Below are 223,906 nucleotides of genomic sequence, written 5' to 3' on the forward strand. Positions count from 1 at the left end.
AATCCACGCCATCGGCGGCCTGTTCAGCTACGGCGGCCTGCTGGTGGTGGTGCCGGTGGTGCTGTGCATCTCCACAGCCGCCTACCGCCAGCTGTTCGGCGCCGAAGACCGCACAGGCCTGCTGGGCTGAACCTGCGGCACTAAACCTGCGGCGCGTCATCAAGGCCGATCTTGGATGTGCGGTCATTCATCGCCTCCGGGAGTTTGTACAGCTGTACAAACTCCCGGAGATGCCTTTGTGATCACCCTGGCTGCAGACCACGCCGCCGCGCAATCCGCAGGCGGGCGCTGCGGCTGCGGGGGTTGGCCACCGCTTCCTCAGGGCTGGCCTGAATCGCCTTGCGCGTGACCCGCTCCAGCCGCTCATCGGCCAGAAAGGCCGTCTTCACCCGACGGTCTTCAAGGGAGTGAAAGCTGATGATCGCCAGCAAGCCCCCCGGCACCAACCAGTCCGGGGCGCTGTTCAACAACCTGTCCAATACTTCCAACTCGTCGTTCACGGCAATCCGCAGGGCCTGAAACGTGCGCGTGGCGGGATGAATGCGGCCCCGGCGGGCCTGGGGTGGATAGCAGCCGGCCACCAGATAGGCCAGCTGAGCGGTATCACGCGGGACCCACGGGCCCTGCTCTTTGACGCGCCGAGCGATCCGCCGCGATAGCCGCTCCTCCCCGTAGGCGTAGATCAGATCGGCCAACGCCGTCTCGTCGAGCCGATCGATCAGCTCGCCAGCGGTCTCGCCGGCCGTGGGATTCATACGCATGTCGAGCGGGCCGGCCAGCCGGAAGCTGAAGCCCCGGGCCGCCACATCCAACTGCGGACTGCTCACCCCCAGGTCGGCCAGCACCGCCGCGGCCGGCTCGGCGGGCACGTAATCGGCGAAGTTGGTGGCCACGATCGTGGCGCGATCGCCAAACGGGGCGAGGCGCTCGGCGGCAGCGGCGCGGGCGCTTGGATCCTGGTCCAGCCCCACCACGCGCAAGCCGGGATGGGCCTGCAGCAGCAGCGCACTGTGGCCGCCGCCGCCGAGGGTGCAATCGATCAGCGTGCCGCCGCCACCGGGCAGCGCCGCCAGCAGCGGCTCGGCCAGCACGGGCACGTGGGCGAAGGCCCCAGGGGAATCGAACAAGCGGGAAGCCGGGAACGGCGGGCGCTTCCTTCCTAAGATCCCGTCATTCGACCCTTCAGGCCACGGCCCCATGACGCAGCTGGAGACGCGCACGGAGCCGATGGTGGTCAACTTCGGCCCCCACCACCCCTCGATGCACGGGGTGTTGCGGCTGGTGGTGACCCTCGACGGCGAGGACGTGGTGGACTGCGAGCCGGTGATCGGCTACCTGCACCGCGGCATGGAGAAGATCGCCGAAAACCGCACGAACGTGATGTTCGTGCCCTACGTGAGCCGCATGGACTACGCGGCCGGCATGTTCTACGAGGCGATCGTGGTCAACGCCCCCGAGCGGCTGGCCGATGTGCCGGTGCCGAAGCGCGCCAGCTACATCCGCGTGCTGATGCTGGAGCTCAACCGCATCGCCAACCACCTGCTCTGGCTTGGCCCCTTCCTGGCGGATGTGGGAGCCCAGACGCCGTTCTTCTACATCTTCCGCGAGCGGGAGATGATCTACGACCTGTGGGAAGCGGCCACCGGCCAGAGGCTGATCAACAACAACTACTTCCGCATCGGTGGCGTGGCGGCTGATCTGCCCTACGGCTGGCTGGAGAAGTGCCTCGACTTCTGCGATTGGTTCGGCCCCAAGATTGATGAATACGAGAAGCTGATCACCAACAACCCGATCTTCCGCCGCCGGATCGAAGGCCTGGGCGTGATCAGCCGGGAGATGGCGATCAACTGGAGTCTGTCGGGCCCGATGCTGCGCGCCTCCGGAGTGCCCTGGGACCTGCGCAAGGTGGACCACTACGAGTGCTACGACGACTTCGACTGGGCCGTGGCCTGGGAGAAAGAGGGCGACTGCTTCGCCCGCTACCGGGTGCGCGTTCAGGAGATGCGCGAATCCCTCAAGATCGTGCGCCAGGCCTGCCAAATGATCCCGGGCGGCCCCACCGAAAACCTGGAGGCCCAACGGATGACCGAAGGCAAGGGCGGCCCGTCCTCGGCCTTCGATCTGCAGTACGTGGCCAAGAAGGTGGCCCCCACCTTCAAGATCCCCGAGGGTGAGCTCTACACCCGCCTGGAATCAGGCAAGGGCGAGATCGGCGTGTACATCCAGGGCAACAACGATGTCACCCCCTGGCGCTTCAAGATCCGCGCCGCCGACTTCAACAACCTGCAGATCCTGCCCCACATCCTGAAGGGGGCCAAAGTGGCCGACATCATGGCCATCCTCGGCTCCATCGACGTGATCATGGGGTCGGTTGATCGCTGATTCGAGCACCTGGTTGCTGCTCTGCCGCACGGTGCGCTTCGGCGACACCGATGCCGCTGGGGTAATGCACTTCCAGCAGCTGCTGCGCTGGTGCCACGAGGCCTACGAAGAGAGCCTGGAGCGCTTTGGCCTCGCGGCCGCCGATGTCTTCCCGCGGCCGGGGCACACGCCCGCCGTAGCCCTACCGATCGTGCACTGCAGCGCCGACTTCCTCGCCCCTCTGGCCTGCGGCGATCCCCTGGCCATCCAACTGGAGCCCCAGCGCCTCGATCCTTGGGCCTTCGAAGTGCACTACAGCTTCCGCAGCGGTGATCGCAGCGTGGCGCGGGGGCTTACCCGGCATCTGGCCATCAGCGCCGGCAGTCGTCAGCGCTGCCCTTTGCCCGAACCCATCCAACGCTGGCTGGAAGCGTCCAGCCTGGGACAGGGCATTCAGCCGCTTTAGGACCGGCGGAACACGTAGAGCAGGGCCGCCAGCTGGAGCGGCAACAGGGCTGCCATCAGGGCCAATGGATGCAGGCCCTCCTGGGGGATCGCAGCAGCAGCCCCGAAGCTCAGGGCTGCCGCCGCCACTAGGGGCACCAGGCTGCTCAGACGTGCAGCAGGCATGGCTGAATCAGAACCACTCCTTCTGGCCATCCAAATACTCGGCCTGGAATTCCGCGTCAGTTTTGGTGAGGTAAATGATCCCCTCGATCAAGCCGATCACGCCCATCACGAAACTGGCGACGCCACAGGTAACCACGCCACCCGCCAACGACACCACCAGCATGATGACGGCCGGCTTGTTGTAGCCCAGCACAAACTTGTGCACCCCAAAGGCACCCAGGAAGATGCCGGTGAGCCCCGCCGCCAGCTTCTTGTTGCTGATTTCGGTGTCAGAAAGAGTCGACATCGGCCGATGTGGGTCGGGACTTCTGATTTGCTTCTAGCTCGTTCATCCAGTCCCGCCAACGGCTGCGTTGCCATTTGCCCAGCGCGGTGGTGGCCAGCTCGGGGCAGCACAGCCAACGGGTCGGGCGCTCGGCCGGGGGCCAGGGCTCACACAGCTGGCGCAGCTGCCGCTGCAGATCCGGCCAGGGCTGCATCCCCTCAGCCCGCACCAGGGCCACCAGGCGCTGGCCCCACTCCGGATCATGCACGGGCAGCAGCAACAGGGCCTGCACGGGCAGACCGGCCGCCTGGGCTAGCGCCAGCAGCTGCGCCTCCAACGGCTCGGGAAACACGGTTTCACCCCCGCTGTGGATGGCGCCATCGAGACGCCCCAGCACTTCCAGGCCCACCGGCCCCAGCCGGCCGGCATCGCCGCTGCGCCACCACCCGTCGGCGGAGCGGGGCAGGGGTTGGAGCCGGCCATTCGCCAGCCAACCCGGGCTCAGCCGCCCGCTGCGCACCTCCACGGCCGCAGCCATTCCATCCGCAGCTGCATCGAGGCGCAGCTCCACATCGGCCAGGGGGGCGCCGCAGCCGGCCGCAGCCGCCAGAAAGCGCTCGGGGGGGAGGGCGCACACCATGGCGGCCGTTTCCGTGGCGCCATAGCAAGGGGCCAGCCGCAGACCCGCCTGACGCGCCCGCACCGCGAGCTGGGGAGGGAGCGGTGCCCCGCCCACCCAGATCAGCGCCAACTGCTGCAGCCAGGCCACGCCCTCCGGAGCCGCCATCAAGCGCTGCAGCTGGGTGGGCACCAGGGACAGCAGGCCTGGGCGGGAGGGATCCATGGGCGCGGCGGCCGCCAGCTGGGCTGGATCGCGCATCCAGGCGGGCTCCAGGATCTGATGTTCGGCGCCCCACTGCTGCGCCCGCAGCCAGGGCAGCAGGCCGCTGACATGGTGGAGCGGCAGGGGGTTGAGATGCAGGCACGTCGCGGGATCGAGCCCCTGCTGCTCCAACCACTGGCCCGTGGCCGTTGCCGAGGCCTGCAGGTGAGCCAGGGGCTGGAGGCACCAGCGCCGCCCCCCGCTGCTGCCGCCGCTGCCCAGCACCACCCCAGGGCCCCACTGCCGCTGCAGGGGATCCAGCCCGTGGGGCCCGGTCGCTGCGGCCAGCGCCTCCTGATCGCGTCGAGCAGGGCCCGCCAGCCCCACGATCTGGCCGGCCGCCCAGGCCTGCTGCAGCTGCTCGGGCGTCATGGCAGTGGGTCTCCGGCGAACGACCCTGCGGCGGCCCACACCGTTTCGGGATCGGCACTGGCGAGGCCCCCCGGCGCCTGCCAGCCCGGCGCCAGACCCGGCGCCACGGGCGTGGGGCCCTCGGCCTGCAGGGCCGCCAGATGGTCGAGCCAGCGCCGGGCGATGCCGGTTTCAAAGGCGGTGCTCAGCATCAGCCGCGGGGCACCCCGCTCCAGGGCCGCCAGCAGCTTCCGAGGATCTCCCTCCTGGCTGGGCCGGCGCACCTGCCAGCCGGGCCAGCTCTGGCGCAGGGCTGGCTGGCATTGCAGCGATTCATCGAGGGCCACCGGCAGGCGATCGGCCAGGGCCGCCAGACCGGCCTGGTCGGCGGGATCGAGGGGCTGCTCCAGCCACTGCAGCCGCGGCTCGCGCGCCAGCCGCTCGGCCCAAGCGGCCGCGGTGGGCCGGTCCCAGCCGCCATTGGCATCGAGGCGCAACCGCGCCGCTGCCGGTAGACGCTGCAGCAACTGCTCGAGCAGCTCGCGCTCGAGGGGATCGGGAAACACCGCCACCTTCCACTTGAACACGGTCGCCGGCGCGCCGCGATCGAGGGCCTCCAACGCCGCCGGCCCGGCCGGCAGCAGCCGGGCCGATGCCGGCGCCGCCAGCCAGCGCCGCCGGGGCGAGCCATCGAGCTCCGCCAGAGCCGCTCCCAGGGCAAAGGCAAGGGCAACTGGCAGATCGCCAGCCGCCAGCGCTGCCGCCAGACCGTCGCGGGGATGGGCAGATCCGAGGGCCTCGATCGCCGCGGCCACCGGCTCTAGCCGCCCATCCAACGGGGCCGCCTCACCCCAGCCCATGCCCCCCTGCTCTCCCTGCAGCCGCAGCAGCCAGCCGCGCCGCTGATGCACCGTGCCCGCCGCCGTGGCCAGGGGCTGGGGCAGGGCAAAGCCAAAGGGCCGCCACTGCAGGCGGATCAAGCCGGCCACCAGCGCCCCAGGGCCAGACCCAAGGCCAACCCCAACCCATTGAGGGCCTGGAAGCGCAAGGCCAGAAACTTGCTGCCGGCGATGCGCTCCGGGTGGCGGTGCTGCTGCTGCAACAGGCGAATCAGATCCCGGGCCGGCGGCAGACCCACCACCCCCAGCAACGCCGTGAGGGGCCACTGGCCCACCAGCACCGGCGCCCATTGCAACGCCAGGGCACCGGCCACAAACCAGGGCACCAGTGCCGCCGCAAGGCCCGTGCCCAGGTGCACCACGGGCGAGCGTTTGCCGTTGGCGGCGTCCTCCTCCACCTGGTGGAAATGGGAGCAGAACAGCACCAGGGTGGTGGCCAGGGCGGGACCGCTGCCCAACATCAGGGCCGTGCCCCAGGGAATGGCCGGGGCGCTGGCAGCGCCAGACGGCGACAGAGCGAGCAGGGCGGCGGCGGTGGCCAGGGGGCCGAAGGCGATCCAGCAGAGGGGCTCCCCGAGGCCGCGGTAGCCCAGGCGAAAGGGCGGCCCCTGATACACATATCCAAGCCCGCAGCAGGCCAGCACCAGGGCCAGCACCGCCGGCGTGCTGCGCCAGGCCACCAGGGCCATCAAGGCCAGGCCCAGCAGCAGGCAGCCGTTAGCCAGCAGCGCCACCCGATCCCGCCGCCCGGTGAGATTCACCACCGAATGGGGTTTGCCGTGGGTGTCGACGCCGGTGTCGGCATCGAAGACATCGTTGGCCAGGTTTTCCCAGGCCAGCAGCAGCACCGCCGCCAGTAGAAAAGCCAGCAGTTGCTCGCTCCGCAGCGGCTGGCCCTGGCCGAGCTGCCAGCCAGCAGCCAGCAGCACCGGCATCACCGCCACGGCATACATCGGCCACTTCACCGCCGCCTTCCACAGTCGGCGGCGGTCGGCGGGAATGGCGTAACGGCTTGCGACGACCTTGGACACAGGGATGGGGGCCGCGGGCGGCAGCCGCTGCAGGACCCATACATTTGAGCAGCTCTTCGTCGCGGCAACGGCCCCTTCTGGTGCAGGCCTCCCCTTCCTTCACCAAGTCCTTCAACGCCCTGCTGGCCGCGGCCAACGCCCAGGCCCGTCAGCTGGAGGAGGACGGCGTCCTGAGCCTGGCGCTGCCCCTGGAGGGCGGCGACCCGCTGCAGCTGCTGCCCTTGCTCGAGCCCGACCGCGACGGGGGCGAGGCCGGCGGAGATGGCTTCCGCTTTCTCTGGGACGGCGCCCCAGGCCTCTGCATCGCCGCCAGCGGCCGAGCCCACAGCCTGGAGCTCAGCGGCCCACGCCGGTTTGAACTGGCCCAGCGCTTCGCGCGGTTGTGCCTGAGCCGGCTGGCTGGTGCGGGCGAGGAGTTAGCGCACTGTCCGGCCCAGGCCCGGCCGCGGGTGCTGCTGGCCTTCGGATTCTTCGACGCCCCTCTCGAGACGGGCCCGGCAGCGGTGCCAGGCGTGCAGGCGGTGTTGCCCCGCTGGCAGCTGAGCCGTCACGGCTCCCACAGCTGGCTGCGCCTGCAGCGCCCCCTGGGCGGCGGCATCACCCCCCGCAGCGTGGCCGAGGAGCTCTGGGAGAAGGCCCGCCAGCTGGAGAGCTACAGCACCGCGTCAGCCCCGGCCCGGCCCGCCGTGCGGGTGCTGCAGCGCACCGCCTGGCAGGAGCGCTACCGACTGGCCGCCGAGCAGGCCCTCGCCCTGGTTGAGGAGCAGCGCCTCGAGAAGCTGGTGCTGGCGGTGCGGCAACAGCTGGAGTTGAGCGAGAGCGTCGATCCGCTGGCCCTTCTGGCCCCCCTGCGCCGCACCCAGGGCGGCAGCTGCCGCTTCCTCTGGCAACGGCAGCCCGGCTCCGCCCTGCTGGGGGCCTCCCCGGAACGGCTGCTCACCGTGCGCCAGGGCCAACTGCGCAGCGATGCCCTGGCCGGCACCGCCCCCCGAGACGGGGGGGCGGCCTTGCTGGCCTCAACCAAGGATCGGCTGGAGCATGAGCTGGTGGTGGAGACGATCCTGGCGGTGCTGACCCAGGCCGGACTGCAGCCACGCCGGCCCCGCCGACCCCGGCTGGCCCGCCACGGGCAGCTGGTGCACCTGCACACCCCGATCACGGCACCACTGGGGCCCTTGGACCCGCTCACCATCGCCGCGGCCCTGCACCCCACCCCCGCCGTTGCGGGCTTGCCCCGGCGGGAGGCGATCAACTGGCTGCGCAGCCTTGAGCCCTTCGAGCGCGGCCACTACGCCGCACCAATCGGCTGGATCGACAGTGCCGGCGACGCGGAGCTGCGGGTGGCGATCCGCAGCGGCACGTTGCGGGGACGGCAGCTAGAACTCACTGCGGGAGCGGGCCTGGTGCGCAGCTCGGCCGTGGAACAGGAGCTGCAGGAAGTGCAGCTGAAACTCGGGGTGCTGCAACAGCAGCTCAACCTGCCCTCCCTCGCGACTTAGAGCAGCCGCTCGATCACCTGATCCGCCAGGGGAATTCCCCCCAGCCGCTCCACCTCCCGCACACCGGTGGGGCTGGTGACATTGATTTCGCTGAGGCGGCCATCGATCACATCGATGCCCACAAAGAACAGGCCCTCGGCCTTCAGGGCCGGGGCCAGTTCAGCGCAGATGTGACGCTCCTGATCGGTGAGGTTGGTGGCCTCGGGCTGGCCGCCCACGGCCAGGTTGCTTCGAAATTCGCCGCCGCTCGGCACCCGGTTGACCGCCCCCAGCGGCTCCCCATCCACCAACAGGATCCGCTTGTCACCGGCGCTCACCCCGGGCAGGAAGGCTTGCACCATCACCGGCAGCTGCTCCTGGCCTGTCACCAGCTCCAGCAGGGCCCGCAGGCCAGGAGTGCTGGCGGAGGCAAACACCACCCCCTGACCGGCCCGCCCCCCCAGAGGCTTGAGCACCACCTCCCGATGCTCGGCCGTGAAGGCGGCCAACGCCTCCACCCGGCTGGCCACCAGGGTGGGGGCCATCAGGTGACTCCAGCGCAGGGCGCTGAGCTTTTCGTTCCAGGCCCGCAGCGCCGCTGGGCTGTTCAGCACCCGCACCCCCTGGCGCTCGGCCAGCTCCAGCAGGTGGGTGGCATAGAGGTAGGCCTCATCCACCGGCGGGTCTTTGCGCATCCACACCCGTGGGAAGGCGCTGAGCGGTAGCCGCTGCGCCGCCCCCAGGCGATACCAGGGTTCGCCGGCCTGGGGCTGGCCTTCGGGCCGCGATTCGAGGGGCTGGGCCACCACCCAGGCGCCATGGCCTCCAGGCGCGTCGGCCGCCGACAGATCGGCAAGCGTGCACACCCACACCTGCTCCCCAGCCCGCTGGGCCGCCTGCATCAGGGCGACACTGGAATCCTTGGCTGGGTTGAGCCGCGCGATCGGATCGATCACGAACAGTTGGGAGGCCACCGCTCAGCTCGCCAGCAGAGCGTCGAGCTGGCCGGAGCGCTCGAGGGCATGGAGATCGTCACAACCGCCCACGTGCTGGCCGTTAATGAAGGTCTGGGGCACGCTGCGCCGCCCGCCAGTTTTGGCCGCCATCGCCGATCTGGCCGCCTCATCACCATCGATGGCGAACTCCGTGTAGGCCACGCCCTTGCGATCGAGCAGGGCCTTGGCGCGGATGCAGAAGGGACAGGCCCGCCAGGTGTAGATCTCAACCATTGCCGCCATCGGGGCCTCTGCACAGATGGCTGAATCCTAGAAGTGACGAGCTCCAGATCCCCGGGGCAGTAAGGCCGACCCGAACGCTTGAAGAGCTTGTACATCTGTACAACCTCCCCAACGCCTAAGGCGAACAGCGACGGATCCCATGGTGCTCAGATACGGTCAGACCATCAGCAACCCTGCGCACCCCGCCGTGACCGCCGCCAGCACCCCCGCTGCCGCCCTGCTCGACCTCACCGACTTCAAGCGCGACCTCTCCGAGCTCACCGACCGCCTGGGCAACGCCCAGGACTGTCTTTGACGTACCAGCACTGAAAGCACGGCAGCAGGACCTCGAGCAACTGGCCTCCCAACCCGATTTCTGGGACGACCAGAAGCAGGCCCAGGCCAAAATGCGCCAGCTCGATGAGGTGAAGGCCCAGCTCGAGCAGCTGGGCCAGTGGCAGGCGGCCGTGGCCGATGGCGAGGCCACCCTCGAGCTCTACGGCCTCGAGCCTGACGACGACCTGCTGGCCGAATCCAACACCGCTCTGCAGAAGCTGCGCGCCGACCTCGATCGTTGGGAACTGGAGCGCCTGCTCTCCGGCCCCTACGACAAGGAGGGCGCCGTAATCAGCATCAACGCCGGTGCCGGCGGCACCGACGCCCAGGACTGGGCCCTGATGTTGATGCGGATGTACACCCGCTGGGCTGAAGACCACGGCATGAAGGTGACCGTGGACGAACTCAGCGAGGGGGAGGAAGCGGGCATCAAAAGCTGCACGATCGAGATCGAGGGCCGCTACGCCTACGGCTACCTGCGCAACGAGAAGGGCACGCACCGGCTGGTGCGCATCTCGCCGTTCAACGCCAACGACAAGCGCCAGACCAGCTTCGCCGGCGTGGAGGTGATGCCCAACATCGAGGCGGAGGTGAAGCTCGACATCCCCGACAAGGACCTGGAAATCACCACCTCGCGCTCAGGCGGCGCCGGCGGCCAGAACGTCAACAAGGTGGAAACGGCCGTGCGCATCCTGCACATCCCCACCGGGCTGGCCGTGCGCTGCACCCAGGAGCGCTCCCAGCTCCAGAACAAGGAAAAAGCCATGGCCCTGCTGATGGCCAAACTGCTGGTGATTGCCCAGGAGCAGCGGGCTGCCGAGATCGCCGACATCCGCGGCGACATCGTGGAAGCAGCCTGGGGCAACCAAATCCGGAACTACGTGTTTCACCCGTACCAGATGGTGAAAGATCTGCGCACCCAGCACGAAACCACCGACGTGCAGGGCGTGATGGACGGCGACCTTGATCCCTTCATCCAGAGCCTGCTGCATGCTGGCGTCGAGGTGGGAGCAAGCAGCGATGACTGACGACCCAGGCCCTCCGTCCCCCCAGGCTCCCGACGAGAACCCCAGCTTCGTCAAGCTGGCCATGCGCAACATGGTGCGCAAGGGCCGCCAAAGCCTGTTTCACTTCGGCCTCACCGCCCTTGGTCTCACCGGCTTCCTTGTGCTGATCGCCTGGCTGGGCCGGCCGCAGCTGCCGGGGGGCTGAGATGGCCGCCCCCCCCGACCTCGACCTCGCCTTCTCGACCGATCCAGACCTGGCCGCGGAGCTGCTGGCGGCCGCCGGCCCCTGGGCCGATCCGCTCACCGGTGCGGAGGCCTGGCATGCCCGGGTGGAGGAGTGGCTGGCCCAGCTGATCGCCGAGCTGCCCACCCACCTCCAAGCCCCCGCCTACAGCCTGGGGCTGAGCCTGGTGGGCGACGCCGAAATCGCAGCCCTCAACACCGACTGGCGCAGCAAGGACGGCCCCACCGACGTGCTGGCCTTCGCCGCCCAGGACGATGACCTCGATGGCGCCCCGCCAATGCCGATGCCCGCCGCTGCCGATGGGATAGATCCCCTGGAGCTGGGCGACATCGTGATCTCGGTGGACACCGCCGCACGCCAGGCCTCTGATCACGGCCACAACCTGGAGCAGGAATTGCTGTTTCTGGCCAGCCATGGCCTGCTGCACCTGCTGGGCTGGGACCATCCCGACGACGCCAGCCTCGTGGCCATGCTGGCGCGCCAGGACCAGCTCGTTAAGGTGCCAGCGGAGCCATGACCAGCCTGCGTCCCCTACCGCCCCCCGAGCCCCTTCCGCAGCAGGTCCTGCCGCAGACCCGGGGCCGCCGCCTGCGGGCAAGAGCCTGGACGGTGGCGGGAGACCTGCCCGCCAGTTTTCGCTACGCCGCCCAGGGGCTGGCCTACGGCTTCGCCAGCCAGCGCAATTTCCGCATCCACGTCATCACCGGCGCCGTGGTGTTCGGCCTGGGGCTGTGGCTGCAACTGCCCACGGCCCAACTGGCCGTGCTGGTGCTCACGGTAACCGCGGTGCTGGTGCTGGAGCTGCTCAACACCGCCACGGAAGCGGTGGTCGACCTGGCCATCGGCCGCCAGTTCCACCCCCTGGCCCGTATCGCCAAGGACTGCGCGGCGGCAGCGGTGCTGGTGGCGGCCCTGTCGTCGCTGTTGATCGCCCTGTTGCTGCTCGTGCCCCCCCTGCTCACCCGGCTGGGCCTTTGAATGGGGGCAGGCCAGGCGCGGCGATGCTTCTCGTTCTCGACAACTACGACAGCTTCACCTTCAACCTGGTGCAGTATCTGGGCGAGCTGGCGGCGGAGCATCCGATCGCCGCCGACCTGCGGGTGGAGCGCAACGACGCCCTCACGCTCGAGCAGATCCGCGGGCTAGCCCCCGCCGCGATCCTGATCTCACCCGGCCCCGGCGACCCCGACCAGTCGGGGGTGTGCCTGCAGGTGCTGCGCGAACTCAGCCCCACCATCCCCACCCTGGGGGTGTGTCTGGGCCACCAGTCGATCGCTCAGGTGTATGGCGGCAAGGTGGTGCGGGCCAAGGAGCTGATGCACGGCAAAACCTCACCGGTCCACCACAGCGGCCAGGGCGTATTTGAGGGCCTGTCCAACCCGCTCACCGCAACCCGCTACCACAGCCTGATCGCCGAGCGCGACAGCCTCCCCGCCTGCCTGGAGATCACCGCCTGGCTCGACGACGGCACGATCATGGGCCTGCGCCACCGCGACTATCCGCACCTGCAGGGGGTGCAGTTCCACCCCGAGAGCGTGCTGACCCAGCAGGGCCACCAGCTGCTGGCCAACTTTCTGCGCCAGGCCAGCCAGCCAGCCTCGCCAGATCAGTTGGGTTAGCGTCACGGCGACTGCCGCCCCGCCATGCGTCTGCTGCCCACCCTGGCCCTGAGCACAACCCTGCTGGCTGCCGGCCCAGCCCTGGCCAGCACTGGCGTCACGATCACCAGCTACGGCCACAGCGCCCTGCTGATCAGCGGCGGTGGCGCCAGTGTTCTGGTCAACCCGTTCAAGGCGGTGGCCTGCGCCGCCGGCCTGGCGGAGCCGCGGGTGAGCGCCACCGTGGTGCTGGCCAGCAGCCGACTGCTGGATGAGGGGGCACCGGTGGCCCGCGGCAAGATGCTGGTGGATCCCGGCTCCTACAAGGTGGGCGGCCTATCGATCGAAGGCATCGCCGGCCCCCACGACCGCGTCGGGGGTCGCCGCTTTGGCCAATCCACCCTCTGGCGCTGGAAGCAGGGCGGCCTCGACATCGCCCACCTGGGCGGCACCGCGGCCCGGCTGAGCCCCTCCGACAAGGTGATGCTGGGGCGCCCAGACGTGCTGATCATCGGTGTGGGCGGCGGCGCCAAGGTGTACACCGGCGCCGAGGCGGCCGAGGTGGTGCGTGAGCTCCAACCCCGCCGGGTGATCCCGGTGCAGTACGTCAGTGGCAAAACCCCCAAGGACTGCGACCAGACCTCGGTGCAGCCGTTCCTCGATGCCATGGCCGGCACCCCGGTGAAGCGCACCGGCCGCAGCCTCAGCCTGCCCGGCAAGCTCGACGGCGGGCCGGTGATCGAGGTGATGCGCTAACCAGCTGCGCCCAACGCTTCGATGTCGGCATAAGCAGCCCAGAACCGCCGCATCTGCTCGGTGGTGCCGAGGCTCACCCGCAGCGAGCCATCGATCAACGGCTTGCCCGCCATGGAGCGCACCAAGATTCCGGCCTCCCGCAAACGCCGCTCCACGTCCTCAGCCGGGCTCTCGGGCCAGATCAGGAGGTAGTTGCCCCCGGCGACGTGGTGCCGCACCCCAGCCTGCTGCAACTGCTGCACCAGCCAGGTGCGGGCCCGCAACACCTCGGCGACGAAGGCATCGGTGTAGGGCTGGTCAGCCAGGGCCGCATGGGCCGCCGTCACCGCAAAGCTGTTGATGTCGTAGGGCCCCGTGACGCGCCCGATGCGATCAATCATCGGCGCTGCCCCGATCGCAAAGCCGATCCGCAGGCCCGCCAGACCCGCCGTCTTGGCCAGGGAGCGCAGCACCACCAGATTCGGTGTGGCGTCGAAGTTCGCCGAGGGCAACACGCTGTCGCCCGTGAAGGCCTCATACAGCTCATCCACCACCACAAGAGTGCCGGGCGCCGCGGCCGCCAGCTCAAGGATTCGCTCAGGGGCCAGTCGGGTGCCGGTGGGGTTGTTGGGGTTGCAGATCAGCAGGATGCGGGGCAAGCGGGCCAGCGCGGCACCCAGCTCCTCCAGCGGGAAGGCGAAATCTGGCAGCTGGTAGGGGATCGCCTCAATCGCCATGCCCTGCATCTGGGCGCAGGGGGTGTAGTAGCCGAAGGTGGGGCTGGTGGTGAGCAGCGTTTGGCCGCGGTCGCCATAGGCGTGGAAGATGGCGTGGATCGCCGCATCCACACCGTTGAACAGGCCGATCTGGTCGCGGCTCAGCGGCAGGCCCTGGCCAGTTGCCGCAAGATTGGCGATCACCGCCTCCCGCAGGCCGTCGTACTCGGGATAGATGGCGTAGTGATCGGCGGGAATCGCCCGGATCGCCTCCACCACTCGGGGGCTGGGGCCCACCGTGTTCTCGTTGAAGTCGAGCCGCAGCAACCCCCGCCGCCCCTCCAGCGGCGCGCTGTAGGCCTTGAGGCTTTCCACCTCAGGGCGAGGCTGGGGGATCAGTTGTTCCTGCCGATCCGGCCTCTGCTGCGACTCCATCACATCCGCTCCAACGTTGGGATGCCCAACAGCCCCAGGCCCAGTTTGAGGGTGTCGGTGGTGAGGCGGCAGAGGGCCAGGCGGGAGCAGCGGGCAGGTTCATCGGCCTTGAGCACCGGCACCTGGTCGTAGAAGCGATTGAACACCTGGCTGAGCTCAAACAGATAGGTGCAGAGCCGATTGGGCAGCAACTCCTCCTCCACCTCGGCGATCACCGCATCGAACTTGAGCAGCTCACGCACCAGGGCCCACTCCTGGGGTTCGGTGAAGGTGAGCCGGGCGGCAGGCGAGGCATCTTGGCCGCCGGCCTCCAGATCGCCGCCCTTGCGGGCGATGCCGGCGATGCGCACCACTGCGTAGAGCAGATAGGGCGCCGTGTTGCCCTGCAGGGCCAGCATCCGATCAAAGCTGAACTGGTAGTTGGTGATCCGGTTCTGGCTGAGGTCGGCGTACTTCACCGCCGCCAGGCCCACGGTGGTGGCCGCGTGCTGGATGAAGGCCTCGTCTTCGGTGCGCTCCTCCTCCGCCAAACGGCGGAGGAGGTCGGCCTCGGCCCGCTCCACTGCCTCATCGAGCAGATCCCGGAGGCGCACGGTGTCGCCGGCGCGGGTTTTCAGCTTCTTGCCGTCTTCTCCCTGCACCAGGCCGAAGGGCACGTGCTCGACACTGCCGTGGGGGGGAATCCAACCGGCACGGCGGGCCACCTGGAACACGCCGGCGAAGTGGTTGGCCTGGCCGGCATCGGTCACGTAAATGACGCGGCAGGCACCATCGCCATCGGGAGCCGCACCGAAGCGGTAGCGAATCGCCGCCAGATCGGTGGTGGCGTAATTGAAGCCGCCATCGCTCTTCTGCACGATCACCGGCAGGGGTTTGCCGTCCTTGCCGCTCATGCCCTCCAGAAACACACAGCGGGCGCCGTCGTCAGTCACCAACAAGCCGGAGGCGTCAAGATCGCCAACGACTCCCTCCAGGTAGGGGTTGTAGAAGGATTCACCGCGCTCGCACAAGGAAATGTCGAGCCGGTCGTAGATCTTCTGGAATTCGCGGCGGCTCTGGTCGCAGAGCAATCCCCAGGCCTTGAGCGACACGGGATCGCCGCCCTGCAGTTTCACCACCTCCTCACGGGAGGTGGTCTGGAAGGCCTCGTCGTCGTCGAAGCGGGCCTTGGCCTGGCGGTAGAAGGCCACCAGATCACCCAGATCCACGGCATCGGCCGTGGTGAGGGCCTCGGGCGCCACCTGCTTGAGATGAGTAATCAACATTCCAAACTGGGTGCCCCAGTCGCCCACGTGGTTGAGCCGCAGCACCGGGTGGCCGCGAAACTCCAACACCCGGGCCAGGGCGTCGCCAATGATCGTGGAGCGCAGATGCCCCACATGCATCTCCTTGGCGATGTTGGGGCTGGAGAAGTCGACGATCACTGGGGCCAACGGGGCTCCCGCCGCAGTGACCTCCACCGCCGGCACCCCCAGCCGCGGATCCCCCAGCCGCGCCTGCACCTCAGCCGCCAGCCGCTCGGGCCGCAGGGTGAGGTTGATGAAGCCGGGGCCGGCGATCTGGGGCGCTTCGCAGAGCTCACCAAAGGCTGGGTCGGCCGCCAGCTGCGCCACGATCGCCGTCGCAATGGCCCGGGGCGGCTGGCCCAGGGGCTTGGCCAAGGGCAGGGCGCCGTTGGCCTGGAAATCCCCGAATTCGGGCTTGCTGGCCGGCGCCAGTTGGGGATCCAAGGGCTGGCCAGCGGCTCGCGCCTGTTGCACCGCCTCCGGGAAGGCCCGCTCCATCGCCGCCAGCAGCTGACCGTTCAGGGTTTGGGCGATGCGAAGCATGGGGCCGGGCTGGAGCAGATTCATCGTCGATCATCCCGCGCAGGCCGGCCAGATCCCGCCGCGGCTCCAGATCAGGCGGTCAGGCCCAACTCCTGCTCCAGGCCTTCGAGCACCACGTCGGCCACCAACTGGATGCGGTAGCGGCAGTGCTGGGTTTGGGTGCAATCGAAGCGGCCGTGCTCCCAATACTTGTTGCTGCCGGTGCCGCCGCCACACAGGCCGAAATGCTCGCAGCTGGCGCGGCACAGCTCCACTCCCGCACGAATCTCAGCGGCTACCCGGCGAAACTTGTCTGTAGTAGCCAGGGCTTCAAGGCTGTCGACGAGCACGTTGCCAAAGGAGAAGTCGCCGTATTCGGCCGTCTTCACCGACAGCAACTCGGGATCGAAGGTGGACACCTGGCCGCGGGCATCGACGTTGACGATCACAAACGGCGTGTTCATGTCGGTTTGGACCATGCGCGCCTGGCTGCAGGCCAGGCTGGCGATGCCGTCAAATTCGCGGATGCAGAGGCGGCCGGGCTGCTCGCGGCTGCGCTGCCACAGCCGCGCCATGAAGGCGCGGTAGCGCTGCTCCAGGGCCGCCTGAGCGGCACCACCTGCATCAAGGCTCGAGTGGCTGTTAGCCCCCTCCGTCTCCTCCATGTTGAAGCCCACCTCGGCAATGCCGTGCTGGAGGAAGAAATCGGCGATGGCGTCGGCATGGTCGAGCGCGTCGGCCGTGAGCACGCAGATCACCTGAAAGGGAATCTGCCGCCGGGCCAACCAGTCGATGCCCCGCATCACCGCCGCATGGGTGGGCCGGCCGGTGCGGGTGACCCGGTGGGCGTCGTGCAGGAAAGCCGGGCCATCCATGCTCACGCCCACATGGATGCCGTTGCGCTCGAAGCAGTCGCACCAGGCCGCATCGATGACGGTGGCATTGGTCTGCAGCGACTGCACGATCGTGCCGAGAGGCAGACCGCGCCGTTCCAAGAGCCGTCGAATCCGCTCAGTGGCCTCGTCGTAGAACGCGATCGGCGCCATCAGCGGCTCACCGGCGTGCCAGAGCAGGGTGAAACCACCGCCGAAATAGGGGCTCTCCAGCACCCGCTCCACAGCGGCTTCCAGCACCGTCATCGACAGGCGGCTGCGGTCGCCCCGGTCGGGGAGATAGCAATAGTCGCAATCGAGGTTGCAAAAGGGGGTGGGCTGCACCACCAGCAAGCGCACCGGCCCCCATCCCTGGCCAGGCGCCGCGTCCAGCTCAGCGACCGAACCAGGCATCAGCGCCAGTAGCGGCCACCGTTGAAGAAGCCCCCATTCCGGAAACCGCCGTTGCGGAAGCCACCGTTGTAAAAGCCCCCATTGCCGAAGCCACCGTTGTTGAAGCCGCCGTTGTAGAAGCCGCCATTGCGGAAGCCGCCGTTGCCCCAGCCCAACCCAGAGCCGTTCACAAACACGTAGGAAAGGGCGTCATCGGGCACGGCTGTTGAGCCGTCAGACACCGCTGTTGAGCCCTCACGCTCTTGCACGGCCGCCGCGATTCGGCTCAACCGTTGCTCGATGCTGCGCTGGGGAGGGGCTTCCTGCACGCTGGCGAGGGCCAGGGCGGCCGCCCCATCGAGCGGCAGGGAGGCCAGCAGCAGCAGGCCAAACAGGTGGGAGCGATTGAAGAAGGCCATGAGAGCAACGGGGGAAGGGGATCAGCGAGCAGCGGCGGGAATCAAACGGATCGTCTCAACCCCCAGCAGGATTGCCTCGAAGCTGGCAAGAAGGGCGGATTCGGGCATCGCCACGGCACTGGTCGGCCCCAGCCAACGGTTCACCGCCGCGACCGTATCCGGCTCACCATCGAGGTAGCCCTGCAACAGGCGGGCGATGGCCAGGTTCACCAGATTGCGGAAGGCCGAATCGTTCTCGGCCAGCACGCAGCTCACCGCATAGGCCTCGAAGGGGAAATCGGGCGTCAGGGCCAGACCCTTGAGCCCCTGTTGGCGCACCAGACCAGCCAGCACAACCGTGTCGCCGACCACACCCTCAACCGTTCCAGCCCGCAGCGCCGCCACCGCCGCACTCAGGTTGTCGAAGGCCACCACCGTGGCCTTCGGTTGGATGCCCCGCAGCTCGGTCTCACCCAACGACTGGCGCACCACGGCGATGCGCCGTCCAGCCAGGGCCGCCGGGCTGCCATCAAAGCGGCCGGCCGGAGCCAGCAGCCTTAACCCCGAGATCCCAATCGGCAGAGAAAAATCCACCTGCATGTCCAGCTCCCAGCTGAACGGAAAACCGCAAGCCAGATCCGCCTTGCCCTTGGTGATGGTGTCGACCAGGCTGCGCGGATTGGCAACCGGCGCGAAGCGCACTGTCACCGGCCGGCCCACGGCCCGGGCCACCTCGGCGGCGATCCGATCGGCCACCAGGATTCCGTAGCCACTGGGCTGCCCCTGGGGACCCACCACCACCAGCGGGGGTACATCGGCCAGCCCGCTCATCACCAGCTCCCCGGTGCGCGCAGCCCGCTGCACCACACCCTCAGCCAGGGCCGCCGCCGGCATCACGGCCAGCAGGCCCAGCGTCGCGATGCTCCCGGCGAGTCCGCGCCAAATTTGTGTCGCCACCCTGCCTTGAGAGGAACTCATCGCAGTATGCAGAGGGCCGGCCACGCTGCCAACGCAACGGGCTCAAGCGTCAAAGCGCATGCTCAGATCCAACCAGGCGCTGCGGGTGATCGGCGCGCTGGTGGAGATCAGATCAATGCCCGTGGCGGCGTAGCTCCGCAGCTGCTCGGGTTGCACGCCGGAGGCCTCCAGCACCAGCTGCCGCCCCTGGGCGAGCGCCCGCAGCCGGGGCACCAGCTCCGCCAACCGGGGGGGAGTGAATTCATCGAGCAGCACAGCATCCGCCCCAGCCCGCACCGCGGCCTCCGCTTCTGCGGGGGTTTCCGCCTCCACGATCACCCGGGCCGGCCAGGGGGCCGCAGCCCGCACTGCCGCGATCGCCGCGGCCACCCCCCCTGCCCAAGCCAGGTGATTCTCCTTGAGCATGGCGGCGTCATCGAGGCCGAGGCGGTGGTTACGGCCGCCGCCGCAACGCACGGCGTACTTCTCCAGCACCCGCAGACCCGGGGTGGTTTTGCGGGTATCGGCCAGGCGCACGCCCGTGCCGGCGAGCTCCGCCACCAGCGCCGCCGTGGCGGTGGCGATGCCGGAGAGCCGCATGGCCAGATTCAGGGCGGTGCGCTCACCAGCCACCAGGGCCGTGGCCGGGCCCTCCAGCTCCAACAGCCGCTGGCCCGCCGCCACCGCCGCCCCATCGCGCACCAGCAGCCTCACCACCACCCCGGGATCCAGCAGCCGGAAAAGGGGCTCCACCAGCACGCCGCCACAGAACACCCCATCGGCCTTGGCGAGCCAGTGGGCCCGGCCGCTGCAACCCGCCAGAGCCGCGGCCGTGAGGTCGCCGCGGCCCAGATCTTCCGCCAACCAAGCGCGCAGCTGGGCCTCCAGCTGGGGGGTGAAAGGCAGGCGGGCGATGGGCAGAACGGTGCTGGGCATGGCCCCTCCGGACCAGGACGATCCAATGATGCGAGGTCGTGGGCTAGCCAGATACAACAACGGTTGCCAAATCCGCGCCGACGTTTTTACTGAAGCTAGATCCAACGTGCCCCCCTTGACCCACCCCCATCTACGCAACCTCGCCCCACTCACTGCCGTGGGGCTGCTGAGCCTGGCGGGTCCGGGCATCTCTGCTGCCATGGCCCAGGCCGCCAAGCCAGAGGTGCAGATCCTGGACAACAACATCTCCCTCGCCCAGGTGCTCAAGGCCCAAGAAGGCTGGTGCACGGCCCTGCTGCAGATCAGCGCCGACTACGCCAAGGGCGGGATCACCAAAGCCAAGGCCACCGCCGCAACAGTGGTTGATCAAGCCTATGGCTACCAGTACGGACCGGTGGCGTTCAAACCAACCTTGGCCTCAGGCGAACAATCCTTTCGCACCGACCGCGAAGGTGCCCTCGCCTACTTTGTGGGCCACAATCCGAAATTCCCGCAAGACAAGGGTTTCGCCATCAAGCCCTGGCGCTCCTGCAGGATTGTGAACCAGGTGATTCAGCTGAATGGGGCATCGGCCACCACCATGGGCAATGTGATCTTCACCGATGCCGCAGGCAGCGTCACCAGCGTTGATAAAACCTGGACGTTTATCAAAGAAAACGATGGCAGCGTGCGGATCGTGCTGCACCATTCATCACTGAACTACGGCGGCTGAACCTCCCCGCGTCTGCCACCACCGCCATGCCCAAACCCCGCTGGTGGACAACCGGTGACCTCGACGGTTTTCTAGGCCTCGGGCTCGACAACCTGATCCAGATCCTGTTGATCGTGGCCCTGTGCCGGGGCGTGCTCGGGTACCCCGACAACCTGGTGTTCGGCACGATCCTGCCGGCCACGGGCATCAGCCTGGTGTTGGGCAACCTGGCCTACGCCCGCCAGGCCTTTCAACTGGCCCGGCGGGAGGGGTGCGATGACCGCACCGCCCTGCCCTACGGCATCAACACGGTGAGCCTGTTCGCCTACGTGTTTCTGGTGATGCTGCCGGTGAAGCTGACGGCCCTGAGCCAGGGCCTGGATCCATCCGCAGCGGTCACCCTCTCGTGGCGAGCCGGACTGATCGCCTGTCTGGGTTCGGGGCTGATCGAGTGTTGCGGAGCCTTCCTCGGCAATGCCCTGCAGCGGTGGCTGCCCCGGGCTGCCCTGCTCTCCACCCTGGCGGGGATTGCCCTGGGCTACATCGCCCTGGGCTTCCTGCTGCGCACCTACGCCCAGCCGGTGGTGGGTCTGGCAGTGCTGGCGGTGATCCTGGTGGGCTACTACGCCCCGGTGCGCTGGCCCGTGCCCGCTGGCCTGGTGGCGGTGCTGCTGGGCATCGCCCTGGCCTGGGCCACGGGCCTGATCGACCTGGATCCGGTGAGCTGGCAGCACAGCACGACTCTGATCGGCCTGCATCTGCCCCAGCTGCAGCTCACCGAGCTTTGGCAGGCCCGCGGCCAGCTGGGGCCTTGGCTGGGGGTGATCGTGCCGATGGGGCTGTTCAACGTGATCGGCTCCCTGCAGAACCTCGAGAGCGCCGAGGCAGCGGGGGATCGCTACCCGGTGCGCAGCTCGATGCTGATCAATGGCATCGGCACCCTGGCCGCCGCCACCCTCGGCTCCTGCTTTCCCACCACGATCTACATCGGCCACCCGGGCTGGAAGGCGATGGGAGCCCGCATCGGCTACTCCTGGCTCAACGGCGTGGTGATGGGCGCCGCCTGCCTGCTGGGCCTGTTTGGCGTGGTCGGCCAGCTGGTGCCGATCGAGGCGGGTATGGCAATCGTGCTGTACATCGGCCTGGTGATTGCCGCCCAGGCCTTCCAGGCCACACCACCGCGCCATGCTCCGGCGGTGGCGCTGGGGCTGCTGCCGGGGCTGGCCGGCTGGGGAGCGCTGATGCTCAAGGCGGGGCTGCGGGCCGGCGGCAGCGGCACGGCTACCAACCCTTTTGGCCCCCAGCTGCTGGCGCCCCTAGCCCAGGCCGATGTGTGGGCCGCCGGGGCCTTCGCCCTAGAACAGGGCCAGATCATCGCGGCGATGCTGCTGGCGGGGATGCTCGTCTACGTGATTGAGGCCCGCCTGCTGGCGGCGGCGGCCTGCGCCGGCATCGCGGCCGTGCTGGCCTGGTTTGGCGTGATTCACGCCTGGCAGTTCACCAGCTCCGACACCGTGCTGCAGCTGGGCTGGGGCGTGGGCCAGAGCTGGGCCCTCGGCTACGCCGTGATGGCCCTGGTGTTCCTCGCCGCGCGCTGGGACCTCCCGCCTCAGCGCTGATGCTGCAGCAAGCCGAGGGTGAGGTCGTCGGGATCGGTCTGCAGGTAGACGTAGCCACCCCCATTGGCGAGCAGCACCACTTTGTAGTTGTAGGAGGCACCGGCGGCATCGCGCTGGGTCATCGAGCCGAGGCAGTCGGCACCCAGCTGCAGGCTGCCGCTGTAGGTGACCTTGTCCTGGCGGCCGGCATAGCTCGACACCGCCAGGCCCTGCACCGCACCGCCCTGCCACCACTCCCGCTGCACAACCGCATTGGGCTGCCAGCGGTCAGCCAGCCAGCTCTGGCCCTGCTGCTGGCTGGTGACCAGGCCATCGAGCTGCTCCGGCCGGCACGCGCCCGGCGCCTGGGCGACATAGCGCAACGAGAGCACCTCACTGGGGGACACCACCAGGGAGACCCGCGGCCGCCCCTGCTGATCGAGGGCCACGACTTCGCCCATGGCACCCGACTCGCCCTTCACAGCAACTGAGCTCTGACGCTCCACCACGGCCCAGCAGTTGGCATCGGCCTTCACCTGGCCGCTGTAGCGGTCTTCGCGAAAACGGCGCCCTTCACGCAGGTAGCGCACCCCCTCGATGCGTCCATCCGGGGACCAGCGCTCCTGCATCAGCAAAGCAGTGGGTTCGCCCCGGTGCTGACCGCTCCCCAGCACGACAAAGGTGCCGTCCGCCGGTGCTTTGCACTGAACCAGAGCCGCAGCGGCTGACGGTTCAGCAGCCGCAGCCCCTGGCATCAGACCAGCACAGAAAGCCAGAGCAGCATGCAAAGCACGGGGGCTGGCCATTCCGCGAACACCATCAAGTGGTGGCAGTTTGGCAAGGCCCCTACTTGCCGATGCAGAAACGGGCGAACACCCGATCCAGCACCGCCTCGCTCACCTCCTCGCCAGTGATCTCGCCCAGGGCCCGCACAGCGGCCCGTAGGTCGATCGTCCAGAAATCCCAGGGCAACTGCTGCGCAGCCGCCTCGAGGGACGCCCCCAGGCTGAAAGCCGCCGCGGCCGCCAGATCCCGCTGGCGGGCGTTGAGAGCCACCTCCAGGCCTTCGGCAGGGCCAGCGCCGCAGCGGCGCAGCAGCTCCGACACCAACGCATCGCGGCCGGCACCCGTGAGAGCGCAGAAGCGCACATCGGCCGGCTCCCCAGCCCCAGCGGGCACCAGGCCCACCGCCAGGCCAGCCACATCAGCCTTGTTGCCCGCCACCAGCAGCACGGCGCCCTCGGGCACCAACTCCCGCAGGGCCTGATCCTCCGGGCTCCAGCCGGCGCTGAGATCAAACAACAACAGCACTGCATCGGCGGCGGCCAGGGCGGCCCGAGAGCGCTCAATGCCCAGCTGCTCCACCCGGTCGCCGGTGTCGCGGATGCCGGCGGTGTCGAGCAGGGTGAGCGGCACCCCATCGAGCACCAGCTCGCTCTCCAGCAGGTCGCGGGTAGTGCCGGGCAGGTCGGTCACGATCGCCCGCTCACGGCGGCTGAGCAGGTTGAGCAGGCTCGATTTGCCCACGTTGGGGCGGCCCACGATCGCCACCCGCAGGCCGTCGCGCAGCAGCTCCCCCTGACGCGCTTCGGCCACCAGCTGCTCCAACTCGCACCGCACAGCCTCCAGCTCCGCCACCACCGCAGCGCCATCCAGCGGCGGCAGATCCTCTTCGAAATCCACCCGCGCCTCCAGCTCCGCCAACTGGTCGAGCAGCCGCGAGCGCAGGCCTCCCAGGCGCCGCTGCAGGCCACCATCGATGCCGGCCATGGCCAGCTGGGCAGCGCGGCGCGAACGAGCCGTGATCATCTCGCCGATCGCCTCGGCCCGGGTGAGATCGAGCCGGCCGTTGAAGAAGGCCCGCTGGCTGAATTCCCCCGGCAGGGCCCGCCGCGCCCCGGCCGCCAGCACCAGCTCCAGCACCCGCTGCACCGCCACCAGGCCGCCGTGGCAGTGCAGCTCCACCACGGTTTCACGGGTAAAGCTGCGGGGGGCCCGCATCAGCAGTAACAGCGCTTCATCCACCCGCTCACCGCTGGCGGGATCCACCACGTGGCCGTAGAGCACCCGGTGGCTGTCCCAGGCCGGCCGCCCAGGCGCCGCAAACAAAAGCCGGCCGATCGGCTCCGCCTCGGCCCCGGAGATTCGTACGATCGCCACACTGCCTTCGCCCGGCGCCACCGCCGTGGCGATGGCCGCGATGGTGTCAGCGGTTCCGGAGTCGTTGAGGCGCATCCCCCCATTTCAACCCCACACCGCCGTGGGCCGCCGCCTGCGTCAGCTGCTGGCCTGGCTCTGGCATCAGGAGGGCAGCCATGGCCAGCGGGCCCGGGGTCTAGCCGCCGGACTGTTCTGCGGCTGCTACCCGTTCTTCGGCCTGCAGATCCTGGGGAGCGTGGCGCTGGCCTCGTTGGTGCGGGGCAATCACCTGCTGGCCGCGGCCGGCACCTGGGTGAGCAACCCCTTCACCTACGTGCCCCTCTATTGGTTCAACTACCAGGTGGGCTGCTGGCTGCTCGGGCCCGGGGGGGGATGGCCAGGCCTCGACAGCCTGCAGGACGGCAGCATCTGGCACAGCAGTGGGGCGTTCGTCAGCCGCCTGCTGCTGGGCTCCACCCTCGTTGGCCTGACCACCGCGCTCCTGGGGGGCTGGCTCTACTGGCACTGGCTGGAGCGGGAACATCGCCGCCGGCAGCAGGGCTGATCAGCCCTGCTCAGGAACTTGCCAAGCCGGGAAACACCATCAGGTCGATGTGGCCCCCTTCAGGGTGGCGCCACTCGCGGAACTCCTCGGCCAGGGCGTGTTGCTCCTGGAGCAAGGCCTGGGCCTGCAGGTCCTGGAGGCGCTGATGCACCAGGTCGAGGGTCTCGTCGATCAGTTGGGCCGCTTGCTCGGAGGTCATGGCGTGGCACGCGGAGGATGGGGTGGTTGTAAGGGGGCGCCAGCCGAGCCGCTGTAGCCGTCGTGACGGCTGAACCAGCCCTGTCGTCAGACCCTCACCCAAGAGCGGCCAGGCTGGTGGTGCGAAGATCGGCACTCATCAACGCGAGCCTGTGGCGGACGGCAAGGGTTCAGAAGGCAAGGGAACTTCGCGCTCGGCACTGTCCGGCCTGCTGCTGGTGTTGGGCTCCATGGGCGGCCTGGCCCTGCTGGTGTGGGTGACGCTGGTGATGCTCGACCTCAAGCACCTCAACACCGGCGGCTTCACCCTGCCTTAGCCGATCCCGGTGCGGGCGATATCGAGCACATCCGCCATCGAGCGGATCTGATTGATCGTGTTGGCCAGTTGGCTGGCACTGTCGAGCTCCACCCGCAGATCGATGCGGGCGGGCTTGCCGGGATTAGTGCGCACCCGGGCATCACTCACGTTGATGCGGTGGTCGGAGAGGCGGGTGAGGATGTCCTTCAGCACGCCCACCCGGTCGAGAACCTCGATGCGCAGCTGCACCGGATAGCGGCGCGGGCGGGCATCGGTGGCCGAATTCCAGCGCACCGGCAAACGCCGCTCGGCCGGCACCTGGTCCACGTTGGAGCAGTCCTGGCGGTGGATCGTTATGCCGTGGTTGCCCAGGGCCACGGCTCCGAGAATCGGCTCGCCAGGAAGGGGACTGCAGCAGCCCCCCAGCCGGTAGTCGAGGCCCTCGAGGCCGAGGATCGGGCTGGCGCCGCCCGCTCCGCTCCCCTGGGAGTCGGCCTGGCCTGCATGGGCGGCCGCCACGCTGGCCGCCACCTGCTCGTTGCTGGGCACGGGGGCCGAGGCCTCGCTGGCCAGGCGCAGTTCCTCCCGCAGGCGGTTGAGCACCTGGTGCAGGGTGACCCCGCCGAACCCCAGCGACGCCAGCAGATCTTCGGTGCCCGTGAGGTTGCAGCGACGGGCCACCTTGGCCATCGCCTCCCCATGGAGCAGGGCATCGAAGCCATCGCGCCCCAACTCCCGCTCCAGCAGTTCCGTGCCGCGCAGGATGTTCTCCTCACGGTGGCTGGTTTTGTACCAGTGGCGGATGCGATTGCGGGCCGTGGGGGTGGCCACGAAATTGAGCCAGTCGAGGCTCGGGTGCGCCGTTTTGGCGGTGATCACCTGCACGAAGTCGCCGTTCTGCAGGGGAGTGGCGAGGGGGCAGAGACGGTCGTTGATGCGCACGCCCTGGCAGTGGTTGCCGATCTCCGAGTGGATCCGATACGCGAAGTCCACGGCTGTGGACCCCTTGCGCAGGCCCACCACATCGCCATTAGGGGTGAACACGAAGACCTCTTCATCGAAGAGGTCTTCCTTGATCGAACGCAGGAAATCGCTGCTGTCAGTGCCGCCGTCATCTTTCTGCCAGTCGACCAGCTGCCGCAGCCAGTTGAACCGCTCCGCATCGGCACCGGACGCCGCTGGCGAACCACCTTCCTTGTACTTCCAGTGGGCCGCGATGCCGTACTCGGCCACCTGGTGCATGTCGGTGGTGCGGATCTGCACCTCGATCGGCCGATGACGGCCGATCACGGCCGTGTGCAGGGATTGGTAGCCGTTGGGCTTGGGCAGGCCGATGTAGTCCTTGAAGCGGCCGGGGATCGGCCGGAAGGTGTCGTGCACCACCGCCAGGGCCCGGTAACAGCTCTCGAGATTCGGGCAGAGAATCCGCAGGGCGGCCACGTCGAAGATCTCGTGGAACGCCTTCTGCTGGCGCTGCATCTTGCTCCAGATGCCGTAGAGGTGCTTGGGCCGACCGCTCACGTCGCAGGTGTTCAAACCAACAGCAACGAGGCGATCCCGCAGCAGCTGCACGGTCACCTCCAGCCGCTCCTCGCGCTCGCTGCGCTTGGTGGCCACCTGCTGCTGGACGTCGCGATAGGCCTCAGGCTCGAGGATCTTGAAGGCCAGATCCTCCAGCTCCCACTTGAGCCGGCCGATGCCGAGGCGGTTGGCCAGGGGGGCGTAGATCTCCCGGGTTTCGCGGGCGATCCTCAGCTGCTTCTCGGGCTTGAGCGCACCCAGGGTGCGCATGTTGTGCAGGCGATCCGCCAGCTTCACCAGCACCACGCGGATATCGCTGGCCATGGCCAGAAACATGCGGCGCAGGTTTTCGGCCTGGGCCTCGGTGTGGTTGGTGAAGTGAATGCCGCCGAGCTTGGTCACGCCCTCCACCAGGGCCCGCACCTCGGCACCGAAGTGCTGCTCGATCTCCTCGGGGGTCACGTCGGTGTCTTCCACCACATCGTGGAGGAAGCCAGCGGCGATCACCCCGGCACTGGCGCCGATGTCGCGCAGCAGATCGGCAACGGCAACCGGATGAATGATGTAGGGCTCGCCACTGGCCCGAAACTGGCCCTCGTGGAGCTGGTAGGCGAAATCAAAAGCGGAGGCCAGCAGGGCCTCGGGATCGGTTGGGCAGCTTTCCCCCTCTCCCGGCGGCACGTGCTCAATGCAGCGCTGCAACCATTCGGGCAGGGGCACGCCGTAGTCGGCGGGGGTGCGGATCGGCCGGCGCCCCAGGGCTTGACTCTCCGGGGCTGGCCCAGGGGCAGGTGGAGCGGCCGCGACTGAAACAGCCACAGCGGTTGCGTCCAGATCAGGAACCGCCCTGAGCATTCCACCCTGCGGAGTTCCCTCATCGTATGCAGCGGCGGCCAAGCTGGGGACCATGACCAGCCCCGTGCTTGCAATCGACAACCTGGTGGTGCGCTACCCCGCTGCGGAGCGTCCCACCCTGGATGGGCTGACGCTCAGCCTGAGCCCGGGCGAGCGGCTGGCCCTGGTGGGCCCCTCCGGCTGCGGCAAAAGCACCGTGGCCCGGGCGGTGCTGCAGCTGCTACCCCCGGGCAGCCAGTGCAGCGGTGGGCTGCTGCTGGCTGGGCAGGACCCCAGCCGGCTGCGCCGGGGCGCCCTGCGGCAGCTGCGCGGCGAAGCGGTGGGGCTGGTGTTTCAAGACCCTATGACCCGCCTGAACCCGCTGCTCACCATCGGCGACCACCTGGGCGACACCCTGGCGGCCCACCGTCCCCAGTGGCGGCGGCGCCAGGTGCGGGAGCGGGCCGAAGAGTTGCTGGACAGGGTGGGCATCAAGGCCGATCGCTACGGCAGCTACCCCCATGAGTTCAGCGGCGGCATGCGCCAGCGGCTGGCGATCGCCCTGGCCATGGCCCTGCAGCCGCCCCTGGTGATCGCCGACGAACCCACCACCAGCCTGGATGTGGCCGTGGCAGGGCAGGTGATGGCAGAACTAACCAACCTCTGCCGGGAAGCGGGCAGCGCCCTGCTGCTGATCAGCCACGACCTGGCGATGGCGGGCCGCTGGTGTGACCAGATCGCCGTGTTGGATCAGGGCCGGCTGATCGAGCAGGCCCCAGCCCAGCAGTTGCTCACCGCCCCGGTCTCCCCCCTGGCCCAGCGGCTGGTGGCCAAGGCGCGGGAACGAGAAGGCGCCCAGAGCCCCCCACCCGCGCCGGCCGCTCCCTTGCTGGAGCTGGAGGAGCTGCGCAGCTGGCACGCCCTGCCCTCGCTGCCCTGGCAAACCCGCTGGCTGAAGGCGGTGGACGGGGTGAGCCTGCGGCTGCAGCCGGGCGAAACCATTGGCCTGGTGGGCGCCTCCGGCTGCGGCAAGAGCACCCTCTGCCGGGCCCTGATGGGGCTGGCACCGGTGCGGGGCGGCAGCGTGCGGCTGGAGGGCCGCAACCTGCTGAGCCTGCGCGGCCGGGCCCTGCGGCAGGCGCGGCGCGGCATCCAGATGGTGTTTCAAGACCCCCTGGCCTGCCTCAACCCCCAGATGGCGGTGGGTGAGGCGATCGCCGATCCGCTGCTGATCCATGGACTGGCCAGCCGCGCCCAGGCCCGCCAGCGGGCCCGAGAACTGCTGGGCGCCGTAGGGCTCACCCCGCCCGAAGCCTTCGAAACTCGCCTGCCCCGCCAGCTCTCGGGCGGCCAGCAGCAGCGGGTGGCGATCGCCCGGGCCCTGGTGCTCGAGCCCAAGGTGCTGCTCTGCGATGAGAGCGTGAGCATGCTCGATGCCGAGGTGCAGGCCGACGTGCTGGCCCTGCTGCGGGAGCTGCAGCAGCGGCTGGGGCTGGGGATGCTGTTTGTCACCCACGACCTCTCGGTGGCCAGTGGCTTCTGCCACCGGGTGATCGTGCTGGAGGGGGGAAATATCGTGGAGGAAGGCCCCGGCGCCCGCCTGCTGACCGATCCCCAGGCCGCCATCACCCGCACGCTGGTGGAGGCATGCCCGCGGCTGCCGAGCGCCGTCTGAGCACCACCAGCAAGCGCTCAAACACCTCCGGCAGCGGCGCCTCGCACACCAGCCGCTCGCGGCTGATCGGGTGATCGAGGCCAAGCTGCACCGCATGCAACGCCTGGCCGGGCAGCTCGATCGGCAGCTTGCGGCAGCGGGAATACACCGGATCGCCCACGATCGGATGGCCCATGTGGGCGCAGTGCACCCGGATCTGGTGGGTGCGGCCGGTGTCGAGCTTGAAGCGCAGCAGGGCGTAATCCCCCAACCGCTCAATCAAGCGCCAATGGGTGCAGGCATGGCGGCCGCTGTCATCGTGCACCACGGCGTATTTCTTGCGATCGGCGGGATGGCGCCCGATCGCCCCCACAATCGTGCCGGAATCGCCCGCTGGCTGGCCGTGCACCACCGCCAGATACTGGCGCGAGGCGATCCGCTTCTGGATCTGCACCTGCAGCTTCACCAGGGCCTCCTGGCTCTTGGCCACCACGATGCAGCCCGTGGTGTCCTTGTCGAGACGGTGCACGATGCCGGGGCGCAGCTCGCCGCCGATGCCGGGCAGGTCGGGGCAGTGGTGCAACAGGCCGTTCACCAGGGTGCCGTCCCGGTTGCCCGGCGCCGGGTGCACGGTGAGGCCGGCGGGTTTGTTGAGCACGATCAGGTGCGCGTCTTCAAACAGCACATCCAGCGGCATTGCCTGGGCCACCAGGTAGGGGAGCGGCTCGGGCGGCGGCATCCACAGCGCCACGCTGTCGCCCTGGCGCAAGGGGGTCTTAGCGCGACCCGTGACGCCGTTCACCCGCACATAGCCGGCCTCGATGAACTTCTGGATGCGGGCACGGCTCTGCTCCGGCCGCTGGGCCACCAGCCAGCGGTCCAACCGCATCGGCAGCGGCTTGGGGTAGGTGAGCGTCAGCAGCTCCCCCTCGCCTTCACCGAAACCGCTCATGACGGCAACGCAAGGGCCGGCAATTCCAGGGCAATGGCGCCCAGGCGGGCGCAACGGAAGTCGTCGAGCAACTTGGTGGCCATGCGCAGGCTGTCGCCACTGGTGTGGCGCGCCGCGGCGGCGGCCAGCCAGCCCTCCACGTCGGGGCCGCCGCCCACCAGCGCACCGAGGGGAATGCCGTAGCGCTTCTCCACCAGGGCGGGTTGCACCCCGGCGGCAGGCTCAGCCTCCAGCAGGGTGAGCAACTGCAGAAACGCCCGGGCGGCGGCTTCGTTGTCGTAGGCGGCCTGGCCGATGTCGTCGCAGAGGGCCAGCCGCAGGGCGGCCTGCTGATCGTCGAGGCGGGGCGGCAGCACGCCGGGGGCATCGAGCAGGTCGAGGTCCTGGCCGAGGCGCACCCAGCGCAGGCTGCGGGTGACGCCAGCGCGGCGGGCACTGTCCACCACCTTCTGGCGCACCAACCGGTTGATCAGGGCCGATTTGCCCACGTTGGGGAAGCCCAGCATCAGGGCCCGCACCGGCCGAGGCTTCATGCCTCGCCCGGCCCGGCGGGCATTGAGGGCCGCGCCGGCCCGAATCGCCGCCTGCTGCAGCTGTTTCACACCGGTGCCGGCCTTGGCGTCGCACCACCAACAGGTCTGGTCCTGGGCCTTGAACCAGGCGGTCCAGGCCTGGCGCACCGGCGGCGGGATCATGTCAACCCGGTTGAGCACCAAGAGATGCTGCTTGCCGCTGATCCAGCGCTGCAGCCGCGGGTGGGAGGTGGCCAGGGGGATGCGGGCATCCCGCACCTCGATCACCAGGTCCACCTTGGCCAGATTGACGTTGAGGGCCTTCTCCGCCTTGGCGATGTGGCCGGGATACCACTGAATCGCCGGGGCATTGACGCTGAGCGGAAGCGTCTGGGGCATCAGGGCACCACCAGCACCGGACAGGGGGCCAACTGAATCACCCGGGCAGCGGTGCTCTGCTGGTCGCTCTCGATCGCGATGCCACGGGTGCCCATCACGATCACATCGGCGTTGATCTCATCGGCCACATCGCCGATCACGAAGGCCGGCTTGCCCTCCCGCTCGATCACCTGACAGCTGACCCCCGCCTCGTCAAAGCGAGCCCGCGCTTGTTGCAGCAGCTCCGCCACGGCAGTGGGATCATCCTGGCCGGGCTCCACCACCGACAGCAGCACCAACGTGCTGGCGTGCTGCTGGGCCAGCTTCAGGGCCACCGCCGCCGTTTCCATCGCCTGGCGGCTCAGGTCGATGGGAAAGAGAACGGTGTCAAACATGGAGCAATGACCGAAGGCAGGGCCCAGGCAGGTGGGAGTTTCAGTCTGGGGGGGCGTCCGGGATCCGGCCAGGGCGGCTGGTTGGCGGAAATCCGAAATCCGGGGAGCAGAAGGCGCCGCGGGGGCTAACCTCCCCCGGCAATTCCGTAATTTCCATACCCCCATGGCGAAGCGATCCCTGGCCAGCCTTTCGGCCGATGAGCTCCGCGGCAAGCGCGTGCTGGTGCGGGTCGACTTCAACGTACCGCTCGACGACGCCGGCGCCATCACCGATGACACCCGCATCCGTGCCGCCCTGCCCACCATCAACGACCTCACCGGCAAGGGCGCCAAGGTGATCCTGGCCGCCCACTTCGGCCGTCCCAAGGGCCAGGTGAACGAGGGCATGCGCCTCACCCCCGTGGCCGCCCGCCTGGCTGAGCTGCTCGGCAAGCCCGTGGTGAAGACCGACAGCTGCATCGGCCCTGATGCCGAAGCGAAGGTGGCCGCCATGGCCGAGGGTGATGTGGTGCTGCTCGAGAACGTGCGCTTCTTCGCCGAGGAAGAGAAGAACGACGCCGGCTTCGCCGCCCAGCTGGCCGCCCTGGCCGATGTGTATGTGAACGACGCCTTCGGCGCCGCCCACCGCGCCCACGCCTCCACCGAAGGCGTCACCAAGGCCCTGAGCCCCAGCGTGGCGGGCTACCTGATGGAGAAGGAACTGCAGTACCTGCAGGGCGCCATCGACGAGCCCAAGCGTCCCCTGGCGGCGATCGTGGGTGGCTCCAAGGTGAGCTCCAAGATCGGCGTGCTCGAAGCCCTGATCGACAAGTGCGACAAGGTGCTGATCGGCGGCGGCATGATCTTCACCTTCTACAAGGCCCGCGGCCTGGCAGTGGGCAAGAGCCTGGTGGAAGAGGACAAGCTGGAGCTGGCCAAGGAGCTCGAGGCCAAGGCGGCAGCCAAAGGCGTGCAGCTGCTGCTGCCCACCGATGTGGTGCTGGCCGACAACTTTGCCCCCGACGCCAACAGCCAGACCGTGTCGATCAACGCCATCCCCGATGGCTGGATGGGCCTGGACATCGGCCCCGACTCGCTCAAAGCCTTCCAGGAGGCCCTGGCCGACTGCAAGACCGTGATCTGGAACGGCCCCATGGGCGTGTTCGAGTTCGACAAGTTTGCGGCCGGCACCAACGGCATCGCCCACACCCTGGCCGACCTGAGCGGCAAGGGCTGCTGCACCATCATCGGCGGCGGTGACTCCGTGGCCGCCGTGGAGAAGGTGGGTGTGGCCGAAAAGATGTCGCACATCTCCACCGGCGGTGGCGCCAGCCTGGAGCTGCTGGAAGGCAAGGTGCTGCCCGGCGTGGCGGCCCTGGATGAGGCCTGATTTCGCAGAGGCCTGACGGTTCAGGAGGGGGCTTCAAGCCCCCTTTTTGCTTGGCAGGGTTTGTGCAACAACCTGTTCAACGGGCGAAAAACACCGGCTCAGACCACAGCGAGGCAGGCTGGGGATCGGACCGGCAAGTGAATGAGCCCAACAGACAGGCCTGCCGTCGGCTGGATTGGACTGGGGGCCCTGGGCGCACCGATGGCGGCCAATCTGCTGGCCGCTGGTTTTCCGCTCACCGTTCACAACCGCAACCGCAGCCGGGAAGCACCACTGCTGGAGTCGGGGGCCAGGGGGGCCGGCAGCCCTGCGGAAGCGGCGACCGCGGCCGAGGTGCTGCTGGTGTGCGTCAGCGACGACTGCGCCGTGGAGGCTGTGCTGCTCGGCGCTGAGATCCTGGGCACCGACCAAACCGCGGCCCGCCAAGGGCTGCAGCCGGGGACGCTGGTGATCGACTGCTCCACGGTCAGCCCGGCCACCAGCCGGCGCATGGCGGCACAGCTCGCTCAGCAGGGCGTGGACTACATCGACGCTCCGGTGACCGGCGGCACGGAAGGCGCCCGCACCGGCACGCTCTCGGTGCTGGTGGGCGGCGATCCAGCCCACCTCGAGCGAGCCCGCCCGCTGCTGGAGGTGATTGGCAGCCGCATCAGCCACTTGGGCCCCGTGGGCTCGGGCCAGCAGGCCAAAGCAGTGAACCAGGTGCTGGTGGCCGGGAGCTACGCCGCTGTGGCGGAAGCCATGGCCCTGGGGCAGCGGTTGGGGCTGCCGATGGAGCAGGTGTGCGAAGCGTTGGCAGCTGGAGCGGCCGGGTCGTGGGCCTTGGAGAACCGTGCCACCAACATGCTGAAGGGTCAGTTCCCCCTCGGCTTCAAGCTGGCGCTGCACCGCAAGGATCTGGCGATTGCCCTGGAGGCGGCCGCTGCCGCCGGCATGGAGCTGCCGGTGAGCCAGCTGGTGGCCGCCATGGAAGACAGCTTGCTGGCGTCGGGCCACGGCAACGACGACGTGTCGGCCCTGGCCCGTTGGTTTGGCAGCCAGGGCTAAGCACCCTGAACTCAGGGATGCAGCTGGGCCTTATCGGCCACCACCAGCACCCGCTTGGTGGCACTGACGATGCCCTGGGGATGCACCAACAGGACCGCCCAGGTTTGAGAGCCGGGGGTGAACGGAGCCTGAACCGACTTGAACAGGCCACCGCCACCCAGGGCACCCAGCTGCAGATTGGGGCTCTCGAGGGCATTCACCTGCTGGCCGGTGAGGGCCACCAGACCGCCGGCAGCAATGGCGCCCTCCAGGGGCTCATCGAACAGCACATCCACGTCGTAGCGCTGACCGGTGAGCACCGCATCGGGGATCTGCAAGCGCACCGGCAGGTCGGCTTCGCCGCTGCGCAGGAGGGTCTGCTCACGGATCACGCTTTGGCCGTTGATGCGGCCACCGGGGCCAGCGCCGCTGCTGAGCACCAGCTGCTGCTGGGCCAGGAGCCGATACAGGGTGGGGCCCTCCTGGCGGCTGCCCGTGACCTGGAGCTGCACAGTGCTGCGACCATCGCGCAGCGCCTTGCCCGGGCTCACCTGCCAGCTGGCATCAGGGAACTGGCGCAGCAGGCTGCGGCGGCGCAGCTCCACCAGGGTGACATCGAGACCCGGACCGTTCTCCAGCACGGCCGCGAGCTCACCAGTGCCATTGAGGGCCGCCTCCAGGGCCTGCAGCTGAACCGCACTGGGGGCGTCGGCAGCCGCAGCCGGCAGGGCTCCGCCCAGCAGGGCGGCCAGGCCGAGCAGGACGCTAGGCAGTAAGGGCTGCAGGATTCGGCTCGGCAGCTGGGGACGCAGCATCAGGGCAGCGGAAACCGCTTTTAAGTTAGGCGCGCTCCAGGCCAACACCCATGCCCAGGCTCCTGATCGCTGCCAGCGGCACCGGCGGCCACCTGTTTCCCGCGCTGGCGGTGGCCGATGCGATGCCGCCCGGCTGGAGCGTGCAGTGGCTGGGGGTGCCCGACCGCCTGGAAACCCAACTGGTGCCGAGCCGCTATCCGCTCCACACCGTGCGGGCTGGCGGGCTGCAGGGCCGAGGCCTGCGCCGACTGCTCAACCTGCTGCAGCTGCTGCAGGCCACCCGCTCGGTACGGCGGCTGATCCGCCGCGAACAGATCGACGCGGTGTTCACCAGCGGCGGCTACATCGCCGCACCAGCAATCCTGGCGGCCCGCTGGTGCGGCGTGCCGATGGTGCTGCACGAGAGCAATGCCCTGCCCGGCAAGGTGACCCGCCTGCTCGGCCGGCTGTGCAGCCAGGTGGCGGTGGGATTGCCCCAGGCCGCCGCCCGCCTGCCCGGCTGCCAGCCGGTGGTGACGGGCACGCCGGTGCGCCATGCGTTTCTGGAGCCCGCCCCCCTGCCTGCCTGGGTGCCGCCGGGCCCCGGCCCCCTGCTGCTGGTGATGGGCGGCAGCCAGGGCGCCGTTGGCCTCAACCAGATGGTGCGGCCCCTGCTGGCCAAGCTCACGGCGGCGGGGGTGCGCGTCGTGCACCTCACCGGCCGCAACGACCCCGATGCCGGCCAGCCGTTGCCCGCTGGCGCCGTGGAACGACCCTTCAGCGACGACATCCCCGGCCTGCTGCAGCACGCCGACCTGGCCATCAGCCGCAGCGGTGCCGGCGCCCTGAGCGAGCTGGCCGTGTGCGGCACCCCGGCGATCCTGGTGCCCTACCCGGCCGCCGCCGATCGCCACCAGGATGCCAATGCCGCCGCCGCCGCCGAAATCGGCGCCGCCGTGATCGTGTGGCAACACCTGCCCGGCGAGCCCGCCCTCGAGCGCACTCTCTGGCGCCTGCTGGGCCCGCGCCTGCGGGGGGCGGCAGCCGCGCGCGATCCCTTGGTGGGCATGGGCGCCGCCATGGCGCAACTGGCGGTGCGCGATGCCGATCAACGGGTGGCCGCGCTGCTCAGCCAGCCCTGAACAACCAACCCTGCCAACAGCCCTAGACTTGTCCAATAGGTCTGTCCAGCAGACCCGGCCCATCGGTATGGCGAGGCGATGCCCATCAAGAGGGGAGAAGTAGCCTTCGTGGCCCCCGATGAACTGGCAGGCCTGTTGGAAACGGCCCACCTGCTGCGCTCACCCGCAAACGCGGAGCGTCTGCTCACAGCCCTCACCAGAGCTCGCGAACAAACACTGCCGCCACTTGGCGCCTGCCCAGGTGGGTCGAATCCTGCAGCGGCTCGGGCTGCTGGGAAAGCTCCTAGACGGTGACCTTCGGCTTGTTGCCGTCAGAGGCTCCAGCTGATGCCCGTAGGGCCTACTCGGCAAGCGCAGCATGCCTGGCAGACCTGTTGATTCAGCCGATACTGAACAGATCGATCTGGCGCTATGACCAGTTCAGTGGACACCACGATCCGAGAGCGGCTGACTGCTCTCATGCCGGAGGTGCTGGCCGTCGCCACGCGCCATGGTGCCTCAAATCTGCGGATCTATGGATCGATCGCCACGGGCCATGAACATCCCGCCAGCGATCTTGACCTGTTGGTCGATCTCCCAGAAGAGCAGTCTCTGCTAGGGCTGATCAGTCTGCGCCAGGACCTGGAGGACCTGCTGGGCTGTTCGGTGGACGTCACAGAAGCGGAGACGCTGCATCCACTGATTCGGTCTCAGATCCTGGAGCAGGCCCTGGCCCTGTGAACAAGGACCGCCTCTACCTCGAAAGCATTCGCGACTGCATGGAGCGCATCGCTGAGTACACGGCTGGAGGGGAGCAAGCGTTTCTGGCTTCCCGCTTGATCCAGGACGGCGTGATCCGCAATCTGGAGGTAATCGGTGAAGCCACGAAGAACCTCAGCACCGAGCTGCGGGATGCCAACTCTGCAATTCCCTGGCGTCAGATCGCTGGCATGCGTGATGTGCTCATCCACGACTACCTCAAGGTGAATCTCGTCAGGGTCTGGCGCACCGTGGAACTGGACTTGCCGCCCCTCCAGGCAGTGTTGAGCCAACTGCTGGGCCAATGAGGAGGACCACCGCCTGTTGAGGCAACGGGTGGCCGCGATGATCAGCCAGCCCAGGGATTAATTACGTCAAGCCCCACATCAGCGAAGTCGGCCCCATCTCGGGTGGCGAGCTGGGCGCCGTGCGCGAGGGCTATAGCAGCGATCACCGCATCAGCTGTGGCCATGGGCCGCGCCAACCGTTCACGAGAGCGCAAGAGATCGGCATACCAATGGGCGGCTTCGCTGCTGAAGGGCCAGACCCGGCCAGCAAAGATGTCGGCCACCAGTTCGTCCCAGCACTGCTGAAGAGCAGCCTTGCGTCGGCCATCCGGCAGCCGCCTGATGCCGTGCAAAATCTCCGCTTCATTCATGGCCGTGATCGCCACGAGGCCAAGATCCAAACCATCCACCCAAGCCAGCACCTGGGGGTTGGGCCGAGGACGCATCAACTCGGAGAGCACATTGGTATCCAGCACGATCACACCGATCAAGCCCCAAGATCCGCCGGCTGCGGCTGAGAGCTGCGCTCGGGCAGCTCCAGCTCAACGCCACCCAGCGCGGCGAAATGGGCATGAATTCGTTGGCCAAGCCCAAGGCGACTGGGCCCACTGGGTTTGGATGGCCCGCGAAACAAGGCCTCGCGCAGGATCGTGCGCACCTCCTCCTCCATCGAGCGGCCGTGGCGCGCTGCCTGGAGACGCAGCTGCGCCTTGGTGGCCTCATCCAGGTTGCGGACTGTGAGCGTTGCCACGGGCATGCATGCAATGCAATCAACGCTAGCGACCAAGCTCCTGCCTCAAGGCCCGAATCATGCGCCGGTTGTTTTGGCGGCTCTGGACGCCAATCCGCAGCCAGTGCTCCCCCAGCCCGTCGAAGGAGCGGCAATCGCGCAGCAGGATGCGGTGGCGGCACTCCAGGCGCTCGCGCAGCGGCACCAAGGACGCATCGCCGCGAATCAACAAAAAGTTCGCGGCCGAAGGCAGCGGCGTGATGCCCGGCAACGCCTCCAGCCGGGCCAAGAGCCAGGCCCCCTCGCGGGCCGTCCAGCGCTGCACCCGGTGGCACCAAAGCCCGTAGGCCAGCGGATCGCCCAGCAACCGCTCGCCCACCGCCACCGCCAGACCATTCACCGGCCAGGGATCGCGCCAACGGGCCCAGCGCGCCAGGCGCTCGGGCTGGGCGATGGCATAGCCGAGGCGCAGGCCAGCGATCGACCAGAGTTTGGTGAGGCTACGGATCACCACCAAGTTGGGGTGGGTGCGCACCAGTGGAATCAGGCTCTGGGCTTCCCCGCCCGGCACCAGCGGCAGGAAGGCCTCATCCGCGATCACCAGGGTGAAGCGCTCCAGCAACGGCTCGAGGGAGGCACGGCTCCACAGCGCGCCAGTGGGGTTGTGGGGGTTGGTGAGCCAGAGCACCGCGCCCGCCGGAGCCGCCGGAAACAGCTGCGGCCCCAAACCGCCCTGCAAAGGCAACGGCAGAGATCGCCAGGCGCCGCCCCAGCAGTCCAGGGCGCGGGGGTAGTCGGCAAAACCCGGCTGGGGGAGCACGCTCAAGCCGGCCGCCGCCGCATCGCGCGCTGCCCAGGTGAACAATTCCGCCGCCCCGTTGCCGGGCAGCACCGACTCGGGCTCCACCCCATGCAACTGGGCCAGGGCGGCGCGCAAGCCAGTGGCGTGACGATCGGGGTAGGCCCGCAACTGCGAGCCAGCGGCAAGCCCCAGCGCCACCCTCAGCAGGGAGTCGCGCACAGCCCAGGGCGGCCCGAAGGGCACCAGGGAGGCACTGGCATCGAGCAGCTGGGAGGGCCGGCAACCCAGGCGCGTGGCGGTGGCGGCCAGATTGCCGCCATGGCGCTCGGAGGGCGGCATCGGCATGGCCGAAAGCTAAGTGCCGACGTCGACTGCCTGGCGAATAGGCCTGTGCCGCCTAGGAAACAGGCGAAATCGTGCGCTATAAGCCGTTGCAACGTGCACGAATGCCATGCCAAGCCGCATCGCGCCTCTGACGTTGCCACGTCAAGGCCACCTGCTGAGCGCCGCCGCCAGCTTGCTCGCTGCTGTGGCTGTGCTGATGGCGCCTACCGCCAAGGCGGATTCGACCGACCTGTTCAAACTGCTGGACACCCGCAGCTGCCGTGGCTGCAAGCTCCAGGATGCGGATCTAGTGCACGCGGATCTGCGCGACGCCGATCTGCGCCAGGCCCAGCTGCAACGGGCCAACCTGGGGCAGGCCCGCCTGGATGGGGCCCAGCTCGGCGGAGCCAATCTGAGCTTCACGAGCTTGATGGGAGCTTCCCTGCGCGGTGCCGACCTGCGCGGCGCGCGGCTGGATGGCACCGATCTACGCCAGGCCGATCTCAGTGGTGCCCTGCTGGACCCAGGAGCCCTATCGCGCAGCCACTGGCAACGGGCCACGGGCATCACCGCCGTCCAGTTGAGCTACGCCGAGCTGCACAATGCGGGTGCTGAAGCTGCTCAGCAGGGGCGGTATCCAGAAGCTGAACAGTTCTTCAGCCAAGCGGTCCGCAAAGATCCCAACGCTGCCATCAGCTGGGTGGCGCGGGGCATCTGTCGCAGCGAGCAGGGCAAAATAGAACTGGCGACCAGAGATTTCAGCTATGCAGCGAACCTGTATCGCAAGGGGGGTGAAGTCTCTCAGGCGGAGCAACTGCAACAGGCCGCTGAGAAACTAGCCAAGGCTGACGAGGACAACAGCAAAGGCGGCAATGGAGCAGGCGGCAAAGCGATCTCAGGCGCCTTGGCAGTCTTTCAGTATCTGGCACCAATTGCGGCCAATGCGTTCATGCCGTTGGGCTTCTGAGCCAGGAGCCTGTCGCAAGTTGCACCTGGGCCAGCAACCCTCTATTGGGGATACACGACTGAGCGTCGTCCGGTTTCATACCAGATGAATCTGACTTTACTTCTCAGGCCATTGCCAGCGATGCCATGAACAGCTTGAGAATGTTGTGGGTGCCTTTATACTGAAGCGACTTTGCCACAGATATCGTTAACCCTGGGCGGGAGGAACTGGGGTTCGTCTCAGGGCAGACCGGATGAGAAGTTCAACCTCCAAGAGAATTGTGGGGCCTTGCATTGCAATACCTCCACAGGAAGTGGGCCAGGTTTGAGGCCAAGGACGGCAACCATCGGCTCGTTACGAGGTCACGGTCTGACCCAGCACCTTGGGAGTTGCCTTAGCGCAGAGGGCTCACGACACCCACCAGCCCAGCGACCGAGCCGCGCTCAAAGAGCTGCTTAGCGGCCTGGAGCTTGAGGGGCGATCCAGGCGGATCCACTGCATACGACGCAGGCGTTTTTCGATGATGCCTTGCCCAGGGGCCGACGTGTGCCTGTGGATAAGGGACAACCAACGCACTATCTAAAGCTTACAGACCGGAGCAAAAGCCCTGCTTGAGCACGTCAGAGACCGATGGACGATCGAGAACAGCAGGCATAGAGTCCTCGACGCGCCGCCTAGGGAAGACGCCCACTGCTACTGGGAAGACAGCGTTGTCCAGATATTAGCGACTCCGAGAAGCCCAACAATCAACGACCTACATTTGAATGAAATCTGTTCATTCACGCATGGGATTTCTATTTTGGAACTAAACATCAATGAGCTGCAGAAGCTGCGCCTAGAGATCAGAAATCTGGACTCCATACCTTCAGTCGATTGAAAATCAACTAACGAACACAAAAGAAGCAGCTGATCCCCCCTCTTCTGCGATTTACTCGAGCACCAGCACAGAGAAGGCCTTGGCAACTAGGCCATCGAAAAAGCTCATTATTCATAACAAGTGATTAGTTTATATACATAAATTATTCAGCAAACCGGCAGCCTCCCCAGGCAGGAATCAAAACCCTGGGGAAGCCATGAATTCCTGGGCCCCCTTGCTGGTAGGATTATAACCATATCCATAAACCCCGCCAGTCCCATCATTAATAATCCTTGGGGTAACGGTAATCACTAATTCTCGCTTTTCCCTTTTATTTCCGGAGGACCGGAAAAATTGTCCAATGAGCGGAATATCACCCAAAACGGGCCATTTGGAAACCTCGATCCTATCAAAATCCGAAATAACGCCCGTCAATATTAGGGTTTGCCCATCACGAACTCTAACAGCGCCCGTATCAAGACGCCGAACACTTAGGATGCTAATGGAGGGACAATTGCCACCAGCTTCTACAGTATCAACAACTGCCGAGACACTGGGCGAAAGAGTAAATGTCACAAATCCATTGTCATCTATTCGCTCAACTCGAGCGCCCAGGACTAGGCCCGCTGTCTGAAACTCATCGATAGAACAACTCACAGTGCCAGTATCTCCACTTTCAGTGGACGACACTGAAACAGGCACATTTGTTCCAACCCTGACCAACGCCTCATTGGCCTTGCGGCGACCAATAGGGGCATTAATATCGGCAGTATCTGCAGTAGCCTGCCCACCAGACGAAGCTATCGCAGCAGCAGCCTCATCATCGCTTCTAAGATCAGAAGGATTCTCAGACAGAATAAGAGTTGGACTTGCCAAAAGCTTCGAGTTTGATGAAACTATTTGTGCATTTAACGTACTTAAAAATGAATTATTCCCAGCACCCGATGGAGTTACTCCATCGCCATAGGAGGCACTGAGGCTACCATTTTCGTTGGCAATAATAAAGTTTCTGCCAGTCCAAGCGAAGCTGCTCTCGGCAGTGGTGTCATTATCAAGTGATACATCATATATCTTAACTGCAAGAGAAACCTGCCTCTGGCGTAAATCAAGCTGCCGCAAGTATTGCTCTGCGATAGCAACTACAAACGGATCTCCCACAAGCGTAATGGTTCCAAGTCGAGAATCAGTAGTAGCCAGCAAACCTATTAAGGGCCCCGAAGATGCCCCATAAGCCTCTACAGCAGTCTGGGTGCTTGACAAAGTTGTTGCTGAATTTGGGGCGCCACTTGGCTGGCTCTGGCTTCCACCCTGAGTGACTGCAGTTGTAATCGTATTGGTCTTCGTAACCGACGCCCCAAGGTTAGCCAAATAATCGGCTGCAGAACCAGCACTTACCTGATTGAGCCGATAAATCTTAGAAGCCTGGGAACCCATTGTCTTTGAAAGCACATTCTTGCCAACTATGACGGTGTTACCTTCTTTTCGAGCCTGAAGCCCCGAAGCCAACAAAACTGTATTGAAAGCCTGTGCGTAGACTTCATTTACAAAAGAAGCAGTAACCGGGGGAATTGCGGCCAGAACGCCTTCAACCGTTTTTTCAGTCCTTTCGGTATTGGTGTTCGGCGAGTTTAGTCGATCAACATCACCAGTTTTTTGTTCAACTTCCTTAGGAACAAGCGATTCTTGGAAAGCGAATCCGTAACCACCAATGCGCGCAAGCGTCATCAGTACATCTCTTGCATTAGCAGTCCTAACTGTCAAGGTAACCCTAGGCCCACTCAAATTGACATAGCCACGGTTGGCAATTCTCATCGTGCCAACCGCCATATCTCCCAGCGGCGGCGCAACAGCTCGGGCCTGCAGAGGCGGCGCATAGATGGGCAGTGGCACAGCGCCGGGCTGACTGAGGTCTAGGCGATTCGTCTGCAGGGAAACCTGGGGTGAAGCGGGAAACGTGAGGATCAGATTCACACCATCAGCGCTCACCACCGGACGCGCCAGGGGAACCCCGGGCATCGAGGTCACCGACAGGCTGTAGCTGCTACCCGAGCCATCAAGGCTGACCGACTGAAACCCCAGCTCCGGCATCGACAGCCGTTGGGGGCCAACCCGCAGCCCCGTCGGCGATGCCGTGGTGAGTTGACCTTGCCAGCCGTTGGGCCACGCCGTCTGCTGCAACTGGGGCGCAGGACCAGCTCCCACCACCACCAGCTCCACCGCATTTTCCAGGCGACGCACCTGCAGCTGCATCGGTCCCGCTGCGGCAGCAGCAGAGCCGCGGGAGGAGGAAGAGGTTTGACCAGGGGCCGACGTAGAAGCACCGGCGGCGGATTGGCGCGGGGCGGCCTGGCCAGCAGGATCAAGAAGAGCAAAACTCGGGAGAACTGCTGCCGCAGCGGCCGTAGCAAGGCGACGACCCCAATCCCTGCCCAACGTTCTTCACACAACTTTGTGCGGATCTTAGCGAACCAATTTCTGAAAAGCCAGGGCAGCGAAGAAGACGTCGACGCTTGCTAAGTTTGTTTCTTGGGCGGCACAAGTGTGGGCTTCACTGCATTGCCAGACTGGTAATAAGTCAGCGTCAATTTCAACTCAGTTTTCGCCGCCACAGGGATCGCCGCTGGTGCAACCATGCCGCTCTGATTGCCCGCCTGATTACCACCCTGGGGAGCAGGCAGGGGGGCTGCCTTGGGAGGCTCCACGGCAGTCAGCGACAAGTTGCTTTGTGACACCAAAACAGTCAGCTTTTCCGTGGCGCGCAAAAACGCCAACACATTGGGGTAGGGGCCCTCGGCCGTGAGCAGCACCTGCTGGGCCTTCAGGCCAGCCGCCTCAAGGGGAGACTTGGGGGGGGGCGCCGGCTGCTCGCCTTTTTGAGCCTTCTTCTCATCCGCAGCTGGGGGCGGCAGTGCCGCCACGGGCTCATACAGATCCAGCTGCACACCGAGGCGGTTGGCCTCCCGATCAAGCTGAGCCAGGAATGTGAGCAACTCGCCACTCCCTTCGATCAGTTGCAGCACCTTTTGCTGCTTGCGCTCCGCTGCGTCCTGGCTTTCCGCCGTTTTGGCGATCTGAGCCCGCAGCAGAGGAATGCGGCCCTGGATCTCCTCCAGCTGGGCCAGTCGTTCGCTGTCGGACTGCAGCTTCAACCACTGGGGAACCACCCCCACACCCACCACCAAAACCGCCAGCAGCGCACCCACCCCAATCGGCAGCCCCAAAAGCAAGCGCTGCTGCACTTGGGATGCATTCCGATCAGCCCCATCCTGAAGGTTGGTCATCAGAGCAAGCCCTCCTGCTGGAGCAGATCAAGGCGACGCACCAAGCCCTCAGCTCCGAGCTGGGTGAGAATCTGCTTCTCCGCCAACGGGCTGATCGGCGGACGAAAGGTCACCAACAACTCAAAACTGACCGGTCCTGACCCCGCAGCACCCCGTGACGCTTTGACAAGGGTGACGCCATTGGGATCCAGCAACGGGGAGCGCTTCAACTGGAGCTGAAGCGCATTGATGCGGGCAAAAGCCTGGGGATCCCGCGACACCCCCTTGAGCCGGTAGCCACTCCCCTCTTCCGTGGCAGCGGTGAGTTGCACCCCTGCCGGCACCCGCAGCTGCAGATCGCGCATCAGCGCCGATCCGGAACGCACCGCAATCAGTCCCTTGACCAGATCCGCATTGGCGTTCTCCACCCTCTTGAGCTTGCCCCGGGACGCCGTGAGCTGGGTTTCAAACAACTGCACCTCCGCCTCCACCGTGCCAAGGCGATCCACCGCAGCGCTCACCATCAAGGCGCGCAACCACACCAACACAACCGCCCCAAGCGCGATGCCAATCAGGGCAGCACCGATCGCCACGCCCTGCACCAACCGCTGACGCCCCTGCAGGGCAGCCTGAACAGGGTCCGGCAGGTTGAGGCCCTGGCGTTTTTCGCGCAGCAGGTCGAACTGGCTGGTGGTTGGCGTTGTCGTCATTGGACCAGCTCCAAGCTGCCCAGGCCCTGCAAACAGAGAGAGCCAAAGCCATCGTGATCGACCACTTCGACCTCCAGATCCAGCGCCTGCTCCAACAACGCCTGATCCTCCAGCGGTCGGGCCAACAACAACCGCACCGGCGCCTGAGGAGCCTGCAGAGTCTTGTAAAACGCCAAGCTCTGTTGCAAGGCGGGAATCAGCTCGACCATCGGCCCAGGCAACATCCGTTCAAACTCGGGCACGCCCTGGTGCCAGAGGATCAGGCTGGTCTGCTGATCCAGCGGCTGCAACAGCGCCACCAGGGTGCCGGCAGGCGTGGCCGCCAGCGCGTCGCGCAGGCCCCACATCAGGCACACCTGCGAGGGCAGCAGGTGTTGCAGAGTGCCGCCAGCAATCGCAAACACCTCCACCCAGGCATCCACCACCGACCGCTCCGCCGCGATCACCAACGAACTGGCGGGCAGACCCGGCAGTGGATGCACATCCAGGTAGGCCTGCTCCAGTGGAAACGGCCAGCCCAGATCAGGATTGAGCGCGCGCAGGTCGCCTACGGAATTCGCAGGCTGTTGGCCGGCTGGCCAATCAACTACCCGCCAATGGGACGCTTGCCGAGGCAGGGACACCACCAGCTGGGCATCGATCCCCCCGTACTCCAACAGCAGGTCGCCCAAAAAATCCCCCACCGCGTCCTTGAGCTGCGGCACCCCATCGCGACAGGTGCGGGCCGGAATCGGTGCCGACCAGATCGGCTCCTGCGGCCTGCCCCGCTTCACCAGCTGGCCGATCACCAGCTGCTCGGAGAGATCGACCATCACCAGCTTGGGAAACAGCTGGGCACGGAGGGGGCGCCATTTCTCCTGGAGTCCCGCCAGTACCAAAGATCGGATCGGATTGTTACAAGTAACCTACCGAACTTTCAGCGCCAAGGAAGCCCCGAGCCCACCGCCTCACCCACATGGGACAGGCCGTGGCGCTCGAGTTGGGTCACCAACCCTTCGAGGATTTCGGGCACCAAGGCCGGGCCGCCGTAGATCCAGCCCGTGTAGAGCTGCACCAGCGATGCACCGGCTGTGATCCGCTCCCAGGCGCTCTCGGCGGAATCGATGCCCCCCACCCCGATCAGGGGCAGGGCTGGCCCCGCCGTAGCCCGCAACCGCCGCAGCACCTCCAGGGCCCGGGCCCGCAGCGGCACCCCACTCACGCCGCCGGCCTCCTCGGCCAGCGTTCGGCCCGTTTGGGCCAGGCGGCGCTGCTCCAGCCCCAGGCGGTTGAGGCTGGTGTTCACGGCGATCACGCCAGCCAGGCCCTCCTCGTAGGCCATGCGCGCGATCGCATCGATGGCGTCGTCTTCCAGGTCGGGAGCGATCTTCACCAGCAGGGGCGGGCAGGCGGGGAGGCGCCGCAGCCGCTCCACCAGCCGCCGCAGCAGGGTTTCCTCCTGCAGCTCCCGCAGGCCCGGCGTATTGGGCGAGCTCACGTTGATCACCGCGTAATCGGCCAGGGGGGCGAGCAGCTCCAGCGACGAGGCGTAGTCGTCGGGGGCGAGCTCCAGCGAGGTGATCTTCGATTTGCCGAGGTTGATGCCCAGCACAGCCGGGCGCCGGCCGGGGGCGGGAAGCTGCTGACGCTCCAGGGTGCGGCGCAGGGCCTGGGCGCCGTCGTTGTTGAAGCCCATGCGGTTCAGCGCCGCCCGCTCCGCCGCCAGGCGAAACAGCCGGGGCTTGGGGTTGCCCGGTTGGCCGTGCCAGGTGACCGTGCCCAGCTCCGCAAAACCAAAGCCGAACAGGTGCCAGATCCCCGCGGCGACGCCGTTCTTGTCGAAGCCGGCCGCGAGCCCCACCGGATTGGCAAAGCGGCAGCCAAACAGGCTCTGCTCCAGGCGGGGATCGGGCCGCTGCAACTCGGCGGCCAGGCCGGCCAGGGCGCCACTCACCAGGGGCCACTGGCGCCGCAACGAAGCCTGGGCCAAGGCCGTGAGCGTGAGCTGGCTGAGCTGCTCCGCATCGGCGCCGTCGTCGCGGCTGAGCAGCGGCCCCACCAAGCGCCCGTAGAGCGCGCCCGTGCTGGTTGCGGTGCCTGAATCCGCCATCTCCCCGCCTACTCCCGGTCGCCCAATCCTCCCGCGTCGCGTTGCAAACGCCAGCGCCCGCCCTCCAGGGGCAGCACCTGCCAGTCGCGCCAGCGCCAGGAGCTGCTGCGGCGCTCCAGCTGCTTCAGGGGCTGCTCCACCAGCTGGGCCAGCTCCACCAGGCTGAGGCCGTAGCCCTGGGCGGCGAAGCGTTCGGCCAGCTCCAGGCGGCTGAGCAACTGCTGCAAGGGGGCAGGGGCCAGATCAGCGAGGGGCAGATCCAGTGAGGGCACATCCGCCTCGATCCGGGCTGTGGTCAGCACCTCGCCGGCGGCCATGGCCGGCATCTGGCCGCGGGAAAAGGCCACAGCAATGGCATCGCAGCGGTCGTTGTCGGGGTCGCCGCTGTGCCCCTTCACATGCACCAGCTCCACGCCCGGCAACCGGGCCTGGTCGAGCTGCTCCCACAGATCCCGGTTGAGCACCGCGCCACCGGATGCCGTGCGCCAGCCCTTGCGCTTCCAGCCCTGGATCCACTTGCCGAAGCCGTCGATCAAGTAGCGGCTGTCGGTGCGGATCGTCAGCCGGGGATCACGGGGCAGGTCTTTGAGGGCCTCCAGCAGGGCCAGGGCCGCGGTGAGCTCCATGCGGTTGTTGGTGGTGGCCGGGTGGGCCCCGCCCATTTCATGCACCGAGCCGTCGGCAAAGCGCAGCAAGGCTCCCCAGCCCCCGGGGCCAGGGTTGCCGCTGCAGGCGCCATCACAGGCCGCAGCCACCACGTTCACCGGCTTAGCCGCCACTGGACAACCCCAAAAGATTCGCTAAAGAGCATCACTGCCTCACATCTGAGCCCAGCCATGGACTCCTCCACCCCGGGCCCGTCAAAGAGTCGAATGCTGGGTCGAACTTACCTGGCCCTGGCTGCTGCGGGGCTGGCCGGCGCTGGCCTGGCCGCACTCAGCCCCTGGGCCCAGGCCGCCAACGTGTTCAACAGCCGCCCGCTTGATGCCAGCCGCTTTGCCGTGCTGGCGCGGCCGGTGGGCAACAGCGGCTGGAACCTGTTGGTGCTCGAGCAGATCAAAGCCCAGCCCCTCTGCTGGGAGCAGCGCCCCGATGGCCTGGTTGATCCGGCTCTGAACCGCTTCAACTTCACCGGCATCTGCAGCCGCTACCTCGACAGCAACGGCTACTCCCTGCGCATCGGTGATCAGGATCTGGCCAGCCGCTACCGGCTGCAGCTGCGCCAGAGCGGTGCCGAACTGGTGCTGGAGGCCAGCACCCCCAGTGATCCCACGGTGATGGTGGTGGGGCGGGCCCAGGTGCCGCTGCGCGACCGGGATGGCTTCGTGACCCTGAAGCTCGAGCCAGGCTGGGATCTACAGCGGCGGGCCTACGGCGAGCAGACCCTCAGCCACATCTATTTCGCCAATGCCAGCCCCCTGCCGGAGCTCGTGGCCCAGGCGAGTCGTTCCGCAGCCGGAGCCGCCGGCCAGAAGCTGCCCCACGCCAGCCTGCGGCCGCCAGTGGCCCCACCCAGGCTGGTGGCTCAAAACATGGGCCCGGGGCCGATCCGGTTGCCCGTGATCCCCTTCCGCAACCAATAACCCCGTGACAGTTGCCAGAGAGTCCTCCCGCCCCTCGTCGACCCCGTAAGCAGCCGTTAAGGTTCCGTCGTGTGAGGAGTGGGAACGCTCTTCCGGGGTCGAAACGAGGACAGACTCCCAGAATCGTTCCAACTCAGAGCCCTGCCTTCGGCGGGGCTTTTTTATTGGCTCGATCCCCCAACCACTGAAACAGCCAACAAAAAGCCGGCCCTGGAAGGGGCCGGCGAGAAGACAGAGGAGCTGTCGACGGACGAGGCAGGGCCGCAAGCGGCCCCAGCGATCACTTGATGGTGACCTTTCCGCCGACTTCTTCCACAGCCTTCTTGATGGTTTCGGCTTCAGCTTTGGCGATGCCTTCCTTGATGGCCTTAGGAGCGGCTTCCACCAGAGCCTTGGCTTCGCCCAGGCCGAGGCCGGTGGCCTCGCGGACAGCCTTCAGCACCTTGATCTTGGCCGAATCTTCGAAGCCATCGAGGATGACGTCGAATTCGGTCTTCTCTTCGGCGGCTTCAGCACCACCACCGCCAGCGGCGGGGGCGGCCATCATCACGCCAGCGGCGGGAGCGGCGGACACACCGAAAGCCTCTTCGATCTGCTTGACGAGCTCGGAAGCCTCAAGCAGCGAAAGGGTTTTCAGCGATTCGAGAATCTTGTCGGTAGTAGCGGACATGGTTGGGAATCAGCAACAGATCTGTTTGTGAACAGTCGGATCGAGGGAGCTCGAACTCGCGAAATGCGATCAGCCTTCGCCGGATTCGGCGTGCTGGTTGAGCGCCCGGGCAAGACCGGACGGAACCTCGTTGATGCCCACAGCCAGCTTGGTGGCCACGGCATTGATCGCACCGGCGATCTGGGCCATGAGCACCTCCTTGGAGGGCAGATCCCCGATGGCCTTGATGTCGTTCTGGGAAAGGAGCTTGCCTTCGAAAAGGCCACCCTTCACATCCGACTTCTTCGTGTCCTTCTGGAAGGACTGCACGGCCTTCACCGCACCACCCACATCGCCCTTGACCAGGACGAAGGCGTTGGTGCCGGTGAGCAGGGAATCGAGATTCGACCAGGCGCTATCGCCATCAATGGCCCGGCGCATCAAGGTGTTTTTGGTCACCTTGCACACACCGTTGCTGGCCTGCAGACGGGTCCGCAGATCAGACATTTCCTTGATGGTCAGGCCCTTGAAATCAAGGACCAGCGCCATTTCGGCCTCGCCGAGGAGCCCTTTGAGCTCTTCGACGATCTGTTGCTTGTTCTCCGGAGTGCGGCCCATAGGGAAGGAACGGATCGGGGGAACAAGCCGGGTACGCGGCCCTGACGCCCCTGGAGGGGGCTCGAGGCCGCGGCCTGTTCAACACCCGATGCGATCCAGCTGACGATCAGCTGAGCCGCGGCGGAGAACCAAACCAGTCGCGTGAACCTCGGCAGGACTTATGGGCGTGAACCCACCTGCTGTCTGGGGTAGGGCGCGTGCCCTTCTGGACTAAGCCAGCCTGCAACCATACACCAATACAAAAAATCCCCCTCAGGGAGGGGGATTGCGAACGGCGTCGAGACGGGGGCTGAGGTCAGCCTTCCTGCTTGATGTCCTGCAGGGCCGAGAAGTCCACTTCCACCGAGGGGCCCATGGTGGAGGTCACGTAGAGAGAGCGCCAGTAGCGGCCCTTGGCACCGCTGGGCTTGTTGCGGTCGATGGTTTCCTGCAGGGCCTTGAGGTTGTCGAGCAGCTTGGCCGCATCGAAGCTGGCCTTGCCGAAGCGCACGTGCACGATGCCGGTGCGATCGGCGCGGAACTCGAGCTTGCCGGCCTTGAACTCGTTGATGGCACCAGCCAGATCGGTGGTCACGGTGCCGGCCTTGGGGTTAGGCATCAGACCCCGGGGACCCAGCACCCGGCCCAGCTTGGCCACCTTGGGCATCATGTCCGGGGTGGCGATCAGCAGGTCGAAATCCATCTCGCCCTTGGCGATCTGATCCACCAGGTCGTCGTCGCCGGCCAGATCGGCACCGGCGGCCTTGGCAGCGGCCACAGCCTCACCGCGGGCGATCACCGCAATGCGAATCGACTGACCGGTGCCATGGGGCAGGGCCACGGTGGTGCGCAGCTGCTGGTCGGTGTATTTGGGGTCGATCCCGAGGCGCACGTGGGCCTCCAGGGTCTCGTCGAATTTGGCGTTGGCGTTGGCCTTGACCAGTTCAATGGCCTCAAGGGGGGCGTAGCTGCGGTCTTCGACCGTGGCGCTGAGCGCGGAAAAACGCTTGGAAATTTTTGGCATGGTGGGAATGGGGTGCGAGCGATTCAGAACGGGGCTTGCCCAGTCCATGGACTGGTTCGGGCTGCCTGGATCTCCCCCGGCTAAGGGTGGATGGGTTTGGGGATTTAGTCGTTGACGGCGACGCCCATGTTGCGGGCGGTGCCTTCGATGATGCGCATGGCCGATTCAACGCTGGAGCAGTTGAGGTCGGGCAGCTTGGTCTTGGCGATCTCCTCGAGCTGGGCGCGGCTGATGGCGCCGACGCTGCCCTTGGCGGAGGTGGCGGCACCCTTCTCGATACCGGCTGCCTTGGAGATCAGCACGGAGGCGGGAGGGGTCTTGGTGATGAAGGTGAAGCTGCGGTCTTCGAAGACCGAAATTTCAACCGGAATCACATAACCGGCCTTCTCCTGCGTCCGAGCGTTGTACTCCTTGCAGAACGCCATGATGTTGACGCCGTGCTGACCGAGGGCAGGGCCCACCGGCGGTGCAGGGTTGGCTTTGCCGGCCTGGAGGGCCAGCTTGATAACGGCAACGACTTTCTTGGCCATCGTCTCGGGCTACTGGGGCAAATTCTGCGGATCACCCCCATCGCCGGGGGTGTGGACTGAACGGCCGTCCTCCGCAGGGAGACGGCCGCTGAGCTGGGCCGGGGCCTAGCTCTGTTTGCTGATCTGGGAAAACTCCAGCTCCACCGGGGTTTCCCGGCCGAAGATCGAGAGGAGGGCCTTGAGCTTGTTGCGCTCGCCGCTCACCTCGATCACCTCGCCCTGGAAGTCCTTGAACGGACCGGCCGTGACCAGGATCTGATCACCCTCGGTGAGGTCGACCTTGACGACGGCCTTCTTCTCGGCGGCCCGCTTGAAGATCCGGTCCACCTCGGAGCGGCTCAAGGGGCGGGGCTTGATGTGGCCCCTGGCCTTGGCGGTGGCACGCCGCTCTTCCGCCCCCACGAAATTGATCACGTTGGGGGTGCTGCGCACCGCCATCATCGTGTCCTCATCCAGGATCATCCGCACCAGCACGTAGCCGGGGAACACCTTCTCCTCGGTGCTCTGGCGGGAGCCATCCTTCTTGAGCTTCACCCCCGGGGTCTGGGGAATCTCGATCTCCAGGATGCGGTTGTCCACGCCAAGAGTGACGGCCCGCTGCTCAAGGGTGGCTTTCACCTTCTTCTCACAGCTGGAGGCCACCTGCACGGCGTACCAGCGGGCCACCTGGAGCTTTTCGCCGCTGGCGGCGGGCACCTCCAGCACCTCTGCTGCAGGCTCCAGAACGTCGAGGGGGCTCTCAGACAGGGGCTCGGACACGGGGCTCAAGAAAGGAACGGGATCAACGAAACACTTGACGAAGCACTGGACTTAACGGGACATCGGCTCAACGAAACACCTGAAGGGCGGCCCAGCCGTAGAAGCGATCAATCGCAGCGATCGCCGCCGCCGAGAGACTCACCATCAAGATCACGGCCACCGATTCACTGAACAGCTGCTGGCGACTGGGCCAGACCACCTTGCGCAATTCCGCCAGAGTGGCGGCAGCAAAGCCCTGGGGCTCGGCTGGCGGTGTGGGCTGATCAGGGGTAGGGGAATCTGGATTGATGGCGTCGGAATCCACGGGCGCTGGCGCACGGGGACGTCCGCGCGTATCGGCAAACGACCACCCTACCCGAGGGGCACAAAGGTCAAGGGAGTCCCCGGCTCGACGCGCACACCCCGGGCGCCGCTGAAGCGCTCCGCCAGCAGCTCGGTGGCCAGGGGATTCTCCAGCTGACGGCGCAGCACCCGCCGCAGGGGCCGGGCGCCGTATTCGGGCTCATAGCCCTGCTCGGCCAGGGCCTGCACCACCGGCTCCGGCACCTCCAGCTCCAGGTGCTGCTCCGCCAGCAGGCGGGCCAGCTCGGCCAGCTGCAGGCGCACGATCCGCTGGAGATCCGCCGGCCCCAGCGGCCGGAAGCGGATCACCTCGTCGATCCGGTTGAGGAATTCCGGCCGGAACTGGGACGCCAGCGCCTGGTCGATCTGCTGGTCGAGCCAGGTCTGCTGCTCTTCAGCGCGGGCGGGATCGGCGGCATCGCCCACGGCCCGGGCGCTCTCGAGGATGGCGCGGCTAGCCAGGTTGCTGGTCATGATCACCACCGTGTGGCGGAAATCCACCGTGCGGCCCTGGGAATCGGTGAGCCGGCCGTCGTCGAGCACCTGCAGCAGCAGGTTGAACACCTCCGAGTGGGCCTTCTCCACCTCGTCGAGCAGCAGCACCGCATAGGGCCGGCGCCGCACCGCCTCGGTGAGCTGGCCGCCCTCCTCATAACCCACGTAACCGGGGGGCGCCCCCACCAGCCGGGCCACGGCGTTGCGCTCCATGAATTCGCTCATGTCGAGCCGCACCAGGGCGTCGTCTTCGTCGAAGAGAGACGCCGCCAGGGCCTTGGCCAACTCGGTTTTGCCCACACCGGTGGGGCCCAGAAACAGAAACGAGCCCACCGGCCGGGTGGGCGACTGCATCCCCGCCCGGGCCCGCCGGATCGCCGCGGCCACCGCCGCCACCGCCTCCGGCTGGCCGACCACCCGCTCGCCCAGGCTGGCCTCGAGCTCCAGCAGCTTCTGACGCTCACCGGCCAGCAGCCGCTGCACCGGAATGCCGGTCCAGCGGGCCACCACATCGGCGATGTCGCCCTCCTCCACCTGCTCCCGCAGGATCGTTTCCCCCTGCAACTCCGCCTCCAGGGTTTCGCGGCGCTGCTGCAGGGCATTGAGCTGGTCGTGCTGCAGCCGAGCCGCCTCCTCGTAGTCGCCGTCGCGCTCGGCTTCGGCGATGGCGTGGCGCAGGTCTTCGTCCTGCTGCAGCAGGTCGCGCAGCTCCGCCAGCCGCTCCCGCTCGGCCTGCCAGCGCTGCTGCACCCGCTGCAAAGCCTCGGTGGCCTGGCGGCGCTGCTCCTGCCACTGCACCCGCTCCTCCAGCGGCGCCGCCTCGGCCGAGAGCAGGGCCAGCTCCACCCGGCGCAGCTCGGCCTCGGCCGCCTCCACCAGCTGGGGCTTGGAGGTCACCTCCATGCGCAGCTGGGCTGCGGCCTCATCCACCAGATCAATGGCCGAATCGGGCAGGCAGCGGTCGGTGATGTAGCGGTCGGCCAACCGGGCGGCCGCCACCAGGGCCGGATCGGTGATCGCCACGCCGTGGTGCAGCTCGTAGCGCTCCTTGAGCCCCCGCAGGATCTCCACGCTGATGTCGAGGCCGGGCTCCTTGATCAACACCTGCTGGAAGCGGCGCTCCAGGGCCGGATCCTTCTCGATGCTGCGGCGGTAGTCCTCCGGGGTGGTGGCGCCGATGCAACGCAGGTAGCCCTGGGCCAGGGCCGGCTTGAGCACGCTGCCGGCATCGGCATTGGAGCGGTCGTTGCTCACCACCGTGTGCAGCTCGTCGATGAACAACACCACCCCCGCGGCACCCGGCACCGCATCGGCGTCGCGCACCTCCTTGAGCACGGCCCGCAGGCGCTCCTCAAACTGGCCGCGAAACTTGGCGCCAGCGATCAGGGCGCCCAGATCGAGCGCGACCAGCCGCAGACCCTGGAGCGAATCGGGCACTTCACCGGCCACGATCCGCTGGGCCAGCAGCTCGGCCACGGCGGTCTTGCCGACGCCGGGCTCGCCGATCAGCACCGGGTTGTTTTTGCTGCGGCGGGAGAGCACCTGGATCAGGCGTCGCATCTCCAGGTCGCGGCCGATCACCGGATCGAGCTCACCGGCGCGGGCCGCCGCGGTGAGGTCGCGGCCGTAGCGCTCCAGGGCGCTGGGCTCAGGCGGCTCCTGCTCCAGCCGCAGCTCGGCGCTGGGCGTTGGCGCTGCTGCCGGGGGCGGGGCGGGCGAGGGAGCGACGGGAATGGCGGGAGTGGCGGGAGTCGCCGTGTCGATCCAGGCGTCGGGAGGTGCCGCGGGGGCGGCTGGGGGCGGTGCAGACACCGGGGCGGCAGCGGCCCCACTGGGCCGGAACTGCCGCAGCAACAGGTCTTCGCTGAGACCCTCCGGCCCCAGCAGAGAGGCACCGATGCGGGGCTCCCGCACCAGGGCCACCAGGAGATGGGGCACCTCAAGCAGGCCCGCGCCCCAGGCGGCCCGGCAGCGGTCGGCGTCCTCGAGCAGGTCTTCCAGGGCATCGCCGATGTAGAGCTCGCTGCCGCTGCCACCGGGCTGGTCGGCGCAAAAGCTCTCGAGCCGATCCAGCAGTCGATCGGGATCGAGGGGCAGGCGATCCAGCCAGCGGCCAAAGCGCCGCTCCAGCAGCAGGGCCTGCAGCAGGTGCTCCACGTCCATGGCGCCGTGACGCCAGCGCCGGGCCGTGTCCTGGGCGGCCAGGAGCAGCTCCCAGGCGTCGTCGCTGAAACGATCAGGATCGCTGGTGAGGCTGGAGGGCACTGGATCGGCGCGCATGGGCTTGCGGGGTCAGCCGTGGGACGAGAGCTGGATCAGTTCCACCTTGTAGCCATCGGGATCCTCCACAAAGGCGATCACCGTGGTGCCGTGCTTCATCGGCCCGGGTTCTCGCACCACCTTGCCGCCCTTGACGCGGATGGCGTCGCAAACGGCCTGGATGTCATCCACCCCCAGGGCGATGTGGCCGTAGCCGCTGCCGAGGTCGTACTGGCTGGTGTCCCAGTTGTGGGTGAGCTCCAGCACGGTGTTGTCGGCCTCATCGCCATAGCCGACAAAGGCCAGGGTGAAGCGCCCGGAGGGGTAATCCTTGCGGCGCAGCAATTGCATGCCCAGCACCTCAGTATAGAAGGAGAGGGAACGCTCCAGATCCCCCACCCGGAGCATGGTGTGCAGCATGCGCATCAATCAACCCGGTCAGGCATCAACCAGGACTCACGAACTCCCATTCTGGCCAGCAACTTCAGCCGTTGTACCAAGTGGCACAAAAGGGGCGGAGGGGGTGCCCCATAGGATCGCCAATCAGACAGCTAGTGGCGCGTCAACGTGATCGACTCCCTCGACCTTGTGATCGACACCGTGGTGGCACGGGAGGTGCTCGATTCGCGCGGCACACCCACGGTGGAGGCCGAGGTGCTGCTGGAGGGTGGTGCCAGCGGCCGGGCGATCGTGCCGAGCGGTGCCAGCACCGGCGCCCATGAAGCCCACGAGCTGCGCGATGGCGGCAGCCGCTATTTCGGCAAGGGTGTAACCCAGGCCGTCAACAACATCGAGGAGCGCATCGCCCCGGCCCTGTGCGGCCTCAGCGCCCTCGATCAGAGCGCCGTCGATGGCGCCATGGCCGAACTGGACGGCAGCGACAACAAGTCGAGCCTCGGCGCCAATGCCGTGCTGGCCGTGAGCCTGGCCACGGCCCGGGCCGCCGCCAACGGCGTGGGCCTGCCCCTCTACCGCTACCTGGGCGGCCCGCTGGCCAATCTGCTGCCGGTGCCGCTGATGAACGTGATCAACGGCGGCGCCCACGCCTCCAACAACATGGACTTCCAGGAGTTCATGCTGGTGCCCCACGGCGCCAGCAGCTTCCGCGAAGCGCTGCGCATGGGCGCTGAGGTGTTCCACACCCTCAAGGGCCTGCTCCACGACCAGGGCCTGTCCACCTCCGTGGGTGATGAGGGTGGCTTCGCCCCCAACCTGGCCAGCAACGATGCCGCCGGTGAGCTGCTGATCCAGGCGATCGAAAAAGCCGGCTACCGCCCCGGCGACCAGATCTCCCTGGCTCTGGATGTGGCCAGCACGGAGTTTTACAAGGACGGCCGCTACAACTTCGGCGGCGGCAGCTACAGCAGCGCCGAGATGGTTGACCAGCTGGCCCAACTGGCGAGCCGCTTCCCGATCGTGTCGATCGAGGACGGCGTTGCCGAGGACGACTGGGACGGCTGGGCCCTGCTGACCGAAAAACTGGGCAAAACCGTGCAGCTCGTCGGTGACGACCTGTTTGTGACCAACACCGCCCGGTTACAGCGCGGCATCGATCTGGGCGTGGCCAACTCGATCCTGATCAAGGTGAACCAGATCGGCTCCCTCACCGAAACCCTGCAGGCGATCGATCTGGCCGGCCGAGCCGGCTACACCAGCGTGATCAGCCACCGCTCCGGCGAAACCGAAGACACCACCATCGCCGATCTGGCCGTGGCCACCCGGGCCGGCCAGATCAAGACCGGCTCCCTCAGCCGCTCCGATCGGGTGGCCAAGTACAACCAGCTGCTGCGCATCGAAGACGAACTGGGCAGCCAGGCGATCTACGCCGGCGCCGAGGATCGCGGTCCCCGCGGCAAGGCCTGATCAACGGAGCTGATCCGAAGAGCGAAGGATCAGCCCTGGCCCACCCCAGGCAACTGATCCAGGCGCCCATCGCGCTTGAGCCGGCCCTGAAGCTTGAGCCAGCTCAGGCCCAGGGGCAGGCCAGCCACCAGGGGGATCGCCACCAAAGCTGGCCGAGCACTGGCTGCCAGCAGGGCCGCAGCCACCGCCAGCCCTGCCAGCAGCATCGACTGGCCAGCAGCCTGCTGGGCCAGGGCGAGCCGGCGCAGCAGCCGATCGGTTTCTCCGGCCCGGATCTGCACCTGCAGATCGCCCTGCTCGATGCGGGCCAGGCTGTCGTCGAGGCGTTTAGGGATGCCCAGGGCACGGCTGCCCACCTCAGCGGCCTGGCGTGAAATCTCATTGAACAATTCGCTGCCGAAGCGGTCGCCACTGCCGCCACTGCCACCGCCTGCACCCACACCGCTTCCCGAACCGCTTGAAGTCATCAGAGGAAGCAGGTAGGGACGGGCGATCGCCACCAGGCTAAAGCCGCTATCGAGGCTGCGGCCGACCCCCTCGAAGGTGGAGAGCGCCCGCATCACGAAGATCAGCTCGGGCGGCAGGCGGAAGGGCTGGCCGTAAACCAGGTCGTAGAGATCGCCCGACAACCGATCCAGCACGTTGGCGGAGAAGGGGGGCGTCAGGGCCTCCTCGAGCATCACGCGCACCAGGCGGCGCACCGGCCCGGGATCGACGCCAGGGGCAATCACCCCAGCCTGTTGCAGTTCCGCCACCAGGCCGCTGGCATCGCGGGCCGCGGCGGCGCGCACCATGATGCCCAGGCGGCCCCGGAGCTGACCCGACAACTGGCCCATCATGCCGAAGTCGTAGTAGATGAGCGCCCCGTCGGGGGCCACGGCCAGGTTGCCGGGGTGGGGATCGGCGTGGAAAAAGCCAAAGCGCACCAACTGCTGCAGATAACTGGCCGCACCCTTCTCGGCCACCGCCGCGGGCACGATGCCGGCCTCGAGCAACGCCTGACGGTCAGTGATCTTGATGCCTGGCACGTAGTCGAGGCACAACACCCGCCGGGTGCTCAGCTCCCACACCACTGCGGGAATGCGGATGCCGGGATCATCAAGAAACTGCTGGCGGAAGCGGGCCGCATGCTCGGCTTCGAGGCGGAAGTCGAGCTCCCGCAGCAACACCCGCCGGCACTCCTGGGCGATACCGATCCAGTCGCGGCCGCGGCCCCAGCGGGGATGGCGCTGCACCGCGGCGGCCACCTGCTGCAGCACCTCCAGATCCAGCCGGAAGGTGCGCTCCAGGCCAGGGCGCTGCACCTTGAGCACCACCTGGCGGCCGCTGCGCAGGCTGGCACGGTGCACCTGGGCGAGGCTGGCGGAACCGAGTGGTTCGGCTTCAAGGTCGATGATTTCAGCGCAGCGCTCACCCAGCTCCTCCTCCAGCAGGTCCTGCACCACGGTGAAGGGGAAGGCGGGCACCCGGTCTTGGAGGGTGGCCAACTCCTCAACGAGCTCGGCGGGCATCACGTCCGGCCGGGCCGATAACAACTGCCCCAACTTGATGAAGGCCGAGCCCAGGGCCAGAAATTCCTGGGTGAGCCAGCGGGCCCGACGGCGCTGACGCCGTTGCCGGCGCTCCGGGGTGACCCCACCGGGATAGGTCCACTCCTGGCCGTCCCACCACAGCCCCAGAACAAGGGCCAGGGCCAACCACCAGATGCGCAGCGGCCGCAGGATCACGAACGCTGGTCCAGACGTCGCGCCAACGCCGCCACCCGGGCGCGCAGGGCATCGATCTGATCCTGGGGATCGAGAAGGCTCGCGGCGGCCGATGCCGCTTCAGGTCCTTCTGCCTCACCCCGTTCGATCCGGGCCGCCTCGGCTTCCACCTCCACCCAGAACAACTGCAGCTCCTGGCGCAGCCGCTCGGGCGCATCCTGCGCGAGCAGAGCCAAGTTGGCAGCGGCATCCACGAGGCCGCTGCCCAGCCGAACCCCCAGCCGCTGCAAGGCGGCCTGCACTAACGATTGCGGCGCACTCATCGCGGCCCGGCCTCTGGGGAGAACTGTGGCAGATCCGCACTCGGCAGCTGGGGTGGCGGTGGGGCTTCCAAGCGGGGGGCAGACGCTGGCGGCCGGGACGCCGGAAGCGGCGCCGAATCCAGAGGGGTCTCGCGCAAGCCAGCCTCTGGCTGCGGCAAGGGCTGCGCGTCGGGATTGGGCTCGGCTGGATCAGCGGCGGGCTTGTTCTCCAGCTCCAGCAGATCCAGATCGCCGCGAATCTCTTGACTCTCGGCACCAAACCGCAGCCGCAGGCTCTCCAGCGAGGTGCCGGGGAAGGGCCTCACCTCAAAGCCCTGACCCAACCGCACCAGAGAGGGCAACTGCAGGGCAAGCAGCCGGTGGGTGATGCCGAAGCCAAGGCCAAAGCAAATGCCCACCACCAACGGCCCCTGCCAGCGGGGCCGGGGGCGAGCAGGAGCAGCAGCCTGGGCGTGTGCCATGAAGGTCACCCTAAGAGGGAAGGCCTGGCCGGGGCGGAAGGCAGTTCAGGTCGGCAGGAGGGGAACGCCCTCCTGGCTGGCTGCTGCATTCAAAGCCTGATCCCGGCTCGCCAGGGGGAGGCCCAGACGCAGCGCCAGCTCCAGGTAGGCGGCGTCGTAGGTGGTGAGGCGATGGCTGCGGGCGAGGGCCAGGGTGTCGTGCCAGGCGGTGCTCACGTTGGCCTGATCGATGGCAATCGGCAGGGTTTCGAGCAGTCCAAGAAAAGTTCGGATCGCAGCGGAGGTGATGCGGCTGCGGCGCTCAGCCTGAATCAACACGTTGCCTGTTTCCCAGAGCCAGAGAGAAGGCACGTGGGCCTGGGCGATCTGCAGCCGCTCCAGCAGGGCCCACGCCTCAGCACTGGCCTCATCAGCAAAACACCAGGCACAGGTGAGCGACACATCCAGCACAAAGTGGCCTTCAGCGATCTTCATCGGCGCCCAGCATCCCGCAGCTCCTGAACAGGGAGACCTCCAAGGGTTTGCCCCTGGCTGAATCGCTGCAGAGCTTGGATCGTGCTGCCCAGATCAACGGGCGGCTTGTCGCCGGGGGGCACGAGCCTGGCCACGGGGCGGCCGTGGCGGGTGATGGTGATCTGCTCACCAGCACCGACCTCGTCCAGCAGGGCAGCGAGGTGGGTCTTGGCTTCAAAAGCGCCAACGCTGCGCATATCACAAGTCAAACCAGTTGCAGACCAGTTTATGGCGGCGTCGAGCCCCCCGCTCCTACGTCGTGTAATCGGCGTTAATGCGGACGTATTGGTCTGAGAGGTCGCAGCCCCAGGCCAACCCTGAGCCCGGGCCGGCGCCCACCACAAGGCGGATCAGCACCGGGTCGTTGCGGAGGTAGGAGCTGGCGGCGGCGCGATCGAAGGCCAGGGGCTGGCCGGCGGCCATCAGCTGGTGCTCGCCCAGCCACAGGGCGACGGCGCCGGGATCAAAGGGCACACCGGCGCGGCCGGCGGCGGCCACGATCCGGCCCCAGTTGGGGTCGTGGCCGTGCACGGCGCACTTCACCAGCGACGAACCGCACACAGTGCGGGCGATGGCGCGGGCGCCGGCATCGTCCGCGGCGCCCTCCACCTCCATCTCGATCAGGCAGGTGGCGCCCTCGCCGTCGCGGGCGATCGCCTTGGCCAGATGTTGCGACACCGCCGTCAGGCCGGCCTCCAGCGCCTCAAAGTGCTCGGGGCTTAAGCGCTCGCCGGCTGCAAAGGCCAGGAACGTGTCGTTGGTGCTGGTGTCGCCGTCCACCGTGATCGCATTGAACGAGCGATCCACCGCCCGCTGCACCATCGCCTGCCACACATCCGCCGGCACGCCGGCATCACAGGCGAGGGTGCCGAGCATCGTGGCCATGTTGGGGTGGATCATCCCCGAGCCCTTGGCCATGCCGCCGAGGCGCACGGTGCGGCCGCCGAGATCGGCCTCGAGGGCGATCTGTTTGTCCACCAGATCGGTGGTGAGGATCGCCGTGGCTGCCGCCCCGCCACCCTCCGAGCTGAGGGCCGCCACCAGCGGATCGAGGCCCGCCAGCAGGGTGGGCATCGGGATCGGCACACCGATCACGCCGGTGGAGCAGATCAGCACCGCCTCGGGGGCCAGCCCCAGGCGCTCGGCCAGCGCGGCGGTGGCGGTGAGGCTGTCGGCCAGGCCGTGCTCGCCGGTGCAAGCATTGGCCTGGCCGGAATTGGTGAGCACGGCGCGGGCGTGGCCGCCGCTGGCCGCCAGGCGCTCGGCGCAGAGATCCACGCAGGCGGCCCGCACCAGGGAGGTGGTGAAGGTGCCGGCGCATACGGCGCCCTCGGGGGCCAGCAGCAGGGAGAGATCAGGCTTGCCGGAGGGCTTGAGGCCAGCGGTGATGCCGGCGGCCAGGAAGCCGGTCGGGGCGGTGATGCCGCCGGGGATCGGGGTCCAGGGGTGGGTCAAGGCGCTGCGGCCACTGGCTGCATCCTGAACCACACTGATGCGATGGCCTCCACCCCCCAGCGCCGCATCGGCCTCACCGGCGGCATCGCCAGTGGCAAAAGCAGCGTTGGCCGGCTGTTGGCGGCGCGGGGGCTGCCGGTGCTGGATGCCGACGTCTACGCCCGCGAGGCGCTGGCACCCGGGAGCCCGGGGGCGCAGGCGGTGCTGGGGCGCTACGGCACACTCGATCGCGCCGCCCTGGGGCGGATCGTGTTTGCCGATGGGGCCGAGCGGCAGTGGCTGGAGCAGCTGGTGCATCCGCTGGTGCGCGCACGCTTTGCGGCCGAGCTGGAGGGCCTCGCTGCGGCACCGGTGGTGGTGCTGATGATTCCGCTGCTGTTTGAGGCGGGCCTCGAAGCGCTCTGCAGCGAGCTGTGGCTGGTGGACTGCGAGGAGGCCCAGCAGCTGGCACGGCTGATGGCGCGCGATCAGCTCAGCGAAGTCGACGCGCGCGCGCGGATCGCCGCCCAGTGGCCCCTGGCGCGCAAACGGGTGCTGGCGGATGTGGTGCTCAACAACCGCGGTGGGCCGCAGCAGCTGGAGCAGGAGGTGGAGCGGGCCCTTCAAGCCTGCACTTAAAGAGTTTGTACAGATGTACAACCTCTTTAAGCACTGCTGAACGCACCACCTGAACGCGCCTCCTGAACCCGGCTAACCCTTGAGCTTCTGGCTGAGGATCTGGTTGGCGAGTTTGGGGTCGGCCTTGCCGCCGGTTTGCTTCATCAGCTGGCCCACGAAGAAGCCCTGCAGCTTGGTTTTGCCGCCGCGGAAGGCCTCTACCTCCTCGGGGTGGGCCGCCAGCAGCGCCTCCACGATCGCCGTGATCGCCGCCGGGTCGCTGATCATGCCCAGGCCCCGCTCCTCGACGATCGCCTTGGCGGAGCCGCCCCGCTCCAACAGCTCCGGCAGAATCTCCTTGGCGATCTTGCCGCTGATCACACCGCCCTCGATCAGCTGCACCATCTCCGCCAGCTGCTTGGGCCGGAGGGGCAACTCCGCGATCGGGAGCTTGTTGGCGTTCACATAAGCAGCAATGTCGCCAGTGACCCAATTGGAAACGGCTTTGGCCTCGGCTCCGGCCTCCACCGCCGCCTCGAAGTACTCCGCCATCGGGCGTTCATCGGTGAGCACCCGGGCGTCGTAGATCGAGAGGCCGAGCTGATCGGCGTAGCGGTGGCGCTTGGCGGCCGGCAACTCCGGCAGCTCGGCGCGCCAGGCCTCGCGCTGCGCGGGGCTCACCTCGATCGGGCCCAGATCCGGGTCGGGGAAATAGCGGTAGTCGCTGGCGCCCTCCTTGGAGCGCATGCTCTTGGTGAGCTGCTTGCCCTCATCCCAGAGGCGGGTTTCCTGCACCACCGGCTCGCCGGCCTCATAGGCCTTGATCTGGCGCTGAATCTCGAAATCGATCGCCTTCTGAATGGCCGAGAACGAGTTCATGTTCTTGATCTCCACCTTCGTGCCGAAGGGGGCATCAGGGCCACGCCGCACCGAGATGTTTACATCGCAGCGCAGGGATCCCTCCTGCATGTTGCCGTCGCTCACGCCTAAATACCGCATGATCCGGCGGATCTCCGAGGCGTATTCCGCCGCTTCCCGGCCGGTGCGCAGATCCGGCTTGCTGACGATCTCAGCCAAGGCCACACCGGCGCGGTTGTAGTCCACCAGTGAATGGGTAGAACCCGCCAGGCGATCGCTGCCGGCGTGCACGAGCTTGCCGGCATCCTCCTCCATGTGCAGGCGCTCAATGCCGATGCGCTTGAGATAGGTGTCCTTGCCTTTTTCGGCCACCTCCACTTCGATCCAGCCGTCTTCAGCGATCGGTTCGTCGTATTGGGAGATCTGGTAGTTCTTGGGCAGGTCGGGATAGAAATATTGCTTGCGGTCAAACTTGCTGTGTTCAGCGATCTGCAGATTGAGGGCCAGGCCGGCCTTCACCGCATACTCGAGCACCTTCTGATTCAGCACCGGCAAGGTGCCGGGCAGGCCGCACACCACCGGGTCGATGTGGGTGTTGGGGTCGTCGCCGAAGCACGTGGAGGCGCCGCTGAAGATCTTGCTGGCGGTGCCCAGCTGCACGTGGGTCTCCAGGCCGATCACGGCCTCCCAGGCGGCCTCAGCATCCATGTGCGTTCTCCATGCGTGAGTCAATCCTATGGAAGCGGCCCTTACTGTCAGCACACCTACTGACCGTTCATGGGCAGCCGACGCTGGCAACTGCGCCTCTGGGGCTGCCTGCTGCTGCTTTTAGCAGCCCTGGGAGTGGCAGGACTGCCGGCCACCTTGGCCCAGCCAGCGCTACAGCCTTTGCGCGTGCAACTGCGCTGGCTACCGCAGGCCCAGTTTGCAGGGTTCTACGTGGCCCAGGATCTCAAGATGTTCGAAGGCGAGGGGCTCTCCGTAACGCTGCAAGCTGGCGGGCCTTCCGTGAATGGGCTACAGCGCCTGATCGACGGACAAGCGGATGTAGCCATGGGCTGGACATCCGACGCCCTCAACCTACGCCGGCAAGGTGCAGATCTTGTCAACGTGGCTCAGCTGCTTCAACGCCCGGGCTCGATGCTGGTTTGCCGTGCTGATTCAGGCGTCAGACAACCGACTGATCTGCGCGGCAAACGAATTGGAACCTGGTTTATTGGCGATCAATTTGAAGTAGGCCACTGGCTGCAAGCCCATGGCTTGAACTTAAACGCCGTGCAACTAATCCGGCAACGCCCCTCAGCACAAGACTTTCTCGATGGCAGGGTCGATTGCGCCACCGCCATGAGCTATAACGAGTTTCAAACGATACTTAGGGCAGGCTTACTTAAATCGGAACTCTTCAGCGTGCGGCTAGCACGCAAAAACAGCGGATTTCTCGAAGACGGACTCTACGTACGAGCCGCAGACCTTAACGACCCGGCGAAATGCGATCGACTGGTGCGATTACTACGAAGTCTGGCGCAGGGGTGGCGCTATGCAGCGCGTTACCCTGACGAAGCCGTGGCCATCACCGAGCGCTACATGGAGCGCAGCGACGGCCAGCATCAGGAAGACATGCTCCAGGAGATCCTGCAGCTGATGGACCTGAACAAGGGCTTCGGGCTGCTCGATCCGGCAAAATTCGCGCGCAGTGTGGAGATCGTGGGTCAAGGCAGCGGCGAACCTGCCGCGATCGCCAGGGCCGCGGAGGGCGCCTGGAGCCTGAAGATCTGGCGTGCCGCCCAACTGGATGGGCCGCAGCGTGGTCCGCTGGGACCGGCCGGCCGCCAGTCCTTCTCCACGTTGGTGAATTCGCCCTGGTTCTATGGCCTCGATCTGGTGGGAACGACCGCATTTGGCCTGTCAGGGTTCCTACGAGCCCTGCAGCGTCGCTATGACATCTGGGGCTGCTTCATCCTCACGTTGCTACCGGCAGTTGGTGGTGGCACGCTGCGTGATCTGCTGATTGGAGGCATGCGCTCACCGCCGTTCATCTTCAAGAACAGCAGCTACCTATTGGTGGTGGCCTTGGTGATGCTGGCCGGATCGCTCATGGCAGTTCTGCTAAGCAAGGGAGCCGCCGACAGCGAAAGCTTCAACACGGTTCTAGGGGTGTTCGACAGCATCGGCCTTGCCACCTTCACCATTATCGGTGCGCAAGTCGCGCTGGAAGCCGATTTGAGCTGGTGGTGGATGGCCATCTGCGCTGCACTCACCTGTGCCGGCGGCGGGATGCTGCTCGATGTGGTGACAGGCCGTGAACCGCGCACCTTTCAAGGCGAACCCTATGAGGAGATCGCCGTGCTGGGGGCGCTGGTGCTGATCGTGGGGCTGATGATCGCCGATCACTTTGAAACCCTTCAATGGCCCGTGCTGGCGTCAATGGTGGTGAGCTGGGCTTTTGTGTTTGCAAGTCGCCAGCTGGTAGTCCGCCACAATCTGCGCTCCTGGCGTCCTGGCCTCTGACATGACGCTGCATCCAGCACCAGGGCTGACCCACAGCGACACGGTTCTGATCCTCGGCGGCGGCCTCATAGGCCTGGCCGTTGCCCACCAACTGGCTCGAAGCGGCCGCCCGGTGGAGGTGCTCAGCCGGCGCCGCAGCGAGGCTGCCGGCTTCGTAGCCGCTGGCATGCTCGCTCCCCACGCCGAGGGACTCAGCGGCAACCTGCTGGCCCTAGGTCAGGCGAGCTTGGCGCACATTCCCGCCTGGGTGGCGCAAATCGAAGCTGACAGCGGCCTCAGCTGTGGCCTACGCCCCTGCGGCATCGTGGTGCCCTTTGCCACATCAACTGAACGGGATATCTATCCCACCGTCACCTGGGGGGAAGCCCTGGATCGGCATGGGTTGGAACGGGAACTGCCCGGGATCGGCCCTGGCTGGCAGGCGGGGCTGCTCTTCCGCCAAGACGGCCAGATCGACAACCGCCGCCAGTTAATGCGCGCCCTAGAGCGAGCCTGCGTGGAGCTCGGGGTGCGCTTTCAGGAAGGCGTGAACGTGCTGGAGCTCCTGCAGGAGGGGAATCAACTCGCGGGAGTACGCGTACGCGATGCCGCTGCAACGGTCAAGATTGTGCAGGCGAGCACCGCGGTGCTTTGCAGTGGCGCCTGGAGCGCCCAGCTGCTGCCAAAGCTGCCTGTGTTCCCCGTGAAGGGGCAGATGCTCTCGCTGCAAGGCCCACGCGAGGCCCTGCAGCGCGTGATCTTCGGCCCTGGCACCTATCTGGTGCCACGGGAGGATGGACTGCTGGTGGTGGGGGCAACTAGCGAGAGGGAGGCGGGCTTCACCGAGGGACTCACCCCCTTCGGCCAGCGGCAGCTGGAGGCTGGGATTGAATCGCTGTTGCCACAGGCCAGCCAGTGGCCGCCGATGGAGCGTTGGTGGGGCTTTCGCCCCTGCACGCCTGATGAGGGACCCCTGCTGGGGAATAGCCCCGTGCAGGGTCTATGGCTGGCCACAGGGCACCACCGCAATGGCGTGCTGCTCGCGGCGATCACTGCAGGTTTACTGGGGGCTTGCCTCAGCAGCGACGGCGGCTCAGCGGAACAGCAAGCGCTACTGAAGCCCTTCCGCTGGGATCGCTTCAGCAGCTGATCACCGGCCTAGCCGCTCAGCCCTCGACGCGCCAGGTCTGATCGGCCGGGGTCCAGTCGCTCAGCTCGGAGGGCTGGAACCAGAGGCCGATTTCGAAGGCGGCGGTTTCGGGGGCGTCGGAGCCGTGGATCACGTTGCGGCCGATGTTCACGGCCAGATCGCCGCGGATGGTGCCGGGCTCAGCCTCGAGCGGCTTGGTGGCACCGATGAGCTTGCGGGCGCTGGCGATCACGCCGTCGCCCTCCCACACCATCGCCACCACCGGGCCAGAGGTGATGAATTCCACCAGGCCGGCGAAGAAGGGGCGCTCGCGGTGCACGCCGTAGTGGCTCTCGGCCAGCTCACGGCTGGGGGTGAGCTGCTTGAGGCCCACCAGCTTGAAGCCCTTGCGCTCGAAGCGTCCCAGGATCTCGCCCACCAGGCCGCGCTGAACGCCGTCGGGCTTGATGGCAATGAAGGAGCGTTCGGTGGCCACAGGGTGCAAAAGCAAAGGTGGCGCCATCGTGTGCGGCGGGCCTACCCGTTGGCAAGCACAGTGGTGCCGTGATCACCGCCCCCCACCCACCCCTGCCGTGAGCGCGTCGAACAGCGACACCTGGACTGCTGCCGACAGCGCCGCCCTCTACGGGTTGGACCGCTGGGGTGATCCCTACTTCTCGGTGAGCGATCGCGGCCATGTGATGGTGCAGCCCCGGGGAGAGCGGGGCGGCTCCCTCGATCTGGTGGAGCTGGTGCGGGAATTGCAGGGCCGCGACCTGTCGCTGCCGCTGCTGATCCGCTTCGACGACATCCTCGAAGACCGGCTGGAGCGGATCCACGGCGCCTTCGAGCGGGCCATCGCCCAGTACGGCTACGGCGGCCGCTATCAGGGCGTGTTTCCGGTGAAATGCAACCAGCAGCGCCACGTGGTGGAGGAGCTGGTGGCCTGCGGCAAGCGCTGGCATTTCGGCCTGGAAGCCGGCAGCAAGGCGGAGCTGCTTATCGCCCTGTCGCTGATTGACGACCCTGAAGCGCTATTGATCTGCAACGGCTACAAAGACCAGCGCTACATCGAAACCGCGATCCTGGCCCGGCGCCTCGGCCGCCAGCCGGTGGTGGTGATCGAGCAGGCCGACGAGGTGGAGCGGATCATCGCCGCCAGCCAGGAGCTGGGCGCCGCCCCCCTGATCGGCATCCGCGCCAAGCTCTCGGCCCGCAGCACCGGCCGCTGGGGCAGCTCGGTGGGCGAACGGGCCAAATTCGGGCTGTCGGTGCCCGACTTGCTGACCACAGTGGAGGCGCTGCGGGCCGCCAACCTGCTCGGCGAGCTGCGGCTGCTGCACTTCCACGTGGGCAGCCAGATCAACGACATCGCCGTGCTCAAGGACGCCCTGCAGGAAGCCGGCCAGATCTATGGCGAGCTCACCCGGCTGGGGGCACCGATGGGCTATCTGGATGTGGGCGGCGGCCTGGGCATCGACTACGACGGCAGCCGCACCGCCAGTGCCGCCTCCACCAACTACTCCCTGCAGAACTACGCCAACGACGTGGTGGCCACGGTGAAGGAGTGCTGCGAGCCCCACGGCATTCCCGTGCCCACCCTGGTGAGCGAAAGCGGCCGCGCCATCGCCAGCCATTTCTCGGTGCTGGTGTTTGACGTGCTCGGCGCCGGCAGCCTGCCTGGAGCCGTGCCGCCGCGACAGAACGACGAAGCGCTGATCCTGCGCAATCTGCGCGACACCTACGCCGCGATCACGGCGCCGGAGGCGAGCGTCGAGGCGCTGCAGGAGGCCTGGAACGACGCCCTCAAGTTCAAGGACGACGCCCTCGCCGCCTTCCGCCTCGGCTACCTGGGCCTGCCGGAGCGGGGCCTGGCCGAGCAGCTCACCTGGGCCTGCTGCCAGGCCATCGCCGAACGCCTGGCCGCCCTGCCGGCGGACACCCCAATTCCCGAAGAGCTGCGGGCCCTGCCGGCGGCCCTGGCCTCCACCTACTACGCCAACCTCTCAGTGTTCCGCTCGGCCCCCGACACCTGGGCGATCGACCAGCTGTTTCCGGTGCTGCCGATCCACCGGCTCGACGAACGGCCCCAGAGCCTGGGCAGCTTCGCCGACCTCACCTGCGATTCCGACGGCAAGATCGCCCGCTTCATTGATCCGGCCGGGCGCTCCGGGCGTGGCCAGGTGAAGCCGCTGCTCGAGCTGCACAGCCTTCGCGCCGGCGAGCCTTACTGGATCGGGATGTTCCTTGGCGGGGCTTACCAGGAGGTGATGGGCAACCTGCACAACCTGTTCGGCAGCACCAACGCCGTGCACCTGCGGCTCAAGGCCAGCGGTGGCTACCAGCTCGACCACGTGGTGCGGGGCGACACCAACGCAGAGGTGCTGGAGGCGATGGAGCACAACCCTGAGCTGTTGCTGGAGCGGCTGCGGGTGGCCAGCGAAGAGGCGATCGGCCGCGGCCAGCTGCGCATCAGCGACGCCCGGAGGCTGATGGCCCACCTGGAGGCCAGCCTGCGGCAGACCACCTACCTGCAGAGTTAACGGGCGCAGAAGCGGGCCTGGAGGCTGAGGCGGTCCGTTTGTCCGGGGAGTTCTGCCGGATCAAAGGGGGGAACCGACCCATCAGCCAGCGCCATCGCCCGCAGCGGCACCGGTCGTGCCCCGCCATCGAGCTGCACCTCCAAGGGCTGAACCACCCGCAACCCCATGGCAGCCGCCACGTCCTGGGCCTGCTGGAGCGCGTCCTGATAGGCGGCCCGCAACAACTGGCGGCGGGCGGAGCGGTCGCCGGCCCCATCCGCCTCTGGAGCCACGGGGGACAGACGCACACCAGGCAAGCCCCCCACCTGCCGCACCAGCGACTGCAGCTGGGCAGGGGCCAGCTGACCCGACACCTGGAGGCTGGCCTGAACCAGCTCAGGCAGACCCCGGCTTGCCGGCCGTTTCCAGGTGGACGGCGAGGTGACCTGCAGGTCGCTCACCTGCAGAGCCTGGAGACGGCGGCGAACCTCAGCCAAACGCCGTTGCAGGCTGGCGAGGGCCCCATCGCTGCTGGGATCCTCCGCTTCCAGCGCCAAGGAGAAGCGCAGCCGCTGGGTGGGGCGCTTCAACTCGGCACTACCGCGGGCTTCCACCACGGCACCGCCACAGGAGAGCTGGATTTGGGCCTGGGCCCATCCCGGCAGGGGAACCAAGGCCAACACAGCGGGCAGCCACCAGACCACACTCCGGCCCATCGGTCCTCTGCGCCTACAAACAACAGCTTGGCTGGCGCATCAATTGATCGGCCACATCATGCGGCGTTTGGGTGGGATCCACCCAGGCACTGCAGCGGTTTGGGTCGCCGTCGCACCAACCCTCCAGCTGCAGCCGGCTGCCCAGCAGCACGAGCTGGAAAGTCCAGTCGCGGCGGGCATGAATCACGAAGGTGCTGGCCATGGCGCAGCTCCTCACAGCACGAACTAACCCAGAGTTCCCGCCCTGTGCCGCCACGCCAGCCGGCAGGAGCAGTTCGCCAGCTGGCCGCTCCGCTCAGGCCAGTACCGCCAGCAGCTCTGCGCGCGCCTGCACCAACGCCCCATCCAGGGCAGCGCCATCGCGCCCACCAGCCTGGGCCAGGTTGGGCCGGCCGCCGCCGCCACCGCCACAGGCCTTGGCCACCCCACCGATAAAGGCGCCGGCCTTCGGGCCAGCAGCGATCACCGCCTTGCCGAAGGCCGCCACCAGGATCACCTTGCCGAGATCAGCGGGATCGGGCAGACCGCCCAGCACCACCGCCGCCCCATCGCCCAGCTGGTCGGCCAGGCCCTGTGCCGCCCCCTGCAGCCCGGCGCCCTCCACGCCATCGAGACGGGCCACCAGGAGCTGGAAGGGAACGCCATCGGCGCCAGCCCCCACCGCTTCGGCCTGGGACGCCAGCGCCGCGGCCTTGGCCGCCGCCAGCTCACCGCGGACCGCCACCAGTGCTTTTTGCGTGGCCTTGAGCTCCTCGGCCAGCTGGCCCACCCGCTCCACGATTTCGCCGGGCTGGGCCTTGAAGCGCTCGGCCAGGGGCTTTACCACCGCCTCGCGCTCCTTGAGGTAGGCCAGCACCGCCGGGCCCGCCACCGCCTCAATGCGGCGGATGCCGGCGGCCACGCCGCTCTCGGCCACGATCTTGAACAGGCCGATCTCGGCTGTGTTGGCCACGTGGGTGCCGCCGCAGAGCTCCATCGACACGCCGGGCACGTCCACCACCCGCACCACATCGGCGTACTTCTCACCGAACATCGCCACGGCGCCGGCGGCCTTGGCCTGCTCGATCGCCATTTCCTGCACCTGAAGGGTGTGGGCCTCGCTGATCCAGCCGTTGATCAGGGCCTCGATCTGCTCGAGCTCTGCGGCGGTCACGGCGCGGGGACAGTGGAAGTCGAAGCGCAGGCGGTCGAAATCCACCAGCGAGCCGGCCTGGCCGATGCCGGGATCCACCACCTGCTTGAGCGCCGCCTGCAGCAGGTGGGTGGCCGTGTGATTGGCCTGGGCGCGGCGGCGGCAGGCCCGATCCACCTGGGCATTAAGCAGATCGCCCACCGCCAGGCTGCCGCGCTCCACCCGGCCGCTGTGCACAAACACCGAGCGGTTGCGCGACACCGCTTCGATGCTCACGATCACGCCTTCACCAGCGCCGTCGCCAGACAGCACGCCGCGGTCGCCGACCTGGCCGCCACCCTCGCCATAGAAGGGGGTGGAATCGAGCACCAGCTGCACGCTGTCGCCGGCCACCGCGCGCTCCGCCGGTTCGCCGTTCACCACCAGGGCCAGCACGCAGCTGGGGTGCTCCAGGGCCTCGTAGCCCTTGAAGGCGGTGGCCACGGCGGCGGCGGCCACCTGATCAATCGCCTCCTGCAGGGTGAGGTCGATGCTCACCGCCGCGGCCTTGGCTCGCTGGCGCTGGGCCTCCATCGCCGCCTCAAAGCCCGCCAGATCCACCGTGAGGCCGTGCTCCTCAGCAATCTCCTCGGTGAGCTCCAACGGAAAACCGTAGGTGTCGTAGAGCTCGAAGGCCTGGGCGCCGGAGATCTGGCGGGGCTTCGCCGCCAGCACATCCGCCAGCAGCTTCTCGCCCCGCTCCAGGGTTTCCAGGAAGCGGGCCTCCTCGCGCGCCAGCTCCGCCAGGATCACCTCACGGCGCTCCACGAGCTGGGGGTAGGCGTCCTGCATCAAGGCGATCGAGGCTTCGCCCATCGCCGTCAGAAACGGCTTGTCGATGCCGAGGAGCCGTCCGTGGCGCACGACGCGGCGCAACAGCCGGCGCAGGATGTAGCCGCGGCCGAGATTGCTGGCCGTCACGCCGTCGCAGATCAGCTGGGTGATGGCACGGCTGTGGTCGCCGATCACCTTGAGAGAGGTTTGGCCCTTGTCGTCAAGGGCGCGGTAGTCGATCCCCGCCAAGCCCGCCGCCGTCTCAATCAGCGGATAGATCAGATCGGTTTCGTAGTTGTTCGGCACCGCCTGCAGGATCTGGGCCATGCGCTCGAGGCCCATGCCGGTGTCGATGTTGCGGTTGGCCAGCGGCGTGAGGGTGCCGCCTGCATCGCGGTTGTACTGCATGAACACCAAGTTGTAGAACTCGATGAAACGGCTGTCGTCCTCGAGGTCGATGCCGTCGTCGCCGAGTTCGGGCTTGAAGTCGTAATAGATCTCCGAGCAGGGGCCGCAGGGGCCGGTGGGGCCTGAGGCCCAGAAGTTGTCGGCCTCATCCATGCGGATGATCCGCTTGGGGTTCACCCCCACCACATCCCGCCAGATCGCCTCGGCTTCATCGTCTTCGCGGAAGACGCTCACCACGAGATTGTTGGGTGAGAGGCCGAACACACCGGTGCTCAGCTCCCAGGCCCAGGCAATCGCCTGCTCCTTGAAATAGTCGCCGAAGGAGAAGTTGCCGAGCATCTCGAAAAACGTGTGATGCCGCGCTGTGCGGCCCACGTTTTCGATGTCGTTGGTGCGGATGCACTTCTGAGAGCTGGTGGCCCGCGGCGCCGGCCGCGCCTGCTGCCCCAGAAACACCGGCTTGAAAGGCAGCATGCCGGCGATGGTGAGCAGCACCGTGGGATCGTCGGGAATCAGTGAGGCACTGGCCATCGGTTGGTGGCCCCGCTGCTCGTAGAAGTCGAGAAAGGCCGCACGGATCTCGGCGCCGCTCTTGGGCAGTCCGGTGCGGGGATTGGCGGCCATGGCGGAGCAAAACAACCCTGAGCAGGGCATGATCGCCCAGCACTGGTCCGCGCCCGATCCCCGTGTCTGTGGCCGAAAGCGAGCCCCGCGCCCAGCTGCGGCTGCAATCGATCGGCTGGGCCCTGGCCGCAGGAGCCGTGGCCGGCTTGCCCGAGCTGCTGGCCACCGGGCTCGGTCCTGAGCTGAGCACCGCCCTCGATCCCGCCTTGCGCTCGGCCGGTTGCGGCTTTTTCTATGGCCTGCTGGCTTTTCACCTGCAGCGGGTCGACCCCGATGACAGCCATCTGCAGGCCGGTCTGGTGGGCGCCGTGTGTGGCATCCGCAGCCTCGGCAGCCCCCTGGAGCTCGTCGCAACCATGCCCACTGGGCTGATGGGCCTGCCAACTGTGATGATGGAGCTGATTCGCGGGTGGCTGCCCCTCTGGCTGCCGCTGATCGGCAGTGCCCTGGTGCTGCATTCAGCGCAGCGCCTGGCCCCACGCCTCCTGCCCGCCCGACGGCCTTGAGGCCGGGTTCATGAGTCTGCTGCACGCCACCTGGCTGTTTCCCCCCGAGGGTTCGGGTGGCCGCCTGTTTGTGTGGGCTGACACATGGCGTGTGGCCACCCCCGCCGTGCCCAAGCTCGAGGCCCCCGAGCACCCCCTGGCCCTTAACGAAGACGATCTGGCCACCTGGCTCGACGACAACGGCCTCTGGACCGAGGCCCTGCGTCCGGCCCGGGCCACCCTGAGCCTGCCCAGCCGCAGCCAGGCCGCCAAGGGCCGCCGCACCAGCGCCAGCAGCTGGAGCGGCCTGCCGCTCCAGGCCGGTGAACCGATCCCGAAGCAGCTGGAGTGGTGGCCCTGGCAGGTGGAGGGCTGGGCCCTGGATTCGGCCAATGCGGGCGAATGGCTGAGCCAGCTCCCCCTGGCCGGCGAACACCCGGAAATGGCCGATGAGCTGCGCTGGTGGAGCCACCTGCAGCGCTGGGCCCTGAGCCTGATTGCCCGGGGCCGCTGGCTGCCGCAGATCGACGAAGGCAAAGCCCGCTGGCTGCCACTGCTCAACCGGGAAGACGACCGCCGCCGCCTGGAAGACCTGGCCAGCGGCCTGCCCCAGGTGGCCACCTGCGCCCTGGCCGCCGGACCGCTGGGCGACCCGGCCCTGGCCTGCCGGCGCCCCGGCAGCGGCCGGCTGCGGGTGGCCAGCCTGCTGGAGGCGCTGCTGGATGGCCAGCTGCGGGCGGCCTTCAGCCCCAGCGCGGAAGGCCTCGATCCGCTGCTGGCAGCCTGGCAGAAGGCCCTGGGCAAGGGCGACGGCAGCCTCAACCTGGGCGAGGAGGAGCTGGAGCGCCTCAGCATCGCCACCCACCACTGGCGCGAGGGCGTGGCGGGCAAGGTGGAGCCGGCCCGCACCTGCCTGGAGCTGTTCACCCCCGCCGAAGGCGAGGAGCTCTGGGAGCTGCGCTTCGGCTTGCAGGCCGAGGCCGACCCGAGCCTGCGGGTGCCGGCGGCCGCCGTGTGGGCTGCCGGCGATCGGGGCCTGCAGATGGGCGAGATCGCCGTGCCCCAGCCCAGCGAGCTGCTGCTGGAGGGCATGGGCCGGGCACTAACCGTGTTTGAACCAATCCAGCGGGGCCTGGATTCGGCCACCCCCGAGGCGATGCAGCTCACCCCGGCCGAGGCCTTCGTGCTGGTGCGCACCGGCGCGTCCCAGCTGCGGGACGTGGGCGTGGGCGTGGTGCTACCCGCCAGCCTCTCCGGCGGCCTGGCGAGCCGGCTGGGCCTGGCGATCACGGCCGAGCTGCCGGAGAAATCGCGCGGCTTCACCTTGGGCGAATCGCTCAGCTTCAGCTGGGAATTCATGATCGGCGGCGTCACCCTCACCCTGCGCGATCTGGAGCGCCTGCAGGCCAAGCGCAGCCCGCTGGTGCAGCACAAGGGCGCCTGGATCGAGCTGCGCCCCGCCGACCTGCGCAACGCCGAGCGGTTCTGCGGCGCCGATCCAGGCCTCAGCCTCGACGATGCCCTGCGGCTCACCGCCAGCGACGGCGACACCTTCCACCGGCTGCCGGTGCACCGCTTCGACGCCGGTCCGCGGCTGCAGGCGGTGCTGGAGCAGTACCACCAGCAGAAGGCCCCCGATCCCCTGCCCGCACCGCCGGGCTTCTCCGGCCAGCTGCGGCCCTACCAGGAGCGGGGCCTGGGCTGGCTGGCCTTCCTGCACCGCTTCGATCAAGGCGCCTGCCTGGCCGACGACATGGGCCTGGGCAAAACGATCCAGCTGCTGGCCTTCCTGCAACACCTCAAGGCCGAAGAGGAACTGAAGCGGCCGGTGCTGCTGGTGGCGCCCACCTCGGTGCTCACCAACTGGAAGCGGGAGGCCCATGGCTTCACGCCGGAGCTCTCGGTGCGGGAGCACTACGGCCCGCGCCGTCCGTCCAGCCCCGAAGCCCTCAAAAAAGCCCTCAAGGGAGTCGATCTGGTGCTCACCAGCTATGGCCTGCTGCAGCGCGACAGCGAACTGCTGGAGAGCGTCGACTGGCAGGGGATGGTGATCGACGAAGCCCAGGCGATCAAGAACCCCAGCGCCAAACAGAGCCAGGCGGCCCGCGACCTGGCGCGCCCCGGCCGGCTCAGCAAAGGCGGCAGCCGCTTCCGGATCGCGCTGACCGGCACGCCGGTGGAAAACCGCGTCAGCGAACTGTGGGCGCTGATGGACTTTCTCAACCCCAAGGTGCTGGGCGACGAGCCCTTCTTCCGCCAGCGCTACCGGCTGCCGATCGAGCGCTACGGCGACATGGCCTCGATGCGCGACCTCAAAGCCCGCGTCGGGCCCTTCATCCTGCGGCGCCTCAAAACCGACAAGTCGATCATTTCCGACCTGCCGGAGAAGGTGGAGCTGCACGAGTGGGTGGGCCTGGCCCCCGAGCAGAAGAAGCTCTACAACCGCACCGTCGACGAGAGCCTCGACGCCATCGCCCGCGCGCCCCTGGGCCAAAAGCACGGCCAGGTGCTGGCCCTGCTCACCAAGCTCAAGCAGATCTGCAACCACCCAGCCCTGGCGCTCAAGGAAGACGCCGACGCCGTGCTCGCCGCCGGCAACGGCAGCTTCAGCAGCCGCAGCGCCAAGCTGCAGCGGCTCGAAGAGATCCTCGAGGAGGTGATCGAAGCGGGCGACAGGGCGCTGCTGTTCACCCAGTTCGCCGAATGGGGCCTGCTGCTCCAGGCCCACCTGCAACGCAAGTGGCGCCAGGAGGTGCCGTTCCTCTATGGCAGCACCAGCAAAACCGAGCGCCAGGCCATGGTCGACCGCTTTCAGGACGACCCCCGCGGCCCCCAGCTGTTTTTGCTGTCACTCAAAGCCGGCGGCGTCGGCCTCAACCTCACCCGCGCCAGCCACGTGTTCCACATCGACCGCTGGTGGAACCCGGCCGTGGAAAACCAGGCCACCGACCGCGCCTACCGCATCGGCCAGCAGAACCGGGTGCTGGTGCACAAGTTCATCACCAGCGGCTCTGTGGAGGAAAAGATCGACCGCATGATCCAGGAGAAGTCGAAGCTGGCCGAGGAGATCGTCGGCTCCGGCGAAGACTGGCTCGGCGGCCTCGATGTGGGCCAGCTCAAAGACCTGGTGAGCCTCAGTGAGGAGGATTGAGGCGATGGCAGCTTCACCTGGCTGGCCTGCAACAGCTGCACGATCTGTTCAGCGCCAAGCTGGAAGAGAGCAGATCGTGCCAAACAATCTCTTGACGTCTGTGAAACAGGCTGTTGCACAAACCCAAAACGCTCTTCACGGCAAAACCGCGCAGCCCGAGATCCGCCGCGCCGGCATCCCCTTCCCATGACCCTCACCCCGAGCCCCTACGCCAGCGGCGCCATCGCCACCCAACTGGGCGACCAGGGCCTGGCCCAGCAGCCCTGGTGGGTGGAACAGTGGATGGAGCTGATCAACTCCTACCGCTACAAGAAGCGGCTGGAGCGCGCCTGGGAATACGCCCGCTCCGGCAATGTCACCTCGATCCGCTTCGAGGGCCGGCGGGTGCATGCCCGGGTGCAGGGCACGGGCGAGGAGCCCTACAAGGTGAAGCTCTGGCTCGACGTGCTCAACGACGACGACTGGGGCTACGTGCTCGACGCCCTCACCCAGAAGGCCCGGTGGTCGGCCCAGTTACTGGCCGGCGTCATGCCCCAGGACATCGAGCGCGCCTTCGCCGCCAGCGGCAAGCGCCTGTTCCCATTCAAGTTGCAGGAGGTGCGCAGCGAGTGCAGCTGCCCCGACAAGGCCAACCCCTGCAAGCACGTCAGCGCCGTCTACTACCTGATGGGCGATCGCTTCAGCGAAGACCCCTTCGTGCTGTTCCAGATGCGCGGCCGCACCCGGGCCCAGCTGCTGGCCGACCTGGCCAAGCGGCGGCGCAAGGCGTTGGCGAAACAGGCCAGGCAGGCTGCAGCAGCCAAGGGCTCGCAGCCGGTCGCCGAGGCCGCTCCGCACCCGGTGCATCCCGCCATCAAGGACCCGAGCCGCTGGTGGCGTTACGGCGCAGCCCTCGATTCGGATCTGGTCGTGATCACCCCGGCCCTCGAAGGTGACACGGGCCTCGATGCCGCCGGGCCCCTGCCCCTGGCTGAGGAGCCCCGCTTCCCCGAGGCCAATCTCCACTTCCTGGAGCACCTCAAGGCCCACGGCCAGCAGATCGCTGCCCTGGCGATGGCCAAGGCGATGGGCCCCGTCAACGGTGATGACGCCTGAATCCCTGGAATCACCCCCATGGCTGAGCCCCCAGACCCAGGCCCTGGCCTGCCTGCTGCTGTCTAGCCACCAGCAGGCCTTCGGCACGCCCCTGATCGCCGGGCTGGCGGCCGACGCCTCATCCCGGCAGGCCGCGCAGGAGTTGTTCGCCTCCGAAGTGGTGGTGCTGGCCCACAACGGCGCCGACCCCGCCACCGATCCCGGCCCCCGGCTGATCTACTCCAACCGCGCCGCCCTGAGGCTGTGGCAGCGCCCCTGGAACGCGATGGTGGGGATGCCGTCGCGACTCACCGCTGAACCGGCCGAGCGAGCCAGCCGCAGCCAGGCCCTGGTGGCGGCCCAGGCCCAGCACGCCCTCAGCGGCTACAGCGGCATCCGCATCGACAGCCGCGGCCGCCGCTTCCAGATCGACGGGGCCCGGCTCTGGACCCTGCGCGACGAGGCAGGCCTGCCCTGCGGCCAGGCCGCCCGCTTCAGCCGCTGGTGGCACCTAGCTGGTGGCACCTAGAGGGTTGCCGGTTGCCCGCACCAACCCGTGGTGCCAACCGAACAGGGCCGTGAGGGCCGTACCTGGCAGGTCGGTCTGCACCCTGTTGGCGCCCGGGCAGCCGCAGCACATTGGCGGTGTTCCGGAGAACCTCCGATGCTCACCATTCGCCAATCCCCCTTCGATCTGCTCCGCAGCGACCTGCTCGAAGCCGATCTGTTCAAGACGCTTGAGCGTCAGCTCAACAACGCCGAGCTGCAGAAGGCCGCACGGGTGCCCGCCGCGGAGGTGCACGACGGCCCCGAGGCCTACACCATCACCCTGGAACTGCCGGGAGTCGACAAGGCCTCGATCGACGTCAAGGCCACCGACCGCACCCTGGTGATCAGCGCCGAACGGCGCCAGCCCACCCAGAGCGAGCCAGAGCAGGCCCAGCCGGCCCCCCTGATCAGCGAGATCTCCTACGGCACCTGGAGCCGCAGCTTCCGCTTCCCCGGCGGCATCAACCGCGATGGGCTCGAAGCCCACTACCGCGACGGCATGCTCACCGTCACGGCCCCAAAGGCGCAAAACCAGACCACCGTGCAGGTGCAGGTCGAAGGCTGAATGGGCATGGGCCCGACCACTGGCAGGAGACACGAGACCCCAGGCCCGGCCCCCTGCCGGGCCTTTTTTTGTGCCCATCACAGTGCCGCACAGCGACCCCAGTGCCCCCAGCGACGGGGAGCCTTCCTACAGTCGCCCCACTTGCGGATGGATCCATGGCTGGTGCCGTCGCAGCCGAACCCCGGCTCACCCTGCAGTGCGAGGCGATCGGGCCCGACACCAGCACGATCCGCTCGCTCGACTGGGACCGCAGCCGCTTCGACATCGAATTCGGCCTGCGCAACGGCACCACCTACAACAGCTTTCTGGTGCGAGGCGAGCGCACTGCCCTGATCGACACCAGCCACCTCAAATTCCAAAGCAGCTGGCTGCCGCTGCTGCAGGAGCAGATCGATCCCCAGGCCATCGATCATCTGATCGTGTCCCACACCGAGCCGGATCACTCCGGCCTGATCGGCCACCTGCTCGATCTGAATCCCGAGATCGAGATCATCGCCTCGAAGGTGGCAATCCAGTTTCTGGAGGATCAGGTGCACCGGCCCTTCAGGAGTCGGGCGGTGAAGAGCGGCGAAGAGCTGGATCTGGGCACCAACCCCGTGAGTGGCGTGGCGCACCGCTTCGAGTTTCTGAGCGCGCCGAATCTGCACTGGCCCGACACGATCTTCTCGTTCGACCACGGCACCGGCATCCTCTACACCTGCGATGCCTTCGGCCTGCACTACTGCTCCGACGACGTCTTCGATGAGGATCCGGGGGCGATCGCGCCCGATTTCCGCTTCTACTACGACTGCCTGATGGGCCCCAACGCACGCAGCGTGCTGCAGGCGATGAAGCGCATGGATGCCCTGCCGGCAATCACCACCGTGGCGGTGGGCCATGGGCCCCTGCTGCGCCACCACCTGGGCCTATGGCTGAACGACTACCGCAGCTGGAGTGAAGGCCGCAGCAGCACCGAGGCCTATGCCGCCGTCTGCTATCTGAGCCAATACGGCTTCTGCGATCGCCTCAGCCAGGCGATCGCCCGCGGCATCGGCAAGGCCGGCGCCCAGGTGCAGCTGGTAGATCTGCGCGCCACCGACCCCCAGGAGCTCAGCGCCCTCGTGGGCGAGGCCAACGCCGTGGTGGTGCCCACCTGGCCCGCCAACCCCGATGCCGAGCTGCAAGCCTCGATCGGCACCCTACTGGCCGCCCTCAAGCCGAAGCAGTGGGTGGGCAGCTACGACGCCTTCGGCGGCGACGATGAGCCGATCGACACGGTGGCCAACCAGCTGCGCAGCCTCGGCCAGAAGACCGCCTTTGAACCGCTGCGCATCCGCCAGGTGCCAGGCGGCACGGATTACCAACGCTGCGAGGAAGCCGGCACCGACCTGGGCCAGTTGCTCACCAAGGCGAAAACGATCGCCGCCATGAAGGCCCTCGATGGCGATCTCGACAAGGCGCTCGGACGGCTCAGCGGTGGCCTCTATGTGGTGACAGCCCGCCAGGACACACCCGATGGCAGCCGCAGCTCGGCCATGGTGGCCAGCTGGGTGAGCCAAGCCAGCTTCGAACCGCCCGGCCTCACCGTGGCCGTGGCCAAAGACCGCGCAATCGAAGCGCTGCTGCAGGTGGGCGACCGCTTCGTGCTCAACATCCTGCGGGAGGACAACCACCAGGAGTTGCTCCGCCACTTCCTCAAGCGCTTCCCACCCGGTGCCGACCGCTTTGCCGGCGTGGCCACCCTCGAAGGCGCCGCCGCCGGCGGCCCGGTGCTGGGCGATGCCCTGGCCTACCTGGGCTGCCGCGTGGCGCAGCGGATGGAAGGGCCTGATCACTGGATCATCTACGCCGAAGTGGAGCAGGGCAACGTGGCCGACACCGAGGCCAGCACCGCCGTGCACCACCGCAAAGTGGGGAACCACTACTGATGGACAGTTCGGCCGACCCCAGCAGCGCCCGGCGCGTCATCCAGCTGCCCCTCGAGCCTGGCCTGATTTGCCTCAAGGGCCTCAGCCCCACGCGGCTGCGCTTTGAGGTGGAGTATGGCCTGGAGCGGGGCACCACAGCCAACAGCTTCCTGTTTCCGGCGGCGGCGCTGCTGGTGCATCCCCCCGGCGCCTCGTTCGCCGATCCCTTCCTGACGGAGCTGGCCGCCCTGGTGCCAAGCGATGCCCCACTCAAGGTGGTGGTGGGCGATGTCAACCCCAACCGGGTGGCCCTGCTGCACCAGCTGGCGGCCCGCTGGCCGAACACACTGCTGGTGAGCTCCAACGCCGGCGCCCGCCTGCTGGAGGAGCTCTGGAGCCAGCAGAAACCCACCAAACCCGCAGGCAGCGGCGGCAACAACGACGCCCCCCAGGTGGCGATCCCGCCCCTGCCACAGATCGAGGTGGTGAAGAAGGAGATCAACCACCCCCTGGGCGATGGCCACGTGCTGCGCCTGATCCCCACGCCCACCCCTCGCTGGCCCGGGGGGCTGATGGCCTTCGAAGAAACCAGCGGCCTGCTGATGAGCGGCAAATTTTTTGCCGCCCACCTCTGCAGCGAAAGCTTCGCTGAAGCCAACCGCAGCAGCAGCGAGGAAGACCGCCGCTACTTCTACGACTGCCTGATGGCCCCGATGACCAGGCAGGTGGACGCGGTGGTGGAACGGCTCGAAGAGCTCGACATCCGCACGATCGCCCCCGGCCACGGACCAGCGATCAGCGAGAGCTGGCGCAGCCTGCTCAACGACTACCACCGCTGGGGGGCGTCCCAGGAACGGGCGCGGCTGTCGGTGGCGCTGCTGTTTGCCAGCGCCTATGGCAACACCGCCGCCATCGCCGATGGCCTGGCCCAGGGCGTGGGTCGCACCGGCGTGCGGGTGGAGAGCATCAACTGTGAATTCACGCCGCCCGAGCAGCTGCTGGCGGCGATCCGCTCCTGCGACGCGATCCTGATCGGCTCGCCCACCCTCGGCGGCCATGCCCCCACACCGATCGTCTCGGCCCTGGGCACAGTTTTAGCCGAGGGCGACCGCAGCAAGCCGGTGGGGGTGTTCGGCAGCTTCGGCTGGAGCGGCGAAGCCCTGGATCTGCTGGAGAGCAAGCTGCGCGACGGCGGCTTCCGCTTTGCCTTCGAGCCGATCAAGGTGAAATTCAGCCCTGATGCCGTCACCCTCAAAACCATCGAGGAAACCGGCACCGCCCTAGGCCGCCAGCTGCTGGCCGATCAGCGCAAGGCCCAACGGCGCAGCGCCAGTGGCGGCCTCAGCGAGAGCCGCAGCAACCCTGCCGTGCAGGCCCTGGGCCGGGTGGTGGGATCCCTATGCGTGCTCACCACCAGCAAAGGGGAAGGCAGCAGCCGCCTCAGCAGCGCCATGGTGGCCAGCTGGGTGAGCCAGGCCAGCTTCTCGCCGCCTGGCTTCACCGTGGCGGTGGCCAAGGATCGGGCGGTGGAGGCGTTGCTTCACATCGGTGATCGCTTCGCCCTCAACGTGCTGGCCGCCGGCCGGGAAACCGGGCCGATGAAGCAGTTCTTGCAGCCCTTTGCGCCAGGGGCCGACCGCTTCGCCGGCCTGGAGCTCGATGAGAGCCCCAGCGGCCAACCGATCCTGCCGGAGGCCCTGGCCTGGCTCGAGGCCACGGTGCAGCAGCGGATGGAATGCGGCGACCACTGGCTGCTCTACGCCCAGGCAAGCCACGGCGGCGTGCTGGATGGCAGCGGCACAACGGCCGTGCACCAACGCCGCAGCGGCGCCAACTACTGAGCCCCTCACGCCAGCCCAGCGCAACCCGCGGCGCATCGTCCCGCGTCCACACGCCCTAACTCATAGTCGCTCCGACTTCGGATAAGCTACGCTCTGGTTCAGCCGCAGCACTTCCCAGCCAATGGACCCCTCCCAGCCCATGGACCTCTCCAAACCCAGCACCGAAGCCAACCTCGAAGCCGCCTTCGGCGGCGAGAGCATGGCCAACCGCAAATACCTGTTCTTCGCGGAGGTGGCCAAGCAGGTTGGCAACGCTGAGCTGGCCAAGCTGTTTCGCGACACCGCCGCCCAGGAAACCGAGCACGCCTTCGCCCACTTCCGGCTGCTCCATCCCGAGCTGGTGATCGACGATCCCGCCAGTCTCTCCGACGCGCAGAAGCAGGCCCTGCTGAGCCGCTGCCTGGAGCTGGCGATCGAAGGCGAAACCTACGAGTACACAACCATGTACCCGGAATTCGCCGCCCAGGCCCGGGCCGACCGCGACTCCGGCGCCGAGGCGGAATTCGACGGGCAGATCGATGAATCGAAGCAGCACGCCGGCATCTTCCGCACAGCCGCCAAAAACTTCGGCCTGCTGGAGCCGATCGAGCAGCATCACGCCGAGCGCTACGGCGTCGCCCTGGAAGCCCTGCAGGGCAAGGGTGTGGCCGGCGAAGCGGCCGAGCCAGTGGCGGGCAAGTGGATCTGCAAGCTCTGCTCGATGATCTACGACCCGGCCGTGGGCGATCCCGATTCCGGCCTGGCCCCGGGCACGCCGTTTGAGGCCATCCCCGACGACTGGCGCTGCCCGATCTGCGGAGCCCGCAAGGCCAGCTTCGTGCCCTACCGCGAGCCGGAACTCCTCGCGGCCTGATAATGCACAACTGGGCTGCACTTGTTGCAGCCCAGCACACTAAAACAACCCTTTTTCATATCTGAATCCCCTAACGAAAGCCGCCGCCCGGGTCAGTCATACCAAGCTCTTGGCGGGGCTACAGCGGATCCCTTTCGAGCTGTAACGGCAAAACGGAAACCAATCGGTAGAGACCCGGGATTGCGCATCAAGGACGCTCCAATGGCTGGAGCACGATTAGTCCGAATGACCAGCCAAGCCACGATCCGCACCTCCAGCGGTCACCACCCCCTGGGGGCGAGAGTGGCGGTGCGCTATCGGGGCTTTGTGCTGATTCCCCAGCCCGATCTCACCTGGTTGGTGCGACCGGAGCGCAGCCCCATGCCCGTGCTTCCCTTCCGGACGCCGGCCAGCTCCCTGGAGGATGTCAAAGCCCTGATCGATTGGCGCCTGGGCTGAGCTGAGTTAAGCAGCCTGGGGCGGAGGCGTGGGGTCGCTGTGACCCTGGAAGGGCAGCACCAGCGTGGCCCAGTGGTCCGGACGCTGGGGGCGAACACGCCGGGCATGGCGCACACCGAACGGAACCCGCACCACATTGGTGCCTTCAACCCTCAGGGTCTGGCCCCCGCCCGAACCCGCGTCGCCTCCGGGTCCAAAACCGTCGTTACTGCCCTTCATGATCCCCAAAATGAATGGCGCTGGCGCTGATTGTGTTGGCAAAGCGGAAATTGGCAACCCCGCCAGCCAACTCCGCGTCAAGTTGTCACAGTGTGAGGCACAACGGGATCACGGAACAGTGGCCGTTGGCACCGCTTGGGCCAGTTCCTCAACTGATGGGCAGGTGCACACCAGATGGCGATCGCCAAAGGCGTTGTCAATCCGGGCCACCGCCGGCCAAAACTTGCGCTGCCGTTGGGCGTCTCCAGCGGGAAACGCCGCCTGCTGGCGCGTATAAGGCCGGTCCCAGTGATCGGCGGTCACCGCGGCCACGGTGTGGGGGGCCCGCTTGAGGGGGTTGTTGAGGGGATCGGCAGCACCGGCCTCGATCGCTGCCGCCTCCAGGCGAATCGCCACCATGGCCCCGCAGAAGCGATCGAGCTCAGCCAGCGACTCACTTTCGGTGGGCTCCACCATCACCGTGCCCGCCACGGGCCAACTCACGGTGGGGGCATGGAAGCCGTAGTCCATCAGGCGCTTGGCCAGATCGTCGACCTCCAGGCCACAGCTGCGCTTGAGCGGCCGCAGATCGAGAATGCACTCGTGGGCGACGCGTCCCCCCACACCCCGGTAGAGCACCGGAAAGTGGGGCTCGAGCCGATCGGCGATCAGGTTGGCCGCCAGCAGCGCCACTTGGCTGGCCTGGCGCAGCCCCGCACCCCCCATCATGCGGATGTACATCCAGCTGATCGGCAGGATGCTGGCGCTGCCCAGCGGTGCCGCCGCCACCGGGCCCACCGCAGCCCCGCTCTGGCCTGAAGCTCCGGGCAGGAAGGGCACCAGATGCTCCGCCACCGCAATCGGCCCCACCCCCGGGCCGCCGCCGCCATGGGGAATGCAGAAGGTCTTGTGCAGGTTGAGGTGGCACACATCAGCCCCGTAGAGGCCTGGCTTGCACAGGCCCACCTGGGCGTTGAGATTGGCGCCATCCAGATACACCTGACCGCCACGGGCGTGCACCAGCTCGCAGATGCGGCGGATGGCCGGCTCAAACACCCCATGGGTGGAGGGATAGGTGACCATCAACGCCGCCAGGCGCTCGGCGTGGACCTCGGCCTTGGTCTCCAGGTCAGCCAGATCGATGTTGCCCTGCTCATCGCAGGCCACCGGCACCACCTGCAGTCCGGCCATCACCGCACTGGCAGGGTTGGTGCCATGGGCGCTGGTGGGGATCAGGCACACCGTGCGATGGGCGTCGCCGCGGCTGCGATGCCAGGCCCGGATCGCCAGCAGGCCGGCGTACTCCCCCTGGGAGCCGGCGTTGGGCTGCAGCGAGACACCCGCAAAGCCGGTGATCGCGGCGAGCCAGCGCTCCAGGTCGGCCGCCAGGTGCTGATAGCCGGCGGTCTGATCAGACGGTGCCAGGGGGTGCAGCTGGCTGAAGGCCGGCCAGCTCACCGGCGCCAGCTCGGCGGCGGCGTTGAGCTTCATGGTGCAGCTGCCCAGGGGAATCATCCCGTGCACCAGGGAGAGATCCTGGGCCACCAGCTGCTGGATGTAGCGCAGAAGCTCGGTTTCGCTGCGGTAGCGCTGGAAGGGCTCCTGCTGCAGCCAGGGCCCCTGGCGGAGGGGGATGCCGGAGACGGATACAGGACTGTTTGCGAATTCAAGGTTGTGCAACGTGCTGTTGCACAGCTCCCGGGCCCAGTCCACCCGAGCCTGATCGGCAGCAGAGCCGGCACCCAGCGCCGCGAGCAGCCGATCCAGCTCTTCGGCGTTGCTGTATTCATCGAGGCTGATGCCCACTCCGCCTTCGGCTTGGTGCAGGTTGAACCCGGCGGCTAGGGCGGCCGCCACCAGCGCCTCGGCCTGGGCAGGCAGCACCGGCAGCCACAGCGTGTCGAAGCCAGCACCCGCGAGCAAGGGCAGCCCCAGGGCTTCCAGCCCGGCGGCCAGGGCCTGGCGCAGCCCCTGGATGCGGCGGGCGATCAACTCCAGCCCCTCAGGGCCGTGGTGCACGGCATAGAAGCCCGCCATCACCGCCAGCAACACCTGGGCGGTGCAGATGTTGCTGGTGGCTTTGTCGCGGCGGATGTGCTGCTCGCGGGTTTGCAGCGCCAACCGCAAAGCGGGCCGGCCCTCGGCATCCACGGAGCGACCCACCAACCGTCCGGGGATCTGGCGCTTGTAGGCCTCGCGGGTGGCGAAGAACGCGGCATGGGGCCCACCGAACCCCATCGGCACCCCCAGGCGCTGGGTGCTGCCAATGGCGATGTCGGCCCCCAGCTCGCCCACCGGCGCCAGCAGCACCTGGGCCAAGGGATCCACCGCCACCGCGCTGATCACGCCCAGCTCAGCGGCGGCGCCCAACAGGGGCTGGGGATCCCAGAGGCGACCGTGCCGGCCCGGCAGCTGGATCAGCAGGCCAAAGACATCCTCGGGAACCACATCGGCCGCAGCGGCACCGGCAGCCAGCTGCTGGGCCACGGCCTCGGCCTCCACCAACTCCAGGCTGAGGCCTAGAGGCTCGGCCCGGGTCTGCAGCACCGCCAGGGTTTGGGGAAACACCTCGGCATCCACCCAGAAGCGTCGCGCCTGGCTGCGGCGTCCCACCGCCAGCGCCAGCGCCATCGCTTCGGCAGCAGCCGTGGCCTCATCCAGCAGGGAGGCATTGGCGATCGGCAAGCCGGTGAGCTCGCTGATCAGGGTTTGAAAGTTGAGCAGGGCCTCAAGGCGCCCCTGGGCGATCTCGGCCTGGTAGGGCGTGTAGGCGGTGTACCAGGCGGGATTTTCGAACACCTGGCGCTGGATCACCGCTGGCGTGGCGGTGGCGTAGTAGCCCTGGCCAATCAAGGAGCGCAGCACAGTGTTGCCGCCAGCAATCGCGGCCAACTCCGCCAGGGCCTGGGCCTCACTGCAGGGCTGCGGCAGCCCCTGCAGCGCCGCCTCGGGGGGCAGCAGAAGATCGGCGGGCACCACCTGGGTTGAGAGGTCTTCGAGGCTGGCGGCGCCCAGCTCGGCCAGCATCCGCCGCAGCTCCTCAGCACTGGGGCCGATGTGGCGCCCCACAAAGGACAGATCTGCGTCCAGCGCGCCTCCCATCAGGCTCCCTGCAGCTTGGCGGCATAGGTGGCCGCATCCATCAAGCCATTGAGCTGGTCGGGATCACTGGGCTCGAGCAGCAGCAGCCAGCCCTCGCCGTAGGGATCGTTCTGCAACTCCTCCGGACTAGCCAACACCGCTTCGTTGCGGGCCACCACAACGCCGGTCACCGGCGCCAGCAGATCCTCCACCGCCTTCACCGACTCGACACTGCCGAAGCTGACGCCTTGCTGCAGGCTGGCGCCCACCTCGGGAAGCTCCACAAACACGATGTCGCCGAGCTGATCGATGGCAAAGGCACTCAGGCCCAGCCGCAGCCGCCCCCCCTCAGGGCACACGGTTTCGTGGCTGTCGGCGTAGCGGCGATCGTCGGGATAGCTGAGCGCCATCGCGGGGACAGGGTTGGGAACGTGGCTTAACACTACTTTGCCTGAACAAGCCCGGGCTCAGCCAATACAAAGCGAAGCGCCTGAAGCGCATAGAACATGAAATGCCGGCAGCCTTTGGGCTAGATTAATACTTCGCATAGGGCTAACATTCCACGTGCCAAAAGCAATGCTGCAAGCTTTAGCATTTTTAGACATCAGCGACCTAGCAATTGCAAAGCAGGGTCGAATGAGAAATATTCGAATTTTACCCGACCCCTCGAATGCAGTCCTCAAGACAATCAGGCCTGAAATAACTGATCAAAAAGGTCAGTTTATGGACAAAAATTTACTGCAAAGACTGAGATCTCATGGCTGCCACAGTTCGACCCTCAGAGAAATAGAGGAGTACATTATTCAATGTCGCCGGAATCATACTAAACGCGGATTTTCTCTGCCAATAGCACACGTCATTGGGCTATTACCAACCGATGAGGGCCTTGGACTGCTTGCCGAAAAAATAACCGATAACCACGGCAACCTTGCTCCTACCATTGCGGAATTAATCAAGCAAAATAAAATCAGAAACAAGCATGTCAGAGCATTGCAACACTTTCGAGACGGCTGCATTGCCAATCACATAGTGATCGGAGATCTCCATGCCAACAATATTGTCTATACAGAGACAAGGTCGAGCAAGCCTGAGTGCGTCTGCATCGACGGATACGGAGAAAAAGCCTTGATCCCTGTTCACCGCTGGAGCAACAAATTGAACGAAGCCAGAATCAACAAGAAAATAAATCGCATTCTCAATCGAATCTCGGCGGAGTCCAAGACAGCCCTGCTCCAGCCAAAGCTGTAACAGCGCGCTCCAGAGCGATCTGGGCATGAGCCCGGTGGGTACCGCCCTGGGCAAAGAGCACATAGGGCTCCCGCAGCGGTGCATCGGCCGACCACTCACTGGTGCTGCCATCGATGAAGGTGCCGCCGGCCATCACCAGATCGCTGGCATAGCCAGGCATCGGCGCCGGCACTGGGTCGAGATAGGCGCCCACCGGCGAGGCGGCCTGAAAGGCCCGACACACCACCTTGAGCCGCTCGGGATCGCCCAGCCGCACCGCCTGGATCACATCGCTGCGGGGTGCACCGGGCAGGGGGTTCACCGCATAGCCCAGATCGCTGAACACCTGGGCCACCAGCTCACTGCAGATCAGGGCCTCCGCCACCATCTGGGGCGCCAGAAACAAGCCCTGAAACAACAGGCGGTTGAGATCGAAGCTGGTGCCGCCCTCGCCGCCGATGCCCGGGGCAGTGAGGCGGCAGCAGGCCTGCTCCACCAGCTCGGCCCGGCCCGCCACATAGCCGCCGGTGGGGGCGATGGTGCCGCCGAGATTTTTGATCAGGGAGCCGGCGATCAGATCGGCGCCCGCCGCCGTGGGCTCCTGGTCTTCGACCAGCTCGCCATAGCAGTTGTCCACAAACACCAAGCAGCCCGGCTGCAGTGCCTTGACCCGGGCGCACAGCCTGCCGATCTCCGCCACCGCCAGCGACGGCCGCCAGCTGTAGCCGCAGCTGCGCTGGATCAGCACCAGGCGGGTGGGCGGCGCCAGGGCTGCCTCGAGCCCGGCGTCATCCACAAGGCCCGCAGCGGTGAGGGGCAGTTCGTCGTAGGTGATGCCGAACTCCGCCAGGGATCCCTGGCCGCTGCCACGGATGCCGATCACTTCTTCAAGGGTGTCGTAGGGGCGGCCAGTGAGGGCCAGCAGCCGATCGCCGGGCCGCAACACGCCAAACAGCGCCGCCGCGATCGCATGGGTGCCGCTAACGAACTGGAGTCGCACCGCCGCGGCTTCCGCCTGCAGCACCCGGGCCGCCACCCGATCCAACACCTCCCGGCCCTGGTCGCCATGGCCGTAGCCGCTCACCGACGCAAAGTGCTGCACCCCCAGCCGCTCAGCGGCAAAGGCCTCCAGCACCCGCGCCAGCCGCGGCTGCACGGCATCGGTGTGGCGGGCGGCGACGCCGGCGGTGGCAGCAACCGCAGCGGCCACCCGTTCTGCAGCCCAGTCGGTCATCCCCTTGCCATGCGGCCAGGCTCCATGTTGCCGGGCACTGCGCAGCTAGATTTCTCGCCGCTGTCCCACGGCGCCATTGCCAAGGCGTTATCGGGCATGCATCACCCGGAGAATGCGTTGGTTCTGAGTACTGATCCGGCCCGCCACAACCGTGACACCAACGGTGCTGCGCCAGGCCTGAATGCCCAGGTTCTGAAGGTCGAGGCCCCAACCCCCGCAGCCCCAAGCAGTCAGGACGAGCTCCGCATCCGTGCGTCGCTGGTTTCCCCACGTGATCCCCTGCCGCCGCGGCAACGCAAATTCAAGACCGGCACGACCGGCTTCATGCTGGCGATGCACGTGGGGGCTGTGTTTGCCCTGCTGCCGCGCTTCTGGAGCTGGCAGGCAGTGGTGGTGCTGGCTGTTCTGTATTGGACAACCGTGCTTGGTGTGACCCTGGGCCTGCACCGGCTGGTGACCCACCGCAGCTTCAGCGCCCCCCAATGGCTGGAGCGCCTGCTGGTGCTGATGGGAGCTCTGGCCTGCCAGAGCGGACCGATCGAGTGGGTGGGGCTGCACCGCCACCACCACAAGTATTCCGACCAACCCAACGACCACCACGACGCCGGCCGCGGCCTGTGGTGGGCCCACAGCGCCTGGATGCTGCATGAGATCCCGGCCCTGCAGCACGTGCAGCGGCTCACCGGCGACCTACAGCGCGACCCCTTCTACCGCTGGCTCGACCGCTGGTTTCTGCTTCTGCAGCTACCCCTAGCCGCCGGTCTCTACTGGTATGGCAACGCCGCCCAGGTGCAAGGTGGCGGCCTGGGCCTGGTGCTCTGGGCGATCCCGCTGCGGCTCGTGGTTGTGTATCACGTCACCTGGCTGGTGAATTCCGCCACCCACTTCTGCGGCTACCGCAACTTCGACTGCCCCGACCGCTCCCGCAACTGCTGGTGGGTGGCGATCCTCAGCTTCGGCGAGGGCTGGCACAACAACCACCACGCCTTCCCCCATTCGGCGCGCCACGGCCTGCGCTGGTTTGAATTCGACATCACCTGGCAGCACATCAAACTGCTGCGGGCCCTGGGCTGGGCCAAGCGGATGCGGGTGGCCAGCTACCGGCCGTCCTGAGGAGCCCCTCCCACCAGGCTGCAGGACGGATCGCGCAACTGCTGCCGGATCGCCGCCGCCAGATCCAGCTGGTCGCGGCTGGTCTCGCCGACCACGCCCATGGCCCGCGCCTGCTGACGCAGCAACTCCAGAAACTGATCCGGACCCAGATCCCGCTCGCCCATTGCCCCGAGCCGGGCCAGGGTGCTGCGCAGATCGGGAAGTTCGCTGTCGAGCTCGGCGGCCGAAAAATCCCGCTGGCCGGCCATCACCTCAGCAAAGCGCTCCCGCCGCTGGCGCTTCTCCACCGGATAGGCCGCCAGCAGCTGATCGCGGCAGAGGCGCCAGGGCTGGCCCGCCGTGAACAACTGGGACAGGGCCGCACTCAACGGCACCGCCTCCTCGCTGGCGATGCGCAGGTCGAAGGCCACCGGCGGCTGGCGCAGCCCCACGAACACCTCCAGCAACTCGCCCGGCCCCAGCACCGGCGCCCCCTCATCCTGAACGGGCAGGGCTGAGGTCTCCAGGGCGGCCACCAGCTCCGGGTGGTCTGCCAGGCGCTGCAGCAGCGGCTCGCCGAGCACTCCGCCGCGCACCTCAGCGGCCAGCACCTGGTTGATCTGGCCCAGGGCCAGGAACACCTCCGGCCCCGGGGATGCCAACTTGCCATTGCGCAGCATCGACAGCTGGGAGTTGTGGACCCGGCCCAGATCGAGGGCCTCCGCCAGGGCCGGCAGCACCCGGTGCGACCAGCCATTGCGCTCGTGCCACACCTTGATCAGATGGGCGAACGCAACGCGACCCGATGCGAGCTCTTCCCGATATCCCACCCGATAAGGATCCGTATTGCTACGATTCTAGCGATTCATTCGGAGCCGGTCCTGCATGGCCGCACCAGTCAGACCCGCCGCACCAGCTACCCAGCGCCTTGCCACCCGCAAGCCCGCCTTCATCAACCAAGGCGTGGGCGGCGAGCAACGCGCGGAGGCCCTGCATCGGCCGCGCCATCGCGGAGCCGTCAGCAGTCAGGGGTCTAAGACCACCCCCTGGGTCACCATCGGCTTCATGGCCGTCATCCACGTGCTGGCGGTGGTGGCCCTGCTGCCCCAGTTCTGGAGCGTGCCGGCCCTGGCCAGCTTCCTGGTGCTCTATTGGGTCACCGCCTGCCTGGGCGTAACCATCGGCTACCACCGGCTGCTCAGCCACCGCGCCTTCCGTGTGCCCCAGTGGCTGGAGCGCTTCTTCGCCACCTGCGGCGCCCTCAGCTGCCAGCACGGCCCGATCGACTGGGTGGGCCTGCACCGGCACCACCACAAGTTTTCTGATACGGACGTGGATCACCACACCAGCCTCAAGGGCTTCTGGTGGAGCCACATGGGCTGGATGTTTGCCCCCATCCCCGCCATGGGAGCGGTGCCCCGCCTCACCGGCGACCTGGCCAAAGATCCCTACTACCGCTGGCTGAACAACAACTTCCTGCTGCTACAGATCCCGCTGGCCGCCCTGCTCTTCTGGATCGGCACCGCGACGGGCGCCGGCGGCTGGGGCCTGGTGCTGTGGGGCATCCCCCTCCGCCTGGTGATCGTCTACCACTGCACCTGGCTGGTGAATTCAGCCACCCACCTCTGGGGTGAGGTGAGCCACGACAGTGGCGACGGCTCCCGCAACAACCCCTGGGTGGCGGCGCTCACCTTCGGCGAGGGCTGGCACAACAACCACCACGCCTATCCCCATTCAGCCCGCCACGGCTTCGGCCGACAGATCGACCTCACCTGGCAGCACATCCGGCTGATGCGGGCCCTGGGCCTGGCCCACCAGGTGCGCCTGCCCGCTGCTGCCGCACCGGGTGCTCGGTAAGATTCTTACAAATCCAACGATCTCCAGGTCGCAGGGCAGCCATGCGGATCACCAGCAAGGGGCAGGTCACCATTCCCCAAGCGATCCGCGAGCGCTGCGGCTTCACGCCCCACACCGAGGTGGAATTCGTTGAGGACAACGGCCGGGTGATGCTGCAGCGCGTCAGCGTCACGCCCAGCCGGGGCACGGCAGCGGTCGAGCGGCTGAGGCGGGCGCGGCTGCGCACCCGCCTCAGCACCGATGAACTCCTCGCCCTCACCCGCGGCGAGGAACCCTGAACCGGCCGAACCCCGCGCCGAGTCCAGCGGTGTTTGCCGACTCCAATGTGATCCTCGACATCGCTACCGGCGATCCGATCTGGGCTGACTGGAGCAGCGCCCAGCTCAGCCACTGGCTCGATGTCGGTCGCGTGCTGATCAACCCGATCGTGTACGGCGAAATCGCCTTCGCCTGTGATCGCATTGAAGAGGTCGATGGGCTGCTGCCGCCCGAGCTGTTTCAGTACCGCCCCATCCCCCGCGAGGCCGCCTTTCTGGCGGCCCGGGCCCATGCCGACTACCGCAGTCGGGGCGGCCAGCGGACGGCTGTGCTGCCCGACTTCCTGATCGGCGCCCATGCCCTGGTGGAGCGCTGCGCCCTGCTCACCCGCGACCCACGCCGCTACCGCTTGGCCTATCCCGGCCTGGGCCTGATCACGCCCTGATCTAAGGTGATCAATCGGCTCGAGTTCAGACACCCGTCGTTATCCCCATGGCCAAACGCGTTCAAGTGGTCCTCAACGCAGACGTTCTCAGCCTGGGTAAAGACGGGGATCTGGTGGAAGTGGCTCCGGGTTATGCCCGCAACTTCCTGGTGCCCACCGGCAAGGCCGTGCCCGTCACCGCCGCAGTGCTGCGCCAGGTGGAGGCCCGCCGGGCCAAGGAAGCAGAGCGCCAGGCTGCCCTCAAAGCTGAAGCGGTTGCCTTCCGCACCGCCCTCGACACGATCGGCCGCTTCACCGTCAAGAAGCAAACCGGTGGCGACGACGTGCTGTTCGGCACCGTGACCAACGGCGACGTGGCCGAAGCCATCGAAGCCGCCACCAAGAAAGAAGTGGATCGCCGCGACATCCTTGTGCCGGAAATCCACCGCACCGGCGCCTACAAGGTGCAGGTCAAGCTCCACCCTGAGGTCAACGCCGAGATCAACCTGGAAGTGGTCAGCCACTGACGCCCACAGCCTCATCGGCGTCCGAGCCACTCCACCCGTGGGGTGGCTTTTTGTTGACCACCCCAGCTGCAGCGCCCAATCGCTGGTCAAACCACGCCTAACCCGGCAGGATGGACAACCCGGCGTTCCTGCCCTCCAAAGCCGATGGTGAGCGTTCCCCTCAACCCACCCGGCCGTGAGCGCGCCGGCAGTCCCAAGGGCGGGCGCAACGGCGATGCCGAGGCGCGCTTTGAGGCCCTGCCCGACTCGGTGCCCCCCCAGAACCTGGAGGCCGAGGAGGCGGTGCTCGGCGGGATCCTGCTCGATCCCGATGCCATCGGCCGCGTGGCCGACGTGCTGCAGCCGGAGGCCTTCTACCTCTCCGCCCACCGCGAGATCTATCGCACGGCGGTGATGCTGCACAGCCAGGGCAAGCCCACCGACCTGACGGCCATGTGCGCCTGGCTGGCCGACACCGGCGCCCTGGAGAAAGTGGGCGGCCAGGGGCGGCTGGTGGAGCTCGTGGAGCGGATCACCTCCACCGCCTCGATCGACCAGGTGGCCCGCCTGGTGATGGACAAGTTTCTGCGGCGCCAGCTGATCCGCTCCGGCAACGAGGTGATCGCCCTGGGCTTCGATCAGAGCAAGCCGATGGAGCAGGTGCTCGACGAGGCCGAACAGAAGATCTTCGCCATCAGCCAGGAGAAACCCAGCACCGGCCTCACCCCCACCGCCGAGATCCTCACCAGCACCTTCAACGAGATCGAGAGCCGCTCGCTGGGCACCGCCGTCGCCGGCATCCCCTGCAACTTCTACGACCTCGATGCCATCACCCAGGGACTGCAGCGCAGCGACCTGATCATCGTGGCGGGCCGGCCGGCGATGGGCAAAACCTCGATCGTGCTCAACATCGCCAAGAACGTCGCCCAGATCCACGCCCTGCCGGTGTGCGTGTTCTCGCTGGAGATGAGCAAGGAGCAGCTCACCTACCGCCTGCTGTCGATGGAGGTGGGGATCGAGAGCGGCCGGCTGCGCACCGGTCGGTTGCAGCAGGAGGAATGGCCCCTGCTCGGCCAGGGCATCAACAGCCTGGGCCAGCTGCCCCTGTTCCTCGACGACAAACCCAACTCCGGCGTGCTGGAGATGCGCTCGCTCTGCCGCCGGCTGATGGCCGAAACCGGCAAGGAGCTGGGCCTGATCGTGATCGACTACCTGCAGCTGATGGAGGGCTCCACCCCCGACAACCGGGTGCAGGAGCTCTCGCGCATCACCCGCGGCCTCAAGGGCATGGCCCGCGAGCTGAACGTGCCGGTGATGGCCCTCTCCCAGCTCAGCCGCGGCGTCGAATCGCGCACCAACAAGCGCCCGATGCTGAGCGATCTACGCGAATCGGGCTCAATCGAGCAGGACGCCGACCTGGTGCTGATGATCTACCGCGACGAGTACTACAACCCCGAAACCCCCGACCGGGGCATCACCGAAGTGATCGTGACCAAGCACCGCAACGGCCCGGTGGGCACGGTGAAACTGCTGTTCGAGCCCCAGTTCACCCGGTTCCGCAACCTGGCTGCCTAATCCATGTCGCCAGACCAGGCGCCGCTCACGGTGTTGACGGTGCAAACCGGCCACCGCTACCCCGATCTGTGGGTGAGCCGGCTGGCCGCGATGGTGGCCCGGCACCTGCCGGAAGCCCATCGCTTCATCATTTACACCGATCGTCCGGAAGCAGGTCGCTTCGAGCCCCCCGGCGCCGCACACCAGCAGCTGGAGGTGCGGGATCTGCAGGGCGGCTCCCTGCAGGGCTTTTTCGGCAAGCTGCGCCTGTTCGACCAGGCCCTCACCGGCACAGATCCCTTTCTGTTTCTCGACAGCACCCTGGTGATCCGCGCCAGCCTGGAGCCCCTGATCGCGATCGGCCGCAGCAGCAGCGCCAGTGTGATCGGCGTGCGCGACTGGAACTACCCGATCCTCAATTCCTGCGTGCTCTGGTGCCGTCCCGACGCCCACACCCAAACGGTCTGGGACGCGTGGCAGCAGGGGCGTTACGCCGACATCGCCTTCCCTGGCGACCAGAACGTCATCTTTCACGTTTTCGGCGAGACCGCGCCAGCCGCCCTCACCTACTGGCCCGAAGGTCTGGTGAGCTCCTACAAGGCCCTGCGCAAACTGGCCCGGCGCGATCCCGAGGCGGCCCAGCGCGCGCTTGCGGCCAGCAGGATCCTCAAGTTCCATGGCCGCCCCAAGCCCGAGGAGGTGCTGCACCCCTGGCGCCATCCCCAGCACACGATCCTGCGCCACCCGCTGCATCCCCGACTCTGGAGCTACCTGGCCGACGAAGTACGCCGCCACTGGCACTAGCGGCACTGGCACGAACGCCGGGTTTGAATAGAAGGCATGACCATGACCGCTACACCCACTGAGCACTTCGATGTGATCGTGGTGGGCGGCGGCCACGCCGGCTGTGAAGCAGCCCTCACCGCGGCGCGGCTGGGGCTGAACACGGCCCTGTTTTCGCTGAACCTCGATCGCATCGCCTGGCAGCCCTGCAACCCTGCGGTGGGCGGGCCGGCCAAGAGCCAGCTGGTGCATGAGGTGGATGCCCTCGGCGGTGTGATCGGCCGACTCGCCGATGCCACTGCCCTGCAGAAGCGGGTGCTCAACGCCAGCCGCGGCCCGGCCGTGTGGGCCCTGCGCGCCCAAACCGACAAGCGCCAGTACGCCCGCCAGATGCTGCAGCTGCTGCAGCACACCCCAAATCTGGCCCTGCGCGAGGCGATGGTGACGGGGCTGGAAGTGGAGGACGCCCACGTGTGTGGCGTGCGCACCTACTTCGGCAGCGTCTATGCCGCGCCGGCCGTGATTCTCACCACCGGCACCTTCCTGGGGGGCCAGATCTGGGTGGGGCACCAGTCGATGCCCGCCGGCCGGGCCGGCGAACAGCCGGCCGAGGGGCTCACCGAAGCCCTCGAGGCCCTGGGCTTCCAGATGGGCCGCCTCAAGACCGGCACCCCCGCCCGGGTGGACCGGCGCAGCATCGCCCTCGACCAACTGGAAGAGCAGCCCAGCGATGCCCACGATCGCTTCTTCTCCTTTGATCCCGCGAGCTGGGTGAGCGGCGAGCCGATGAGCTGCCACATCACCCGCACCACCGCCGCCACCCACCAGCTGATCCGCGACAACCTGCACCTCACGCCGATCTACGGCGGCGTGATCGACAGCAAGGGCCCCCGCTACTGCCCCTCGATCGAAGACAAGATCGTGCGCTTCGCCGACAAGGAAAGTCACCAGATCTTCCTGGAGCCCGAAGGCCGCGACACCCCCGAGATCTACGTGCAGGGCTTCTCCACCGGCCTGCCGGAGCGGCTGCAGCTGGAGCTGCTGCGCACCCTGCCGGGCCTGGAGCAGTGCGTGATGCTGCGGCCCGCCTACGCCGTCGACTACGACTACCTGCCCGCCACCCAGCTCAAAGCCAGCCTGGAAACCAAGCGGGTGGCGGGGCTCTATGCCGCCGGCCAGCTCAACGGCACCACCGGGTACGAGGAGGCCGCCGCCCAGGGGCTGGTGGCGGGCCTCAACGCGGCCCGGCAGGTGCGCGGCCAGAGCGCGGTGCACTTCCCGCGGGAGGGCAGCTACATCGGCACCATGATTGACGACCTGATCACCAAAGATCTGCGGGAGCCCTACCGGGTGCTCACCAGCCGCAGCGAATACCGGCTGGTGCTGCGGGGCGACAACGCCGACCGGCGCCTCACCCCCCTGGGCCGGGAGCTGGGCCTGATCGATGCGCGTCGCTGGGGGATCTACACCGCCAAGCAGGAGGCGATCACCGCCGAGCAACGCCGCCTCGACACCGTGCGCCTCAAGGCCAGCGATCCAGCCGCCGCCGCCGTGGTGGCCGAAACCGGCGCCACCATCAAGGGCTCGATCACCCTGGCAGAGCTGCTCCGCCGCCCTGGCTTCCACAGCAGCGATCTGGTGCGCCACGGCCTGGCCGATGCCGCGCTGCCCGCCGATGTGCGCGAAGGCGCCGAGATCGACATCAAATACAGCGGCTACCTGGCCCGCCAGCAGCAGCAGATCGACCAGGTGAAAAAGCAGGCGCACCGGCCGATCCCCGCCGGCGTCGATTACGCCGCCATCGGTACCCTCTCCAAGGAAGCCCGCGAGAAGCTCACGGCCGTCCAGCCGAGCAGCCTGGGCCAGGCCTCACGGGTGCCGGGCGTTAGCCCGGCCGATATCACCGCCCTGATGCTGTGGCTGGAGATCCGCAAGCGCCAAGACTCGTCAAGCTCCAAAAGCCTCGGTACGTTGAACGCCTCCACGTAAGCAGCGGCAGCAGGTGAGTCCGGTACGCGGTATCCCCACCTCCCGGGCCTACTGGGAGCTCAAGGCCGAGCAGATGCTCAACCGGGTGTTTGAGCCGGGACAACCGATTGACGTGGAGGTCTGCGACGCCCCCGACATCCCCATCGAGCCTGGGGATCTGACGACCCCACCGAAGCCAGCCCCAGCCCCGCAAGCAAACCCTCGACCCCAAGGTTGGATCGACCAGCTGGGCCGCAAGCCGAGTTTGTTGCTGGCCGGAGCCAGTATCACGGTGATGGTGGTGGCCGGCATGGCCCTGGTTGTGGTGGGGGCCTGGAACCAAAGCCAGCAAGCGATCCGCCAGGAGCGCAACATGCTCTTGATCGAGCGGCTGCGCGCCATGGGGCCTGGCAGCCAGGCTGCAACGGACGAAGCTGCCCAGGCAGCAGCCCCGAAACAGTCCGCCCAGGATGGGGACCTGCCGCCACCGCCGCCGGGAGGCAGCGAACCCTGGATGGAAGAACTGGCCACCCTGCCGGCGAGCAGCGCACCTGCAGCCGAGGTACTCCAGGTGCCGGTACACAGCCGCATCACCAGCCCCGCTCCAGCCGCCACGAGCTCCGCCAGCAGCGGGGGCGGTGCACCCCAATTGGTGGGAGTGGTGCAGGTACCCGGCCAGAGCGGATCAGCCATCTTCCAGCTCGGCAGCAGCTCCACCAGCGCCGCCGTGGGCGAGAGTATCGGCAGCAGCGGCTGGCGCCTGCGCTCCGCCAGTGGCGACAGCGCTGTGATCGAAAAGGGCGGGGAACAGCGGAGGGTGAGCATCAGCAGTGGCTTTTAGAGCGCCGGCAAAAGCCAATCAGCACAGAACCAAGCCAGATAGAAGATGGTCAACAGCGCACCACTGAATCTTGGGCTCCAACTGCCTTGGAAGCAAGACGCTGGGAGTAGGCGATACCAAACAATGCAGAGATTGAGCCCACATACGTGAAACTTGCAAATTTCATGCCGAACTGACTTGAAACCAATAAACCCAAAATCGCACAAAGTGCCGCCACAGCTACTGGGCTTTTAAGACAGCCCTCACGCCTTAAAGCCGAGAACTGAACGACAACAAAAATAAAAACACAGACAGACCCAACAATCCCACCCGAGAGCAAGAGCTCAATCAGTACATTATGCGGAAAAGAATGGAGACCTAAAGCACTTTCGGGCAAACAGGAGAGCTGCAGGCTCTTAAAAGAATCAAACCCGGCTCCGAACCAAAAATAACTTTTTATCCAGCTTTCAGCAGAGCACGTCCACATCAGCACGCGCTCCCCAACACTCCCATAACCAAAACCCTTAACATCAACAAACAAGACCAAGCCGGTCACTGCACCACAGAGTGCACTAGCGAAAATAATTTTCTGCGCAAGCATCGCTCGGCCTAGCACGAGGTAAGAAACGAGGAGAAAGGAGCCGATTGCCAGCCAGCCAGCGCGGTAGTTTGTCACGATCAACAATGAAGCAACCCCGCCAAAGGAAATAGCAAATAAGGAAATTCGCAGGAAGCGCTGCAGGCGAGATATCCGTGATTGCAAAGGAAATCGCGCAAACGAACAAATCAAGATGCCAAGCAAGATAGCGGCATATGTTAAACCCCTTCCATTAATATTTGGATTATCAAAAAATCCATAGCTGATACGGCCAAGATATGATACAGGAAATGCAAGATGAATGACGGCGAATAGGCAGGCAAGCAAAAGAGGAACTGCCTGAAACGGCCTCACCAGCAATTGCCGACCAAACAGCATGCCTGGCAAAAACATACAAAAACCAAGAGCTATATCCACAACGGCCGAGGCAGACAGAAGTCGATTAGCCGACAGCGCTGAAGCAAACAGCAAGCAGGCAAGGAGGATCCCAACATTCCGAACCAAGACGGTATTAATACTTAGTTCTGAATAGCGAAGAAGGGCAGCGGCACAGGCCATCCAAGCCATCACACGACCCCATCCGGGATAGTAGATACCGATAAGACCCAAAAACAACAGGGCATCGAGCGCAGGGGACGATGCCCCTCCAAGAGGTCCCAGGTAAGATTGAATAGCTTTGATTTGGGAAAGCGACCCGCGAATCAATCTGTTTCCAGATGGCTCTTTGCTGGACAAGCTTTTGCTAGACAAACTCAGGACCCACCGACCATTCCTGATCAGGTTAACAGCGAAGTGATCCAGCCGAAATATTGATGCAAAAAGAAGCTCTAACCATGCGTTATTTAGCCGTCCCCTCGGATCTGACAACTCCAATCCAAGATCATGACTTCGCCTCGGCGGCATATGACAATCCCCAGCCTCACAGCGGGGAACTTAAAAAACTATACGTCCTAATTTCGACACCGAGAAGCGGCAGCACCGCACTGTGCTCAGAGATATACCGGCAAACAGGCCTCGTCATCCATGAATATCTTCAACCTTTTCAATACATGCCCTGCTTAGCATCTCGCTATGGGGCGATCCATAAGTCAATCCATCACAAAGCTACTGCCAATACAAAAGTTATCGTCCTAAGCAAATACTTTGACGCGCTTGTGCGGCAGCGAGCAATCAATGGAGCCTTAGGCATAAATTGCCACGTATCTCACCTCATCTACCTAGAAGCCCTGATCAGAAAGGCCAAAGATGTCAACCCGGATCTTACTCTTTACAAAGACTATCTATGCAGGCACGACAAGTATCGGCAAGCAGCATCCTACGCAATCGCCAAGCAAACTCGTTTATGGTCAACGACCCAGCAGGCAGCCGTGCCTTCCCTAGGAAAACTGCAGCGAGTGAGTCTTTGCATAAGTGCAGCAAACTGCTACCACAAATTAAAGATCCAAGATCAACAAGCACTGGCCCCTAGCCTGGCACTTGATTACGAACACCTATTGACCTATGAAACAGACATCCAGCACAACATCGTGCAAACAGCAGCGGAAGTAGTGTCAGCACTTTGCTTGGCCAAACAGTCCCAAAAACATTCGGCTTTCACAAACTTGCAGCGCCAAACAAGCACCATCAACATCGAGATTGCCCGATCAATCAGCAGACATATGGTTGCATATCGATTACTAGGCCTCATTATGAGGCCATTGCACAAGTTAAGAACGCAGCTGTATCGCTATATTGGGCGACTAAGATCTCAGCCCCTAGCACTTAAGCATCATTTTTTGCTCGAAGTTGATGGCTAGCTAAACACGCTCTTTGCTCGATCACCAACAGTAGTGATATTGTGAGGCTGGAGCTTGAGCATCGCTCAATGAACAATGAACCCAGTCAGCGCAGGCTCCATAAAATGAACTCAAGTGATTCAGCTCATCAGTTCATGCTTCCGCCAACGGTCGCTGCAATTGAGTTCATGACCTTTCACCATGAAGTTCTCGCCGCATTCTGCAAGCACACTATAGAGCTCAATATAAATACCCTGGTCATTTCTCCGTCAACAGGAATTCAAAAAGCTATCGGCAGATTTGCTGCCGATAGCTTTGAACAATTGAAAGAGATAGCGCGCCTCAACAAGACAGAACTGAGCCTCATCATTTCTCACAACGCAAAAGAAATAGTTACATCCATAATGAAGGCCGATGCTGTCTTTATTGGAACCGTTCCTCCATCGCCTTCATCTTCGACCAGGCGACAAGCAAACAATACTTATTCACGCCACGAGGAAATGATTTCAATAGTAAAAAGGGCCCTGAAACAAAACAAGTTGATATACATTGTAATTCACAAACCACAAGATGATGCTGCTCAACTCGTTGGAAGCCTTGATCCCGATGAATGCAAAAGAGTGTCAACCATTTATCTAAGCAGGGAAACAGCAAATTTCTGCAAGCAACTGTTTCCCAATCGATTTCGCAGTGAGCTAATCATGCCTACCATTGGGCTACTCGATTCATCCAGCAACGACGCTGGAGTGGCTTCCTCAGCAGGCACCAGCATGGTCGTTGCTGGCGAAATCAGCTCAAAACGTCGTCACTATGCAAGCTTAGCTACTTTGCATACAAATCGGAAATGGCTGCGTTCTCAGGGGATTATCATTCGAATTATCGGCCGGATCAAGCTTGAATCATGGCGCGAAAAGATATTGCGACTCTGCGGATTACCTCCCAAGTGGCTATTCTTTGTAAAGTATCCAAGCCTTCTGCCACTTTGGCTCGATGGATGCCTCGATCTTTCTATGACACGGTACTCAAAGGTTTCAGATCGAGCCCTCGCTGACGCGATCGTAAGCTCAGCTTGCCTACTTGATCTCAAACTAAAGCACTATTCAGATTGCGGGCAGACAACAGGCGCCATAGGACTGGCCATGACTCATCAAAAGCCATTGATCGACCTGGAAGCAATCACAGGAATAATTCCAAATAATCAGCAGACACCTGCATTATCTTCGCTACATCAGTTGATTAAAAAAGAAACCAAAGATCTTATTGCTGAGAAAGAAGCCCTAGTCGAGAAGTTTAGGCAGCAACTTCAGAAGGATTTGACCTTAGCCATATCACTTTAGCACTTGACAACGATCTGAAGGATCAAGATGCACGATGCCATCAGAATTCAGCCATTGATCAAGTCCGCGTAAAGCTCGAACACGTCGCTGCCGGATCGTTTCCAACCGCTGATTCATACTGCGTTCTCGCATGCCCGGCGTCACATAAGAATGGTCATGATATAAATGTAATGGAATGCTCGAAAAGCGAAGATGACGCCCACGAATTCCAGCATGATTCAGGCGCGTTCCAAATTCCACATCCTGTCCTCCATACTGAATGTCTTCATTGAAGCCATTCACCATCATCGCCTCACTGCGCAAACAGGAAGAGTTGTGCCCGTTCCAGGTTTTCTTCGTCGGCGTCAGATGATTGGCAATCCTAGTGAGCGGACGAGGCAGAATTAGTTTCAACAATTTTGTACTCGGCGTCAACCCATGGGACAACAGCCATGAAATCCCAAATACATCGGCATTCTGAATATCCTCGGCGGTCACAAGATCAGACAGACTTGCAGGCAACTTGAAATAAGCACCAGTCAAAAAATGACCTGGTCTTGCCATCTCTTTGTGAGAGGCAACAAAGCCTGGCGGCAGTACACAATCGCCATCTGTAAACAGCAACCTGTTGCCTTTCGAAACCGCGATAGCCTTATTTAAGATTCGACACTTCTGAAATCCTTGATCTTGTTGCCAAACATGCACGATCCGCACGGGACTTCGTGCTGCATAGGCCTGCAACAATTCTGCTGTATCAGGCCTAGAGCCATCATCAGCAATAACAACCTCAAAGTCTGCACAAGACTGAGCGAAGACGCTTTCCAGAACCTTGGCAAGCCAGGAAGCAGAGTTGTAGGTTGAAATAATCAGGCTGATAGAAGGTTGGGCAGTCATCCTGGAAGTGCCGAGTGCTTAGAGGTTACTCAGAGGGAATTAGTAGCGAGCTGAAAATATATTTGATTGACCCGACTTGCTTCTCGCTGAACCGAATAGTGCTGGCAAGCAACTTCTCGAGATGCCGATGCTAGACGATCCAATTTTTGCATGTCTGTTAGCAATTGTGAAAGCTGGCTCGCAAGGCTGCTTGCCGATCCAGTTTGAAACATCGCTCCGAAATTCGGCTGAATAATCCACGGCCAAGCTCCCGCCTCGGATGTGACCGGCACACAGCCGGTCGCCATGGCTTCCAGCGGAGTGAGGCCAAAACCCTCACGGCGTGATGCCGCCACGCAAATCCTGGACCGCTGATACCAGCGACGAATATCGGCGGATTCAAGATCCCCCACAAAATGAATGCGCTGCTGCAGGCCGGCAGCCGCAATCCGCTGCTGCATCGCCTCCAGATAAGGCAGATCATGTTGCTGACAAAGCCCTGTGATGACGGCAGTCCAATCCGGGAAACGGGGCAACACCGTCAACAAAGCATCAACAAACAGATCGGTTCCCTTGCTGGGCCTGATGCGGCCGAAACTACCGATCACCTGCTGATCCGCCAGGCCCACTTCCGCCAACAAGCCCTGCCGATCGGCGGCGGGATGGAACTGCTCGCAGTCCACACCGTGAAAGATCACCGCATCGCAACGCTCCAGAAACGCAGCCGAGCGCGGAGAAGTGGCGATCACCGCATCGCAACGCCGGATCAGCTGGCGCAGCCACCAACCCGGGCGCTTCGGTGCCGCCGAGGTGAACACCACTCGCCAGGGCTGCCGCAGCAGCGAACGGAGCAGCAGGCCGATCAGAATTTCAATGTCACGGCGAGCGTGCCAAATGCGCCAGCGACCCAGACGGGGCCGGCTCCAGCCCCAGCGCAGCAACGACCAGAACCCGATCTCACCCCCCAAGCCCAGCTGACCCCAGTCCCACACCACCAGCTCCTGCTGATGCCGCTGCCACGGCACCAGCGCCTGCACGGTGGCTGAGACGCCCGTGAAGCGCCGGTGCAGGTTGGTGACGACAACATCCGCCAGCACCGCCAGCACCCAGGGGTGCCAACGCTACCCGGGCCAGCACAGCGGACCGGCTCCCGCCGCCAGAATCAGCCAATGGAAACCAGTCGCGGCAACGCGGGGCTTCTGCCTTCCCCCCATCCCCGCTGGCAGCTGAACCTCAGCGATGGCAGCACGGCCGCAGGTGATCAACGCCTGAGCGGTCCGTGGCGACTGCTCTTGTTGGGGGATGGCAGCCCCACCCGACACCTGGAGTCGCTCACGGGCGAGCCGGTGGAGATCGAGTTGATTGCCATGGCGCCGGAGCCGGCGGCCCCGGATCCGGATGGCGCCCAGCTGCCCACCAGCTCCCCGCCACCTCCAGAGATCGCCGAACTGGATGGGCCGCTGCTGCGGCGTCAGGTGTGGTTGCGCTGCGGTAGCCGAACCCTGGCCTGGGCTGAGAGCTGGTGGAATCAACAACAGGCGGATGACTACCTGCAAGAGCGGGAGCAGCCGATCTGGCGCAGCCTCACCAGCCACCGGGCCGAACTGTTTCGGGAGGTGGATGGGCTGGCCCAGGTGGACGCCCCCTGGCTGGAGGAGCGCTTCGGCCGGGCGGGGCCGTTCTGGAGCCGCCACTATCGCTTCTTCCGCGGTGGGAAAGAACTCACCGTGATCCGGGAGGTGTTCTCGCCAGAGCTGGAACACTGGCTGGGGCCCGTTGCAAACCGCACCAGAACGCCATAACAGTTTGCAAACTTGGTAACGGCTTGCAGCAATAAGGGCTTGACGGATTGACGCCGGTCATGCTCTGCCCAGCATTGGGCCACTTGCGCCGGGAGACCGGGCCATGACCACCCCCACGCCGCCCGCTGCCAACCCGGCGCAGGCCCACTGGTTGAGCCTGACCGACCTCGGCCGGATCTATGGCATTTCCGCCGTGCACTGCGGCCGGCTACTCAGCGAGGCCGGCCTGCGTCAGGGCAACGGCGCCCCCAGCCCCAGCGCCCTGCGCCAAGGCCTGGCCTACCAACACCATCCCCAGTCCCCCAACCCCAGCGCCGTTTGGAATGCGCAGGGCTGCTGCCCCCTGCTGCAGCAGCAGGGTCTACGCCCCATGGCCGAGCACCATTTGGTGGGCCAGTGGGCCGACCTGCTGGTGGCCCTGGTGCAGGGCTCACCAGCGATCAGCACCTCCGCCGAAGAAATGGCGAGCGACCTACCCCAGGAGCTGGTGCAGCCGGTGAACCTGGAACTGCAGCAACGGGGCTGCAGCTTTCAGGTGGGAGCCCGCACTCCCAGCCGACACGCTCAACCCAAGCGCAGGGCCTCGGCCTGCAGGCGGGCCCGCTCCAGCAGATCGCGCAGCTGATCCTCGTCGGTGTGGCTGAGGTTGGTGCGCAGCAGCTTGGCGTGGGGAGCATGGGCGCGCAGGCGCTCGATCACCCGATCCGGCGTCGCTTCGCGCACCAACAAACACAGGGCCGCACTGCCGCGGGGCAGGGTCTCACCCAACTCCCGCATGAAGCCATCGTTGATGCCGATGTCGGAGAGGGAGCCCGACGCCGCCCCCACCCCCGCACCCACCGCAGCACCCAGCAGCGGATTGAGGAACAGCAGCCCCACCAAAGTGCCCCAGAAGCCGCCGCCCAGGGCACCGGCCGCCGTCATGTTGATGGCCTGACGCAGGTGCACCTGGCCCTCGCTGTCGTGCTCCACCACCACCGCATCCTCGAGGGCGATCAGCTGCTCGCGCTGGATGTCCACCAGCTCCCGACGCACCTGCTCGGCCTCCTCGGCCTTGGGAAACCCAACCACCACAAGGCTGCCCATCCAATCCCCTGCATCTGAAGCAAGGCTAGTGAGGAAACCTGACCCGGCCCGGCAGCCAGAACGGCAGCCGGTTCAGCGGCGCCGGGTGGAGCGGGGCAGAGCACGGCCAGGGGTTGGGCCATCTCCGGCAGCAGGGCCGCCGTCAGAGGGCGAGGCACTGGATGCCGATCGGCCGCTGGAGGCTTGCCGCTGCCATCGGGGCACCGTGAAGGTTTCGTCGTCGGGCCACTCGGCGGGATCAGCTGGCTGGGCGGCCGTGGTGCGGCGGGAGATGGCATCGAGGGGGCGGCGACGCGCGGGCACAGGTGCGCTGGGTTCCGGCCTCGCCTCCTGCCAGGGCTCACGCCAGTCGTCGTCGTCTTCGAGGATCCAATCGAGCTTGTTTTCCACCCAGCGACCCAAACCATCCAGCCGGGCACGGCGCCCATCGCCGCGGGTCGCCGAGCGCGCACCCGAGCGGGAGCCGGGCCGGGCGCCGGACACCCCATCCACCAGCTGCCGGCCCGCACTCACCAGCCGATCCAAACGCTGCTCAACCGGATCAGACCAAAACTCAGGCATGGGTCCAGGTTAGGGATCCAGCTAGCGGCGCCGGCCCGCCAACCAGCGCTCGCGACCCAGGCCAACCAGGGCGATGGTGAGCCCGCCAAATTCCAGGGTCCAGAGGAACACGCCCATGGCGATGCCGAGCTGGCGTGACCCTAGGCCGCTTGCTCAAAGTGCAAGAGGCAGCTGGCATGCCAGCGCCCGCCATGGAGCCGCTCGCAGCACAAGCGGCAGGCCAGGCCCTTCACCCGGCGTCGGTAGGGCGCTTGCACGCCGCAGGTGGGACAGCAGGCCAACCAGCGGGGCGGCGTGGTGCTGGCAGGCAGGGGATAGCGGTGGCGGATGCTCACCTGAAACTCGCTCTGGGCCGCATTGATGGCGGCCATCCGGGCCCTGAACTGGGGGCCGTGCACCTCCTGGGCGCCCACCACCCGATCCACCCAAACGTGAATCATTTCGTGGCAGAGGGTGCTGAGGGTGGCCGCACGGGGCAGGGGGTCGAGCAGGGGCCGCGACAGCACGATCTCGCAGAGGCGCCGTCCATCGGCATGCCGACCGAAGCGATACATCCCGGCCGTGCGGCGCATGCGGCCGTCGCTCCAGCGGAGCTCCACCAGCCGCTGGCCAGCGGGCGCCAGCGAACCGTCGAAGTGCTCCCGATCCAGACGGTGAAACAGCGGCAGCAGGGGCTCAAGGGGCATGCCGGCTTGGCAGTCAGTCAGACTCTGGCCCAGTCAACGCAATTTATTTCGAGATGGACTGGGGTCTCACCCGCGACATCGGCACCAAGGCCCTGCTGGCTGGGGCCGGGACCCTGCTCCTCTACTGGACGGTCACGGCGGTGAAGCTGGTGCTCAGCGCCCGCGGCATCAACCCCCTGATCAAGCAGTTCTTCACCCAGGTGGCCAGCGGCCAGATCGATGGCGCCTACCTGCTCACCACCAAGAACTACCGCTCCCATGTGAACCGGCAACAGTTCATCCGCTTCCTGGCAGGGCTGCAGCTCAACAAATACCGCAACCTCAAATCCGGCCGGCCCCGGCTCGACGATGGCCAGCTGATCCTCACCGTGAAGCTCAAGAGCGACGGCAACGACGAACTACCGCTCGATTTCACCTTCGTGAAGGTGGAGGAGCAGTGGCGCGTCGATCGCATCACCAAGCTCGCTGCTGCCTGAGCCCCTCGCTGTGACGTCTGACCAGGCCCGGGCGGAGGAGTTGCGGCGACTGCTCACCCGGGCCGCCCACGCCTACTACGTGCTGGATGCTCCCGAGATGGAGGATCCGGTCTACGACCGGCTCTACCGCGAGCTGCTGGAGCTTGAGCAGGCCCAGCCGGCGCTGATCAGCCCCGATAGCCCCACCCAGCGGGTGGGCGGTGCCCCAGCGGAAGGCTTCACCAGCGTGGCCCACCGCATTGGCCTGCTCAGCCTCGACAACGCCTTTTCACTCGACGAGCTGGAGGCCTGGTATGGCCGGCTGCTGAAGGTGCTCGACCGCACAGGCGATCTCGCCATGGTTGGCGAGCTGAAGATCGACGGCAACGCCCTGGCGCTGAGCTATGCGCAGGGCCTGCTGGTGCGAGCCGCCACCCGGGGCGATGGCGAGCGGGGCGAGGAGATCACTGCCAACGTGCGCACGATCCAGAGCGTGCCCCTCCGCCTGCAGCTGAACCACCCACCAGCCTGGGTGGAGGTGCGCGGCGAGGCCCTGATCCCCGATGGCACCTTCGCGGCCATCAACGCCGAGCGGGCCCAGCGGGGTGAAGCGCTGTTTGCCAACCCCCGCAACGCCTGCGCCGGCACCCTGCGCCAGCTCGATCCGCGGGTGGTGTCCGCCCGGCGGCTGGATTTCTTCGCCTACACCCTGCACCTGCCGGACGACTGGCGGCCCGGACCCGGTGATCCGCCGCGGCCCACCAGCCAATGGGAGGCACTGCGGTGGCTGCAGGCTGCCGGCTTCAAGGTGAACCCCAACGCGGCGCTGCTGCCCGATCTGGCGGCGGTGGAGGGGTTCTTCGCCCAGTGGGAGGAGGGCCGCAAGGCGCTTCCCTACGCCACCGATGGCGTGGTGGTGAAGCTCAACGACCTGCGCCTGCAGGACGCAGCCGGCTTCACCCAGAAGGCCCCCCGCTGGGCCATCGCGCTCAAATACCCAGCCGAGGAGGCCCCCAGCACATTGGTACGGCTGGCCTGCCAAGTGGGCCGCACCGGCGTGGTGACCCCCGTGGCCGAATTCGAACCCGTGCCGCTGGCCGGCACCACGGTGAGCCGCGCCACGCTGCACAACGCCGACCGGCTGGCGGAGCTGGATCTGCATGCCGGCGACACGATCGTGGTGCGCAAGGCCGGCGAAATCATCCCCGAGGTGGTGCGGGTGCTGAGCGAATTGCGGCCGGCAGGGGCCGTGCGGCTGGAGCTGCCTCACGTGTGCCCCGAATGCGGCGCAGAGCTGGTGCGCGAGGAGGGAGAGGCCGCCACCCGCTGCGTGAACAGCAGCTGCCCGGCGATCCTGCGCGGCGCCCTGCGCCACTGGGTGAGCAAGGGGGCCCTGGATGTGGATGGCCTCGGGGGCAAGCTGATCGAGCAGCTGGTGGATCGGGGCCTGGTGCGCTCGATCGCCGATCTCTACGGGCTCGATGCGGCGCTGCTGGCCAGCCTCGATCGCATGGGGGCCAAATCGGCCGAAAACCTTGTGGCAGCGCTGGCGGCCTCCAAGGCCCAGCCCTGGCACCGCCAGCTCTATGGGCTGGGCATTCACCACGTGGGCGACGTGAATGCCAAGGCCCTGGCCCAGGCCTTCCCCAGCGCCGCAGAGCTGGCCGCCGCCACCAGTGCTGACCCCGGCTCACCGGACCTGATCACGGCCGTGTTTGGTATCGGTGGCGAGATCGCCCAAAGCGTGCAGCAGTGGTTCACCACCCCCGCTAACCAGGCGCTGCTGGAACAGCTGGAACAGCAGGGCTTCTCCCTGGCCTCCCCGCTCGACGCCGAAGCGAGCGGGACGACAGGTCCCATGCCCCTGGCGGGGCAGACCCTCGTGCTCACAGGCACCCTGCCCACCCTCACCCGCAGCGCCGCCCAGGCCCTGATCGAAGCCGCCGGCGGCAAGGTGAGCAGCTCGGTGAGCAAGAAAACCAGCTACGTGGTGGCCGGCGAAGAGGCCGGCAGCAAGCTCAGCAAGGCCGAGAGCCTGGGGGTGACGGTGCTGGATGAGGCGGGGCTGCTGGCCCTACTGGCAGAGCCAGCCGCAGCCTGAGGTTGAGCCCCACCCCCGGCCGCGTGCGGGTGCCATTCCTAGGCTGGCTGCCATGGCCACTTCCGCTATCCACCGCTGGATCAAAACCGAATGTGGCCGCGCCAAGTTCACAGAGCTGGCCGCCCGCGATGGGGTACTGGCACGGCTGCGTCTGGCCTGGTTTGTGTTGATTGCGGCCCTACGCGACTGGCGGCTGGCTGATCCGGATCAGGCGGGTGGATCGCCCCCCTGAAGCGCCCGCTGCGCCGCCCGGCCCACCAGCCACACCGAGGCCAGGGTGGCCAGCACCCCCACAACCCGCAGGGTCCAGGTGCCGGCATCGGCCTGGCCCGAGAGCACCTCACCGAATCGGGCCACATCACCGGCGAGGGCCCCCAGACCGCAGAACAGGACCGTGCCCGGCAGGATCGCGATCAGGCCGATCGAGTAATCGCGCCAGCTCACCTCGCTCAGCCCATAGGCGAAGTTGAGCAGGGAGAAGGGAAATGCCGGTGAAAGCCGGGTGAGCAGCACCAACTTCAGACCCTCCCGGCTCACGGCTTGCTCAATCGCCTGCAGCTTGGGCACCGCCGCCAGGCGCCGCCGGGCCCAGTCGCGCAGCCAGGTGCGGCCGAGCAGGAAGGCCGCCTCCGCCCCGAGGCAAGCCCCCACAAACACAATCAGGCTGCCCCACCAGGGTCCGTACAGGGCTCCGGCCAGCATCGAGGCCCACACCCCCGGCAGCAGCAAGGTCACCCAAAGGGCATAGAGGGGGATGAAGGCCAGCGCCCCCCAGGGGGAGCGCAACGCCTCAAGCAGCTGCGGCAGCCACGCCGGCGGAAGGAGGTCTGGGGTCAGCGCGATGCGTCAGGCAACACGCCCACATGCTGGTGCAAGGCCGGCCGCTTGGTGACGGCACAAAAAGGCCATCAAGCTGATTTGATGGCCATTTCGGTCACCCAGTTCCGCGCCCACTGTCTGGAGCTGATCCGGCAAGTGGAAGCCGGGGGAGAAGAGGTGCAAATCAGCCGCATCGGCGTGCCGCCAGCGGATCACCCCCCTTGATAGCCCTGCGTAGCTCAGGTTGGTTCGATGCTGAACCCGGGAACTCGGTGCTGGATGCTCAGGTCTTCTCAGCCCTGCAGTGAGGGTGCTCCTCGATACCCACGTGTAGCTCTGGTGGCTGCTGGATGTGGTTGATCAGCTGTCCACCCAGTTTTCAATCGCCAGATCTGGGTAGGCCTGGAAATCCGAGGGATTGTTGGTGACCAGCACCACCTCCAGCGCAAGCGCATGGGCAGCGATCAGCTTGTCGAGAGCATCGCGGCGGCGTAGCCGCGTCGCCCAGCGCACAGGGCCGTAGGCGCGGGCCGCCAGGCGATCGAAGGGCAGCACCGGCACCTCCAGCAGAAACTGTTCCAGGGCCTGGCGGTTGCGATCCACCTCCGCGCCGGAGGCCACCACGCCGAACTCCAGCTCCGCTGCGGTTATCGCCGAGATCACCACCTCCCCCACCCGGCAGGCAGCGAAGCGATCAGCCACCTGGGGCGGCTGATCCTTCATCAGATAGATACAAATGTTGGTGTCGAGCAGATAGAGGGGCCGAATGGTCACAGGGCCTCCCGATCGGCCTGCTCCTGATCGCCGCGGCCATCGGCCATGAAATCGGCTGAAAACCGGGAGAGAGCGGCCAAGGCGCCGCGAATGGGACGCCCGGCTGGCCGGATCCGAAGCTCATCGCCCACCCTCTCGATCTCCAGCTCCAGATCACTGCGCCCGTAGGCCAGCTCTGCAGGGATACGCACGGCCTGGGAGTGACCATTGCGAAACAGCCGGGTGGTGGCCATAGCGGAACCCAAGAGAGCTGAGCTGGATGTACGCATACATCCTAGGCATTCAGCCCAGCTCCGCCAGTCGCTTCCTGGCCAGCTCCGCCTGGGCTTCGGCCTCCGCCAGGTTGGCCTTGCACTCCACCACCACCTCCGGTGGGGCCTTCCCAGCGAAGTTGGGATTGGCCAGGCGGCCCGCCAGACCGGCGATCTCCTTCTCGGCCTTGGCGAGATCCTTCTCCAGCCTGCCGCGCAGGGCATCGAGATCCACCAGGCCCTCAATGGGCAGCAGCACCTGGAGCTCGCCACACACCCCGGCCAAGGTCCGCTGACCGGCAGCGCCCCCGCGGGCAGCCTCGGCGGTGGCGGGATCGAGCACAGCCACGCTCTCGGCGCGGGTCAGGGCGGTGATATCGGCGGTGGCCTCCTGCAACAGCTGGGCCAGCGCGCCGCGGCCGGTGACGAACTGCACCGGCGCCGGCTGGGCCGGCTTGAGGCCCGCCACGGCCCGCAAGTTGCGCACCACCCGAATCGCCTCGATTAGCTCGGCGAAGCTCGCCTCCAGCTGGTCGTTGAGCGCAGCGGCATCCAGCCTCGGCCAGGGTTGGAGGGCCAGGAAGGTGGCCTCGCTCTCACCGGTGAGGCCATGCCAGAGCTCCTCGCTGAGGTGCGGCATCAGCGGGTGCAGCATCACCAGCAGCGCGTTCAACACCTTGGCCAACACCTGGCGGGCGGTGCGCTGATCGGCCAGGGCCGCCTCGCGGGCAGCCCCTTCCAGATCTGCCGGCACCTGCAACCGACGCTTGATCAGCTCCAGATACCAGTCGCACACCTCATTCCAGGCAAACTCGTAGAGCCCCTTGGCGGCCTCGCCCAGGCCGTAGCCCTCGTAGCGCTCGGCGGTTTCACGGTTGACGCGGGCCAGGCGCGAGAGGATCCAGCGGTCGGCCAGTTGCAGCGCTGCAGGATCGGGATCGCCCAGCGAAGCGGGCGTCTCGCCGCCCAGGTTCATTAGGGCAAAACGGGTGGCGTTCCAGAGCTTGTTGGCGAAGTTGCGCGAGGCCTCCACCGTGGCGGAGGTGTCGGTTTTGCGGTCGTAGTCGAGGCGGATATCCTGGCCGGCACCGGCCACCTCGCGCACCAGGGCGAAGCGCAGCGCATCGGCGCCGTAGCGATCGATCAGCAGCAGCGGATCGATGCCGTTGCCCGCCGATTTGCTCATCTTGCGGTTCTGCTCATCGCGCACCAGGCCGTGGATGTACACGTCCCGAAAAGGCATCCGACCCGTAAAGGCGCCGGCCATCATCGTCATCCGGGCCACCCAGAAAAAGATGATGTCGAAGCCCGTCACCAGCACGCTGGTGGGATACCAGCGCTCCAGATCGGCAGCATCGGCATCGGGCCAGCCCAGGGTGGAGAAGGGCCAGAGGCCGCTGGAAAACCAGGTGTCGAGGGCGTCGGGGTCCTGCTCCAGCACCACCGGATGGGCGTGCACGCCACCGGCAAACTGGGCCTCCGCCTTGGCGCGGGCCTCCGCTTCATCGCGGGCCACCACATAGGGGGTGCTGTCGGTGATGGCGCCGCCGGTTTCGCTCACCACAAACCAGGCCGGGATGCGGTGGCCCCACCACAGCTGGCGGGAGATGCACCAGTCGCGGATGTCGGTGAGCCAGTCGCGATACACCTTGCTCCAGCGCTCCGGCACGAAGCGGGGATCGGCGTTCTCCAGCGCCTCACGGCAGCGGGCGGCCAGGGGCTCGGTGCGCACAAACCACTGGGTGGAGAGCAGCGGCTCCACCGGCACCTTGCCGCGGTCGGAAAAGGGCACGCTGTGGCGGTAGGGCTCCACCTTCACCAAAAAGCCCTGCTCCTCCATGGCGGCCACCACGGCCTTGCGGGCCTCGAAGCGATCCAGCCCGGCGAAGCGGCCGGCGGCCTCATTCATTGAGCCGTCCTTGGCCATCACCGTGATCAGCGGTAGGTCGTGTCGCTGGCCAATGGCGAAGTCGTTGGGGTCGTGGGCGGGGGTCACCTTCACGCACCCCGTACCGAACTCCGCATCCACGTGGTCGTCGGCCACGATCGGGATCTCACGCCCCACCAGCGGCAGGGTGAGGGTCTGGCCCACCAGATCGGCGTAGCGCGGGTCCTTGGGGTTCACCGCCACGGCCGTATCACCCAGCAGGGTTTCCGGCCGAGTGGTGGCCACCTCCAGGAAGCCTCCGCCGCTGCTGAGCGGATAGCGGAAGTGCCAGAGGTGGCCGTCCACCTCCTTCATCTCCACCTCCAGGTCGCTCACCGCCGAGCCCGAGGCGGGGCACCAGTTCACCAGGTATTCGCCCCGGTAGATCAGCCCCCGCTCATGCAGGCGGTTGAACGCCTCGATCACCGCGGCGCTGCAACCGGCATCGAGGGTGAAGCGCTCGCGCTGCCAGTCCACCGAGTAACCCAGGCGCCGAAGCTGGCCCACGATCGTGCCGCCGCTCTGGGCCTTCCACTCCCAGGCCTGCTCCAGGAAGGCCTCGCGGCCCAGGTCTTCCTTGCGTTTGCCCTCCGCCTTGAGCTGCTTCTCGAGGATCGTCTGCACGGCGATCGAGGCATGGTCGGTGCCTGGCAGGCAGAGCACGTTTTTGCCACGCAGACGCTGGAAGCGCACGATCGTGTCGATCAGGGCCGTGTTGAAGGCATGGCCCATGTGCAGGCTGCCGGTCACGTTCGGTGGCGGGATCACGACAGAAAAGGGCTCGCCCGGCGCCGCCGGATCGGGGTGAAAGGCACCGCTGCCCTCCCAGGCCTGCTGCCAGCGGCTCTCGGTGCCGGCCGGGTCGTAGGTCTTGGGCAGCCCTTCGGCTGCGACGGTCTTGGGCAGGGCCGCTTCTGGGGCTGGGGCAGACAGCTCGGTCACGGCGGCAGGCACGGGCACTCGGGCCATGGTCGCAAAACGGGCCGAGGCCAGGGATGATGAGTCCGCAGAACAAGGCCATGCCTCATCCCCCGGCCCTCTCACAGGCGACACGACGCGTGGCATGGCGCTGCCTACCTGTGCTGGCCTCACTACTGCTGATCGGTTGCCGCGCAAGCGATGGGCTGCCCAACGTGCTTTACCTCGGGGTGGAGGTGAACCCCGATGAAACGATCGACGCCAACCTGCTCGCCGACACCCGGCAGCGGCTGGGTTACTTAGAAGCTGGCTACAGGCAGCTTTACCCCAACACCCGATTTCAGGTCAGCCTCTACCCCGAACAGCAACTGGCCTGGGCGATCCAACGCCGCAACCGGGCCGGGCTGGGCCCCGATCTGCTGCTGATCAACGGGGACATGGCCGTGCAGCTGTTGGATGCAGGTGTGATCGCGCCCTTCCCGCGAACTGAAGTGGATCTCAACCCGTTCGATCCCCAGGTGCTCGATCGGCTGCGCAACTCCTCCGGAGAACTGGCCGGGCTGCCATTGCTGGTGCAGACCCAGCTGGCCTGCTTCAACCGCAGGCGACTTGACGCCGCTCCAACCACCCTGCAGCAGCTGCTCGACACCAGCGCCAAAGGCCATCCCGTTGGCCTCTCCATGGAGGCCTACAACCTCTTCTGGACGGTCGGCAGCCTTGGCGCCGTCGGCGCCATCGATACAGCCGCAGCCGGCAGGCAGCCCAGCGGAGCCCAGCAGCAGGCAATCGAGCGCTGGCTCACCTGGCTGCAGAACGCCAACAACCAACTGCGGGTGACCTTCTACGCGAGTCAGACCTCGGCAGAGAGGGAATTCCAGGCGGGACGGCTCGACTGGTTTCCCTGCCGCAGTTCGGCCATACCCCGGTTGCGCAAAATCCTGGGGGACGGGCTCGGTGTAGCGCCCCTGCCCCGCGGCGAGGGGGGTGATGCCAGTCCGATCAACAAACTGCGGGTGTTAGCCCTCGGCACCAACACCAGCCGCAGCAGCCGCGAGCGGGCCCTGGCCTTCAGCCACTTCAGCGTGAACCCCCTGAGCCAGAGGAATCTCACCCTGGGCTCCCAGGTGGTGCTGCCGGCCAACCGCTTCGTGAGAGTGCCGGTGAGCAGCTCGGCGACGCTTCGCGCCATGGTGACTTCGGCCCAGCAGGGCAGCCAGACCAACTCCCTGGTGGAGCTGATTCACAGCAATGACCCCCGGGTGGCCGAGATCCAGACCCTGCTCACCACGTTGGTGTTTGGCGAAGTGCCGCCCACCAAGGCAGGCCAGAGCCTGGTGGCGATCCTGCGGAACCGGCCATGAGAGAGCTGTTGCTGGAGTTGCTGGGCTGGCTGGGCTATCTGGAGCGGCCCGTCGTGCTGCTGCAACTGGCTGTGGCGATCGGGCTGATGGTGTTGCGGCGGTTTGCGGCCCGTCGCAACTGGCTGCCCCGGCTCCGGCCTCAGGCCTACACCCCCCTGGCTCTCGGGCTGCTGGCCACCACCTGCCTGCTGCTGGCCCTGCTGAGGCTGCCCTACGGACTCAGCGGCCAGCTGGGCGTGCTCTGGCTTGGCTGGTACGGCCTCAACCTGCTGCAGCCGCTGCTGCAACGCCGCCTCGGCGCGGCAATGGCGCGGCAATTGGATAGCCGCCTGCTGCGGCCCGCCTATCTGCTGCTGGCGGCCACGATGCTGATCAGCACCCTCGACAGCCTCAGAGATCTAGCCGTGGCCCCCCTGGGCAGCGTGCTGGGGGTGCCCGTCGATGCGGGCAGGCTGTTTAATGCAGCTCTGATCACCTATCTATTGCTGGTGGGCTCGGGGCCACCGGCGGCGGGCATGGCCTGGCTGGTGCAGCGAGCAGTGGGCTTGAGCGATGGCAGCCGTAAAGCCATGGAGTTGATGCTGCGTTACACCGTTGTGGGCTTGGGGCTGGTGGGCGTGGGGATGCACCTGGGCCTCAACACCACCGCCCTGATCGCCGTGGCTGGCGGCCTGTCGGTGGGCCTTGGCTTCGGCATTAAGGAGGTGTTCTCCAACTTCATCAGCGGCCTCTGGCTGCTGTTCGAGGGCTCGGTGCGCCCCGGAGAGGTGCTTCTGCTCGATGACGACCACTGCGAAGTGCGCAAACTGGGTTTGCGGGCCACCCTGCTCTGGCGCGACCGCGACAACGCCGAACTGCTGATTCCCAACCAGACCTTCTTCACGGAGGCGACCACTAGCTACACCGCCAGCGACCGCATGCGCCGCTGCCAGGTGGATGTGGGCGCCGCCTACCACCACGACCCCCATCAGGTGATCGCCCTGCTGGAGGCCACGGCCCTGGGAGTGGACACTGTGCTGGCGGAGCCGGCGCCGAAGGGCCTGTTGCTCAGCTATGGCGACTTTGCGATCAACTACGGGCTGCGCTTCTGGATCGCCAACCCGATCGAGGCCCCCGTGATCTCCAGCGCCGTGAACCTGGAGATATGGCGTGCCTTCAAACAGCAGGGCATCGAAATCCCCTTCCCCCAGCAGGTGGAGTATTCGATGGTGTGGCCGCCCGAGCAGCACCGGCCCAACGTCGACAACCACTAGCTGCTGGCCAGCCGACGCAGGTAGTCCTCCCTGCTGCCGGCGTTGATCCAGCCGGTGGCGATCGTTTTGGTGTGGCTGTGGCTGACGCGGCCGCGGTGAATGTGGGAGGGGCCCGCCGGAAAGATCACGAGCTTGCCCCGCTCCGCCTCCTCGTGGTGCTCCTGCCAGTGGAACTCCGTGCCGCCCTCGGGCACGTCGTTGCAGTAGAGGATCCAAGCCAGCACCCGGTGCACCGGTTCGGTGGCCTCGTCGCTGATCGTCCAGTCGCAGTGCCAGCGCTTGAAGCCCTCCCCCGGTGCATAGCGTTGCAGGTTGAAAATCGGATTCACAAACAACTCCTGCTCCGGACAGCAGTCGCGAAACAGGGGACGCTCCTTGAGGTACTGGCCCAGGGCCGCATTCACCCCGCGCAGGATCACCTCGGCCAGGGCAAAGGCTTCGGGATCGCTGCGGTCGATCGCCACCAGGCTGATGTCAGTGGAGATCTTGGCCGGCTCAGCGCTTGCTCCGGCCCCGGCCGCGTCCTCCGGGCCAAAGGCCACACCGGGGCGCTGCAGATCGGGCCGGCGCTCGAAGAAGGCCATCACCCCATCGGCGAGGGCTTCGAAACCGGCGTTCCGGTAGGGGGCGATCAGGTCCATCAGGGGGACTCCTGCGGGAGGGCGAGCCAGGGAATCGCCACCACGGCATCCAACGCCTGCCAGCGCTCCGGCCCAGCCACGAGCCCGGGCAGGAGGCCCACCCGCTCCAGGGCCTGGGCCACCCGGGCGGGATCCAACGGCCCAGGCGGGCCTAAAGGCATCACCAGCACCTGCTGCTCAGCGGGGTCGGCCATCACCTGAAGATCCAGATCCTCCAGAGCTCGCTCAAAGAACAGGCGCCGCATCCGACCAGTCACCACCGGGCCCAGGGCGGCCGCAAAGGCCTCCAGGCCCTCGCGGTCGCCGCTGCAACCGCAGTTGAGCGACAGCCAGATCATCAGCTTGGCCCAGCTCTCCGTGCTCCAGAGCGGCTGGAAGCTCTCGCGGTGCTGCCGCACCAGCTCGCCGATGGCGAAATCGAACAGCGTTGCCTGCAGGTTGGTGGCCTTCATGCCTGCCATCCTGCTCAGCGGCGGGCAGACTGCACAGGCATGTGCCGACCGCATCCATGGCCCTCGACTTCAACGACCCCGATCTGGAGTTCGGCGATCTCGTGTACGCCTACCAGAGCTGGGTGATGGCGGTGATCAACGACGAGAAGCTGGGCGGCGACGAGAAGCTGCTCACCGACGAGATCGCCGACGACGCCCTCAACGCCATGCGCTTCCTGCCGGGCGAAGTGACCAGCGCCATCGAAACCAGCCTCGCCCGCGTCTATGACGTGGATGCCGACGAACTCGCCAGCCTGCTGTTCCCCGAAGGCTGACGCCCCCCAGGCGCGCCCATGCCCCAGCTGCCCGTTGATGCCCACAGCCTCCGGGGAGACCAGGTCGCCGCCGCCCTGGACTCCCCCCTGGACCGGGGCCTGAGTCACGCGGAAGCGGAGCAACGCCGGAAACTGTGGGGAACCAACGCCTTCAGCGAGGGAGGCGGCACCCCAGCCTGGCGGCGATTTCTGGGGCAATTCCACGATCCCTTGCTCTACACGTTGTTGGTGGTGGGGGCGATCAAGGCGCTGCTGCACGAACCCGGCGAAGCGCTGGTGATCTGGAGCGTCACCTTGATCAACGCCTTGATCGGCTACGTGCAGGAAAGCAAAGCCGAAACGGCGATTGCCGCCCTGGCCCGCTCGGTGCGCACCGAAGTGGAGGTGATCCGCGACGGCCAGCGCCAGCGCCTGCCGTCCGAACAACTGGTGCCGGGCGACCTGGTGAGCCTGGAGGCGGGCAACAAGGTGCCGGCAGACCTGCGCCTGCTCCAGACGCGCAACCTCAAGGTTGACGAATCCAGCCTCACGGGTGAATCGCGGCCAGCGACCAAAGGCACCACGGCGGTGGAGCGGGACGCCGCCCTCGCTGAACGCCTGGGCATGGTCTATGCGGGCAGCTTCGTCACCAGCGGGCAGGGACAGGGCCTGGTGGTGGCCACCGGAGCAGCCACCGAGGTGGGGCAGATCTCCAGCTCGATGCAGCAGCAGGTGAACCTCAGCACGCCGCTGACGCGCAAGTTCCGACGGTTCAGCCACACCCTGCTGAAGCTGGTGCTGGTGCTGGCTGGCCTCACCTTCCTGGTGGGGCTGCTGCGCGGTCGCGACGCGGCCGAAATGTTTGACGGGGCTGTAGCCCTGGCGGTGGGAGCGATTCCGGAGGAGCTCCCGGCGATCGTGACGATCACCCTGGCCATCGGCGTGAACCGCATGGCCCGCCGCAACGCGATCATCCGCAAACTGCCGGCGGTGGAAGCTCTCGGCAGCACCACAGTGATCTGCTCCGACAAAACCGGCACCCTCACCCAGAACCGGATGACGGTGCAGGAGATCTACGCCGGCGGCGCACTGGTACCCCTCGAAGCGCTGTGGCCGGGCAATGGAAGCCCAGACGAGGGTGACGACACCGATCCCCTGGCCAGCGATCCCCTGGCCAGCAACGTGGCCCTGCGCGAAACCCTGCTGGCAGGCCTGCTCTGCAACGACGCCCGGCCAAGCCAACGGGAGGGCCTGGTGGGGGATCCCACGGAAACCGCCCTGCTGCAGGCTGCCCAGAACGTGGGCATCGACCGCCAACAGGCCCTCGATGCCCACCCGCGACGGGATGCGATTCCATTCGAATCGGAACAGCAATACATGGCCACGCTGCATGGCAGCCACCGGCTGTTGATGAAGGGGTCGGTCGAAGCGGTGCTCGCCCGCTGCAATCGCCAGCTCAGCGCCGCCGGCCAGCCCGAACCCCTCGACGGGACCTCGATCACCGCAGCGGTGGCCGCCATGGCCAAGCGGGGCCAACGGGTGCTGGCCTTCGCCATCGGCAGCACGGACACCAACCAACACCAGCTGCACCCACGACTGCTGGAGGAGGGGTTGGATTTTCTCGGCCTGCAGGGGATGCTCGACCCGCCGCGTCCAGAAGCCATCGAAGCCGTGGCCGCCTGCCAGGCCGCGGGCATCACCGTGAAGATGATCACCGGCGACCACCTCGAAACCGCCCGCTCGATTGCCCTGCAACTCGGCCTGGGCGAGGGGGAGACGGTGAGAGCCATCGATGGCCGCAGCCTGGCTGCCCTGGCCGACGACGCCCTGGTGGATTGCGCACGCCACAACGACGTCTTCGCCCGGGTGGCACCGGCCCAGAAGCTGTCGCTGGTGAAAGCCCTGCAAGCTGATGGGGCGGTCGTGGCCATGACCGGCGATGGCGTCAACGACGCCCCAGCGCTCAAGCAGGCCGACATCGGCATCGCCATGGGCCAGGGGGGCACGGAAGTGGCCCGGGAAGCCGCCGACATGCTGCTCACCGACGACAACTTCGCCTCGATTGAGGCCGCCGTAGAAGAGGGCCGGGCGGTGTACCTGAACCTGCGCAAGGCTCTCGCCTTCGTGCTGCCGGTGAATGGCAGCGCCTCAATGACCATCCTGTTGGGAGCGGTTTTCGGGCTTGAGCTGCCGGTCACGGCCCTGCAGGTGCTCTGGCTGAACATGGTCTGCTCCCTCAGCCTGTCGGTGCCACTGGCCTTCGAACCGCGGCCCCCAGGATTGATGCAGCAACCGCCTCGGCCGCCTGCCCAGCCCCTGCTGAGCAGGGGGCTGGTGCGCAAGGTGGTTCTGGTTTCGGCCTTCTACTGGTGCTTCATCTTCGGGGTGTTCCTGTGGGCCCGCTCCCACGGCAGTAGCTTGCCCCTGGCGCGGACGATGGCGATCCAGTCGCTGGTGCTGGCCCAGATCGCCTATCTCTTGAGCATCAGCCAGGCGAGCAAGCTCAGCTGGCGCCACTGGTACCGCAACTGGCACCGCACCCCCATCCTGCTGGGGGGCATTGGCATGGCGGTGCTGCTGCAGCTGGGCTTCAGCCAGCTGGGTTGGATGAATCGGTTCTTCGCCACCGCGCCCCTGGGCCGTGAGCAATGGCTGATCTGCAGCGTGTCGTTGCTGGTGATGGTGCCCGTGGCCTGGCTGGCCGAGCGCTGCGACCCCACCACCGGCGTGGCGGACTGAGCTCATGGTCGACTGGGGGCGTAGCCGAATGAGCAATGCGCGATGCCGGGTTCGAACCAGCGACATCCTGCTTGTAAGGCAGGCGCTCTACCGCTGAGCTAATCGCGCGCAGAGGGCAAACTACACCCGAATCCCTGGCTCGATCCCCAATTCATGGCCGGACGCCAGCCTCGCCCTGTCCCGATCCAGCAGAGGCTGCGCTGGCAGCTGGAGGCCAGCGGTGTGCGGCTGATCCTGGCGGTGCTGCGGGGGCGCTCCCACCCCACGGTGCTCAGCGGCTTGCGGTGGGCCCACCGCTTGGCCCGGCCCTGGCTGGCGAAACGGCAGGCCACGGCCTGCCGCAACCTGGAGCGGGTCTACGGCGAACACCTCAGCACCAGCCAGCGGCAAGAGATCGCTGAGCGGTCGATCGACAGCTTTTTCCTGTCGTGTCTCGAATCGATCATCCGACCGGTCGACTCCACCCAACTGACGGTGGAAGGGGAGGGACTGGAGGAGCTGTTCCGCCTGCACCGGCAGGGCCAGGGGGTGATCGTCGGCTCCCTGCACCTGGGCTGCTGGGATCTGGCCTTGCGCTGGCTGAGTGAACGCATCGACACCCTGTCGGTGATCTATCGGCCGGCCCGCAACCCCTACAGCGACCGCCTGCTCAACCAGGCCCGCAGCGCCAACAGCCACTGCGAGTGGATCTCCCAGTTCGATGCCCGGGCGATGCTGCGCAGCCTGCGCCAGGGCGGCAGCCTGGTCATGATGACCGACCTCTACAGCCGCCGCAGCGCGCTGCAGGCCGATTTCCTTGGGCTGCGCACCAACTTCGCCAAGGGGCCAGCGGCCCTATCCCAAACGTCGGGCTGCCCCTTGTTCCCAGTGGCCCACGTGCGCGAAGCCAACGGCCGTTTTCGCTTGATCTGCGGAGCACCTCTGTGGCCCGGCAACGGCCCAGCGGCCCTCGCCGCCCAGATAGGCGCCCTGGCCCGCTGGCAGGAGCCCTGGATCCAGGGCTATGCCGAGCAGTACTACTGGATCAACCGGCGCTGGCGCGCCGGAGATGGCAGCGGCGAACGACTGCGGCCCGTCGGCCCGCCCGCAGCACGGGTGCTGAAGCTGGCGGCAGCGGGGCCCTGAGCGATGGCCAGCGGCCGCACCCACGACCGCGCCACCTGGATCCTGGCGCTGCCCTTCGGAGCCCTGTGGTGGCCTTGGCTGGGGCTGGCCGGTGTTGCCGCCGCCGGAGGGGCCTTCCTGCTGGGCGGTCTGCTGCTCTCCCCCGACCTCGACACCCGCTCCAACCCCACCCGCCGCTGGGGGCCGCTGCGGCTGCTGTGGTGGCCGTACCGGCGCCTGCTGCGCCACCGCTCGCTGCTGTCCCACAGCCCGCTGCTGGGCACAGCCGGGCGCCTGATCTACCTGGCGGCCACGCTGCTGGCGATCTGCCTGCTGCTGCAACCGTTGGGGGGGCCGCCACCGCAACAGCTCCTGGCTGCGTGCGGCACCCTCTGGCAGACCCAACGCCCGCTGGTGGTGGCAGCGCTGGTGGGTCTGGAGGCCAGCAGCTGGCTGCACCTAATCCAGGACGGCGATCCCATGCCCAAAACACCGCGGCTCCTGCGAAGGTGGCGCCGACCACGCGGCCGCGTCCGATGAGCGCCCCGACCGATCCAAGCCGTGCCAATCCAAACCGTGCCGATCCAACCCTGGCAGCCCTCGCCGAGCTAATCGCCGTGGTGGCCCAGCTGCGCGATCCCGAAGGTGGCTGCCCCTGGGACATCGAGCAGACCCACGCCTCCCTGGTGCCCTACGTGCTGGAGGAGGCCCACGAGGTGGCCGATGCGATCCGCCATGGCAACGACGCGCACCTAGCCGAAGAACTGGGCGACCTGCTGCTGCAGGTGGTGCTGCACGCCCAGATCGCCAGTGAGGAGGGTCGGTTTGATCTCGAGCAAATCGCCCAGGGGCTCAGCGCCAAGCTGGTGCGCCGCCACCCCCATGTGTTCGGCGAAGCTGAAGCGACCGACAGCGAGGCGGTGCGGGCCCACTGGGATGAAATCAAGGCCGAGGAGCAGCAGGAACGGGCCGAGCGAGCCGAAGGCGAAAGCCATGCCCCCTCAGCCAGCCCCCTCAGCGATCGCCTGGCGGTAAAGGTGCGCGGCCAGCCCGCCCTGGCCGGCGCCATGACCATCTCCAAGAAAGCCGCCGCGGCCGGCTTCGAATGGGACGACATCACAGGTGTGTGGGAGAAGGTGCACGAGGAGCTCGACGAGCTCAAGGAGGCCGTAGCGGAAGCCATGGCCAGCGGCGATCAGGCCCATGCCCAGGAGGAGCTGGGCGATGTGCTGTTCACCCTGGTGAACGTGGCCCGCTGGTGCGGTCTCGACCCCGAGGCCGGCCTGGCCGGCACCAACCGCCGCTTCCTCGATCGCTTCTCCCGCGTGGAGGCGGCCCTAGGCGGCGAGCTGCAGGGCCGCAGCATCGGCGAGCTTGAGGGCCTGTGGCAGCAGGCCAAGGCCCAGATCCGGGCTGAAGCGAATGCCCCGCCGAGCAGCTGAGGCAGCAGGCCTGCTGCCGTTCAGGTGCCTACAGGAGGTTGTACATCTGTACAAACTCCTGTAGGCATGCACAAACAGTTCAGTCCTCCGGCAGCTGGGGACGCGAGCGCCGCTGACCCTTGATGGCACTGCGCTGTTTCTTGGCTGCCAAGCGCCGCTCCATGGAACCCCGGGTGGGCTTGGTGGGCCGCCGTGGCGGTGGTGGTGGCTTGAGCGCCTCCTGCAGCAGCTCCACCAAGCGCCGCTGGGCCGCCACCCGGTTTTGCCACTGGGAGCGGTGTTCACTGGCGGCGATCACGATCGCCCCATCCACGAGCTTGTCCTCCAGCCGCCGCAGGGCACGGGCCTGCAACACAGGCGGCAACGCCCGGGACGCCATCAGGTCAAACACCAGCTCCACGCGGGAATCGGTGGTGTTCACGTTCTGGCCTCCGGGCCCGGAGGAGCGCGAAAAGCGCCAGGCCAGCTCCGCCGCCGGGATCCGCACCGCCGGGGTCACCTGCAGGTCGTCGCTGGGGCGCGGTGGGGCCATGGCCTGAGCCTGTCACGGACGACACACCGACGATGCGCAAGGCTGGAGGTTGCAATCCCTGAGCCATGGGCTGGATCGACGAGATCTTCGACGGCGTGCGCTACGGCCTGGCCGGCCAGGTGATCGCCGAAGAGCAGTCGCCCTTCCAGCGCGTCACGATCATCGACAGCGAGCGCTACGGCAAGGGCCTACTGCTCGATGGCTGCTGGATGACGGCTGAGCGGCAGGAGCGGCACTACCACGAGGCGATCGTGCATCCGGCCCTCTGCGGCGCGGCGAGCATCGAGCGGGTGCTGGTGATCGGTGGCGGCGATGGCGGCACCGCCCGCGAGTGCCTGCGACACGCCGGCGTGCAGCACCTCGACATGGTGGAGATCGACGGCCTGGTGGTGGAGTGGAGCCAGCAGCACCTGCCGAGCATCGGCGGTGGCTGCTGGAGTGATCCCCGCTTCCACCTCACCGTGGGCGACGGCATCGCCTGGGCCGCAGGCGCCGCCGACGCCAGCTACGACGTGGTGATCGTGGACGGCTCCGATCCCGCTGGCCCGGCCGAGGGGCTGTTCAACCGGGCCTTCTTTGAGCAATGCCGCCGCATCCTTAAGCCCGGCGGTGTGTTCGCCACCCAGAGCGAATCCCCCGAGGCCTTTCGCCAGGTGCACCTCGACACGGTGAAGCTGATCCGCGAGGTGTTCGGCCACGCCGATCCCATGTATGGCTGGGTGCCGATGTATCCGAGCGGCTGGTGGAGCTGGACGTTCGCCGCCACAGGCGGCCGTCGCTATCTGCAGCCGGATCCCGCCCGCGCCGCGGCCGTGGCCAGTGGCTGTGAGATCTGGAGCCCGCGCTGGCAGCGCGGTGCCTTCGACGCCATCCCCGCCGCCATCGAGCGCGAGCTGAACGCATGAACGACCTATTCGACACCGACGGCGCCATCTACATGGGCAGCCAGCGCGACCCCGCCGGCTGCCGGGTGGGCCTGTTCGGCGTGCCCTACGACGGCACCACCTCCTTCCGCCCCGGCACCCGCTTCGGGCCGGGCGCGATCCGCGAGGTGAGCAGCGGCCTGGAGAGCTACTGCCCCCAACTCGACCGCGATCTGGAGGAGCTCGCCATCGCTGATCTAGGCGCCGTGGAGATCCCCTTCGGCGCACCTGAGCCGGTGGTGGCGGCGGTGAAGCAGGCCACCGAGGCAGTGCTGGCAATGGGCCTCAAGCCGCTGATGCTCGGCGGCGAGCACTCGATCAGCTCCGGCGCCGTGGCGGCCGTGGCGGCCCAGCACCCGGATCTGGTGCTGGTGCAACTCGATGCCCACGCCGACCTGCGCCACGAGTGGCTCGGCGCCCACCACAGCCACGCCTGCGCCATGCGGCGCTGCCTGGAAGTGCTGCCCAGCCAACAGCTGCTGCAGATCGCCATCCGCAGCGGCACGCGCGAGGAGTTCAGCGAACTGCGCCAGACGGGCCGACTGGTGGCCATCGAGCGGATAGCCGAAGCCTTGAAGCCCCTGCGCGGCAAGCCCCTCTACCTCACCGTGGATCTGGATTGGTTTGATCCGGCGGTGATGGCCGGCACCGGCACCCCCGAGCCTGGCGGCTTCCTCTGGCGGGATTTCGCCGCCCTGGTGGAGGAGCTGCGCCACCACAACCTGGTGGCCGCCGACGTGGTGGAGCTGGCGCCCCAGCTTGATCCCAGCGGGGTGAGCAGCGTCCTGGCCGCCAAGGTGGTGCGCAGCCTGCTGTTCCTGCTGGATCGCTGAGCCGCAAGGGCCTTCAGTAGCAGCAGGTGCCGCTGGTGCGCTGCTCCCGCAGGCGCTCATGCTGCTGGCTGATCAGCAGCACCGCCAGCGTGGGGTGGTTGTGCAGCAAGTTGAGGAAACGCAGCCGATCGAGCCGCAGAATTTCCACAGGGGTGCGCGCCAAGGCGTCGTTGCGATAAATGCCATCGCGCCACACGATGTCCTGGTAGCTGAACAGCTCACCGGGCCGGTAGCAGAGCTTTTCCCCGGCTTCGCTGATCACCTCGATGATGCCGCGCCGCACGCCGTAGATGGAATCAGCTCGATGCCCCCGGGAAAACACCTTGGCGCCGGTGGGGAGGGTGAGAACCTCGCAATCCACCTGAGCTGCCATCAGCTCAATCGGCGTGTTGATTGCCGGAGATGCCACCACGCCCGTCACCCCCTTCAAAACCGGATGCTCCCTTAATACAACCTAGGCACCTCTCAGTGCCCAGATCTGGCCCACAGGAGCAGACCATTTGGAGCAAACTTCACATTTGCTTCAGCTTTCTGCCAGTGCCGACTCCAGGCTGAGCTGTTGGTTCGGCTGCGCTGACGCCCCTCCTCTCGAGGCTGGCGAGGCCATCACGGGCAACCGCGGCGGACGGGCGGTCCAGTGATGGCACCAGAGCTCTGCCGCTAACTCGGGATGGATCGGCAACCGCCGCAGCTGGCACCAGCCAAACTCCGCCCCCGCGGGAGGAGCGCAGTGGCGGCAGCTGCAGCAGCAAGGGCGCGAACCCATCCAGGCAGAACTCGGGTCTCTCAAGGTATGTACGGCTGCCGCCTCCGGGTAGCCGGAAAACCGAATCTTCCGAGTTCCTTCTGGATTCCCGCCATGGCTGCATAGGATCCGCCCCATGGGCCTCCAGCGCACTCCCCTGTTTGACGCCGCCACGGCGGCCGGGGGCCGGATGGTGCCCTTCGCCGGCTGGGAGATGGCCGTGCAGTTCACCGGCCTGGTTGCCGAACACCACGCCGTTCGACGCCAGTGCGGGGTGTTCGACATCTCCCACATGGGCGTGCTCAGCCTGCGGGGCGATGGCGCCAAGGATGCCCTGCAGGCCTTGGTGCCCAGCGACCTCTTCCGCATCGGCCCTGGTGAAGCCTGCTACACGGTGCTGCTCAATGCGCAGGGCGGCATCCGCGACGACCTGATCGTTTACGACCAAGGCCGGATCGACGACACCGACGCGCTGTTGCTGGTGATCAACGCCGCCTGCGCCGAGGCCGACACGGCCTGGATCCGCAGCCAGCTGGAACCCCAGGGCATCACCATTGCGGACGCCAAAGGAGACGGGGTATTGCTGGCCCTACAGGGCCCGGAAGCCGCCGCCCGGCTCGAGGCCCTCAGCGGCCAGGATTTGGCCGGACTTCCCCGCTTCGGCCACCGGGTGCTGGATCTGCCAGGCATTGGAGAGGCCTTCGTGGGCCGCACCGGCTACACCGGCGAGGACGGCTTCGAGCTACTGCTGCCCCGCGCGGCGGGCCTGGCCCTCTGGCAGCGGTTCCTGGACAGCGGCGTCACCCCCTGCGGCCTCGGCGCCCGGGACACCCTGCGGCTGGAGGCGGCCATGCACCTCTACGGCGCCGACATGGATGCCACCACCACACCCCTGGATGTGGGGCTGGGCTGGCTGGTGCACCTGGAGATGCCCAAGCCCTTCATCGGCCGCGCAGTGCTGGAGCGCCAAACCACCGAGGGCTTGAAGCGCCGGCTGGTGGGCCTGAAGCTGCAGGGGCGCGCCATCCCCCGGCATGGCTACCCGGTGCTGGCCACCGGGGCCGCTGCGGGAACCACGCCGCTCGGCACGGTGACCAGTGGCGGCTGGTCGCCGAGCCTGGAAGCGGGCATCGCCCTGGCCCTGGTGCCCGCTGAGCTGGCTAAGCCGGGCACCGAGCTCGCGGTGGAGATCCGCGCAAAGGCCGAGCCAGCCCTGGTGGTGAGGCGCCCCTTCTACCGGCGCTGAACGTTCAGCTGTCGCCAATTCTGTACAGCCTGTACGGACTTCAGGACGGTCCGCCCATCTGAGCTGCTGGGGAGCCCTCAGATGGGACAATCGCGAATCCCAGACCCGATCCCAGATGCGCAGCCACGGATGCGGCGACCTGCGCCACGACGCCAGCGGCCAGGCCGTTCAGCTCTGCGGCTGGGTGGACCGCAGCCGTGACCACGGCGGTGTGATCTTCATCGACCTGCGCGACCGCAGCGGCACCGTGCAGATCACCGTCGACCCGGACAAGGGCGCTGCCATGTTCGCCGTGGCCGAGCACCTGCGCAATGAAACGGTGATCCAGGTGGAAGGCACCGTGCGGGAGCGCCCCGCCGACGCCATCAACGACAAGCTGGCCACCGGCCGCATCGAGGTGCTGGCCAGCACCATCACCGTGCTCAACGCCGTGAAGGGCAACCTGCCCTTCCCCGTGTCGGTGCACGACGAGGAGAACACCCGCGAAGAGCTGCGGCTGCGCCACCGCTATCTGGATCTGCGCCGCGAGCGCATGAACGGCAACCTGCGCCTGCGCGCCCAGACGATCCAGGCCGCCCGACGCTTCCTCGAAGACCAGGGCTTCATCGAGGTGGAAACCCCGGTGCTCACCCGCTCCACCCCCGAAGGCGCCCGCGACTATCTGGTGCCCTCCAGGGTGTGCGGCGGCGAGTGGTTCGCCCTGCCCCAGTCGCCCCAGCTGTTCAAGCAGCTGCTGATGGTGGGCGGCATCGAGCGCTATTACCAGGTGGCCCGCTGCTTCCGCGACGAAGACCTACGCGCCGATCGCCAGCCGGAATTCACCCAGCTGGACATCGAGATGAGCTTCATGGGCCAGGAGGAGATCCTGGAGCTCAACGAAGCCCTGATCGCTTCCATCTGGAAAAGCGTGAAGGGTGTGGAGCTGCCCCGCCCCTTCCCGCGCCTCACCTGGCATGACGCCATGGAGCGCTACGGCACCGACCGGCCCGACACCCGCTACGGCCTGGAGCTCACCGATGCCTCAGACATCGTGGCTGACATGGGCTTCAAGGTGTTCAGCGGTGCGGTGGCCGCTGGCGGCTCGGTGAAGTGCATCGCCGTGCCCGGCGGCAACGACGCCATCAGCAACGTGCGCATCAAGCCCGGCGGCGATGTGTTCAGCGAGGCCCAGGCGGCTGGCGCCGGCGGCCTGGCCTTCATCCGCGTGCGCGAGGGCGGCGAGATCGACACGATCGGCGCCATCAAGGACAACCTCACAGACGCGAAGAAGGCTGAACTGCTGGCCCGCACCGGCGCTGAGCCCGGCACCCTGCTGCTGTTCGGCGCCGGCGACACCGCCACGGTGAACAAGGCCCTCGATCGGGTGCGCCAGTTCCTGGCCCGCGAGCTGGGCCTGGTGAAGCCCGACCGCGACAACGACAGCTGGAACTTCCTCTGGGTGGTGGATTTCCCGATGTTTGAGTTCAACTCAGACGAGAACCGCCTCGAGGCCCTGCACCACCCCTTCTGCGCCCCCAACAGCGCCGACCTGGGCAGCGACCCCGCCGCCTGGGCCACCACCCTGCCCACGGCTCGCGCCCAGGCCTACGACCTGGTGCTCAACGGCCTGGAGCTGGGCGGCGGCTCCCTGCGCATCCACGATTCGGCCCTGCAGCGCCAGGTGCTGCAAACCATCGGCCTGCCCCTGGAGGAGGCCAACCAGCAATTCGGCTTCCTCATGGACGCCCTCGACATGGGCGCTCCGCCCCACGGCGGCCTGGCCTTCGGCGTGGACCGGATCGTGATGCTGCTGGCCGGCGAGGAGTCGATCCGCGACACCATCGCCTTCCCGAAAACCCAGCAGGCCCGCTGCCTGATGACCCAGGCTCCGGCAGGGGTGTCTGGCAAGCAGCTGGAGGAGCTGCACGTGGCCAGCACCTGGGTGGACGAGGACGCTGGCTGAAAACCAAAACAAATCAGGGGAATCAACGACTCCACTGCCCATGCGGGCAACGGTGAAGCAATCACCGACCGTTGCGGTTGCCCAACACCCCCGCCATCACCGACCTGGTGCGGCTCTATCTCCAGGACATCGGCCGGGTTGACCTGCTGAGCCAGGAGGAGGAGCTCACCCTGGCTCGCCTGGTGCAGCGGCGCGAGCGACTCCTGCAGGAGGGAGCAGAGCCCGAGCTGGGTGCAGGCGAACGGCGCCAGGCCTTGCACCGCGGCAAGCGGGCCAAGGAGCGGATGATCCAGGCCAACCTGCGGCTGGTGGTGGCGGTGGCCAAGAAGTACCAGCGTCGCGGCCTGGAGTTGCTGGATCTGGTGCAGGAAGGCACCCTCGGGCTGGAGCGGGCCGTGGAGCGCTACGACCCAACCCGGGGCTTCCGCTTCAGCACCTACGCCTACTGGTGGATACGCCAGGGGATCACCCGGGCCATCGCCAGCCAGAGCCGCACGATCCGGCTACCGGTGCACATCACCGAGAAGCTCAACCGGATCAAGCGCGCCCAGCGGGAGCTCACCGCCCGCCTCGGCCGCACCCCAACCGTAGCCGAGATCGCCCGGGATCTGGAACTCAGCGAAGCAGCGGTTCGCCAGACCCTGCTGCAGGTGCCCCGCCCCGTCTCCCTGGAAGGGCGGGTGGGCAAGGACCAGGACACGGAGTTGGGCGATCTGCTGGAGGACAGCCACAGCACACCGGAGCAGGAACTGGCCCGCGAGCAACTCCACGACGACCTCAAAGCCCTGCTGGAGGAACTGAACAGCCGTGAGGCCGAAGTGATCCGCCAGCGGTTTGGCCTGGAGGACGACACCCCCCGCACGCTCACGGAAATCGGTGAAGCCCTGCACCTGTCCCGGGAGCGGGTGCGCCAGATCGAATCACGGGCCCTGCTGAAGCTGCGTCAGCCCCAGAACCGCTGCCGGGTGAAGGATTACCTGGGCAGCCTCGACTAAACCAGCCAAACCGGGCTAAAACGAAGTCACTACGGATAAGCCGCCATGGCCAACACCGCACCCCCGATTGACATCGGCATCCCCGAACCCCAGCGCCTGCAGATCGCCGAAGGGCTGGGCCGAGTTCTGGCCGATTCCACCGTGCTCTACGCCAAGACCCACGGCTTCCACTGGAACGTCACCGGGCCGATGTTCAACACGCTGCACCTGATGTTCATGGAGCAGTACACCGAGCTCTGGATGGCCCTCGACGCCATCGCCGAGCGCATCCGCGCCCTGGGCTGCCCGGCACCTTTTGGCGGCGCCACCTACGGCCAGCTCTCCTCCATCCCCGAAACCCATGGCATCCCGGCCGCCCTGGAGATGGTGCGCGAGCTGGTGCTGGGCCATGAGGCCGTGGCCCGCACGATCCGCAGCGTGATGGTTACCGCCGACGGGGCCAACGACCAGCCCACCGCCGACCTGCTCACCCAGCGGCTGCAGATTCACGAGAAGACCGCCTGGATGCTGCGCAGCCTGCTTGAGGGTTGAGCTGGCGCAAGGGAGCCTTGGAACGCCCGGTACATTGAGGGATCGGTCTCCGGGATATGAGCAAGTTCGTCTTCGTCACCGGCGGTGTGGTGTCGAGCATCGGCAAGGGCATCGTGGCCGCGAGCCTTGGGCGGCTGCTCAAGAGCCGCGGTTACAGCGTCTCGATCCTCAAGCTCGACCCGTATCTGAACGTTGATCCGGGCACGATGAGCCCTTACCAGCACGGTGAGGTGTTCGTCACCGAGGACGGCGCCGAGACCGACCTCGACCTGGGCCACTACGAGCGCTTCACCGACACCGCCATGTCGCGCCTCAACAGCGTGACCACCGGTTCGATCTACCAGTCGGTGATCAACAAGGAGCGCCGCGGCGACTACAACGGCGGCACCGTGCAGGTGATTCCCCATATCACCGGCGAGATCCGCGAGCGCATCCAACGGGTGGCGGCCAACTCGGGTGCCGACGTGGTGATCGGGGAGATCGGCGGAACTGTAGGCGACATCGAATCGCTGCCGTTTCTGGAGGCGATTCGAGAATTTCGGGGCGATGTGGGGCGCCACGACCTGGCCTACGTGCACGTCACCCTGCTGCCCTTCATTGGCACCTCGGGCGAACTGAAAACCAAGCCCACCCAGCACTCGGTGAAGGAGCTGCGCTCGATCGGCATCCAGCCGGATGTGCTGGTGTGCCGCAGCGACCGGCCGGTGAGCGAGGAGCTGCGGCGCAAGATCGGCGGCTTCTGCGGCGTCCCCGAGCGGGCGGTAATCCAGGCCCTCGATGCCGACAGCATCTACGCCGTGCCGCTGGCCATGGAGCAGGAGGGCCTCTGCCGCGAGGTGCTCGACGTGCTGCAGCTCAGCAACGCTGAAAGTGACATGGCCCGCTGGCAGGAGCTGGTCACCAAGCTGCGGCACCCGGGCCCGGCCGTGAAGGTGGCCCTGGTGGGCAAATACGTGCAGCTCAACGACGCCTACCTCTCGGTGGTGGAGGCCCTGCGCCACGCCTGTCTGGATCGGGATGCCTCCCTCGATCTGCACTGGATCTGCGCCGAACAGATCGAAACCCAGGGCGCCGAAGCACTGCTGGCGGGCATGGATGCGGTGGTGGTGCCCGGCGGCTTTGGCAACCGCGGCGTCGACGGCAAGGTGGCCGCGATCCGCTGGGCCCGCGAGCAGCGGGTGCCGTTCCTGGGCCTGTGCCTGGGCATGCAGTGCGCCGTGATCGAGTGGGCCCGCAACCAGGCGGGCCTGGCCGATGCCACCAGCGCCGAACTGGATCCCGACACGGCCCACCCGGTGATCCACCTGCTGCCCGAGCAGCAGGACGTGGTGGACCTGGGCGGCACGATGCGGCTCGGGGTCTACCCCTGCCGCCTGGCGGCCGGCACCCTGGGCCAACGCCTCTATGGCGAGGAAGTGGTGTACGAGCGCCACCGCCATCGCTATGAGTTCAACAACGCCTACCGCAGCCTGTTTCTGGAATCGGGGTACGCCATCAGCGGCACCTCACCGGACGGCCGGCTGGTGGAGCTGATCGAGCTCAAAGACCACCCCTTCTTCACCGCCTGCCAGTACCACCCGGAATTCCTCTCCCGCCCGGGCAAGCCCCATCCGCTCTTCCGCGGCCTGATCGAAGCCGCCCAGCAGCGGCTGCCGCGGTCGCCCCAGGAAGCCCTCGCCAGCACCAACGCCGTGGCATGACGGGCACCCTGCCCGTGGTGGAAACCTTCCACTCCCTGCAGGGGGAAGGACTCCACGCCGGCCGCGGCGCCTTCTTCATCCGGCTGGGCGGGTGCAGCGTGGGCTGCAGCTGGTGCGACACCAAGCACTCCTGGCCCACAGACGTGCACCCGCAGCGAAGCCTGACGGCGCTCGCTGCCGAAACCCAGGCCGCCGCGATCGCCGGAGCCGCCTTTGTGGTGATCACCGGCGGAGAACCGCTGCACCACGATCTGGCACCCCTGTGCAACGCGCTAGCTGCCGCAGGGCTGCCGCTGCACTTGGAAACCAGTGGCGTTGATCCGCTGAGCGGCCGCTTTGCCTGGGTCACCCTCTCGCCGAAGGCCCACCGGCCGCCGCTGCCGGAGCTGCTGGCCGCCTGCGATGAGTTGAAGGTGGTGGTGCACGGGCCGGAGGATCTGGACTTCGCGGAAGCGATGGCCGCTGCGGCCCAAGCAGCGCGAGACGGCAACACCAGCCCCCAGCTCCTGCTTCAGCCAGGCTGGGACTCCGCCAACGGCCAGACCTTGGCGATCGACTACGTGCGCCAGCACCCCCAATGGCGGCTCAGCCTGCAGAGCCACAAGCTGCTGGGGCTGCGCTGATCACGACTCGCTGATCACTGCAGACTCGCCGGGCGCTCCTGGCTTTCGGCCTTCCACAGGCGCCAACGCAACTCCAAGGGCCGGGGCGCATCCACCACGATGGGACGGCTGGCGTTGTATGGCACCACAAACGGCTGGCCAGCCATCGGCACAAACGCGCTACGGCGGGACTGATCCGGCGGGCAGGCCATGCGAGTGGAGGCCAGGGACCCCACATCCGTGACTCGGTAGATCACCGGGCCACCCTTCTGGGCGGGTTTCACGGGGCGCAGCTTGCCGCCGAACACCTGGCGATTGCAATCCACCTCCGCCATCTGGCCGACGATCAGCTGCACCCGCCAATCAGCGGGGTTGGACGACATCACCGCATCCGCAGAGGGCCGCAACACCCCCGGCAGCTGGATCACCCAGCGCCGATCACCAGCAGCAGGCTTGGGGTAGCTGGAGAGATCGAGCCTGGGGATGGCGCCTGCGGGGGCCCCAACCAGCAGGAGCGTCATGCCCGTGGACAACAACGACGAGAGGCGAACCAGTCCCATCACCATGGCGGCCTTGCGGTTGCACTGCCGCCATCGTGGCGGGATTGAACGCCGCTGGCCTCAGGGAAGATGTACATCTGTACAACCTCTGTGAGCGACTCGCGAACCAGACCCTCGCCCTGGCCGTTTCGCATCCGTGACCATGCCCACTCCGCCCCTGGCCATCGCCCTGCTCTCCGGCGGTTTGGATTCCGCCACCGCCGCGGCCCTGGCGGGCGAGGCCGGCCACCGCGTGATCGGGCTCTCCTTCGATTACGGCCAACGCCACCGCCGCGAACTGGAAGCCGCCACGGAGCTGGCCGTCGCCCTGGGCCTCGAGGAACACCACACCATCGCCGTCAACCTGGCGGCCTGGGGCGGCTCTTCCCTCACGGATGGAGCCCTGGCCATCCCCATCGATGGCGTCGAGGCAGGTGTGATTCCCAGCACCTACGTGCCGGGCCGCAACACCGTATTCATCGCCCTGGGGCTGAGCCTGGCTGAAGCCCGCGGCGCCGAGCGGCTGGTGTTGGGAGTAAACGCCGTCGACTACTCCGGCTATCCCGACTGCCGCCCCGACTACCTGACCGCCTTCCAGACCCTGGCCAACCTGGCCAGCAAGGCCGGACGCGAAGGCCACGGCGCCCAACTCTGGGCGCCGCTGGTGAGCTGGAGCAAGACGCGCATCGTGCAGGAAGCCCTGCGGCTGGGGGTGCCGATTGCGACCACCTGGAGCTGCTACGCCGGCGGGGAGCAACCCTGCGGCTTGTGCGACAGCTGCCGCATCCGCGATGCCGCCCTGATCGAAGCCGGACGACCCGACCTGGCCAGCCACCCGACGGCCCCATGAGCCAGCGCCACCCCCTGTCCTGGCGGGAGCCCTGGCCGCTGGTGCAGGCCCTGGCCGCGGCGCTGGGCAGCGAAGGGCTGGTGTGGCTCGATGGCGATGGCAGCCCCCAGGGCCGCTGCAGCCGCCTGGGCCTGGCACCACTGGAGCAACGGGTGTGCCGAGGGTTACCGGGCCAGACGGGAGCTGAGGATCCTTTTGCCGAGTTGGCCGCCCTGGCCGAGGGCGGCGGCCACTGGATGGGCTGGCTGAGCTACGAAGCGGGGGCCTGGGTGGAACCGGCCTCCCACTGGCATCACCCCGACACGGCCCTGCTCTGGGCCGCTCGCCACGACCCGGTGCTGGTGATCGACCACGAGGCCCGGGAGCAGTGGCTCGAAGGCGAAGATCCAGCCCGGCTGACCGCCTTTGCGGCGCTGCTGGCTGGCCTGGATCTGGACGGGGCAGGCACCCACACCCCGGCAGGCCCGCCACTGGCAGCCATCCCCCCGACGGCCTGGCACTGGCACACCCCACCCGAACGGTTCGCCGAGCAGGTGGCGCAGATCCTCAGCTGGATCGCCGCCGGCGATCTCTTTCAGGCCAACCTCACCGCCTGCTGCGAACACCAGCTGGAGGGCGCCGCCGATCCCCTGGTGCTCTACGACCGCCTGCGCCGCGCCTGCGCCGCACCCTTCGGCGGCCTGGCGATCGCTGGTGCCGCTGCGGCCGGAGAAGCGGTGCTGTCGGCTTCGCCCGAGCGCTTTCTGCGGGTGGATGGGGCCGGGCTGGTGGAAACCCGGCCGATCAAGGGCACCCGGCCGCGCCACCGCGACCCCGACGCCGACGCCGATGCCGCCGCCGACCTGGTCTGCAGCCCCAAGGACCGGGCCGAAAACGTGATGATCGTCGATCTGCTGCGCAACGATCTGGGCCGGGTGTGCACGCCGGGATCGATCCAGGTGCCGCAGCTGGTGGGTCTGGAGAGCTACCGCCAGGTGCACCACCTCACCTCCGTGGTGCAGGGCCAGCTGCGGCCCGGGCTCACCGCGATCGATCTGCTGCGGGCCTGCTGGCCCGGGGGCTCGATCACCGGCGCCCCCAAGATCCGCGCCTGTGAGCGGCTGCATGGCCTTGAGCCGGTGCCCCGCGGGCCCTACTGCGGCTCCCTCTTCCGGTTGGGGAGCGATGGCAGCTTCGACAGCAGCATCCTGATCCGCTCACTGCTGCTGCGCGGCCAGCGGCTGCGGGCCCATGCCGGCTGCGGCATCGTGGCCGACTCCGATCCTGGCGGGGAAGCCGAAGAGCTGGGTTGGAAGCTGCAACCGCTGCTGGAGGCCCTGGCGTGAGCAGTCCAGCTGCGGCCATCGCCTGGCTGGCCGACCCCTCGGGGCCAGGGTGCTGGGGCCCGCCGGAAGATCTGGCGCTGCCGATCAGCGATCGGGGCCTGCTGCTGGCCGATGGCGTGTTTGAAACGCTGCTGGTGGAGGGGGGCCGCGCCTGGCTGCTGGAGGAGCACCTCGATCGCTGGCAGCGCTCCGCTGCCCTGCTGGCCCTGCCGCCCCCACCGGGCGTGGCGATCGTGCAACCCCTGATCACAGAAGCCAGCCAGCGCAGTGGCATCAGCAGTGGCATCAGCAGTGGCGCCCTGCGGCTCAACTGGAGTCGGGGCTCAGGGAGAAACTCAGGCTGCGGGGCAGGGAGCCGCGGGATTGCCATTCCTAGTGCGTGCACCCCGGGCTTCTGGCTGCAGCTCAGTGCCATCGAGCTGTGTTTTGAGCCGGTGCGGGTGATCGTCAGCCCCACCGAAGAGCGCAGCGCCACCAGCCTGCTGAGCCGTTGCAAGAGCTTCGCCTACGGGCCCTCGATCCAGGCCCGCCGCCAGGCCCGAGAGGCCGGCGCCGATGACGCCCTGCTGCGCAGCTCCGCTGGCGGGCTCTGCTGCGGCACCACCGCCAACCTGCTGCTGCGCCGCAACGGCAGCTGGGTCACGCCGCCGCTGAGCCATGGCTGCCTGCCGGGCGTCATGCGGCAGCAGGCCCTCGATCGCGGCCTGCTGGTGGAGCAGCCGATCCAGGAGCAGGATCTGACCCACTGCGAAGCGGCCTGGTTGATCAACAGCCTGGGCTGCCGGCCGATCAGCCACCTGGATGGCATCCCCCTGGCCGATGGGGATGCTGGCGGCAGCCTTGGCGCCGAGGCCGAGACGTTCTGGCGCCAACTGCTCCTGCCGAGGCGAGGATGATCATTGGATGAACCGTTGATGACCAGCTCCGGACTCTCCCGCCAGCTGGGCCTGCGCAGCCTCACCCTGGCCGTGGTCACCAGCACCATCGGCTCGGGCTGGCTGTTTGCCCCCTTCTATGCCGCCCGCAGTGCAGGGCCGGCCTCCCTCGGCGCCTGGCTGCTGGGCGGCGTGCTCGCCTTCAGCCTGGCCCTGGTGTTTGCCGAACTGGGCTCCCTGGTGAGCAGTTCAGGAGCCCTGGCCCAGATCCCCCTGCTCAGCCACGGCCGCACCGCTGGCTTCATCGGCGGCTGGAGCGCCTGGATCGCCTACCTGGCCCTACCCACCATCGAGGTGCTGGCGGTGTTGCAATACCTGGCCAGCAGCTTTCCCTGGCTCACCGTGGCGGCCACCACCAGCCAGAGCGGGGCCGGCCAGGTGCTGAGCGCCCCAGGGCTGGGCCTGGCCACGGCCCTGCTGGTGGTGCTGGCCTGGATCAACCTGGCGGGCGTGGGCTGGTTGGCCCGCTGGATCGATGGGCTCACGGCCTGGAAGCTGGCCATCCCCCTGTTGATCTCGATCACCCTGATGCTGGCCTCGGGCCATTGGGGCAACCTGCGCGCCATCCCCCAGGCCCCCGCCCAGACCCTGCAAGGCATGGTCACGGCGATCAGCAGCGGCGGCATCCTGTTTTCCCTGCTGGGATTCCGCACCGCCATGGATCTGGCAGGCGAGGCCCGCCGGCCCCAGCGCACCGTGCCCCTGGCGATGGCCCTCGGCCTGGGCATGTCCCTGGCCGTCTACGTGATCCTGCAGTTGGCCTTCCTGGTGTCCGTTCCCCCCGACCAGCTCGCTGGCGGCTGGGGCAGGCTGCAACTCAGCGCCCATGGCGGACCGCTGGTTGCTCTGGCCATGGGCCTGGGCCTCGGCTGGGTGGCGAGGCTGCTGCTGCTCGATGCGGTGATCTCCCCCAGCGCCACGGCCATGGCCTACATGGGCGCCTCGGCCCGGGTGGGCTGGATGATGGGACGCTGTGGGCTGCTACCGGGCAGCCTCGGCCGGCTCAACCGCCAGGCGGTGCCTTCGGTGGCGCTCCTCGTGAGTTTGGCCATGGGGGTGCTGATGCTGCTCAGCGGCCCCAGCTGGCAAACCGTGGTGAGCTTCCTGACGGCCACCTTGGTGATCGCTCTGGCCATGGGCCCGGTGAGCCTGATCGCCTTGCGAAAGCAGCTGCCCCAGGCCCACCGCGCCTACCGCCTGCCCGGTGCCCGCCTGTGGTGCCCCGCCGCCTTCGTGCTGGCCACCTGGGCGATCAGCTGGTGCGGCAGCAGCGCCCTGCGCGGCGCCAGCCTGATCGTGCTGGTGCCGGCGGGCCTGTTTGCCCTGGCTGATCGGCAGCAACTGCGCCAAGGCCTGTGGTGGTTTCTCTACCTGGGCGGCATCGTGGCCATCACCGCCATCGAGCTGGGCCTGATGACCCAGCTCAGCGTGTTGGCGGCCTGGGCCCTGGTGGTGTTTCCCATCGCCACCGGTTCACGGCTGGCGCAGGCCCACCCAGGGGCCCAGGTTGAGCCCACTCAGTTGCAACCCGATCAGTTGCAACCCATCGTCGAGATGCGATAGGTGAACCCGGTGGCAGCCTGATCGGCACTGGCCCCGATCTTGAAGTTGAGCTGGCTCACGGTCTTGCCGGGGATCGCCGGGAACGGGCCCCACATGCGGCCCGTGCCCACCTGAGGAGCAAACGACTCGTTGATCACCTGCAGGCTGGAGCCATCAGTGAACTTCAGGTATCCCTGAATCGGATAGGTGGCACTCACCGAAGAATTGGCGGTGAAGAAGAACTTGTAGCTGCCGTAGAGCTGGGTGACGAAGAAATCGGTGTTCCAGTTGGGGCGGCCAAAGGGATTGCCTGGACCGATCGTCTTGGTGATGATGTTGGTGACGCCATCGCCACCAACGGGGGCCAGGAACTGACAGGTCTGCGCCTGGGCCGGCAAGGAGCCCGCCAGGAGACCTGTGCTGCAGAGACCTGCGGCGGCGGCGGCAACAAAAGAAGAGCGCATCAACAATTCAAAGCGTGAACTTGAGGCCCAGTCCTAGCCAGGGAGCAGGGACTCGACAACCAACCCGTCACCAGGCCCAATCACCAGACCCAAAGCTTCAAACACTCAGGAAGCGCTGGATCATCTCCTTGCTGAGGTCGGCGGTGGAGCCACTGGCCACGATGCCCCCCTTCTGCATGGCGTAATACCAATCGGCCTGGCGCACGAAGCTGGCGTGGTGCTCCACCAGCAACACGGAAATCCCCGTCTCGCGAATAATCCGGGCCACGGCGCGCTGAATGTCGAGCACCACGGAGGGCTGGATGCCTTCGGTGGGCTCATCGAGCAGCAAGAGGCGGGGCTTGCCCAAGAGGGCGCGGGCAATCGCCAGCTGCTGCTGCTGGCCGCCGGAGAGGTCGCCACCGCGGCGGGCCAAAAACGTTTCCAACACGGGAAACAGCTCAAACACCAGCGGATCGATGTGGCGATGGCGCGCCATCCCCCCCGGTAGAGCTTCCAAGCCCAGCAACAGGTTTTCGCGCACGGTGAGCTGGGGAATGATCTCCCGCCCCTGGGGCACGTAGCCGATGCCGGCCCGGGCCCGGCGATGGGGCGGCATGCCGCCGCAGGCGCTGCCGGCCAGGTCGATGCGCCCGCTGCGCTGGGGCACCAGACCGATGATCGACTTGAGCAGGGTGGTTTTGCCGACACCATTGAGGCCGATCAGGCAGGCCATCTGACCCGGCGCGATCGAGAGGTCGACGTTGCGGAGGATATGGCTCTCCCCGTAGTAAACGTTCAGCCCGCGCACGCTCAGCAGGTGGCCGGCCTCGTCCTGGGGGGGATGGGATGGAGAGGTCATGGTGGGGGAAGAGATCATGCGTCGTCCTCGACGCCGAGGTACACCTCGATCACGCGGGGATCGCTCTGCACCGCATCCATCGGGCCTTCGCACAGCACGTGGCCCTCATGGAGCACGGTGACCGGGCAATCGAGCTCGCGGATGAAGTCCATGTCGTGCTCAATCACCAGCACGGTGTGGTCACCGGCCAGACTGCGCAGCAGAGCCCCGGTGCGCTCGGTTTCCTCCTCGGACAAGCCAGCGACGGGCTCATCCACCAGCAGCACGTAGGGATCCTGGGCCAGCAACATGGCGATCTCAAGCCACTGCTTCTGGCCGTGGGACAAGCTGCCAGCCCGCTGGGAGGCATGGGCCTCCAGACCCACCACCGCCAGCAACTGCTGCACCCGATCGCGTTGGCGGCTGTCCAGGCGGCCGAACAACAGGCTGAAGGGGGCGTGGCTGCCCTTCACCGCCAGCTCGAGATTGCGCCGAGGGGTGAGGTTTTGATACACCCGCGGCGTTTGAAACTTGCGGCCGATGCCGAGCCGGGCGATGCGGTGCTCAGCAATCCCCAGCAGCGAACGCCCTCGAAACACCACATCCCCTTTGGTGGGGCGCACCTTGCCGGTGATCACATCGAGGAAGGTGGTTTTGCCAGCACCGTTGGGGCCTATCACAGCCCGCAACTCACCGGGAGCCAGCGACAGATTGAGGTCATTGAGCGCCCAGAAGCCATCGAAGCTGACGCTCACCTGGCGCAGTTCGAGCACTGGGGTGGAAGCGGACACGGTCATGGAGCACCTCCGGGAGTGGAGCCAAGGGCCTCGCGTTCGGCCTGCACGGCGGGATCGAGATCCAGGCCGGGATAGGTGGGTGCCAGTGGCGGCCAGCCCACCATCGCCTGGATCTGACGGGGGCCGCCCTGGCGCCACCAGCCAACCAGACCATCGGGCAGGGCCGTGACCACCAACAGGAACAGACCGCCCTGGATGAACAGCCAGGTTTCCGGCAGCTGCTCACTCACCAGGCTCTTGGCGTAGTTGATCAGCACGGCGCCGAGCACCGCACCGATCAGGGTGCCGCGGCCACCGACCGCCACCCAGATCACCATCTCGATCGAGAAGGGCACTGCCATGTATTGGGGCGAAACGATGCCCGACTGCACGGTGTAGAGCGCACCGCTGACGCCAGCCATGGCACCGGCGATGGCGAACACCAGGGTCTTATAGGCGGTGGGGTTGTAGCCGGTGAAACGCAGCCGCGGTTCGTCGTCGCGGATGGCGATCAGGGCATCGCCGAAGCGACCGCGGGTGAGCCAGCGGCACAGCGCCCAGGCCGCCACCACCAGCACCAAGGTGAGCCAGAAGAGGTTGCGCTGCATGGCGTCGCTGCCCACCAGCTCCCCGAAAATCCGGGCCGTATCCGTTTTGAGCCCATTGGTGCCATTGATCAACTTCTGCTGGCCGTTGAAGAAGTTGAAAAACACCAGCAAAGCAGCCTGGGTGAGGATTGAGAAGTAGACCCCCTTGATGCGGTTGCGAAACACCAGGTAGCCGAGCACCCCTGCCACCAGGGCCGGCAGCACCCAGATGCATAAACCGGTAAATAGCGGCGAATGGAAGGGTTGCCAGAAAGCCGGCAGGGCCTTCACCCCATACAGGCCAAAGAACTCCGGCAATTCACCGGGTGGCAAAGCAAGCAGCTGCAGGTGCATGCCAACGGCATAACCACCGAGGGCAAAGAAAATGCCTTGCCCCAGGCTCAGCATCCCCGTGAAGCCCCAGATCAAATCGATCCCCAGGGCCACAATCCCCAAGGATAGGAAGCGGCCCAGAAGATTGAGCCGGAACGGCGGCAGGATCGCCGGAAGAATCAGGCCGGCTGCCACAAGCAACAGCCAGGGCAGCCAGGTGGGCCTCTTCGCCATGGCTCAGGCCTCCACCATGCGGCCCTTCTGCGGAAACAGACCGGCCGGCCTGAACTGCAGGAACACCACAACCAAAGCGAACACGAGCACCTTGGCCATCGAGGTGGTGGCGAAGAAGGTGATCAGCTCATTGAGGCCAGCCGGCATGGCGGGCCACACCAGCAACAGAGAACCCGAACCGATCACATAGCTGAGCACGCCGATGCCCAGGGCGGCCACCACGGTGCCGAGGAGTTTGCCGACCCCGCCGAGCACCACCACCATGAAACAGTCGACGATGTAATTGCCGCCCAGGTTGGGGCCTACCGAACCCAGAAGGGTTACCGCCACTCCAGCCACTCCGGCCAAACCGGATCCCACCAGAAAAGTGAGCGCGTCAACGGTTTCGGTGGGGATCCCCAGGCAGTCGCTCATCGAGCGGTTTTGGGTGACGGCGCGAATGCGAATCCCCCAGACACTCTTCTGCAGAAACCAATGCACGGCCACCAGGGCCAGGGCCGTGAGGGCAATGATGAACAGCCGGGCCGTGGGCATGTTGACGGCACCGAGATCGACCGAGCCCCGCAACCAAACCGGTGCGGTGACATCAATGTTGCGAGCACTGAACCAGGGCTGATCCAACACCCGCACGCCACCCAGACCAGAGGCCAGGGCAATGCCAACCAGGCCGGCGATCACCCAGGTGGCCACCCTGAGCACGGGCGCCCAGCGGCGCTGCCCCAAGGGCCTGGGCAACAGCCGCGGCCCCACCAAGCCCAAAGCAACGGCCACCACCAGGCCAACCACAAAGGCACTGCTGACCGAGCGCACGAACTGCTGCAGGATCAGACTCACGCCCCAGGTGGCCAGCAAGGTTTCGAGAGGCCGGCCATAGAGCCGGCGAATCACCGTTTTCTCCAGCAGCAAACCGGCCAGGCCACTCACCAGAAAGGCCAGCGGAATCGCCACCAGGATGTAAAGCGGGAACAGCCCTTCAAGAGGGCCATTTTTGAAAAGATTTTGCACCACAAACGTGGTGTAAGCGCCCAGCATCATCAACTCGCCGTGGGCCATGTTGATGACACCCATCAAGCCGAAGACCACGGCCAGTCCCAGGGCCGCCAACACCAGCACGGAGCCGATGGCCAGGCCGTTGAAGAGTGTGTCGTAAAGAAGATCCATGGCGCCCAGTAGGGCTCAGCAAAGGGAAATAACAGGAAATAAAAGAGGGGGAGACAATGCTCCCCCCGGTCATGATGCAAGTAGCAAGCCCAAGGCTCACATCTTGAACTTGCCGGCGTCGGGACGATTCTGGGTCCAGTCACAGGTGTAGCCCTTGGTTTCGGGCACGTACTGGTTCCAGGCCACAGGCTTCACGAAGCCTTTGTTCTCGAGGATCTTGAACATGCCATCCTTCTGCACCTCACCGATCAGCACGAGCTTCTCGACGTGGTGGTTGGGCTGCACGGTCACCTTGCCCTCTGGAGCATCGAAGCTCACCCCAATCAGGGCTTCGCGCACCTTGTTGTCATCCACGCTGTTGGCCTTCTCAGCAGCAGCAGCCCAGAGGTACACCATCATGTAGGCGGCTTCAGCTGGGTCGTTCGTGACCCGGTTGTCGCCGTACTTGGCCTTGAAGTTTTTGGTGAACTCCTTGGAGGCCGGGGTGTCGAGGCTCTGGAAGTAGTTCCAGGCCGCATAGGTGCCTTCGAGATATTCAGGACCAATGGCGGCGATCTCCTCTTCGGCGATCGAGAAGCTCATGATCGAGTAGCCATTGGCGGGGGTGATCCCAGCGGCCTTCATCTGTTTAAAGAAGGCCACATTGCTGTCGCCGTTGAGGGTGTTAACGATCACACCGCCCTTGGGCAAGGCCTGCTTGATCTTGGCAATGATCGGAGCCACTTCCGTGTTACCGAGGGGCAAGTAGTCCTCGCCCACCACCTTGCCACCGTTGGCCTTGAGCTGCTCCTTCATGATGGTGTTAGCGGTACGTGGATACACGTAATCCGAGCCCACCAGGAAGAAGTCTTTGCCCTTGTTCTGCAGCAGCCAGTCCACTGCAGGCTCAGCCTGCTGGTTGGGGGAGGCACCGCTGTAGAAGATGTTCTTGGAGCACTCCTGACCCTCGTACTGAATCGGGTAGAAGAGGAAGTGGTCCTTGGCTTCGAAGACCGGCAGCATCGCCTTGCGGCTGGCGGAGGTCCAGCCACCGAAGACGACGGCCACCTGATCCTGATCGATCAGCTTCTTAGCTTTCTCAGCAAAGGTAGGCCAATCGGAAGCACCGTCTTCCTCAACCGGAACGATCTTGAGCTTCTTGCCATCGACCAACACGCCACCCTTGGCGTTGATCTCATCGATGGCCATCAACTCGGCTTCGGCCACCGTGTTTTCGGAGATGGCCATGGTGCCGGAGCGGGAGTGAAGGATGCCCACCTTCACTTCGCCGTCAAAGTCCCCGGAGGCCTGCTCACCGCCACCGCAGGCCACCAGCGACAGGCTGGCCGCCACCGCCGTGGCACCGGCGACATAACGGAAGGCCGCCTTGCGCATGAGGGAAGGATGCATAAAAACTCCTACGAGAAAACCGCTGAATGTGCCGCTGCTGTTCAGCGGTGCATTGGAACGTATCCAGCCGAACGGGTTGCGCTGTGTAGCGGTTGCAACGATTCCTTCAACCGCTGCGCCGAAGGCATCAACACCACTAAATCCGCCCCAACCAATGGGCATTCAGGGGTGGCACTGTCTGTGGCGATGGCTACCAAATCAGGGCAGCTGAGCCCAAAGAAACTGCTCCACAGCATCCAGCCCCTCACCGGTGCGGATGTTGGTGAAGCACCAGGGGCGCCCGCCACGCATGCGCTCGGTGTCGGCCTCCATCACCGCAAGGCTCGCGCCCACCATCGGCGCCAGGTCGATCTTGTTGATCACCAGCAGATCGGAGCGGGTGATGCCCGGCCCGCCCTTGCGCGGGATCTTGTCGCCGGCGGCCACATCGATCACGTAGATGCAGAGGTCCACCAGCTCGGGGCTGAAGCTGGCAGCAAGGTTGTCGCCGCCGCTCTCCACCAGCACCAGATCCAGATCAGGAAACGCCGCCTCCAGCTCCGCCACCGCCGCCCGGTTGATCGAGCAGTCTTCTCGGATGGCGGTGTGGGGGCAGCCGCCCGTTTCCACGCCTCGGATGCGCTCGGGCTCCAGGGCGCCGACGCGGGTGAGGAACTGGGCGTCTTCCTGGGTATAAATGTCGTTGGTCACCACCGCCAGCTGCAGCCGATCGCGCAGCCGGCGGCAAAGGGCCTCCACCAGGGCGGTTTTGCCCGAGCCCACCGGCCCGGCCACGCCCACGCGCAGCTTGCTCATTCGAGGCCCTCAGCTGCGAAACAGCCTGGAGTAGAGCTCGGCATGGCGCAACTGGGCCAGGCCCGATCCCACGCCTCCGCTCCAGAGCGCATCAGGATCAGCGACCACCAGCTCAGCGGCGCGGGCGGCGATCAACGGCGCCAGCCCCAGCTGCAGCCGCTGGGCTTGCGTGGGCCCCAGCGGCACCAGCCGCACCGCCGCGCTGAGCTGGTTGGCCACCCAGCCATAAAGATAGGCCTCCACCAGCGCCTCAGCGGGGATCTCCAGGGCGCGGCCCGCGAGAGCGAAGGCCGCCGGCCAGGCCAGATCCAGAGCCGGCGGCTCAAAACCCAGGTCGGCCAGCAGCCGCAGCAGCGAGGCCCCCATCTGGCGCTGCTGGGCGCGCACGTCCGCCGCCTCCCGCAGGGCCAGCAACCAGTTGTCGCGCTCCCGCAGCTCGGCCAACGGGGCCACCAGCAACCGGGGCAGGCTGGCGGCCTCCAGCGTCAGGGCCCCGCGGCAGAGTTCGGCCTCGAGCCAGGCCGCCACCGCCGGGCCATCGGCCAGTTGGCCGTGCTGCACCAGCACCTCCAGCCCCTCCGAGTAACTGAAGGCCCCCACTGGTAGGGCCGGGCTGATCAGCTGGAACAGCCGCAGCTGGCTAGTGGTCATGGCCGTAGGCACCCATTTCGGGCCGGAAGGGAGCCTGCAGATGCCCCACCTGCAATCCTCGATGCTCCAGCAAATGGGCCAGCACAGGATCGGCCAGCAGCCGCAGCTCGGCGGGATGGATCTCCATGGCCACGTGGCGATTGCCCAGGTGGTAAGCGGCCTGCAGCAGCGGCAAAGGATCCACACTTCGCACCTGGATCAGGGCCTCCGCTGCCGCCTGCACCTGCACCAGCGGAGCCTCCGCTGTGGCCCCCAGCCATTCCCCCGGCTCCAAAGCCCCACCCCGGGGCAGCTGCAACAGCAGCTCGCGGCCGCAACGGGTGTGCCGCTGGCCCCGCAGCCGGGTGCGCTCCTCAGCCGTGAGAGCCAGCTCCAGGGCCCCATCGGCCGGCACTGGGCCGCTCAGGCCCCGCTGACGCAGCACCAGGGGCTGGGCAGCAGGCGCGGAACTGGCCATCGCGGCGGCAGCATGGAACCTGATCAGCTTGCCTGGAGCAGGTGTTCCCAGCCATGGCCCTGAGTAGCTGGCACGGCAACGCCGAGCTGCGGTTCGTCGTGCCGCAGGCCGAGACACCGGTCACAACACACCAGGGGGGCGCCACCGCACCGCTGAAGCTGCAGCGGGCGTTTCAACACACCGATGGCCGCTGCGAACTGCCCCTGCTGCATACCGCCGGTGGGCTTGTGGGAGGCGACCGCCTGACGATTCACGCCAGCCTGGGGCCAGCCAGCCGGGCCCTGCTCACCAGCGCGGCCGCCCAGAAGGTGTACGGCAGCGTGGGGCGCTCCAGGCTGGCGCCCGAAGGCCAGTGGGCCCGGCAGACGCTCCAGTTCAACCTGGAGGCCGGCAGCGATCTGGAGTGGCTGCCCCAGGAGCTGGTGCTGTTTGCCGGTGGGCTGCTGGAGCAGACCGTGGAGGTGGAGCTGGCGGCGGGGGCCAGTTGGCTGGGCATGGACGTGGTGCGGCTGGGCCGCAGCGCCGCCGGCGAAACCCTGGGGGAGGGCCGCTGGCGCTCCCGCCTGCGCATCCGCCGGCTCGGGCCCGGCGAACCGCACTGGGAGCTGGTGGATCCACTGGAGATCTGCGCCGCCAGCTTGGAGGGCGCGCACGGCATGGCCGGCCAACCGGTGCTGGGATCGCTGGTGTGGGCCGCCCCGGAACCCTTAGCGGCTGCAGCCCTGGCGGAGCTGCTGGCCGACTGCCGCCAGGATCGCCAGGGGCTGGAGGGCACCATGGCCTGCGGTGCCCTGGCCCAGGGGCTGATCGCCCGTTACCGGGGGCCCTCGAGCCAGGCGGCACGCTTCTGGTTTACCCGGCTATGGGCGCGCATCCGGGCCCTGCGCGGGCTACCCGCCCCGGAACTGCCGCGGGTGTGGCCGTTTCAGGAACAACCGCTGGCAACACCCCCAGGAGGTTCAAGCTGAACGGGACGCCAGAGACCGTCCCTGCCAGAGTTGGGCCATGCGAATTGGGCGATGCATCTCACCCCCCAGGAAAAAGACAAGCTGCTGATCGTCACTGCCGCCCTACTGGCGGAGCGGCGGCTCAACCGCGGCCTGAAACTCAATCACCCCGAGGCCGTGGCCTGGCTCAGCTTCCAGGTGCTGGAAGGAGCCCGCGATGGCAAAAGCGTGGCCGCCCTGATGGCCGAGGGGAGTACCTGGCTGAGCCGCGACCAAGTGATGGACGGCATTCCGGAGCTGGTGAGCGAGGTACAGATCGAAGCGATGTTTCCCGACGGCACCAAGCTCGTGACCCTGCACGACCCCATCCGCTGAGCAAGCCCTTCCGATCCCCCCGCACCCTGATGCCACCCCTGATCCCCGGCGAACTGCTCCCCGAACCCGGCGACCTCGAGCTCAATGCCGGCCGGCCCGTCACCACCGTGCTGGTGGCCAACACGGGTGATCGGCCGGTGCAGGTGGGCTCCCACTTCCACTTCCATGAGGCCAACAGCGCCCTCAAATTCGACCGCGACGCCACCCGCGGCCTGCGGCTCGACATCCCCGCCGGCACGGCGATCCGCTTCGAGCCCGGCGACAGCCGCGAGGTGCAGCTGGTGCCGTTTGCCGGCGAGCGCCGCGTGTTCGGCTTCAACGGCCTGGTGAACGGCCCCCTCGACTGACGCGCGACCCCCGCACCCCCAACCCATGGCCTACCGCATCTCCCGCCGCGCCTACGCCGAGACCTACGGCCCCACCACCGGCGACCGGCTGCGGCTGGCCGACACCGACCTGCTCCTGGAAGTGGAGCAGGACTTCACCGTCTACGGCGACGAGGTGAAATTCGGCGGCGGCAAGGTGATCCGCGACGGCATGGGCCAGGCCCAGACCACCCGGGCCGAAGGTGCCGTGGACACGGTGATCACCAACGCCCTGATCCTGGATTGGTGGGGGATCGTGAAGGCCGATATCGGCCTGCGCGACGGGCGCATCTGTGCCATCGGCAAAGCGGGCAACCCCGACACCCAGGCCGGCGTCACCATCGTGGTGGGCCCCGGCACCGAGGCGATCGCCGGCGAGGGTCACATCCTCACGGCGGGCTCGATCGATACCCACGTGCACTTCATCTGCCCCCAGCAGATCGAAACCGCCCTGGCCAGTGGCGTCACCACCCTGTTGGGCGGAGGCACCGGCCCGGCCACCGGCACCAACGCCACCACCTGCACCCCCGGCGCCTTCCACCTGGCCCGCATGCTGCAGGCCGCGGAGGGGCTGCCGGTGAACCTGGGCTTCTACGGCAAGGGCAACGCCTCCACCCCTGAAGCGATCGAAGAGCAGGTGCGCGCTGGCGCCTGCGGCCTGAAGCTGCACGAAGACTGGGGCACCACCCCGGCGGCGATCGACTGCTGCCTGACGGTGGCCGACCAGCTGGATGTGCAGGTGTGCATCCACTCCGACACCCTCAACGAAGCCGGCTTCGTGGAGGACACCATCCGGGCCATCGGCGGCCGCACGATCCACACCTTCCACACCGAAGGAGCCGGCGGCGGCCACGCCCCCGACATCATCAAGATCTGCGGCGAGGCCAACGTGTTGCCCAGCAGCACCAACCCCACCCGGCCCTACACGGTGAACACCCTCGAGGAGCACCTCGACATGCTGATGGTGTGCCACCACCTGGATCCCAAGATCCCGGAAGATGTGGCCTTCGCCGAGTCGCGCATCCGCCGCGAAACAATCGCCGCCGAAGACATCCTCCACGACCTGGGCGCCTTCTCGATCATCGCCAGCGACTCCCAGGCCATGGGCCGGGTGGGCGAGGTGATCACCCGCACCTTCCAGACCGCCCACAAGATGAAAGTGCAGCGCGGTGCCCTGCCTGAAGACAGCTCACGCAACGACAACACACGCCTCAAGCGCTACATCGCCAAAACCACGATCAATCCGGCCATCGCCCACGGGCTTGACTCCCAGATCGGCTCGGTGGAGGTGGGCAAGCTGGCCGATCTTGTGCTGTGGAAGCCGGGCTTCTTCGGGGTAAAACCGGAGCTGGTGATCAAGGGCGGCTCAATCGTGTGGGCCCAGATGGGCGATGCCAACGCCTCGATTCCCACCCCCGGACCGGTGCACGGCCGGCCGATGTTCGCCGCCTTTGGCGGGGCCCTGGCCCCCAGCTGTCTCACCTTTGTGAGTCAGGCGGCCCTTGATGCCGATGTGCCCCGCCAGCTGGGCCTGAAGCGGCCCTGCGTGCCGGTGGTGAACACCCGGAGCGGCATCGGCAAGAGCGCGATGAGGAACAACACCGCCCTGCCCAAGGTGGAGGTGGACCCCCAGACCTACGAGGTATTCGCCGACGGCCAACTGCTCACCTGCGAGCCCGCCGAGGTGCTGCCGATGGCCCAGCGGTACTTTCTTTTGTAGCGAGATCTGCTGTTGCTGATCTTTCGTAGCAACCCACACCGGCACTGACCCCCACGGCTGGACATGATCCCGCCACGCCCAGTGGTCCGGCATGTTTACCGAATACAAACCCAGTGGGGGCTACGACGAATACTTCAGTGCCGTCGATGTGCCGCGCAGCGCCCTGAGCCCCCTGCTCTCCTCCCTGGGCCAACTGGGCCTCGATGAACTCAACCGCAACCACGCCGCGGCCGGCGTGCTGCTGCGGCGCCTGGGGGCCACCTTTCGCCTCAACGGCTCCGGCAGCCAGGGAGGCGAGCGCATCCTGCCCTTCGACCCCCTGCCCCGCCTGATCAGCAGCGGCGATTGGCAGACCCTGGAGCGAGGCCTGTTTCAGCGCCTCGAGGCCATTGACCTTTTCCTCGCCGACGTCTACGGGCCCCAGCGGATCCTCAAAGACGGCGTGATTCCCCGCGAAGACGTCGAGAGTTCCCAGGGCTGGCGCCCCCAACTGCAGGGATTTGAGCCGCCCCTAGGCCGCTGGTGCCACATCTCCGGCCTGGATCTGGTGCGCGACGGCCAGGGCACCTGGCGCGTGCTGGAAGACAACCTGCGCTGCCCCTCCGGTGTGGCCTACTTCCTGGAAAACCGGCGGGTGATGAAACGGATGTTCCCGAGCCTTTTCTCGGGACGCACGGTGCAACCGATCGACGATTACCCCTCCCACCTGCTCCAGACCCTGCGGGAACTCGCCCCCTGGACCGACACCCCCAAGGTGGTGCTGCTCACCCCCGGGGTGTTCAACAGCGCCTATTTCGAGCACAGCTACCTGGCCCAACAGATGGGCATCCAGCTGGTGGAGGGTCGCGATCTGATCTGCCAGGACGACCGGGTGTGGATGCGCAGCACCGCCGGCCTCGAACCGGTGGATGTGATCTACCGGCGCATCGACGACGACTTCCTCGATCCAGCGGTGTTCCGCAGCGATTCGATGCTGGGGGTTCGGGGCCTGATGTCGGCCTACCGGGCCGGCCGGGTGGCGATCGCCAATGCGCCGGGCACCGGCGTCGCCGACGACAAGCTGATCTACGCCTACGTGCCGGAGATGATCCGCTACTACCTGGGCGAAGAACCGATCATCGAAAACGTGCCCACCTATCTCTGCTCCCGGGAGGACGACCGCACCTATGTGCTGGCCCACCTGGGTGAGCTGGTGGTGAAGGCGGTGGCCGAGGCCGGCGGCTACGGCATGTTGATTGGCCCCCATGCCAGCGGCGCGGAGATCGCTGAATTCGCCGCCAAGATCCAGGCCGATCCCCGCAATTACATCGCCCAGCCCACCCTGGAGCTCTCCACCGTTCCATCCCTGAGCGAAGGCGAACTATTCCCCTGCCACGTCGATCTGCGGCCCTACGTGCTGCGCGGCAAGGGGGCTTGGGTGAGCCCCGGCGGCCTCACCCGCGTGGCCCTGCGCCGGGGTTCGCTGGTGGTGAACTCCTCCCAGGGGGGCGGTTGCAAGGACACCTGGATCGTCAGCGAGAACGAGGAGGCCTTGCCATGCTGAGCCGCGTAGCCGATTCGCTCTACTGGATCAACCGCTACGTGGAGCGGGCCGAAAACATCTCGCGCTTTGTGGAGGTGAGCGAGGCCATGGCGCTCGACTGCCCGCCCGGCAGCGCCGAGCCCTGGTTGCCCCTGGTGGATGCCAGTGGCGACCGGGAGCTGTTCGATCGCCTCTATCCAACCGGTGGAGCCGACCAGGTGGTGGAGTTTCTGGTGCGGGCCGAGAACAACCCCAACAGCGTGGTGAACTGCATCGCCATCGCCCGGGAAAACGCCCGCCAGATCCGCGAGGTGATCACCACCGAAATGTGGGAGCAGCTCAACGACATCTATTGGACCCTGCTCGACAACGAGGGCTTCTGGAAGCAACCGCCCCAGGAGCAGCTGCGCGACATCCGCCGCGCCTGCCAACTCTTCTATGGCATCACCGATGCCACCCTCAGCCGCGACCTCTCCTGGCAGTTCAGCCGGCTGGGACGGGTGCTGGAGCGGGCTGAAAAAACGACCCGCATCCTCGATGTGAAGTACTTCCTGCTGCTGCCCTCCCCCGATGAGGTGGGCGGCGTGCTGGATGAACTGCAGTGGATCTCCCTGCTGCGCAGCGCCGGGGCATACCAGATGTTCCGCCAGTCGCGCCAGCAGGCGATCGAACCCAAGGCCGTGGCCTCCTTTCTGCTGCTCGACCCGATCTTCCCGCGATCGGTGCGCTACTGCCTGGGGCGCATCAACGAAGCCCTCAAGATCGTGCGCGGCCAGGCGGTGCCTGGGGCTCCCGATGAGCTCGAATGCCTCAGCGGACTGACCCTGGCCCGCTGGAGCTACACCTCCATCGACGAGCTGGTGGCCGAGGGCTTACATGAGTCGATTGACGCCCTGCAGAGCAACCTCAACCGGCTCCATGATCTGATCGAGCAGCGCTACTTCATCGCCGAGCCCGCATGCGTGCCCGCGTAATCCACACCTTCAGCTACCGGTACAGCGCGCCCGTGCTGCTGGGGCCCCACCGCTTCTGCCTGAAGCCCAGGGGCCATGGCTTCCAGCGGCTGTTGGATTTTCAGCTGGCCATCTGTCCGGAGCCGGGGCGGCTCTACCCCCTGGTGGCGGCCAGTGGTGATGAGATTTTGCGGGCCCGCTTCAGTGGTGCCGCAGACGCCTTCACCGTGCGGGCCAGCAGCCTGGTGGACACCGAAACAGCGCCGCTGCTGCAGGCCTGCCTGGAAGACAACGAGCCGCTGCTGCCCTATCCGGTGGGCCATCTGAACGGCGACCTGGCGGGCAGCCTCGAGGGCTGGCTGCCCAACGGCCAGCACGATCCCGCGGCGGTGGACGTGGCCCAGGAAGCCCTGATGGGGAGCGATCAGCGGGCCTTGATGTTTCTGCAGCAGCTGGTGGAAATGATCCAAGACCGGGTCAAGTACACCCAGCGCCACGTGGGCCCCGCCTGGCCCGCCGGGCGCACCCTCAAGGAGCGGGTGGGCTCCTGCCGCGACCTGGCCATGCTGATGGTGGAAGCCTGCCGCTGCGTCGGGCTGCCGGCCCGCTTCGTGAGCGGCTACCACCTGGTGGAGCCGAAACCCGAGCGCTACGACCTACACGCCTGGGCGGAGGTGTACCTGCCGGGCGCGGGGTGGCGGGGCTTCGACCCCAGCGGCATGGGCGTGATCGACGATCGCTACATCACCCTGGCCACCTCCTCCAAGCCCGAACTCACGGCCGCCATCACGGGCAGCTTCTCCGGCCCCGCCGGCGTTGAAAGCGCCCTGGAGTGGAGCATTGAGGCGGAGATTGAGGAGCCGGCGCTTACCAGCTCACTCCATGCAACTTCGGCAGGGGTGCCGTCTTGAAGGTGGTGGCAAACAGCCGGGGGATCAGGCGGCTGTTGTAAACGCGGAATTCGCGCAGCACCGATGCACCCTCCTCGCGCACGGCCTGGTTGAGCACCACCGAGCCATCGTGATCGGACACCGAGCGATGGAAGGTGCCGGGGGGAATGCGCAGGATGTCGCCACCGGTCTCGAGCCGCACGATGTGGAAGGGATAGTTCCAGCCGAAATTCACCAGGTAAAACGTGCGCCCGCCATGCAGGGCCAGCAGGTTGTCCTCCTGGTGGGGATGCAGATAGAACTGCCAGGCACCGGTCTTCTCCTCATCGGGGGGGCTGACGGCCGGACCGGAGTGGATCACCAGATCGCGGGCATTGGAGTCAGCAACGGTGATGTCGAAGAAGCGGACTGCGGGGGTATCGCGAAACTTCTCATAGGGGACCAGCTCAAACATCGGCGCCGTCTTGGGGGTGGCGGACATGGGAAGAGGTGCCGACCAACCGGCACCAAAGGAATGGCTCAATGAACCGCACCACCCCTGATCCCGGCCGTTGCATCGACTACCCAATCCCCGCTCCCACAGGCCAGTTCCCTGGCTGGTTGCGCGTGGCTGGCTCAGAAGGGGATCGGCATCTCCACCGCCGCCGGCTCGGGAGCACAGGACGCCACCCGCTGATTCACCACCTCCCCGATCACCACGATCGAGGGGGAGGCCAGCTCCGCGCGGCACACCTCAGCCGCCAGCTGGGCCAACTCGGCAATCACCCAGCGCTGTCCGCGCACCGTGCCCTGTTGCACCGCAGCGGCGGGCGTCGACGGATCGAGGCCCCCGGCGATCAACTCTTCGCAGATGTGGGGCAGGTTGTGCAGCCCCATGTAGATCACCAGGCCGTCGCTGCTGCGGGCCAGGCCGCGCCAGTCGACGCCGGGCCGGGCCTTGTCGATCTCCTCATGGCCGGTCACAAACGTGACGGAGCTGCCGGCCCGCCGGTGGGTCACCGGAATGCCCACGTAAGCCGGAGCAGCGATGCCCGCGGTCACCCCCGGCACCACCTCCACGGGCACCCCCTGGCGCTCCAGGTGGGCGGCTTCCTCACCGCCGCGGCCAAACAAAAACGGATCGCCGCCCTTGAGGCGCACCACGCAGCGGCACCGGCCCGCCAGCTCCACCAGCACCGCATTGGTGGAGGGCTGGGGCACCGAGTGGTGGCCGCGGCGCTTGCCCACGAAATGCTTCTCGGCGCTGTCCGGCACCAGGGCCAGCACCTCGCGCGGCACGAGCGAGTCGTACACCAGCGCGTCGCACTGCTGCAGCAGGCGCTGGGCCTTCACCGTGAGCAGATCGGGATCCCCCGGGCCCGCCCCCACCAGATACACCGTGCCCGGCGGGTTGGCGCCGCTCATGGCAGGGCCTCCAGCTCGGCCAGCAGCAGCTGACGAAAGCGAGCGCGCTGCAACAACGGCGGACCCACCAGGGAGGCGAGGCTGTCGGTGAGCCGGTTGGCGGCCAGGGCCAGGGGCAGCAGGGGCGGCGGTGCTGGAGCGCCGGCGATCGGGGCTGGGATCAGGCTGCTCAGGAGACCCTCGCCACTGGGGTCACTGTATGAAGCGGGCACGCAGCGGGCGCCGGTGCACGCCTCCAGATGGGCGAGGAAACGCCGGGCCAGAGGGCCCTCCAGGGGATGGTGCAGCAGCAGGGGCTGGGCCGCCCGCTCGCGCAGCTCAGCCAACTCCGCGACCAGGGCCCGTTGCCAGGCGGGCCAGGCGCCTAAAAAAGGCAGTCGCCGCACGGGGCCATGCAGCCGCCAATGGGTGGCGATGGCGGGAATGTCGTACCGCACATGGCCGCCCGGAAGGAGCATCAGGGGCACCAGGGTGAGCGGCAGCACGCTGGACGCGCCCACAGCAGCAGGTCGCCCGGGTGGCTCGCCGGTGAGGGCCTGTAGCAACACCGGCGCTCGCCGACGCCGCTCCAGCTCAGCCGCCAGCTCCAACAGCTCCGGAGGCACCACCCCGCCGGCGCGGCCGTGCACCACCAGCAGCAGGGAGCTGGCCAGGGCCTGGGGGAGGGACAGACCCGCCAGCCGCCGCTGACGCCGCTGCTCCACCGCAGCATCCAGGGACACACCCGCCAGGGAGACCAACTGGGCGCGGGCCGCGGGCAAACGGGCCAGCAGATCGACCGCTGCAGCGGCGAGCGAGGGATCGTGGTCGGTAGCGAGGCGTCGCAGCCAGCTAGCCAGGACGGCCTGCGGCCAGGCACTGAGGCCAACGGCCAACCCCTCCAGGGCCGCGCGCCGCACCGCACCAGGCTGCGGAGCCAAGGCCCAACGGGCCAAGAGAGCCCCGTCCTGGGGCTGGCGCTGGAAGCCCAGCAACGGCAACAGGCAAGCGCTCATCTCAGGGGCTCCAGACTGGTCTGGACTGGCCAGGCGATCCCGCAGCCAGGTCGCCAGCAAAGGATCGCGAACCCCGCCGATCAGTGCCGGCCAGCGGGGATCAGGGCTGGGTAGCTGCCACCACCAACGCAGCAGGCGCAGGGCCGATGGCCCATCCAGGCGTTCTGCCAGCACCGCGAGCAGGTCGACATCGACGGCAACGGAGCCAGCCTCAATCGCGGCCACCCAGCCAGCGGCATGCCATCCGGACGTCCGGCGCCAGCGCTGCAGCTCTGGCAAGCGATCCGGATGGCCGCAGGGAGGTAAGCGGAACGGCGCCTCGGCGGGATTCAAACGATGCATACCGCCGGGTCAGGAAAGCTTGGCAAAACGGAGAGGCTGCGGTGCTGGATCTGGCCCCGGAGAGGCTGGATCAACAATTCACGCTGGCATTGGCCGGCGGCGGGCGCCGAAGCGCTCCACGAGCAACTGCTCGAGCACATCCGGCAGGTCGCTGAGCGGCACGCCCTTGTCATGCAGCTCGGCCAGCTTCGGCTCGGTGTCCATTGACCCGCCCAGAAAAATCTTGGCAGCCTCCACCATCTCGCCGTCCTTGCGGGCCTTGGCACCCATCAGACCGATCTGGCCCATGTAGGGCTGGCCGCAGGCGTTGGGGCAGCCAGTCCAGTGCATCCGCACCGCATGGGGCAGCTCAACGCGCTGCTCCAGCTCCTCCAGCACCGCCTGGGCCGCTCCCTTGGTGGGGATCAGGGCGAAGCTGCAATAGGCGTTGCCGGTGCAGCTCACCGCCTCGGCCTGCAGGGGTGAGGGATCGAGGCGGAAGCGCTGCAGCAGCGGTTCGGCCAGCAGGGCCTCCACACCCTCGCCGGGCACATTCACGATCAGCACGTTCTGGGCCTCGGTGAGGCGCAGCTCGCCGCTGCCATAGATGCGGGCCAGCCGGGCCAGCTCCACCATCCCCTCGGCATCCAGGCGCCCCATCGGCACATGCAGCCCCGCCCAGTGCAGGCCGTGCTGCTTTTGAGATTGCACACCCAGGCCATCGCGGGGCGCCCGGGTCACCAGATGGCTGCCGTCGTGGGCGGCAGCGGTGGCGGGATCACCGGCCTGGCCCTGCCCCAGCTCAGCGGCCAGCTCCGCCCAGGTGCTGAGCACCGCCTGGCGATAGCTCTCCACACCCAGCTGGTCGATCAGATACATCAACCGGCTCTTGTTGCGCTGCTGGCGATTGCCGGAGCGCTCGTAGTGGCGCAGCACCGCCAGGGTGAAGCCGGGTAGCTGCTCGGCCGGCAGCCACAGCCCCAGCGGGATCGCCAGTTCGTTGCGCTGGGCCGAGAAGAAACCGCCCACCATCACCGTGAAGCCCAGCGCGCCGTTGTGGTGGGCCGGCAGGAAGGCCAGGTCGTTGTGGAGGAGAAAGCTGTCGGGAGCGCCGCCGACGGCCACGTTGAACTTGCGGGGCAGGTTGCGCGGGCCGGCCGGACCCAGCAGGGCCGCCTGGATGGCATCCACCAGGGGCCGGGTGTCGACGATCTCCTCGGGGTCGATGCCGGCCAGGGGATTGCCGGTGACGTTGCGCGGGTTGTCGTGGCCCGACTGGCGGCTGGTGAGGCCGACCCGCTCCAGCTCCCCCATCAAGGGTGCCATGTCCTCCAGGAGCAGGCCCCGCAGCTGGATGTTCTGGCGGGTGGTGAGGTCGGCGCTGCCGTGCTCACCACAACGGTCGACAGCCTCAGCCAGCGCCGCCAGCTGCTCAGTGGTGATCACACCGTTGGGCAGGCGCAGCCGCACCATGAAGCGCCCGGGCGTGACCGGGCGGAAAAAGATGCCCAGCCACTTGAGCCGGATCGTGAGCGTGGCCTCATCGAGCGCTTCCCAGCCCTGGCGGCCCAGCTCCGCAAGGCGCGGTGCCAGCTCCAGTCCGCAGAGCTCGGCCTTGGCCTGCTCGATCTTGGTGAGGGCAGCCGGGGACTCGGCGAGGGGAGCCGATGAGCGGGTCATGACAAGTGCAGCAACAACAAGGGCCTCGGGGATCCCGTCGCACCAGTGCAACGACGGGGGTCCGAGCAAACGCCAATGAGGGCTGCGCCGCTGGAATCGGATTGGAAAGGTGGCGGCCAGCACAGCGGAGCCACCCGGTAACCGAGGATCTCCTTTCAGGAGACCGTTGCATCGTCCGCCGTCACACCCGCCTGCCGTGTTGCAACCGCTACCAACTGATCCGTTGACCGATGACCGCCGCCAGCGCCAGCTGGAGGCTCTCGGTCCCGAACGGGCCCGCTTCCGGGAGCTGATCGGCAAGGTGGGCAGCGGCGAGCACACCAGCACGGGCCTCAGCCGCGAGGAAGCCCGCGAGGCGATGCACCTGATGCTGCAGGGCCTGGCCAGTGACGCCCAGCTGGGGGCGTTCCTGATCGCCCACCGGATCCGCCGACCCCTGCCGATCGAACTGACCGGCATGCTCGACAGCTACCGCAGCCATGGCCCGGTGCTGGAGACACCGGGGCGGCGGGCCCTCTGCTTCGGCGTGCCCTACGACGGCCGCAGCCGCACAGCTCCCTTGCTGCCGCTGATCGCCCTGGTGCTGGCCAGCGCCGGGCTGCCGGTGGTGCTCCACGGCGGCCAACCGATGCCGGTGAAATTCGGCATCACCCTGGCGGAGCTGTTCGCGGCGCTCGGGATCGAGTGGCGCGGGCTGAGCCTGGCCGCCCTGCAGCAGCGGTTGACCGATCACAACCTCGCCCTCAGCCACCAACCCGATCACTTCCCCGCCGCCGAACGGTTGCTGCCGGCCCGCGACGAAATCGGCAAACGCCCACCGGTGGCCAGCCTGGAGCTGCTGTGGACGCCCCATCGCGGCGACCACCTGCTGGTGAGCGGCTTCGTGCATCCACCCACCGAGAGCCGGGCCTGGGAAGCCCTGGCCGCCGCCGGTGAAACGGACGTTCTCACCGTCAAGGGACTGGAGGGATCCACGGATCTGCCCACCTCCCGGGCCGGCATCACGGCCCGGCTGCGCCAGGGCCGGGAACCGGAGCGCATCCTGGTCCACCCCCGCGACCATGGCTTGCACAGCGATGAGCTGCCCTGGAGCGATCTGGACACCTGGCGGGTGCAGGCTGGGGCTGCCCTTCGGGGGGAGGGCCCTCTGGTCAACGCCCTGCTCTGGAACGTGGGTGCCTACCTCTGGTTGTCCGACCAGTTCAGCTCACTGACGGAAGCCCTCGCGCAGGCCAGCGCCTTTCTGGCAGCCCGCAGTGGCGAGCGCCTGCGCCAGCTCCTGAGCTCAAGCGGCACCCCTCAATCCCCGGATCCGTAACAACGGCAACCTTCAGGGTCACGGCTGCCATGGTGATCTGTCCCTGTTGGTCAGCTTGTGCGCCAACACCAGCACCAGCCGCCCATGCCGTCTTCCGCCCGCCATTGCTGGGTGGAGGGCGGCTGTTTGTTTGGCGACGAGCCCTTCACGCACCAGTCCCATCCATGTCCAATCTGTCCCGCCGCAAATTTCTGATCACGGCCGCCGGCTCAGCTGCGGGGGCCCTGTGGCTTGCCGCCTGCGGTGGTAGCAGCAAAAAACCCCCCACCGCCAGCACAGCGTCCGGCGCGGATGCACCTGAAGTGGCGGGCGCCACTTTGGGCTTCATCGCCCTCACCGACGCGGCCCCGCTGATCATCGCCAAGGAGAAGGGTTTCTTCGCCAAGCACGGCATGCCCGACGTGAAGGTCGTGAAGCAGACCTCCTGGGCCGTGACCCGCGACAACCTCGAGCTGGGCAGCGCCAAGGGCGGCATCGACGGCGCTCACATCCTCTCACCCATGCCGCTGCTGCTCACCGCCGGCACCATCACCAAGAGCAAACAGCCGCTGCCGATGTACACCCTGGCGCGGCTCAATCTGCAGGGTCAGGGCCTGTCGGTGTCGAAAGACTTCCTCGCCGACAAGCTCACCATCGACAACAAGGCCGGTCTGACCAAGGCAGCTCAGCAAGCGAGCGGCAAGGGCAAGAAGTTCAAGGCGGCCGTGACCTTCCCCGGCGGCACCCACGACCTGTGGATGCGCTACTGGCTGGCCGCCAACGGCATCGACCCGAACAAAGATGCCGACCTCGTGGTGGTGCCCCCGCCGCAGATGGTGGCCAACATGCAGACCGGAACCATGGACACCTTCTGCGTGGGTGAACCGTGGAACCAGCGGCTGGTGAACAAGAAGCTGGGCTACACCGCCGCCGTGACCGGTGAGCTGTGGAAATTCCACCCCGAGAAAGCCTTCTCGATGCGCGCCGACTGGGTGGATCAGAACCCCAAGGCCGCCAAGGCTCTGCTGATGGCTGTGCAGGAAGCCCAGATGTGGTGCGAAGACCCTGCCAACCTCAACGAACTGTGCGAAATCACCGCAAAAGACAAGTACTTCAAAGCCAGCGTGGCTGACATCAAGCCCCGCCTCGCCGGCGACATCGACTACGGCGATGGTCGGGTTGTGAAGAACAGCCCGCTGAAAATGCGCTTCTGGAGCGAGAACGCCTCCTTCCCCTACAAGAGCCACGACGCCTGGTTCGTGACCGAGGACATGCGCTGGGGCTACCTGCCGGCCAACACCGACATCGATGCCCTGGTGAACAAGGTGAACCGCGCTGACCTCTGGAAGGAAGCGGCTACGGCCATCGGCCAGCAGGCTGCGATCCCCGCCAGCGATTCCCGCGGCAAGGAAACCTTCTTCGACGGCGTGGTGTTCGATCCCGAAAACCCGAAGGCCTATCTCGACGGCCTCAAGATCAAGGCCCTGAGCTGAGCGTTGCCGGGGACCTGCGGGCTCCCCTCTCAGCGCCAGTGCCATCCATCACAGCCCCCGCGACCGCATCTGCCCCGGTCGAGGGGGACCGCCCTGTCGTTCTTCACGTCCACGATGACCACCCTCAGCCCTGCACCCCGCTCCAGACGACCCGCCAGATCGCGCCGCCTGCAACCCGCCCTGCGCGCCTTGATGCCTTATCTGATCTGCATCGGCGGTTTTCTGATCGCCTGGCAGATCCTGTCGATGGCACTGGGTGTGGCGCGTCTGCCGGGTCCGATCAACGTGCTGGTGGACACCTGGGATCCCTACATCAGTCAGCCGTTCTTCGATGACGGTGGCACCAGCAAGGGCCTGGGCTGGCAGATCCTGATCTCGCTGCAGCGGGTGGCCCTGGGCTATGGGCTCTCAGCGGTGGTGGGCATCGCCATCGGTGGCGTGCTGGGCCTGAATCGCTTCATCGGCAAAGGCTTTGATCCGGTGATCCAGGTGCTGCGCACCGTGCCGCCCCTGGCCTGGTTCCCGATCTCACTGATGGTGTTCCAGGACGCCAACACCTCGGCCATCTTCGTGATCTTCATCACCGCCATCTGGCCGATCATCATCAACACGGCCGTGGGTATTCGCGAAATTCCGCAGGACTACACGAACGTGGCCCGCGTGCTGCGGCTGCGCAAAGGCGCCTACATCCGCAACATCGTGATCCCAGCCACGGTGCCCTACGTGTTCACCGGTCTGCGGATCTCGGTGGGCCTGGCCTGGCTGGCAATCGTGGCCGCTGAGATGCTCAAGGCGGACGGGGGCATCGGCTACTTCATCTGGGATGCCTACAACGCCGGTGGTGATTCCAGCTCGAGCCAGATCATTCTGGCGATCATCTACGTGGGCGTGGTGGGCCTGGCCCTCGATCGCCTCGTGGCCTACGTGGGCACCCGTGTCGCCAAGGGAGGCAACTGACGATGGCGCCTGCCTTTCTGACGGTTGACGACGTCACCCAGGTCTTTCCCCTTGACGACGGCGGCCGTTATGTGGCCCTCAAGGACATCGATCTCGCCATCGGCGAAGGTGAATTCATCTCGCTGATCGGCCACTCCGGTTGCGGCAAATCGACCCTGCTCAACCTGATGGCGGGCCTCACCCAGGCCAGCAGCGGCGGCATCCTGATGGAAGGTCGCCAGGTCACCGATCCCGGTCCCGACCGGATGGTGGTGTTCCAGAACTATTCGCTGCTGCCCTGGCAGAGCGTGCGCCAGAACATCGCCCTGGCGGTGAACACCGTGATGCACAGCGCCGGTGCTGTGGAGCGGCGCGAGCGGATCGAGCAGAGCATTCAACTGGTGGGCCTTGGCGCTGCCGCCGACAAATTCCCCGCCGAACTCTCCGGCGGCATGAAGCAGCGGGTGGCGATCGCCCGCGCCCTGGCGATCCGGCCCAAGCTGCTGCTGCTCGATGAACCCTTCGGAGCCCTCGATGCCCTGACCCGCGGCAATCTTCAGCAGCAGCTGATGCAGATCTGTCAGCAGGCGGGCCTCACCACCGTGATGGTGACCCACGACGTGGATGAAGCGCTCCTGCTCTCCGACCGGGTGGTGTGCCTCACCAATGGCCCGGAGGCCGGCATCGGCCAGATCCTGCAGGTGACGTTGCCCCGGCCGCGCCAGCGGCTGGAGGTGATGAACCACCCCGATTACTACCACCTGCGCAGCGAGCTGATCGGCTTCCTGCAACAGCAGCGCCGGCTCAAGCAGCGCAAGCAACGCCTCAGTCCCGCCGTGGCCATGGCCACACCGGAGCTGCAAACCGTGCGCCTCGGCTATCTGCCGGGCCTCGATATCGCGCCTCTGGCGGTAGCGATGGAACGCGGCTTGCTCAGCGATCGCGGCATCGAACTGAAGCCGGTTGCCTTCGATCGTTGGCAGAGCCTCGAGGAGGAGCTGCGCAAGGGCGACCTGGATGTGGCGATCACCTCTGCCACCACACCGCTGACCCTCACCCTCGGCCTCGATGGCCAACCCGCCTGGCCAGCGATCACACCGATGACGGTGACCCGCAGTGGCAATGCCCTGTGCCTGGCACGTCGCTTCAGCGATCTGGGCATCCACGATCTGGGCAGCCTGGCCGAACGTCTGAAGGGGCGGGAATCACCGCTGCGGCTGGCTGTGGCCCACAAGGGCAACATGCAGGAGCTGTTGTTGCGCCATTGGCTGGCCAGCGGCGGCATCGATCCCGATCGGGAGGTGGAGCTGCTGACGCTCTCGCCGATGGCCATGGAAGCCACCCTTCGGGCGGGTGAGATCGATGGCTTCATCGCCGGTCGCTACCGGGTGGCCAAGGCGGTGGAGGCTGGCGTCACCAGCGTGCTGGCCACCGACCTCGACATCTGGGGCGACCATCCCGAGAAGGTGCTCACCTGCCATGAGGACTGGGCCCTCCACCATCCGGAAGCCCTGCTGAACCTCTGTGCGGCGCTGATGCGGGGCGGAGAGATCTGCGAAAACCCCAGCCACCACGACCAACTCGTGAGCCTGCTGGGCCATGCCCAGTGGCTCGGCAGCGGTTCCGCCGCAGCCCTGCAGCGCCAGTTTGACCTTGGCACCGATCAACCCAGTGGTGTGCGGCTGCCCCTGAATCGCTTTCACAGCGATCGGGCGCACCTGGCCAACGCGGCGGAAGGCAGCTGGATCCTCACCCAGTTCAGCCGCTGGGGCTGGAGTGCCTTCCCCGCCAACAGGCTCGAGCTGCTCAGCCAGGTGTATCGCAGCGACCTGTGCAGCCGTGCCCTCGAGCGCGCAGGCTTTCCGGATTTACGTGCAGACCGGCAGCCGTTCGCCCTGGCCGATGGCCTGGCCTTCGATCAGGACAACCCCCTTGCGTACCTGAGGCAACTGCCGTTCAGCCGCACACCCTCCGTGCAGGCGATTGCCCTGCCTTCCACCTGAGATGACCAGCACCATGACTCGTGCATCCCTCGAGCTCAGCAGCGAACAGCGCAATCCGGCATACCTGACGTTCCGTGACGTGGGCCAGGTGTTCCACACCAAGCGCGGGCCGTTTGAGGCCCTCAAGGACATCAACCTGCAGGTGGCGCAGGGTGAATTCATCTGTGTGATCGGCCACTCAGGCTGCGGCAAGAGCACCCTGCTCAACATGGTGTCGGGCTTCCTGCAACCCAGCAGCGGCAGCGTCACCCTGGCGAATGTGCCGATCGATCGTCCGGGGCCCGACCGGATGGTGGTGTTCCAGAACTACTCGCTGCTGCCCTGGAAAACCGTCGAGCAGAACGTGGCCCTGGCCGTGAAGGCCGCCCGGCCTGAACTGGATGCCGCCGCACGGGCATCGGTGATCGACCATCACCTGGAGATGGTGGGCCTGCTGGAGGCACGCCACAAGCGACCGGCCCAAATCTCCGGCGGCATGCGCCAGCGGGTGGCCATCGCCCGCGCCCTGGCGGTGCGGCCGGATGTGCTGGTGCTCGACGAACCCTTCGGCGCCCTCGATGCGATCACCAAAGAAGAGTTGCAGGAAGAACTGCTGGCGATCTGGCGCGAAAACAAACCCACCGTGCTGATGATCACCCACGACATCGATGAGGCTCTCTTCCTCGCCGACCGGGTCGTGATGATGACCAACGGCCCCTCCGCCACGATTGGCGAAATCATGACTGTGCCGTTCGAAAGGCCCCGCAGCTTCGAGGCGATTCAGGACGATCCCCGCTACGGACAACTGCGCAATCACGCCCTCGACTTCCTCTACCGCCGCTACGCCCACGATGTGGACTGAGTGGGAACGAGCCGGTTTATGAGAGCGGCGCCAGCCGCACCGCCGCGGCCTTGAGCTCCGGCTGCTTGGAGTGCTCGCAGGCCTCCTCGTGCATCAACCGGTTGGCTTCGCAGGCGTTGGGCTGGCTGGCGCCCCAGTGCATCGGCAGGAACACCGTGCCAGGCCGGATCTTTTCGGTGATCTGCACGCGGGCGCTGATCGTCCCTCGGCGGGAACTCACCTCCGCCGGCTCGCCATCCAGCAGGCCATGGCGATCAGCATCGATAGGATGCACCTCGAGCAAGGGCTCCGGATGCTGCTTGCTGACGCGCGCCACATGGACGGTGCGGGTCATGGTGTGCCAATGGCCGAGGTAGCGGCCCACAGTGAGCACCAACGGGTAGCTGTCGCAGGGCGGTTCCGCCAGCCCGAAGGGCTGTTCGGCCAGCAGGCGGGCACGGCCGCTGGCGGTGGGAAAGCGATGGTCGGTGTAGAGGCGCGGCTGGCCTCCACCGGGAGCTGTGCCCGCGGGGAAGGGCCACTGCTGGGGGCCGTGCTGCGCCAGCAGTGCGTGGCTGAGGCCGCTCAGATCGCAGACGCGACCAGCCGTGAGGGCCACGAACTCGGCATACACCTCGGCGGTGGAGCCATAGCGAAACTGGTCGTCGAAGCCGAGGCGCCGTCCGAGCTCCGCAAAAATTGCCCAATCGGGCCGGGCCTCACCGGGGGGCTGGCGGAAGGCGGGGCAGAGGGTGACGCGGCGCTCGGAGTTGGTCATCACACCGCTCTTCTCGCTCCACTGGGCCGCGGGCAGCAGCAGGTGAGCCACCTCTGCCGTTTCGGTGCCGGCATAGGCCTCGCTCAGCACCACGAGTGGGCACTGGGCCACCGCCGCCCGCACGCGATCGAGGGACGGCATGCTCACCAGCGGATTGGTGGCCGCCACCCACCAGAGCCCCAGCTCGCCGCGCTCCATCGCCTCGATCTGCTGCCACACCGCCAGGCCAGGCTGCGGCGCGATCGAGCCGGGCGCGAAGCCCCAGTGGGCCTCCACCTCAGCGCGGTGCTCTGGGTTGGCCACGCTGCGGTAACCGGGCAACAGCTGGGCCAGACCGCCCACCTCACGGCCGCCCATGGCGTTGGGTTGGCCGGTGAGTGAGAAGGGACCTGCCCCCGGCCGGCCGATCTGACCGCTCACCAGGTGCAGGTTGCAGATGGCAGCCACGGTGGCGGTGCCCTCACGGCTCTGGTTCACCCCCATCGACCAGAGACTCAGCACCCCCGCGGCCGCGGCCCACCATTGGGCCAGCTGGCGCAGGTCGGTTTCGGCGATGCCGCAGAGATCGCTCACCTGCTGCGGCGTCCAGGCATGCCACAGCTCCTCAAGCTCGGCGTAGCCCTCGGTGTGGGCGGCGATGAAGGGCCGATCAAGCGCCTGGAACTCCAGCAACAGGTGACCGATGCCATGCAGCAGCACCAGATCGGTGCCAGGCCGGATCGCCAGGTGCAGATCCGCCGCCTCGGCTGTGGCGGTGTGGCGCGGGTCCACCACCACCAGCCGCAGGGCCTCCTTCACCTTGCGCTTGCGCTTGAGCAGCCGCTGGAACAGCACCGGATGGCAGTCGGCCGTGTTGGTGCCGATCAGCAGCACCAGATCAGCCAGGTCCAGGTCGTCGTAGCAGCAGGGCGGACCATCGGAGCCGAGGCTGCGGGCATAGCCCGCCACCGCCGAACTCATGCACAGGCGCGAGTTGGCATCGAAGTTGTTGCTGCCCAGGGCCCCCTTGAGCAGCTTGTTGGCCACGTAGTAGTCCTCGCTGAGGAACTGCCCCGAGCCGTAGATCGCCAGGCCCTGGGGCCCCTGCTGCTCCAGCGTGGTGCGGATGCGCTCCACCAGCAGCGCAAAGGCCCGATCCCAACTGATCGGTGCGAACGGCTGATCGAGGCGCTCCCGCCAGAGCGGGGTGGTGAGGCGGTTGTGGTGCAGGGTTTCGCCCACCGTGGCGCCCTTGACGCACACCTGGCCCAGAGAAGAGGGATGGTGGCGGTCGCCACGGGCGGTCCAGATGGCCTCGGCCTCCCCGGGAGGCTTCAGCTCTAGGCCGCAACCCACCCCGCAATAGGGGCATTGGGCTCGAGCGGCCGGGCTGGCGGCTGAATCACTGGCCATCTGCCCATTCGACCAAGTCGGGCCGCCCCATGATGGTGACGGTTGTTACCGCAGTTCCCTGAGCTCCCCTCTAGCCAGCACCTGCTTCAGCTTCGAGGCCGACTTCACCGCCGACCTCCGCTGCATCCCGATGGCGGTGCGGCGCAAGCTGGATCTGGCCGGCGTGAAGCTCAAGCTGCAGCACTGGAGTGAGCTGAGCGAAACCGAGCGCGGCGAGCTGCTGGCCTGGGCCGACGACGGCGCCGCCATCGAGACGTTGCGGGAGCACCTACTGGCCCGCACCACCAGCCTCAGCGCCGGCCAGGCCAAAGAGCTGCCGCGGCCCAACGGAGAGCCCTGGCAGCAAAGCGAGGAGCTGCCGGCAGTGCTGGCCGCCTCCTGCGCCCAGCTGGGCCTGGAGCTGCGCCAGGGCGGCTGGGCGGAGCTCAGCGAGCTGCAGCGCTTCGCCCTGGTGAAGCTCAGCCACCCCGGCCACGAGCACCGCAATCTGCCGCGGGCCCTGGCGGAGTTCGGGCTGCTAGCTGAGGCACCCTGAGCGACTCACCACTTGCGGTAGGGCAGGAACTTGCCGTTCATCGTCACCACCACCCGATCCCCCTTCGGGTCCTCCTGCTTGGCGACGGTGAGGCTGAAGTCGATCGCCGACATGATCCCGTCGCCGAACTGCTCCTGGATCACGTCCTTGAGCGGCAGGCCGTAGACCTGCAGGATCTCGTAGAAGCGGTAGAGCAGCGGGTCGGTGGGGATCACCGGATCGAGGACCCCTTTGATGGGATAAGTGGTGAGGGCCTCCAGCAAGGCTGAGCGCTCGGGCTCGCTCACCTGCAGGGCCTCCAGCAGGGCCTGGGCCTGATCGGCGGAAGCGGTGGCCTGGCCATAGAGGAGGCTGGCGGTCCACACCTCGTCCTGACCCAGGCGGGCACCGAGGTCGGCGAAGCTGAGACCGCTGCGGCGCTTGGCGTCGAGCAAGGCCGTGGTGTGGGGAGGCAGGGCCATGGAACGATCAGAGGAGCGCCGGGACCCTATGGGGCAGCGGCACCCGGGCGAGCAGCCGTTGCTACAGCGGCCCGACGCCCTGCCCCTGCGCTGCTGCCTGCTCAGCGGTGGCGAGAGCCGGCGCATGGGCCGCGACAAGGCGCTGCTGCCCCACCCTGAAGGCGGCACCTGGCTGGAACGCAACCTGCGCCTGCTGGCCCAGCTGGAGGCGCCGATCACCCTGCTGAGCCGCCATCCGGCGCACCTGGAGCTGGCGCAAAGCCTCCACCCGATCGCCATCACCGCCCTGGCCGAACCGCCCCCCTGGGAAGGCCCCCTGCTGGCTCTGCACCGGCTGATGCAGCAGCACCCCGATGAGCTCCTGCTGCTCTGCCCGGTGGACATGCCAGATCTCAGCCTCGCGGCCCTGAACACCCTGCGGGCGGCGGCAGGCGACGCAGCAGCAGCTGGGAGCCCCACCCGGCTCCACCTGGCCCACGACGGCGAGCGCCTGCAACCGCTGCTGGGCCTCTACCCGAGCAGCGCCCCAATCCGCGCTCACCTGGCCGCGGCGGTGGAGCGCGGCGAGCGGCGCCTGCAGAGCTGGCTGGCCTCGCAGCCTTACCAGGCGGTGCCGCTGGATCCCCTAGCCATCCGCAACATGAACCGGCCGCAGGCCGATCAGCCGATCGATTGGCCCAGCGCCTCTACCACCCGCTGACATCGATCCAACTCCGCCTCCAGCAGCGCCAGCAGCTCCTCACGCGGCGCCGGTAGCGGAAACGGCCCCTCCTCGTAACGGGCCTCCACCGCAAACACCTGCAGCGCCCCAAGCTGTGGCGCCAGTGGCTGCCCCGCCAGAACGGCCAGATCGGCTAAGGCATGGAGCCGCGGCGGCCGACGGTCAGCCAGCACGATCCAAGCCTTGAACAATTTCTCCACCGCCTGCTGGGCGGTGAAGCCCCAGTCCTCTTCTGGATAGGCAGCGTCCAGCGTCAGCCGCAGACTGCGCAGATGGCGGCGCACGATCGCCAGCAGCAGCAGCGCGTCTTCAGCCGGCGACATAGAGCACCCGGCCCTCACGGGCCACATCGCCGAACACGTGCCAGCGGGAGCCGCTCAGTCGTTCGGCATCGGCAACGCCCGCCACCACCAGGTCGACTCCCACTCCCAGCCGACCCAGCGCCCGATCGAAGCGCTGCCAATACGCCATTTTTTCAGCGGGAGTGAGCTGGGGCTGGCGCACGATCACCGCCAGATCCAGATCCGAATCAACTCGGGCTTCCCCACGCGCCCGCGAGCCAAAGGCGATCACCGCTTGCACATCGGGCTCAACGCACAGACGCGCCAAGGCCTCGCCACACCTCTGGGGATCCAATCCTGTGCCCAAGTCCGGCGACACCTTCAACTCCTGGGGCTTGCGCCAGGGAATGGCCGGTGGGCGGAACGGCGTGGCAGCGGAAACAACCATGCCGAAACGCTACCGCCAACATCAGGACTGCAGCCATAGCGTGGCTGCCATGGCTAGCGCCACCGACCAGCTCAACCGACCCCTCGGGGTGCTGCGGCTGTCGCTCACGGCCCGCTGCAACCTGGCCTGCCCCTACTGCCTGCCCGATGGGGTGGAACCGCCTGGCCTGCTGACGCTGGCGCAGCGCCTGGCGGTGATCGAGGCGGCGGTGACCCTGGGGGCGCACAGCCTGCGGCTCACCGGCGGCGAGCCCTTGCTGCACGGCGGCCTGGAGGAACTGATCGCCGCGGTGCAAGCGCTGCGCGCCCGGGCCCCGGGAAGCCCGGGCCTGCGCGAGATCGCCCTCACCAGCAATGGCACCCTGCTCAGCCCTGAGCGGGCCCGGGCCTTGCGCGGCGCCGGCCTCGATCGCATCACCCTGAGCCTCGATGGCACTACAGGCGCGGCAGTGGCCCGCATGGCCGGAGTGGGCAACGGCGACGCCCTGCTGGCCAAGGTGCTGGCGGCGATTGAGCACGCCCGCGCCGCCGGCTTTGATCCCGGCCGCGGCGCCCTGAAGCTCAACGCCGTGATCCAGCGCGGTGCCAATGACGACCAGCTGCTGCCCCTGGCAGCCCTGGCCCGCGAGCGGGGCCTGGAGCTGCGCCTGATCGAATTCATGGACGTGGGCAACCGCAACGGCTGGCGGCCCGAGGCAGTGCTGAGCGCCGCCGCGATGGTGGAACGGATCCGCGCGCGCTGGCCGCTGGAACCCCTGGGCCGCAGCGCCCATGGCACCGCCAGTCGCTGGCGCTACAGCGATCGCGAGCCAGATGGGGGTGGCGTTCTCGCCGTGGTGGCGTCGGTGAGCGCCCCCTTCTGCGGCGACTGCAACCGCCTGCGCGTCACCGCCGACGGCATCGCCTACACCTGCCTGTTCGCCGCCCCCGGCAGCGGCCTCGACCTGCGCCCCTGGCTACAACCAGACTCCCCAGCCGACGCCGTCAGCAGGGTGATCGCCGGCCTCTGGAGCCGCCGGTCCGACCGCTGGAGTGAGGAACGGCAGGAGGCCTGGGCTCACGGCACCCCCCCGGCCCCAGCGGGCGCGCCCGCCCATGCGGAGATGGCCTACCTGGGGGGTTGAGGTCAATGGTGATTGAGGTCAATGGTGGTTGAGGTCTACCGGCCTTCACGTACCCAGAGGGTCACAACCAATGGTGCGGGTAGGGCAGAGCCCCCTTCACCCAACGGCTGAAGACCGCGGCGATCAGCACCAGCAACAGCGAACCGCTCAGCACGGGCGTCAGCACAAATGGAGGGGCGGCCCCAAGCGCCACGCCGAGAAAAGCGAGGCCGCCGGCGGGCGGATGCAGGCAGCGCAACTGCTGGCCCAGCAGCACCGTGAGCCCCACCGCCAGGGCGATCACCAGCGGCCCCTGTCCCAGCCAGGCCACTGCCGCCACGCTCACCAACGCTCCCACCAGATTGCCGAGCACGATGTTGCGCGGTTGGGCCAGGGGGCTGGCGGGATAACCAAACAGCAGCACCGACGACGCCCCCAGCGGCGCCGCCAGCAGCACCATGCCGCTCCAGGCACTGAGCAGGCCCAGCAAGGAGAGCGCCAGCAGCGCCCCCAACCAGGTGACCGACAGATGGCGGCCCCGAAAGCGGGTCTGGTAGGCCCGCCCGCGACGCCGTTGCCCCTCCAGCCAGATCTGCAGCATCACGATTCCCGCAACCGCGGCAACAGCTGCACCAGATTGCAGGGCCGGGTGGTGGCATCGAGCTGGGCTGAGATCAGGCGATCCCAGGCGGTTTCCACCGCATCAAGCGAACCCGGCAGCACAAAGATCACCGTGCCGTTGGCCACCCCCGCCAGGCTGCGGCTCTGCAGTGTGCTGGTGCCGATCGTCTCGAACGACAGCACCCGGAACAGCTCTCCGAAGCCCTCGATCGTCTTATCGAGCAGGGGCACCACGGCTTCGGGAGTGCCGTCGCGGCCGGTGAGGCCGGTGCCACCGCTGCTGATCACCACCTGCACCGCCTCATCGGCGATCCAACGGCTCAGCGCGGCGCGGATCTGATAGCGGTTGTCGGGAACCAGCGCCCGCTCCGCCAGTCGGTGGCCGGCAGCCTCCAGCCGCGCCAGCAGGGCATCACCGGAGCGGTCGTCCGCCAGGGTGCGGGTGTCAGACACCGTGAGCAGGGCAATGGCGAGGCTCAAACCGGAGCGCACAACGCGAGAGCCATCGTGACAGTGGCGCGTAAGGAGCGCTGGTTAGCGTTGCGGCCATGGGTGAGCCATCGGCCGCAGGAATCCGCATCCGCCTGTTCGCAGGGCTGCGAGAGCAGGCGGGCTGGGCCGAGCGGCAGTGGACCGCAGACGCCTTGGTGGAGGCGACCCTCACCCCGCGCCAGCTCTGGCAGACGCTGCAATTGCCGGGAGAGCTGAACAGCGTGCGCGTCGCCATCAACCAGCAGTTCGCCGCGGCCGACACCCCCCTACTCCCCGGCGATGAGCTGGCTTTCCTACCTCCGATCAGCGGTGGCTGACGCTGAGGGCCTGCAGCTCAAGATCGATCTCCACTTGGAGGCCTTCGAGCCGCTCGCCTGCCTGGAGCGGTGGCAGCGCCAGCTCGCCGCCAGCTGCCCCAGCACCAACGCCAGCGCTGCCGAGAGCGTGTTCATCGGTCGAGTGCGGGCCGCGGCCGCCGATGGAACGCCGCTGGGGGCCCTGGAATTGGAGCACTATCCGGGCATGACCGAGCGCCAGCTGCAGCAGCTGGCCACAGACTGCTGCGCGCGCCATGGGGCCCACAGCTGCCTGGTGCAGCACCGCATCGGCCGGGTGCTGCCGGGTGAGGCGATCGTGCTGGTGGCCATCGGCGCCGACCGACGCGGCCCCGCCCAGCGCTGCTGCCAGGAGCTGCTGGAGGCGCTCAAACACAACGCACCGTTCTGGAAACGGGAGTGGCGGCGCGATGGCACAGGCGAGTGGCTCACGAGCAACACGCCGCTGTGAGCCTGCCCTTCAGCCCCGATACACCGTGTCATGACTGCCGATGTCAATCGGAATCAGACGCTGGCCTTCGATCAACAACTCCAACGTGATCCTGTAGCTGATGTTGATCGACACGGAATGCAGCCCGCTCAAGCGTCCCTTCAGGGCATGCAGGCGCAAGGACGGGTGACCTGGATTGACCTCCAACAGCAACAGCGTCTTGCGGTACGCATCCCGCAACTCAGGATGGCGACGCAGGAAACGCGCGGCTCTGAGGTTGTACCGCTCGGTGAACAGGAGCGTCCAACTCAAGGCAGCTCAGCCGCCAGGGCATCCAGCCGCTGCAGGTGGGCCTCTACGGATTCTGCGATGCAACGTCCGGCCGCCACGTCGTTCCGCGTCTCCAAGAGGGCCAGTTCCAGCTCCAGATCCCGCAAGCGCTGAAACTCCTCGGCCTCCATCACCACATAACGCAAGCGGCCACGCACCGAGACGCCTGCTTCGCGCTCGTGCTCCAGCGCTCGCGTGATCGCCCCCACCCCCGCAGTCTTCAACGCATTGGCCGAGAGGATTTCCATCGCACGGTTGAGCGGCTTTCAAAGCATACGAACAACCGCACCCTTCAAAGCACCGGCAACCTCAACAACTGCGCCCACAGCTCCGTGCCGGCCTCGAGGGCGCCCAGCTCCGCCGGAATCTCGAGCAACAGATCGGCCCCCTGCAGCGAGCCGATGCGTGAGGAGGCCTGCGACCCTTCCACCCGGGCCCACAAGCCCCCGTCGGCGGCCACCACCAGCCGGGCCCGAGCCAGCTCCGGCCGGCCAGCCCCGCGCCGCAGCGCCGCCTCCAAGCGCACCTTCAGGCGCGGCAGCCGTTGGACCTCCGCTCCCTCCAGCCGTTGCAAGGCCGGCCACAGCAGCTGCAGCGCCGTGATCGCCGCCGCCACCGGATTGCCCGGCAAACCGAAAAATGGCACCCCCGCCACCTGGCCCCAGGCGAAGGGCCGGCCGGGCTTGAGGAACAACTTCCAAAAACTCACCTGCCCCAGCTCCGCCACCAGGGGACGGATCCAGTCGCTGTCGCCAGCCGACACGCCGCCGGTGCTCACCACCACATCACAGCCCGCCGCCAACTCCTGCAATGCCAGCCGCAACGGCTCCGGCTGGTCGACCACCACCCGCTGATCGGCAACGGCGTAACCGAGCCGCTGGAGCAGAGCACTGAGCAGCACCGAATTGCTCTCCCAGATCTGCCCCGGCCCCCGCGCCAGCCCCGGCGGCAGCAGCTCATCGCCGCTGATCAGCAAGCCGATCCGCGGCCGGCGCGTCACCTGCAGCTGCTGCACGCCGCAACTGGCCAGGCGGCCGAGATCGGCAACACCTAGCCGCTGTCCTGCTGGCACAAGCTCCTGGCCCGCAGCCGCCTCCTCGGTGGGTTGGCGAATCCAGGCATTGCCGCCGCCGGGCTCCAGCAACTCCAGCCGATCGCCATCCACCGCCACCAACTCCTGGGGCAGCACCCGATCACTGCCCTCGGGCACCACCGCACCAGTGAGGATGCGCACCGCTTCTCCCGTCCGCAGCACCGGCCCATAGGGCGCCCCAGCCGCGGAGAGCCCCACCAGGCGCCAAGAGCAACCCAACGGTGGTGGATCCGATCCAGCAATGGCGTAGCCATCCATGATCGAAGCGCGAAACCCCGGCACTGCAGCAGGGGCGATCACCGCCGCCGCCGTGGTGCGGCCCAGGGCGTGGCTGAGGGCGAGGGATTCGCTCGCGGCGAGGGGCTGGAGCTGCTTGAGGATCAAGGCGCGGGCCTCATCCAGCGGCAAGCCCTCGCGGCCATAGGGCTCCGTGGCAGGCCCATCAGCCATCGTCCTGACCCCCACCACGGCGCACCCAATCCCCCCCACGCCCACCGGATTTGCGCAGCAGCCGCACCGGCCCGATCGTCATCGCCCGGTCAGCGCTTTTGAGCATGTCGTAGAGGGTGAGCAGGCCCACCTGCACGGCGGTGAGGGCTTCCATCTCCACACCGGTGGGGCCGGTGGTGCCCGCCGTGGCCTCACAGCGCAAGCCCACAGCCGAGCCGTCCGGCAGGGGCGCCTCGGCGATCACGACCTCCAGGGAACTGAGCGGCAGCGGGTGGCAAAGGGGGATCAACTCGGCGGTGCGCTTGGCCGCTTGGATCGCCGCCACCCGCGCCACCGCCAACACATCGCCCTTGCCGGCCCGCCCCTCGCGCACCAGCGCCAGGGCCTCCGGAGCCAGGGCGAGAAAACCTTCGGCAACGGCCTGGCGCGCCGTGTCCAGCTTGGCCGCCACGTCCACCATGTGCACCTCGCCACGGCTGTTGAGATGGCTGAGGTGGAGGGGAGTCAACTCCGGTGCAGCCATGGCCGCCTTGCAACCGACACCCAAGCATGAACCGCTGATGAAAGCTGCAGAAGGGGCTCGCCCCATAACGTGAGGGTCCCCGAGCCCGAGCCATGACCGCACGCCCAGCCACCGCAGCCCTATCGCTGCTGCTGGCCGCCGGTCTAGGTCTGCTCGCCGCACCGGAAACCCAGGCAGGCCCGCTGCTGCGCCGCGCCCAGGAACGCAAGGCCTGCCAGGAGTTCGCCGGCAAGCTGCAGGCCGCCTCCGGCAATCCCCAGCAGGCCCAACTGATGTATCAGCAGGGGGTGCTGAAGCTGGTGGAAACCTTCGGCGAAAACCCCTGCGGCGACATCCCCGCCCCCACTGCTGCCGCACCGGCTACAGCCCCCACGGCTACTGCGCCAGCACCAACAACCACCCAGCCCGCCAATCCCCAGCAGGCTCAAGCCTGCCAGGAGTTTGCAAGCAAGCTGCAGGGCGCCCAGGGCAACCCGGCCCAGGCCCAGCAGATCTATGCGATGGGCAGCCAGAAACTGAACGGCATGTTTGGCCCCAACCCCTGCCCGCAGATCAAGGCCCCCTGAGCGCCAGCCCCCGCCGCCGGCACCGCTCCATCCCGCACACCAGCCCCACACGCATCCGGTCGCTCCCCCCTTGTCGCTCTCCCGCCCCTCCACCTTCTTCTGCGCCTTTCTGACGCTGCTCAACGACCGGCTGGGGGAGTCGATCGTGTTCCCGCTGCTGCCGTTTCTGCTGGCGGGCTTCACCGATGACGGCCGCGTGCTGGGTCTGCTGGCGGGCAGTTATGCCATCGCCCAATTCGCCTTCACGCCCCTGATCGGCGCCCTCAGCGACCGCTTCGGCCGCAAACCGGTGATCAGTGTCTGCGTGGCGGGCTCGGTGCTGGGCTTGGCCCTGTTTACCCTCACCATCAGCCTGCCCTGGGCCACCCTCTGGCCCGCGGCCCAGGCTGCCGGGCTGCCCCTGGCGCTGCTGTTCGGGGCCCGACTGATCGACGGGGTGAGCGGCGGCACCGCCGCCACCGCCAGCGCCGTGCTGGCTGACATCTCACCGCCGGAAAAACGGGCCAAGGCCTTCGGCCTGATCGGCGTGGCCTTCGGCCTGGGCTTCATCCTCGGCCCGGCCCTCGGTGGCCTGCTCGGCCGCCTGAACGTCACCCTGCCGCTGCTGGTGGCGGTGGCCATCGCCGTGCTCAACCTGGTGCTGGTGCTCACCGTGCTGCCGGAAACCCACCCGGTGGAAGCCCGCCGGGCGATGCCGCGCAAACGGGATCTCAACCCGTTTGCCGCGCTGCAGCGGGTGTTCACCAACCCCCAGGTGCGGCGGCTGTGCGTGGCCTTCTTCCTGTTCTTTCTGGCCTTCAACGGCTTCACTGCCGTGCTGGTGCTGTATTTCAAACAGGCCTTCAACTGGGGGCCCGGCCTGGCGGCGGCAGCCTTCCTCGTGGTGGGCGTGGTGGCCACGGTGGTGCAGGGCGGGCTGATCGGACCGCTGGTGAAGCGCTTCGGCGAATGGCGGCTCACCTTGGCTGGCCTCGGCTTTGTGATCGCCGGCTGCCTGCTGATCCCGATGGCCACCCGCGCCAATGCCCAGCCGGTGGTGTTCAGCGCCGTGGCGGTGCTGGCCCTCGGCACCGGCCTGGTCACCCCCTGCCTGCGCAGCCTGGTGTCACGCCGGCTCGACAGCGAGGGCCAGGGTGCCGCCCTGGGCAGCCTGCAGGGGCTGCAGAGCCTGGGCAGCTTCCTCGGCCCACCACTGGCGGGCCTGGCCTACGAAACCACCGGGCGGCAGAGCCCCTTCTGGCTGGGCATCACCCTGCTGATGGGCGTGGCCCTGCTGGTGGCCGGCGGTCTACCAGGCCGATCAGCGGTGGCGATGGAAGCTGGAATACACAGCTCAGACGGTTGAAATTGCTACGTTGCGCCTAATGAGGGGCGGGTTGACATGGCGGAACCAAAGGCTGACGCGCAGGTCGCTCCGGAGCTCTACATCAACCGCGAGCTCAGCTGGCTGGAGTTCAACAGCCGGGTGCTGGCCCAGGCCCTCGACGAGCACACCCCGCTGCTGGAGCAGGCGAAATTCAGCGCCATCTTCAGCAACAACCTCGATGAATTCTTCATGGTGCGGGTGGCTTCGCTGAAGTCGCAGATTGAAGCGGGCGTCAGCACCCTCAGCGACGACGGCCTCACGGCCCAACAACAGCTCCAGGCGATCCGCACCAAGCTGCGCCCGCTGCTGGAGATGCAGCAACAGCACTACCGCCACTCACTCAAGAGCCACCTCTGCGACTACGGCGTTCACCTGATCGACTACGCCAACCTCAACAGCGATCAACGTGAGTGGCTGAACAGCTATTTCCAGAACGCCATCTTTCCAGTCCTGACCCCCCTGGCGGTGGATCCCTCCCACCCGTTCCCGTTCATCAGCAACCTGAGCCTCAACGTGGCCGCCCTGGTGCGCGACCCCGACTCCGGCCAGCAGGAATTCGCCCGGGTCAAGGTGCCGCAGAAAAACCTGCCCCGCTTCGTCCAAATCCCGCCCAACCTCAGCGGCAAACAACCCGAGCCCATCTACACGGCTGTACCGCTCGAGCAGGTGGTGGCCTTCAACCTGGGCCTGCTGTTTCCGGGCATGCACGTGGAGGGGCACTACTTCTTCCGCGTCACCCGCGATGCCGACCTCGAACTGCGCGACCTCGAAGCCGACGACCTGATGGAGGCCCTGGAGGAGGGCCTGCGCAAACGCCGCCGCGGCGGCGAAGTGGTGCGCCTGGAGGTGGCCGATGAGATGCCGGAAGCGGTGGTGCAGCTGCTGATGGACGGCACCGCCGTGGAAGCCGAGGACGTGTACCGGGTGAATGGCCCCCTGGGCCTGGACGACCTGATGAGCCTGTTGGCCATCCCCTTGCCCCAGCTCAAGGAAAAGCCCCACAAGGGCCGCACCAGCCCAGCCCTGGCGCGCACCCAGAAGGGCCAGCTGGAAGACGGCTCGATCAAGGCCGAGGAGTTTGAAAGCATCTTTTCGGTGATCCGCCGCGGCGATGTGCTCCTGCATCACCCCTACGACCTGTTTTCCACCTCCGTGGAGGAATTCCTCAACCAGGCCGCCGACGACCCCTCGGTGTTGGCCATCAAGATGACCCTCTACCGCACCTCCAAGGATTCGCCGGTTGTGGGGGCCCTGATCCGGGCCGCCGAAAACGGCAAGCAGGTGATGGCCCTGGTGGAACTGAAGGCCCGCTTCGACGAAGACAACAACATCCAGTGGGCCAAGCAGCTGGAGGCTTCAGGCGTGCACGTGGTGTATGGCGTGCTGGGCCTGAAAACCCACACCAAAATCCTGCTGGTGGTGCGCAAGGAAAAGGAGCGTCTCAACAGCTACGTGCACATCGGCACCGGCAACTACAACTCCAAAACCTCCAGCCTCTACACCGACATCGGTCTGCTCACCGCAAGGCCGGAATTCGGCGCCGATCTGGTGGAACTGTTCAACTACCTCACCGGCTTCTCCAAACAACAGAGTTTCCGCCGGCTGTTGGTGGCGCCGGTTACCTTGCGCAACCGCATGGAGGGCCTGATCCGCCGCGAGATCGAGCACGCCCAGGCAGGCCGCGGCGGCCACATCCGGGCCAAGATGAATGCCCTGGTCGATCCGGCGATCATCGCCCTGCTCTACGAAGCCTCCCAAGCGGGGGTGACGATCGAGCTGGTGGTGCGGGGCATGTGCAGCCTGCGCCCCAACCTGGAAGGGATCAGCGACAACATCAGCGTGGTGAGTGTGATCGGCCGCTTCCTCGAACACTCACGCCTGTTCTGGTTTGGCAATGGCGGCGAACCTGAATTGTTCATCGGTAGCGCCGACTGGATGTCCCGCAACCTGGACCGGCGGGTGGAAGCCGTCGCTCCCATCGAAGATGCCCGGCTGCGGCATCAGCTTGAACAGGTGCTCGAGCTCTACCTTCAGGACACGGGTGCCTGGCACATGGACAGCCAAGGCCATTTCAGTCAGCGTCAGCATGCTGGTGAACCAAACCTCGCTCAACAGCAAATGGTGCGTCGCTGGCGAGGCGGCTTGGCACCCGCCAACTGATGCTGCAAAAGCACAGGCATCCGTGCTAATCGGCAGCAATCCATACAGGAATTCTTCCAAATCAAACCGTTGCAGCGTGCGTTGCAGTGCTACATTCCGGCCAAATCCAATACGGAGGCTGGGGTGTGGGGACGCCTTTGCAATCCGCTTCAGCCGTTGTTGACAACAACGGTTCGGAGCTTTCAGCAACGAAACTGGCAAAGGTGCGCGCAACCGGTCCCCGGGCCGGCGGACGTCTCAGTGCCGATTCGATTGGTTGGTATCTGAGCACCATTGGTCGTGTGCCCCTGCTCACGGCCGCGGAAGAAATCGAGCTGGCCCACCATGTGCAGGCCGGTAAACGGCTGCAAGAATTGCCCGCCGAAGAGATCACGCCCAAACACAAGCGCCAGCTGCGGATGGCCCAGCGGGCCCGCGACCGCATGATGGCGGCCAACCTGCGCCTGGTGGTAAGCGTTGCCAAGAAGTATCAAAACCAGGGGTTGGAACTGCTCGATCTGGTGCAGGAAGGGGCGATCGGCCTAGAGCGCGCCGTCGACAAGTTCGATCCGGCCATGGGCTACAAGTTTTCGACCTACGCCTACTGGTGGATCCGCCAGGGGATGACCCGGGCCATCGACAACAGTGCCCGCACAATCCGCCTGCCGATTCACATCAGCGAAAAGCTGTCGAAGATGCGACGCATCAGCCGGGAGCTCTCCCACCGGCTCGGGCGCCAGCCCAACCGGCTGGAGCTATCCCATGCCATGGACATGGCTCCCCAGGACCTCGAGGAGCTGATGGCCCAGAGCGCCCCCTGCGCTTCCCTGGATGCCCACGCCCGCGGCGATGAAGATCGCAGCACCCTGGGCGAACTGATCGCCGATCCGGCCAGCAACGAGCACATGGACTCGATGGACCGGCACATCCAGAAGGAGCACCTGGGCGCCTGGCTCTCGCAGCTGAATGACCGAGAGCAGAAAATCCTCAAGCTGCGGTTTGGGCTGGAGGGATCCGAGCCCCTCACCCTGGCGGAGATCGGCCGACTGATCAACGTGTCACGGGAGCGGGTGCGGCAACTGGAGGCCAAAGCGATCATGAAATTGCGGCTGATGAGCAACGTCCAGCAGGCCGCCTGAGCCGATGGTGGGCGGATGGCCGCAGCAGCTGCTGGGTGTTGCCGCCATCACCAGCTGGCTAGCCCTGCTGACTGTGGCCGCGCTGCAGGTGCGCCGCCGCTGGAACGGCCAGCGGGAATGGAGCCGCAAGCTGGTGCACATCGGCACCGGAGCCGTGGTGCCGATCGCCTGGGCCCTGGGCATCGACCGCCTGATCGCAGTGCCGGCGGCAGGGGTGATCACCCTGCTGGCCGCACTCAACCACCGCTTCCGGCTGCTGCCTGCCATTGAAGATGTCGGCCGCGCCAGCTACGGCACCATCGCCTACGGGGCCTCGATCACCCTGCTGTTGCTGCTGTTCTGGCCGCAGCAACCGGCTGCGGTCGCAGCGGGCGTTCTGGTGATGGCCGTGGGGGACGGTCTGGCCGGATTGGTGGGGCCGCTGGTGGCCTCCCCGAGCTGGCACATCTGGGGTCAGCGCAAATCGGTGGTGGGCACCACGGCCATGGCCCTGGGCAGCCTGGCGATGCTGCTGGTGGTGCGCCAATGGGCCCAGGCGGCAGGGCTGCCCCAACCGGCGCTGGGCGCCTTGCTAGCCATCGCCGCCGTGGCGGTGCTGTTGGAGCAGGCGGCCGTGCTGGGCCTCGACAACTTCACCGTGCCCTTGGCGACAGGTTGGTTATGGGCACGGCTCAGCTGAGCAGCAGGGCTTCACAGCGCTGCTCCCAGTCGCGCTGGGTACCCAGACCAGCCACCACGAGCCGATCGGCCGGTTCATCGCGGAGGCGCAGCTGCCACTGACGAATCAGGTCGGCCCGCTCCATCCAGGCTTCCAGCACGGCCTGATGGATGGCCTCCAGATCCCAGTGCCGCTGCTCACCCGCCTGTTGAGCCCAGGCCAGCAGGCCATCCAGCTGAAACGGACGAAACCCTGCAAACACAGGCCCCGAGGACTGTTCCAGATAGAACACCTGCAGCGGTTCGCTCACGCCACAAAATTGCAACAAATAGGCCATGGAACTGACCTCCTGGAGATGCCATCAGGCTAGCCAGCCCTGCACAGATGGCTGTTCAAAAAGAACATTTTGTTGTGGACTGCTTAACAAGCCTGATGCATGCTTGTTGCACCAAAGGGTTGGCCAGCAGGCCCACTTTTTGCGCTTCGCTGATTAGCACTCAGCAATTGCGAGTGCTAAAGCATCACCAACCCGCTCAGACCGTCACCAGGGGATGGGCCGCCTGGGACTGCCGCACCGCTTCGGCCAACGTGTCGAGCACCGACCCGGTGGTGGCCAGATCGATGCAGGCATCGGTGATGCTCTGGCCGTAGGTGAGCTGGGCAAGATCGGTGGGGATCTTCTGGTTGCCCGCCACCAGATGGCTCTCGAGCATCACCCCCATCACGTGGGTGGAACCCGCGCGCAGTTGCTCCGCAACCTGAACCGCCACCTCGCCCTGACGGCGGTAATCCTTGTTGGAGTTGCCGTGGCTGCAATCCACCATCACCCGGGGGGGCAGGCCCGCCTTGGCCAGCTCCGCAGCGGCTTCCTCCACGGCCTCAGGGTGGTAGTTGGTGCCCCGCTTGCCGCCCCGCAGCACCAGGTGGCCATCCGGATTGCCGGTGGTGGTAACGATCGCGGCTTGGCCCTCCCCATTGATGCCGAGAAAGTGATGGGGCCGGGCCGCGGCCTCCATGGCATTGACCGCGGTGATGGCACTGCCGTCGGTGCCGTTCTTGAAACCAATTGGCATTGACAGACCCGAGGCCATCTCCCGGTGGGTCTGGCTCTCGGTGGTGCGGGCGCCGATGGCGGTCCAGCTGATCAGATCGGCGATGTACTGGGGCACAACCGGATCGAGCAACTCGGTGGCCGCCGGCAGACCCATCTCCGCCAGGTGCAGCAGCAGGCCGCGGGCCAGCCGCAGGCCCGTGTTGATGTCATAGCTGCCATCGAGATGGGGGTCGTTGATCAACCCCTTCCAGCCCACGGTGGTGCGGGGCTTCTCGAAGTACACCCGCATCACGATCTCAAGCGCATCCTGGAAGCGCTCTTGGGCCGCAGCAATGGCCGTGGCGTACTCCTTGGCCGCCGCCACATCGTGCACCGAACAGGGCCCGACGATCACCAACAGCCGGGAATCACGGCCATGCAGGATCGCCTGAATCCGCTGGCGGGCCTGCTGCACGGTGGCCGCCGAGCGCTCCGTAATCGGCAATTCGCGATGCAACAGCGCCGGGGGCACCAGCGGCCGTGTTTCCACCACATGCAGGTCGGAGGTGGTGGTGGTCATGGGCCTGATGCCGTTGAAACGGCGCCGCGCAGGGGTTTCCACCCTAGTCAGCAGCGATTGCGACCAAACGCTGGACCGGCCGCCAAGAACAATGGATATCAGATTGACGCGATCGGGCATGTCTGCAGCCAGCTTCCTCTCCAGCTACCGCGCCGCCGCGGCCGAGCGCGAGGCCCTGGGCATTCCGGCCCTGGCACTCAGCGCTGAGCAGACCCAGGCCCTCACCGAGCTGCTGCAGGCCCCGCCCGCCGGCGAGGAATCCTTCCTGCTGCACCTGCTGAGTGAGCGCATCCCCCCCGGCGTGGATGAAGCGGCCTATGTGAAAGCCGATTGGCTCAGCGCCGTGGCCCAGGCCAAAACCATCAGCCCCCTGGTGAGCCCCGTGGAGGCCGTGCGCCTGCTGGCCACGATGATCGGCGGCTACAACGTGGGCGCCCTGATCGCACTGCTAGCCAGCGCCGATGCCGCCATCGCCGAGGCGGCCGCCACAGGCCTGAGCTGCACCCTGCTGGTGTACGACGCATACCACGACGTGCTGGAGCTGGCGGCCAGCAACCCCTACGCCCAGCGTGTGGTCGACAGCTGGGCCGCCGCTGAATGGTTCACCGCCAAGCCCGAGCTGCCGGCGGAGATCACCGTGACGGTGTTCAAGGTGGAGGGCGAAACCAACACCGACGACCTCTCCCCCGCCACCCACGCCACCACCCGCCCGGACATCCCCCTGCACGCCACGGCGATGCTGGAAACCCGCATGCCCGGCGGCCTCGCGCTGATCAAGGAGCTCAAAACCAAAGGCCACCCGGTGGCCTATGTGGGCGATGTGGTGGGCACGGGGAGCTCCCGCAAATCCGCCATCAACTCGGTGCTGTGGCACACCGGCACCGACATCCCCCACGTGCCCAACAAGCGCGGCGGCGGCGTGGTGCTCGGCGGCAAGATCGCGCCGATCTTCTTCAACACCGCCGAAGACTCCGGCGCCCTGCCGATCGAGTGCGACGTGAGCGCCCTCAACAGCGGCGATGTGATCACGATCCGCCCCTACGCCGGCACGATTGAGCGCGCCGCGGGCGAAGCGAATGCCGGGGAGATCGTGGCCCGCTTCGAGCTCAAGCCGAGCACGATCACCGACGAGGTGCGCGCCGGCGGCCGCATCCCCCTGCTGATCGGCCGCTCCCTCACCGACAAAGTGCGCGCCCAGCTGGGGCTGAGCGCCAGCGACCTGTTCATCCGCCCCAGCGCCCCGGCCGACACCGGCAAGGGCTTCACCCTGGCCCAGAAGATGGTGGGCAAGGCCTGCGGCCTGAGCGGCGTGCGCCCCGGCACCAGCTGCGAGCCGCTGATGACCACCGTCGGCTCCCAGGACACCACCGGGCCCATGACCCGCGATGAGATGAAAGAGCTGGCCTGCCTGGGCTTCTCCGCGGATCTGGTGATGCAGAGCTTCTGCCACACCGCCGCCTATCCCAAGCCCGTGGACCTCAAGACCCACGCCGAACTGCCCGACTTCATGGCCTCGCGCGGCGGCGTGGCCCTGCGCCCCGGCGACGGCATCATCCACAGCTGGCTCAACCGCATGCTGCTGCCCGACACGGTGGGCACCGGCGGCGACAGCCACACCCGCTTCCCCCTGGGCATCAGCTTCCCGGCCGGCTCCGGCCTGGTGGCCTTCGCCGCCGCCATCGGCGCCATGCCGCTGGACATGCCCGAATCGGTGCTGGTGAAATTCACAGGGAAGCTGCAGCCGGGCGTGACCCTGCGCGATGTGGTGAACGCCATCCCCTATGTGGCCATTCAGCAGGGGCTGCTCACGGTGGCCAAGGAGGGCAAGCAGAACGTGTTCAACGGCCGGATCATGGAGATCGAGGGGTTGCCCGATCTCAAGCTCGAGCAAGCCTTTGAACTCACCGACGCCACGGCAGAGCGCTCCTGCGCCGGCAGCACCATCAAGCTCTCTGTTGAAACCGTGAGCGAATACCTGCGCAGCAATGTGGCGCTGCTGAAAAACATGATCGCCCGCGGCTACGGCGATGCGCGCACATTGGCGCGCCGCATCAAAGCGATGGAGGCCTGGTTGGCCAATCCGGTGCTGCTCGAGGCCGATGCCGATGCTGAGTATGCCGCCGTGATCGAGATCGATCTCGACCAGATCACCGAGCCGATCCTGGCCTGCCCCAACGACCCCGACAACGTCAAAACCTTGAGCGAGGTGGAGGGGGCGCCCATCGATGAGGTGTTCATCGGCAGCTGCATGACCAACATCGGCCACTACCGCGCCGCCGCGAACGTGCTCAACGGCCAAGGGCAGAACGCCGCTCGCCTGTGGGTGTGCCCGCCCACCCGTATGGACGAGGAGATGCTCAAGCAAGAGGGCTACACCGCCATCTTCGAAGCGGCTGGCTCCCGCATGGAGATGCCGGGCTGCTCCCTGTGCATGGGCAACCAGGCCCGGGTGGACGACAACACCACCGTGTTCTCCACCAGCACCCGCAACTTCAACAACCGGCTCGGCAATGGTGCCCAGGTGTACCTGGGCAGCGCTGAACTGGCGGCGGTGTGCGCCCAGCTGGGCCGCATCCCCTCAAAGGAGGACTATCTGGCAATCGCGGCCGCGAAGATCGATCCCTACGGCGCCGAGCTTTACCGCTACCTCAACTTCGACCAGATCGAAGGCTTCGAGGACCAGGGCCGGGTGGTGAGCGCCGAAGACGAGGCGAAGGTGCTGACGGAGGTGTGAACTGTTGGGTGAGACGCTGGAGGTCCCCGTCCGGCGTCTCACCTGAACCAGGAAACCCTGCTGTTTGAGCCCGCCCAGCCTGAGGCCGGGGCGCTGCGGACGGTGCTGGCCTTTCCCAGCACCTACACGGTGGGCATCACCAGCCTGGGCTACCAAGTGGTGTGGGCCACCCTTGCGCAACGCGCCGACGTGGATGTGCGTCGCCTGTTCACCGACCAGGGCGACCCGCCGCACCGGAACTGTGATCTCTTTGGCCTGTCACTGAGCTGGGAGCTCGACGGCCCGGTGCTGCTGGATCTGCTGGAGCAGCAGCGCATTCCGATCTGGGCCAGCGAACGGGGCGAGAGCGACCCGATCGTGTTCGGCGGTGGCCCCGTGCTCACGGCCAACCCCGAGCCCCTGGCACCCTTCTTCGATGTGGTGCTGCTGGGCGATGGCGAACTGCTGCTGCCCGCCTTTGTGGATGCGCTGCAACAGCACCGCGGCGCCCCGAGGGCCGAACGGCTGCGGCAGATGGCCCAGGTGCCGGGCGTCTATGTGCCGAGCCTCTACGCGCCCCGCTACGGCGCCGATGGCGAGCTGCTCGCCGTAGAGCCCACCGAGCCCGGCATCCCAGCCACGGTGGCCAAGCAAACCTGGCGCGGCAACACCCTGAGCCATTCGGCCGTGATCACCCCGGAGGCGGCCTGGCCCTCGATCCACATGGTGGAGGTGGTGCGCAGCTGCCCGGAACTGTGCCGCTTCTGCCTGGCCAGCTACCTCACCCTGCCCTTCCGCACCCCCAGCCTCGACGACGGCCTGATCCCGGCGGTGGAGAAGGGCCTGGCTGCCACCCAGCGCCTCGGCCTGCTGGGGGCCTCCGTCACCCAGCACCCCCAATTTGGCGAGCTGCTGCAGTGGCTGGATGGGGACCGCTTCGAGGGCACCCGCGTCAGCGTGAGCTCGGTGCGGGCCGCCACGGTGACGCCCGAGCTGGGCCGGATCCTGGCCAAACGGGGCAGCAAGTCGCTCACGATCGCGATTGAGAGCGGCAGCGAGCGCATGCGCCAGGTGGTGAACAAGAAGCTGGCCACCGAGGAGATCTACGCCGCGGCCCGCTACGCCAAGGAGGGTGGCCTCACTGGCCTGAAGCTCTACGGAATGGTGGGGTTGCCCAAAGAGGAAGACACGGATGTGGAGGCCACCGCCGAGCTGCTGCTGGCGCTGAAAAAAGCGACACCGGGCCTACGGCTCTCTCTGGGGGTGAGCACCTTCGTGCCCAAGGCCCACACGCCGTTCCAGTGGCAGGGGGTGCGGCCCGAGGCCGACAAGCGCCTGAAGCTGCTGGCCAAGCGGCTCAAGCCCAAGGGCATCGAGCTGCGCCCTGAAAGCTACGGCTGGAGCGTGATCCAAGCACTGCTATCGCGCAGCGACCGGCGCCTGGCCCCGGTGATCGCCGCCGCCAGGGGCCGTCACGAAAGCCTGGGGGGCTGGAAGCAGGCCTACCGGGCCGCAGTGGAGACCAGCCGCTCCGGACCCGAAGCTCCACCTCCCTGGGACGACGTGATCCACATCACCTGGAATCAAGATCGCGTCTTGCCCTGGGTGCACCTGGAAGGCCCCCTACCGACAGCCACCCTGGCCAAACACCGCAGCGAAGCCCTGGGCGAATCGCGCTGAAGCCCGACCCAGGCCTCAATCAAACACCGCCGTCCGCCCGCGATAGACCATCACCTGACGGCAGAGGTGCAGCCGCAGGGCCCTTGCGAGAGCCAGGCGCTCGCAGTCGCGGCCCTTGCGGATCAGGTCGTCCACGTCGTCGCGGTGGCTCACATGCACCGTGGCCTGCTCGATGATCGGGCCGCCGTCCAGCTCCTCGGTCACGTAGTGGGCCGTGGCGCCGATCAGCTTCACGCCCCGCTCCCAGGCACGGTGATACGGCTGGGCGCCCTTGAAGGCCGGCAGGAAGGAGTGGTGGATGTTGATCACCTGATGCCCCTGCCTGCCCTCACCGCGGAAACGGGCCAGGAAGCTGGGACTGAGCACCTGCATGTATTTGGCCAGCACCACCAGCTCGATCTGGTGGTCAGCCAACAGCTGCAGTTGAGCCTGCTCGGCCTCTTCTTTGCTGCCAACGCTCATCGGCAGATGCACGTAGGTGGCACCGAAGCCCTCCGCCACCGCGCAAAGGTCGGGGTGGTTCGACACCACCAGCGGCACGGTCATCGGCAGCTCACCGGCCCGGGTGCGCCAGAGCAGGTCCACCAGGCAGTGATCCTGCTTGCTCACGAAGATCGCCACCCGCGGCAGCTCATCGGAGAAGTGCACCTGGCCCTCGCCGCCCAGCCGCTCGGCCAGAGCCGCCACCGCCGGCGCAATCGCCTCTCGAGGCAAGCCGAAGCCATCCAGCGCCCACTCAATACGGCTCAGAAACAGGCCGGCGCCCAGATCGGTGTGGTGGTCGGCATGACGGATGTTGCCGCCATTGGCCGCCACCCAGCCCGAGAGCTCGCTCACCAGGGCGGGGCGATCTGGGCAGATCACCTGAAGGATGGCGGTGGGTGCAGACATGGCCGCGCGCGACGTCAACTGCAGACGTAGCACCCGAGGTGCCGCCAACAGGTTGCGAGGGGCTACAGAGAGGGGCTTTGGGCCAGGGGGCACCGATACACTCAGCGCCACGAATCAGGTGTTGGTGATGGTGATGGCTTCTGCCCGGATCCCTGCGGTGATCTCTACGGCGACCGCTGCGCTCGCCCAGCAGCTGCGCCGCTTGGTGGTGCTTGCCATGGCGGCCGTGCTCTGCCTGGGCCTCACCGCCTGCGACGGCGGCCAGAGCAAAAAGCCCCCAACCATCAGCCCGGAGGACATGGCCCTGATCGAGCGGCAAGCCGAGGGCTTCCTGGCCGCTCGCAACCGCCTGCCCGAGCTGGCCGCCCTGGTGAATGACCGCAACTGGGTGTTCACCGCCAACCTGATCCACGGCCCCATGCAGGAGGTGGGCCGGGAGATGAGCTACATCAACCAGCGTCTGCTTCCCGCCGACCGCCCCGAAGCTGAACAGCGCGCAGCAGCTCTCAAAACCGCCCTGGCCCAGCTCGATGAGGCCGCCCGCCTCCAGGATGGCGACAAGCTGCGCAAGGCCTACATCAAGGTGGCCAGCGGCTTCGGCCTGTATGCCCAGGTGCTGCCCGCCCAGGTGCAGGAAGACCTGAAGCAGGTTTGATCCAACCGGGGGACCCACCCCGATCAGCCCGGCCCCGATCCGTTGTGGTTGTGGGTGCGGGTCTGGTGGGCCGGGCCTGTGCCTGGCAGCTCCAGCAGCGCGGCCACCAGGTGCAGCTGCTCGATCCCGGCCTGAACGGCAGCCCAGATCCCAACTCCGGCAGCTGGGCGGCCCTGGGGGTGCTGATGGCCCAGGCGTTTCACCGCAGTAGCGGCCGCGGCTGGCGCCTGCGCCAGCGCAGCCTGAGCCTCTGGGGCGACTGGCGCCAGCAGCTGGGAGCCCAGGGCTGGCCACTGGCCTGGCGACCGGGGCTGCTGCTGTTGGCCAGCGGCGCCGACGATCTGGAGCGCCAGCAACGCCTGGTGGCCAGCCGCCAGCGTCAGGGCCTGCCCTTGGAGCTCTGGGGCCAGACCCAGCTCGACGCCCTGGCACCGGCCCTGCCGGCAGGGGCCGTGGGCGGCCTCTATTCCCCCGCCGACGGCCAACTGGATCCGGGCACCGCCATGGCTGCCCTGCTGGCAGACGGGCTGCGCTTGGGCCTGCAGCCGATCTGCGATCGCGCCGAGCAGCTGGAGAGCCATGCCGGCGGCTGGACGGTGCACACCGGCAGCGATCAGACCCTGCGGGCCGATGCGGTGGTGGTGAGCTCCGGGGTGGCCAGTGCGGGCCTACTCGCATCCCTCGGCCACAACCAGCCCCAGGAGCCGGTGCTGGGCCAGGCGCTGGAACTGGAGCTGGCAGCCCCCACCAGCTGGGACACGCCTGGGCCCTGGCCCGGAGCCGTGGTGTGGCAAGGAGTCAACCTGGTGCCACAAACCAACATCGGCGATCCTGGCAGCGGGCGGCTGTGGCTGGGGGCAACCCTGGAGCCCGGCGATCAGGCCGATCCAGCCGCCCTGGCCCACCTGCGCGCGTTGGGCGGCGCGGCCCCCGCCTGGCTCGAGCAGGCCGCGGTCATCCGGCGCTGGCAAGGCCACCGAAGCCATCCGATCGGCCAACCCGCCCCACTGCTCGCCCAGCTGGAACCGGGCCTGCTGCTGGCCAGTGGCCATTACCGCAACGGCGTGCTGCTGGCCCCGGCCACGGCGGAGTGGGTGGCCGATCAACTGGAGCCCTAACCTGCCGGCGTGGCGCCTCAGCCACTGCCACCAACCCGTTTCGATCGCTCTCTCCATGGCCGTCGCCCGCTTTCGCCCCACCGCGCTCACCGGGGCCGTCCTCGGCATGGCGGCCCTGGTCAACCTGAGCAGCTGCGGTGGTGGTGGCCCAAGCAGTGGTGGCACCAGGCAGGCGCTCCAGGCCGCCGGAGCCAGTTTCCCGGCGGGTCTCTACCAACGCTGGTTTGCCGATCTAGCCAGCCAGGAGAAGATCCGGGTCAACTACCAGTCGGTGGGCTCAGGGGCTGGCGTGCGCCAGTTCCAGGCAGGCACCGTGGATTTCGCCGCCAGCGACAAACCCCTGGAGGCCAGCGAAGCCGCCGCGATCAAGCGCGGGGTGGTGCAACTGCCCCTTACCGCCGGCGCCATTGCCGTGGCTTACAACCTGCCCGGCTGCAACCTCAAGCTCAGCCAGACCCAGCTGGTGCAGATCTTTGAAGGCAAGATCAAAAACTTCCAGCAGCTGGGCTGCGCCAACCAGCCGATCCAGGTGGTGGTGCGCTCCGACGGCTCCGGCACCACCTACAACTTCACCAACTCCCTGGCCGCCTTCAGCCCCGGCTGGAAGCAGGGCCCCGGCGTCGGCAAATCGGTGAACTGGCCCACCGGTGTGGGCGCCAAGGGCAATGAGGGCGTCGCCGCCAGCCTGCTGCAAACCAAGGGCAGCCTCGGCTACGTGGAAGCAGCCTATGTACGGGGCGTGCTCCAAGCGGCCGCGATCGCCAACCGCTCGGGCGCCTACGCCCTGCCTGATGCCGCCAGCGCCAGCGAGGCGCTGGCCACGATCAACCTGGGGGCCGATCTCACCGGCAGCGATCCCAACCCCAGCGCCGGCTACCCGATCGTCACCTTCACCTGGGTGCTGCTCTACAAGACCGGCAATGGCGCCAAGCTGCCCGCCCTGCAGAGCGCCTTCAACTACGCCCTCAGTGCCGCGGCCCAGCAGCAGGCTCCGGCCCTCGGCTACATCCCCCTGCCCGCGCCGGTGGTCACCAAGGTGAAAGCGGCCCTGGCCGGCGTGGGCGCCTGAACCAAAAACCCTTCCCCCAGGGGGAAGGCCAACAAAAAAGCCCCCCTTCCGGGGGGCTCGAAGCTCACGTGCTCCTTCTCACTTGCTCTCGGTGAACTCGGCGTCGATGACGTCGTCGCTGGAGGAACCGCTGCCCGCCTCGGCGCCCGCACCGTTGCCTCCGGGAGCAGCGCCACCGGCTTCAGCGCCTGCAGCCTGCTGGTACACGGCGGCACCGGCGGCATAGAGGGCCTGCTGCAGGGTTTCGAGTTCCGACTTCATGGTGTCGAAGTCGTCCTTGGCGATCGCCTCCTTGAGCTTGGCGGACAACCCCTCCACCTTGGCTTTGTCCTCAGCGCCCACCTTGTCGCCCAGTTCGCCGAGTTGCTTCTCAGCCTGGTAGACGAGGGTTTCGGCCTGGTTCTTCAGGTCGATTTTCTCGCGCTTCTCCTTATCGGCCGCGGAGTTGGTTTCCGCGTCCTTCACCATCTTCTCCACCTCGTTTTCACTGAGGGTGGAGGCACCGGTGATCGAGATGCTCTGCTCCTTGCCGCTGCCCTTGTCCTTGGCCGTCACGCTGAGGATGCCGTTGGCGTCGATGTCGAAGGTGACTTCGATCTGGGGCACGCCGCGGGGGGCAGGGGGAATGCCATCAAGGCGGAAGGTGCCGAGCGACTTGTTGTCGCTGGCCATTTCGCGCTCGCCCTGAAGCACGTGGATCTCCACGTTGGTTTGACCATCCACCGCCGTGGAGTAAGTCTCCGTCTTCTTGGTGGGGATGGTGGTGTTGCGGGTGATCATCTTGGTCATCACACCGCCCAGGGTTTCCACACCGAGGGAAAGCGGGGTGACATCCAGCAGCAGGATGTCCTTCACTTCACCGGCCAGCACACCGCCCTGGATGGCGGCACCCACGGCCACCACCTCGTCGGGGTTAACGGTCTGGTTGGGGTCCTTGCCGGTGACGCGCTTGACCAGCTCCAGCACCGCGGGGATGCGGGTGGAACCGCCCACCATGACGATCTCATCGAGTTCGCCGGAAGACAGCTTGGCGTCCTTGAGGGCCTGCTCCACCGGCACGCGGCAGCGGTCGATCAGCTTGGAGGCGAGCTCCTCAAACTTGGCCCGGGTGAGGGTGAGATCGAGGTGCTTGGGACCCTCGGGAGTGGCCGTGATGAACGGCAGGTTGATCTCGCTCTGGGTGGCACTGGAGAGCTCGATCTTGGCCTTCTCAGCAGCCTCGGTGAGGCGCTGCAGGGCTTGCTTGTCCTGGCGCAGATCAATACCCTCGTTGGCCTTGAAGCTGTCGGCCAGGTGATCCACGATCACCTTGTCGAAGTCGTCGCCGCCAAGGTGGGTGTCGCCGGAGGTGGAGAGCACCTCAAACACACCATCGCCCACCTCCAGCACCGACACATCGAAGGTGCCGCCGCCCAGGTCGAACACCAGGATGCGCTCGTTGCTCTTGCGGTCGAGGCCGTAGGCCAGAGCCGCCGCCGTGGGCTCGTTGATGATGCGCAGCACCTCAAGGCCCGCGATCTTGCCGGCGTCCTTGGTGGCCTGTCGCTGGGAGTCGTTGAAGTAGGCGGGCACGGTAATCACCGCCTGGGTGACCGTTTCGCCGAGGTACTTGCCGGCATCTTCAGCCAACTTGCGCAGCACCTGGGCGCTCACTTCCTCGGGGGCGAACTGCTTGTTCAGCACCGGGCACTTCACTTTCACATTGGCGCCGGCCTTCTCCACGCCATAGCTCACCTCTTTCGACTCTTCGTTCACCTCATCAACGCGACGGCCGATGAAGCGCTTCACCGAATAAAAGGTGTTTTCGGGGTTCATCACCGCCTGGCGCTTGGCGATCTGGCCCACCAGCTGATCCTGGTTTTTGGTGTAGGCCACCACCGAGGGGGTTGTGCGGAACCCTTCAGCGTTGGCGATCACCGTGGGCTTGCCGCCCTCCATCACGGCGACGCAGCTGTTCGTGGTGCCGAGGTCAATACCGACGACCTTGCCCATGGGTTACCACCTCCTTACGGTGAACGAATCGGACTGGATGCATCTTCAGCAGCTGGGGCCTTCCCAGGCGAGGTGTGGTTCCCGAACAGCCCCTGCCGCCAACGCTTTCGTCCATGCCCACGCCGATCTCCGGACACACCGCCCTGGCTGGAGTTCTTGGGGATCCGGTGCGCCATTCGCTCTCGCCAACGATGCACAACGCCGCCCTGGCGGAGCTGGACCTCGACTGGGTGTACCTGGCGCTGCCCACGCCGGCGGAGCAGCTGGAAACGGTGGTGCGGGGGCTGGAGGCCCTGGATTGCCGCGGCCTCAACGTCACCCTGCCCCACAAGCAGGCCGTGGCCCGGCTGTGCTGCAGCCTTTCTCCCCTGGCCGAGCGGGTGGGGGCGGTGAACACCCTGGTGCGGCACCCAGAGGGCGGCTGGCTGGGCGACAACACCGATGTGACCGGCTTCCTGGCCCCCCTGCAAGCCAGCGGCAGCGCCTGGCAAGGCCAACGGGCCGTGGTACTGGGCTGCGGCGGCAGCGCCCGGGCCGTGGTGGCCGCCCTGGTGGAGCTGGGCTGCGGCGCCATCACGGTGGCCGGCCGCAGCAGCGCCCGCCTGGAGGGTCTGCTGGGCCCCTGCCGCAGCTGGGCGCCGCAGGTGCAGGGGCTGGCCTGGGATGCCCACACCGCAACCCTCCAAAACGCACTGGCCCAGACTGATCTGGTGGTCAACACCACGCCGGTGGGCATGGCATCAGCCACCAACCCAGAGGCGGCCCAGCAGAGCCCACTCAGGCCGGCCGAGCTGGAGGCCCTCCGGCCCGGCAGCACCGTCTACGACCTGATCTACACGCCGCGGCCCACGGCGCTGCTCCAGGCCGCCAGCGCCCGGGGCTGCCACAGCCTCGATGGGCTGGAGATGCTGGTGCAACAGGGAGCGGCGGCCCTGCGCCTGTGGAGCGGCCTTGAAACGGTGCCAGTGACAGCCATGCGAGCCGCGGCCCTGGCCCAACTCAGCGGCGGCAACAACCGCCCTTAGCCTTGGAGCCACAGCAGCACCCAGGCGATGCAGGCACCCCCGATCTGGCAACGGCTGCTGGCCGCCCTGGCCTACCTGCTGCCCTGGAGCGACGCCTTCCCCTTTGGCCGTGGCCTGTTTGGCCTGTTTCCGGCGCTGCAGTGGCTGGGGGTGCCGGTGCTGCCGGTGGCACTGCTGGAGCAGGTCGTGCCCTTCGGCGGCCTAGTGCTGTTTTTGGTGCTGTTCCTGGCGGTGGTGCGCAACAGCCAGGTGCCTTACCTGATCCGCTTCAACGTGCTGCAGGCGATCCTGATCGACATCGTGGTGGTGCTGGTCACCCTGGCCTTCCAGGTGCTGCAGCTGGGCGCCCTGGATTTCGTCGGCAAAACCCTCAGCAACACCGTGTTCATCGGCATCCTGGTGCTGGTGCTGTTCGCCGTGGTTCAGAACCTGCGGGGCAAGGACGCCGACATCCCCAGCCTCTCCGAGGCAGTGCGGATGCAGCTGTAGGGTGGTTGATCCGTCGCTGGTGGGCGCCTGCCCGCTGGCCGCTGCCTAAACCCTGAGGCGACACCTTCAAAGCGACCATGACGCAGCCCTATTACGAGACCATGTACATCCTTCGTCCGGACATTCCGGAGGAAGAGGTGGAAACCCATGTCGCCAAGTACCGCGACCTGGTGACTGAATCCGGTGGTGAAGTGCTCGATTGCCAGATGCGCGGCAAGCGCCGTCTCGCCTATTCGATCGCCAAGCACCGCGAAGGCATCTACGTGCAGCTCAACCACAACGGCGACGGCCAGCAGGTGGCACCCCTCGAGCGCGCCATGCGCCTCTCCGAAGACGTGATCCGCTACCTCACCGTCAAACAGGACGGCCCCATGCCTGCTCCACGCACCCTGCCTGGCGCCGTCAGCGAAGCCGCCCCTATGGAACCGGCCGCAGCCGTTTGACCGCAGGGCATTCAGCCCGGCTTGTGCAAAGCCGGGCGTGACCGTAACCTCCATCCATGGAGCCGGATTGCCATCAATCTGAATCGGATTTGCAGGCAGAGCCGACCACAACATCGGCTGCTGAGCACGGTGTCGGCCCCCTGATATCTCCTCCAGAACCGAAGTGGCAGTCTTCTGTCCCTTCGGTTTTTTCATGGCATCAGCAGCAGGAACGCCGGGAGGCGCTGGAACAGGAACTCGCCAAGACCCGCGAGGAACTCCAGGCGATGCAAACGCTGCTCGAAGAACTTCCTGCCCTGTTTGAAGACAAGTTCAGGCAGCGCCTGCAGCCAATGCTGGAGCAGCAGCAACGGCTGCTCGATGACAACGCCACCCTCCGCCAGCACCTGCTTCAGCTGCAACCCGCCCAGGATTCCAACCGCCGACCGCTGCTCATGCCCCGTCAACAGGAGCGGCCGCGGATGCGCCAAGCCCTACTCCATGCCTTCGGACTGAACAGCAACCGAGCGGCCTAACGCCGGCGCTGGTTGGCTGCCCAGAGACGGGTCGGCAGGCCCCACACGTAGATGAAACCCTCGGCGGCCCGGTGGTCGAACTGATCGCCGGCGTCGTAGGTGGCCATATCGGGCACGTAAAGGCTGTTGCTGGCGCTGCTGCGACCAACCACCGTGGCGTTGCCCTTGTGCAGCTTGATCCGCACGCAGCCGTTCACCACCGCTTGGGTGCGCTCGATGAAACCGTCGATGGCGTCCTTGAGCGGGCCATACCAAAGGCCCTGGTACACCAGATCGGCCCACTGCTGCTCCAGCTGTCGCTTGCTGCGCAGCACGTCGGCCGCCAGGGTGAGGCTCTCGAGCTCCTGGTGGGCCCTGATCAACAGCAACAGCCCCGGAGTTTCGTAGATCTCGCGGCTCTTGATGCCCACCACCCGGTTCTCGATCATGTCGAGCCGACCAAAGCCGTGGCTGCCCGCCAGGGAGTTGGCGCGGCGAATCAGGCTCACCGGATCGAGGCGCACACCGTCGATGCTCACCGGATTGCCCTGCTCAAAGCCGATTTCCACCACCTGGGGCACCGCCGGGGCGTCGTCCACCGAGCGGGTCATGGCGTAGATCTCCTCGGGCGGCTCCACGTTGGGATCCTCTAGGGGGCCGGCCTCGATCGAGCGGCCCAGCAGGTTGAGGTCGATCGAGTAGGGCGACTTCTTGCTCACCGGCGAGGGAATCCCGCAACGCTCGCCGTAGGCGATCGTTTCCTCGCGGCTCATGCCCCACTCGCGCGCCGGGGTGAGCACCTTCAGATCAGGCGCCAGGGCGCCGATGGCCACATCGAAGCGCACCTGGTCGTTGCCCTTGCCGGTGCAGCCGTGGGCCACCGCATCGGCGCCCACTTCCCGGGCGATCTCCACAAGGCGACGGGCGATCAGCGGCCGGGCCAGGGCTGTGCTGAGCGGGTAGCGGCCCTCATACAGAGCATTGGCGCGGATCGCCGGGAAGGCGAACTCGGTGATGAAGGGCTCGATCAGGTCGCCCACGATCGACTGGCTGGCGCCGGAGTCGAGGGCCTTCTGGCGGATCGGTTCGAGCTCATCACCCTGACCCAGGTCGGCAGCGAAGGTGATCACCTCCTCCACACCCCATTCCTGCATCAGGTAGGGAATGCAGACGCTGGTGTCGACACCACCGGAATAGGCCAGCACCGCCTTCTTCGCCCGACCCATCAACGCCGCTCCATGCGCTCAATCGGACGATTCTCCCCTGTCGGGGTCGGGCAGCGACCAGCGGGCCAGCAACCAGAGCCCCACGGCCAGGGGCGGCAGCAGCACCAGCAGCCACACCAGCGCCGGCTGCACCGGCAACGGGGCTGGCCAGCGCTGGCCGGCGGCGGCTAGCAGGGCACTGATCGCCAGGGCCAGAGACCACAGCCGCAAAACCCCCGTCAACGGGCTGGAAGCCATCGGTGCCATAGGGAATTTCAACGCTGACGCTATGGTGATTGATTGGTCTTGCTAAGCCCAGCCAGGCTTTCCGTAGGCAACCGTCTTCAGCAAAGCCGTTTTCAGCAGAGCCGTCTTCAGCAGACCCATCGTCAGCAACACGTATGAGCACACTCGCGACCAGTGGCAGCAGTCGACTCGACACCATCAACCCTTCGCTGACCCGCTACGGGCGCAGCGAGCCGGCACCGGTGCTGCCGCTGCGGGATGAGCCCGACCTGCTGAGCTGGTTGGAAACCAGTGGACGCTTGGTGGCCGACGAGGAAACCGCCAGCACCGACGTGAGCACGGTGGAAGAGGAAGAGCTCTCGGCGCTGATGGGGGAGAAGGAGGACTACAACAAAGACGACGAGCAGCAGGACGAAAACTGGGAAGATTGAGGCTGGGGCGAACGGCGCAAACAAGGGAAACTGGGACGCCCGTCGTCCCAAGACCTTGCTTGCGTCCTCCAAGCCCAGCAGTCAGGTCAGCGCGATCCTGCTGGCCCTTGTGCTCCTGCTGGCCTGCGTGGTGTGCGACTGGCAAGCCCGCGCAGCCCAGCTCACCCCCCCCCTGCTGCTGGCCGGCCTGATCAGCGCCGGGGTCACGGCCTGGGGGGTACCGCGGCTGCGGGAGCTCAAGCTCGGCCAGGTGATCCGCGACGAGGGACCCCAGGCTCACCTGAGCAAGGCGGGCACCCCCACCATGGGTGGGCTGCTGGTGGTGCCGGTGGGGGTGCTGGTGGGTGGCCTGATCACCCCGAGTGATCCACGGCTGCTGGCCGTCGCCGCCGTCACCCTGGCCTATCTGGCCATCGGCGCCATCGACGACTGGCGCAGCCTCACCCGCCGCACCAACACCGGTCTCACCCCCCGGGGCAAACTGCTGCTCCAGGCGGGAGCAGCCCTGCTGTTTTTGGTCTGGGCCGCCACTGGTCAGTGGCTGGGGGGCGCCTCACCCGGCGACATTGCGCTGCCCCTGGGCTGGGTGCTGCCGATCGGAGTGCTGATCTGGCCGCTGGGATTGTTTGTGTTTCTGGCCGAAAGCAACGCCACCAACCTCACCGACGGCCTCGACGGCCTGGCGGCGGGTTGCGGCGCCGTGGTGTTCACCGGCCTGGGGCTGCAGCTGATGCTGCGCGGCCATGAAGGCGATGCCTCCCTGGCCGGCTTCTGCGCTGCGATGGCCGGCTGCTGGCTGGGCTTTCTGGCCCACAACCGCCATCCCGCCCGGCTGTTCATGGGCGACACCGGGTCCCTGGCGATGGGGGCCGCCCTCAGCGCTGTGGCCCTGCTCTCCAACAGCCTCTGGCCGCTGCTGGTGATGGGTGGGGTGTTCCTAGCCGAATCCCTCTCGGTGATCCTGCAGGTGTGGGTGTTCAAGGCCACCAAGAACCCCACCACGGGCCAGGGCCGGCGGCTGTTTCGGATGGCGCCGCTCCACCACCACTTCGAGCTGGGGGGCCTGAACGAACAGGTCGTGGTGATCCGGTTCTGGATCGCCAGCCTGCTACTGGTGGGAGTGGGTTTGGTGCTGCTGCCCTGAGCCCTGCCATCGCGCCTGATCCCATGGCCTACTTCACCTGGAAGGACACCGGCCTCAGCTCCGACTGCGCCAGCCTGGCGGCCATGGCCTCCCGCTTCGAGGAGGCGGCCGCCCTGATGCGTCGCATGGCCAGCGAGGGGTTCCAGCTGGAACGGCACAGCGATGGCCAGCACATCACCCATCCCGACCCAACGGTGTTTGAGGCCTACGGCTTCATCAATGAGGAATCGCCCGTGCGCCAGCTCACCCTGCTGCCCTGAGGGATCTCCCCTAACCCCGGCGCAGGTAGCCGACCACCCACACCACCACAAAGGCCAGCGAGGAGAGCCCGAGATAAATCAGGGCCCACTTCTGCAGGGTGGCGATATCCCAGCCGAACAACAACCCGTTGGCGGCGTCCCCGGCGGTGCTGAAACCCAGGGGCAAATCCAACAGCCAACCCATCAGTGCGCCCCGGTGTGCAGGAAGATCGGCTCCATCTTGCTGTCCGGTGCCCGTCCCGGACACCGACCATGCCCTCACCTGCCCCCACCTGCCTGCCCGCCACCCTGATGCTGCTGGGCAGCGGAGAGCTGGGCAAGGAGGTGGCCATCGCCGCCCAGCGCCTGGGCTGCCGCGTGATCGCCGTCGACCGCTACGCCGGCGCCCCGGCGATGCAGGTGGCCGATGTGGCCGAGGTGATCGCCATGACCGATGCCGAGGCCCTCAAGGCCGTGGTGCGCCGCCACCAGCCCAACCTGGTGATCCCGGAGATTGAGGCCCTGGCCGTGGATGCCCTGGCGGAGCTGGAGGCTGAGGGCATCACCGTGATCCCCACCGCCCGGGCCACGGCGGTGACGATGAACCGCGACCGGATTCGCGATCTGGCTGCCACGGAGCTGGGCCTGCGCACCGCCCGCTTCGCCTATGCCCGCAGCGCCGCAGAGCTGGCCGCCGCCGCTGCGCCCCTGGGTTGGCCGGTGGTGGTGAAGCCGGTGATGAGCTCCTCTGGCAAGGGCCAGAGCGTGGTGCAGGGCCCCGAGGGCATCGCCGCGGCCTGGGAAGCAGCCATGGCCGGCGCCCGGGGGGAAGGGGCCCAGGTGATCGTGGAGGAGTTTTTGCAGTTCGAGCTGGAGATCACCCTGCTCACCGTGAAGCAGTGGACGGGGCCAACACTCTTCTGCCCGCCGATCGGCCACATCCAGGAGCGGGGCGACTACCAATGCAGCTGGCAGCCGGCCGCCATGCCCGAGGAAGCCCTGGCAGTCGCCCAGGCCATGGCCCAGGCCGTCACCGACAACCTGGGCGGCGCCGGCCTGTTCGGCGTGGAGTTTTTCCTCTGCCGCACCGCCGCTGGAGAGCTGGAAGTGGTGTTCTCCGAGCTTTCGCCCCGCCCCCACGACACCGGCCTGGTGACCCTGATGGGGCAGAACCTCAGCGAATTTGAATTGCACCTGCGGGCGGTGCTGGGCTTGCCGATCCCGGCCATCCGCAGCCTTGGGCCCGCGGCCAGCAGGGTGATCCTGGCCGAAGCGGCAGGCACCCCGGTGACTTACGCCGGCGTTGCCGAGGCCCTGGCGGAGGAGGACACCCAGGTGCTGCTGTTCGGCAAGGCCGAGGCCCGGCCCCAGCGGCGCATGGGCGTGGCCCTGGCGCGCGGCAGCAGTGAAACGGAAGCCCGTCGCAAGGCCGATGGCACCGCGGCCCGCATCGCGGTACGACCCTCCAGCTGAGCAAGCGGCGCTGACCCCCTGGTGCGGCAGGGATCCGGCCCTTAAGGTGCGCCCAGCAAGAGCCGTCATGAGTCAGGCCCAACCCCGCCCGCGTCGCAACCGACGCGACAGCAGCCGCGGGGCTGTGGTCACCGACCTGCGCAACCTGCGCGAAAACAGCCAAACAGCCCGCGAACAACGCCAGCCTGGGCGCGAGCAACGCCAAACGACCACGGGTCAGATTTCTCCGTCGGCCCGGCGGCGCCGGCCACCGCTGCTCCCCTTTGCCCTGGGAATCGCCCTGGGCTACGGCCTGGCCGGGCCCCTGCCCCAACTGGTCTCGGGAGCAATGGCAGCGCTGCTGCAAGGGCCCCAGCAGCTCACCAGCCTGATCAATCCCTTCGGCCTGGGCGCGCGGCGCATCGTGGTGATCGGCACCGACAAAGTTGGCGACAACACCGATGTGATGTTCACCGTGGAGCTCAAAGACGGGCTCACCCAGCTCACCCAGGTGCCACGGGACACCTTCGTGGAATCAGCCGACTACGGCGTGCTCAAGGCCAATGCCCTGTTTGCCTTCGGCGGCATCGGGGCCCTGAAGCAGGAGCTCACGACCCTGATCGGTGCCCCGGTCGACCGCTACATGCGTGTCAACCTGCGGGCCGTGGAGCACCTGGCCGACGCCCTCGGCGGCGTTGAGGTGGATGTGCCCAAGCGGATGTACTACGTCGACAACGCCCAAAACCTCTACATCGACCTCTACCCCGGGCGGCAGGTGCTGAAGGGCGAGCTGCTGGAGGGCTTCCTGCGCTTCCGCAACGATGAAATGGGCGACCTGGGCCGGATGGAACGGCAGAAACTGGTGCTCGCCGAAGTGTTCCGCAAACTGGCCCAACCGGCCACGCTGGCCCAGCTGCCGCAGCTGCTGAAGATCGCCGGCGAGGATGTCAAAACCGATCTCTCCCCGGTGGAGATGGGCCAGCTGCTCACGGCCATGGCCGGCACCAAGCTGAGCACCCGCCAGCTGCCGGGCCGGCTGTTCTGGCACAACGACCTGAGCTACTGGATGCCGGACGGCAACAGCCACTACGCGGGCGTCGAAAGCCCCTAACGCCGCAGGAAGCGGTGGTGATCCAGACCCTCCAGCAAGCCCCAGGCCTGGGGGGTGGAGGCGAAGAACACGCGCCGGTGGTTGCGCAGGCTTTCCAGGGCCGGATCGTGATCATCCGGCACCACCCCGCAGGGCAGGCCCCGCAGCAACTCCCCATCCCCCTGCTGGCTGGCCTGCACCAGGATCGCGGTGAGGGGCAGCTGCCAGCGCAGGGCGATGTAACGCAGAGCCTCGGTTTTCGAGGCGGTGAGCGGCAGCACGTCGAGGTACCAATGCTGGAACAGGTGGGGACGGGCCGGCAGATGGTGCTGCTGCAAGGTTTGGCGCACCACCGGCAGGATGCCCTGGTCGGGTTCCTGCAGCAGAAAACTCACCTTGAAGGGTCCCTGCTGGGCGGGGTCCTGCAGCCGCAGCCGCGGTTCGAGAGCCGCCATCGCCGCCGCCACGGCATCCCAACTCCAACGGCGGCCGATGTGGCGCTGCCAGTGATGGTCGGGCACAGGGCCCTGGGGCGAACGGGTGTGAATTTCGGTGCCGGCCTGGGTGATCCACAAACAGGGCTCGGGGAGATGCAACTCGGCGAAACGCTGCCGGGCCGCCCGGATCGCGCGGCCGCTGGTGACACCAATGCCCAACTGGGGTTCGGCCTGCAGGCGACGGCGCAACTCCGCCAGGCTGCCGGCATCGGGATGGGCCAGGCTGGCGTCCAGATCGAGCACCAGCAGGCGCTCGGGGCACGCCGACGGCCCCGTTTCTCCCTGTTGAAACCAACGGCTGGGCCGCAGGCTGGCGGCCTGATGGGCAGCAGCCGTCGCGGCCCCGAGGTAGTGGTTCACATGGGCATCCCAGCTGAACGAGCGGCTGACGGCCTCCACTCCATTGTCACGCCAGCGGCGCCAGCGCTCCGGGCGGGCCAGGCTGTCCTCCAGGGCCTGCTGCAAGGCATCCAGATCGGACACGTCCACCAACAAGCCGTTCTGGCAGCGGGCCAGGATGTCCTTGGGGCCACCGTCATCGGTAGCAACGATGGGCACACCGCAGGCCGCGGCCTCCAGCAGGGTGAGGCCGAAGGGTTCGGTGAGGGCCGGATTGACGAACACGCCGCCCAGGCGTGAGGCCCAGCGGTAGATGGACGGAATCTGGTGACGCTCGTGCTGCTTCGGGTAGGCCACCTGGCCGTAGAGATCGAAACGATCCACCAGTTCAAACACCTGTTGGAACACCTCCCGCTGCTGCTTCTCAAGCTGGCGAGGGTCGTTGCGGCAGCCGAGCAACAGCACAAGGTTGTGCTGCCGGCGCAGCCGCTCAGAGCGACCAAACACCTCCACCAGGGCAGGAATGTTCTTGCGGTGGTCAGCGCGGCAGATGGCGAGCACCGGCGGTTTGGCCGGATCGCGCAGAAACGGCTCGATCAGCGTTTCAACGGCAGGTTCCTGCAGGCCCGCCTGGGGCGGAAAGAACTGGCGCATGTCCACGCCAGGCGGAATCACGGCGGCCTGCTTCGCACAGAAACGGCCGTAGCGGGCGTACTGCACCTCCAACTCCTGGCGGGTGCTGGTCACCACCAGATTGCTGTGGGCCAGGGCCAGCTCCTCGGCATCGATCCGCCGGGCCATGGCGTAGTGCTCCTCGATCTGGCGGGGATCGAGGCCGGCATCAATCAATCGCCGCCGCTTTTCGCGGCCCAGGGAATGGCCCGTGAACACCAGGGGAATGCCCAAGCGGCGGCGCAACAGCGCCCCCACATAACCGGCATCGGCGTAGTGGGCATGGATCCAATCAGGCAATTGATCCTGCGCCAGCAGGCTTTCGGCCAGGGCATCGGCCAGTTCATCGAGATGGGGCCAGAGCAGCTCCTTGCGCAGGTAGCGGCGTGGACCGAAGCTCAGGCGACGGATGGCAGCGTGGGGGCCGAGCGACTCCCAGGGCTTGGCGTAATCAGCCGAGACGCGACGATCCTGGATCAGCCGCGTCACCACCTCCAGCCGCTCCACCTCCGGCCGCAGCGCCAGGCTGCGGGCCAGCTCCAGCACGTAGGTGGTCTGGCCACCGGTGTCCGCATCCCGACCCAATTCGAGGTCGTGGCCTCGAAACAAACCATGCAAATGCAGGTGCAGAACGTAGAGACCAGCCATGCCAGATCAGGTCCGCGGAATCGCTCTGGATGCGGAAGCAAGTGCACCTATCCATAGCGGCGCCTACGCGATCTATCTGGATCCGAACTCCGTTGCAGCAGAATGACTCAAGAGAATCACAGCCATCACAAGGTGGTGTGACGCGAGAGCTGCATCAATCAAGCCGCCATGGGCTGAGGAGGATGCTGCTTGAGCACCTACTTGAGATAGCGCCGTGTGTGACTGGTGGGATGCTCAGCCGGTTCTTCAGAGGGCGTCAAAGAAAACACTTAGCCCTAGGGAACGTAGGAGCCGTATCCTTAAACCTACTTACACAAGGATGCCTGATGAGCTAAATCCATAAAGCTAGTACCAACCTTTTCTTTATAGATATACACATTATAGCTTCTTATTATAAGTTCAACAGCACTTGGGCAGCCCTTCAATGCCAAGCTTCTAGATTTACCAACTACGTTCATCAAAAGATGAATGTTCGACGCATCTTGATGAAAATTACGAGCAGAATCAACTAGATCAGAGGCGAACGCAGGAGAGGACTGAATTCCAAAAGCAATAAGGCAAGAAGCAATTTTAATCTTCATACTTTTTGTTAACTAGAAGTTGATTAAAATAATAGCCTATGTGAGGTGCGTCAAAAAGTCAAGGGGTTGAACCTGCCTGAGACTTGTCACTTAACTGGACCAGGGGCTTTAAGGCCTCACCAAAAGCCGCAGTAGAGTTATTATTTTTAAATCTAATATATGCAGTTCTCTTGCGACCGCTGTCAATGTACGTGAAGCCAAAGTCAACATCACCTACATTCCTTGTAGCCAAAAAGCCTATGAGTCCATAGGGTCCGAAAAGAATTGTCGAAGCTGCTCCGACAACGTAATTAGTCTCTCTACGTCGTGAATCATAAATTGCGATGGCCGTTATATCTTTAGCCGTAAGCCTAAGGAATTCGGTCGGGAAGTTGGCGGAGATAGAACCTTCTGTTAGCACAGGGTGACAGACTTCATATTTTGAATATAGACTGCACAATGCTTCGATTTTAAATGGGTATGAGACTCTTGGAGGAGAAGCAACGACCCCTAAATTTCCCGACCTATCAAAAGCAAGGGCAGCATTTCCTGCAATAAAGGCTGCCGCAAAGGCGGGCATCAGCAATCCAACTCTATGAAGTCCCAAGGGAGTTGGCATAATCATGGATGCAGGGCTTGACCAAAACTATAGCTGGATGCTACGGTCTTTACAACCGTAATAGGGACTGCCTAGTCATGCGTCGTCAATTAGCTCTTTTAGTCGCAGCTCCCCTGAGCCTGTCACTCATGGCTCCATTGGCAATTGCGCAAACTGGAAATAGCAAAGAACCCTCGACACAAGCGACAGATGCACTACAAAATATCCGCTTCACGACAAAGTCAAAATTCATATTGATGCCAGTGTTTGATAAAACTGGCACATCGGCACAATATGGATCAGCTGGTGGAACAGTAAGCACAACGAACGAGTTTGCAACAGAAGTCCTGAATGATGCGCTTAGGCAGTCAGGAGCAACAACAATTTCGTGGTTTAAGGTAAACGCAGCTATGAATAAGAAGTTTGGCCAAGATGGTCTAAATCGAGCTGACTTAACCAATGACATGTTCATTCCTGACCTGGTTAACGTTGCCAAAACAATGGGCGTAAAGTACATCGTACGTCCTGCTGTGTTAAATATTGACACTCAATCAAGCACAGAGACTTCTATTAATCCAGCTGGATTTATTCCCATCTTCGGAATGTTTGCTGGTGCCACCAAGACAACCAATAAAAAAAGTGCAACGGTTACCTTAAAGGTTGATATAATAAGTGTTGCAGCAGATGACATTATAGGCACTGCAAGATTTGAAGGTGCAGTAAGAGAAAAGAAGGAATCGACACCATTTGGGGGATATAGCTTTGACACTTCTGCTTACGCGGGGGGCGGGATGAATGGAGATGCAAAGGCAGCTATGTACGATGCAATTGACAAGGCTGTAGACTTTATTGCCTCAAAAGTCAATTGATTAGTCAATTAACCTCCTTGCTGCCTGCATAATCACTCAAAGCTGATTTTACAGGCAACACATATTGTGAATCACTGAAATTAAGTATCAGTGATTTTTTATCTCCAAAGCCATCTCTATAGCTAATGCTAAACACATGCCTGTGAACGGCTTTTTTAAAGAGCAGGCCAATAAGACCTATCCTAGCTGCAAGCTCTAAATCAATCTTTAACTTGGTTGAGTCTGTATAATTCCATGCAATAATTTCATCATACTTAACTTTTGTATTTATGCCAGAGGTAAACCTTGCTGACATAGACTTTTTCATGAATGAGACGTTACATGTTTCCTCGAGAGATATCTCGGAAAGACAATTTATATTGTAATAAAATTGATCTGACGCAGCCAATTTTTGTCCCAAGCCGACATTAAGCACTGGAATAGTTGTCATCATAATGACAATACTATTGACTAGAAAAGACCCTTTCCTGGCGACGGACTGTCTTCTATTAGACAAATTAGCCATGCCTAGAGAGTTCGAAAACCTATTCAAGAGTATACCGCCGATTGCTTGATTGTCAACCATTTCTTCTTTCGCCATCTATTTAGAGAAGGCTATTTAATTGGGTGAGTCTTAGCACCAGCCCCTCCCAGTTCGTCCCCTGCCCCTCTCACACCGCCCTCAGAGCAGCCCTCAACCTGCCAAGGCCTCAGGAGGATGCTGCTTGAGCACCTGCTTGAGATAGCGCCCCGTGTGACTGGTGGAATGCTCAGCCACCTCCTCTGGGGTGCCCGTCACGACAATCTCTCCTCCCTTGTCGCCCCCTTCTGGGCCGAGATCCACGATCCAGTCGGCACAGCGGATCACATCGAGATTGTGCTCGATCACCAGGATTGAGTTGCCCTTGTCCACCAGCCTCTGCATCACGTCCATCAGCTTGTGCACGTCGTAGAAGCTGAGGCCGGTGGTGGGCTCGTCGATCAGATAGAGCGTTTTGCCGGTGGCGCGCCTGGAGAGCTCGGTGGCCAGCTTCACCCGCTGGGCTTCACCACCGGAGAGGGTGGGGGCCGGCTGGCCCAACTTCACATAACCCAGGCCCACATCCACCAACGTGCGCAGCCGATCCGCAGCCTGGGGAATCGCCGAGAACACATCAGCAGCCTGCTCCACCGTCATCTCGAGCACCTCGGCGATGGTGAAGCCCTTGTAGGTCACCTGCAGGGTCTCGCGGTTGTAGCGGGCGCCCTTGCATACATCGCACTGCACATACACATCCGGCAGAAAGTTCATTTCAATCACGTTCACGCCCTGGCCGGCGCAGGCCTCACAGCGGCCGCCCTTGACGTTGAAACTGAACTGACCCACCTGGTAGCCGCGGGCCTTGGCCTCCACCGTGGCGGCAAACACCTGGCGGATCGGATCGAAGGCGCCGGTGTAGGTGGCGGGGTTGGAGCGGGGCGTGCGCCCGATCGGGGATTGGTCGATCACGATCACCTTGTCGATCGCCTTGATGCCGCGCAGCTCACCCAGGCCCGACGGAAACGGCACCTTCAGGCCCAGCTGGTGCTCCAGGGCCGGGTGCAGCAGCTCATTCACCAAGGTGCTCTTGCCGCTGCCACTCACGCCGGTGACGCACACCAGCCGGCCCAGCGGGATCTCCACATCGAAGCCGGAGAGGTTGTTGCGGGCGCAGTCCACCAGGGTGATCCGGCGACTGCCGCTGACGCGGCGCTCCGCCGGGGTAGGAATCGCCCGGCGACCACTCAGGTAGGCCCCGGTGAGGGAGTCCTCGGCGGCCAGCAGGTTGTTGAAGCTGCCCTCAGCCACGATGTGGCCCCCATGCACCCCCGCCCCCGGACCGATGTCCACAATGTGATCAGCAGCTCTGATCGTGTCTTCGTCGTGCTCCACCACGATCAGGGTGTTGCCCAGATCCCGCAGTTTCAGCAGGGTGTTGAGCAGCCGGTCGTTGTCGCGCTGGTGCAGACCAATGCTCGGCTCATCGAGCACGTAGAGCACACCCGTTAAGCCCGCACCAATCTGGGTGGCCAAGCGGATGCGCTGGGCTTCACCACCACTGAGCGTCATCGCCGGGCGATCCAGGCTCAGGTAGTCGAGCCCCACATCCAGCAGAAACTTCAACCGCAGGCGGATCTCCCGCAACACCAGATCGCCGATCTGGATCTGACGGGGCGTCAGCAGGGGCTCGGCCCCCTCGCTGGCACCGACCCCCATCAGCGCCTCAATGCGGCTGAGGGTGTCACCCACACTCACGGCCGTGAGTTCGTGGATGGCATAGGGGCCCACCCGCACCGCCAGGGCTTCCGGCCGCAAGCGCAGGCCGTGGCAGGTGGCGCACGGCACCAACTCCAGGAATTTCTCCAGCTTCTGACGGATCGACTCGCCGCTGGCGTCGCGCAGCTGGCGCTCGAGGATCGGAAGGATCCCCTCAAAGGGGCGCTCGAAGCCGGCGCTCTTGCGATAGCGACTATCAGCCTGGATCAGAATCGGCTCACGGCTGCCGTTGAGCAGCACATCGCGCTGCTCGTCGCTGAGCTGGTTCCAGGGCGTCTTGATCTCGAAGTTGAACGCCTCACCGACGGAATAGAGCAGCGAGAAGTAGTAGGAGTTGTCCTTGTCTGCCCAGGGGGCGATCGCCGCGTACACCGGCAGGTTCGGATCGGGCACAACCCGTTCAGCGGTGAACTTGCGCAGGTGGCCAATGCCGTGGCAGTCGGCACAGGCGCCGTAGGGGCTGTTGAACGAAAACAGCCGCGGCGAGAGCTCCTCCATCACGGCTCCGTGCACCGGGCAGGCGAAGTTCTCCGAGTAGAGACGCTCCCGCTCCACCCCTTCGGGCAGCTCCTCGCCGGCCTTGGGCACCACCTCCACCAGGGCCAGGCCATCGCCGCGCTTGAGGGCGGTGCGCAGAGAATCAGTCAGCCGTTCCTGCACCCCCTCGCGGGCCACCAGCCGGTCCACCACCACCTCGATGTTGTGGGCGTGGTTCTTGTCGAGCTCGATGTTGTCGGCGAGTTCGCGCACCTCGCCGTTGATGCGCACCCGGGCGAAGCCCTCCGCCACCAGGCCGCCGAGCAGCTTGACGTGGGTGCCCTTCTTGCCACGCACCACCGGTGCCAGCAGCTGGTAGCGGGTGCCCTCCGGCAGGGCCAGGATCTGATCCACCATCTCGTCGATGGTCTGGGGCCGGATCGAGCGGTCGCACTGGGGACAGTGGGGTTCGCCGGCGCGGCCGAACAGCAGGCGCAGATAGTCCTGGATCTCCGTCACCGTGCCGACGGTGGAGCGGGGGTTGTGGCTGGTGGATTTCTGGTCGATCGAAATGGCCGGCGAAAGCCCCTCGATCGCATCCACATCGGGCTTATCCACCTGCCCCAGAAACTGGCGCGCGTAGGCCGACAGGCTCTCGACGTAACGGCGCTGGCCCTCGGCGAAGATCGTGTCGAAGGCCAGGGAGCTCTTGCCGCTGCCACTCACGCCGGTGAACACCACCAGGCGATTGCGGGGGATCGTCAGATCGACGTTCTTGAGGTTGTGCTGGCGGGCACCCCGCACCCGGATCACATCCTCCAACGTGCCACCGCTCAACACCCGGCTGGGGTCGAGGGCCTTCTCATGAATCGTCTGGGCGAGGGTTCTGCTGGGTTCAGCAGAGCTCTTGGCGCGGGGCATCCAGACGGCTCGGGAACAGCCAATTGTACGGACGCTGGCTCAGGCCACAGGGGCGAAGCCTGGGCAGGCTCGGCGGCAGAGCTCCTCGCTCACCTGCCAGAGGCGCTCCCCCTGGGCCGGATCGAGGGCCGCCGGCGCCGGCCGCACCGCCGCCGGCCAACCGCGCATGCCGCCGAACTGGTTGGGACCGTAGTGACCGGCGGACTCGGCTTCCGCTGCGGTGGCCGCAAACAGCTGGGGCAGGGCCCCCTGGGCGGCGCTCTGGAACAGGGGATCGAGCAACCGGTAGATCGTGCCCTCGAAGCGGGCGCCGCTGGCGGCGATCGAGGCGGGCTGCAGGTTGGTGCGGGCCAGGCCTGGATGGGCTGCCGCCGAAAGCAGCCCGGGGCAGCGCCGCTGCAGTTCGTGGGCCAACACCACGTTGGCCAGCTTGCTCTGGCCGTAGGCAGCCCAGCGGTCGTAGCGGCGCTCGCCCTGGAGATCGTCGAAATCCAGCCGGCCGAAATACTGCGCCCCTGAGGTCACCTGCACCACCCGCGCCCCAGCACTGGCCTCGAGCAGGGGCAGCAGCAGCCGGGTGAGGGCGTAGTGGCCCAGGTGATTGACGCCAAACTGCAGCTCGAAGCCCTGGCGGGTGAGCTGGCGCGGCGGCGCCATCACGCCGGCGTTGTTGAGCAGCAGATCGAGCCGCCCATGGCGCTCGGCCACCGTGTTGGCAGCCCGCACCACGCTGTCGAGATCGGCCAGGTCAAGCTCCAGCAGCTCGAGCTCCCCCGCCGTGCCGCTGCCAGCGGAGCCGGCACCAGCCAGCAGCTCCTGGCGGGCGGCCTCGGCCCGCTCCAAGCTGCGGCAGGCCAGCACCACCGTGGCCCCCCGAGCCAGCAGGGCGCGGGCACTCTCCAGGCCCAGGCCGCTGTTGGCGCCGGTGATCAGGGCCAGCCGACCGCTCTGGTCCGGCATGGCGGCCCCACTCCAGCGGGCCGGAACGGCAACAGCCTGAGATGGCGGCATCGAACTCCAGCAGCAAACGCTGGGGCGGTTCTAGCGACCGTGCTGGTCCAACAGGCTTGCGGCGTAGCTGCGGGCTTCGCCGGAATCGCCGCCGGCCAGTTCCGCCAGCTCGGCCTGGCGCGCCTGAGTGTCCCGCAGGTGGGACACCCGCGTGTGGGTGATCCCCTCCACCACCTGCTTCGACACCCGGAAGTGGTGGTCGGCCGCCGCGGCCACCAGCGGCTGGTGCGTCACACAGAACACCTGGCGCTGCCGGGCCAGGCGCTGCAGCAACTCAGCCATGGCGCCGCTCACCCGACCACTGACACCGGTGTCGATCTCATCGAACAGCATGGTGACGTGGGAATCGGCTGCGGCCAGGCAGGTTTTCAGGGCCAGCAGAAACCGCGACATCTCGCCGCCGGAGGCCACCTCCGCCATCGGGGCCAGCGGCACGCCGGGGTTGGCGGAAAACTGAAACTGCACCACATCAGCGCCCTCGTCCCCCGGCTGCCCGGGCGTGATCGCCACCGCAAACCGCACGTTGGCCAGACCCATGGGGCGCAGCGCCTCCATCAGCTGCTGTTCCAGCTGCCGGGCCGCCGCCTCCCGGGCCGATGTAAGCCGCCCATTGGCCTGGTCGCGGGCCTGGCGGGCCGTGTGCTCCGCCAACTCCAGGGCCTCGAGGGAGGCCTCAGCGCCGCCGGGGGCCAGCTGCTCCCGCAGGCGATCGCGCAGGGCGATCAGCTCCCCCAACGCCTGACCATAGCGCCGCTCCAGACCCTTGAGCTGGGCGATGCGCTCCTGCAGGGCCTCGAGGCTTTCTGGATCACTTTCAAGAGCGGCGCCATAGCGCTCCAGATCGCGCACCAGATCCTGAAGCGCCGCCAACCCATCGGTGCAGCCGCTGCGCAGGGCGCCGACGTCGCCATCGAGGGCCTCCATCTGGGTCAGTTCCTGCTCGCAGGCGGCCAGGTGATCCAGCACCGACGGCGCCTGATCGGCCCCCTCCAGCAACCGGCCCAGCAGCACCATCACGCCCTCCTGCAGCCGCACCCCGTGAGCCAGGCGGTTTTCCTCGGCCTGCAACCGCTGCCGCTCCAGGGGATCCTCCAGCTGGGCCGCCTCCAGATCGGCCAGCAGCTGCTCCTGCTGGGCGCGCTGCGCCTGCACCTGATCCCAATCGGCCCGCGCTTGCTCCAACGTCGCCGCCGCCTGTTTCCATTGGCGCCAGGCCGCCGCCACCGGATCGAGCAGGGCCTGAATGCCGTCACCGGCAAAGCGGTCCAGCCAGCGCCGCTGCTGACCCGGCCGGGCGAGCTGCTGGGTCTGGCCCTGCACGGTGAGATCGAGCAGCAGGGGGCGCAGCTCCTGGATCTGGGCGCGGCTCACCACCACCCCGTTCAGGCGGTTGCGGCTGCTGAGGCGTTCCTCGCTGAGGCGCCACTCACGGCTGAGCAGCAGCTCCTCCTCGTCAGCGTCCAGCTCCTGCTGCCGCATCCAGGCCTGCAGAGGCGGCGTCAGCGTGAAGCTGGCCTCGATCACTCCCTTTTCCGCCCCCCGGCGCAGCAAACGGGCACCGGCACTGCCCTGGGCGCCACCCAGCAGGGCATCGAGGGCATCCAGCAAGATGGATTTGCCAGCACCGGTCTCGCCGGTGAGCACAGTGAAACCCTCGCGGAAGCTGAGCTCGAGCCGCTCGATCAGGGCGATGTTGCTGAGGCGCAGTCCAGTCAGCACAGGCGCGGGAGGCGGCAGTCAGCGGCCACCGGGTGTTGGAGCCGACCGTAGCGGCTGTGTCTTTCGTTTAGAAGAGGGGGACGACCTTCAGATGGCCCCCCTGGCGGCCTGGCCCCCCAGCATGGCGAGCGCCTCTCCTGAAACCTCCGCCGAACTCAGCGACTTTCTGGAGGTCGCCGGCCTACTGGAGTACGACCCGGCCACCATCACCCGCATCTATGCCGGCCACCCGCAACGGCTGATCCGGCGGCTCTGGCAAACCCTCGTACCGATCGGTCTTTATCTATTAGGGGTTGGTTTCGACTGGTTCACAGGTCGGCTCAAGAGCCCCGGCCGGGCCCGCGACCGCGCCAAGGAAGCCGCCGATCTGGTGGCTTCTCTGGGCCCCGCCTTCATCAAGGCCGGCCAGGCCCTCTCAACCCGGCCCGACATCGTGCCGCCGCTGCTGCTGGAGGAACTGGCCCAGCTGCAGGACCAGTTGCCCGGCTTCGACTCGGCGCTGGCCATGGCCTGCATCGAGGAAGACCTGGGCGCCCCGGTCCTCGACGTCTACGAACAGCTCGACGCCGAACCGATCTCCGCTGCCTCCCTCGGCCAGGTGCACAAGGGGGTGCTCAAGGGCGGCCAACCGGTGGCCGTGAAGGTGCAGCGCCCCGGCCTGCGCGAGCAGATCACGCTCGATCTCTACATCGTGCGCAACATCGCCGCCTGGCTCAACCAGAACATCGGCCTGATCCGCAGCGATCTGGTGGCCCTGATCGATGAGCTGGGCAAGCGGGTGTTCGAGGAGATGGACTACTTCAACGAAGCAGCCAACGCCGAACGCTTTGCCGAACTGCACGCCCACAACCCCCGTATCGCCGTTCCCCGCATCTACCACCAGGCCACCAGCCGCCGGGTGCTGACCATGGAGTGGATCGAGGGGGTGAAACTCACCAACCTCGAAGCCGTGCGCGGCATCGGCGTCGACCCCGACGACATGGTGACCGTGGGGGTGAACTGCAGCCTGCAGCAATTGCTGGAGCATGGCTTCTTCCACGCCGACCCCCATCCCGGCAACCTGCTGGCCCTATCGGATGGCCGCCTCGCCTATCTCGATTTCGGCATGATGAGCGAAGTGAGCCGCGAGTCCCGCACAGGCCTGATCCAGGCGGTGGTGCACCTGGTCAACCGCAGCTTCGGCAAGCTCAGCAAGGATTTTGTGAGCCTGGGCTTTCTGGCCGAGGACGTGAACCTCGAGCCGATCGTGCCCGCCTTTGAAACGGTGTTTGGCCAGGCGATCGAGCAGGGCGTCAGCCGCATGGACTTCAAGGCCGTCACCGACGACCTCAGCGGCGTGATGTATCGCTTCCCGTTCCAGGTGCCGCCTTACTACGCCCTGATCATCCGCTCGCTGGTGACGCTCGAAGGCATCGCCCTCAGCGTGGATCCCGAGTTCAAGATCCTCGGCGCCGCCTACCCCTATTTCGCTCGGCGACTGATGGAGGATCCCGATCCCAGCCTGCGCCAGAGCCTGAAGGAGATGCTCTTCGACGGCGACATCTTCCGCTGGCAACGGCTCGACAACCTGATCGCCAGCGCGTCCCAGGGCGCCCAGCTGGATCTGGAGGGGCTGCTCGATCAGGTGCTCAGCTTTCTGTTCTCTCCCAACGGCGGCCTGCTGCGCCAGCAGCTGGTGGACGCGATGGTGGCCCGCATGGATGCGGTGGCCTGGCAGACCACACTGCGGCTGGGCAAACGCCTGCCGGAACGCCTCCAACCACCGGGCCTGCGGCGCCATCGGCTGAGCGAGGCCAATGAACCGCTGCTCGATCTCGAACCGGTGCGGCAGTTGATGGGCATCCTTCAAGCGCTGCCGGGCTTTGAGCCCCAAATGGTGCTGCGGCGTTTGCCCCGACTGCTTGGGGAACCGCAACTGCGCCAGATGGGCGTTCAACTAGCCCGCGGATTGGCGGAACGGGGGGTAGTGCGGCTGGTGCGCGATGTGCTCGTTCCGGCCTGACCACAGAAACAACCGCCGTAGGCTTGGCCGCATGCAAAGCGCCTTCCGCCACCCAAATCCAGGCCGCAAGCGTCAGGGCCTGACCGCGATCGGCCTGGGGCTCAGCCTGATGGGCCTGCTGCCTGCGGCACCCCTGCCGCCGGTGGCCGCGGCGGAAAACCTGGTGTTTGTCAGTGGTGCCTTCCGGCGCTCCATCACCGTGGCCGAGCTGGAGCACCTGGCCCAAACCGGCCATGCCCAAGGGCTGCTGGTCGACGTCTTGCGCCTCAGCAAACAAAATCCCAAGGACGTTGCCAAGCTGCTGAACCAGTCGGTCAGCCTGCCGGTCACCCTGGTGAGCCGGCTGCTGAACACACGGATCGGTGAAGCGATCCTGGAGCGTCTGGCCCAAATTGTGTACCCGCTCAGAGCCTCCAAGGCTGGTGTGCCCGCCCTGCGCTCAGCGATGGTGATGGGAGTGGTGGCTGGCAACGGTTCGATCTCACCGCTCTCCTTTTTCCAGGCCTATCCCGCCCAGGAGATGGAGGTGAGCATCCCCGCCCTGATGAACCTGTTGAGCAAAGCCAATTCCATCGCCGAACTGGTGCGCTTCTTCTCCGAATCGCCGCTCGACGGCTTGCGGGGCGATGCCCCTGGAGCTGCGCCGTAGATTCACCCCAGCCACTGCTCTAACCCGTGCCCTTGCTCCGTTCCCTGAGGCGTTTGAGCAAGGGACCCTTCGGGCCTCGCCCAACCATGCAGGACTGGCCCGGGTTGATCGAGGCCTACCGGCGCTGGCTGCCGGTGTCCGCCAAGACGCCAGTGATCACCCTGCATGAAGGGGCCACGCCGCTGATCCCAGCCCCGGTGATCGCCGAGCGGATCGGTAGGGGCGTCAAGGTGTTTCTCAAATACGACGGCCTCAACCCCACCGGATCCTTCAAGGATCGGGGCATGACCATGGCCATTTCCAAAGCCAAGGAGGCGGGCTCGGAAGCGGTGATCTGCGCCAGCACCGGCAACACCTCAGCAGCAGCAGCCGCCTATGCCCGCCGGGGTGGGATGCGCGCCTTCGTGCTGATTCCCGATGGCTACGTGGCCCAGGGAAAACTGGCCCAGGCCCTGCTCTACGGCGCCGAGGTGATTGCCATCCAGGGCAACTTCGATCGGGCCCTGGCAATCGTGCAGGACGTGGCCAACCAGTACCCGATCACCCTGGTGAATTCGGTGAACCCCTACCGGCTGCAGGGCCAGAAAACGGCCGCCTTCGAAGTGGTGGATGCCCTGGGCGAGGCCCCCGATTGGCTCTGCATTCCCGTCGGCAACGCCGGCAACATCAGCGCCTACTGGATGGGATTTAACGAATACCGAAATGCCGGCCACTGCCGCAATCTGCCCCGGATGATGGGATTCCAAGCGGCGGGATCGGCACCCCTGGTGCTGGGCCACACGGTGGATCAACCAGACACCATTGCCACGGCGATCCGGATCGGCAATCCGGTGAACCGCGACAAAGCGCTAAACGTGAGGAGCGAGAGCGGCGGCGGTTTCATGGCCGTCACCGACGCCGAAATCATTGAGGCCTACAAGCTGCTGGGCAGCGGTGAAGGGGTGTTCTGCGAACCCGCCAGCGCCGCTTCGGTGGCGGGCCTGCTCAAGCGGAAAGAGGAAGTGCCTGCGGGGGCCACGGTGGTGTGTGTGCTCACCGGCAACGGTCTCAAGGACCCAACCACGGCCATCGAGCACAACGACGCCCGTTTCCACACCGGCCTGGAGGCCGATACGGCCAAGGTGGCTGCCGTGATGGGCTTCTAACCCGACCGCTTCAGGGCCAACCAATTGGCAAAGCGTCTGAGGGAAAGCGTGGGAAAAACTCTTCTCAGCCGCGGAGAAGCGCATGTCCAGGAATGGCGATGGAGCGCCTTTTTTTCCACAACGCCGGAAAAGGGTGGAAAAGCCGATCTTTCCCGCATGCCTAGTTCGATGTCCCCCAGGCCTCGGAGCCGCACATCCCTGTTGTTGCAGGTGTTTTTTGGGTTTTCCCCGTTTCCCCCAGGCCCTACGACGACGGTTTCATTCTTTTTTATGGAATCCATTAATCCCATGATCGGAAAGCCTGTTGAAGGCGGTTCACCGACGTTGCGGAATCAGCCGGCCTGTGGAAGCGTGGGGGCTCCCCGTTTCCAGCCGTCAGGCTTCCCGACACACACACCATGAAGCTGGTCTGTTCCCAGTCCGAACTCAGCACCAGCCTTCAGCTGGTGAGCCGGGCCGTGGCCAGCCGGCCCACCCATCCGGTGCTGGCCAATGTGCTGCTCACCGCCGATGCAGGCACCGGCCGGCTCAGCCTGACCGGCTTTGACCTCAGCCTCGGTATTCAGACCAGCCTGCCGGCCAGCGTCGAAACCAGTGGTGCCATCACCCTGCCGGCCCGGTTGTTTGGAGAAATCGTGTCGCGGCTCTCGAGCGATAGCCCCATCACCTTGCACTGTCCGGAAGGTTCCGAACAGGTCGAGCTCACCAGCTTGTCGGGCAGCTACCAGATGCGGGGGATGCCGGCGGAGGATTTCCCCGATTTGCCCCTGGTGCAGAGCGGCACGCCGATCCGGCTGGAGGCGGATGCCTTGGTCAAGGGTCTGCGCGCCACATTGTTTGCCAGCAGTGGCGATGAGGCCAAGCAGCTCCTCACCGGAGTGCATCTGCGACTCGACCCCAGTGGCCTCGAGTGTGCAGCCACCGACGGCCATCGCCTGGCCGTCCTCTGCCTGGCCCATGCCAGCGCAGCGGTGGAAGGCGATGGTGGCGAGCCCTTTGCCGTCACCGTTCCCGCCCGCTCCCTGCGGGAGCTGGAGCGGCTGCTGTCCGGTCGCCAGTCCGCCGAGCCGCTGAGCCTGTTCTACGACCGCGGCCAGGTGGTGTTCCTGTGGGCTGATCAGGTGCTCACCAGCCGCAGCCTGGATGGCACCTACCCCAACTACCGCCAGCTGATCCCCGACAGCTTCAGCCGCACCATCGCGCTGGATCGCCGCGCCCTGGTGTCGGCCCTGGAGCGGGTGGCGGTGCTTGCTGATCAGCACAACAACGTGGTGAAGCTCAGCGTCGAACCAGCCACGGGTCAGCTGCTGATCCAGGCCGATGCCCAGGACGTGGGCAGTGGCTCCGAAGCCCTGGCGGCCTCGATCACGGGAGACGCCGTTCAGATCGCCTTCAACGTGCGTTATCTGCTCGATGGGCTCAAGGCCATAGCCTGTGATCAGGTGCTGCTGCAGTGCAATGCCCCCACCACACCGGCGATCCTCACGCCGGCGGAGGGAGATCAGTTCACCTATCTGGTCATGCCCGTTCAGATCCGCAGTTGACCGTGGTGGCCCTTCCGGAGCAGTTGCTGCTGAGCGATCTGCTGCGTCGGCGGGTTCGCTGTGATCAGGGCCTTGATCACGGCGCCGGCCTGCAGGTTTGGATGCATCCGCCGGTGCATCGGGTTCTGGGTTGGGTGTCCAAGCCTTCGGCCTTTGGCGCCCGCCGGCTGGTGTGGCGCCTCAACCAACTGCGCGGACTCACCGACCTGGAGGTGCTGGTGCAGGGAGAGCCCGCCGAAACCGAGCAGGACGTGGTGGAGCGGCTACCCAACCTGATCGAGGCGGCGGTGCTCGATCGCCGTCAGCAGCCCATCGGCAGCCTCGCCGATGCCGCCATCGAGCTGCGCACGGGCCGCATCCGCCACTATCTGGTGAGCCGCAGCGATCCCCGTTTGCCCGGCAGCAGCCGCTGGCGCCTGAGCCTGGATCGCCTGGTTGATCAACAGCCTGGCCAGGTGTTCACGGCCCTGGAGAGCCTCGACGACCTGCCCCTGGCCCGGGCCAGTGTGCGCCAGGAGTTCTTGCGTCGCTCCCGCCGCTGGCGCGATCAGATGCAGGAGGCCGGCAGCCGCGTTGAAGAGCGTCTGGAGGGGTGGTTGGAGGATCCGCCTTGGCAGGAGGAGTCGCCATCCCCCATGGCTGGGGAGGCGCCTGATGAAGGCTGGGACGACTGGCCCGAGTCTTGGGATCCATCCGAGCCTCCCTCCAGACCGTCTGCCCCAGACGGTCGGCGTCAGCGGCGTTCAGCCCAGCCCCCGAACGACGAAGATCCCTGGTTCTGAGTCACCCGGGTTCCCGGCTCCCGCTTGTGGATCCACCCCCTCCAGCCGGTCTCCTGAGTTCTGTACAGCTTGTACAGAACTCAGGACAGTCCCACATCCACAGGCAGGTCACCACCATCGCGGGTCCTGCGTTTCACCATCCACCCCTGGAAGCCCGGTGAGTCGCTCGGCGAAACTGGAGGGATCTTGCCCAGCCGCTTGTGGTCGCCGCCGCCGATTCCGCCGCTTCAGCGTTCGCTGCGCCCGACTACGCGGTCGCCGAGGCGTTGAAGAAGGAAAACCTGAGTCAGGCGGATTACGACGAGATCTGTCGCCGCCTCGGCCGCGCCCCCAACCGCGCTGAGCTGGGCATGTTCGGGGTGATGTGGTCGGAGCACTGCTGCTACCGCAACTCGCGCCCGCTGCTGCAGGGCTTCCCCACCACCGGTCCGCGCATCCTGGTGGGCCCTGGCGAGAACGCCGGCGTGGTGGATCTGGGCGAAGGCCAGCGCCTCGCCTTCAAGATCGAGAGCCACAACCACCCTTCGGCGGTGGAGCCGTTCCAGGGTGCGGCCACGGGCGTGGGCGGCATCCTGCGCGACATCTTCACCATGGGCGCGCGGCCGATCGCCCTGCTTAACGCCCTGCGTTTCGGCCCCCTGGAGGATGAGCGCAACGTGGGCCTGATGGAGGGCGTGGTGGCCGGTATCGCCCACTACGGCAATTGCGTGGGCGTACCCACCGTGGGCGGTGAGGTGGCGTTCGATGCCAGCTACTCCGGCAACCCCTTGGTGAACGCCATGGCCCTGGGGCTGATGGAAACCGAGGAGATTGTCTGCTCCGGCGCCGAGGGGGTGGGTTACCCGGTGGTCTACGTGGGCAGCACCACCGGCCGTGACGGCATGGGCGGTGCCAGCTTCGCCAGCGCCGAGCTCACCGAGGCCTCCCTCGACGACCGCCCCGCCGTGCAGGTGGGCGACCCCTTCCTGGAGAAGGGGCTGATCGAGGCCTGCCTCGAGGCCTTCCAGAGCGGTGATGTGGTGGCCGCCCAGGACATGGGCGCCGCCGGCCTCACCTGCAGCTGCTCGGAGATGGCCGCCAAGGGGGGCCTGGGCATCGAGCTCGACCTCGACAAGGTGCCTGCCCGCGAGGCCGGCATGACCCCCTACGAGTTCCTGCTGAGCGAATCCCAGGAGCGGATGCTGTTTGTGGTGAAGCCTGGTACGGAGCAGGCGCTGATGGCGCGCTTCATCCGCTGGGGCCTGCAGGCCGCCGTGGTGGGCCGGGTGCTGGAAGACAACATCGTGCGGGTGCTCCAGAACGGTGCGGTGGCGGCCGAGGTGCCCGCCAGCGCCCTAGCCGACGACACACCGATCAACCACCACGAGCTGATCAGCGAACCTCCCGCTGAGATCCAGGCCCACTGGCGCTGGCGCGAAGACCAGCTGCCCGCCGAGCTGCCCTTCAGCTGGAGCGACGCCCTGCTGGCCCTGCTCGATGACCCCACCATCGCCTCCAAGCGCTGGGTGTACCGCCAGTACGACCACCAGGTGCAGGCCAACACCGTGGTGCCTCCCGGCGGCGCCGATGCGGCCGTGGTGCGGCTGCGCCCCCAGCAGGGTGAGGGCGCCATGGCGGCGGCCACCCGCGGCGTGGCGGCGGTGGTGGATTGCCCCAACCGTTGGGTGGCCCTCGACCCCGAGCGCGGTGGCATGGCGGCGGTGGCCGAGGCCGCCCGCAACCTCAGCTGCGTCGGCGCCGAGCCTCTGGCGATCACCGACAACCTCAACTTCCCCTCTCCCGAAACCCCCACCGGCTATTGGCAGTTGGCAATGGCCTGCCGCGGCCTCTCGGCCGCCTGCTCGGCCCTCGACACGCCCGTCACCGGCGGCAACGTGTCGCTCTATAACGAGACCCGCCTGCCCAACGGCACCATGCAGCCCATTCACCCCACGCCGGTGGTGGGCATGGTGGGCCTGGTGCACGATCTCGCCCAGGTGCGCGGCCAGGCCTGGCGCAGCGCCGGCGATGCGATCTGGCTGCTGGGGGTGCCGCTGGAAACAGGCGAGGCTCCAGCCGATCCCCGCCTGAGCCTGGCCGGCAGCAGCTATCTGGAGCGGCTGCATGGAGCCGTCACGGGGCGCCCGCCCGAGATCGATCTGGCCCTGGAGCGCTCGGTCCAGGGCTTCCTGCGTCAGGCGATCGCCCAGGGTTTGGTGGCTTCCGCCCACGACCTCAGCGACGGCGGCCTGGCGGTGGCCGCGGCTGAGTGCTGCATGGCCACCGCCGAGCCTTACGGGGCCGAGCTGGAGCTGCCCGCCAGTAGCGCCCGCACCGATCGTCTGCTGTTTGCCGAGGGCGGTGCCCGCATCCTCGTCAGTGTGCCGCCTGATCAGGCCGAGGCCTGGCAGCAGGCTGTGGCCGCTGCAGGGGTTCCTGCCGAGCGGATTGGTGTGGTGACAGCTGCGGCCAATCTGGTGATCAGCCAGGGCGGCAGCGCGGTGGTCCACCAGAGCCTTCAGGCTTTGCAAACCTGCTACGAGCAGGCCATCCCGCGGCGCATGGGCGTTGATCTGCCCCCCACGGCTTGAGTGGGGCGTGGATCGGGCGCTCTCATGCAGAATGAATCTGCACCACGATCGTTGATGGGCCTGTGCTGGTGATGCATTCGGAGCCCAACGATCAGGCAGCAGAGCACGATCTGGACCAGCGCCCCGACAAGCCCGAAGAGGCCTGCGGCGTCTACGCCGTGTTGGCACCGGGGCAGCCGGTGGCCAACCTCACCTATTTCGGGCTCTACGCCCTCCAGCATCGCGGCCAGGAATCAGCCGGCATTGCCGTGTTTGATGCCGACCGCAAGGTGCGGCTGCACAAGGACATGGGCTTGGTCAGTCAGGTGTTTGACCAGGCCGTGCTGGAGCGCCTCACCGGCGATCTGGCCATTGGTCACAACCGCTATTCCACCACCGGCAGCAGCAAGGTTTGCAATGCCCAGCCGGTGGTGCTCAACACCCGGATCGGGCCCTTTGCCCTGGCCCACAACGGCAACCTGGTGAATGCCGGTGAGCTGCGGCACGACCTCGCCGCCATCGCCAGCGAGCTCACCTCCACCACCGATTCCGAGCTGATTGCCTTTGCCGTCCAACAGGCGGTGAACCGAGGCCTCGACTGGGATCGCGCCATCCGGCAGGCGGCGGAGTGCTGCCGTGGTGCCTTCAGCCTGGTGATCGGCACCCCGGAGGGGCTGTTTGCCCTGCGCGATGGCCACGGCATCCGGCCCCTGGTGTTTGGCCACATCGGTGAACCCAGCGAGGCCCAGTGGGTGGTGAGCAGCGAGTCGTGCGGACTCGACATCATCGGTGCCGCTTTCGATGGCGACGTGGAGCCTGGGGAGATCATCCACTTCCGCCAGGGGGATCCCAACCCCAGCCGCAGCCGGTGGTGTGAGCAGCCCGCGAAGCTGTGTGTGTTCGAGATGATCTACTTCGCCCGGCCAGACAGCCGCTTTTTCGGCGAGTCGCTGTACAGCTACCGGGTGCGGATCGGCGAGGCCCTGGCCCGCGAAACGCCGGTGGACGCCGACATCGTCATCGGCGTCCCCGATTCCGGCATCCCGGCAGCGATCGGCTACTCCCAGTTCAGCGGCATCCCCTTTGGCGATGGCCTGATCAAAAACCGCTATGTCGGCCGCACCTTCATCCAGCCCACCCAGGCGATGCGGGAGGCGGGGATTCGCGTGAAACTCAACCCCCTGCCCGATGTGCTGGCGGGCAAGCGTGTGGTGGTGATCGATGACTCGATCGTGCGGGGCACCACCAGCCGCAAGTTGGTGCAGGCCCTGCGGGATGCCGGCGCCACGGAGGTGCACATGCGCATCAGTTCACCGCCGGTCACCCACCCGTGTTTCTACGGGATCGATACCGACACCCAGGATCAACTCATTGCGGCCCGGCTCACCCTGGATGAAATCACATCCCATCTGGGGGTGGATTCCCTGGCCTACCTGAGCAAGCAGGGCATGGTGGAAGCGGCTCTGGCCAATTCCGCGAACTTCTGCACCGCTTGTTTTGACGGGGCCTATCCGATTGAGATGCCCGAGCAGGTGCGCTCCAGCAAGCTGATGCTCGAGCCGGCCGGGATTGCGGCAGCTGTTTTGCGAGAGCACCCAGTTTCTTAACGGATTAAGGGCACCAGCTGCTGCAGCACCTGGGCTTGCGGCAGGGCGATTGAGACCCCGATGCCGCTGCAGTCTTCGGCCTGCAGCTGGCTCAGGTCGAGCCTTGCGCTCCAGCCCTTCTCGGTCAGCAGGCTCAGCAACGCGGCGTCGGCCGGCTGCAGGTCGATCACGCGATCTCCCCGTTGTTGCAGTCGCAAGCCGATCTGACCCATGTCGCCGCGCTGGCAAAGCCGCAGGCTTGCCACCTCCAGCCGCTTCACCTGCCCGCCCTCAGTTGCCAGTAGCACCGAGGCGCTGGCAGCGCTGGCTGCAACGCAGGCGGCACCCACCACAGCTTCCCCAGGGAGCAGCCGCATCAGCATGGGGCCCTGGGCGGCGCGGCCCATCAGCGGTAATTCGGCTTCGTTGAAGCTGAGGCGCAGCATCCGGCCGGTGCTGCTGGCCACCACCAGAGTGTCGCCCTCGTGGCCACTCACCACCCGCCGCAGGCTGACGCCCTCCTTGAGCTTCAGCACCGTGGCTGCCCGCCCCGACAACTCTTGAAAGTCCTCGACGGGCAGCCGTTTGAAGCGCCCGTCGCTGCTCAGCAGGCCCAGGCTCCCCTGGGAGGGCAGGGGCAGCACCTGCACCACCGGCTCTCCTTCGAGGCTGTCGGGCAGGAAGCGCTCCAGCTTGCCCGGCTGTTGGCCGGCAAATTCCCAGCGCAGCAGGGCGACTCGCCCGCTTCCCGTGAAGGCCAGCAGCAGTGGTTGTTCGGCGATCGGCAGGATCAGGCGGGCTGGGGAGGGATGCTCCCCCAGCGCGATGGCCTCATCGAGGTGCAGCCGTCCCAGCATCTGGGAGCTGAGGATCTTCACCGCCCCATCGGCCTGGATCAGCAGTCGGCTTTCCGGGGCTAGGGCCGCAAAGGCCTGCTGGCGCTGCAGTTCGGCGTTGGGACGGATCGCCGCCGCCCGCTGGGCCACCAGCGCGTCGCCCCCCTCCACCAACCGGGTGCGCCGGGGTGTGGCAAAGCGCTTGCGTAGCGCCTTCAACTCCGACACCAGCGTGTCGAGCAGCACGGTCCGGTCGTCGAGCAGGTGGCGCAGCCGGCCCCGCTCCTCGATCAGCTCGGCCGCTTCTTTGCGCAAACTCTCCTGTTCCAGGCCCGTCAGGCGCCGCAGGGGCATGGCCAGCACCGCATCGGCCTGGCGCTCGCTCAGGTCGAGCTGCACCTGGAGGGCGGCCCGGGCGCTGGCCGCATCGCTGGCGGCGGTGATCAGGGCGATCACGTGTTGAAGCGCATCGAGGGCCTTGATCAGGCCTTCCACCACCTCGAGCCGATCTTCGCAGCGCTTGAGGGCGTGGCGGGTGCGCCGGATCAGGGTGAGTTCCCGGTATTCCAGGAATTCCTGCAGCAGGCGCCGCAGGCTCAGCTGCACCGGCTGGCCGTTGACCAGGGCGAGCAGGATGGCGCCGAAGTTGCTCTGCAGGGCCGTGCGCCGCTGCAGATCGGCCAGCACGGTTTCCGGGTTGGCATCCCGGCGCAGCTCCACCACAACCCGCATGCCTTCGCGATCGCTTTCGTCGCGGATGTCGGCGATGCCGCCGATTTTGCCGTCGTTGACCTGCTCGGCCAGCTTCTCGATCCAGCCCGCCTTGCTCAGCTGGTAGGGGAGCTCGGTGATCACCACGGCGCCGCGCTTGTGGCGGCCTTTGCCGGGTTGCACTTCCTCGATGTGGGCCACGCCTCGCATCGGGATGCTGCCGCGGCCCGCCAGGTAGGTGTCGCGCACGCCCTGGCCCACCAGCACTTCGCCACCGGTGGGGAAATCGGGGCCGGGCACCAGTTGCAGGAGCTTGTCGTCGGAGAGATCTGGCTTGCGCACCAGGGCGATCAGGGCATCCACCACCTCGCCGAGGTTGTGGGGCGGGATGTTGGTGGCCATGCCCACGGCGATGCCGGTGCAGCCGTTGAGGATCAGGAACGGCAGCTGGGCTGGCAGCACCGTGGGCTCCTGCTGGGAGCCATCGAAGTTGGCGGCGAAATCAACGGTGTCGGCCCCGATCTCATCGAGCAGGCCCTCGTTGGCGATGGGCGCCAGCCGCGTTTCGGTGTATCGCATGGCCGCCGGCGGATCGTCGTCGACGGAGCCGAAGTTGCCGTGGCCATCGAGCAGCGGGTGGCGGCTGGCGAAGGTCTGCACCTGACGCACCAGCGCGTCGTAGACCGCCTGGTCGCCGTGGGGGTGGTATTTACCAAGCACATCGCCCACCACACGGGCGCATTTGCGGTAGGGCCGATCCGGGGTGAGGCCCAGCTCGTGCATCGCGAACAGGATGCGGCGCTGCACGGGCTTGAGGCCGTCGCGCACATCCGGCAGGGCCCTCCCCACGATCACGCTCATCGCGTATTCGAGGTAGGAGCGCTGCATCTCCTGGTGCAGCGCAATCGGCTGAATGCGCGGGTCGTTGCCCGGTCCGCTCCGCTCCCCTGGGCGCTCCTCGGCCATCCGGTGTTGTGGTCTGGGGTCGGAAGGTGGGGCTCAGCCTACAGATGCTGTCGAGGGCTGCCGCTTCCAGCTGGGCTTACTCCTCTTCGCTGCTCTCGCCTTCCGGGCTGGCATTGGCGAGGGCCCGATCCACCACGGCTTTTAGATCGCCCTGTTGCAGCAGCTCCTGGGTGGTGCTGCGCAGTTTGGATCCCCAGAGTTGTTCCTTCTGGTAGCTCTCCAGCACGTAATTGGGATCGTTGTCGAGGGCTTTGCCGGCCAGCTCCAGGGCTTCACTGCGGCCGGCCGTCCCCTGGGCGAACAGTCCTGCGGCCAGCGCCAGCATCGGTTCTGCCGCATCGGGCTTGATGGTCAGCACCCGCCGCCAGCGCTGGATGGCGTCTTTGGTTTTGCCCTGCTCAAACAGCACCAGCCCCTGGTTGTTGAGGGCTTCCCAGAAGTCCTTGCGCAGGGAGGAGGCCCGCTCGAAGGCCGCCAGGGCCTGTCCGCTCTGGCCGAGCAGGATGCGGGCGTTGCCCAGGTCGAAGTAGGCGCCGGCATTGCCTTTGTCGAGCTTCAGCCCCTGCTCCAGCAGGCCGATCGCATCGTCGGGTTTGCCTGCCCGCAGGGCCAGGGAGCCCTCGGCAAACCAGATGCCCGGGTTGCGCGGATCCAGTTGCTTGGCCTTGGCCAGCGATACGCCGGCTTGCTTGAGCTGGCTGCTGCGCAGCTGGGCTTCGGCCAGCAGCACCCAGCCGCGGGGGTCGTCGGGCAGCAGTTGCACCGTGAGGGCCGCCAGGCGGGCGGCGTCACTGGCCTG

At 66.7% G+C, this 223,906-nt stretch carries 225 protein-coding genes and 1 tRNA gene (2 of these 226 only partly in view); 116 read left to right on the forward strand and 110 right to left on the reverse strand.

Annotation, left to right across the window (positions count from 1 at the left end; all coding sequences use genetic code 11):
- A protein-coding gene (locus KBY57_RS02540) for a hypothetical protein (RefSeq protein ID WP_254994320.1) crosses the window boundary here: on the forward strand, positions 1–130 show its 3' portion. The gene continues 638 nt to the left of window position 1, outside the view; only the last 130 of its 768 coding nucleotides appear in the window; its start codon lies off the left edge, out of view; its stop codon occupies positions 128–130.
- Positions 131–242: 112 nt separating this feature from the next.
- On the opposite strand, the gene rsmH is transcribed toward KBY57_RS02540, so the two are convergent.
- On the reverse strand, positions 243–1,127 hold the full coding sequence (rsmH, locus tag KBY57_RS02545) for a 16S rRNA (cytosine(1402)-N(4))-methyltransferase RsmH (RefSeq protein WP_254994321.1): 885 nt from the start codon (positions 1,125–1,127) through the stop codon (positions 243–245).
- Between the two features lie 70 nt (positions 1,128–1,197).
- On the opposite strand from rsmH, the gene KBY57_RS02550 reads away from it, so the two are divergent.
- Together KBY57_RS02550 and KBY57_RS02555 are read left to right on the forward strand one after the other, a co-directional pair.
- The gene (locus KBY57_RS02550) at positions 1,198–2,382 is read left to right on the forward strand and encodes an NAD(P)H-quinone oxidoreductase subunit H (protein WP_254994322.1); all 1,185 of its coding nucleotides are present in this window, start codon (positions 1,198–1,200) and stop codon (positions 2,380–2,382) included.
- The gene (locus KBY57_RS02555) at positions 2,372–2,827 is read left to right on the forward strand and encodes an acyl-CoA thioesterase (RefSeq protein ID WP_254994323.1); all 456 of its coding nucleotides are present in this window, start codon (positions 2,372–2,374) and stop codon (positions 2,825–2,827) included. The genes KBY57_RS02550 and KBY57_RS02555 overlap by 11 nt, the downstream gene beginning before the upstream one ends.
- Here the strand turns inward: KBY57_RS02555 and KBY57_RS02560 are convergent.
- The 5 genes from KBY57_RS02560 to menA are packed head-to-tail and all read right to left on the reverse strand — an operon-like array spanning position 2,824 to position 6,426.
- A complete protein-coding gene (locus KBY57_RS02560) occupies positions 2,824–2,991 on the reverse strand; it encodes a hypothetical protein (protein WP_254994324.1) in 168 nt (55 codons plus the stop codon). The genes KBY57_RS02555 and KBY57_RS02560 overlap by 4 nt on opposite strands.
- A 7-nt stretch (positions 2,992–2,998) precedes the next feature.
- A complete protein-coding gene (locus KBY57_RS02565) occupies positions 2,999–3,277 on the reverse strand; it encodes a TM2 domain-containing protein (protein WP_254994325.1) in 279 nt (92 codons plus the stop codon).
- On the reverse strand, positions 3,261–4,511 hold the full coding sequence (locus tag KBY57_RS02570) for an AMP-binding protein (RefSeq protein ID WP_254994326.1): 1,251 nt from the start codon (positions 4,509–4,511) through the stop codon (positions 3,261–3,263). Before KBY57_RS02570 ends, KBY57_RS02565 begins: the two co-directional genes overlap by 17 nt.
- Entirely contained in the window at positions 4,508–5,479 is a 972-nt protein-coding gene (gene menC, locus KBY57_RS02575; protein WP_254994327.1) for an o-succinylbenzoate synthase, read from the reverse strand. The genes KBY57_RS02570 and menC overlap by 4 nt, the downstream gene beginning before the upstream one ends.
- On the reverse strand, positions 5,467–6,426 hold the full coding sequence (gene menA / locus KBY57_RS02580; RefSeq protein ID WP_254994618.1) for a 2-carboxy-1,4-naphthoquinone phytyltransferase: 960 nt from the start codon (positions 6,424–6,426) through the stop codon (positions 5,467–5,469). The genes menC and menA overlap by 13 nt, the downstream gene beginning before the upstream one ends.
- Positions 6,427–6,500: 74 nt before the next feature.
- Here menA and KBY57_RS02585 point away from each other — a divergent pair, with 74 nt between their 5' ends.
- On the forward strand, positions 6,501–7,919 hold the full coding sequence (locus KBY57_RS02585; RefSeq protein ID WP_254994619.1) for an isochorismate synthase MenF: 1,419 nt from the start codon (positions 6,501–6,503) through the stop codon (positions 7,917–7,919).
- On the opposite strand, the gene gshB is transcribed toward KBY57_RS02585, so the two are convergent.
- Positions 7,916–8,872, reverse strand: coding sequence for a glutathione synthase (gene gshB, locus KBY57_RS02590; RefSeq protein WP_254994328.1), 957 nt, complete (start codon positions 8,870–8,872; stop codon positions 7,916–7,918). The genes KBY57_RS02585 and gshB overlap by 4 nt on opposite strands.
- Positions 8,873–8,875: 3 nt before the next feature.
- Complete coding sequence (gene grxC / locus KBY57_RS02595; protein ID WP_254994329.1) at positions 8,876–9,136, reverse strand: glutaredoxin 3; 261 nt, start codon at positions 9,134–9,136, stop codon at positions 8,876–8,878.
- 217 nt (positions 9,137–9,353) lie between these two features.
- Between grxC and prfB the strand changes: the two genes are divergently transcribed.
- From prfB to KBY57_RS02625, 6 genes are all read left to right on the forward strand, one after another.
- Positions 9,354–10,479 (forward strand): peptide chain release factor 2 gene (gene prfB / locus KBY57_RS02600; protein WP_254994620.1). Its coding sequence is split into 2 segments (ribosomal slippage): positions 9,354–9,428 and positions 9,430–10,479, totalling 1,125 coding nucleotides; the frame shifts between segments, so codons are not numbered across the junction.
- Complete coding sequence (locus tag KBY57_RS02605; RefSeq protein WP_254994330.1) at positions 10,472–10,663, forward strand: DUF3285 domain-containing protein; 192 nt, start codon at positions 10,472–10,474, stop codon at positions 10,661–10,663. Before prfB ends, KBY57_RS02605 begins: the two co-directional genes overlap by 8 nt.
- Before the next feature lies 1 nt (position 10,664).
- Positions 10,665–11,219: an rRNA maturation RNase YbeY gene (gene ybeY / locus KBY57_RS02610; protein WP_254994331.1), complete on the forward strand. Its 555-nt coding sequence runs from the start codon at positions 10,665–10,667 to the stop codon at positions 11,217–11,219.
- The gene (locus tag KBY57_RS02615; RefSeq protein WP_254994332.1) at positions 11,216–11,680 is read left to right on the forward strand and encodes a diacylglycerol kinase family protein; all 465 of its coding nucleotides are present in this window, start codon (positions 11,216–11,218) and stop codon (positions 11,678–11,680) included. The genes ybeY and KBY57_RS02615 overlap by 4 nt, the downstream gene beginning before the upstream one ends.
- Positions 11,681–11,703: 23 nt before the next feature.
- Positions 11,704–12,321 (forward strand): anthranilate synthase component II, encoded by a 618-nt coding sequence (locus KBY57_RS02620; protein WP_254994333.1) that lies wholly within the window; start codon positions 11,704–11,706, stop codon positions 12,319–12,321.
- A gap of 24 nt (positions 12,322–12,345) precedes the next feature.
- On the forward strand, positions 12,346–13,056 hold the full coding sequence (locus tag KBY57_RS02625; RefSeq protein ID WP_254994334.1) for an MBL fold metallo-hydrolase: 711 nt from the start codon (positions 12,346–12,348) through the stop codon (positions 13,054–13,056).
- On the opposite strand, the gene KBY57_RS02630 is transcribed toward KBY57_RS02625, so the two are convergent.
- The 6 genes from KBY57_RS02630 to nadC form a co-directional block, all read right to left on the reverse strand.
- Positions 13,053–14,186 carry a pyridoxal phosphate-dependent aminotransferase gene (locus tag KBY57_RS02630; protein WP_254994335.1) on the reverse strand — a complete coding sequence of 378 codons (1,134 nt, stop codon included), beginning with the start codon at positions 14,184–14,186 and terminating at the stop codon, positions 13,053–13,055. The two genes, KBY57_RS02625 and KBY57_RS02630, sit on opposite strands and share 4 nt — an antisense overlap.
- Complete coding sequence (gene argS / locus KBY57_RS02635) at positions 14,186–16,015, reverse strand: arginine--tRNA ligase (protein ID WP_254994621.1); 1,830 nt, start codon at positions 16,013–16,015, stop codon at positions 14,186–14,188. Before argS ends, KBY57_RS02630 begins: the two co-directional genes overlap by 1 nt.
- A 71-nt stretch (positions 16,016–16,086) precedes the next feature.
- Entirely contained in the window at positions 16,087–17,280 is a 1,194-nt protein-coding gene (gene grrM / locus KBY57_RS02640) for a cyclophane-forming radical SAM/SPASM peptide maturase GrrM/OscB (RefSeq protein WP_254994336.1), read from the reverse strand.
- The gene (grrA, locus tag KBY57_RS02645; RefSeq protein WP_254994337.1) at positions 17,280–17,678 is read right to left on the reverse strand and encodes a GrrA/OscA1 family cyclophane-containing rSAM-modified RiPP; all 399 of its coding nucleotides are present in this window, start codon (positions 17,676–17,678) and stop codon (positions 17,280–17,282) included. Before grrA ends, grrM begins: the two co-directional genes overlap by 1 nt.
- Before the next feature lie 21 nt (positions 17,679–17,699).
- Positions 17,700–18,614 carry an extracellular substrate binding-like orphan protein GrrP gene (gene grrP / locus KBY57_RS02650; protein WP_254994338.1) on the reverse strand — a complete coding sequence of 305 codons (915 nt, stop codon included), beginning with the start codon at positions 18,612–18,614 and terminating at the stop codon, positions 17,700–17,702.
- Between the two features lie 63 nt (positions 18,615–18,677).
- On the reverse strand, positions 18,678–19,550 hold the full coding sequence (gene nadC / locus KBY57_RS02655; RefSeq protein ID WP_254994339.1) for a carboxylating nicotinate-nucleotide diphosphorylase: 873 nt from the start codon (positions 19,548–19,550) through the stop codon (positions 18,678–18,680).
- A gap of 106 nt (positions 19,551–19,656) precedes the next feature.
- Here nadC and KBY57_RS02660 point away from each other — a divergent pair, with 106 nt between their 5' ends.
- Positions 19,657–20,262 carry a phosphoribosyl-AMP cyclohydrolase gene (locus KBY57_RS02660; protein ID WP_254994340.1) on the forward strand — a complete coding sequence of 202 codons (606 nt, stop codon included), beginning with the start codon at positions 19,657–19,659 and terminating at the stop codon, positions 20,260–20,262.
- A 26-nt stretch (positions 20,263–20,288) separates the two neighbouring features.
- Positions 20,289–21,860 (forward strand): NCS2 family permease, encoded by a 1,572-nt coding sequence (locus KBY57_RS02665; RefSeq protein ID WP_254994341.1) that lies wholly within the window; start codon positions 20,289–20,291, stop codon positions 21,858–21,860.
- Here the strand turns inward: KBY57_RS02665 and KBY57_RS02670 are convergent.
- Together KBY57_RS02670 and mnmE are read right to left on the reverse strand one after the other, a co-directional pair.
- Positions 21,851–22,645 (reverse strand): hypothetical protein, encoded by a 795-nt coding sequence (locus tag KBY57_RS02670; protein WP_254994342.1) that lies wholly within the window; start codon positions 22,643–22,645, stop codon positions 21,851–21,853. The two genes, KBY57_RS02665 and KBY57_RS02670, sit on opposite strands and share 10 nt — an antisense overlap.
- 40 nt (positions 22,646–22,685) lie before the next feature.
- Positions 22,686–24,074, reverse strand: coding sequence for a tRNA uridine-5-carboxymethylaminomethyl(34) synthesis GTPase MnmE (gene mnmE, locus KBY57_RS02675; protein WP_254994343.1), 1,389 nt, complete (start codon positions 24,072–24,074; stop codon positions 22,686–22,688).
- Here mnmE and KBY57_RS02680 point away from each other — a divergent pair.
- Positions 24,064–24,543: a DUF2062 domain-containing protein gene (locus tag KBY57_RS02680; protein ID WP_254994344.1), complete on the forward strand. Its 480-nt coding sequence runs from the start codon at positions 24,064–24,066 to the stop codon at positions 24,541–24,543. The two genes, mnmE and KBY57_RS02680, sit on opposite strands and share 11 nt — an antisense overlap.
- A 10-nt stretch (positions 24,544–24,553) precedes the next feature.
- Here the strand turns inward: KBY57_RS02680 and KBY57_RS02685 are convergent, their stop codons facing one another.
- Complete coding sequence (locus KBY57_RS02685; RefSeq protein ID WP_254994345.1) at positions 24,554–24,742, reverse strand: hypothetical protein; 189 nt, start codon at positions 24,740–24,742, stop codon at positions 24,554–24,556.
- Between the two features lie 151 nt (positions 24,743–24,893).
- Between KBY57_RS02685 and KBY57_RS02690 the strand changes: the two genes are divergently transcribed.
- Positions 24,894–25,058 carry a hypothetical protein gene (locus KBY57_RS02690; protein WP_254988084.1) on the forward strand — a complete coding sequence of 55 codons (165 nt, stop codon included), beginning with the start codon at positions 24,894–24,896 and terminating at the stop codon, positions 25,056–25,058.
- Here KBY57_RS02690 and KBY57_RS02695 read toward each other — a convergent pair.
- Positions 25,055–27,415, reverse strand: a complete 2,361-nt coding sequence (locus KBY57_RS02695) for a RelA/SpoT family protein (RefSeq protein ID WP_254994346.1) — start codon at positions 27,413–27,415, stop codon at positions 25,055–25,057. The two genes, KBY57_RS02690 and KBY57_RS02695, sit on opposite strands and share 4 nt — an antisense overlap.
- Before the next feature lie 52 nt (positions 27,416–27,467).
- Between KBY57_RS02695 and KBY57_RS02700 the strand changes: the two genes are divergently transcribed.
- Positions 27,468–29,069, forward strand: coding sequence for a dipeptide ABC transporter ATP-binding protein (locus KBY57_RS02700; RefSeq protein ID WP_254994347.1), 1,602 nt, complete (start codon positions 27,468–27,470; stop codon positions 29,067–29,069).
- Here KBY57_RS02700 and KBY57_RS02705 read toward each other — a convergent pair.
- The 3 genes from KBY57_RS02705 to KBY57_RS02715 are packed head-to-tail and all read right to left on the reverse strand — an operon-like array spanning position 29,020 to position 31,285.
- Complete coding sequence (locus KBY57_RS02705) at positions 29,020–30,000, reverse strand: RluA family pseudouridine synthase (protein WP_254994348.1); 981 nt, start codon at positions 29,998–30,000, stop codon at positions 29,020–29,022. The genes KBY57_RS02700 and KBY57_RS02705 overlap by 50 nt on opposite strands.
- Positions 29,997–30,911 (reverse strand): ribosome biogenesis GTPase YlqF, encoded by a 915-nt coding sequence (gene ylqF / locus KBY57_RS02710; RefSeq protein WP_254994349.1) that lies wholly within the window; start codon positions 30,909–30,911, stop codon positions 29,997–29,999. Before ylqF ends, KBY57_RS02705 begins: the two co-directional genes overlap by 4 nt.
- The gene (locus KBY57_RS02715; RefSeq protein WP_254994350.1) at positions 30,911–31,285 is read right to left on the reverse strand and encodes a universal stress protein; all 375 of its coding nucleotides are present in this window, start codon (positions 31,283–31,285) and stop codon (positions 30,911–30,913) included. The genes ylqF and KBY57_RS02715 overlap by 1 nt, the downstream gene beginning before the upstream one ends.
- Positions 31,286–31,448: 163 nt before the next feature.
- Between KBY57_RS02715 and KBY57_RS02720 the strand changes: the two genes are divergently transcribed.
- Complete coding sequence (locus KBY57_RS02720; RefSeq protein WP_094560852.1) at positions 31,449–32,654, forward strand: phosphoglycerate kinase; 1,206 nt, start codon at positions 31,449–31,451, stop codon at positions 32,652–32,654.
- Positions 32,655–32,795: 141 nt separating this feature from the next.
- A complete protein-coding gene (locus tag KBY57_RS02725) occupies positions 32,796–33,701 on the forward strand; it encodes an NAD(P)-dependent oxidoreductase (protein WP_254994351.1) in 906 nt (301 codons plus the stop codon).
- Positions 33,702–33,712: 11 nt separating this feature from the next.
- On the opposite strand, the gene KBY57_RS02730 is transcribed toward KBY57_RS02725, so the two are convergent.
- The gene (locus KBY57_RS02730) at positions 33,713–34,495 is read right to left on the reverse strand and encodes a hypothetical protein (protein ID WP_254994352.1); all 783 of its coding nucleotides are present in this window, start codon (positions 34,493–34,495) and stop codon (positions 33,713–33,715) included.
- 50 nt (positions 34,496–34,545) lie between these two features.
- Here KBY57_RS02730 and KBY57_RS02735 point away from each other — a divergent pair, with 50 nt between their 5' ends.
- The 3 genes from KBY57_RS02735 (at position 34,546) to KBY57_RS02745 (ending at position 36,662) form a co-directional block, all read left to right on the forward strand.
- A complete protein-coding gene (locus KBY57_RS02735; RefSeq protein ID WP_254994353.1) occupies positions 34,546–35,616 on the forward strand; it encodes a UDP-N-acetylglucosamine--N-acetylmuramyl-(pentapeptide) pyrophosphoryl-undecaprenol N-acetylglucosamine transferase in 1,071 nt (356 codons plus the stop codon).
- Positions 35,617–36,027: 411 nt separating this feature from the next.
- Entirely contained in the window at positions 36,028–36,336 is a 309-nt protein-coding gene (locus KBY57_RS02740; RefSeq protein ID WP_254988071.1) for a nucleotidyltransferase family protein, read from the forward strand.
- On the forward strand, positions 36,333–36,662 hold the full coding sequence (locus KBY57_RS02745) for a DUF86 domain-containing protein (protein ID WP_254994354.1): 330 nt from the start codon (positions 36,333–36,335) through the stop codon (positions 36,660–36,662). The genes KBY57_RS02740 and KBY57_RS02745 overlap by 4 nt, the downstream gene beginning before the upstream one ends.
- Before the next feature lie 41 nt (positions 36,663–36,703).
- Here the strand turns inward: KBY57_RS02745 and KBY57_RS02750 are convergent, their stop codons facing one another.
- Genes KBY57_RS02750 through KBY57_RS02760 form a run of 3 tightly spaced genes read right to left on the reverse strand, consistent with a single transcriptional unit; the run spans position 36,704 to position 38,512 of the window.
- Positions 36,704–37,123, reverse strand: coding sequence for a type II toxin-antitoxin system VapC family toxin (locus tag KBY57_RS02750; RefSeq protein WP_254994355.1), 420 nt, complete (start codon positions 37,121–37,123; stop codon positions 36,704–36,706).
- A gap of 5 nt (positions 37,124–37,128) precedes the next feature.
- Entirely contained in the window at positions 37,129–37,398 is a 270-nt protein-coding gene (locus KBY57_RS02755; protein WP_254994356.1) for a FitA-like ribbon-helix-helix domain-containing protein, read from the reverse strand.
- A gap of 19 nt (positions 37,399–37,417) precedes the next feature.
- Entirely contained in the window at positions 37,418–38,512 is a 1,095-nt protein-coding gene (locus KBY57_RS02760; protein ID WP_254994622.1) for a pyridoxal phosphate-dependent aminotransferase, read from the reverse strand.
- Between the two features lie 139 nt (positions 38,513–38,651).
- On the opposite strand from KBY57_RS02760, the gene KBY57_RS02765 reads away from it, so the two are divergent.
- On the forward strand, positions 38,652–39,464 hold the full coding sequence (locus KBY57_RS02765; RefSeq protein WP_254994357.1) for a pentapeptide repeat-containing protein: 813 nt from the start codon (positions 38,652–38,654) through the stop codon (positions 39,462–39,464).
- Between the two features lie 1,033 nt (positions 39,465–40,497).
- On the opposite strand, the gene KBY57_RS02770 is transcribed toward KBY57_RS02765, so the two are convergent.
- The 6 genes from KBY57_RS02770 to KBY57_RS02795 all read right to left on the reverse strand — a co-directional run bounded on the left by KBY57_RS02770 (position 40,498) and on the right by KBY57_RS02795 (position 47,137).
- Complete coding sequence (locus tag KBY57_RS02770; RefSeq protein ID WP_254994358.1) at positions 40,498–42,537, reverse strand: type II secretion system protein GspD; 2,040 nt, start codon at positions 42,535–42,537, stop codon at positions 40,498–40,500.
- A gap of 275 nt (positions 42,538–42,812) precedes the next feature.
- Complete coding sequence (locus tag KBY57_RS02775) at positions 42,813–43,580, reverse strand: hypothetical protein (protein WP_254994359.1); 768 nt, start codon at positions 43,578–43,580, stop codon at positions 42,813–42,815.
- The gene (locus KBY57_RS02780) at positions 43,580–44,269 is read right to left on the reverse strand and encodes a PilN domain-containing protein (protein WP_254994360.1); all 690 of its coding nucleotides are present in this window, start codon (positions 44,267–44,269) and stop codon (positions 43,580–43,582) included. The genes KBY57_RS02775 and KBY57_RS02780 overlap by 1 nt, the downstream gene beginning before the upstream one ends.
- Positions 44,266–45,081, reverse strand: coding sequence for a hypothetical protein (locus KBY57_RS02785; protein WP_254994361.1), 816 nt, complete (start codon positions 45,079–45,081; stop codon positions 44,266–44,268). The genes KBY57_RS02780 and KBY57_RS02785 overlap by 4 nt, the downstream gene beginning before the upstream one ends.
- A gap of 104 nt (positions 45,082–45,185) precedes the next feature.
- Entirely contained in the window at positions 45,186–46,358 is a 1,173-nt protein-coding gene (locus KBY57_RS02790) for a quinone-dependent dihydroorotate dehydrogenase (RefSeq protein WP_254994362.1), read from the reverse strand.
- Positions 46,359–46,366: 8 nt separating this feature from the next.
- Positions 46,367–47,137 (reverse strand): ribonuclease H, encoded by a 771-nt coding sequence (locus KBY57_RS02795; RefSeq protein WP_254994363.1) that lies wholly within the window; start codon positions 47,135–47,137, stop codon positions 46,367–46,369.
- Positions 47,138–47,194: 57 nt separating this feature from the next.
- Between KBY57_RS02795 and KBY57_RS02800 the strand changes: the two genes are divergently transcribed.
- Positions 47,195–47,941: a DUF3747 domain-containing protein gene (locus KBY57_RS02800; RefSeq protein ID WP_254994364.1), complete on the forward strand. Its 747-nt coding sequence runs from the start codon at positions 47,195–47,197 to the stop codon at positions 47,939–47,941.
- 280 nt (positions 47,942–48,221) lie between these two features.
- On the opposite strand, the gene rplL is transcribed toward KBY57_RS02800, so the two are convergent.
- The 8 genes from rplL to gloA form a co-directional block, all read right to left on the reverse strand.
- The gene (rplL, locus tag KBY57_RS02805; protein WP_254994365.1) at positions 48,222–48,611 is read right to left on the reverse strand and encodes a 50S ribosomal protein L7/L12; all 390 of its coding nucleotides are present in this window, start codon (positions 48,609–48,611) and stop codon (positions 48,222–48,224) included.
- 69 nt (positions 48,612–48,680) lie between these two features.
- Positions 48,681–49,208, reverse strand: a complete 528-nt coding sequence (gene rplJ, locus KBY57_RS02810) for a 50S ribosomal protein L10 (protein WP_254994366.1) — start codon at positions 49,206–49,208, stop codon at positions 48,681–48,683.
- 295 nt (positions 49,209–49,503) lie between these two features.
- Positions 49,504–50,211, reverse strand: coding sequence for a 50S ribosomal protein L1 (gene rplA / locus KBY57_RS02815; protein ID WP_254994367.1), 708 nt, complete (start codon positions 50,209–50,211; stop codon positions 49,504–49,506).
- A 104-nt stretch (positions 50,212–50,315) separates the two neighbouring features.
- The gene (gene rplK, locus KBY57_RS02820; protein WP_094560886.1) at positions 50,316–50,741 is read right to left on the reverse strand and encodes a 50S ribosomal protein L11; all 426 of its coding nucleotides are present in this window, start codon (positions 50,739–50,741) and stop codon (positions 50,316–50,318) included.
- A gap of 105 nt (positions 50,742–50,846) precedes the next feature.
- Positions 50,847–51,464: a transcription termination/antitermination protein NusG gene (gene nusG / locus KBY57_RS02825; protein WP_233128631.1), complete on the reverse strand. Its 618-nt coding sequence runs from the start codon at positions 51,462–51,464 to the stop codon at positions 50,847–50,849.
- A 103-nt stretch (positions 51,465–51,567) separates the two neighbouring features.
- Positions 51,568–51,789, reverse strand: a complete 222-nt coding sequence (gene secE, locus KBY57_RS02830) for a preprotein translocase subunit SecE (protein WP_233128632.1) — start codon at positions 51,787–51,789, stop codon at positions 51,568–51,570.
- 62 nt (positions 51,790–51,851) lie between these two features.
- Positions 51,852–54,617 (reverse strand): ATP-dependent Clp protease ATP-binding subunit, encoded by a 2,766-nt coding sequence (locus KBY57_RS02835; RefSeq protein WP_254994368.1) that lies wholly within the window; start codon positions 54,615–54,617, stop codon positions 51,852–51,854.
- Positions 54,618–54,629: 12 nt separating this feature from the next.
- On the reverse strand, positions 54,630–55,022 hold the full coding sequence (gene gloA / locus KBY57_RS02840; protein WP_254994369.1) for a lactoylglutathione lyase: 393 nt from the start codon (positions 55,020–55,022) through the stop codon (positions 54,630–54,632).
- Between the two features lie 141 nt (positions 55,023–55,163).
- On the opposite strand from gloA, the gene eno reads away from it, so the two are divergent.
- The gene (eno, locus tag KBY57_RS02845) at positions 55,164–56,459 is read left to right on the forward strand and encodes a phosphopyruvate hydratase (protein WP_254994370.1); all 1,296 of its coding nucleotides are present in this window, start codon (positions 55,164–55,166) and stop codon (positions 56,457–56,459) included.
- Positions 56,460–56,488: 29 nt separating this feature from the next.
- On the opposite strand, the gene KBY57_RS02850 is transcribed toward eno, so the two are convergent.
- Genes KBY57_RS02850 through argJ form a run of 6 tightly spaced genes read right to left on the reverse strand, consistent with a single transcriptional unit; the run spans position 56,489 to position 60,950 of the window.
- Positions 56,489–58,186 carry an ABC1 kinase family protein gene (locus KBY57_RS02850; protein ID WP_254994371.1) on the reverse strand — a complete coding sequence of 566 codons (1,698 nt, stop codon included), beginning with the start codon at positions 58,184–58,186 and terminating at the stop codon, positions 56,489–56,491.
- Complete coding sequence (locus KBY57_RS02855) at positions 58,183–58,488, reverse strand: hypothetical protein (RefSeq protein WP_254994372.1); 306 nt, start codon at positions 58,486–58,488, stop codon at positions 58,183–58,185. The genes KBY57_RS02850 and KBY57_RS02855 overlap by 4 nt, the downstream gene beginning before the upstream one ends.
- Positions 58,485–58,949, reverse strand: a complete 465-nt coding sequence (locus KBY57_RS02860; RefSeq protein WP_254994373.1) for a hypothetical protein — start codon at positions 58,947–58,949, stop codon at positions 58,485–58,487. The genes KBY57_RS02855 and KBY57_RS02860 overlap by 4 nt, the downstream gene beginning before the upstream one ends.
- Positions 58,950–58,994: 45 nt before the next feature.
- Positions 58,995–59,423 (reverse strand): type II toxin-antitoxin system VapC family toxin, encoded by a 429-nt coding sequence (locus KBY57_RS02865; protein WP_254994374.1) that lies wholly within the window; start codon positions 59,421–59,423, stop codon positions 58,995–58,997.
- Positions 59,420–59,659, reverse strand: a complete 240-nt coding sequence (locus KBY57_RS02870; protein WP_254994375.1) for a type II toxin-antitoxin system Phd/YefM family antitoxin — start codon at positions 59,657–59,659, stop codon at positions 59,420–59,422. Before KBY57_RS02870 ends, KBY57_RS02865 begins: the two co-directional genes overlap by 4 nt.
- A gap of 55 nt (positions 59,660–59,714) precedes the next feature.
- On the reverse strand, positions 59,715–60,950 hold the full coding sequence (gene argJ / locus KBY57_RS02875) for a bifunctional glutamate N-acetyltransferase/amino-acid acetyltransferase ArgJ (protein ID WP_409996391.1): 1,236 nt from the start codon (positions 60,948–60,950) through the stop codon (positions 59,715–59,717).
- A gap of 9 nt (positions 60,951–60,959) precedes the next feature.
- Between argJ and coaE the strand changes: the two genes are divergently transcribed.
- A complete protein-coding gene (gene coaE, locus KBY57_RS02880) occupies positions 60,960–61,535 on the forward strand; it encodes a dephospho-CoA kinase (RefSeq protein WP_254994377.1) in 576 nt (191 codons plus the stop codon).
- Between the two features lie 72 nt (positions 61,536–61,607).
- Here coaE and gatB read toward each other — a convergent pair whose 3' ends face one another.
- Complete coding sequence (gene gatB / locus KBY57_RS02885; protein WP_254994378.1) at positions 61,608–63,080, reverse strand: Asp-tRNA(Asn)/Glu-tRNA(Gln) amidotransferase subunit GatB; 1,473 nt, start codon at positions 63,078–63,080, stop codon at positions 61,608–61,610.
- Positions 63,081–63,149: 69 nt separating this feature from the next.
- On the opposite strand from gatB, the gene KBY57_RS02890 reads away from it, so the two are divergent.
- Together KBY57_RS02890 and KBY57_RS02895 are read left to right on the forward strand one after the other, a co-directional pair.
- On the forward strand, positions 63,150–64,880 hold the full coding sequence (locus KBY57_RS02890) for an ABC transporter substrate-binding protein (protein WP_254994379.1): 1,731 nt from the start codon (positions 63,150–63,152) through the stop codon (positions 64,878–64,880).
- Position 64,881: 1 nt separating this feature from the next.
- Complete coding sequence (locus tag KBY57_RS02895) at positions 64,882–66,009, forward strand: FAD-dependent oxidoreductase (protein WP_254994380.1); 1,128 nt, start codon at positions 64,882–64,884, stop codon at positions 66,007–66,009.
- 16 nt (positions 66,010–66,025) lie between these two features.
- Here the strand turns inward: KBY57_RS02895 and ndk are convergent, their stop codons facing one another.
- Complete coding sequence (gene ndk / locus KBY57_RS02900; protein ID WP_254988753.1) at positions 66,026–66,484, reverse strand: nucleoside-diphosphate kinase; 459 nt, start codon at positions 66,482–66,484, stop codon at positions 66,026–66,028.
- A 97-nt stretch (positions 66,485–66,581) separates the two neighbouring features.
- On the opposite strand from ndk, the gene speA reads away from it, so the two are divergent.
- A complete protein-coding gene (gene speA / locus KBY57_RS02905; protein WP_254994381.1) occupies positions 66,582–68,531 on the forward strand; it encodes a biosynthetic arginine decarboxylase in 1,950 nt (649 codons plus the stop codon).
- On the opposite strand, the gene KBY57_RS02910 is transcribed toward speA, so the two are convergent.
- The 3 genes from KBY57_RS02910 to alaS form a co-directional block, all read right to left on the reverse strand.
- Positions 68,528–69,193: an SIMPL domain-containing protein gene (locus KBY57_RS02910; protein ID WP_409996399.1), complete on the reverse strand. Its 666-nt coding sequence runs from the start codon at positions 69,191–69,193 to the stop codon at positions 68,528–68,530. The two genes, speA and KBY57_RS02910, sit on opposite strands and share 4 nt — an antisense overlap.
- Positions 69,194–69,239: 46 nt before the next feature.
- Positions 69,240–69,428: a hypothetical protein gene (locus KBY57_RS02915; protein WP_254994383.1), complete on the reverse strand. Its 189-nt coding sequence runs from the start codon at positions 69,426–69,428 to the stop codon at positions 69,240–69,242.
- A gap of 93 nt (positions 69,429–69,521) precedes the next feature.
- A complete protein-coding gene (alaS, locus tag KBY57_RS02920; RefSeq protein ID WP_254994384.1) occupies positions 69,522–72,203 on the reverse strand; it encodes an alanine--tRNA ligase in 2,682 nt (893 codons plus the stop codon).
- 62 nt (positions 72,204–72,265) lie between these two features.
- On the opposite strand from alaS, the gene KBY57_RS02925 reads away from it, so the two are divergent.
- From KBY57_RS02925 to KBY57_RS02970, 9 genes are all read left to right on the forward strand, one after another.
- Complete coding sequence (locus KBY57_RS02925; RefSeq protein WP_254994385.1) at positions 72,266–72,709, forward strand: hypothetical protein; 444 nt, start codon at positions 72,266–72,268, stop codon at positions 72,707–72,709.
- 10 nt (positions 72,710–72,719) lie between these two features.
- Positions 72,720–75,839 carry a DEAD/DEAH box helicase gene (locus KBY57_RS02930; protein ID WP_254994386.1) on the forward strand — a complete coding sequence of 1,040 codons (3,120 nt, stop codon included), beginning with the start codon at positions 72,720–72,722 and terminating at the stop codon, positions 75,837–75,839.
- A gap of 186 nt (positions 75,840–76,025) precedes the next feature.
- Complete coding sequence (locus KBY57_RS02935) at positions 76,026–76,934, forward strand: SWIM zinc finger family protein (protein ID WP_254994387.1); 909 nt, start codon at positions 76,026–76,028, stop codon at positions 76,932–76,934.
- The gene (locus KBY57_RS02940; RefSeq protein WP_254994388.1) at positions 76,924–77,442 is read left to right on the forward strand and encodes an MEKHLA domain-containing protein; all 519 of its coding nucleotides are present in this window, start codon (positions 76,924–76,926) and stop codon (positions 77,440–77,442) included. Before KBY57_RS02935 ends, KBY57_RS02940 begins: the two co-directional genes overlap by 11 nt.
- A 135-nt stretch (positions 77,443–77,577) precedes the next feature.
- Positions 77,578–78,027 (forward strand): Hsp20/alpha crystallin family protein, encoded by a 450-nt coding sequence (locus KBY57_RS02945; RefSeq protein ID WP_254994389.1) that lies wholly within the window; start codon positions 77,578–77,580, stop codon positions 78,025–78,027.
- A 155-nt stretch (positions 78,028–78,182) separates the two neighbouring features.
- Positions 78,183–79,934, forward strand: coding sequence for a diflavin flavoprotein (locus KBY57_RS02950; protein WP_254994390.1), 1,752 nt, complete (start codon positions 78,183–78,185; stop codon positions 79,932–79,934).
- Positions 79,934–81,754: a diflavin flavoprotein gene (locus KBY57_RS02955; RefSeq protein WP_254994391.1), complete on the forward strand. Its 1,821-nt coding sequence runs from the start codon at positions 79,934–79,936 to the stop codon at positions 81,752–81,754. The genes KBY57_RS02950 and KBY57_RS02955 overlap by 1 nt, the downstream gene beginning before the upstream one ends.
- Before the next feature lie 139 nt (positions 81,755–81,893).
- Positions 81,894–82,607 carry a rubrerythrin family protein gene (locus KBY57_RS14165; protein WP_261356623.1) on the forward strand — a complete coding sequence of 238 codons (714 nt, stop codon included), beginning with the start codon at positions 81,894–81,896 and terminating at the stop codon, positions 82,605–82,607.
- A gap of 225 nt (positions 82,608–82,832) precedes the next feature.
- On the forward strand, positions 82,833–83,045 hold the full coding sequence (locus KBY57_RS02970; RefSeq protein ID WP_254994392.1) for a hypothetical protein: 213 nt from the start codon (positions 82,833–82,835) through the stop codon (positions 83,043–83,045).
- Positions 83,046–83,051: 6 nt separating this feature from the next.
- On the opposite strand, the gene KBY57_RS02975 is transcribed toward KBY57_RS02970, so the two are convergent.
- From KBY57_RS02975 to gcvH, 3 genes are all read right to left on the reverse strand, one after another.
- On the reverse strand, positions 83,052–83,264 hold the full coding sequence (locus tag KBY57_RS02975) for a hypothetical protein (RefSeq protein ID WP_094561260.1): 213 nt from the start codon (positions 83,262–83,264) through the stop codon (positions 83,052–83,054).
- A 108-nt stretch (positions 83,265–83,372) separates the two neighbouring features.
- Positions 83,373–86,345 (reverse strand): aminomethyl-transferring glycine dehydrogenase, encoded by a 2,973-nt coding sequence (gcvP, locus tag KBY57_RS02980; protein ID WP_254994393.1) that lies wholly within the window; start codon positions 86,343–86,345, stop codon positions 83,373–83,375.
- The gene (gene gcvH / locus KBY57_RS02985; protein ID WP_254994394.1) at positions 86,345–86,734 is read right to left on the reverse strand and encodes a glycine cleavage system protein GcvH; all 390 of its coding nucleotides are present in this window, start codon (positions 86,732–86,734) and stop codon (positions 86,345–86,347) included. The genes gcvP and gcvH overlap by 1 nt, the downstream gene beginning before the upstream one ends.
- Before the next feature lie 154 nt (positions 86,735–86,888).
- Here gcvH and KBY57_RS02990 point away from each other — a divergent pair, with 154 nt between their 5' ends.
- Positions 86,889–87,572 carry a YrbL family protein gene (locus tag KBY57_RS02990; protein WP_254994395.1) on the forward strand — a complete coding sequence of 228 codons (684 nt, stop codon included), beginning with the start codon at positions 86,889–86,891 and terminating at the stop codon, positions 87,570–87,572.
- Here the strand turns inward: KBY57_RS02990 and KBY57_RS02995 are convergent.
- On the reverse strand, positions 87,520–88,785 hold the full coding sequence (locus KBY57_RS02995; RefSeq protein WP_254994396.1) for an aminotransferase class I/II-fold pyridoxal phosphate-dependent enzyme: 1,266 nt from the start codon (positions 88,783–88,785) through the stop codon (positions 87,520–87,522). The genes KBY57_RS02990 and KBY57_RS02995 overlap by 53 nt on opposite strands.
- A 246-nt stretch (positions 88,786–89,031) precedes the next feature.
- Between KBY57_RS02995 and KBY57_RS03000 the strand changes: the two genes are divergently transcribed.
- The gene (locus KBY57_RS03000) at positions 89,032–89,898 is read left to right on the forward strand and encodes an acyl-CoA desaturase (protein WP_409996400.1); all 867 of its coding nucleotides are present in this window, start codon (positions 89,032–89,034) and stop codon (positions 89,896–89,898) included.
- Here KBY57_RS03000 and KBY57_RS03005 read toward each other — a convergent pair.
- Entirely contained in the window at positions 89,883–90,707 is an 825-nt protein-coding gene (locus KBY57_RS03005) for a hypothetical protein (protein WP_254994397.1), read from the reverse strand. The two genes, KBY57_RS03000 and KBY57_RS03005, sit on opposite strands and share 16 nt — an antisense overlap.
- Positions 90,708–90,762: 55 nt before the next feature.
- Here KBY57_RS03005 and KBY57_RS03010 point away from each other — a divergent pair, with 55 nt between their 5' ends.
- The 8 genes from KBY57_RS03010 to KBY57_RS03045 all read left to right on the forward strand — a co-directional run bounded on the left by KBY57_RS03010 (position 90,763) and on the right by KBY57_RS03045 (position 98,068).
- The gene (locus KBY57_RS03010; RefSeq protein ID WP_254994398.1) at positions 90,763–91,734 is read left to right on the forward strand and encodes an acyl-CoA desaturase; all 972 of its coding nucleotides are present in this window, start codon (positions 90,763–90,765) and stop codon (positions 91,732–91,734) included.
- Between the two features lie 41 nt (positions 91,735–91,775).
- Complete coding sequence (locus KBY57_RS03015; protein ID WP_254994399.1) at positions 91,776–92,012, forward strand: AbrB/MazE/SpoVT family DNA-binding domain-containing protein; 237 nt, start codon at positions 91,776–91,778, stop codon at positions 92,010–92,012.
- Between the two features lie 29 nt (positions 92,013–92,041).
- Positions 92,042–92,437: a type II toxin-antitoxin system VapC family toxin gene (locus tag KBY57_RS03020; protein ID WP_254994400.1), complete on the forward strand. Its 396-nt coding sequence runs from the start codon at positions 92,042–92,044 to the stop codon at positions 92,435–92,437.
- A 47-nt stretch (positions 92,438–92,484) separates the two neighbouring features.
- Positions 92,485–92,943, forward strand: coding sequence for a 50S ribosomal protein L9 (gene rplI / locus KBY57_RS03025; RefSeq protein ID WP_254994401.1), 459 nt, complete (start codon positions 92,485–92,487; stop codon positions 92,941–92,943).
- Between the two features lie 144 nt (positions 92,944–93,087).
- Positions 93,088–94,497 (forward strand): replicative DNA helicase, encoded by a 1,410-nt coding sequence (gene dnaB / locus KBY57_RS03030; protein WP_254994402.1) that lies wholly within the window; start codon positions 93,088–93,090, stop codon positions 94,495–94,497.
- Between the two features lie 3 nt (positions 94,498–94,500).
- Positions 94,501–95,280 carry a hypothetical protein gene (locus KBY57_RS03035; RefSeq protein WP_254994403.1) on the forward strand — a complete coding sequence of 260 codons (780 nt, stop codon included), beginning with the start codon at positions 94,501–94,503 and terminating at the stop codon, positions 95,278–95,280.
- 36 nt (positions 95,281–95,316) lie between these two features.
- Positions 95,317–97,248 carry a tRNA uridine-5-carboxymethylaminomethyl(34) synthesis enzyme MnmG gene (gene mnmG, locus KBY57_RS03040; RefSeq protein ID WP_254994404.1) on the forward strand — a complete coding sequence of 644 codons (1,932 nt, stop codon included), beginning with the start codon at positions 95,317–95,319 and terminating at the stop codon, positions 97,246–97,248.
- Positions 97,249–97,261: 13 nt separating this feature from the next.
- A complete protein-coding gene (locus KBY57_RS03045; protein WP_254994405.1) occupies positions 97,262–98,068 on the forward strand; it encodes a hypothetical protein in 807 nt (268 codons plus the stop codon).
- Between the two features lie 49 nt (positions 98,069–98,117).
- Here KBY57_RS03045 and KBY57_RS03050 read toward each other — a convergent pair whose 3' ends face one another.
- Complete coding sequence (locus KBY57_RS03050) at positions 98,118–99,395, reverse strand: O-antigen ligase family protein (protein ID WP_254994406.1); 1,278 nt, start codon at positions 99,393–99,395, stop codon at positions 98,118–98,120.
- A 62-nt stretch (positions 99,396–99,457) separates the two neighbouring features.
- Between KBY57_RS03050 and KBY57_RS03055 the strand changes: the two genes are divergently transcribed.
- Positions 99,458–100,441 (forward strand): Stf0 family sulfotransferase, encoded by a 984-nt coding sequence (locus KBY57_RS03055; RefSeq protein WP_254994407.1) that lies wholly within the window; start codon positions 99,458–99,460, stop codon positions 100,439–100,441.
- Positions 100,442–100,509: 68 nt separating this feature from the next.
- Positions 100,510–101,757 carry a hypothetical protein gene (locus tag KBY57_RS03060; RefSeq protein ID WP_254994408.1) on the forward strand — a complete coding sequence of 416 codons (1,248 nt, stop codon included), beginning with the start codon at positions 100,510–100,512 and terminating at the stop codon, positions 101,755–101,757.
- On the opposite strand, the gene KBY57_RS03065 is transcribed toward KBY57_RS03060, so the two are convergent.
- Together KBY57_RS03065 and KBY57_RS03070 are read right to left on the reverse strand one after the other, a co-directional pair.
- A complete protein-coding gene (locus KBY57_RS03065) occupies positions 101,749–102,630 on the reverse strand; it encodes a glycosyltransferase family 2 protein (protein WP_254994409.1) in 882 nt (293 codons plus the stop codon). The genes KBY57_RS03060 and KBY57_RS03065 overlap by 9 nt on opposite strands.
- Positions 102,631–102,659: 29 nt before the next feature.
- Complete coding sequence (locus KBY57_RS03070; RefSeq protein WP_254994410.1) at positions 102,660–103,577, reverse strand: glycosyltransferase family 4 protein; 918 nt, start codon at positions 103,575–103,577, stop codon at positions 102,660–102,662.
- Between the two features lie 201 nt (positions 103,578–103,778).
- Between KBY57_RS03070 and KBY57_RS03075 the strand changes: the two genes are divergently transcribed.
- Both KBY57_RS03075 and KBY57_RS03080 read left to right on the forward strand, forming a co-directional pair.
- Positions 103,779–104,411, forward strand: a complete 633-nt coding sequence (locus tag KBY57_RS03075; protein ID WP_254994411.1) for a chorismate lyase — start codon at positions 103,779–103,781, stop codon at positions 104,409–104,411.
- 103 nt (positions 104,412–104,514) lie between these two features.
- Positions 104,515–105,036 (forward strand): hypothetical protein, encoded by a 522-nt coding sequence (locus KBY57_RS03080; RefSeq protein ID WP_254994412.1) that lies wholly within the window; start codon positions 104,515–104,517, stop codon positions 105,034–105,036.
- On the opposite strand, the gene KBY57_RS03085 is transcribed toward KBY57_RS03080, so the two are convergent.
- From KBY57_RS03085 to KBY57_RS03095, 3 genes are all read right to left on the reverse strand, one after another.
- Positions 104,976–105,497: a DUF1269 domain-containing protein gene (locus tag KBY57_RS03085; protein ID WP_254994413.1), complete on the reverse strand. Its 522-nt coding sequence runs from the start codon at positions 105,495–105,497 to the stop codon at positions 104,976–104,978. The genes KBY57_RS03080 and KBY57_RS03085 overlap by 61 nt on opposite strands.
- Positions 105,498–105,569: 72 nt before the next feature.
- A complete protein-coding gene (locus KBY57_RS03090) occupies positions 105,570–106,058 on the reverse strand; it encodes a hypothetical protein (RefSeq protein WP_254994414.1) in 489 nt (162 codons plus the stop codon).
- Positions 106,059–106,198: 140 nt separating this feature from the next.
- On the reverse strand, positions 106,199–106,744 hold the full coding sequence (locus KBY57_RS03095; RefSeq protein ID WP_254994415.1) for a SprT family zinc-dependent metalloprotease: 546 nt from the start codon (positions 106,742–106,744) through the stop codon (positions 106,199–106,201).
- A gap of 53 nt (positions 106,745–106,797) precedes the next feature.
- Between KBY57_RS03095 and KBY57_RS03100 the strand changes: the two genes are divergently transcribed.
- Genes KBY57_RS03100 through KBY57_RS03110 form a run of 3 tightly spaced genes read left to right on the forward strand, consistent with a single transcriptional unit; the run spans position 106,798 to position 109,532 of the window.
- On the forward strand, positions 106,798–107,220 hold the full coding sequence (locus tag KBY57_RS03100) for a hypothetical protein (RefSeq protein WP_094561489.1): 423 nt from the start codon (positions 106,798–106,800) through the stop codon (positions 107,218–107,220).
- On the forward strand, positions 107,213–109,300 hold the full coding sequence (gene ligA, locus KBY57_RS03105; protein ID WP_261356628.1) for an NAD-dependent DNA ligase LigA: 2,088 nt from the start codon (positions 107,213–107,215) through the stop codon (positions 109,298–109,300). The genes KBY57_RS03100 and ligA overlap by 8 nt, the downstream gene beginning before the upstream one ends.
- Positions 109,301–109,352: 52 nt before the next feature.
- Positions 109,353–109,532 carry a hypothetical protein gene (locus KBY57_RS03110; protein WP_254994417.1) on the forward strand — a complete coding sequence of 60 codons (180 nt, stop codon included), beginning with the start codon at positions 109,353–109,355 and terminating at the stop codon, positions 109,530–109,532.
- On the opposite strand, the gene KBY57_RS03115 is transcribed toward KBY57_RS03110, so the two are convergent.
- Positions 109,508–110,137: a TVP38/TMEM64 family protein gene (locus KBY57_RS03115; protein WP_254994624.1), complete on the reverse strand. Its 630-nt coding sequence runs from the start codon at positions 110,135–110,137 to the stop codon at positions 109,508–109,510. The genes KBY57_RS03110 and KBY57_RS03115 overlap by 25 nt on opposite strands.
- Before the next feature lie 84 nt (positions 110,138–110,221).
- Between KBY57_RS03115 and KBY57_RS03120 the strand changes: the two genes are divergently transcribed.
- On the forward strand, positions 110,222–110,344 hold the full coding sequence (locus tag KBY57_RS03120; RefSeq protein WP_254994418.1) for a type II toxin-antitoxin system Phd/YefM family antitoxin: 123 nt from the start codon (positions 110,222–110,224) through the stop codon (positions 110,342–110,344).
- A 135-nt stretch (positions 110,345–110,479) separates the two neighbouring features.
- Here KBY57_RS03120 and KBY57_RS03125 read toward each other — a convergent pair whose 3' ends face one another.
- The 3 genes from KBY57_RS03125 to KBY57_RS03135 are packed head-to-tail and all read right to left on the reverse strand — an operon-like array spanning position 110,480 to position 114,040.
- Complete coding sequence (locus KBY57_RS03125) at positions 110,480–110,893, reverse strand: type II toxin-antitoxin system VapC family toxin (RefSeq protein ID WP_254994419.1); 414 nt, start codon at positions 110,891–110,893, stop codon at positions 110,480–110,482.
- Positions 110,890–111,126, reverse strand: a complete 237-nt coding sequence (gene vapB, locus KBY57_RS03130) for a type II toxin-antitoxin system VapB family antitoxin (RefSeq protein WP_094561484.1) — start codon at positions 111,124–111,126, stop codon at positions 110,890–110,892. Before vapB ends, KBY57_RS03125 begins: the two co-directional genes overlap by 4 nt.
- A gap of 49 nt (positions 111,127–111,175) precedes the next feature.
- Entirely contained in the window at positions 111,176–114,040 is a 2,865-nt protein-coding gene (locus KBY57_RS03135; protein ID WP_254994420.1) for a valine--tRNA ligase, read from the reverse strand.
- 89 nt (positions 114,041–114,129) lie between these two features.
- Between KBY57_RS03135 and KBY57_RS03140 the strand changes: the two genes are divergently transcribed.
- Positions 114,130–115,350 carry an extracellular solute-binding protein gene (locus KBY57_RS03140; protein WP_254994421.1) on the forward strand — a complete coding sequence of 407 codons (1,221 nt, stop codon included), beginning with the start codon at positions 114,130–114,132 and terminating at the stop codon, positions 115,348–115,350.
- Entirely contained in the window at positions 115,347–116,603 is a 1,257-nt protein-coding gene (locus KBY57_RS03145; protein ID WP_254994422.1) for a mechanosensitive ion channel family protein, read from the forward strand. The genes KBY57_RS03140 and KBY57_RS03145 overlap by 4 nt, the downstream gene beginning before the upstream one ends.
- Here KBY57_RS03145 and KBY57_RS03150 read toward each other — a convergent pair.
- A complete protein-coding gene (locus KBY57_RS03150) occupies positions 116,600–117,244 on the reverse strand; it encodes a 2OG-Fe(II) oxygenase (protein ID WP_254994423.1) in 645 nt (214 codons plus the stop codon). The two genes, KBY57_RS03145 and KBY57_RS03150, sit on opposite strands and share 4 nt — an antisense overlap.
- Positions 117,244–117,705: a protein phosphatase gene (locus KBY57_RS03155; RefSeq protein ID WP_409996392.1), complete on the reverse strand. Its 462-nt coding sequence runs from the start codon at positions 117,703–117,705 to the stop codon at positions 117,244–117,246. Before KBY57_RS03155 ends, KBY57_RS03150 begins: the two co-directional genes overlap by 1 nt.
- 47 nt (positions 117,706–117,752) lie before the next feature.
- On the opposite strand from KBY57_RS03155, the gene KBY57_RS03160 reads away from it, so the two are divergent.
- Both KBY57_RS03160 and KBY57_RS03165 read left to right on the forward strand, forming a co-directional pair.
- Positions 117,753–118,010 (forward strand): hypothetical protein, encoded by a 258-nt coding sequence (locus KBY57_RS03160; RefSeq protein ID WP_094561479.1) that lies wholly within the window; start codon positions 117,753–117,755, stop codon positions 118,008–118,010.
- A gap of 18 nt (positions 118,011–118,028) precedes the next feature.
- Positions 118,029–120,728, forward strand: a complete 2,700-nt coding sequence (locus KBY57_RS03165) for a cation-translocating P-type ATPase (RefSeq protein ID WP_254994425.1) — start codon at positions 118,029–118,031, stop codon at positions 120,726–120,728.
- Between the two features lie 36 nt (positions 120,729–120,764).
- Here the strand turns inward: KBY57_RS03165 and KBY57_RS03170 are convergent.
- A tRNA-Val gene (locus tag KBY57_RS03170) sits at positions 120,765–120,836 on the reverse strand.
- A 45-nt stretch (positions 120,837–120,881) separates the two neighbouring features.
- On the opposite strand from KBY57_RS03170, the gene KBY57_RS03175 reads away from it, so the two are divergent.
- From KBY57_RS03175 to mazG, 3 genes are read left to right on the forward strand one after another with little or no spacing between them, the layout of a single operon-like run.
- A complete protein-coding gene (locus KBY57_RS03175) occupies positions 120,882–121,853 on the forward strand; it encodes a lysophospholipid acyltransferase family protein (RefSeq protein WP_254994426.1) in 972 nt (323 codons plus the stop codon).
- A 3-nt stretch (positions 121,854–121,856) separates the two neighbouring features.
- Positions 121,857–122,372, forward strand: coding sequence for a DUF2227 family putative metal-binding protein (locus KBY57_RS03180; RefSeq protein ID WP_254994427.1), 516 nt, complete (start codon positions 121,857–121,859; stop codon positions 122,370–122,372).
- Positions 122,369–123,274 (forward strand): nucleoside triphosphate pyrophosphohydrolase, encoded by a 906-nt coding sequence (gene mazG, locus KBY57_RS03185; RefSeq protein ID WP_254994428.1) that lies wholly within the window; start codon positions 122,369–122,371, stop codon positions 123,272–123,274. Before KBY57_RS03180 ends, mazG begins: the two co-directional genes overlap by 4 nt.
- Before the next feature lie 79 nt (positions 123,275–123,353).
- On the opposite strand, the gene arfB is transcribed toward mazG, so the two are convergent.
- On the reverse strand, positions 123,354–123,806 hold the full coding sequence (arfB, locus tag KBY57_RS03190) for an alternative ribosome rescue aminoacyl-tRNA hydrolase ArfB (protein WP_254994429.1): 453 nt from the start codon (positions 123,804–123,806) through the stop codon (positions 123,354–123,356).
- Positions 123,807–123,871: 65 nt separating this feature from the next.
- On the opposite strand from arfB, the gene speE reads away from it, so the two are divergent.
- Together speE and speB are read left to right on the forward strand one after the other, a co-directional pair.
- Complete coding sequence (gene speE / locus KBY57_RS03195) at positions 123,872–124,711, forward strand: polyamine aminopropyltransferase (protein ID WP_254994430.1); 840 nt, start codon at positions 123,872–123,874, stop codon at positions 124,709–124,711.
- A complete protein-coding gene (gene speB / locus KBY57_RS03200; protein WP_254994431.1) occupies positions 124,708–125,562 on the forward strand; it encodes an agmatinase in 855 nt (284 codons plus the stop codon). Before speE ends, speB begins: the two co-directional genes overlap by 4 nt.
- A gap of 13 nt (positions 125,563–125,575) precedes the next feature.
- On the opposite strand, the gene KBY57_RS03205 is transcribed toward speB, so the two are convergent.
- A complete protein-coding gene (locus KBY57_RS03205; RefSeq protein ID WP_254994432.1) occupies positions 125,576–125,983 on the reverse strand; it encodes a Crp/Fnr family transcriptional regulator in 408 nt (135 codons plus the stop codon).
- A 460-nt stretch (positions 125,984–126,443) separates the two neighbouring features.
- Between KBY57_RS03205 and gcvT the strand changes: the two genes are divergently transcribed.
- From gcvT to KBY57_RS03235, 6 genes are all read left to right on the forward strand, one after another.
- Positions 126,444–127,553 carry a glycine cleavage system aminomethyltransferase GcvT gene (gene gcvT, locus KBY57_RS03210; RefSeq protein ID WP_254994433.1) on the forward strand — a complete coding sequence of 370 codons (1,110 nt, stop codon included), beginning with the start codon at positions 126,444–126,446 and terminating at the stop codon, positions 127,551–127,553.
- Positions 127,554–127,668: 115 nt separating this feature from the next.
- Entirely contained in the window at positions 127,669–129,495 is a 1,827-nt protein-coding gene (gene aspS / locus KBY57_RS03215; protein ID WP_254994434.1) for an aspartate--tRNA ligase, read from the forward strand.
- Between the two features lie 77 nt (positions 129,496–129,572).
- Entirely contained in the window at positions 129,573–130,490 is a 918-nt protein-coding gene (locus KBY57_RS03220; protein WP_315859767.1) for an RNA polymerase sigma factor, RpoD/SigA family, read from the forward strand.
- A 45-nt stretch (positions 130,491–130,535) separates the two neighbouring features.
- Complete coding sequence (locus KBY57_RS03225) at positions 130,536–131,021, forward strand: Dps family protein (RefSeq protein WP_254994436.1); 486 nt, start codon at positions 130,536–130,538, stop codon at positions 131,019–131,021.
- A gap of 56 nt (positions 131,022–131,077) precedes the next feature.
- Complete coding sequence (locus KBY57_RS03230; RefSeq protein WP_254994437.1) at positions 131,078–132,721, forward strand: CTP synthase; 1,644 nt, start codon at positions 131,078–131,080, stop codon at positions 132,719–132,721.
- A complete protein-coding gene (locus tag KBY57_RS03235) occupies positions 132,718–133,344 on the forward strand; it encodes a 7-carboxy-7-deazaguanine synthase QueE (RefSeq protein ID WP_254994438.1) in 627 nt (208 codons plus the stop codon). The genes KBY57_RS03230 and KBY57_RS03235 overlap by 4 nt, the downstream gene beginning before the upstream one ends.
- 14 nt (positions 133,345–133,358) lie before the next feature.
- On the opposite strand, the gene KBY57_RS03240 is transcribed toward KBY57_RS03235, so the two are convergent.
- Entirely contained in the window at positions 133,359–133,883 is a 525-nt protein-coding gene (locus tag KBY57_RS03240; RefSeq protein ID WP_254994439.1) for an ecotin family protein, read from the reverse strand.
- 142 nt (positions 133,884–134,025) lie between these two features.
- On the opposite strand from KBY57_RS03240, the gene queC reads away from it, so the two are divergent.
- Genes queC through KBY57_RS03260 form a run of 4 tightly spaced genes read left to right on the forward strand, consistent with a single transcriptional unit; the run spans position 134,026 to position 138,535 of the window.
- Positions 134,026–134,712, forward strand: a complete 687-nt coding sequence (queC, locus tag KBY57_RS03245) for a 7-cyano-7-deazaguanine synthase QueC (RefSeq protein ID WP_254994625.1) — start codon at positions 134,026–134,028, stop codon at positions 134,710–134,712.
- Positions 134,709–136,037 (forward strand): anthranilate synthase component I family protein, encoded by a 1,329-nt coding sequence (locus KBY57_RS03250; RefSeq protein WP_254994440.1) that lies wholly within the window; start codon positions 134,709–134,711, stop codon positions 136,035–136,037. Before queC ends, KBY57_RS03250 begins: the two co-directional genes overlap by 4 nt.
- Entirely contained in the window at positions 136,034–136,933 is a 900-nt protein-coding gene (locus tag KBY57_RS03255) for an aminotransferase class IV (RefSeq protein ID WP_254994441.1), read from the forward strand. Before KBY57_RS03250 ends, KBY57_RS03255 begins: the two co-directional genes overlap by 4 nt.
- Positions 136,934–136,951: 18 nt before the next feature.
- Positions 136,952–138,535, forward strand: a complete 1,584-nt coding sequence (locus KBY57_RS03260; RefSeq protein WP_254994442.1) for an APC family permease — start codon at positions 136,952–136,954, stop codon at positions 138,533–138,535.
- Here KBY57_RS03260 and KBY57_RS03265 read toward each other — a convergent pair.
- The 9 genes from KBY57_RS03265 to ureE all read right to left on the reverse strand — a co-directional run bounded on the left by KBY57_RS03265 (position 138,505) and on the right by ureE (position 146,181).
- Complete coding sequence (locus KBY57_RS03265) at positions 138,505–138,978, reverse strand: hypothetical protein (protein WP_254994443.1); 474 nt, start codon at positions 138,976–138,978, stop codon at positions 138,505–138,507. The genes KBY57_RS03260 and KBY57_RS03265 overlap by 31 nt on opposite strands.
- Before the next feature lie 97 nt (positions 138,979–139,075).
- Positions 139,076–139,819, reverse strand: a complete 744-nt coding sequence (gene urtE, locus KBY57_RS03270; RefSeq protein WP_254994444.1) for an urea ABC transporter ATP-binding subunit UrtE — start codon at positions 139,817–139,819, stop codon at positions 139,076–139,078.
- A 14-nt stretch (positions 139,820–139,833) separates the two neighbouring features.
- Entirely contained in the window at positions 139,834–140,595 is a 762-nt protein-coding gene (urtD, locus tag KBY57_RS03275) for an urea ABC transporter ATP-binding protein UrtD (protein WP_254994445.1), read from the reverse strand.
- Positions 140,592–141,728 carry an urea ABC transporter permease subunit UrtC gene (gene urtC, locus KBY57_RS03280; protein ID WP_254994446.1) on the reverse strand — a complete coding sequence of 379 codons (1,137 nt, stop codon included), beginning with the start codon at positions 141,726–141,728 and terminating at the stop codon, positions 140,592–140,594. The genes urtD and urtC overlap by 4 nt, the downstream gene beginning before the upstream one ends.
- Positions 141,729–141,731: 3 nt before the next feature.
- Positions 141,732–142,889: an ABC transporter permease subunit gene (locus KBY57_RS03285; protein WP_254994447.1), complete on the reverse strand. Its 1,158-nt coding sequence runs from the start codon at positions 142,887–142,889 to the stop codon at positions 141,732–141,734.
- A 96-nt stretch (positions 142,890–142,985) separates the two neighbouring features.
- Positions 142,986–144,278 carry an urea ABC transporter substrate-binding protein gene (urtA, locus tag KBY57_RS03290; RefSeq protein ID WP_409996393.1) on the reverse strand — a complete coding sequence of 431 codons (1,293 nt, stop codon included), beginning with the start codon at positions 144,276–144,278 and terminating at the stop codon, positions 142,986–142,988.
- 198 nt (positions 144,279–144,476) lie between these two features.
- Positions 144,477–145,073: an urease accessory protein UreG gene (gene ureG, locus KBY57_RS03295; RefSeq protein WP_254994448.1), complete on the reverse strand. Its 597-nt coding sequence runs from the start codon at positions 145,071–145,073 to the stop codon at positions 144,477–144,479.
- Positions 145,074–145,082: 9 nt separating this feature from the next.
- Entirely contained in the window at positions 145,083–145,724 is a 642-nt protein-coding gene (locus KBY57_RS03300) for an urease accessory protein UreF (RefSeq protein WP_254994449.1), read from the reverse strand.
- On the reverse strand, positions 145,714–146,181 hold the full coding sequence (gene ureE / locus KBY57_RS03305; RefSeq protein ID WP_254994450.1) for an urease accessory protein UreE: 468 nt from the start codon (positions 146,179–146,181) through the stop codon (positions 145,714–145,716). Before ureE ends, KBY57_RS03300 begins: the two co-directional genes overlap by 11 nt.
- A gap of 53 nt (positions 146,182–146,234) precedes the next feature.
- Here ureE and KBY57_RS03310 point away from each other — a divergent pair, with 53 nt between their 5' ends.
- From KBY57_RS03310 to KBY57_RS03340, 7 genes are all read left to right on the forward strand, one after another.
- On the forward strand, positions 146,235–147,149 hold the full coding sequence (locus KBY57_RS03310; RefSeq protein ID WP_254994451.1) for an urease accessory protein UreD: 915 nt from the start codon (positions 146,235–146,237) through the stop codon (positions 147,147–147,149).
- A gap of 51 nt (positions 147,150–147,200) precedes the next feature.
- Entirely contained in the window at positions 147,201–147,503 is a 303-nt protein-coding gene (locus KBY57_RS03315) for an urease subunit gamma (protein ID WP_254994452.1), read from the forward strand.
- A gap of 29 nt (positions 147,504–147,532) precedes the next feature.
- Entirely contained in the window at positions 147,533–147,850 is a 318-nt protein-coding gene (locus KBY57_RS03320) for an urease subunit beta (protein WP_254994453.1), read from the forward strand.
- A 25-nt stretch (positions 147,851–147,875) separates the two neighbouring features.
- Entirely contained in the window at positions 147,876–149,588 is a 1,713-nt protein-coding gene (gene ureC, locus KBY57_RS03325; RefSeq protein WP_254994454.1) for an urease subunit alpha, read from the forward strand.
- 91 nt (positions 149,589–149,679) lie between these two features.
- Positions 149,680–151,131, forward strand: coding sequence for a circularly permuted type 2 ATP-grasp protein (locus KBY57_RS03330; RefSeq protein WP_254994455.1), 1,452 nt, complete (start codon positions 149,680–149,682; stop codon positions 151,129–151,131).
- Entirely contained in the window at positions 151,125–152,084 is a 960-nt protein-coding gene (locus tag KBY57_RS03335) for an alpha-E domain-containing protein (RefSeq protein WP_254994456.1), read from the forward strand. Before KBY57_RS03330 ends, KBY57_RS03335 begins: the two co-directional genes overlap by 7 nt.
- Positions 152,069–152,974, forward strand: a complete 906-nt coding sequence (locus tag KBY57_RS03340) for a transglutaminase family protein (RefSeq protein WP_254994457.1) — start codon at positions 152,069–152,071, stop codon at positions 152,972–152,974. The genes KBY57_RS03335 and KBY57_RS03340 overlap by 16 nt, the downstream gene beginning before the upstream one ends.
- On the opposite strand, the gene KBY57_RS03345 is transcribed toward KBY57_RS03340, so the two are convergent.
- From KBY57_RS03345 to KBY57_RS03360, 4 genes are all read right to left on the reverse strand, one after another.
- Positions 152,931–153,407, reverse strand: coding sequence for a redox protein (locus tag KBY57_RS03345; protein WP_254994627.1), 477 nt, complete (start codon positions 153,405–153,407; stop codon positions 152,931–152,933). The genes KBY57_RS03340 and KBY57_RS03345 overlap by 44 nt on opposite strands.
- A gap of 161 nt (positions 153,408–153,568) precedes the next feature.
- Positions 153,569–154,357: a uroporphyrinogen-III C-methyltransferase gene (gene cobA / locus KBY57_RS03350; protein WP_254994458.1), complete on the reverse strand. Its 789-nt coding sequence runs from the start codon at positions 154,355–154,357 to the stop codon at positions 153,569–153,571.
- Positions 154,354–155,694, reverse strand: a complete 1,341-nt coding sequence (locus tag KBY57_RS03355; protein WP_254994459.1) for a hypothetical protein — start codon at positions 155,692–155,694, stop codon at positions 154,354–154,356. The genes cobA and KBY57_RS03355 overlap by 4 nt, the downstream gene beginning before the upstream one ends.
- 78 nt (positions 155,695–155,772) lie before the next feature.
- The gene (locus KBY57_RS03360) at positions 155,773–157,353 is read right to left on the reverse strand and encodes a ferredoxin--nitrite reductase (protein WP_254994460.1); all 1,581 of its coding nucleotides are present in this window, start codon (positions 157,351–157,353) and stop codon (positions 155,773–155,775) included.
- Between the two features lie 223 nt (positions 157,354–157,576).
- Here KBY57_RS03360 and KBY57_RS03365 point away from each other — a divergent pair, with 223 nt between their 5' ends.
- The 5 genes from KBY57_RS03365 (at position 157,577) to KBY57_RS03385 (ending at position 163,923) form a co-directional block, all read left to right on the forward strand.
- Positions 157,577–158,671 carry an anthranilate phosphoribosyltransferase family protein gene (locus KBY57_RS03365; protein WP_254994461.1) on the forward strand — a complete coding sequence of 365 codons (1,095 nt, stop codon included), beginning with the start codon at positions 157,577–157,579 and terminating at the stop codon, positions 158,669–158,671.
- A gap of 164 nt (positions 158,672–158,835) precedes the next feature.
- Complete coding sequence (locus tag KBY57_RS03370; protein WP_254994462.1) at positions 158,836–160,143, forward strand: CmpA/NrtA family ABC transporter substrate-binding protein; 1,308 nt, start codon at positions 158,836–158,838, stop codon at positions 160,141–160,143.
- A gap of 114 nt (positions 160,144–160,257) precedes the next feature.
- The gene (gene ntrB / locus KBY57_RS03375) at positions 160,258–161,100 is read left to right on the forward strand and encodes a nitrate ABC transporter permease (RefSeq protein ID WP_254994463.1); all 843 of its coding nucleotides are present in this window, start codon (positions 160,258–160,260) and stop codon (positions 161,098–161,100) included.
- Positions 161,101–161,102: 2 nt separating this feature from the next.
- Positions 161,103–163,082 carry a nitrate ABC transporter ATP-binding protein gene (locus tag KBY57_RS03380; protein ID WP_254994464.1) on the forward strand — a complete coding sequence of 660 codons (1,980 nt, stop codon included), beginning with the start codon at positions 161,103–161,105 and terminating at the stop codon, positions 163,080–163,082.
- Positions 163,083–163,095: 13 nt separating this feature from the next.
- Positions 163,096–163,923 (forward strand): ABC transporter ATP-binding protein, encoded by an 828-nt coding sequence (locus KBY57_RS03385; protein ID WP_254994465.1) that lies wholly within the window; start codon positions 163,096–163,098, stop codon positions 163,921–163,923.
- Positions 163,924–163,939: 16 nt separating this feature from the next.
- On the opposite strand, the gene KBY57_RS03390 is transcribed toward KBY57_RS03385, so the two are convergent.
- A complete protein-coding gene (locus KBY57_RS03390) occupies positions 163,940–166,072 on the reverse strand; it encodes a molybdopterin oxidoreductase family protein (RefSeq protein ID WP_254994466.1) in 2,133 nt (710 codons plus the stop codon).
- Positions 166,073–166,130: 58 nt separating this feature from the next.
- On the opposite strand from KBY57_RS03390, the gene KBY57_RS03395 reads away from it, so the two are divergent.
- The gene (locus KBY57_RS03395) at positions 166,131–166,607 is read left to right on the forward strand and encodes a nitrate reductase associated protein (protein WP_254994628.1); all 477 of its coding nucleotides are present in this window, start codon (positions 166,131–166,133) and stop codon (positions 166,605–166,607) included.
- 5 nt (positions 166,608–166,612) lie between these two features.
- On the opposite strand, the gene cynS is transcribed toward KBY57_RS03395, so the two are convergent.
- The gene (cynS, locus tag KBY57_RS03400) at positions 166,613–167,068 is read right to left on the reverse strand and encodes a cyanase (protein ID WP_254994467.1); all 456 of its coding nucleotides are present in this window, start codon (positions 167,066–167,068) and stop codon (positions 166,613–166,615) included.
- Positions 167,069–167,096: 28 nt separating this feature from the next.
- Here cynS and KBY57_RS03405 point away from each other — a divergent pair, with 28 nt between their 5' ends.
- Positions 167,097–167,768 carry a molybdenum cofactor guanylyltransferase gene (locus tag KBY57_RS03405; RefSeq protein WP_254994468.1) on the forward strand — a complete coding sequence of 224 codons (672 nt, stop codon included), beginning with the start codon at positions 167,097–167,099 and terminating at the stop codon, positions 167,766–167,768.
- On the opposite strand, the gene KBY57_RS14170 is transcribed toward KBY57_RS03405, so the two are convergent.
- A complete protein-coding gene (locus tag KBY57_RS14170) occupies positions 167,729–168,112 on the reverse strand; it encodes a HEPN domain-containing protein (RefSeq protein ID WP_261356582.1) in 384 nt (127 codons plus the stop codon). The genes KBY57_RS03405 and KBY57_RS14170 overlap by 40 nt on opposite strands.
- Complete coding sequence (locus KBY57_RS03420; RefSeq protein ID WP_254994469.1) at positions 168,099–168,518, reverse strand: nucleotidyltransferase domain-containing protein; 420 nt, start codon at positions 168,516–168,518, stop codon at positions 168,099–168,101. Before KBY57_RS03420 ends, KBY57_RS14170 begins: the two co-directional genes overlap by 14 nt.
- 49 nt (positions 168,519–168,567) lie before the next feature.
- Between KBY57_RS03420 and KBY57_RS03425 the strand changes: the two genes are divergently transcribed.
- The gene (locus KBY57_RS03425) at positions 168,568–169,641 is read left to right on the forward strand and encodes a GTP 3',8-cyclase MoaA (RefSeq protein WP_254994470.1); all 1,074 of its coding nucleotides are present in this window, start codon (positions 168,568–168,570) and stop codon (positions 169,639–169,641) included.
- A 61-nt stretch (positions 169,642–169,702) separates the two neighbouring features.
- Here KBY57_RS03425 and KBY57_RS03430 read toward each other — a convergent pair whose 3' ends face one another.
- Both KBY57_RS03430 and moaB read right to left on the reverse strand, forming a co-directional pair.
- Positions 169,703–170,221: an HPP family protein gene (locus KBY57_RS03430; RefSeq protein WP_254994471.1), complete on the reverse strand. Its 519-nt coding sequence runs from the start codon at positions 170,219–170,221 to the stop codon at positions 169,703–169,705.
- The gene (moaB, locus tag KBY57_RS03435; protein WP_254994472.1) at positions 170,221–170,721 is read right to left on the reverse strand and encodes a molybdenum cofactor biosynthesis protein B; all 501 of its coding nucleotides are present in this window, start codon (positions 170,719–170,721) and stop codon (positions 170,221–170,223) included. The genes KBY57_RS03430 and moaB overlap by 1 nt, the downstream gene beginning before the upstream one ends.
- A gap of 68 nt (positions 170,722–170,789) precedes the next feature.
- On the opposite strand from moaB, the gene KBY57_RS03440 reads away from it, so the two are divergent.
- On the forward strand, positions 170,790–171,050 hold the full coding sequence (locus KBY57_RS03440) for a MoaD/ThiS family protein (protein ID WP_254988305.1): 261 nt from the start codon (positions 170,790–170,792) through the stop codon (positions 171,048–171,050).
- Positions 171,013–171,519: a molybdopterin synthase catalytic subunit gene (locus tag KBY57_RS03445; RefSeq protein WP_409996394.1), complete on the forward strand. Its 507-nt coding sequence runs from the start codon at positions 171,013–171,015 to the stop codon at positions 171,517–171,519. Before KBY57_RS03440 ends, KBY57_RS03445 begins: the two co-directional genes overlap by 38 nt.
- Positions 171,520–171,528: 9 nt before the next feature.
- On the opposite strand, the gene KBY57_RS03450 is transcribed toward KBY57_RS03445, so the two are convergent.
- The 4 genes from KBY57_RS03450 to moaC are packed head-to-tail and all read right to left on the reverse strand — an operon-like array spanning position 171,529 to position 173,894.
- The gene (locus KBY57_RS03450; protein ID WP_254994473.1) at positions 171,529–171,810 is read right to left on the reverse strand and encodes a type II toxin-antitoxin system YafQ family toxin; all 282 of its coding nucleotides are present in this window, start codon (positions 171,808–171,810) and stop codon (positions 171,529–171,531) included.
- Positions 171,807–172,076 (reverse strand): prevent-host-death protein, encoded by a 270-nt coding sequence (locus KBY57_RS03455; RefSeq protein WP_094558927.1) that lies wholly within the window; start codon positions 172,074–172,076, stop codon positions 171,807–171,809. Before KBY57_RS03455 ends, KBY57_RS03450 begins: the two co-directional genes overlap by 4 nt.
- A gap of 44 nt (positions 172,077–172,120) precedes the next feature.
- Positions 172,121–173,371 carry a molybdopterin molybdotransferase MoeA gene (locus KBY57_RS03460; protein ID WP_254994474.1) on the reverse strand — a complete coding sequence of 417 codons (1,251 nt, stop codon included), beginning with the start codon at positions 173,369–173,371 and terminating at the stop codon, positions 172,121–172,123.
- Complete coding sequence (gene moaC, locus KBY57_RS03465) at positions 173,364–173,894, reverse strand: cyclic pyranopterin monophosphate synthase MoaC (protein ID WP_254994475.1); 531 nt, start codon at positions 173,892–173,894, stop codon at positions 173,364–173,366. Before moaC ends, KBY57_RS03460 begins: the two co-directional genes overlap by 8 nt.
- 92 nt (positions 173,895–173,986) lie before the next feature.
- Here moaC and KBY57_RS03470 point away from each other — a divergent pair, with 92 nt between their 5' ends.
- The 5 genes from KBY57_RS03470 (at position 173,987) to KBY57_RS03490 (ending at position 179,783) form a co-directional block, all read left to right on the forward strand.
- Entirely contained in the window at positions 173,987–174,460 is a 474-nt protein-coding gene (locus tag KBY57_RS03470) for a hypothetical protein (RefSeq protein ID WP_254994476.1), read from the forward strand.
- Positions 174,461–174,530: 70 nt separating this feature from the next.
- Complete coding sequence (locus tag KBY57_RS03475) at positions 174,531–175,805, forward strand: MFS transporter (RefSeq protein WP_254994477.1); 1,275 nt, start codon at positions 174,531–174,533, stop codon at positions 175,803–175,805.
- Between the two features lie 36 nt (positions 175,806–175,841).
- The gene (ppk1, locus tag KBY57_RS03480) at positions 175,842–177,986 is read left to right on the forward strand and encodes a polyphosphate kinase 1 (RefSeq protein ID WP_254994478.1); all 2,145 of its coding nucleotides are present in this window, start codon (positions 175,842–175,844) and stop codon (positions 177,984–177,986) included.
- 194 nt (positions 177,987–178,180) lie between these two features.
- Complete coding sequence (locus tag KBY57_RS03485) at positions 178,181–179,104, forward strand: sigma-70 family RNA polymerase sigma factor (RefSeq protein ID WP_261356634.1); 924 nt, start codon at positions 178,181–178,183, stop codon at positions 179,102–179,104.
- 7 nt (positions 179,105–179,111) lie between these two features.
- The gene (locus KBY57_RS03490; RefSeq protein WP_409996395.1) at positions 179,112–179,783 is read left to right on the forward strand and encodes a diacylglycerol/polyprenol kinase family protein; all 672 of its coding nucleotides are present in this window, start codon (positions 179,112–179,114) and stop codon (positions 179,781–179,783) included.
- Here KBY57_RS03490 and KBY57_RS03495 read toward each other — a convergent pair.
- Together KBY57_RS03495 and KBY57_RS03500 are read right to left on the reverse strand one after the other, a co-directional pair.
- Positions 179,776–180,099, reverse strand: coding sequence for a hypothetical protein (locus KBY57_RS03495; RefSeq protein WP_254994481.1), 324 nt, complete (start codon positions 180,097–180,099; stop codon positions 179,776–179,778). The two genes, KBY57_RS03490 and KBY57_RS03495, sit on opposite strands and share 8 nt — an antisense overlap.
- 196 nt (positions 180,100–180,295) lie before the next feature.
- On the reverse strand, positions 180,296–181,375 hold the full coding sequence (locus KBY57_RS03500; RefSeq protein ID WP_254994482.1) for a 3-deoxy-7-phosphoheptulonate synthase: 1,080 nt from the start codon (positions 181,373–181,375) through the stop codon (positions 180,296–180,298).
- Between the two features lie 118 nt (positions 181,376–181,493).
- Between KBY57_RS03500 and acnB the strand changes: the two genes are divergently transcribed.
- Positions 181,494–184,109, forward strand: a complete 2,616-nt coding sequence (gene acnB / locus KBY57_RS03505) for a bifunctional aconitate hydratase 2/2-methylisocitrate dehydratase (protein WP_254994483.1) — start codon at positions 181,494–181,496, stop codon at positions 184,107–184,109.
- A 102-nt stretch (positions 184,110–184,211) separates the two neighbouring features.
- Positions 184,212–185,768: a B12-binding domain-containing radical SAM protein gene (locus tag KBY57_RS03510; protein ID WP_254994484.1), complete on the forward strand. Its 1,557-nt coding sequence runs from the start codon at positions 184,212–184,214 to the stop codon at positions 185,766–185,768.
- Positions 185,769–185,783: 15 nt separating this feature from the next.
- On the opposite strand, the gene purU is transcribed toward KBY57_RS03510, so the two are convergent.
- The gene (purU, locus tag KBY57_RS03515; RefSeq protein ID WP_254994485.1) at positions 185,784–186,659 is read right to left on the reverse strand and encodes a formyltetrahydrofolate deformylase; all 876 of its coding nucleotides are present in this window, start codon (positions 186,657–186,659) and stop codon (positions 185,784–185,786) included.
- Between the two features lie 133 nt (positions 186,660–186,792).
- Between purU and psbQ the strand changes: the two genes are divergently transcribed.
- From psbQ to pstS, 3 genes are read left to right on the forward strand one after another with little or no spacing between them, the layout of a single operon-like run.
- Complete coding sequence (psbQ, locus tag KBY57_RS03520; RefSeq protein ID WP_094559199.1) at positions 186,793–187,314, forward strand: photosystem II protein PsbQ; 522 nt, start codon at positions 186,793–186,795, stop codon at positions 187,312–187,314.
- Positions 187,315–187,358: 44 nt separating this feature from the next.
- On the forward strand, positions 187,359–188,432 hold the full coding sequence (locus KBY57_RS03525; RefSeq protein ID WP_254994486.1) for an NAD(P)/FAD-dependent oxidoreductase: 1,074 nt from the start codon (positions 187,359–187,361) through the stop codon (positions 188,430–188,432).
- 55 nt (positions 188,433–188,487) lie between these two features.
- Positions 188,488–189,501: a phosphate ABC transporter substrate-binding protein PstS gene (gene pstS / locus KBY57_RS03530; RefSeq protein WP_254994487.1), complete on the forward strand. Its 1,014-nt coding sequence runs from the start codon at positions 188,488–188,490 to the stop codon at positions 189,499–189,501.
- 78 nt (positions 189,502–189,579) lie between these two features.
- Here the strand turns inward: pstS and dnaK are convergent, their stop codons facing one another.
- Positions 189,580–191,493 (reverse strand): molecular chaperone DnaK, encoded by a 1,914-nt coding sequence (gene dnaK / locus KBY57_RS03535; protein ID WP_254994488.1) that lies wholly within the window; start codon positions 191,491–191,493, stop codon positions 189,580–189,582.
- 113 nt (positions 191,494–191,606) lie between these two features.
- Between dnaK and KBY57_RS03540 the strand changes: the two genes are divergently transcribed.
- The 3 genes from KBY57_RS03540 to rpsF all read left to right on the forward strand — a co-directional run bounded on the left by KBY57_RS03540 (position 191,607) and on the right by rpsF (position 193,450).
- Positions 191,607–192,518, forward strand: coding sequence for a shikimate dehydrogenase (locus KBY57_RS03540; protein ID WP_254994489.1), 912 nt, complete (start codon positions 191,607–191,609; stop codon positions 192,516–192,518).
- 27 nt (positions 192,519–192,545) lie between these two features.
- Entirely contained in the window at positions 192,546–193,007 is a 462-nt protein-coding gene (locus KBY57_RS03545; RefSeq protein WP_254994490.1) for a Tic20 family protein, read from the forward strand.
- A gap of 77 nt (positions 193,008–193,084) precedes the next feature.
- Complete coding sequence (gene rpsF, locus KBY57_RS03550) at positions 193,085–193,450, forward strand: 30S ribosomal protein S6 (protein ID WP_254994491.1); 366 nt, start codon at positions 193,085–193,087, stop codon at positions 193,448–193,450.
- A 191-nt stretch (positions 193,451–193,641) separates the two neighbouring features.
- On the opposite strand, the gene KBY57_RS03555 is transcribed toward rpsF, so the two are convergent.
- The 3 genes from KBY57_RS03555 to KBY57_RS03565 form a co-directional block, all read right to left on the reverse strand.
- Entirely contained in the window at positions 193,642–193,851 is a 210-nt protein-coding gene (locus KBY57_RS03555) for a hypothetical protein (RefSeq protein ID WP_254994492.1), read from the reverse strand.
- Positions 193,852–193,961: 110 nt separating this feature from the next.
- On the reverse strand, positions 193,962–195,170 hold the full coding sequence (locus KBY57_RS03560) for an argininosuccinate synthase (protein WP_254994493.1): 1,209 nt from the start codon (positions 195,168–195,170) through the stop codon (positions 193,962–193,964).
- 18 nt (positions 195,171–195,188) lie between these two features.
- Positions 195,189–195,407, reverse strand: coding sequence for a hypothetical protein (locus KBY57_RS03565; RefSeq protein ID WP_254994494.1), 219 nt, complete (start codon positions 195,405–195,407; stop codon positions 195,189–195,191).
- Between the two features lie 143 nt (positions 195,408–195,550).
- On the opposite strand from KBY57_RS03565, the gene KBY57_RS03570 reads away from it, so the two are divergent.
- Genes KBY57_RS03570 through KBY57_RS03580 form a run of 3 tightly spaced genes read left to right on the forward strand, consistent with a single transcriptional unit; the run spans position 195,551 to position 197,230 of the window.
- The gene (locus tag KBY57_RS03570; RefSeq protein ID WP_094558945.1) at positions 195,551–195,826 is read left to right on the forward strand and encodes a DUF3134 domain-containing protein; all 276 of its coding nucleotides are present in this window, start codon (positions 195,551–195,553) and stop codon (positions 195,824–195,826) included.
- Positions 195,827–195,881: 55 nt separating this feature from the next.
- A complete protein-coding gene (gene mraY / locus KBY57_RS03575) occupies positions 195,882–196,970 on the forward strand; it encodes a phospho-N-acetylmuramoyl-pentapeptide-transferase (RefSeq protein WP_254994495.1) in 1,089 nt (362 codons plus the stop codon).
- 23 nt (positions 196,971–196,993) lie between these two features.
- Positions 196,994–197,230: a hypothetical protein gene (locus KBY57_RS03580; protein ID WP_094558947.1), complete on the forward strand. Its 237-nt coding sequence runs from the start codon at positions 196,994–196,996 to the stop codon at positions 197,228–197,230.
- Between the two features lie 10 nt (positions 197,231–197,240).
- Here the strand turns inward: KBY57_RS03580 and KBY57_RS03585 are convergent, their stop codons facing one another.
- Positions 197,241–197,414: a cytochrome B6 gene (locus KBY57_RS03585; protein WP_254994496.1), complete on the reverse strand. Its 174-nt coding sequence runs from the start codon at positions 197,412–197,414 to the stop codon at positions 197,241–197,243.
- 68 nt (positions 197,415–197,482) lie between these two features.
- Here KBY57_RS03585 and purT point away from each other — a divergent pair, with 68 nt between their 5' ends.
- A complete protein-coding gene (gene purT, locus KBY57_RS03590; protein WP_254994497.1) occupies positions 197,483–198,682 on the forward strand; it encodes a formate-dependent phosphoribosylglycinamide formyltransferase in 1,200 nt (399 codons plus the stop codon).
- Between the two features lie 67 nt (positions 198,683–198,749).
- Positions 198,750–199,772 (forward strand): LCP family protein, encoded by a 1,023-nt coding sequence (locus tag KBY57_RS03595; RefSeq protein WP_254994498.1) that lies wholly within the window; start codon positions 198,750–198,752, stop codon positions 199,770–199,772.
- Here KBY57_RS03595 and KBY57_RS03600 read toward each other — a convergent pair.
- Both KBY57_RS03600 and KBY57_RS03605 read right to left on the reverse strand, forming a co-directional pair.
- Complete coding sequence (locus KBY57_RS03600) at positions 199,769–201,907, reverse strand: HAD family hydrolase (protein ID WP_254994499.1); 2,139 nt, start codon at positions 201,905–201,907, stop codon at positions 199,769–199,771. The genes KBY57_RS03595 and KBY57_RS03600 overlap by 4 nt on opposite strands.
- A gap of 639 nt (positions 201,908–202,546) precedes the next feature.
- The gene (locus KBY57_RS03605) at positions 202,547–203,047 is read right to left on the reverse strand and encodes a hypothetical protein (protein WP_254994500.1); all 501 of its coding nucleotides are present in this window, start codon (positions 203,045–203,047) and stop codon (positions 202,547–202,549) included.
- Positions 203,048–203,163: 116 nt separating this feature from the next.
- On the opposite strand from KBY57_RS03605, the gene KBY57_RS03610 reads away from it, so the two are divergent.
- Positions 203,164–203,934 (forward strand): hypothetical protein, encoded by a 771-nt coding sequence (locus tag KBY57_RS03610; RefSeq protein WP_254994501.1) that lies wholly within the window; start codon positions 203,164–203,166, stop codon positions 203,932–203,934.
- Between the two features lie 4 nt (positions 203,935–203,938).
- Here KBY57_RS03610 and KBY57_RS03615 read toward each other — a convergent pair whose 3' ends face one another.
- From KBY57_RS03615 to recN, 4 genes are all read right to left on the reverse strand, one after another.
- Positions 203,939–204,514, reverse strand: a complete 576-nt coding sequence (locus KBY57_RS03615) for a hypothetical protein (RefSeq protein WP_254994502.1) — start codon at positions 204,512–204,514, stop codon at positions 203,939–203,941.
- 93 nt (positions 204,515–204,607) lie between these two features.
- Complete coding sequence (gene uvrA, locus KBY57_RS03620; RefSeq protein ID WP_254994503.1) at positions 204,608–207,607, reverse strand: excinuclease ABC subunit UvrA; 3,000 nt, start codon at positions 207,605–207,607, stop codon at positions 204,608–204,610.
- Positions 207,608–207,646: 39 nt separating this feature from the next.
- Positions 207,647–208,618, reverse strand: a complete 972-nt coding sequence (locus KBY57_RS03625; protein WP_254994504.1) for an oxidoreductase — start codon at positions 208,616–208,618, stop codon at positions 207,647–207,649.
- A 30-nt stretch (positions 208,619–208,648) separates the two neighbouring features.
- Entirely contained in the window at positions 208,649–210,337 is a 1,689-nt protein-coding gene (gene recN / locus KBY57_RS03630; protein WP_254994505.1) for a DNA repair protein RecN, read from the reverse strand.
- Between the two features lie 121 nt (positions 210,338–210,458).
- Here recN and KBY57_RS03635 point away from each other — a divergent pair, with 121 nt between their 5' ends.
- The 7 genes from KBY57_RS03635 (at position 210,459) to purF (ending at position 220,615) form a co-directional block, all read left to right on the forward strand.
- The gene (locus tag KBY57_RS03635) at positions 210,459–212,339 is read left to right on the forward strand and encodes an ABC1 kinase family protein (protein ID WP_254994506.1); all 1,881 of its coding nucleotides are present in this window, start codon (positions 210,459–210,461) and stop codon (positions 212,337–212,339) included.
- Between the two features lie 31 nt (positions 212,340–212,370).
- A complete protein-coding gene (locus tag KBY57_RS03640; RefSeq protein WP_254994507.1) occupies positions 212,371–212,988 on the forward strand; it encodes an alpha/beta hydrolase in 618 nt (205 codons plus the stop codon).
- A gap of 86 nt (positions 212,989–213,074) precedes the next feature.
- Positions 213,075–214,133, forward strand: a complete 1,059-nt coding sequence (gene thrC, locus KBY57_RS03645; protein ID WP_254994508.1) for a threonine synthase — start codon at positions 213,075–213,077, stop codon at positions 214,131–214,133.
- Positions 214,134–214,531: 398 nt separating this feature from the next.
- Positions 214,532–215,677, forward strand: a complete 1,146-nt coding sequence (gene dnaN / locus KBY57_RS03650; protein ID WP_254994509.1) for a DNA polymerase III subunit beta — start codon at positions 214,532–214,534, stop codon at positions 215,675–215,677.
- Positions 215,678–215,682: 5 nt separating this feature from the next.
- Complete coding sequence (locus KBY57_RS03655; RefSeq protein ID WP_254994630.1) at positions 215,683–216,459, forward strand: RNA methyltransferase; 777 nt, start codon at positions 215,683–215,685, stop codon at positions 216,457–216,459.
- A gap of 200 nt (positions 216,460–216,659) precedes the next feature.
- Positions 216,660–219,029, forward strand: coding sequence for a phosphoribosylformylglycinamidine synthase subunit PurL (purL, locus tag KBY57_RS03660; protein ID WP_254994510.1), 2,370 nt, complete (start codon positions 216,660–216,662; stop codon positions 219,027–219,029).
- 71 nt (positions 219,030–219,100) lie between these two features.
- Complete coding sequence (gene purF, locus KBY57_RS03665) at positions 219,101–220,615, forward strand: amidophosphoribosyltransferase (RefSeq protein ID WP_254994511.1); 1,515 nt, start codon at positions 219,101–219,103, stop codon at positions 220,613–220,615.
- Here the strand turns inward: purF and KBY57_RS03670 are convergent.
- Together KBY57_RS03670 and KBY57_RS03675 are read right to left on the reverse strand one after the other, a co-directional pair.
- A complete protein-coding gene (locus KBY57_RS03670; protein ID WP_254994512.1) occupies positions 220,612–223,107 on the reverse strand; it encodes a DNA topoisomerase (ATP-hydrolyzing) subunit A in 2,496 nt (831 codons plus the stop codon). The two genes, purF and KBY57_RS03670, sit on opposite strands and share 4 nt — an antisense overlap.
- Positions 223,108–223,183: 76 nt before the next feature.
- Positions 223,184–223,906, reverse strand: partial view of a tetratricopeptide repeat protein gene (locus tag KBY57_RS03675; RefSeq protein WP_254994513.1) — the 3' portion only. It continues 258 nt past the right edge of the window; only the last 723 of its 981 coding nucleotides appear in the window; the start codon falls outside the window, past its right edge — the gene reads right to left on this strand; the stop codon is at positions 223,184–223,186.

This window comes from Cyanobium sp. Aljojuca 7D2 (assembly GCF_024346415.1).
GTDB lineage: Bacteria > Cyanobacteriota > Cyanobacteriia > PCC-6307 > Cyanobiaceae > Cyanobium_A.

Bases quoted from the DNA above. Each gene is read 5' to 3' on its own strand.
- KBY57_RS02630 (WP_254994335.1), bottom strand. From the start codon at position 14,186: ATGGAGTCGCAGCAGAGGCCGGATCGGCAGGAACAACTGATCCCCCAG.
- KBY57_RS03625 (WP_254994504.1), bottom strand. From the start codon at position 208,618: ATGCCGCCATCTCAGGCTGTTGCCGTTCCGGCCCGCTGGAGTGGGGCC.
- KBY57_RS03155 (WP_409996392.1), bottom strand. From the start codon at position 117,705: ATGGCAGGCATGAAGGCCACCAACCTGCAGGCAACGCTGTTCGATTTC.
- KBY57_RS03135 (WP_254994420.1), bottom strand. From the start codon at position 114,040: ATGGCCCGAGTGCCCGTGCCTGCCGCCGTGACCGAGCTGTCTGCCCCA.
- KBY57_RS03260 (WP_254994442.1), top strand. From the start codon at position 136,952: ATGACCAGCTCCGGACTCTCCCGCCAGCTGGGCCTGCGCAGCCTCACC.
- KBY57_RS03385 (WP_254994465.1), top strand. From the start codon at position 163,096: ATGACTCGTGCATCCCTCGAGCTCAGCAGCGAACAGCGCAATCCGGCA.
- KBY57_RS02970 (WP_254994392.1), top strand. From the start codon at position 82,833: ATGACCAGCCAAGCCACGATCCGCACCTCCAGCGGTCACCACCCCCTG.
- KBY57_RS02790 (WP_254994362.1), bottom strand. From the start codon at position 46,358: ATGGCGGATTCAGGCACCGCAACCAGCACGGGCGCGCTCTACGGGCGC.
- moaC (WP_254994475.1), bottom strand. From the start codon at position 173,894: ATGGCTGCACCGGAGTTGACTCCCCTCCACCTCAGCCATCTCAACAGC.
- KBY57_RS03545 (WP_254994490.1), top strand. From the start codon at position 192,546: ATGCAGGCACCCCCGATCTGGCAACGGCTGCTGGCCGCCCTGGCCTAC.
- mazG (WP_254994428.1), top strand. From the start codon at position 122,369: ATGAGCGCCCCGACCGATCCAAGCCGTGCCAATCCAAACCGTGCCGAT.
- KBY57_RS03225 (WP_254994436.1), top strand. From the start codon at position 130,536: ATGGCCAACACCGCACCCCCGATTGACATCGGCATCCCCGAACCCCAG.
- ntrB (WP_254994463.1), top strand. From the start codon at position 160,258: ATGACCACCCTCAGCCCTGCACCCCGCTCCAGACGACCCGCCAGATCG.
- KBY57_RS03165 (WP_254994425.1), top strand. From the start codon at position 118,029: ATGCCCCAGCTGCCCGTTGATGCCCACAGCCTCCGGGGAGACCAGGTC.
- KBY57_RS02715 (WP_254994350.1), bottom strand. From the start codon at position 31,285: ATGTTTGACACCGTTCTCTTTCCCATCGACCTGAGCCGCCAGGCGATG.
- KBY57_RS02720 (WP_094560852.1), top strand. From the start codon at position 31,449: ATGGCGAAGCGATCCCTGGCCAGCCTTTCGGCCGATGAGCTCCGCGGC.
- KBY57_RS02615 (WP_254994332.1), top strand. From the start codon at position 11,216: ATGACCAGCCTGCGTCCCCTACCGCCCCCCGAGCCCCTTCCGCAGCAG.
- ybeY (WP_254994331.1), top strand. From the start codon at position 10,665: ATGGCCGCCCCCCCCGACCTCGACCTCGCCTTCTCGACCGATCCAGAC.
- acnB (WP_254994483.1), top strand. From the start codon at position 181,494: ATGTCTGCAGCCAGCTTCCTCTCCAGCTACCGCGCCGCCGCGGCCGAG.
- KBY57_RS02950 (WP_254994390.1), top strand. From the start codon at position 78,183: ATGGCTGGTGCCGTCGCAGCCGAACCCCGGCTCACCCTGCAGTGCGAG.
- gcvT (WP_254994433.1), top strand. From the start codon at position 126,444: ATGGGCCTCCAGCGCACTCCCCTGTTTGACGCCGCCACGGCGGCCGGG.
- KBY57_RS03595 (WP_254994498.1), top strand. From the start codon at position 198,750: ATGAGTCAGGCCCAACCCCGCCCGCGTCGCAACCGACGCGACAGCAGC.
- KBY57_RS03230 (WP_254994437.1), top strand. From the start codon at position 131,078: ATGAGCAAGTTCGTCTTCGTCACCGGCGGTGTGGTGTCGAGCATCGGC.
- KBY57_RS02570 (WP_254994326.1), bottom strand. From the start codon at position 4,511: ATGACGCCCGAGCAGCTGCAGCAGGCCTGGGCGGCCGGCCAGATCGTG.
- KBY57_RS03345 (WP_254994627.1), bottom strand. From the start codon at position 153,407: ATGTTTGAGCTGGTCCCCTATGAGAAGTTTCGCGATACCCCCGCAGTC.
- gatB (WP_254994378.1), bottom strand. From the start codon at position 63,080: ATGGATGCTGAGGCCGCCTGGGAGGCCGTGATCGGCCTGGAGACCCAC.
- argS (WP_254994621.1), bottom strand. From the start codon at position 16,015: ATGCTTCGCATCGCCCAAACCCTGAACGGTCAGCTGCTGGCGGCGATG.
- mnmE (WP_254994343.1), bottom strand. From the start codon at position 24,074: ATGCGCCTCAACGACTCCGGAACCGCTGACACCATCGCGGCCATCGCC.
- queC (WP_254994625.1), top strand. From the start codon at position 134,026: ATGCCCACTCCGCCCCTGGCCATCGCCCTGCTCTCCGGCGGTTTGGAT.
- KBY57_RS02760 (WP_254994622.1), bottom strand. From the start codon at position 38,512: ATGCCGCCCTCCGAGCGCCATGGCGGCAATCTGGCCGCCACCGCCACG.
- KBY57_RS02670 (WP_254994342.1), bottom strand. From the start codon at position 22,645: ATGGCCAGCCCCCGTGCTTTGCATGCTGCTCTGGCTTTCTGTGCTGGT.
- KBY57_RS02860 (WP_254994373.1), bottom strand. From the start codon at position 58,949: ATGGCACACGCCCAGGCTGCTGCTCCTGCTCGCCCCCGGCCCCGCTGG.
- KBY57_RS03360 (WP_254994460.1), bottom strand. From the start codon at position 157,353: ATGACCCGCTCATCGGCTCCCCTCGCCGAGTCCCCGGCTGCCCTCACC.
- KBY57_RS03080 (WP_254994412.1), top strand. From the start codon at position 104,515: ATGACCACCCCCACGCCGCCCGCTGCCAACCCGGCGCAGGCCCACTGG.
- KBY57_RS02775 (WP_254994359.1), bottom strand. From the start codon at position 43,580: ATGACCAACCTTCAGGATGGGGCTGATCGGAATGCATCCCAAGTGCAG.
- KBY57_RS02895 (WP_254994380.1), top strand. From the start codon at position 64,882: ATGACGCTGCATCCAGCACCAGGGCTGACCCACAGCGACACGGTTCTG.
- KBY57_RS03120 (WP_254994418.1), top strand. From the start codon at position 110,222: ATGGCCATTTCGGTCACCCAGTTCCGCGCCCACTGTCTGGAGCTGATC.
- ppk1 (WP_254994478.1), top strand. From the start codon at position 175,842: ATGGCGGAACCAAAGGCTGACGCGCAGGTCGCTCCGGAGCTCTACATC.
- KBY57_RS03470 (WP_254994476.1), top strand. From the start codon at position 173,987: ATGACCGCACGCCCAGCCACCGCAGCCCTATCGCTGCTGCTGGCCGCC.
- KBY57_RS02930 (WP_254994386.1), top strand. From the start codon at position 72,720: ATGAGTCTGCTGCACGCCACCTGGCTGTTTCCCCCCGAGGGTTCGGGT.
- KBY57_RS03370 (WP_254994462.1), top strand. From the start codon at position 158,836: ATGTCCAATCTGTCCCGCCGCAAATTTCTGATCACGGCCGCCGGCTCA.
- KBY57_RS14165 (WP_261356623.1), top strand. From the start codon at position 81,894: ATGGACCTCTCCAAACCCAGCACCGAAGCCAACCTCGAAGCCGCCTTC.
- KBY57_RS02785 (WP_254994361.1), bottom strand. From the start codon at position 45,081: ATGGTCGATCTCTCCGAGCAGCTGGTGATCGGCCAGCTGGTGAAGCGG.
- KBY57_RS03235 (WP_254994438.1), top strand. From the start codon at position 132,718: ATGACGGGCACCCTGCCCGTGGTGGAAACCTTCCACTCCCTGCAGGGG.
- KBY57_RS02865 (WP_254994374.1), bottom strand. From the start codon at position 59,423: ATGAAGATCGCTGAAGGCCACTTTGTGCTGGATGTGTCGCTCACCTGT.
- KBY57_RS02995 (WP_254994396.1), bottom strand. From the start codon at position 88,785: ATGACCGACTGGGCTGCAGAACGGGTGGCCGCTGCGGTTGCTGCCACC.
- purF (WP_254994511.1), top strand. From the start codon at position 219,101: ATGCATTCGGAGCCCAACGATCAGGCAGCAGAGCACGATCTGGACCAG.
- KBY57_RS02975 (WP_094561260.1), bottom strand. From the start codon at position 83,264: ATGAAGGGCAGTAACGACGGTTTTGGACCCGGAGGCGACGCGGGTTCG.
- KBY57_RS03240 (WP_254994439.1), bottom strand. From the start codon at position 133,883: ATGGGACTGGTTCGCCTCTCGTCGTTGTTGTCCACGGGCATGACGCTC.
- coaE (WP_254994377.1), top strand. From the start codon at position 60,960: ATGGCCTCCACCCCCCAGCGCCGCATCGGCCTCACCGGCGGCATCGCC.
- KBY57_RS03580 (WP_094558947.1), top strand. From the start codon at position 196,994: ATGGCCTACTTCACCTGGAAGGACACCGGCCTCAGCTCCGACTGCGCC.
- KBY57_RS03300 (WP_254994449.1), bottom strand. From the start codon at position 145,724: ATGACCACTAGCCAGCTGCGGCTGTTCCAGCTGATCAGCCCGGCCCTA.
- KBY57_RS02870 (WP_254994375.1), bottom strand. From the start codon at position 59,659: ATGCGCAGCGTTGGCGCTTTTGAAGCCAAGACCCACCTCGCTGCCCTG.
- KBY57_RS03390 (WP_254994466.1), bottom strand. From the start codon at position 166,072: ATGGCCAGTGATTCAGCCGCCAGCCCGGCCGCTCGAGCCCAATGCCCC.
- KBY57_RS03495 (WP_254994481.1), bottom strand. From the start codon at position 180,099: ATGGCCTATTTGTTGCAATTTTGTGGCGTGAGCGAACCGCTGCAGGTG.
- KBY57_RS02940 (WP_254994388.1), top strand. From the start codon at position 76,924: ATGACGCCTGAATCCCTGGAATCACCCCCATGGCTGAGCCCCCAGACC.
- cobA (WP_254994458.1), bottom strand. From the start codon at position 154,357: ATGAGCGGCGCCAACCCGCCGGGCACGGTGTATCTGGTGGGGGCGGGC.
- speB (WP_254994431.1), top strand. From the start codon at position 124,708: ATGAACGACCTATTCGACACCGACGGCGCCATCTACATGGGCAGCCAG.
- KBY57_RS02735 (WP_254994353.1), top strand. From the start codon at position 34,546: ATGCCCAGGCTCCTGATCGCTGCCAGCGGCACCGGCGGCCACCTGTTT.
- KBY57_RS03090 (WP_254994414.1), bottom strand. From the start codon at position 106,058: ATGCCTGAGTTTTGGTCTGATCCGGTTGAGCAGCGTTTGGATCGGCTG.
- KBY57_RS03315 (WP_254994452.1), top strand. From the start codon at position 147,201: ATGCATCTCACCCCCCAGGAAAAAGACAAGCTGCTGATCGTCACTGCC.
- KBY57_RS03380 (WP_254994464.1), top strand. From the start codon at position 161,103: ATGGCGCCTGCCTTTCTGACGGTTGACGACGTCACCCAGGTCTTTCCC.
- rplK (WP_094560886.1), bottom strand. From the start codon at position 50,741: ATGGCCAAGAAAGTCGTTGCCGTTATCAAGCTGGCCCTCCAGGCCGGC.
- KBY57_RS03175 (WP_254994426.1), top strand. From the start codon at position 120,882: ATGGCCGGACGCCAGCCTCGCCCTGTCCCGATCCAGCAGAGGCTGCGC.
- KBY57_RS03180 (WP_254994427.1), top strand. From the start codon at position 121,857: ATGGCCAGCGGCCGCACCCACGACCGCGCCACCTGGATCCTGGCGCTG.
- urtC (WP_254994446.1), bottom strand. From the start codon at position 141,728: ATGGCGAAGAGGCCCACCTGGCTGCCCTGGCTGTTGCTTGTGGCAGCC.
- KBY57_RS02855 (WP_254994372.1), bottom strand. From the start codon at position 58,488: ATGAGTGCGCCGCAATCGTTAGTGCAGGCCGCCTTGCAGCGGCTGGGG.
- KBY57_RS03560 (WP_254994493.1), bottom strand. From the start codon at position 195,170: ATGGGTCGGGCGAAGAAGGCGGTGCTGGCCTATTCCGGTGGTGTCGAC.
- arfB (WP_254994429.1), bottom strand. From the start codon at position 123,806: ATGGCCCCACCGCGCCCCAGCGACGACCTGCAGGTGACCCCGGCGGTG.
- dnaN (WP_254994509.1), top strand. From the start codon at position 214,532: ATGAAGCTGGTCTGTTCCCAGTCCGAACTCAGCACCAGCCTTCAGCTG.
- rpsF (WP_254994491.1), top strand. From the start codon at position 193,085: ATGACGCAGCCCTATTACGAGACCATGTACATCCTTCGTCCGGACATT.
- KBY57_RS03500 (WP_254994482.1), bottom strand. From the start codon at position 181,375: ATGACCACCACCACCTCCGACCTGCATGTGGTGGAAACACGGCCGCTG.
- KBY57_RS03440 (WP_254988305.1), top strand. From the start codon at position 170,790: ATGGGTGAGCCATCGGCCGCAGGAATCCGCATCCGCCTGTTCGCAGGG.
- KBY57_RS03640 (WP_254994507.1), top strand. From the start codon at position 212,371: ATGCAAAGCGCCTTCCGCCACCCAAATCCAGGCCGCAAGCGTCAGGGC.
- KBY57_RS03310 (WP_254994451.1), top strand. From the start codon at position 146,235: ATGGCCCTGAGTAGCTGGCACGGCAACGCCGAGCTGCGGTTCGTCGTG.
- KBY57_RS03330 (WP_254994455.1), top strand. From the start codon at position 149,680: ATGTTTACCGAATACAAACCCAGTGGGGGCTACGACGAATACTTCAGT.
- ureE (WP_254994450.1), bottom strand. From the start codon at position 146,181: ATGGCCAGTTCCGCGCCTGCTGCCCAGCCCCTGGTGCTGCGTCAGCGG.
- thrC (WP_254994508.1), top strand. From the start codon at position 213,075: ATGCAGGACTGGCCCGGGTTGATCGAGGCCTACCGGCGCTGGCTGCCG.
- KBY57_RS03610 (WP_254994501.1), top strand. From the start codon at position 203,164: ATGCGTCGTCAATTAGCTCTTTTAGTCGCAGCTCCCCTGAGCCTGTCA.
- uvrA (WP_254994503.1), bottom strand. From the start codon at position 207,607: ATGCCCCGCGCCAAGAGCTCTGCTGAACCCAGCAGAACCCTCGCCCAG.
- KBY57_RS02625 (WP_254994334.1), top strand. From the start codon at position 12,346: ATGCGTCTGCTGCCCACCCTGGCCCTGAGCACAACCCTGCTGGCTGCC.
- KBY57_RS03455 (WP_094558927.1), bottom strand. From the start codon at position 172,076: ATGGAAATCCTCTCGGCCAATGCGTTGAAGACTGCGGGGGTGGGGGCG.
- KBY57_RS02780 (WP_254994360.1), bottom strand. From the start codon at position 44,269: ATGACGACAACGCCAACCACCAGCCAGTTCGACCTGCTGCGCGAAAAA.
- KBY57_RS02835 (WP_254994368.1), bottom strand. From the start codon at position 54,617: ATGCGCGCCGATCCAGTGCCCTCCAGCCTCACCAGCGATCCTGATCGT.
- KBY57_RS03570 (WP_094558945.1), top strand. From the start codon at position 195,551: ATGAGCACACTCGCGACCAGTGGCAGCAGTCGACTCGACACCATCAAC.
- alaS (WP_254994384.1), bottom strand. From the start codon at position 72,203: ATGGCCGCCAATCCCCGCACCGGACTGCCCAAGAGCGGCGCCGAGATC.
- KBY57_RS03670 (WP_254994512.1), bottom strand. From the start codon at position 223,107: ATGGCCGAGGAGCGCCCAGGGGAGCGGAGCGGACCGGGCAACGACCCG.
- KBY57_RS02955 (WP_254994391.1), top strand. From the start codon at position 79,934: ATGGACAGTTCGGCCGACCCCAGCAGCGCCCGGCGCGTCATCCAGCTG.
- KBY57_RS02725 (WP_254994351.1), top strand. From the start codon at position 32,796: ATGAGCCCAACAGACAGGCCTGCCGTCGGCTGGATTGGACTGGGGGCC.
- KBY57_RS03250 (WP_254994440.1), top strand. From the start codon at position 134,709: ATGAGCCAGCGCCACCCCCTGTCCTGGCGGGAGCCCTGGCCGCTGGTG.
- KBY57_RS03335 (WP_254994456.1), top strand. From the start codon at position 151,125: ATGCTGAGCCGCGTAGCCGATTCGCTCTACTGGATCAACCGCTACGTG.
- KBY57_RS03600 (WP_254994499.1), bottom strand. From the start codon at position 201,907: ATGGCTGGTCTCTACGTTCTGCACCTGCATTTGCATGGTTTGTTTCGA.
- grrA (WP_254994337.1), bottom strand. From the start codon at position 17,678: ATGGCCTTCTTCAATCGCTCCCACCTGTTTGGCCTGCTGCTGCTGGCC.
- rplJ (WP_254994366.1), bottom strand. From the start codon at position 49,208: ATGGGCCGCACTCCGGAGAACAAGCAACAGATCGTCGAAGAGCTCAAA.
- KBY57_RS03420 (WP_254994469.1), bottom strand. From the start codon at position 168,518: ATGGTTGTTTCCGCTGCCACGCCGTTCCGCCCACCGGCCATTCCCTGG.
- grxC (WP_254994329.1), bottom strand. From the start codon at position 9,136: ATGGCGGCAATGGTTGAGATCTACACCTGGCGGGCCTGTCCCTTCTGC.
- KBY57_RS03095 (WP_254994415.1), bottom strand. From the start codon at position 106,744: ATGCCCCTTGAGCCCCTGCTGCCGCTGTTTCACCGTCTGGATCGGGAG.
- psbQ (WP_094559199.1), top strand. From the start codon at position 186,793: ATGGCTTCTGCCCGGATCCCTGCGGTGATCTCTACGGCGACCGCTGCG.
- purU (WP_254994485.1), bottom strand. From the start codon at position 186,659: ATGTCTGCACCCACCGCCATCCTTCAGGTGATCTGCCCAGATCGCCCC.
- KBY57_RS03460 (WP_254994474.1), bottom strand. From the start codon at position 173,371: ATGGCTGATGGGCCTGCCACGGAGCCCTATGGCCGCGAGGGCTTGCCG.
- dnaB (WP_254994402.1), top strand. From the start codon at position 93,088: ATGGTGAGCGTTCCCCTCAACCCACCCGGCCGTGAGCGCGCCGGCAGT.
- cynS (WP_254994467.1), bottom strand. From the start codon at position 167,068: ATGGCCCTGCCTCCCCACACCACGGCCTTGCTCGACGCCAAGCGCCGC.
- KBY57_RS02550 (WP_254994322.1), top strand. From the start codon at position 1,198: ATGACGCAGCTGGAGACGCGCACGGAGCCGATGGTGGTCAACTTCGGC.
- KBY57_RS02740 (WP_254988071.1), top strand. From the start codon at position 36,028: ATGACCAGTTCAGTGGACACCACGATCCGAGAGCGGCTGACTGCTCTC.
- KBY57_RS03055 (WP_254994407.1), top strand. From the start codon at position 99,458: ATGCAAAAAGAAGCTCTAACCATGCGTTATTTAGCCGTCCCCTCGGAT.
- KBY57_RS02565 (WP_254994325.1), bottom strand. From the start codon at position 3,277: ATGTCGACTCTTTCTGACACCGAAATCAGCAACAAGAAGCTGGCGGCG.
- KBY57_RS03320 (WP_254994453.1), top strand. From the start codon at position 147,533: ATGCCACCCCTGATCCCCGGCGAACTGCTCCCCGAACCCGGCGACCTC.
- KBY57_RS03445 (WP_409996394.1), top strand. From the start codon at position 171,013: ATGAGCTGGCTTTCCTACCTCCGATCAGCGGTGGCTGACGCTGAGGGC.
- KBY57_RS03285 (WP_254994447.1), bottom strand. From the start codon at position 142,889: ATGGATCTTCTTTACGACACACTCTTCAACGGCCTGGCCATCGGCTCC.
- KBY57_RS03160 (WP_094561479.1), top strand. From the start codon at position 117,753: ATGGCCCTCGACTTCAACGACCCCGATCTGGAGTTCGGCGATCTCGTG.
- vapB (WP_094561484.1), bottom strand. From the start codon at position 111,126: ATGGCCACCACCCGGCTGTTTCGCAATGGTCACTCCCAGGCCGTGCGT.
- KBY57_RS02695 (WP_254994346.1), bottom strand. From the start codon at position 27,415: ATGCTCAGGGCGGTTCCTGATCTGGACGCAACCGCTGTGGCTGTTTCA.
- urtA (WP_409996393.1), bottom strand. From the start codon at position 144,278: ATGCATCCTTCCCTCATGCGCAAGGCGGCCTTCCGTTATGTCGCCGGT.
- KBY57_RS02890 (WP_254994379.1), top strand. From the start codon at position 63,150: ATGGGCAGCCGACGCTGGCAACTGCGCCTCTGGGGCTGCCTGCTGCTG.
- aspS (WP_254994434.1), top strand. From the start codon at position 127,669: ATGCGCAGCCACGGATGCGGCGACCTGCGCCACGACGCCAGCGGCCAG.
- KBY57_RS02705 (WP_254994348.1), bottom strand. From the start codon at position 30,000: ATGAGCGGTTTCGGTGAAGGCGAGGGGGAGCTGCTGACGCTCACCTAC.
- KBY57_RS02700 (WP_254994347.1), top strand. From the start codon at position 27,468: ATGACCAGCCCCGTGCTTGCAATCGACAACCTGGTGGTGCGCTACCCC.
- gcvP (WP_254994393.1), bottom strand. From the start codon at position 86,345: ATGGGAGGCGCGCTGGACGCAGATCTGTCCTTTGTGGGGCGCCACATC.
- KBY57_RS02685 (WP_254994345.1), bottom strand. From the start codon at position 24,742: ATGACCTCCGAGCAAGCGGCCCAACTGATCGACGAGACCCTCGACCTG.
- KBY57_RS14170 (WP_261356582.1), bottom strand. From the start codon at position 168,112: ATGTCGCCGGCTGAAGACGCGCTGCTGCTGCTGGCGATCGTGCGCCGC.
- purT (WP_254994497.1), top strand. From the start codon at position 197,483: ATGCCCTCACCTGCCCCCACCTGCCTGCCCGCCACCCTGATGCTGCTG.
- KBY57_RS03100 (WP_094561489.1), top strand. From the start codon at position 106,798: ATGGACTGGGGTCTCACCCGCGACATCGGCACCAAGGCCCTGCTGGCT.
- KBY57_RS02730 (WP_254994352.1), bottom strand. From the start codon at position 34,495: ATGCTGCGTCCCCAGCTGCCGAGCCGAATCCTGCAGCCCTTACTGCCT.
- KBY57_RS03035 (WP_254994403.1), top strand. From the start codon at position 94,501: ATGTCGCCAGACCAGGCGCCGCTCACGGTGTTGACGGTGCAAACCGGC.
- KBY57_RS02915 (WP_254994383.1), bottom strand. From the start codon at position 69,428: ATGGCCAGCACCTTCGTGATTCATGCCCGCCGCGACTGGACTTTCCAG.
- KBY57_RS02935 (WP_254994387.1), top strand. From the start codon at position 76,026: ATGACCCTCACCCCGAGCCCCTACGCCAGCGGCGCCATCGCCACCCAA.
- ureG (WP_254994448.1), bottom strand. From the start codon at position 145,073: ATGAGCAAGCTGCGCGTGGGCGTGGCCGGGCCGGTGGGCTCGGGCAAA.
- KBY57_RS03150 (WP_254994423.1), bottom strand. From the start codon at position 117,244: ATGGACCTGATCGCCCCCTACCGGAACGCCGGTTTCGAAGCCCTCGCC.
- KBY57_RS03605 (WP_254994500.1), bottom strand. From the start codon at position 203,047: ATGCCCGCCTTTGCGGCAGCCTTTATTGCAGGAAATGCTGCCCTTGCT.
- KBY57_RS02560 (WP_254994324.1), bottom strand. From the start codon at position 2,991: ATGCCTGCTGCACGTCTGAGCAGCCTGGTGCCCCTAGTGGCGGCGGCA.
- KBY57_RS03015 (WP_254994399.1), top strand. From the start codon at position 91,776: ATGCGGATCACCAGCAAGGGGCAGGTCACCATTCCCCAAGCGATCCGC.
- mnmG (WP_254994404.1), top strand. From the start codon at position 95,317: ATGACCATGACCGCTACACCCACTGAGCACTTCGATGTGATCGTGGTG.
- KBY57_RS03085 (WP_254994413.1), bottom strand. From the start codon at position 105,497: ATGGGCAGCCTTGTGGTGGTTGGGTTTCCCAAGGCCGAGGAGGCCGAG.
- KBY57_RS03145 (WP_254994422.1), top strand. From the start codon at position 115,347: ATGAGAGAGCTGTTGCTGGAGTTGCTGGGCTGGCTGGGCTATCTGGAG.
- KBY57_RS02755 (WP_254994356.1), bottom strand. From the start codon at position 37,398: ATGCCCGTGGCAACGCTCACAGTCCGCAACCTGGATGAGGCCACCAAG.
- nadC (WP_254994339.1), bottom strand. From the start codon at position 19,550: ATGCCCAGCACCGTTCTGCCCATCGCCCGCCTGCCTTTCACCCCCCAG.
- KBY57_RS03075 (WP_254994411.1), top strand. From the start codon at position 103,779: ATGGAAACCAGTCGCGGCAACGCGGGGCTTCTGCCTTCCCCCCATCCC.
- KBY57_RS03540 (WP_254994489.1), top strand. From the start codon at position 191,607: ATGCCCACGCCGATCTCCGGACACACCGCCCTGGCTGGAGTTCTTGGG.
- urtD (WP_254994445.1), bottom strand. From the start codon at position 140,595: ATGACCGTGTCCGCTTCCACCCCAGTGCTCGAACTGCGCCAGGTGAGC.
- grrM (WP_254994336.1), bottom strand. From the start codon at position 17,280: ATGCCTGGTTCGGTCGCTGAGCTGGACGCGGCGCCTGGCCAGGGATGG.
- gloA (WP_254994369.1), bottom strand. From the start codon at position 55,022: ATGCGCATGCTGCACACCATGCTCCGGGTGGGGGATCTGGAGCGTTCC.
- KBY57_RS03430 (WP_254994471.1), bottom strand. From the start codon at position 170,221: ATGCTGCAGATCTGGCTGGAGGGGCAACGGCGTCGCGGGCGGGCCTAC.
- KBY57_RS03060 (WP_254994408.1), top strand. From the start codon at position 100,510: ATGAACAATGAACCCAGTCAGCGCAGGCTCCATAAAATGAACTCAAGT.
- gcvH (WP_254994394.1), bottom strand. From the start codon at position 86,734: ATGGCGCTCAGCTATCCCGACGATCGCCGCTACGCCGACAGCCACGAA.
- KBY57_RS03635 (WP_254994506.1), top strand. From the start codon at position 210,459: ATGGCGAGCGCCTCTCCTGAAACCTCCGCCGAACTCAGCGACTTTCTG.
- KBY57_RS03355 (WP_254994459.1), bottom strand. From the start codon at position 155,694: ATGCATCGTTTGAATCCCGCCGAGGCGCCGTTCCGCTTACCTCCCTGC.
- KBY57_RS03065 (WP_254994409.1), bottom strand. From the start codon at position 102,630: ATGACTGCCCAACCTTCTATCAGCCTGATTATTTCAACCTACAACTCT.
- ureC (WP_254994454.1), top strand. From the start codon at position 147,876: ATGGCCTACCGCATCTCCCGCCGCGCCTACGCCGAGACCTACGGCCCC.
- rplL (WP_254994365.1), bottom strand. From the start codon at position 48,611: ATGTCCGCTACTACCGACAAGATTCTCGAATCGCTGAAAACCCTTTCG.
- KBY57_RS03615 (WP_254994502.1), bottom strand. From the start codon at position 204,514: ATGGCGAAAGAAGAAATGGTTGACAATCAAGCAATCGGCGGTATACTC.
- KBY57_RS02665 (WP_254994341.1), top strand. From the start codon at position 20,289: ATGCCCAAACCCCGCTGGTGGACAACCGGTGACCTCGACGGTTTTCTA.
- KBY57_RS03585 (WP_254994496.1), bottom strand. From the start codon at position 197,414: ATGGGTTGGCTGTTGGATTTGCCCCTGGGTTTCAGCACCGCCGGGGAC.
- KBY57_RS03425 (WP_254994470.1), top strand. From the start codon at position 168,568: ATGGCTAGCGCCACCGACCAGCTCAACCGACCCCTCGGGGTGCTGCGG.
- KBY57_RS02945 (WP_254994389.1), top strand. From the start codon at position 77,578: ATGCTCACCATTCGCCAATCCCCCTTCGATCTGCTCCGCAGCGACCTG.
- pstS (WP_254994487.1), top strand. From the start codon at position 188,488: ATGGCCGTCGCCCGCTTTCGCCCCACCGCGCTCACCGGGGCCGTCCTC.
- KBY57_RS03265 (WP_254994443.1), bottom strand. From the start codon at position 138,978: ATGCGCTCTTCTTTTGTTGCCGCCGCCGCCGCAGGTCTCTGCAGCACA.
- KBY57_RS03110 (WP_254994417.1), top strand. From the start codon at position 109,353: ATGGCCACTTCCGCTATCCACCGCTGGATCAAAACCGAATGTGGCCGC.
- KBY57_RS02605 (WP_254994330.1), top strand. From the start codon at position 10,472: ATGACTGACGACCCAGGCCCTCCGTCCCCCCAGGCTCCCGACGAGAAC.
- speE (WP_254994430.1), top strand. From the start codon at position 123,872: ATGGGCTGGATCGACGAGATCTTCGACGGCGTGCGCTACGGCCTGGCC.
- ylqF (WP_254994349.1), bottom strand. From the start codon at position 30,911: ATGCCCCAGACGCTTCCGCTCAGCGTCAATGCCCCGGCGATTCAGTGG.
- rplA (WP_254994367.1), bottom strand. From the start codon at position 50,211: ATGCCAAAAATTTCCAAGCGTTTTTCCGCGCTCAGCGCCACGGTCGAA.
- KBY57_RS03565 (WP_254994494.1), bottom strand. From the start codon at position 195,407: ATGGCTTCCAGCCCGTTGACGGGGGTTTTGCGGCTGTGGTCTCTGGCC.
- KBY57_RS03340 (WP_254994457.1), top strand. From the start codon at position 152,069: ATGCGTGCCCGCGTAATCCACACCTTCAGCTACCGGTACAGCGCGCCC.
- urtE (WP_254994444.1), bottom strand. From the start codon at position 139,819: ATGACCTCTCCATCCCATCCCCCCCAGGACGAGGCCGGCCACCTGCTG.
- KBY57_RS03010 (WP_254994398.1), top strand. From the start codon at position 90,763: ATGGCCGCACCAGTCAGACCCGCCGCACCAGCTACCCAGCGCCTTGCC.
- KBY57_RS02800 (WP_254994364.1), top strand. From the start codon at position 47,195: ATGGACTCCTCCACCCCGGGCCCGTCAAAGAGTCGAATGCTGGGTCGA.
- dnaK (WP_254994488.1), bottom strand. From the start codon at position 191,493: ATGGGCAAGGTCGTCGGTATTGACCTCGGCACCACGAACAGCTGCGTC.
- KBY57_RS02620 (WP_254994333.1), top strand. From the start codon at position 11,704: ATGCTTCTCGTTCTCGACAACTACGACAGCTTCACCTTCAACCTGGTG.
- rplI (WP_254994401.1), top strand. From the start codon at position 92,485: ATGGCCAAACGCGTTCAAGTGGTCCTCAACGCAGACGTTCTCAGCCTG.
- KBY57_RS03405 (WP_254994468.1), top strand. From the start codon at position 167,097: ATGGGGCAGCGGCACCCGGGCGAGCAGCCGTTGCTACAGCGGCCCGAC.